Below are 219,071 nucleotides of genomic sequence, written 5' to 3'. Positions count from 1 at the left end.
CGGAGCAGCGCCGCCCGGACGCGTCGATGGCGCGGATCAAGCGGACGCTTGCCGGGCTGACGCCCGGGGCGCCGCAGCGCTGCCTGCGCCGCGACAAGGTGTCCGAGCTGCGAACCGCGCGCAACGTCATCGTCTATGTCGCCGGACGCGACCGCGCCTGGCGCAACGATGTGGTCGGCGAAGGCTGCACCGGGCTGGGGCGCGATGACATCGTCGTTTCCGAGAGCCTGGTCCGAGGCGACTATTGCGCCGGCGACCTGATCCGGACGCGGGCACGCACCGGCGGCATGCTGACCGGCAGCTGTTCGCTGGGGCCGTTCGTGCCCTATACTCGCCAGAAATAAGCAGGAGAGGTTGGCATGCGGACCGCGTGGATGATGGGTGCTCTGGCGCTGGCCGGCTGCACATCGAGTTCGGAGATGCGCGAGTCGCAGCGCACGGAAGCGGCCGCCGATCTTGCGCGCGAACTGGATGGGCGAATCGCCGGCACGCCGGCCAATTGCATCGCCAACAGCACGAGCACGCGACCGATGGTCATCGACGAGCATATTGTGCTGTACCGCGAGGGCGGGCGGATCTGGCGCAACGACCTGGCCGCGGCGTGCCCGCGGCTGACGCCGTACAACACGATGATCGTCGAAGTGCAGGGCGGCCAGCTGTGCCGCAACGATCGGTTCCGAGTGCTCGAGCCCGGGACGACGATCCCGGGGCCATATTGCCGGTTCGGGCAGTTCGTACCGTACGAGCGTAAATAGGCATCCAATCCTCCCCGGCACGGGGAGGGGAACCAGCGAAGCTGGCGGAGAGGGAGCGCCACGGGCGAATAGCGCGCGGATAGCCCCCTCCACCACCAGCGTACGCTGGTGGTCCCCCTCCCCGTGCCGGGGAGGATTTTGCGGTCACTTTACCCCTAGCTGGTCCATCACGAAGGCGGTCCATTCGGCCTGCTGGCGGTAGCGTTCGAAGCGGCCGGACTTGCCGCCGTGTCCGGCTTCCATGTTGATGCGGTAGACCAAAGGGTTGGCGTCGGTCTTCCTGGCGCGCAGGCGGGCGACCCATTTGGTGGGTTCGTAATATTGCACCTGGCTGTCCCATAGGCCGGTCGAGACGTACATCGCCGGATAGGCCTGCGCCGCGACGTTATCGTAGGGCGAATAGCTCAGCATATAGTCGTAGAACTGCTTGTTCGCCGGATTGCCCCATTCGTCGAACTCGCCGGTGGTGAGCGGGATCGAGGTGTCTAGCATAGTGGTGACCACGTCGACGAAGGGCACTTGCGCGACGATCACCTTGTAATCCCGGGGCGCCATGTTGGCGATGCCGCCCATCAGCAGCCCGCCGGCGCTGCCGCCCATCGCACCGACGCGGTTGCGCGCGGCATAGCCGTTGGCGACGAGGTAGCGGGTCACGTCGATGAAGTCGGTGAAGCTGTTCTTCTTGTTGAGCACCTTGCCGGAATCGAACCAGGCGCGCCCCATTTCCTGGCCGCCCCGGATATGGGCGATGGCATAGACCATGCCGCGATCGAGCATGCTCGGCAGCGCGGGCTGGAAGTACGGATCGGACGAATAGCCGTAGCTGCCATAGGCATATTGGAACAGCGCGGCGGTGCCGTCCTTCTTGAAGTCGCGGGCGTGGATCAGGCTGACCGGGATCTTCGTACCGTCACGCGCCGTCGCCCACACGCGTTCGGTGACGTATTTCGACGCGTCATAGCCCGGCACCGGCTGGACCTTGAGCACGCGGCGCTCGCCGGTCTTGTAGTTGACCTCATAGGTCGTGGTGGGAGTGGCCAGCGAATCGTAGGTGTAGCGCAGCCAGTCGCTGTCGGGCTCTTCGTTGGTGCCCAGCGTCATCGAATAAGCGGGCTCGTCGGTGGCGACGGCGCGGCTCTTGCCGTCGGAGGTCAGCACCCGCACGCGCTTGTTGCCGCCGGCCCGCTCTTCGATGGCGAGGAAGCCGTTGAAGGGCTGGAATGCCTCGATGAAGACCTTGTCGCTGGTGGCGACCACGTCGCGCCACATCGCGCGTCCGTGCCCGCTATGGGCGTCGCCCACGGTCATCAGCCGGTAGTTGGGCGCCTGCCAATTGGTGCGGATGATCCAGCGATCGCCGAGATGATCGGCCTGGTAGAGGAATTCGCGCTCGCGCGGGGCGATCACCTGAAACGCGGTGGGGTCGCTGGCCGGCGCGCAGCGCTGCTCGTCGCTGGCGGTGCTGTGCAGGTAGATGCAGAGATAGCGTTCGGACGAAGTCGTGCCGATGCTCATGTAGAAGGTCTCGTCCTTCTCCTCATAGACGAGGGTGTCGGACGCGACCGGGGTGCCGAGGACATGCGCCTTCACGCGCTTGCCGAGCAGGGTGACCGGATCCTTCTCGACATACAGGATGGTCTTGTTGTCGGCGGCCCAGGCAAAGCCCGATTCCACATTGGGGATCGTGTCGGCCAGGGTCTGGCCGGTCGCCAGGTCCTTGATCTTGAGCACGTACTGGCGGCGGCCGACGACATCCTCGCCATAAGCCAGCAGGCGGTTGTCCGGGCTGACCCGCATGCCCGAGGCCGAGAAGAAGCTGTGGCCCCTGGCCATGGCCGGCTGGTCGAGCAGCACTTCCTCGGGGCTGGTCATGCTGCCCTTGCGGCGGGCGAACAGCGGATAGTCGGCGCCGCTGGCGAAGCGGGTATAATAGTAATAGCCGCGGCGCAGGAACGGAACCGAGCTGTCGTCCTGCTTGATGCGGCCGACCGTCTCGCGGAAAAGCGACTCGGCCATCGGCTTTTCGCCCGCGAGCAGTGCGTCGGCATAGGCGTTCTCGGCATGGAGATACGCCAGCATCTCCGGGTTCTTCCGCGTGTCGTCGCGCAGCCAGTAATATTCGTCGTTGCGCGTGGCGCCGAACGGGGCCTTGACCGGATGGGGCTTGGCGGCGGCGACCGGCGGCTTGGGCGCGGTCTGCGCCAGCGCGGGCGGCGCGCTGGTCGAAAGTAGCGCCAGCGCGGCGATCAGTTTGGTCATGGAGTTCCCCCGGTCGCGATTCGCAACAAAAGCTGGTTGTGCCAAAGCTTGGCCGTGAAGGGGAGGGGCCTCAGCCGAGCGGATAGAGTGCGCCGGCTACCCAGCGCAGTTCGGCGCGCAGCACGCCCCAGGCGCGGGCTGCGGCACGGCTGTCCATGATCTCCAGCCCGATACCCCGCGCGGAAAGCGCCTTGGTGAGGGCGAGCGGGGGACGGACGAGCCGCTCGCCGGTGCCGAGCAGGATGAACTCGGGCTGGGGGTCGAGCGCTAGTACCGGGGCGAGGTCCGCCTCGGTCAGGTCGGCGATCGCGGGCGGCGACCAGCCATCGGCGCGCTGCGGGCTGATGAGCAGCCCTTCATAGACATTTTCGTCGACGCGGAACCCGCGCCCCGAAAAGCCGGAGATCACCGGCCCATCGGCGCTGCGGCGTTCCATCTTCATCCTTCGCGCGGTCCGACGCGCTCGGCGTTCGACGCGACGCTGGACTTTTCTTCGCGCGGACCCGGCTTGAGGCCGAGGGTGATCAGCAGCGAGGAGGAAACGTAGATCGACGAGTAGGTGCCGACGATCACGCCGAGCATCATCGCGGCGGTGAAGCTGCGCAGCACATGGCCGCCGAACAGCAGCAGCGAACCGAGCGCGAGCAGGATGGTGAGCGAGGTCATGACGGTGCGCGGCAGCGTTTCGTTGACCGAGAGGTCGATCAGCTCGGCCATGCCCATCTTGCGGTACTTGCGCATATTCTCTCGAATGCGGTCGTCGATCACCATCTTGTCGTTGATCGAGTAGCCGATGATCGTCAGCACCGCCGCGACGATGTTGAGATCGAACACCATCCAGGTGAGCGCGAAGAAGCCCAGCGTCATCAGCACGTCGTGCAGGATAGCCACCGCCGTCGACACGCCGAACTGCCATTCGTAGCGCAGCCACGAGAAGATCGCGATGCCGACGATCGCGAGCACCACTGCCAGCACGCCGTTGCGGATCAGCTCGTCCGACACCTTGCCCGACACGGTGGAGTAGTTGGAGAAGGTCGCGCCGGGGAACTTGCTCGCCAGTTCGGTCTTCACCCGCTCGACCATCTGGTCGACCGCGCCGGGATCGTTCGATTCGGGCAGCGGCATGCGGATCGTCACGGTGTTCTTGCCGCCGAGCTGCTGGAGCGTGGCTTCGCCGAGGCCGAGCCGGTTCACCGTCGAGCGCACCTCATCGAGGTGCGGCGTGGTCGCGAACTTTTCTTCGATCGAGACGCCGCCGACGAAGTCGACGCCCATGTTGAGGCCACGGATGCCCACGATCGCCACTGCGGCGATGGTAAGCAGCAGAGTGACCGCGAACGCGATGTGGCGGATGCGCACGAACCCGATGTTCGTGTTGTCCGGGATGAGCTTGAGGAGCCGCATGACTGTCGCGTTCCTTAAATGTGGATTTCGCTGGGCCGGTTGCGCCGGATCCAGAGCGAAACAAGCATGCGGGTGAAGACCACCGCCGTGAACACCGAGCTGGCGATACCGATCAGCAGCACCACCGCGAAGCCGCGGACCGGGCCCGAACCCAGGATCAGCATGATCACGCCGGCAATGGCGTGAGTCACGTTCGCCTCGAAGATCGTCCGGCTGGCTTCCTTGTAGCCGAGCTCCACCGACTGGGTAACGCTCCGCCCGCGCCGGCGCTCCTCACGGATGCGCTCGTTGATCAGCACGTTGGCGTCGACGGCGGTACCGATGGTCAGCACGAAGCCGGCGATGCCGGGCAGGGTCAGCGTGGCGGTGAGCATGCCCATGACCGCCAGGATCACCAGCACGTTCAGCGTGACCGCGAAGGTCGCGTAGATGCCGAAGCGGCCATAGGTCAGCACCATGAAGGCGATGACCGCGACGATGGCGATCACCGATGCGGTGATGCCGGCCTTGATCGAGTCGGCGCCGAGTTCGGGGCTGACGGTCGATTCCTGCACCACCTTGAGCGCGACGGGCAGCTTGCCCGAGCGCAGCGCGATCGCCAGCTGGTTGGCGCTTTCGACGGTGAAGCCGCCGTTGATGACCGCGCTGCCGCCCAAGATCGGCTCGTTGATACGCGGAGCCGAGATCACGACATTGTCGACGACGATCGCGAACGGCTTGCCCGAGTTTTCCTGCGTCACCTTGGCGAAGCGGCGCGAGCCGGCGCCGTCAAGCTGCAGCGTCACGCCAGGAGCGCCCGACTGCGGATCGTAGGACTGGCTGGCGTTCACCAGCATGTCGCCGGTGATCATCGCGGTGCGCTGCACGGCGATCGGGCTGCCGGTCTCGGAATAAGGAAGCACGATCGAACCAGCGGGCGCGATACCGCGGGCGAGGTCGGCCGGGTTGGCGTTGGTGTCGACCAGGTGGAAAGCGAGCTTCGCGGTCTTGCCGAGCAGGTTCTTGAGCGCGGTCGGGTCCTGGAGGCCGGGGACCTGGACGACGATGCGGTTCGAACCTTCGCGCACCACGGTGGGCTCGAGCGTGCCGAGCGCGTTGATGCGGCGGTCGACCACTTCGCGGGCGTCGTTCATCGCGGTCTCGATCGCCTGGTTCACGCCGGCCCCGGTGGGGGTGAGCACGAAGCGAGTCGAATCGACGACGGCGATTTCCCAGTCGCGCTGGCCGGTGGTGCCGACGCCGGTGGTCAGCGGCAGCAGCTTCTCACGCGCGGCATCGACCTTTGCGGGATCGCGGACCATGAAGGACAGCTTGCCGCCCTGGATCGAGATGTCGCCGACTTCGACGCGGGGATCGCGGCGCATTTCGCTGCGGACCTGCTCACGCATCTGCTCCAGGCGGGACTGGGCGACGTCCTTGGTATCGGCTTCGAGCAGCAGATAGCTGCCGCCGGCAAGATCGAGGCCCAGGTTGATCGCGGGCTTGGGCACCCAGGAGGGCCAGGTGTCGCGCACCGTCTTGGGCACGAAGCTCGGCACGGCGAGAAGGACCATGATCGCCAGGAAGGCGGAAATGGTCAGCACTTTCCAGCGGGGAAAATCCAGCATCAGTCGTTCGCGGGCTTGCCGCCCAGCGGGCGAACTTCGGCGATGCTGCCCTTGAGCGAGCGGACCTTCATGCCGGGGGCCAGCTCGACTTCGACTTCGGTCTCATCGACCTTGGTCACCTTGCCGATCAGGCCGCCGCCAGTGACGACGGTGTCGCCCTTCTTGACGGCGCCGATCGAGTCCTGAAGCGACTTCATCCGCTTCTGCTGCGGGCGGATCATCAGGAAATAGAAGACGACGAAGATGAGGACGAGCGGCAGGAGCGACACGATCGCGCCGGCGGTGCCGCCGCCCTGGGCTGCCGCGCCTGCGGTCTGTGCATATGCTGGGGTGACGAACATGGTTTCCGGATGCCAAAAAGGGGGAGCGAAAATCGCCCCCGTTGAAGCCGCGGGCGCTAACATGCGTCTCGGCCCTGCGCAACTATTGTCACGGGCGCTTGCATCGCGCGGCGAAGGGGCATAGAGGGCGCTCCCTCGGTCGGGGCGTAGCGCAGCCTGGTAGCGCATCACACTGGGGGTGTGGGGGTCGCAGGTTCGAATCCTGTCGCCCCGACCAAGAACTTCAATGCCTTAATCAAAGCGCTCCGCTGCGGCGGAACCTGCCTCGGCGGCGCGGCTTGCCTCTTGTCGCCAGTCGCCGATTCGCTCGGGCCAACGGGTGCGCGCGCGGCAATCGGCGTTACAGCCAGCCATGGTTCCGCGCGATGCGGCCGGCCTCGATGCGGTTGGAAGCGCCGAGCTTGGCGGCGGCTTCGGACAGGTAATTCCGCACCGTGCCGGGGGACAGTTCGAGCGCGCGGCCGATCTCCTTGTTGGAACGTCCGTCCTGCGCGAGCCGCAACACCGCGCGCTCGCGGTCGGTGAGCGGATCGGGCGGCGCGAAGGCGGCGGTGGCCGCGAGGTCCGGATCGATGACCCGTCCGCCGCTCGCGACTCGGCGAATCGCGTCGGCCAGGCGATCCGCCGGGCTGTCCTTCAACAGATAGCCGCAAACCCCGGCCTCGACCGCGCGGCGCAGATAACCCGCGCGTCCGAAGGTCGTGACGATCAGCACGCGCGTGGGCGAACGCTCCTGCGCCAGTCGCGCGGCCACTTCGAGCCCGGTCAGGCCGGGCATTTCGATGTCCGACAGCAGCAGGTCGGGGCGGAGCGTCCGCACCGCCTCCAGTGCCACCAGGCCATCGGGCGCACGCGCCACGACTTCGATGTCGGGTTCCAGGGTGAGCAGCGATGCAAGCGCGCCGAGCACCAGACCCTGATCTTCGGCGATGACGATGCGGATCATGCCGCCACCGCCGGGACCGCCGCCGTCACCTGGGTTCCGCGGTCGCTCACATCGACCCGCAGGCGCCCGCCCGATGCGGACAGGCGTGCGCGCATGCCGCGCAGCCCGGAGCCCTCGCGGAAATCGCCGCCGCGGCCATTGTCGGAGACGGTCAGGCGCGCGGCACCGTCCTCCTGCTCCAGCAGGATCGTGCAGCGCGTAGCCGCCGCGTGGCGGATCACGTTGGTCACGGCCTCGCGCAGCGCCATCGCCAGCACTGCGCCGTCCTCGGCGGATATCGCCAGATCCTCGCCATCGACGTCGCAGGCGATGCCGGCGGTCGCCAGGGCATCGCGGGACGCTTCGATCTCGCGTCCCAGCCCGGCGTGGTTCATGCCGGCGACGGTGGCGCGAACCTCCGCTAGGGCGCCGCGCGCGGCTTCGGCCACGTCGCGGATCTCGTGCTCCGCCGCCGCCGGATCGGACGCGGCGAGCCGCGCCGCGAGATCCGATTTGAGGGCGATGAGCGTCAGCGTCCGCCCCAGCACGTCGTGGAGGTCGCGCGCGATCCGCTCGCGTTCGGCCTCTCGCGCGAGGAGCCGAACTTCCTCCTGCGCGCGCAGCAGTGCGCCGTGCTTCTCGCCCAGCGCCATGCCTGCCATCTTGCCGTACACGACCATCAACTCGAACAAGGCGAGCATCGCGACGGCGTACCAAGGCAGCCGCGCGAGGATCGTGGCGGCGACCGATACGAGGACCAGGATCCCGACGAGCTGGACCGCCGCGCGTGCCGGGCGGCGCTCGGCTGCCGTCGAGCAGGCGTACACCGCGAGCACGGTCCAATTGCCGCCGAACGGGATCATGGCGAAGGCAAGCGCCATGATCAGAATGGATGCCGATAGCGCCCGCCGGGCCGGCGCCCGCGCCGCATAGACATAGAGGGCGAGGAAGATCAGCAGCCCGACCGCCGAGACGATGAGATCGCGCACGCCTGGCGGATGGCCGAACCATGTCGCCCCGAACAAGGGAAGATAGGCCAGCCAGATCCATGGACTGCGGACATCGGCGATCCGCTGGTACCAATGCTGGCCCGTGGCCGTCGGTGCCGTGGGGAACTGCATGCAGGTCATGCTCGCCTGGGGCCGGGCGATGGTCAAGCCGGGCTGCGCCGCCATCCGCGGACCGCGAGCCAGCCCGCTGCCGCGGTGATGAGGATCAGCGTCGCCAGGTGCAGGAGGATCGCCGCCTGCGAAGGAACGCCGGTTGCCGCGAGTGCGAGCTGGCCGAGGTGAAAGGATGGCGTGATCCAGGCGAGATGCTGCATCCAGGCGGGGAGCAGGAAGATTGGCATCCACAATCCGCCGAGGATCGCGAAGCCGAGATACAAGGCGTTCGCCGCCGCGATCGCACCCTTTGAGCCCATGCGCATGCCGATCGCGAACCCGAACAGCGCGAACGGCACCACTGCCAGCAGATGGACGAGAACCAGCAGGGCCCATTGTTCGGGCGGGAGCCGGACGCCGCCGAAGAGCGCAAGTGCGTAGATCAGCACCAGCGCCATGGCCGCCATTGCTCCGGCCGACACCAGTTTGGCGAAGACATAGGCGCCCGCGGGGAGCGGGGAGACGCGCTTGAGCTCGATCAACCCGCTTTCGCGTTCCACCGCGACCCCTGCACCGAAGCCGAACAGCGCCGGGCCAGTGGCGGCGAACACGCCGAAGGTCGCGAGCGAATAGGCCGCGGCGGCGGGTCCGCCCTTGTTGAGCGCGATTGCGAACAGCCCGTAAAACATCGCCGGGGTTATGATCGTCGGCAAGGCGAATTGCGGGAGCCGCAGGCTTTTGCGGAGTTCGGCGACGCTTTCGCGCCCGAACACACCGAGCGGACTGGCGAGTGCGGTTTCCATCAAGCGGCCTTTCGCGTGTCTGTGGGGAGATTTGCCAGTGCGTCCTCGAGCGACGCGGCGGTGATCGTCAGGTCCGACAGCGCGGAATCGGCGCCGAGCAGCGCCCGGGCCGAGGCTGCGCCGTCGGTGGCCAGCAGCGTGGTTGCCGCGCCGTTACGGGCGACCGACCGGATCCCCGGCAGCGACAGCAGCGTGGCGTCGGGCAGCGCGGTGCGGCAGCGGATCGTCGATCCGGCCACCTGTGCCTTGATCCACGACGGCGTATCGTCCGCGATGATCCTTCCGCCGTCGATCACGACGATGCGATCGGCCAGGGCATCGGCTTCTTCGAGATAATGGGTGGTCAGCAGGATCGCGGCGCCCGCGTCGGCATCGGCGCGCACGGTGGTCCACAGCCGCCGCCGCGCCTCGTGATCCAGCCCTGTGGTGGGTTCGTCGAGCACGAGCAGGTCGGGCTGGCCGCAGATCGCGAGCGCGTACAAAAGCCGCCGCTGCTGCCCGCCGGAAAGCTTTCCGGCCGGCCGCGCCTCCAGGCCGTCAAGTCCGGCGAGGGTGATAGTCGCGGCGACCTGTCGCGGATTGCGGTAATAGCCCGATTGCAGCGCCACCAGCTCCCGCACGGTGAGCACGTCGGGAAGGCCGGCGCTCTGGAGCATGACGCCCATGCGCGCCCGCGCCGCGGGACGTGCGGGATCGAGGCCGAACAGCGCTACATGGCCGTGGTCGGGCGCGAGCCTTCCGGTCAGCATGCCCACCAGGGTCGTCTTCCCCGCGCCGTTCGGGCCCAGCAGCGCGGTGACTTCGCCGCGGCGTATCTCCAGCGCGATGTTGTCGAGTACGAGCCGGCTTCCGAACGTTTTCGATATGCCGCCGAGCCTGCCGACCGCTTCTATACTGTTTTCCACCATCCCTCGCTCCTTTGCTGCGTCAGCATCAGCCGGAGACGGTCCTCGAACCAGTGTAGGTCGTCATGCGCAGCGCGTGACAAATGTCACTGTCGCTTGGTGCTCACGTCCGTGGCACCGGCGGTATGAAGCGCGCTGCCGCCGCTCTGCGTCAGGCGGTGCGCGGGAGGGCGGCGCTGGGATGGCGTGCGCAGACAAGCGTACCGACCAACACCATCAGCCCGGCCAATGCCAGCGGTGCGGCCAGGCCACTATGCATCACGAGCACCGCGCCCACTGCCGCCCCGGCGAAGATCGACACGATGGCACCGATCCGGCGGCCCAGATTGGCGCCGGCGCCGCCGGCCAGCTTGGAATCGGCGGCGATGCCGGTCACGGTGAGCGTCAGCACGGTGGTCGTGAGGTCCGGCACCTTGAGCTGGCGGACCGTGGCGTTGCGGAAGCCCATTGCGACCGCCGTCAGTGCGATGATCGCGAACACCGCCCATTGCGGGTCCTGGCTCGGCACGTGCAGCACCAGCGCGATTCCCGCGGCGATCCACAGCAACACGGTCTCGACGATAGCGGCGCGGATCAGCCAGTGGCGCAGCGGCAGGCTGGCATGCGCGGTACCGACGCGGCCGGCGATCAGCGCGCCAAGCATGAAGGCGGCGATCGCCACCACGAACGGCGCCACCTTGAAGCCGGGCGTACCGACGGCGGCAAAGCCCAGGAAGACGATGTTGCCGGTCATGTTGGCGGTGAACACCTTGCCTAGCCCCAGCACGCTGGCGGCATCCACCAGGCCGGTGGTCGCGGACAGGAACAGCAGCAGGCCGGGCAGCGACGAGCGAGGGGCGGGGGACGTGGCCATGACGGGCTCCTTGGAAGGCGGTCTAGAAACGGAAATTGCTTTCGAGGCCGAGCATAGCGATGGTCTTTGCCGGTCCGGTCTCGCGCAGAAAGCTGCCGGCCTGGAAAGCGGACAGCGAGGTGGAAAGCTCGAGCTCGGGCGTCGCCTGCCAGGCCAGCGTCATCTCGGCCTCCTTGCCGATGAAGCGGCTGCGCGCGCCGCCGGGCGCGCGGATCAGGTTGCCCGGAATGTCGTAGACGCCGTCGGCGCGCGAATAGCGCCAATAGGCCATGCCGGCGACGCTGGCCGACACCGTGTCGCTCAGCGCCAAGGCCACGCTGGGATTGAGGCTGACGATATTGGCCGGGCCGACGGGCGACAGCTCGCCGAAATACTTGCCCTTGGGGAACAGCGCGTTGAACGTGCCCAGCCGGGCGTCGCCCAGATGCTTGTCGCCGCTAACCATGTTGAAGCGCAGCGTCGCGTCGGGCCTCAGCGGCGCGTTCGCGAAGCGGTGGCCGACTTCGGTGCCGAGCGTCCAGGCGCCGATCCGCTGGTCGGAGAAGCGCCCGAATTGGGCGACCCCCTCGATGTTCCAGTGCCAGCCTTCCGCGCTGCCATACCAGCGCAGACCCAGGCTGTGGCGAAGTTCATGCCCGCTCCGTCCGCCGAAGCGCGCCGCGCGATTGCGATAGGCCAGGTAATAGAAATCGAGGCCGGGGACGCTGCCATAGGCGCCCCACAATGCCTTAGTCGGCGAGCTGCGATCGTCCAAATCGTCCAGACCGGGCGACACCGGGCGCATTGCCAACAGGCTGAGGCTCGCCTGGCCATGGTGCAGGATGCCGCGGACGCCATCGAACGCCAGCGGGACGTTGGGGCCATAGCGAGTGCCGATCAGCCGCTCGCTGCCCAGCGAGAGCATCTGCCGGCCGCCGCGCAGCGTAACCGGACCCAGCGTCACGTCGGCAAAGCCCTGCAGCAGGTCGATGCGGGTCTGATCGGCCGGACCCGCCGCGGGCCGTACGCCCGCGGCAAAGGCCGCCATCGGCTGGACGAAGGCGCGGACTCTGCCGACATGCAGATCGGCATAAGGCAGTGCGCGCGCCCATAGATAGGCATCGTCGGGCGCCGGGCCATCGGCCCACAGATTGTTGCGATACGCCTCTTCGCGCAGCCGCACTTCCACGCCGGTGGTCAGATAGGCGCCGCCGTCGCCGAGCGGGATGTATTTGAGCGGGCCGGTCCAGTGATGCTCCCGCCTTTCGGCATCGGCGAGGTTGGACCAATCCTCGTCATAGCGGGTGATCGACAGGACCGGCGGCTGCCAGGCTTCGCGAGTCTGCGCGGCCGCGGGGCCGGCGACCAGGAAGCCCAGCAGCAGCGCCTTACGCACGCCGCTGCTCCATCCGAGCGACCAGGGCCGCCAGCACGAAGCCGCCGATCAGGCCGACATGCTCGAAGAAGCTGTTGGTCGCCATGAAGCGCTCGTGCCCGGCGGGCATCGCCCAGAAGGCGTTGGCGACGCAGGCGGCGAGCAGCGTGAACACGCCGAGCATGCCCGCGCCCAGCCAGACGAAGCGGCCCCACAGGATCAGCGCCGGCCCGATCAGCTCGACTGCGATGGTGAGCCCCGACCACAGCGCGGGCGGGTTCATCCCGAAATGCGCCTGTTCGGCGACCGCGGCCGGCCAGTCACTGAGCTTGACCAGCCCGCCGAGAAGATACGCGCCGACCAGCGCGAGCCTGGCGAGAAACCAGATCGGGCGCCAGTCGAGCACGGCGTCGACGAAGCGTGGCGTGCCGGTTCCCCGCATCGCTCAGGCCCCCGTCTTCGCGTGGATCTCGGCGACATAGCCGCCCGGGAAGCGCACGATGGCGGCGGTGCGGCCCTGTTCGGCATGCGCCGGCACCAGCGTCTCGACGCCTGCCGTGGTTGCCTTGGCAAGCGTCGCGGCCAGATCGGGCACTTCGTACCCGGTCATGTCGCGGCCATAGGGCCAGGGCAGCTGCCCATCGGAGACCAGCACGGCCATGTTGCCATAGCCCGAGCTGAGCCGGATGCGGCGATAGGTCTTGCCCTGCTGCCCGATCTCGACGCCCGGCGCGGCCTTTTCGTCCGACACGATCCTGGCATGCGCATAGGCGGCCCAGCGGCGCACGAAATTGTCGGCGGCGTCCGGCGTCAGATAGATGCGGTTCTCCGGCACGCTTGCCAGAGCGGGGTAGTTGGGCTTGGCGGTATGCCAGTAGAGCTGCATGTTCACGCCGCCCGGCCATTGCACCACCGCATCGCGACCGATCGGATCGGGGAAGGTGGTGATCAGGCGCGCGGCGCCATGCTTCACCGCCGCCTCGACCGCCTTGTCCATATCGGCCACCAGATAGCCGGTCCGCTCGCCGCCGAACGGATAGGGGATCGGCGTCACGAAGCCGAACACCGACAGCGAACCGACCGGGGTCAGCACCAGCTGCGACATGGTCTTGCTGCTGGTGGGCGTCACCTGGAACTCGCCCTTTTTGGTGGCGGTGCCGCCGAAGGTGGCGAGCAGGCTGGTGACGAACCGGTCGAAATCGCCCGGCGCGACATAGACATGCGTCGTGTCATATTGCGGACCGACCGAGAAGTCGGCGGTGGCGGGCGCCAATTGGGCAGCGGCGGGCGCCAGCGGCGCGGCACTCACCAGCGCGGTGGCGATCAGCAAGGCAAAGCGTTTCATCTCGAAAACTCCTGAAGAAGGGGAGGGGATCAGACGGCCCAGCAGCCGCAGCCAAGCGAGCCCCAGAAGCTCTGGACATCGGCGGCAGGGACGCTGGCGCCCAGCGCCGCGGCATGGTCGTGGCCATGGACGCCGCAGGCCGAGGCGCAGCCGCACGCGCTGGCGAGCTTGGCGTCGTTGGCGGGATCGCGGTGATAGCCGCCGAACGTCGCGACCGGCGACCAGTCGGGCATCGGCCGCGGCATGGGCGGAGACAGCGGCGCGAACTCGCCCTCGCCGTAAACCACCTTGCCGCCGAGCATCGTCAGCGCCGAGCGCAAATGCGGGATCTCGCTTTCGGAGACGCTGAAATAATCGCCGGTAAGCACCGCCAGATCGGCGAGCTGGCCGGCCTTTATCTGCCCCTTCTTGCCGACTTCGCTCGAGAACCAGGTGTTCTCGTGCGTCCACATGCGCAGCGCCTTTTCGCGGCTCATGCGGTTGGCGCTGGGATAGAGGCCCAGCCCGCCGACGGTTTTGCCGGTGACGAGCCAGTTGAGCGAAACCCACGGGTTGTAGCTGGCGACGCGGGTCGCGTCGGTGCCGGCGCCGACGGGAATGCCGGCGGCGAGCATCTTGGCGATCGGCGGCGTGCGCTCGGCCGCCTTGGCGCCGTAGCGCTCGACGAAATATTCGCCCTGATAGGCCATGCGGTGCTGCACGGCGATGCCGCCGCCCAGCGCAGCGATGCGGTCGATATTGCGGTCGCTGATCGTCTCGGCATGGTCGAAGAACCAGTTGATGCCGGTCAGCGGAATGTCGCGGTTGACCTTTTCATACACGTCGAGCGCGCGGCCGATCGTCTGGTCGTAGGTGGCATGCAGCCGCCAGGGCCAGCGATGCTCGGCGAGCAGGCGGATCACCGGCTCCAGATCGCCTTCCATGCTGGGGGGCATGTCGGGGCGCTCGACGCGGAAATCCTCGAAATCGGCGGCGGAATAGACCAGCATCTCGCCCGCGCCATTGTGGCGATAGGTGTCGTCCCCCTGGCCCGGCGAGACCTGCTTCACCCAGCCGGAGAAATCGGCCAGCTCTTCCTTCGGCTTCTGGGTGAACAGGTTGTAGCTGATGCGCAGCGTCAGCAGCCCCTCGTCGTGGAGCTTGCCGATGATGTCGTAATCCTCGGGATAGTTCTGGAAGCCGCCGCCGGCGTCGATCACGCCGGTCACGCCGAGCGAGTTCATCTCGCGCATGAAGTGGCGCGTGGAATTCAGCTGATAGTCCGGCGACAGCTTCGGGCCCTTGGCCAGCGTCGAATAGAGGATGGTCGCATTGGGCTGGGCGAGCAGCAGCCCGGTCGGGTTGCCGGCGGCGTCGCGCACGATCTCGCCGCCCGGTGGGTTCGGCGTATCCTTGGTATAGCCCACCACCCGCAGCGCGGCGGCATTGAGCAGCGCGCGATCGTAGAGGTGGAGGATGAACACCGGCGTATCGGGCGCGACGGCGTTGAGCTCGGCGATCGTCGGCAGGCGCTTTTCGGCGAACTGGTGCTCGGTGAAGCCGCCGACCACGCGCACCCATTGCGGCGCGGGCGTGTTGTCGACCTGGCGCTTGAGCATCGCCATCGCGTCGGCCAGCGTCGGCACGCCGTCCCAGCGCAGCTCCATATTGTAGTTCAGCCCGCCGCGGATGATGTGCATGTGGCTGTCGATCAGCCCGGGGATCACCCGGCGGCGGCCGGCGTCGATCACGGTAGCGCCGGGACCGGCGGCGGCGCGCACCTCGGCCTCGCTGCCCGCCGCCAGGAACTTGCCGTCGCGGATGGCGATCGCCTCGGCCTGCGGGTTCTCGCGGTCGAGCGTGGTGACCTTGGCGTTGACGAGGATCAGGTCGGTGGCGGCCATGAGCGGGGTCCTTGCGTAGAGCGGGGCGGTGAGGGCGGTGGCGGCGACGCCGGCAAGCGTCTGGCGGCGAGTGAGGCTCATGCCTGGTCGCCGGGCAGCCGGCCGAGCACATGCTCGGTGCATTCGGTGCGAAGATAGGCGACGGTTTCGTGCCGCGAGCCGAGCCGCTTGGCGAGCGGCAGTGCCTGCTCGCCAAGCAGGATGCCGAGCAGGCCGACCAGGGCAATGGTCGGCGGTGCCGGCGAACGGACGCCGAGGAGGCTGTAGACGATGCCGACCAGCAACCCGGCGGCAAGCGAGATGAGGTATGGCTTCATCCTGGGAACTCCTCGGCGTGTGGTTCAGGCGCGGATGAAGGCGAGCAGATCGGCGTTGATCACCGCGGCATCGACGGTCAGCATGCCGTGCGAGAAGCCGGGATAGATCTTCAGCGTCGGGTTCTGCAGCAGCTCGGCCTGGCGGACGGCGGCGTTCTTGAACGGAACCACCTGGTCGTCATCGCCCTGGAGGACGAGGGTCGGCACGGTGATCGCCTTCAAATCCTCGGTCTGGTCGGTTTCGGAGAACGCCTTGATTCCCTCGTAATGGGCGAGCGCGCTGCCCATCATGCCCTGGCGCCACCAATTGTCGATGACCGCCTGGCTCACCTTCGCGCCCGGGCGGTTGAAGCCGTAGAACGGCCCCGAGGCGAAGTCGCGGAACAGCTCGGCGCGGTTGGCGGCAAGCCCGGCGCGGATGCCGTCGAACACCTCGATCGGCAGGCCGTCGGGATTGGCGTCGGTCTTCGCCATCAGCGGCGGCACCGCGCTCACCAACACCGCCTTGGCGACGCGGCCCTGCGGTTGGCCGTATTTGGCTACGTAGCGGGCGACTTCGCCGCCGCCGGTGGAGTGGCCGATATGCACGGCGTTCTTCAGGTCGAGATGCTCGACCACCGCTGCCGCGTCGGCGGCATAATGATCCATGTCGTGGCCGGTGGCGACCTGGGCAGAACGGCCATGGCCGCGGCGGTCATGCGCCACAACGCGGAAGCCGTTGGCGAGGAAGAACAGCATCTGCGTGTCCCAATCGTCCGAGGACAAGGGCCAGCCATGGTGGAACATGATCGGCTGGGCGTCCTTGGGCCCCAGATCCTTGAAGAAGATCTCGGTGCCGTCCTGGGTGGTGATGGTGCTCATGGTAAAACCTTCCGAAAAAACGTGGGTGAGGATGGCTGGGGAGGCCGGGGCGCGGCCTCCGTGGGGCAGATCAGTGGCTGGCTTCGGAGGCGCCGAACATCATCTTTGCGTATGATATGCCCAGGCCGTAGGCGCCGCCCCACTTCTTCGCGATGCCGGTGGTGGAGTCGTAGGTTTCGGTGCGGGCCCAGTCGCGCTGCAGCTCGAGCAGATACTGGAGCGAGGTCATCGGCTTCGCGCCGAGCTGGATCATCCGCTGCACCGCACGTTCATGCGCCTCGGGCGAGATGTCGCCGCAGGCATCGGCGATGAAGTAGGTGTCGAAGCCCTGATCGATCGCCGAAGCGACGGGGCCGACGATGCAGACGCTGGTCCACAGGCCGGCGAACACGATCCGCTCCTTGCCGATCCGGTTCACTTCCTCGATCACCGCGGCGTCTTCCCAGGTGTTCATCGACGTACGGTCGAGCATCGCCTGACCCGGGAATGCGTCGGTGATCTCGTCGAACATCGGGCCGGAAAAGCTCTTCTCGGCAACGGTGGTCAGGATCGTGGAGACATTGAACGACGCCGCAGCGTGCGACACCAACGCCGCGTTGTTGCGCAGTACTTCGGCCGCGATCGACTTGGTGGCGAAGGCCATCTGCGACTGAAAGTCGATGAGGATCAGAGTGTGGTCGCTCGGCGAGAGCAGCGACTTGCCCGGGGTGGCGGTGGCGGTGATGGTCATGGTGGGTTCCCTTCGTTGGTGATGCGATGTTTCAGCGACTGACTGGACGTTAGGCAGCGCCGTTTCTCCCGAATATCCCGATAAGATCGACCTATTCGTTCGATATTGTTGAATGGTCAGGCGCCGTCGTGCGAGGCGCACATCGCCCGCAGCACGAGCGCCAGACCGCTCAGATAGAGGAAGATCAGCAGCGCCAGCGTGCCTTGGTTGCCCAGTGCGATGCAGACCAGCACCACCAGCGCGATGCCGGCAAAGCCGATCAGGAGGCGGGTGGGCAGATCGTTCGACGACGCGGCGGATCGCCCGGGCGTGTTCAGGGGCATCAGCATGACTGGCTCTTTTCCTCGCAGGCGTGAAGACGATGGTGCAGGGCGCCTGCCATCAACCGGGCCGCGTCGAGCGATCCGGGCGCGTCGCGCAGCGGCGGCAGCCAGGTGAAATCGTGAATGGTGCCGATCGTGCGGATCGCCGACACGTCCGCCCCGTCGGCCATCAAGCGCCGGGCGAGCGCCTCGGCGGCATCGCGGAACGGGTCCGCTTCCGCCGTGAGGACCAGGATCGGCGGCAGAATGTTGGCGTCGGCCGCGATGGGCTCGGCATAGGCGGCGAGCATCGCGGCGCGCTCCGCCGTCAGCCAGGCGGTGCCCGATACGTCGGTGCGCGGGCCGAGGATCGGCGTCGCGAGGATGAGCAGGCGGAACGGCCATCGTGGCAGCGCGGGGTTGGCCGCCACGGCCAGCGCCACCGCTGCGCCCAGCCCGTCGCCACCGATCGCGATCCGTGCGGGATCGAGCTGGGCAGCGTCTGCGGCGATCCGCTCCACCGTCTGATGCAGCGCGGCACGGGTGGTGTGCAGGTCTGCGCCGAGCGGCACCATGTGCCGCAGCACGGCCACGCCGGCACGGTCGGCCAATGCCTGGAGCGCGGGGGTGCGGTCCTCGGCGCGGTCGGAGGGGACTTCGAGGTAGAGATAGAGCGGAAGGGTGCGCTCTGCCGCGGCCGGATGGATCAGGGCGATGTCGGGTACCGGCGCGTCGCGTGCCGGCGTCTCCGCGCCTTCTTCCCACCGGTCGAGGAACGACTGCACCGCCGGATCGAGCTGCGGATGCGCGGAGGCAGGCGCGATCCGCAGGGGCTCGGGGTTGATGCGGGAGACGGGTGGGGACACGGGCTTCTTCCTTGACCTTCGCGCCGGTGGGGGACCGACTTGGCAAGGAGGGATATGCCGGTGCCCGGACGGGCCCGCGAGTTAAGCGTCGTGAAGAGTCGTTAAGCCGGTTCGCGCCGCCAGGGCACGGCGGCCTTTGGGTCCAAAGCGACTGCGAACATCTCTGCCTGCATCCCGCTGATCCAGGCAGGCAAGGGGGCGTCCTTGCCCAGTGCGCGCGCATAGCCCGACACGAACGCGCCCCAATGATCCAGGCCGTGGCGCTCGGTACGGTCGGCCAGTGCGTCGATCCAGGCCGCGGCGAGCACGGGCTCGCCCGCAGCGATCGCAACGGGAATGCAGCCGACCGCCAGCCCGTAACAGACCGACAGCGCATGATCGATGCGCGCCGCATCCTGGGCGCACTCGCGCGCGATGGCGAGCGCACCGTCCAGGTCGCCGCGCATCCAGTAGAGCCGCATCAACAGGCTCATCACGGCGATCTTTCCGTCGATCTGGGCATGGTTGGCGTGGTTTGCCCGCTCCGGCACGGCGTCGCCCGCCATGACGCGCTCCAGCATCGCCATGGCTCGAGCGTGGTCGCCCGAGAAATGATGCGACAGCGCCAGCATGTGCGCCGCCGTCTGCCGGTCTCCCAAGGCGCCTTCGGCACCGACTGCCGCGTCGAAACGCTGCGCGAGCGCCAGGCTCTCGGCATAGTGCCCGTCCAGGATCCGCTGCGCCCAGACACCCCAGAGCGCACGCAGCGCCAGCGCCGGCGATCCCATTTCTTCGGCCAAGGCCAGTGCGCGCGCAAAGGCTTCTGCCATGGCAGGAACGGGGCCCTGGGTGTGCCACAGCCCGTGGCCATAGGCCGACAGCAGCTCGACCTGGCGGGACGGATCGACGCCGCCTGCGTCCATCACGGCGATGGCGGCCTCGGCATGTTTCAGGAACTCGCCCGGCAGCGACAGGTGGAACCACAAGGGTGCCGCCGCGATCACCAGTTCTGCCGCGAGCAGGGCGTCGCCGTCCGTGCCGCTGGCCCAGGTGATCGCGCTGCGGACATCGTCGATCTGCGCGCTATATTCGGCCAGCCACTCGCGCGGCGCCTTGCCTTCCCATGCCGCCGCGCTGTCGCCCAGCCCGCGCAGGATGATGTGCGCATGATCGCGCCGGGCCGCCTGGATCGCGCCCGACGCGGTCAAGCGTTCGAGCCCGTAATGCCGCGTCGTGTCCAACAGCCGGTAGCGCGCCCCCGCGGATGTCACCGACGCCACGACCATCGATTTCGCTACCAGCTCGGCCACCATGTCTTCGGCAGCCGGCGGCAGGATGCCGGCGCCGTCGGCCATCCGCTGGGCCCGATCCGCATCGAAGTCTCCGCGGTACAGCGACAGCCGATCGAGCAATGCCCGCATCGGCGGATCGAGCAGGTCATAGCTCCAGTCCAGCGCCCCGCGCAGCGTGCGGTGGCGGGGAAGCGCGGTGCGCCGCCCGCGCGTGAGCAGCGCGAACCGGTCGTCCAGACCGGCGGCGATCGCCTGCGGCGTCATGGTGTCGCTGCGCGCCGCGGCCAGTTCGATCGCAAGCGGAATCCCGTCCAATTGCCGGCAGATATCGATGATGGCCGGCGCATTGTGCGCGTCTACGGCGAAACCCTTGTTCACCGCCGAGGCGCGCTCGGCGAACAAGGCCGTCGCGGAGCACCGCGCCACCGCGTCGACGCTCGCGCGCTCCGCATCGCCGGGGAATTCGAGCGCGGCGATCCTGTGGACCCACTCGCCCTCGGCCCGCAGCGGCTCACGGCTGGTGGTGAGCAGCAGCAGGTTGGGCGCCCCGTGCAGCAGAGCCTCCGCGACGACTGCCGCGGCGTCAACCAGATGCTCACAATTGTCGAGGAGCATAACTGCCGGCCGTTCAGCCAGGCGCGCGGCTATACGGTCAGCGAGGTCGGCTCCCGAAGCCGGGATGCCCAGCTTGGTGGCGATCGTCGCAAGTACCAAGGTGCCGTCGCCGACTGGTGCCAGGTCGACGAACCACGCGTCCAGGTCGCCGCGCTCCGCCACCGCTTGCGCGATCGCCAGGCTTGCGGTCGTTTTGCCGATCCCGCCGGGTCCCACCAGCGAGAGGAACCGGCGCTCGACCAGTTCGCCGGCCAATGCAGCGGTCACTGCGTCCCGCCCGAACAGTTTCCCGATCCGCCCCGGCAGCCGGGCGCGCGCCGGGAGGCCAACCTCCGGCTGCGGGTTATCCTCTTCGCGGGTCACGGCGATTCCCAGCCGATAGCCTCGCCCGGGTTCGGCCACGATGATCGGACTGCCGCCATCCTGCCCCATCGCCTTGCGCGCGCCGGAGAGGTGCACCCGCAGCGCGGTCTCGTCGATCGCCTGGTTGGGCCACACCCGCGCGATCAGCGCGTCGCGCGGGACGAGTGCGCCTTGGGCTTCGGCGAGCGCGGCCAGCAGGTTGAGCGCGCGTCCGCCGAGCTTCACCGGCTCTCCGTCGCGGGTGAGGCGCAGTTGCGGCGTCTCGAGTAGGAAGGCGCCGAAGCGGTAGCGCGTGCTGGGCATGTCGGTCATTCTCGGCGCGGATCGGGAGTTCTCCGTCTCGTACCTGCTTTTGTTTCGCCCGCAACATCGTGCACAGCGACGCTGCAAGTTTCGGTTGAGCCGGCGCGCGATCGCCCGCACTGAACTCTGCGGTGTTCGGAAGAGGAGCCATTGCATGCGGCCGGGACGGTTAGAGGCATTCACCGATGGCGTGATCGCGATCATCATCACGATCATGGTGCTGGAGCTGAAGGTGCCGGCCGGGGGCAATCTTGCCGATCTGAGCGGCAGCATGCCGTTGCTGCTCGCCTATGTGCTCGCCTTCATCAATGTCGGGCTCTATTGGAACAACCACCACCATCTCCTGCACATCACCGAGCGGGTGGACGGCCGCGTGCTGTGGGCGAACCTGTTCCTGCTCTTCTGGCTGAGTCTTGTGCCCTTCGTGATCCGCTGGCTCGACGAGAGCGCGTTCTCGCCCGGCGCCACTGCCTGCTACGGCATCGTGCTCGGCCTGGCGGCGATCGGCTACACGCTCACTGAACGCGCGATCATCGCCTGCAACGGCAAGAACTCGCGCATCGCACGCGCGATCGGCAGGGACTGGAAGGGGTGGGGCAGCATTGCGCTGTACGTCGCGGCGGTCCCGCTCGCTTATGTCAGCCGGTGGGTCGCCATCGGCCTGTACGTCGCGGTCATCGCCCTGTGGCTGGTACCCGACCGCCGCTTTGCCCACGCGGCAGAAAGCTAAGCGCACCATCAAGAAGCCGATGTCACGCGGTGGCGCCGTGAAGCGAAGGCCGGGACCGATCAGCGTCCAAGTCTGTCGACCACGGCGTCGCGGTAACCTCATCGGCATTGCCCTTTCCCCTCCGCTTGAAGCATTGCACCCGCGTCAGTCCGCTCCCGTTCGGCAATCTTGCCTCCGCCCAAGCAATCTCCGGTGATAGTTCATGCAGCAGTCGGCCATGCCGCAACTCGACGGGCCCAAGCGCCTTCCTGCTTCGGGTGGTAAGCCCGACTCCGTGGTCGTGCTGCTGCACGGCTATGGTTCGAACGGAGCCGATCTCCTTTCCTTCGCGCCTATGTGGCAGCGGATGCTGCCGCACACGCTGTTCGTCGCCCCGAACGCGCCCGAGCGTTGTTACGGGGCGCCGGGCGGGTACCAATGGTGGGGGCTGCAGGATCTCTCGCGTGCGGCGCTGGCGGCGGGCGCCGCGCGGGCTGCACCGGTGCTCGATGCCTATCTGGATGGGCTGCTGGCAAAGCATGGGCTGAGCGACGACCGGCTGGTGCTGACCGGCTTCAGCCAGGGGACGATGATGGCGCTGCATGTCGGGGTCCGGCGTGCGCGCGCGGTCGCGGGGATCCTGGGCTATTCCGGGATGATCGCCGGACCGTCGCTGGAGGCGGATGCCGTGCGCAGCAAGCCGCCGGTGCTGCTGGTGCATGGCGATGCCGATCCGGTGGTGCCGGTGTCGGCGTACCATCATGCGGTGAGTGAGCTGGAGCGCCTGGGCTTCCCGATCGAGGGGCATGTGTCGCGCGGGCTGGGGCACAGCGTCGATCCGGCCGGGCTGCAGCTTGGGTCCGATTTCGTGACACGGGTGCTGGGGTAGCTTCTATCCTCCCTTTGTGGGGAGGATCAGTTGTCTGGCCGGTGCCGCTTGCGTTCGGGGCGGCAGGGGAAGTGGCCCTTGATATATTGGTTGAAGTACGTGCCGGCCGAGGCTGTTCTGGCGAGCGCGTCGTAGATCGCGCGGGGCACGCCCGAGTAGATGTAGCGCCCCGAGTTCTTGAACGCGATGACCAGCGTCTCGGCGTCGTCGTCGAAGACGATGCGGTCGATCATCGAGGAGTTGAGCCGCTTGGCACGCATGGGCGTGGAGCGTGCGGAGGAATCGCCGGTTCCAGGTGGTTGCGCTGGTGCGAGTCGGTTGTGGGGCGAGGCGAGTCCTGATCCTCCCCTGCAAGGGGAGGTGGCGGCCCGAAGGGCTGACGGAGGGGTATCCCGCTCGAAGCGGGGTACTCCGCTTTTGACGGTGACATCCCTCCGTCGCGCTCGCGCGCGCCACCTCCCCTTGCAGGGGAGAAACTTAAAGCGCTGCCCAGTCGATGGGCTGGTGGCGGTCGAGATAGTGCGAATTGTCCGCCAGCGGGTATTTCAGCCCGGTCGCGCAATTGAACAGCACCACGCGCTCCTCGGCATCGACCAGGCCGCTGGCCAGCGCGTCGCGATAGGCGGCCAGCGTCGCGCCGCCTTCGGGGCAGAGCAGCAGCCCGTCCTTACGCGCGGCATCGTCGACGGCCTGGACCAGAGCCGCGTCGCTGACTGCCATCGCACTGCCGCCGCTCGCGCGGACGGCGTCGAGGATCAGGAAGTCGCCGACTGCCTGGGGAACGCGGATGCCCGCGGCGACGGTGTGTGCGTCTTCCCAGCGGGTGGCGTGGCGCTCGCCGGCTTCGAAGGCGCGGACGATTGGGGCGCAGCCCTCCGCCTGGACTGCGACCATGCGCGGACGCTTGGCGCCGATCCAGCCGAGCGCTTCCATCTCGTCGAACGCTTTCCACATGCCGATCAGCCCGGTGCCGCCGCCGGTGGGGTAGAAGATCGCATCGGGCAGCTCCCAGCCGAACTGCTCGGCGAGCTCGAGCCCCATCGTCTTCTTGCCTTCGATCCTATATGGTTCCTTTAGGGTGGACAGATCGAACCAGCCGCGTGTCTCCTTGCCCTGGCCGACGATCTTGCCGCAATCGTCGATCAGGCCGTTGACGCGGTAGACGCGGGCGCCCTGCGCGGCGATCTCGCGCACGTTGATCTCGGGGGTGTCGGCGGGGCAGAAGATGATCGCCTCGATATTCGCGCGGGCGGCATAGGCTGCGGCGGCGGCGCCGGCATTGCCGTTGGTCGGCATCGCGATCGTCGTGACGCCGAGCTCCTTGGCCATGGCGATCGCCATCACCAGCCCGCGCGCCTTGAACGATCCGGTCGGCAGCCGCCCCTCGTCCTTGACCCAGACATTGCCGGGTTCCTTTTCGAGCGGGATGATCGGAGTCGCGGTCTCGCCGAGCGAGACGATGTTCTGCGTCCGGCGCACCGGCAGCAACTCGCGGTAGCGCCACAGATCCGCCGGGCGCTGCGACAGCGTGTCGGGAGTGAGCGCGGCCTTCACGCCCTTGAGGTCGTAGCGCACCAGCAAGGGGCGGCCGACGCCCGACAGGCCGTGAAGCTGATCGGCCTCATAGCGCTCGCCGGTCATCGAGCATTCGAGATGGCTGACGAAGGTCTGGCGGTCGGTGGTGAGATTGTCGTCGTGGCGCATGGTGCTTCTTCCATCGTCACCCCGGCCTTGTGCCGGGGGCCACCGCGCGGCCCGCGAGGGCGTTGAGGTTCCTTGGCTTTCCCGTGCCGTAGGGTGCGCCCCGGCACAAGGCCGGGGTGACGAAGAAGGGCTGTTTGCGCTTGGCAAACGCGCTCCCCATATGCGCCGGCTATGAGCGACAACAGCAATGCGTGGCACGGCACGACCATTCTCTCCGTGCGCAAATCGGGCAAAGTGGTGATCGCCGGCGACGGCCAGGTCTCGGCCGGAAACACCGTGATGAAGCCCAACGCGCGCAAGGTGCGGCCGCTGGGCGACGGATCGGTGATCGCCGGCTTTGCCGGGGCGACCGCGGATGCGTTCACCCTGTTCGAGCGGCTGGAAAGCAAGCTGGAGCGGCATCACGGCCAACTGCTGCGTGCGGCGGTCGAACTCGCCAAGGATTGGCGGACCGACAAATATCTCCGCAATTTGGAGGCGATGCTGATCGTCGCCGACAAGGAAGTGACGTTGATCGTCACCGGCAATGGCGACGTGCTCGAGCCCGAGGGCGGCGTCGCGGCGATCGGATCGGGCGGCAATTTCGCCTTGGCTGCGGCGCGCGCGCTGGTCGACTATGAGAGCGACGCCGAGAAGATCGCGCGCCAGGCGATGAAGATCGCCGGCGAGCTGTGCGTCTATACCAATGACCGGCTGACGATCGAGACGCTGGATAGCGTGAACTGATTGTCAGTCTCCCCTCCCTGCAAGGGAGGGGTAGGGGTGGGTGCGAGCCGAAGGCGAGCCCTGTCCTCACCAACAGCGCGCCGGTCGAGGCATCGAGCCTCGCCCGCCGCAAACCCACCCCTAGCCCCTCCCTTGCAGGGAGGGGAACGAGTAGAAGATGAACCAGAACCTTACCCCCAAGACGATCGTCGCCGCGCTCGACAGCCACATCATCGGGCAGCGCGATGCCAAGAAGGCCGTTGCCGTCGCGCTGCGCAACCGCTGGCGCCGGCAGCAGCTCAGTGCCGATCTCCGCGACGAGGTAACGCCGAAGAACATCCTGATGATCGGGCCCACGGGCTGCGGCAAGACCGAGATCAGCCGCCGGCTGGCGAAGCTGGCCGACGCGCCGTTCGTGAAGGTCGAGGCGACCAAGTTCACCGAGGTCGGCTATGTCGGCCGCGACGTCGAGCAGATCGCCCGCGACCTGGTCGAGGAAGCGATCCGGCTGGAAAAGGAGCGCCGGCGTTCCGCGGTGAAGGACAAGGCCGAAGAGGCGGCGATGAACCGCCTGCTCGACGCGCTGACCGGCAAGGATGCGAGCACCGCGACGCGCGAGGCGTTCAAGCAGCGCTTCCACGACGGCGTGCTAGACAATACCGAGATCGAGATCGAAATCGAGCAGGCCCCGGCCATGCCGTTCGACGTGCCCGGCGGCGCGCCGCAGATGATCAATTTGTCCGAGATGATGAAGGGGCTGGCCGGCAGCCCGCTCAAGCGGCGCAAGCTCAACGTGCGCGCGGCGTGGGACAAATTGGTCGAGGAAGAAGCCGACAAGCGCCTCGACCAGGACGAAGTCAGCCGTGTGGCGCTGGCCGATGCCGAAGCGAACGGGATCGTCTTCCTCGACGAGATCGACAAGATCGCCGTGAGCGATGTGCGTGGCGGTTCGGTGAGCCGCGAGGGCGTCCAGCGCGACTTGCTGCCGCTGATCGAGGGCACGACCGTAGCGACCAAGTACGGGCCGATGAAGACCGACCATATCCTGTTCATCGCATCGGGCGCGTTCCACGTCGCCAAGCCGTCGGACCTGCTGCCCGAGCTTCAGGGGCGCCTGCCGATCCGCGTCGAGCTCAAGGCGCTGACCGAGGAGGACTTCGTCTCGATCCTGTCGGACACCAAGGCGAGCCTGGTGCAGCAATATGCCGCGCTGCTCGGCACCGAGGGCGTCAGCATCGACTTCACCGACGACGGCATCCGCGCGGTGGCGAAGATCGCGGCCGAAGTGAATGCCGAGATCGAGAATATCGGCGCGCGTCGGCTCTCGACGGTGATGGAGAAGCTGCTCGAGGAAGTTAGCTTCGAGGCCGAGGATCGTTCGGGTTCGACGCTGGTGATCGACGGCGCTTATGTCGACAAGCAATTGTCGAGCGTGGCGCGCAACACCGACCTCAGCCGCTACGTGCTGTAGGAACCAGAAGGGCTTCCCGAGACGATCGGGAGGCCCTTCTTCGATTCAGTCGGTCGGATTGCCGCTGGGCTTGGCCTTGCCGACATCGCCGGCAGGGTCGAAGTCCTTGGCCCAATGCGTCTCGTCGTTCGGGCTGTCCATCGTGTCCTTCGGACGCGTCGCGTCGCCGGACTTCTGGTGTTCGGTAGACAGGTTGTGCGGATCGGTGCCGCCGGGCGTGTCAGGCATCGTCACTCTCCAAGGCGTTCGGCGCCGAGGTTGTAGGTTTAGGCGCCGCGCGGCGAGAGGCGCGGGGCTTGACCGGTGCGGTGCCGGTGGTCGCGGCCCTGGGCCGGCGTGTCGGCGGGGTGGCGGCGATTGGCTTGGGGTTGGGAGCAGGGGGCGTCGCAGCGCCTGCGTCCTGCTCATCCGCCGACGGGGCTGCCGCAGCGGCGGCGGCAGCGGTACGGATCCGCTTCACCACCGGTTTCACGACTGCAGCGGCGATGTTCGCGGCGACGTGCGCCATGTCCTGGCCGGTGCCTTCGGCGGCATCGAGTGCCTTGCTGACTGCCTTGGATGCGCCGTTTTTGATCTTCGGCTCGTTCTTGAGCCGCGCGGCGACTGCGACCAGGCCAGCGGCGAGCAGTTCGGCGACGATTGGATGTTTGGCCAAATCGGTGAGCTTTTCGCGTACGTCCTTAGGCAGCTTCACCCCGTTGATCGTCTTGGGAAGCACGCCCTTGCTCTTCTCGAGCTTCGGCTTGGCGGCCTTGTCCGGCTTGGCCGTGCGTTCCTCGCCCTTTTTCTTCTTACTCGCCATGCAATCCTCCAGGCATCGGGCGCCGCGGTCGACACCCTGCGTTCAAGCCGTCAACGCGGAGCGGGGGGCAGAGGGTTCCGTTCACGGCTCAATGGCCGTCATGCTCGTCCTCTTCCGCGTCAAACACAACGTCCAATTCGCCGCCTGGTACCGGCGACGCGGCCTTGTCGCCCGTACCGGATACGGTGCCGCCCGCATCTACCGAAGTCGTCTGGTTCAACTGTTCGGCAAGCGCGTCGCCATCCTTGCGGGTGGTTGCGCCGTGTTGAGGCAGAGTGTCGTCTTCCATGGGAATCTCCGTCGTGCTCCCGGTGACGAACGGAGCAGCGGCGGCCCCGTTCCGTCAGCGCTTGCTGGAGCGCTGGTTGACGAGGTGCTGGAGGAAATCGCTCAAGGTGCTGCTGTTCGCCTCCCAGGTGAAGGGTTCAACAGTTGCACGGGTCGCGGCTGCGGATGGCGGAGTGGCGATCAGATCCTGGATAGCCACGGCAAAGTGGGCGGCATCGCGGGGTACGATCCGCCCGGCCTGGTGCGTGCGCACGACCTGGCGGGCGCCACCGACATCAGGAATAATGACGGGCGTACCGCTGGCGAGCGCCTCGACCCAGGCGTTGGCCAAGCCCTCACGCTCGGAAGCCAGGGCCATGACGTCGGCCGCCGCGAGCAGGTCCGCAACGACATTGTGGGGCACCGCGCCGAGCAGGCGAACGCGATTCCCAAGGCCGAGCCTGGCAATCTTTCGAGCGAGATACGGCCGATGCGGTCCTTCGCCAGCAATCCACAGCGACACTCCGGGCAAGGACACGAGCGCGTCGATGACGATCTCATGGCCCTTGAGCGGAATCAAAGCGCCGATGGACAGCACCAATGGCCCGCTTATCCCAAGCTTTGCCTTGGCCGCGGGCCGGTCGACCGGCGAGAAGCGGGAAAGATCGACGCCAGTAACGAGGCAGGTGATCCGCTCGCGAGGCATACCCAGCGCCGCCATGTCGTCGCGAAGTCCTTCTGATACCGCCAGCAAGCCATCGGCGGCTTGTCCTGCCCTCACGATCTGGCCGCGGGTTGCGCGCATCTTGCTCCAGCGATGAATGTCGGAGCCGCGCGCCTTTATCGAAACCGGTACTCCGTAGCGCTTGCCGAGCGCGACCGCCGCGACGCCGTCAGGAAAGAAGAACTCGGCGGCGATGACGTCGAACGGGAACTCGTCCCGCAGGCGGTCGAGCACAGGCGTGACTGCACGAGCAAGCGCGGCGGCATGGAAGCGCCCACTCGTACCCGGGAGATTGAGGAAGGTTGGGCGGTGGACCTGCAGCCCGTTCCACTGCTCGCGTGTAGGGAGCACGGAAAGGGGCGCATAACGGCCCAGGCGCGACAAGGGCCAGGGCGGGATGCCGCGGGGTGACACTACCCGCACCTCAACATCGTCGCGCGCTGCCAGCGCGTGGGTCTGACGCTCAACGAAGATGCCGAAGTTCGGCCGAGATGCGTCAGGGAAGAGCGTGGAAAGAACCAGCACGCGGAGCATGGCCGCGCTTGTAGCGCGTAAGGGTTAACACCATGCCCCGCGTGACCGGTCAGGCCTTAGCGGCAGCGACGGCGGTTGTTGCTGTTGCTGCGGTCGATTTCACGGCCGGCCAGTGCGCCGGCCACGGCGCCAAGCACGGTACCGCCGGTGCGGTCACCGCGGGTATCGATCGTGCGGCCGACCAGCGCGCCGCCCACGCCGCCAACGATCAGCCCGGTGGTGCCGTTGGACTTCTTGCAATAGGTCCGGCCGTCGCGCCCGCGCCACTCACGATAGCGCGAACGGCGCTGATCGTCCTTGTAGGTGTACGACTTGGCTTCCGCCTTGGCGGTGGGCAAAGCCATCGAGACGGGCGCGAGCAGCGACATCGCACCAACAGCAAGCATCAGATTACGCATTTGAACTACTCCCTTGAACATTGAATTTCAGAACCGGTAACGAAACGTCCCGCCTGTACCGTGGGTTTCATGAACCCAGAACTACAGCGCGGTCATCGGAGGTTAGGTTGAACGAAGCCCAGTCGATCATCGCAGCCCTGCACCTGCGGCCGCACCCCGAAGGCGGATGGTATCGCGAGACGTGGCGGGCCGATGCGGCGCCGGGCGAGCGCGCGGCGGGGACGGCGATACACTTCCTGCTCGAGGCGGGGCAGCGCTCGCACTGGCACCGAGTGGATGCCGACGAGCTCTGGCTGTGGCATGCCGGCGCGCCGCTGGAACTGCGGATCGGAGCCGCCGAGAACGGGGAAGTGCGGGTTACAACCCTTGGCGGTGACGTGCTGCATGGCGAGGCGCCGCAGGCGCGAGTGCCGGCCGGGGCGTGGCAGGCAGCCCATGGCAGCAGTGGCTGGACACTGGTGAGCTGCGTAGTCGTGCCGGGGTTCGAGTTCGGCGGCTTCGAGCTTGCCGCGCCGGGGTGGGCCCCAGGCGCGGGCGATGGTCAGCTCAGGGTATAGTCGAGGTTGATTTCCGCCTTGAGCAGCTTGGAGACCGGGCAATTCTGCTCGGCGCCTCGTGCCAGGGCTTCGAACTGTTCTTCGGAGATGCCGGGTATGCTGGCGGTGAGCGTGAGGTCTGAGCGCGTGATCTTGAAGCCGCCTTCGCCGTCCTGATCGAGCTTCACTGCCGCCTTGGTTTCCAGCGTGCCGCCGTTGAACCCGGCCTGGGCCAGTGCGAAGCTGAGCGCCATGGTGAAGCAGCCGGCATGGGCCGCGGCGATCAGTTCCTCGGGATTGGTGCCCTTCTCATCGCCAAAGCGGGTGTTGAAGCTGTAGGGGGTCGCCTCGAGCACACCCGATTGTGTGGTGAGCTGACCCTTGCCTTCCTTGCCGAAGCCTTCGTAGCGGGCAGTCGCTGTACGCGTCGTCATGCGAGTCTCCTTGGGTGGCTACGTAAACTGAAGGTTCGGATAGGCGTCAGCCGACGACCGGCGCAATTCCTTTCGCAGTGTGTGCAGGTTCCGCGGAGGTGGCGCGGCCCGAGCCGGCGCGCGGCAGGAAGCCGGTGAGGTCGGAGTTTCCGGCATCCGGCGTCTGCTTCAGGCCGCGGGTGACGAGCACGTCGGCGACCGTTGCGCCGACCACGAATCCGATCGCGCCCCACACCCACGGGTTGCGCGGTGAATTGCGAGCCGCCAGCGCCAGCGCGCCGAGATCGAGCGCATCGCCGGCGACGCGGGACCCGACGCGCTCGGCATGCGCCGGCGCACCGAGGATGGCGAGCCCGGCGGCGATCTCCCGCGCGCCGAACGCCCTTACCAGCCGCTCATTACCTCCAGCGTCGAGCGCCTGCGTGATCTTGCGCGGCGCCAGCAACTCGGCCGCACCCAGAGCGAGCGAAAACCAGCCAAGGCCTTTCGACAACTGCTTGTAGTCGACGGCCATGGCTCAGTCTTTCAGCGAAGCCGGCACCTTGCCGCCGCTCTTCTCGAGCTGCTGCATCACGGCCTTGTGAAGCCAGATGTTCATCTCGGCCGAGCCGTTCTTCTCGCCGGTATAGCCGAGTTCGGTCGCCAGTTCCTTGCGGTTGTCGAGGCTCGAGTCGAGGTCGAGCAGCTTCATCAGGTCGACGATCGAGGTTCGCCAGTTCAGGTCCGGATTGCCCTTGCCGGCAGAAATGGTGGTCAGGACCTGCTCGACATCCACCGGTTGCGACTGGGCAGGCGCTGCAGGCGCAGGTTGCTGTGCCTGGGGCGATACCGGAGCCTGCGCCTGGGGCGCTGCCGGCGCGGGGTGCGAAGCCGGCGCGGCAGCGGGAGTGTCGCGGCGATTGTTGCTGTGGCCGAGATAATTGTCGCTGAACGGGCCGCCGCTCTTGCCGAAGATGGCGTCCTTGATCTTGCCGAAGATGCTCATGTCAGTTTTCTCCCGATTCAGGACGGCATGGCGTTGATGCGTTCGTTCTCCTGCGCCTGGCCGGAGACGAGCGTCGGCGCCTGAGCACCAGCGAGCGCGGGGCGGAAGGCATCGCGTTCGCCCTCCGGGATCGGCGCAGTGGGATCGGGGCGGAAGGCGTCGACCGCGCGATCCTCGAACCCGGGATGCTTGTCGCCCATCAGATCGGTGGGGACGTGCTCGGCCGAGCCGGCGGTCTGGGTGTTCTGTGCCGCGGCCGGGCCCGTGGCGGGCGTCGCGACGGGATCAGGCTGTGCGCCGGGAGCGAGCGGTTGGCCATCGGTGTAGCTGCGCTTGCCGAGCTTCTTCGCGCCAAACAGCGCGGCGGCTACCGCGCCGATCACGGCGCCGGCCGACAAGGTGCCGAGCGCAAGCGAACGGCCGCTGGTCTTGGCTGTGGAAGCCTGAGATTTGGTGGGGGTGTTGGTGTCGCCGTTTTCCGCACGCGGGGCGCGCTTGCGGGGTGTCTTCGCTGCCATGGTTACAATCCCGTGATGATTGGGGTTGCTGGCTTCAACGGGCGGGGTGGGGTGGTGTTCCCGCAAAACGAATGGCTCCCAAGGAGCCTTGGCGCGGGCGGCCGAGTCGCTGTCACGCGACTTCGGGACGCCCGCTTTGGGCTTAGCCGAGCACTTCGCGGACCGCGGCGCGCGCGACTTCGCGCGGGCAGGGTTCGATCGGGAAGAGGCGGCGATGCATCGGCACGAAGGCCGAGAACGGATGGTTGCTACGACGGGTAATCTGCATTTCCTGGATATTCGTGAAGAAGTTCATTGTGGTCCTGTGTTGTGTTTGCAAGCGCCGCGCAGAGACGGCGGCGGCGACATTCCGATCAGCGGATGCAGCGATAACGGCCGGACCGACCGTCCGATCCCATGCAGGCGTCGGAAGTATTTAGGGGCGCGAAGGTTCCGGCGGAACCGTGCCGCATAGAGCCCGCGCCCTGTCAGTTATGTGGGGTCCCGTGCAGCGGCGTGCAAGGCGGTGCAGCTCAGCGGGTGGAGCGCGATCCGGTCTTGCTTCAGCGCGGCTGGGTCAGGCGGCGCAGCTGGCCCTGTCAGGGCTGCCGGGCAAAGAGTGAGGCGGCGCGTGGCACGGCGCCAGCCGTGCCTTTAGGCTGCTCAGCCCAGAATTTCGAGGACCGCGGCGCGGGCGGTTTCGCGCGGGCAGGGCGCAATGGCGAGCACCGGGCGACCGAAGGAGAGGGAAAGCGGCCGGCGTGCGCGGCGGGTAATCTGAGTCTCGTGGATCTTGTCGAAGAAGTTCATGCAGTTTCCTGAAGGGGTATTTCCTGAAGCGCCGGCTCGCGGTCCCTGCGCGAGGCAGTGACGCGGTCCTGACGCACGGCCATTTCGAGCCAGGCGGCTTCCGCGCGCAGGTTGCGGTCGCGGACATTGTCGAGCGTGGAGGTATCAGCGTCGGCGCGGCACTTGGCGGCCTGCGCGCGATAATCGGGTTGATTACCCATGATGAACACTCCCGTCTGAGAATAGAAACGGCGCGCCCCGCGAACGGAGCGCGCCGGTTTAGAGGGGGAGATCAGCCGTCGAGGGCGTTCAGGTTGCAAGCCGACGCGCGGCCGCGCTTGTCCTGCTCCATGTCATAGCTGACGCGCTGGTTCTGGTTCAGCGTGCCGAGACCCGAACGCTCCACAGCGCTGATATGAACGAACGCATCCGCGCCGCCATTGTCCGGAGCGATGAAACCAAAACCCTTGGTGGCGTCGAAAAACTTGACGGTGCCGTTATTGCTCATGGGATATTCCTTCTATGATCGGCGCGCCCAATCCGGACGAACCTCGTGCTGCAAGGCAGAGAGAAGGAAGAAGGGCCGCAAAGCGCCGAAGACCGTCAATTGCGACTGAAGCATCTCCTATATGACAACTTATTCGAGAATTACAAGGGTTTGCCCGCGGCACGCCGCAGATCGCGGACGATCCGCCGCGTGATTTCGGCAAAACTTGGCGGCGAACCGCGTTTTTCGGTCGCACGTATAAAGGACGCAGCCAGCGGATATCGCTGTCCCCGGGCGTAGCCCCGCCGGTTCAACCCGCTCCGCGATAAAGGTCGGTCTGCGCCAGCCACTCGGCGTCAGGCCCCTGGATATCGGGCGGTAGGTCCGGTGCGGCAGCGACGCCGGCGTCGGGGACGCGGTCCGGGGCGGCGGCGGGCGGTTCGGGTGCATCCTCCTCGGCGGCGGGAGCAGTGGCGAAGCCGAAATAGCGGTCGCGCCTCCGCTCGGCGATCGCGCGGTCCTCGTCGTTGATGGCGGTGTGGATCGCTTCGTGCGCGGCCTCTTCCTCCTCGGTGAGCGAGCGCGAATATTCCGGGTTGCCGAAGCTGCCGCTCTCGTCGCCCCAGAAATCCTCGGGCGGCGGATAGCTGGTGCGCCATTCCCCGTCGGCCCACCACACCGGGGGCAGTCCGTCGGCATCCTCGTCCTCGTCGCCTTCCTCGCCATCGTGAAGTTGAGGAAGTTGCGGTCCTGACGCACCATCGCGCGGAGGCGGGCCGAGCACGAGCAGTCCGGCGGCCTCGGCGCGCTGCCATTGCTCGGCGCTCCATTCGGTGCGGCGCGTGACGTCGAGATCGGCGGTGGTGACATCCTCGGCACGCGGGACGCCGGTGCGCAGATAGCGGTCGGCGCGCGCGAGGCTGACGATCGGCGCCAGGTCGACCGAACCGGCGGCGCGGGTGCCGAGGAACAGCCCGGTGCGCGCCGGCCCCTCGTCGCGCTCGACCATGTCGAGGAACGCGTCGAACTCCTGCGCGATCAGCCGGGCGGCTTCGAGCGCGGGGCCGCATACCGGATCGTCGGCCTGGCGGTCGAGCCGGGCGAGCATCGTCGCGGCAAGGCGGTTGTCGAATTTGTGGCGGGCGATGGTCGAGCCATCGGGGCGGGTGAGCGTTTCCACCTGGCCCTCCATCGCGCGCGAGAACAGCATCGCCGCCAGTCGCTCGCGCGCCAGCAGGTTGGCGCCGGACCAGCCCATCGCGAAGGTGGTGGCGGGCGCGCGGCGGCGGAACGCATAGGCCGAGGCGGCGGACATGCCGACCAGCCGCGCGGCGCTTTCCACCGTCTGCCCCTCGGCGATCGCCTCAAGGAAATAGCGCTGGCGGTCGGGCGTCCAGCCATCGTGCCGCTGCGCCCGCTCGCGCGCGGCGGCGGTGGGGTGGGGCAGGTTGGCGGGGGCGTTCATCGCGGCGCTCCCGATTGCGCGGGGCGCGTGGGTGGGGCGAGGTGCTTGGACATGGTCGGCTGCTCCTGTTCTGGTGCAATGCGACTCGTCAGATATGCCGGAACGGGGGCTGTAGGAAAGTTCTTTTTTTGTTCTTCTATGAGCGGGGAGGAAGAAGGGGTTCGCGCAGAGGCGCGGAGGCGCGGAGGAGGGAGGGGTGCTCACGCGGAGGCGCGGAGGCGCGGAGGAGGGGGAAAGCCGCGCAGCGGCAGGATAGCGGCACGCGGTCTTTCCTGCCGCCCGGGCGGCGGCGGCGTTGATTTGAACGGGTCGAACATTTGCGATTTCCGCATAATCTGCCCATGTTGTTGCAATGACGCTGGCTGGCTTTCCCCGCATCGCAGTCGATCCGCTGGTGTGCGGAGGCAGGCCAATCGTGGCCGGTACCCGTGTTCGGGTGACCGATGTGCTCGAGATGCTGGCGGGCGGCGCCAGCCCGGGCGAGATCGTCGGGGACTTTCCCTACCTCAGCGAGGAAGATGTGCGGGCGGTGCTTGCCTATGCCGCGCGGCAGGCTGACCATCCGGTAGTGCTCGCCGCCGAATGAAGTTCCTGGTCGACGCGCAACTGCCGCCCGCTTTGTGCGGGTGGTTGCGCGAGCGTGGCCATGAGGCGGAGCATGTGTTCGAGATCGGCATGGTGGCAGCGAGCGACGCCGATATTGCGGCTCGGGCTGAAGCGGACGGCGCGGTGCTGGTCAGCAAGGATGAGGATTTCGTCACGCTGCGACTGCCCGATCGGTTTGCGTTCGTGTGGCTGCGCTGTGGGAATGCGACGAACCGAGCGCTACTTGCTTGGTTGGAGGCCCGCTGGGATCAGGTGCAACGATTGCTGGCTGCTTCTGAGAGGTATATCGAAGTCATATGATTGAACCTCGAGCAAAGCTACATGGCGGGATGCTATGAGATTGGATCGAGAACCCGGTGATGCCTACCAGGGGCCGCAACGACTCGGCCACAGCGTCAGGGGGCTAGCCAATTGGATATTAGACTATGCTGAGCAACTCGGCGTGCGACATACCAACATGGGTATCAACAAGCTGGCGTTCTTCGCAGTTGAGGCATTTCTACTCAAACGTGATCAACTACTAACGAACGCCAAGATTGAAGCCTGGGAGCATGGCCCGGTATTTAGGGAGCTATATCAAAGCTTTAAAAGCTACGGCAATGGCTCAGTCCTCGGCCGCGCGAAGGTCTTCTCGACCGCGTCGGAGGAGTTTCAAGAGGCGCTGATTTGCTTATCAGACCAAGAAGAGAGCTTCTTGAGAGAAGTAATCACTCCGTTGATGTTTCACAGCGCAGCTGAGCTTCGCGCTTTGTCGCATGAACGTAATGGTGCATGGTATCGAGTTTGGTGGTACGAAGGACATGCGAATCCGGGGATGGAGATTAGTCCGTCTCTTCTAATGGAAGCTGGTGGCGGGAGGCACGATTGAAGAAGTCGAAGACTGCCCAAGAACGTGTTGAAGAAATGCGGCGGCCACCCTCGCTGGCCAATTGGGTTCGCTTGAATGATCGTCGCCGTGACGAGACGACGTTGCGCATCACAAGGTTTGCGCTGGCTAAGCCCCGACATGCGCTTGCGCAGATTTACAGGCTCGTAGCGGACTACGTGACCCTTGGTGTTTCAGCTGCAACTACCCGGAGCGGAATCAATCTGATTCTTGATCCTTTAGTTCGTAAACTGGGCCACGAAATCGCTACCGCCCTGCTGCCATGGCTAGACAAGAATGGCATCAAAGGCCTCAGAGCGTTTGATGGCATGATCGAGCGCTATCCGATTGGTCGAAATATCACGATACCGGTTCGCCCCACCTTTGTTTACAATCGGGAGGGGAAGCTAACTCCTGTCTTTATCATTGGCTGGTCGTCGGTCTCTCTGAGCGATTTTCAAAAACGTCTTCTCGCTACTATGATTCAGCGCGTGATTTTGACGCAAGAAGATTTTGAGGGTTCGGACGCGCTCATCCTGTTTGTGCCGCGATTACGGTTCTCCAAGAGTGTGCGCGAAGTGAGAGAAGTATGGGTTAATAAAACTTGGCTTCTTACCGACGATGAGTTGCGGCGACAATTTGATTGCTATGGCAATGCGCTAGACGACGCTGTTCCAATCATCCTCCGTGAACTCGCAGCAAGGAAGGGCGTGGCAGAGTAAGTCTTACTCCGCCGCCACGGCCTCCGTCCCTACCTTCCGAGGCTTCAGCAACGGCGCCAGATACTTCCCCGTAAAGCTGCGCGGTTCCTTCGCCACCGTCTCCGGGGTGCCTTGCGCGACGATCTCGCCGCCCTTGACGCCGCCTTCGGGGCCGAGGTCGAGGACCCAGTCGGCGGTCTTGATGACGTCGAGGTTATGCTCGATCACCACCACGGTGTTGCCCTGTTCGACCAGCGCGTGGAGGACTTCGAGGAGTTTGCGGACGTCCTCGAAATGGAGGCCGGTGGTGGGCTCGTCGAGGATGTAGAGCGTCTGGCCGGTGGCGCGGCGGGCGAGTTCCTTGGCGAGCTTTACGCGCTGGGCTTCGCCGCCGCTGAGGGTGGTGGCCTGCTGGCCGACCTTGACATAGCCCAGCCCGACTTCGGCGAGCATCGCCATGCGGTCGCGGATCGGGGGGACCGCCTTGAAGAATTCGTGCGCGTCCTCGACGGTCATGTCGAGCACGTCGGCGATGCTGTGGCCCTTGAACTTCACTTCCAGCGTCTCGCGATTGTAGCGCGCGCCGTGGCAGACGTCGCACTCGACATAGACGTCGGGGAGGAAGTGCATCTCGATCTTGAGCACGCCGTCGCCCTGGCACGCCTCGCAGCGGCCGCCCTTGACGTTGAAGCTGAAGCGGCCGGGCTTGTAGCCGCGCGCCAGGCTTTCGGGGAGGCCGGCGAACCAGTCGCGGATCTGGGTGAAGGCGCCGGTATAGGTGGCCGGGTTCGAGCGCGGGGTGCGGCCGATCGGCGACTGGTCGATGTCGATCACCTTGTCGCAATGCTCGAGCCCGGTGATCTTGTCGTGCTTGCCGGCGAGGACGCGGGCGCCGTTGAGCGTGCGCGCGGCGGAGGCATAGAGCGTGTCGATCGTGAAGCTCGACTTGCCCGAGCCCGAGACGCCGGTGATGCAGGTGAAGGTGCCGAGCGGGATGCTGGCGGTGACGCCGCGCAGATTGTTGGCGGTGGCGTTGTGGACGGTGAGCTTCTTGCCATTGCCCTTGCGGCGCTTGGCCGGGAGCGGGACTTCGCGGGTGCCGTTGAGATAGTCGGCAGTGACCGAGCCTTCGGTGGCGAGGACCTGGGCGAGGGTGCCCTGCGCGACGACTTCGCCGCCATGAACGCCGGCGCCGGGGCCCATGTCGATCACGTAATCGGCGGTGCGGATCGCATCCTCGTCATGCTCGACGACGATCACGGTGTTGCCGAGATCGCGCAGGCGGCGCAGCGTCTTGAGCAGCATGTCGTTGTCGCGCTGGTGGAGGCCGATGCTGGGCTCGTCCAGGACGTAAAGCACGCCCGAGAGGCCGCTGCCGATCTGGGAGGCGAGGCGGATGCGCTGGCTCTCGCCGCCGCTCAGCGTGCCCGAGGTGCGATCGAGGTTGAGGTAATCGAGGCCGACATTGTTGAGGAAGCCGAGGCGCTCGTCGATCTCCTTGAGGATCGCGCGGGCGATTTCCTTTTGCTGCGGGGTCAGCGTCTCGGGCAGCTTGGCGAACCAGGCGAGCGCGTCGACCACCGAGAGGTGGGTGGCGTGGCTGATGTCCTCGCCGGCGACCTTGACCGCCCGGGCCTCGGGCTTGAGGCGGGCGCCGCCGCAGGTCTCGCACGGATGCGCGGCCTGGTACTTGCTCAGCTCCTCGCGCATGAACGCGCTCTCGGTCTGGAGCATGCGGCGGTTGAGATTGCCGATCACGCCCTCGAACGGCTTCTTGACGTCGTAGGACTTCTTGCCATCGACGAAGGTGAGGGTGACCGGCTTGCCGCGGGTACCGTGGAGGATGGCGTAGCGATGCTCTTCGGGCAGCTCGCTCCATTTGGTGTCGAGGCTGAAGCCGAACTCGCGGGCGAGGGAGCCCAGCACCTGCATGTAATAGGGGCTGGGCGGGTTGGACTTGGCCCAAGGCACGATCGCGCCCTTCTTGATCGTCAGCTCGTGGTTGGGGACGACGAGATCCTCGTCGAATTCGAGCTTTTCGCCCAGGCCGTCGCAGGCCGGGCAGGCGCCCTGGGGGGCGTTGAACGAGAACAAGCGCGGCTCGATCTCGGGGATGGTGAAGCCGGAGACCGGGCAGGCGAACTTTTCGGAGAAGACGATGCGGTTGTCGGGGATGCCGGTGTTCTTCATGCCTCCGCTATTCCCCTCCCGCTTGCGGGAGGGGCTAGGGGAGGGTGAGTCTGCGCTTTCTGCGGCAAAGGTCTGGGGTGCTTCGCGGACTGACCCTCCCCCGGCCCCTCCCGCAGGCGGGAGGGGGGAAGAAGAAGCGAGGGCTTCCACCGTGGTGTCGACCAGGTCGACATAGGCCAGGCCCTCGGCGAGCTTGAGCGCGGTTTCGAAGCTTTCGGCCAGGCGGGTGGCGATGTCGTCACGCACGACCAGGCGGTCGACCACCACTTCGATGTCGTGCTTGTACTTCTTGTCGAGCGCGGGCGCTTCCTCGATCAGGTACATCTCGCCGTCGATGCGGACGCGCTGGAAGCCGGCGCGCTGCCATTCGGCGAGTTCCTTGCGATACTCGCCCTTGCGGCCGCGCACGACGGGGGCGAGGAGGAGCAGGCGCGTGCCCTCGGGTAGGGCCAGCACGCGGTCGACCATCTGGCTGACGGTCTGGGCGCTGATCGGCAGGCCGGTGGCGGGGCTGTACGGCACGCCGACGCGCGCCCAGAGGAGCCGCATGTAATCGTAGATTTCGGTGACCGTCGCCACGGTCGAGCGCGGATTGCGGCTGGTGGTCTTCTGCTCGATCGAGATGGCGGGGGAGAGGCCCTCGATATGATCGACATCGGGCTTCTGCATCATTTCGAGGAACTGGCGCGCATAGGCGCTCAGCGACTCGACATAGCGGCGCTGCCCCTCGGCATAGATGGTGTCGAAGGCGAGGCTCGACTTGCCCGAGCCCGACAGGCCGGTGATCACCGTCAGCGTATCGCGCGGGATGTCGATGTCCACGCCCTTGAGATTGTGCTCACGCGCGCCGCGGACGGAGATGGTGGTAAGTGCCATGCGGTGGGTTCTAGCTTTGTTCCGAAGGGAGTTCCAGAGGGGTGAGATAGGGAGGGGGATCCACTTTCGCCAGCGCGGTGACTTGGCGAACCGAAAGACCCGAAACGAACCTACCTGTTCTGGCCTGCGGGCCCTCGCTGCCCATGCTGTTGTGGGGTCTTGGGGAGGGGAGCGCCGCTCCGTAACGGACAATGTTCGTCAACCGTTCACGTTTTGATCGAGTACCGCCTCGCACCGTGTCCCGTCATTGGAGAGACGACGCGGTGAGCCAGCTCTATTATGGAGACAATCTCGACGTGCTGCGCGAGCATGTTCCGGACGAGAGCGTCGACCTGATCTACCTGGACCCGCCGTTCAATTCGAACGCCAGCTACAATATCCTGTTCAAGTCGCCGACGGGTTCAGGCGCCGACGCCAGCATCGAGGCGTTCGACGACACGTGGGTGTGGGGACCTGCCGCCGAGGAGGCGCTGCTCGACATCACCCATAGCGGCAACCATGCGCTGCATACGTTGATGCAGGCGATGCGCGCGTCGATCGGCACCAACGCGATGCTGGCTTATCTGGCGATGATGGCGGTGCGTCTGGTGGAACTGCACCGGGTGCTGAAGCCGACCGGGAGCCTGTACCTGCACTGCGATCCGACGGCGAGCCACTATTTAAAGTGGGTTCTGGACGCGGTGTTCGGGGCCGACAATTTCAGGAACGAGATCATTTGGCAGCGGACGACTGCTAAGGGCGATGCGAAGAACAAGTTTGGTGCCGTTCACGACACGGTCTTGTTCTATGCTAAATCAGCACTGGCGCAGATGAGGCCCGTCTTCGCGATCAAAGACGAGGCGTATACTGCCCGGTTTCGACTGGATGACCAAGATGGTCGAGGCCCTTATCGTCTCGCGCCCTTGGACAGCCCAAATCCGCGACCGAATTTGACGTACGAATACAACGGCTACCTACCGCCCGCAAAGGGCTGGCGAGTTAGCCGGAATGTGATGGAAAGGCTCGAGGCGGAGGGGCGGCTAGCGTTTCCTCGATCGCACGACGGGCGGATAGCTCGAAAGCATTACCTTCGTGAGCAAGGCGGCCGAAAGCTGGCAGACGTTTGGACTGACTTGCCACCGCTACAGGCGGCGAGCGCCGAGCGGCTCGGCTATCCCACCCAGAAGCCGCGCGCCCTGCTCGAGCGGATCATCGCCGCCTCCTCCAATCCCGGCGATGTCGTGCTCGACCCGTTCTGCGGGTGCGGCACGGCCGTCGATGCGGCGCAGAAGCTGGGGCGGCGGTGGATCGGGATTGACGTCACGCATCTGGCGATCGGGCTGATCGAGAAGCGGCTGCGGGAGGGCTATGGCGACGGCGTCGACTTCGAGACGGTGGGCGTGCCGCGCGACCTCGCCTCGGCCCAGCGGCTCGCGCGCGACGATCCGCACCAGTTCCAGGCGTGGATCACGCTGAAGCTGGGTGGGTGGCCGTGGATGGGCGGCAAGAAGGGCGGGGACAAGGGCGTCGACGGGTATTTCTATTATCTCGGACGCGGCGCCAAGGCCGAGACGGGGGTGATCTCCGTCAAGGCCGGCAACCACATCAACCCGGCAATGGTGCGCGAGCTTTGGGCGTGATGCAGCGGGACAAGCATAGCCTGGGGCTGTTCGTTTGTGCCGGATTGCCGACGCGCGGCATGGAGGAAGAAGCCGCGGCGCACGGGCTGGCCGAGATGGAGTTTGGCCGCTTTCCGCGGCTGCAGATTTTCACGCTGGCGGAGCTGTTCCGGGGAGTGAAGCCCAAGCTGCCGCCGCTGGTGAGCCCCAATCGCCGGGCGGCGCGCGTCGAGACCCGGGCCTCGCACCAGCCGGGCGCGCAGGCCAGCTTGCTGTAGGCAGACGGCCTTGCGAGATGGCCCGGTTGCGCCGAAGTGCTCGGGGTTGGATGCGCGCAGGAGCAGGTGTTTGGGTACGGATACTCCGCAGGTGATCGACGCGGCGGTGCTGGCGTTCTGCGCCACGGTGGCGCCGGGCGTGCCCGATTATGTCGACGTGGTGCCGGGCGAGGGTGCGCGCGTTGCCTATTGCTTCGACAATGCCGCGGCGGCGGTGGCGCGGAGCGGAGGCGAAGTGGCCTATGGCTGGGCGATCTGGCGCTGGCCGGGGCGCTATTTCGAGGCCGAGCATCACGGCATCTGGCGGCGGCCCGACGGCACGCTGATCGACGTGACGCCGATGCTGTACGGGCAGACCCGCACGCTGTTCCTGAGCGATCCCGGCGCGGTGTTCGATCCCGCGCGGTATCGGCCCAATGTGCTGGGGGCGGAGGCGGGCAATGAAGTGGCCGAGGCGTATGTCGCGGTGGCGCGGGAGCGGGCGGCGATCCTGAACGCCTATGGCGAGCCGGGGGTGGAGCATGCGATCACGCCGCAGGACCAGGCGCGGCTGGACGCGATCACGCCGCGCTGGATGGCGCTGTATGCGGCGCTGGAGCGGGGCGAGGGGATGTCTGGCATGGTCGGCGATAGCGGTCTAGGAGCGCGGCGATGAACAGTTCGGCAGTCATCATCGGCGCTTCCGGCGGGATCGGCGGCGCACTCGAAGCGGCATTGGTTGAGGAAGGCGCGTTCGGCGTGGTGCACGGCTTTGCCCGGTCGCGCGGCGGGGCGCAGCATCTGGACCTCCTCGACGAAGCCAGCATCGCCGCCGCGGCGGCGCTGGTCGCGAAGGGGCCGGCGCCCGGGCTGGTGATCGTCGCGACGGGAGTGCTGCACGCGGAGGGCCATGGCCCGGAGAAAGCGGCGCGCGATCTGGACGCGGCGTGGCTGGCGCAGGTCTATGCCGTCAACACGATCGGCCCGGCGCTGGTGGCGAAGCATTTCCTGCCGCTGATGCCCAAGGACGGACGCGCGGTGTTTGCGGCGCTGTCGGCGCGGGTGGGGTCGATCAGCGACAACCAGGTCGGCGGCTGGTACGGCTATCGCGCGTCGAAGGCGGCGCTCAACATGATGGTCCGCACGCTGGCGATCGAGGAGCGCCGCCGCAGCAGCCGCGCGATCGTGGTGGCGCTGCATCCGGGCACGGTCGACACGGAGTTGTCGAAGCCGTTCCAGGGCAATGTGCAGGCGGGGCGGCTGTTCACTCCCGACCGTGCCGCGATGCAGTTGCTTGACGTGATCGAGGAACTGAAGGTGCCGGATAGCGGGAAGCTGTTTGATTATGAGGGGAAGGAAGTGGCGTTCTAAGCCGTGTCGGGTGTATTGAAGTCCCTGGCCACCATCAGCGCAGGGGGGTAGTTATCACGTCCGCCCCCTTTATAAGCGGCGGACCTCTACGTCAGCCCAAAGACGACTTCTTGATCAAGGGCTTCAGCACATCCGCTGCGACCAAGGCTTGGAATACGCCGGTGATCATCGTGCTGTCGATAGCTACGCCCGTCAGCAGCGACAGCATATGTACAAGGCCAAGCGTCATTACCGGCGCGACTGTTGCGATCTTTGCTCCCTCCCGGATTTTCTGCACTAGCGCGATCCTATTCGCTTCGATCGCCGCGACCGCCTCTTTGGTTAGCGATCCACGATCGACAGCCGCGAGCAGTTTGCCAAGCTGGGCATGAAGTTCTCGCAGGCACGCCACTGCATCCGCCGTGACGGGATCGTTGAACCGCCGCTCCTCGACCAGGCGAGCGAGCGCGTCGATCTCGGCTGATGCAAGAGGTACCAGTCCGCGGACGACCACGATCTGCTCGCGGAAGGTGCGCACGCCAGTCCATGAACTTGCTGGGATCGGTTCCGTTTTCTCCGATGCGACTAGCCCCTCAAGGCCAGCGATCACCTCTTCGTAAGCGTCTCGCCATTCCTGATCGAGCAAGTCCACTCGGCTATCCCGTCCGGGTCCATCTCGATATTTAAGGAAGGCTCGAAGCAGCTTCGCCTGCATCTCGGCTGACAGTGAGGGTAGGATCCGCCGCAAGCGCTTCGCCTTGGATTCACCGTCCTCGGCATACCGTGGTGCGGTCGCGTCTACTCCAACTTCGCGCGCAATGAAGGCGTCGAAGTCATTGTTGTTCATGTCGAGCACGTAGCCGGTCCGCATGTTTAGAACCCGCTCGACCACCTTCATGTCGGCAGCGCTAATTAGCGGCTCAGGCTCGTAAGATGTCGGCATCTCTTAGTGGCCTACATCAATATGCCGGAGGAGACATTTCGGCGAGCATGTCGCCGATCGAGCCGCAGTAGGTCGTCACGCGATGATGAGCCTTAAAAAGACCGTCGAGGTCGGTGAGCGTGCTTGCGAAAGCGAATCCGGTGGTGCTCTCCGGGTAACGAAAGCGGTCGCCTCGAAGGTCGTGCCCGTGAAGAAGGGTGACTGCTTCGGTGCAGAGGGCCGTATAATCATCGTCTGCCTCAAGCCCGGCTTCCCGGAGGGCCGCGCGAAGCTGAGCCCACAGCGTTTCTAGGTTGTGAGTGATTTTCCTTTCGGACCCGCCGTTGAACGTAGCCAACTGTCGCAGGCCTTCCTTCAAGGATAGCTCGATGGAATGGCGGCACAATAGCAGCAGCGGATGCATCAGCATCGGATGGTGCGGACGCTTCATGGCCGCCTCAAACAGCACTTCAAAAGCCCGAGCGTAAGAATAGGCGAAGAAGCCGAAGCTATCATCGCCCGCGAGCCCCGAGGAGTCTTCGCGGAGGAAGCGTCCGAGCCCCGCCGGCTCGAAGGAAAGCTCTTCCTCGATTAGTCGATCCCCATAGGTGTTAATCAAGGTCCCATCATCCCGCTCGCCCACGTAGCAAACATGCGCCAGCTCCTGTCCCCGTGGCAAGCAGTCGAGACACGATGCGGATCGGAGAGCCTTTACGAACAGGTAAATTGGCCAGCAGTCGGCTAGCAGATCGGAGACAACTTTATTGGCTACCTGAGCGCGTCAGGGATGGGCACGAGGGCCTGATTACGCCCGAGCGACAGCCATCCCACGCCAGCGCTCCGCCTTGTCCAGCGCCGGCTGGTCGTCGACGTCGATCCAGTCGAGATCGCTGCAGTCGGTGACCATGGCCGCGCCGACGGCGGCGAGGACGCGCATGCCTTCGGTGAGCGAGGGGGCAGCGAGTTGGCCTAAAGCGGCGAACAGCGCCGGGCCCATCGCGAAGACACCGGCGTCGAAGCAGTCATAGGGCTCCAGGCCCTTGCCGATGGCGACGATGTGCTCGCCCTGGGTCTGGACGCGGGTGACGTCGTCCAGGTCCACCCAGTCGCTGCCAAGACGGCGGTCGATGGCGAGGCGGGTGCCGCCGCCTGCGCCGACCTGGGCCATGCGGGCGTAGAGGGCGGGGTCGACGAGGTGGTCGCACATCGCCAGCAGCGCCTCGCCGCCGGCGACATGGGGTTCGGCGGCGAGCACCGAGGTGCCGTTGGGCTTGAGATGATCCTTGGTTCGGACCGTCTCGATCGTGATCGGCCAGCGCCGGGCGCGCAGATGCGCCTCGATACTGTCGGCGCCGTAACCGAGCACGATCACCGCCCGCGACAGCCCCGCCTGCGCCAGCCCGTGCAGGGCATGGGCGAGCAGGGTATGCCCGCCCACCCGGCACAACGGTTTGAACGGAGCGGCCGAGCGAAGGCGGCTGCCTTCGCCCGCCGCGAGCAGGATCGCAGTGTCGATCACCTTAGGCGGCGGCGATGAAGTCTTCGACCGCGAGCTGGGCGAGATCGTCGGTCATCTGCGTGCGCGGATGCTTGCAGAAATAGGCCGAGGCGGCGTCGATCGGGCCGGCGATGCCGCGATCCTTGGCGAGCTTGGCACAGCGGATCATGTCGATCGCGACGCCGGCGCTGTTCGGGCTGTCCTCGACCGAGAGGCGCAGTTCGAGGTTCATCGGCACGCCGCCGAACATCGAGCCTTCCATGCGCAGGAAGCAGATCTTGTTGTCGTTCTGCCACGGTACATAGTCGGACGGGCCGATATGGACGTTCTCGTCGTCGAGGCGCTCGGCCGCGACCGACTGGACGGCCTCGGTCTTCGAGATCTTCTTGGACGCCAGGCGGCGGTGGTTCGACATGTTGAGGAAGTCGGTGTTGCCGCCGGTGTTGAGCTGGTAGGTGCGCTCCAGCTTGACGCCGCGCTTGGCGAACAGATCGGTCAGCACGCGGTGGACGATGGTGGCGCCGAGCTGGGCCTTGATGTCGTCGCCGATGATCGGGACGCCCGCATCGGTGAAGCGCTGCGCCCATTCGGGGTTGCTGGCGATGAACACCGGGATGTTGTTGACGAAGGCGACGCCGGCTTCGAGCGCGCATTCGGCGTAGAACTCGGACGCGGCCTGGGAGCCGACCGGCAGATAGTTCATCAGCACGTCGGTCTTGGTCTCGCGCAGCAAGGCGACGACCTCTTCCTTGGTCGGCTCGCGCTCTTCGGCGACGATGAAGGTGCGGTCGTCGTTATACTCGGCCATGTGATCGGCGACGCCGTCGAGCACCTTGCCCATGCGGACGGTGGCGCCGGTGGGCTCGACCGAGGCGCAGAAGATGGCGGTGTTGTTGGGCTTGGCGAAGATCGCCTCGGCGACGTCCTTGCCGACCTTGCGCTTGTCCACGTCCCAGGCGGCGACGACCTGGATGTCGCTGGGGCGGTAGCCGCCCAGATCCCAGTGCATCAGCCCGACGGTGTCGTTCGCGCCTTCCCGGTAATAGGAAAGGCCCTGAACCAGGGAGCTGGCACAATTGCCGACGCCGACGACGGCGATGTTGATGCTCGACATTACTACTTCACGTCCTTTGCGTGGGTGATTGTTCAGAAGGTGCGGATTGCCCGGGCGGGATGCCCAGGCCTTGTACGAGCCGCGTCTCGACGACGCGGTGCCAGATCAGGCCGATGACGAGGATGATGGTAAGCGGTACGAGCTCGAACCACCAGAACAGGCTGGGGCTGCCGGCCAGGCAGGCGAGGAAGATCGCCGATACCCGGACATTGGCGGTGAGCAGGCTCAGGAGCCGCATCGGCGCAGTGGCCTGCCGGCCATAGGCGTCGGCGAGGCGAGTCGCGTCCCCCTGGCGGCGCAGCGCGTCGTCGAAGGGATAAGCGAAACGATCGAGCGTGCCCGCGGCATGGTCGTACAGCCGCACCAGCGGGTTGCGGCTGGGAGCGGGCGGCGGCGCGACCGCGACAACCTTGCACCGCCGATGAAAGCGCGCGCGCTCGCTTTCGTAGAGGTTCGACTGGACGGCGTGCGCCGCACCGGCGGCCCAGGCCACGATCCAACCCTCGGTAGTGCCGACCGATATGGCGAGGACGACATAGATCAGCGCGAATACGCCGTGATCGCACAGTCCGTCGAGGGCGCGGCCGAGCGGACTGGCGGTGCCGGTGGCGCGGGCGATCATCCCGTCCAGGCCATCGGCGATCAGCCAGCCTACCGAAAACAGCAGGCCGAGCAGCGCGAACGGCCAGGCGTGCCACTGGCTGTACGAGAGCGCGGCAGCGGTGCCCAATGCCAGCCCGCCCAGCGACACTGCGTTCGCCGAAATCCCACGCGCCAGAAACCCCGGCAGGAGCGCACGGCCTGCGGGGTGAATGATCCAGAGATTCGTCGGATCCTCGATCCGGCGATCCCGTGACCGGTCCGGCGGAGGAGCTGTCATCGGTCTGTCACCTACAGCGCCGCACACCTTCTCAGCAAGCGATTTGCGGTGGTCATCAGCAGCGGCACTGTGGGGCGATTTCGTTACGGGATGGCAACTTTGCCGTGTGGCGGCGTTTAGCGACTGGGCGACGGGTCCTCAGCAACGGGATGAAGGTTCACATGCGGGTTCGAGCAGCGCGGCGCGGGGCAGCGATGTGGGGCGCGGCGGCACTGGCGATGGGCGGCGCGGCGCAAGCGCAAGACGTCGACATCGGGGCGCCGCCGCCGCCCGCCGAGGAGGCACTGAAGCCCGCGGCCGGGGCGCCGCAGATCGACACCCAGCGTCCCGCTGCGAATGCCACTGGCGGCACCCAGAGGACACGCAGCTATGTCCACGTCCGGGATCTCTTGCCATCGGCGCTGGCGGGCGACACCCAGAGCGCCCCGCCGCCCGGGCTGATCGGCGACTGGCAGAAGATCCGCACCCGGCTGGGCGAGCGAGGTATCGGCGTGAGCGCGCGCTACGCGTCGGAGAGCGGCTATAATTTCGCGGGCGGCGAACGGAAGCTGCTGACCGAGACCGGGCAGTTCGACGTCGGCGTGCTGCTCGACCTGGAAAAGGTAATGGGGCTGAGCGGCGGGGCGTTCCAGGCGACGCTGACCTGGCGGCGCGGGCGCGACCTGACGAGCTCGGCCGGGCTCGGCGCGTTGCAACAGGTGCAGGAAATCTATGGCCGCGGGCAGACGGTGCGGCTGACGCAGTTCTGGTACGAGCAGCGGATCGGCGAGCGGGTGGAAGTGAAGATCGGCCGAACTAACCCGGGTGAGGATTTCGCCGGCTTTTCGTGCCACTTCATGAATCTGAGCTTCTGCGGGGCGCAGCCGGGCAATCTGGTCGGCGATTACTGGTACAATTGGCCGGTGAGCCAATGGGGCGGGCGGGTGCATGCCGATGTGCGCGACGACCTGTATGTCCAGGCCGGCGTGTACGAGATCAATCCGCGCAACCTGGAGAACGATTTCTTCATCGGCCACTTCAAGGGCGCGACGGGAGTGCTGGTGCCGGTAGAGGCGGGCTGGTCGCGCGGCGGCGACGACGGGCATGTCGGATCGGTGAAGGTCGGCGGCTGGATCGGCACGGCGGACGGCGACGACGTGTATTTCGATCGCGACCGTCAGCCCGCGCCGGTCACCGGGCTGGACCCGCTGCGCCGGTCGAGCCGCTATGGCGTGTACCTGACCGTGCAGCAGCAGCTGACCGGCACGTCGAAGGAGGGCAAGGCGCTGACCGGCCTGGGGTTCTTCGCCAATGTGACGCAAGCGGACCGGAAGACATCGGTGACCGACAACCAGGTGTCGCTGGGGCTGTTCTACAAGGGACTCGTGCCGCAGGTGCCCGGCGACGTGATCGGCGTGGGCGTGGCGCGCACCAACGTCAACGGTCGCGCGGCGGCGGGCGACCGGCTGCTGCCGGGCACGCCGGTGCGCGACGCCGAATACGCCGCAGAGCTCTACTACAGCGTCCACCCGGCGGAATGGCTGGAGGTCCGCCCGAACCTCCAGTGGATCCACCATCCCGGCGGCATCCGTTCGGCGGACGATGTCGGCGTGGTGGGGCTGAAGGCGGCACTGACGCTGTAAGTGGGAAGCGCTCTCAGGATCGAGAGCGCCACATGCCCTTTGAACGGCCCCGTCATCCCGGCTCAAGGCCGGGGTGACGGAGGAGCATCTGGTTCTCGGAGCTTAGCCAGCTCAGAAGCGCCAGTTCGTCCAGAGCGCGAGGAAGTCATAGTCGGTGTAGCCGGCGCGTTCGAAGACTTCGCCGGTGAACAGATGCTCGTAGCGGCCGGTGAAGGACAGGCGTCGGGTCGGGTTCCACACGACCTGCAGGCGGGCGAGCTGCGCGACGTCGCGGCCTTCGACCGTGGCGGTGCGGGCGTACGCCGACGCGTTGCCGCGATAGACCGGCTCGTTCACGTTGTCGCGCATCGCCCAGCTATATTCGGTCGAGACCTTGACCGTCTTGGCGGGCGCGAAGGCGAAGGTGGGGGCGATCATCCGGAGATTGGTAGGGCCGATCGCAGTGGTGTAGGCGAAGTAGATCGTATTGCCGAACGGGGCAGCGGCGGTGCCCAGCGTGCCGGTGCCGCGGCTGTTGTCGCCGGTGCCATAGTCGAAGTGGAAGCCGAGCCGCGGCTTGAGCGGCGACGGGCTGAGCAGGACGTTCTGCGCCAGAAAAACCTGAGTCGCGTCGATGTCGCGGACCCCGAACTTGCCGGTCTGGTGCGTCACGGTCCAGTCGATCGTATAGTCGCCCGCGCTGCCCCAAAGCCGTGCGCCGAGATAGTTGCGCACTTCGGTAGCGGTGACGCCGCCCCAGCTCTGTCCAGTGCTGCGGAAGCGCCAGACGAAGGGGTCGAAATACAGCTTGGACTTGCCGAACAGCGTCTTGGGCAGGGCATAGCCGAAGGTGACGCCCGAGAAGCGGTGGCCGTCATCGGTCTTGTCGTCGCTGAGTCCCTTGCTGCCGAGGGTCGTGAACTTCAGGTCGAAGACGTCGGCGCGCAGGCTGGAGGTGCGTGCCCAGCCACGGATGCCGTTGAGCACCAGCGCCAGGCTGTTGTTGTCGCGCTGCGATACCAGCTGCGCGGCGCCATCGGAGAATTCCTGGCGGCCATAGCGGACGCCGATCGCGGCAGGGCCGATATCGGCGGTAGCCTCAGCAAAATATTGCTGCGCGAACAGATCGTTGCGCAGGTTGGTCGCGGGAACGCCGATATTCTCGCCGGTGATCTGGCCGCTGGCGAGTTCGCCGAACAGCCGGAAATGCTTGCCGAGATGCAGATCGGCGCCGCCGACGAGGCGCAGCAGCTCCTGATCCTGAGCCGGATTGGTGGTGAGGCCAGGGTTGGTCAGGTGATTGAAGCGCGCACGAACCTCTCCGCTGAGCGTCAGATAGACCGCGCCGTCGCCGGCGAGCGGCAGGTACTTCAACCGATCGAAGACGTCGTCGCGCTTGGCCGGATCCTTGTAGCTGCGCCAGTCCTCGGCCCAGCGATGGGCATTGAAGCCTTCGGTGGTGGTGCCTTCGCCGGCTGCTTCGGTGGGGTAGGCGAAGGGGGTGCGCACGGCGGGCTTGGCCGTGGCGGTTTCCGGGAAGTTCTGCGCGGGCTTGTCGCCATCCTTGGCGGCTTCGCCTTCCTTGGCCACGGCACCGTCCTTGCGGACCTCCGCTGCCGAAGCGGTCATGGCACAGAAAAGCAGCGGGGCAGTCAACGCAGTGGAAAGAAGCAAGCGCATGCAGAAATCCAAATTCAGGGGAGCGCCCCTGGCGACCTGGGTTGGTCTTTTCGAGAATTGCCCCCGACGCCCCGCGTTCGTCCGTCTGTTGCGGATCTGCGCACATTATAGAGGGGGCGCGGGCTACTTTGTCGCAAGAGGGGCCCGCCTGCGTACTTCTACGGAAGCGCCGCGCGGGCGCTGGGCGATGGAACCGCGAAGGACGGCGCCGGTTCTGGAAGCGCCTAGGATGGGAGCAAGCGCGACATGGCCGTATTCAACAAGGACCTGCTGGAAGCCGCGGGCAAGAACAGTTTCTTCCAGAAGGAAGTCTATCTCGACGACAACATCCAGATCGTCCTGATGCACCTCCCGCCGGGCGAAGAGATCGGCGAGGAGACGCATCCCGCCGACCAGACGACCTTCTTCGTGTCGGGCGAAGGCCAGGCGGTGGTCGACGGCAGCCGCACCAAGGTGGTGGCGAACCGGCTGATCGTGATTCCCAAGGGCGCCAAGCACAACATCATCAACAAGGGCAGCGAGCCGTTGAAGCTGTTCTCGATCTACGCGCCGCCCGCCGAGCCCGCGGGCGTGGCGTTCAAGACCAAGGAAGAAGCCGAAGCCGCGGAAGAGGGCGTCGTCCACAAGATGGTCGATAAGGCCAAGAAGCTGGTCGGCGGCGAGTAAGCTGCTTCCCGCGCTTCCTGCCCCGCCGGTCATGTGCCATTCACCCCCGGAGCCGAATGCTGCGTGCATCAGGCTTCGGGGAGAGGATGCATGGCGGATCGCAGGAACTGGCTCGGCGGCGTTTCCGTAGCGCTCGCGCTGTGTGCGGCGTTACCGGCCGCCGCCCAGGATCGGCGCGTGTTCTCGGCCGCGAGCGACGATCCCGCGCCCGAACGGGCCGGGGCGCCTGAGGATTATGCCTGGATTGATCGCGCCGACGCGTTGTGGGATGCGATCGGCGACTCCCCGCCCGACTTCGCCTTCACCTTCGAGGATGTCGAGCCTTGGGCATGGCAGCTGCGCGACGGGCATGTGATCCTGGTCGAGGAAGCCGCCGAGGGCATCCGCAGCTATTATTTCGAGCCGCGGAGCAACGTGCCGTTCCTGGCGGTGGAGCCGGGCGCGAGCTTCGCGTTCGAGGATGGCGAGCTGGTGATCGCCTATGGCCCCGACGGGACCGCGCTGGGCGAGGTCGACGGCATGGCGCGATACGAGCAGGGCATGGCGCTGTTCGACCGCGCACGGCAGCTGAAGCAGGCGATGCGGCCGCAATCGGCGCAACCGGTGGATACCGGCGCCTGGCTGGAGTCGAGCCTGTATCTCGGCGGGTTCCTAGACCAGTGGCATCAGGGATTTGCGGCGCGTCCGGAATGGCGGGCGCAGCGCGACACCGCGGCGGCGCGCGACTGGCGGTACCGGTTGCAGGCCGAACGGTCGCGGCGGCAGGCGCTGGGGCAGGGGTTCCGACGCTGGCGCGAGGGCGGCTTCCAGGGGCCGCCGCCGGCGCGCTGGCGGCGCCCGGGCGACGTGCGGCCCGGCCAGCCGCCGCGCCAGGGTGTCCGTCCCCGCCCGGACCGGCCCGAGGCGGGGGGCCCCGATCGTCCACGTCCTCCGGGACGGCCCGGCTCGCGGCCCGAGCCGCAGGTGCCGGCGCTGCCGCCGGTGCTTTCGGCGCCTCGGCCGAACCGGCCTGACAGGCCTGACAGGCCCGTGGTCCAACCCGGCCCCACGCCGGGCACGCCGAACGTCGCGCGGCCACCGCGTCCCTGGGGTACTCCGCGTCCCGGCTGGAATCGGCCGCGGCCGGTGCCGCAGCCCGGCGCCGCGCCCGAGCCTGGTTCGAGTGGAGTCGTGCCTGGCAGGCCGCCCCGTCCGCAGGGGCGTCCGGGCTGGATGCAGCGCCCGCCGATCGCTTCGCCCGCGCCTGCGGGTTCCGGCGAAGCCGGGCGACCGGTTCGGCCCGAGCGCCGGCCTGGTTGGAGCCGGCGTCCGCCGATCTCCACACCCGCGCCGTCAAAGCCCAGCGGCGTGACGCAGCCGGCACCAGTGCGGCCCGACCGCCCGGCTCCACAATCCCGCCCGCCGGAAGCCGCCCCGGTCTCGCCGCCGCCTCCGCGGGTCGTGCCAGAAGCGCGACCCTCTCGTCCGCTGCGCCCCGGTGTGCGGGTGCCCAACGACGATTAAGCGGGCGTGAAGGGCAGCAGCGTCTCATACTGGCTGAGCGGCGGCGCGGCGGGGATGATCGCGCGGTGGCGCAGCAGGAAGGCGTGGCGGACGATCTCCGCTTGCTGCTCGAGGCCATAGCGGGCGAATGCCTGGCCGGGCTTGAGTGCATAATCATAGCGGCAGAAGGGGTGGCGCTTGAGCGGCAGGAAGATGCCGCGCTGGTGCTGCCAGATATGCACCATCTCGTGCACGAACAGCCCCTGGACGCCCAACGGCGCCTGGCTGAAATCCTCGTGGTAGATGCCGCTTTGCGGGTGGAAGTGGATCGTGCCGCGCGGCGCCATGGTGGTGTTGCGCGGCTGGAAGAAGATCCATTTCGCGTTGGCCACGCGCGCCTGGGCATAGTCGATCGCAGTGCCGAACACCGAGGCGGCGAGGCGGGTTTCCCCAGGGGTCAGCGGGCGCGATGCGGGCATGGCCCAAGCATGCGGCGAAGCGGAGGCTTTGTCACCTCCGCTTCGCTGCCGCGGGCTCGTCCTTCACATCAATACGCACGTCATACCTCTCGAGGGATCTTCAGAACCGGAAACTCAGCCAGCCTGCGACGAAGTCGGAGCTGCGATAGCCGGCCTGCTTGAGGGAGGGGCCTGCCATGAGATGCTCGTAGCGGCCGGTGAAGCTCACGCGCGGCGAGAGCGTCCAGACGATCTGGGCGCGCGCGGTCTCGGCGATCTTGCGGTCGGCGACGTTCTGGGTGCCGGCAAAGGCGGTGCCGTTGGCTCGGTAGACCGCGTCGCTGGCGGTATCGCGCCACGAGAACTGGTATTCGAGGGTGGCGCGGACCTTGGGTACTGGCTGGAAGCTGACATTGGGCGCGAAGGCGACCAGGTTGGTCGGGGTCGCGAACAGCTGGTAGCTGTAATAGACGTTGTTGCCGAAGGGGGCGAGCGCAGTGCGCAGCTTGCCGGTGCCATAGGCGCCGCCGCCGCTGGCATAATCGACATGGAAGCCGACGCGCGGCGCGCTGCGGTCCTTGCCGAGGCGATAGGTCTGGGCGAGCAGGATCAGCCAGGCGTCGATGTCGCGGCCGTCGAACTGACCGCCCTGCTTGTTGATCGTCCAGTCGAGATTGACCGGCCCAACATCGCCCCAGAAGTGCAGTCCATAGAATTTGCGGACTTCGCGCGCGCTGGTGCCGCCCCAGCTGGCATCGTTGTCGCGCAGCCGCCACACGAAGGGATCCAGGTACAGCTTCGATCCGCCGAGCAGGGTTTCGGGCAGCACGAAACCCGCTGAGATGCCCGAGAAGCGGCGCTCATCCTCGATACGGTCGTCGCCCAGGCCCGCATTGCCATATTCGGTGGGCTTGAAGTCGAACAGGTCGACGCGTGCGGTGGGGCTCTGCGCCCAGGCGCGCACGCCGTTGAAGGTGAAGAAGATCGTGTTGTTGTCGCGTGGGACCACCAGCAAATTGGGGCCGTCGGCGAAGGCCTGGCGGCCATAGCGTAGGCCGAGATCGACACTGCCCAGCGTTCCGGTGAGGTCGACGAACGATTGCTGGATAGCGAGATCGTTCGACAGGTTGGCTGCCTTGGTGCCGAGGTTCAGCCCAGACAGGCCGCCATGCGCAAGTTCGCCGTAGAAGCGGACATGCTCGCCCAGATGGAGGTCGGCGCCTGCGACGATGCGGTTGATGTCCTGGTGCTGGGCTTCGCTCTCGCGCAGATTGGGGTTGGTGGTGTGGTTGGCGCGCAGGCGAAGCTCGCCGGACAGCGTCAGGTACACATCGCCATCAGCGGCGAGAGGGATGTACTTGAGCCGGTCTATGGGATCGTCGATCTTGGCGGGATCGCGGAAGCGCGTCCAATCCTCCGCCCAGCGCGACTGGTTGTAGCCGCCGGAAGTCACGCCGTCGCCCGACGCCGCCGCCGGATAGGATTCGGCAGCGGGCGACGCGGCGGTCGGGTTGGCGTTCTCCTGCGTACCCGCCGCGGTTTGGGCCGAGGCGGCGCTGGCGGCGATCAGGGCCGCTAGGACAGGCGAAGTCTTGAGGATGGTCATGGTCGTCATTCGGCGGGCACGGCGTCGGCCGCCATCTGGTCGACGCGCGGGCTCTTGCCGGCGAGCGCGAGACGGAATTGTTCCTTGTCCAGGCGGCCTTCCCAGCGCGACACCACCACGGTGGCAACGGCGTTGCCGATGAAGTTGGTCAGGCTTCGGCATTCGGACATGAAGCGGTCGACGCCGAGGATCAGCGCCATGCCCGCGACCGGCACGCTCGGGACGATCGAGAGGGTGGCGGCAAGCGTGATGAAGCCCGCCCCGGTGACGCCCGCCGCGCCCTTGGACGACAACATCGCCACGCCGAGCAGCAGCAGTTGCTGGCCAAGCGTCAAGTCGACATTGCACGACTGGGCGATGAACAGCGCGGCCAGCGTCATGTAGATGTTGGTGCCGTCGAGGTTGAACGAATAGCCGGTCGGCACGACCAGGCCGACAATGGACTTGGGGCAGCCCGCGCGCTCCATCTTTTCCATCAGGCTGGGCAGCGCGCTTTCCGAACTCGACGTGCCGAGCACGAGCAGCAGCTCGGCCTTGAGATAGCCGATCAGGCGGAAGATCGAGAAGCCGGCCCAGCGCGCGACAAGGCCGAGCACCACCACCACGAACAGGATCGAAGTGAGGTAGAAGGTGGCAACCAGCGCGACGAGGTTGGCCAGCGTGCCGACGCCGTATGCGCCGATGGTGAAGGCCATTGCGCCGAATGCGCCGATCGGCGCGACCTTCATCAGGATCGCCACCACCTTGAACACGGCGAGCGAGAGATCCTCGAGCGCGTCGGCGATGCGGTTGCCGCGATCGCCGATCAGCGCAAGGCCGATGCCGAACAGGATCGCGATGAACAAAGTCTGGAGGATATTGCCCTCGGTCAGGCCCGAGAGGAAGCTGTCGGGGATGATCCCCATCAGGAAGCCGGTGAGCGTGGTTTCGTGCGCTTTTTCGGCAAAGGCCGCTACCTTCGACGTGTCGAGCGTCGCAGGGTCGATGTTGAGTCCGGCGCCCGGGCGGACGACATTGGCGACGATCAGTCCGACGATCAGCGCCAGCGTCGAGAAGAACAGAAAATAAGCGAAAGCCTTGCCCGCGACACGGCCGACCGAGGCGAGGTCGCGCATGCTGGCGATGCCGGTGACGATGGTGAGGAAGATCACCGGAGCGATGATCATCTTCACCAGCTTGATGAAGGCGTCACCCAGCGGCTTGAGCGCTTCGCCGGTGGAAGGCGCGAAATGGCCGAGCAGCACGCCGGCGGCGATCGCGATCAGCACCTGGAGGTAGAGGTGGCGGTACCAGGGCCGCTGCGCCGGCATCTCCGCCCCCGGCTCGGCTTGATAGGGAATGGTTGTCATTGCCTTCATCCTCTCGTGACCCCGACCGCCTTCTGAGTGAGCGGGAAAGGCAGGAGCAGGATATTGGAACGGCTCGCGGTGCGGGCGTATCCAGATTTTTTCGCTATTATAAAGCTGTTATAAATCAATTATTTATTGGGTACTCGGCAGTTTGCCGGGAAGATGCTGTGTGCCAGGTTCGGGACAGCGGCGGCCAGCAAAGTGTCAAATCTTGCACATGGCAGCCGCGCTGCTACGCTGAGTCGATGCGGTTCGACGGACAATCGCGCGGGTGGCGCTGGGTGCTGGGCACGGTGGTTCTCGGCATTCTCGCAGTGCTTGCCGCCAGTCACCTCGCCGGCAACCGCGTTCTCGACGATCTGCGCGTGCAGGCGGCCACCGATGCGCGGCTGAGAGCGGCGCTGCTCGACAGCGAAGTCGCGCGGTTCCGGCTGCTGCCGCTGACGCTTGCCGACGACCGCGACGTGATCGCGGCGGTGCGGGGCACACCGGAAGCGCAGGCGGCGCTCGACCGCAAGCTCGAGCTGCTGGCCGGCGTGACTCGCGCGGCGGCCATCTATGTGATCTCGCCCCGGGGGTTCGCTTTGTCCGCCAGCAACTGGCGCTCGGCGGAGAGCTTCAAGGGCATGGACTACCGTTTCCGCCCCTATTTCCGCGAGGCGCGGGTGCGCGGCGAGGCCAGCCAATATGCGCTGGGCACGGTTAGCCGGCGGCCGGGCCTGTACCTTGCGCGGCGCACCGCGGCGGGCGGGGTGATCGTCGTCAAACTCGAATTCGACCGGATCGAACAGGAATGGGCGCGCGCCGGGGGAATCACCTTCGTCCGCAATCCGCTGGGAGTCGTGCTGGTCACCAGCCGGCCGAAATGGCGGTTCGCGGCAAGCCTGCCGCTGTCGCTTTCCGACGCGACACGCTTCCGCGCGGATACGCGGGTGCCGCGTGGGGCGTTGTCGCCGCTGCCGCTGACAGGCGAGGACGGCGTGCTCGCCGACAGCGGGGAGCGCTTCGTCGCGCAGGAAGTGGCGACGTCGCAGCCGGGATGGCGGCTCAGCCTGCTCCAGCCAGCGGGCGCCGCGGTCAAGAGCGCACGGCGCGCCGCCGGCTTGAGCGCGGGCCTGGCGGTGCTTGCGCTATCGGCGTTGGCCTGGACGCTGCGCCAGCGCGTCACGCTGGCACGCCGGCGCACCGCCGAGCTGGAAGACGCGGTCGCCCAGCGTACCGCCGATCTGCGCCGTGAAATGGACGAACGCGCCGATAGCGAGGCGCGCGCCGCCGATCTGCGCGAAGCGTTGCGCCAAGCCAATCGGCTCGCTTCGCTGGGCCAGATCACCGCCAGCGTCGCGCACGAGACCGCGCAGCCCGTGGCAGCGGTGCGGACCTACGCCCAGACCAGCGAGACTCTGCTCGACCGCGGCGCTACCGAAGAAGTGCGCGCGAACCTGAAGGCGATCGGCCGCCTGGCGGATCGCATCGGTTCGGTAACGGCTGAGCTGCGCGGCTTTTCGCGGCGGCAAGCCGGCGAGATGCGGCCCGTGCCGGTCGCCGACGTGATCGGCGGCGCGCTGCTGATCCTGAAGGAGCAATTGCGCAGCGTGACGCTGGAACTGCCCGCGATCCCGCCTGGGCTCGCGGTGATCGGTGGCAAGGTGCGGTTGGAGCAGGTGCTGGTGAACCTGCTCCAGAACGCGCTGGAGGCGCTGGTCGACTGCGCGGAGCGGCGAATCACGCTGACCCTTGCCGAGGATGCCGAGCATGTCCGCCTGGCCGTCTCCGATACCGGCTCAGGCGTCGCCGAGAGTGTCGCCGCGCGGCTGTTTACGCCGTTTGTCACCAGCCGCGACAAGGGGCTGGGACTGGGGCTGGTGATCTCGCAGGACATCATGATCGAACTTGGCGGCTGGCTTAAACTCCTGCCATCAGGCCAAGGCGCCCGGTTCGAGATCGGGATGCGGCGGGCATGAACGCCACCGATCGAATGCCGCTAGTCGCGCTGGTGGACGATGACGAGGATTTGCGTGCCGCCACCGCGCAGCTGCTCTCGCTGAACGGGTTCGAGGTCTGCCAGTTCATCGACGCCGCGAGTGCCCTGGCGGGCATCCCCGCGGACTTTGCGGGAGTCGTCGTCACCGATGTGCGCATGCCCGGCATGTCCGGGATCGAGCTGTTCGGTACCTTGCATGCGCGGGATCCGGAGCTGCCGGTCGTGTTGATCACCGGGCACGGCGATGTCGAGATGGCGGTCGGCGCGATCAAGGCAGGCGCGTGGGACTTCCTGACCAAACCGTTCGACCCGGGGGCACTGCTCGCCGCGGTCACCCGTGCCGCAAGAGCGCGGGCGCTTACTCTGGAAAATCGCGAGCTGCGGGCAATGGCCGACGCTCAGGCGGGCGAGGCACTGGTCGGGGAGACTCCGGTGATCCGGCGGCTGCGCGGCATGATCCCGATGCTCGCCGACGCCGCGCTCGACCTGGTGATCGAAGGCGAATTGGGGACGGGCAAGGAGCATTTTGCCCGCCTGGTTCACCGGGCAGGGCGACGGTCGCGGCACCGCTTCCTCAAGATCGACTGCGCGACGGTGCCCGCTGAACTGGTCGAACGCGAGCTGTTCGCGCGGGGCGGCGTGGTCCAGCGCGCGCATCGCGGTACGCTGTTTCTCGACAATCTCGGCCTGGCCGGCACCGACCTCCAGAACCGGCTCGCCCGAATGGCGGAGGCGCGGGTCGTGGGACTGGAGACGCGGGACCCGGATCCGGTGGATGTGCGGATCATCGCCTCGATCGAGGAAGGCACTCGGAGCCGCGTGTCACCGGCGCTGTTCCACTTGCTCGCCGGGGTGCCCGTGCGGATGCCGCCGCTGGCTGAGCGGGCCGCCGACATTCCGCTGCTGTTCGCCCATTTCGCCGCGCGCGCTGCCGAGCAGCATGGCTGCACGCTCACCAGTCTGGCCGATCATGCGCACCGGCTTGCCGCGCGAGACTGGCCGGGCAACGTGCTGGAGCTGGAAAAGACCACCGAGCGGATCTGCCTGGGGCTGGAAGAAGGCGAGAATGGACAGGCGGGGCTCGGCTCGCTGCCCGATCGGCTGGACGCGTTCGAGCGCGCGGCGATCCTCGAGGCGGTCTCTGCTGCGCAAGGCGAGATCGGGGCTGCGATCGAGGCGCTGGGGCTCCCGCGCAAGACCTTCTACTACCGGGTCAAGCGGCTCGGGATCGACTTGCGCGCGCTGCGCTCAGCGCGGGGCTAGGTCCTCGTCGGCCAAGTCGATCTCGCGGACGCCGCGGCTTTGGCGGGCGGCATTTACCAGGGTGCGCAGCTTCTCGCGGCGGGCGCGGGCGCGCGGGATGTCCCGCATCACCAGCGGCTGGTCGCGCGTGGTCTCGTCCGACGAGCAGAGCGTGATCGTGCCGATGTCGGCCGCCTGGTTGATGATCGAAAAGTCGATCCGCACGTCCTTGACCCGGTAAAGCTCGATCTCGTCGATCGACTTCATCACGATGCCGCTGTGGAGGATCAGCCGGTCGTCGGTGACCTCATAGGCGATAGCAAGATTGGTCAGCCACTTCGCGGCGATAATGCCGAGCGCGGCGGCAAGCAGGGCGGGCGCGAGAAGCGCGGTGCCTTGCAAGGTGCCCTGCGCCAGGAAATAGAAGCTCGCGACGAAGCTGGCGAGCAGTAGCAGCAGGGTGCCCCAGCCGGCAAGCGACCCGCGCAGCCACCCGGCGGTCGAGGAACGGAAACGGTCGATCGTCTGCGGCATGGTGCACTCCCCCGGACGCGGAGGATAGCGGCGCGGCGGCGGCGGACAAGCGGGACGAACAAATTGCGAGATGGCGATGCAGCCGGGAAGGGCCCGGCACGTTTCAGGTCACGAGAACCTATTCTGGAGAGCATGATGCAGGGGAACAAACGCAAGATCGGAATAAGCGGCGGGGCAGTGTTCGGCGTTGCCGCCGCGGTCGCCGGCGCGTTCCTGCTGGGCCGCTATCTGCGCCGCGTGGAGGAAGGCGAGGAGATCACGCCCGCCGCCTTCGCCCAATCGGGTGCGGTGAAGGGCAGCTTCGACCAGACCCGCGACGCAGGGCCAGGCGCGATGCGGGACGAAGGCGAGGACGATGTCTGGGACTGCGTCGACGAGGGCTCGGACGAGTCCTTCCCGGCAAGCGACCCGCCCGCGTACAACCGCTTCGACTGAGCGGGCGCCGCTCAGGGCTGCGGGTCGCCCGCACCGACGACCTGGGCCGGCGCCTCCACCCGCTTGCCGCTGGCGAACGTTACGACCAGGGGGATCCGGTCGCCCGGCTTCACCGTCGGCGCGAGGTCGAACAGCATCACATGCTTGCCGCCCGGCGCGAATACGACGCTCTCGTTGACGCCCAAGGCGAGTTCCCCAAGCGGCCGCATCGCGTTGACGCCGTCCTGCTTCACCGTCTCGTGCAGTTCGGCACGGCCGGCGGCGCTGGACGATATTTGTACGACCTTGTCGGCCTGGCGGCCGCCGGTCAGCGTGAAATATGCCGCGCCGGGACGGCCGGCGACGGCGGGCAGCCTGGCCCAGGCCTTTTCCAACACCGGCTCGGCAGGCTTCTGCTGACAGGCACAGAGCAGCGACGCTCCCGCAACGATCCCGACAAGTGCGCGCATCCGGCTGACTCCCAATTCGGGAGGGTCGTAGAATCTTGTCCGTCTTGCGGCAAGCGCGCGGCCACCTATATCCCTCGCCGGAAACGGTTCCCTGCGGCGCCTAAAAAAGGGCCGCCGAGAACCACGCGTTTATCATTTTTCAAACTGGGGGCCACTGAGGGACCATGGCTAAAGTAATCGGTATCGATCTGGGGACGACCAACAGCTGCGTTGCGGTGATGGAGGGCGGCAAGCCCAAGGTCATCGAGAATGCGGAAGGTGCACGTACCACCCCGTCGATCGTCGCCTTCGCCAAGGATGGCGAGCGTCTGATCGGCCAGCCGGCCAAGCGCCAGGCAGTGACCAACGGCGACAACACGATCTTCGCAGTGAAGCGCCTGATCGGCCGCCGCTTCGACGATCCCGTGACCAAGAAGGACACCGAACTGGTGCCCTATGCGATCGCGCGCGGCCCGAACGGCGACGCCTGGGTGAAGGCGGGCGGCGAAGAGTATAGCCCGTCGCAGATCTCGGCGTTCATCCTGCAGAAGATGAAGGAAACCGCCGAGAGCTATCTGGGCGAGACCGTCAGCCAGGCTGTCATCACGGTTCCGGCGTACTTCAACGACGCCCAGCGCCAGGCGACCAAGGACGCCGGCAAGATCGCTGGCCTGGAAGTGCTGCGCATCATCAACGAGCCGACCGCGGCTGCGCTTGCCTATGGCCTCGACAAGGACAGCAACAAGACCATCGCGGTCTATGACCTTGGCGGCGGTACCTTCGACATCTCCGTGCTGGAAATCGGCGACGGCGTGTTCGAAGTGAAGGCGACCAACGGCGACACCTTCCTGGGTGGCGAGGACTTCGACTCCAAGATCGTTCAGTATCTGGCCGACGAGTTCCGCAAGGCCGAGGGCATCGACCTCACCAAGGACAAGCTGGCGCTGCAGCGGCTGAAGGAAGCCGCCGAAAAGGCGAAGATCGAGCTTTCCTCGGCGCAGACCACCGAAGTGAACCTGCCCTTCATCACCGCCGACGCCAATGGGCCGAAGCACCTGGTGAAGTCGATCAACCGCGCCGAACTCGAGCGCCTGGTCGACGACCTGATCCAGCGCACGCTGGAGCCGTGCCGCAAGGCGCTGGCCGATGCGGGCCTGAAGGCGGACGCGATCGACGAAGTGGTGCTGGTGGGTGGCATGACCCGCATGCCCAAGGTCCGCGACATCGTGAAGAGCTTCTTCGGCAAGGAGCCGCACACCGGCGTGAACCCCGACGAAGTCGTGGCGATCGGTGCTGCGATCCAGGCGGGCGTGCTTCAGGGCGACGTCAAGGACGTGCTGCTGCTCGACGTGACTCCGCTGTCGCTCGGCATCGAGACGCTGGGTGGCGTGTTCACTCGCATGATCGACCGCAACACCACGATCCCGACCAAGAAGTCGCAGGTCTATTCGACTGCCGATGACAATCAGCAGGCAGTGACGATCCGCGTCTTCCAGGGCGAGCGTGAAATGGCGGCCGACAACAAGATGCTCGGCCAGTTCGACCTGATCGGCATTCCGCCCGCACCGCGCGGCGTGCCGCAGATCGAAGTGACCTTCGACATCGACGCCAACGGCCTGGTCAACGTGTCGGCCAAGGACAAGGGCACCGGCAAGGAGCAGCAGATCCGCATCCAGGCCTCGGGTGGCCTCAGCGACAACGACATCGAGCAGATGGTCCGCGACGCCGAGAGCTTCGCCGAAGAGGACAAGAAGCGGCGTGCTGCGGCCGAGGCCAAGAACAATGCCGAGAGCCTGGTGCACACCACCGAGCGCCAGCTTCAGGAAAATGGCGACAAGGTCGATGCTTCGCTGAAGGGCGAGATCGAGGCCGCGGTTGCCGAGACGAAGACTGCGATCGAAGGCGGCGACGCCGACGAGATGCAGGCCAAGGCACAGAACCTCGCCCAGGTGGCGATGAAGCTGGGTCAGGCGATTTACGAGAAGCAGTCGGCCGAGAATGCCTCGCCGAATGCGGGCGCGGCTGCGGGGAACGAGGCTGGCGGCGAAGAAGTCGTCGACGCCGAATTCTCCGAGGTGGACGACAACAAGGCGTAACGAAACGCCCCTCCCTCTCCCCTCCGGGGAGAGGGTCGGGGAGAGGGGGAGTGGGGTAAACGGAGTGGTTCGATCGTGATCGGACTGCCCCTCTCCCAACCCTCTCCCCGGAGGGGAGAGGGCTTTTAAGATGACCACCGAAGTCGATTATTACGAGCTGCTCGAATGCGAGCGCACCGCGGACGCGGCGACGATCAAGTCGTCCTATCGCAAGCTCGCGATGAAGTACCATCCCGACAAGAATCAGGGGTGCACCGACTCCGAGGCCAAGTTCAAGGCGATCAGCGAAGCCTATGACTGCCTGAAGGACCCGCAGAAGCGCGCGGCGTATGACCGCTTCGGCCATGCCGCGTTCAAGCAGGGCGGCGGTCCCGGCGGCGGCGCGCAGGACTTTAGCGGGTTCAGCGACATCTTCGAAAGCGTGTTCGGCGAGTTCATGGGCGGACGCGGGGGCGGCCGCACCAACCTGCGTGGTGCCGATCTGCGCTACGACATGGACATCACGCTGGAAGACGCCTTCCACGGCAAGAATACCGAGATCACCGTCGATGTCTCCGCCGTGTGCGAAACCTGCACCGGATCGGGCGCGAACCCGGGCACCCAGGCCAAGACCTGTCAGCAGTGCAACGGCCATGGCAAGGTGCGCGCGCAGCAGGGCTTCTTCATGGTCGAGCGGACCTGCCCGGTCTGCCACGGCGCCGGCCAGGTCATCGCCGATCCGTGCCGCGACTGCCGCGGCGAAGGGCGTACCGACAAGACCAAGACGCTGAGCATCAACGTGCCGCCCGGTGTCGACGAAGGCACGCGCATCCGCCTGACCGGCGAGGGCGAGGCGGGCGCACGCGGGGCGCCGGCGGGCGACCTGTACATCTTCCTGCACGTCAAGAAGCACGCGATCTTCGAGCGCGAGGGCACCACGCTGTACGCGCGCGCGCCGATCAGCTTCACCACCGCGGCGCTGGGTGGCGAGATCACCCTGCCGGGCCTCGACGGCGAACAGCATGTCGTGAAGATCCTGCCGGGCACGCAGTCGGGCCGCGAAGTGCGTCAGCGCGGAGTCGGCATGCCGGTCCTGCAGGGGCGCGGCCGTGGCGACTTGGTGGTGCAGCTGACCGTCGAGATGCCGACCAAGCTGACCGCGCGCCAGCGCGAGCTGCTGGAGGAATTCCGTGCAACCGAAACCGGCGAGGAGTGCCCGGATTCGACCGGGTTCTTCGCCAAGCTGAAGGCGGCGCTGGGCTGAGGCCCGGCGCCGCCCGCTGACTGGCGGCCGAGGAACTCAAGCGGGCGCTCGATCGCCGCCACGGCGGACGTCGGCGACCACCAGCCAGATTGCCGATACCAGGAAGTAGAAGGCACCGAACGCCGCATAGGGCGCGACGTTGACGATGCCGACCGGGGCGTTGCCGCCGGACATCTTGATGAAGAAGATGCCGGCGAGCGCCGACTGGGCGCCGCTGAGGATCATGACCCACTGCGCACCGAAGCGCCGCCAGCGCCCTATTGCGGTCGCGAGTTGGAACAGGCCTGCCAGTGCCGCCCACACGCCATATATGGCGAGAACCGCATTGAGGCTGTGGCCGAGCGCCACGCCGACCGCAGCTGCGGTCACCAGGCTGACGAGGACGTTCAGCGACTGGCTCTTGTTACGGGATAATCCGCCGCTGCGGCGTGCATCGAGGATGTTCGCGACTGCGTCCCATGCGGGATAGGCGGCGAGCAGGACGGCGGCGAGGAGCTGCGATTCTTTTGCGACCGTGAAGGCCATGGCGACCCAGATCGCTGCCACTGCGAACCGGAGGAAGTAATAGCGCTTGAGCCAGTTGGACGCTTCGGAAGCTGCGTAGCCTGTGGCCGTGGATCGTTGCATCATGTATCTCCTAAGATGCCAACCTACTAGTTGGTAGGTAGATCATTCGTCAAGGCGCTTTGGAGGGCGAGTCCGGGATTCCGCTCACGGTGCGTTGCAATGGGCGCTGCCGAGAACATATGGACCTACCGGAAGGTAGGTTCAGATGGCGGTTGTGTTGAGTGAGACTGCGGGAAAGCTCGTGGGAGAGGCTGCCCGGCTCATCATGCGCGGCGGATATAACGGGTTCAGCTATGCTGATCTCGCGGAGCGCTTCGGTATCCGCAAGGCCAGCATCCACCACCACTTTCCGTCGAAGGTAGATCTGGTGGTGAGGGTGGTCGAGCAGGGCCGCCTGGCGATCCGGGCGCAGATCGCGGCGCTCGAGCAAGGCTCACCGATCGCGATGGAGCAGCTTCTGACTTATACGGGATATTGGGAACGCTGCATAAAAGACCAGACCGCGCCGTTCTGCCTCGCCGCTGTGCTTGCCGCGGAGCTGCCCAGCCTGCCGCCGGAAATCGCGACGTCGGTACGCGGGCACTTCATCGATCTCGCGAGGTGGCTCGAGCATGTGCTCTCGCTAGGCGTAGAGCAGGGCACGATGAAGCTGGACGCGTCGCCCGCAGTGGAGGCGGAAACGTTCATGGCGGCCGTCTATGGGGCGATGCTCGTCGCGCGCGCGTTTGACGATCCCGAGCGTTTCGAGGTGATCGTGCAAGCGTTCATCCACCGCGTCCAAGCCTGACCGCCGGCACCAGCGGCGATTTACCGTCCGGTTTCGCTCCAGTGCGGCGGGTCGGATAGCAGCTTCAGCACGCCGTAACTTGCGCCGACTGCGTGGAGATCGCGGTTGGTGTTGCCCGAACGCGGCGTCGTGAGGCTGCGAAGTCTGCCGGCGTGGTCGCGGATGCGGAGCGTGCCGGCCCAGCTGATCGTCATGTCGATCGCGCGGCCCTCGATGTGCAGCGAGGTGAGCGAGGGTTCGAAGGCGATCTCGAACCGGTCGGCCATCTCCTGCGCCGCCGCGCGCGACCGGGCCGGCGTTGCGTGCTGCCAGGCGATCGGCACGCCCAGGATCGACGGTGCGTCGTCGGGCTGGAGCGTGCCCCTGGCGATCCGCCAGCTATGCGACATGAGTTGTGCCCGGCGAAGATCGCGGCGGGTGGACGCAATGTCGACGCTGGCGCCGGCACCCTCCAATGCATCGAGGAACGCCGTGACCTTTTTGCGGAACGCGGGGGCGAGGTCGTCCAAGCGCGCGCTGTTCGGGTATCGGCCCTGGTTCGCCTGCCACCATGCGGCGCCGCTCAGCAGTGCCGAGGGCGGCGTCCAGCTCGACAGGGCGTTCCAGGTGAGGCCGCCTGGATCGATGCGTCCGTCCGGCCTGGAGCTTTGCTGGACGCGCGTCTGAAAGGCAGTGATCGCCGCGAGCGTGCGCGCGCCGGCATCGCCATCGGCCTGCAGGGTCGGCTCGCCCTGCACCTTGAGCCAGCGGTTCAACAGATGCTGGACGACCAGCACGTCGGCCAGTTCGTTGATGCCGCTCCTGCCTACCGTTGCGCCGATCGCCATGCCCGCCTCCGTGGATGATCCGCACCTTTGCTTAGGCCGGCAAATCCACAGTGCAAGCGGCTGCTCAGCCCTCCGGACGCAGCGCCCGCGCGATGCCGCCGCCGAGGCTGACGATCGTATAGGGCTTCTGGATGACGGTCGCGCCCTCATGCTCCTCGGGCAGGCGGAGCTGCTCGCCATAGCCGGTCGCGAAGATGTAGGGCGTGCCGCGGTCCCGCAGCGACTGGGCGACGGGCAGGCTGGTCTCGGAGCCGAGATTGACGTCGAGTACCGCCAGCTCGAATTGCTCGGCGGCAAGCTCGCGCTGCGCCTGGGCGATGGTGGCGGCGGTGACCACGCGTGTCGCCCCGAGGCGAGTCAGGATGTCCTCGGCATCCATGGCGATGATCAGGCTGTCCTCGACCAGCAGGACCACGCCCGAGAGCGGCTTCACCACCGGCGCGGCCTCGCCCGGCGCCAGCGTCACTGCCGCCGGCGCGGCCGGCGCGGCCCGCCCGGGCTCTTCGCGGCTGATGTGGCGGGCGGGTACGCAGAAATCCGCCTCCAGCCCGGTCAGCGCGTAGCGAACCGTAGCAGTGCCGCCCAGATCATAGGGGATCGAGCGCTGGATGATGGTGGTGCCGAAGCCTTGGCGCTTGGGCGCCTGCACCGGCGGACCTCCACGCTCGCGCCAGCGGATGTGCAGGTCGCCCTCTTCGTTGATCTGCCAAGTCACGTCGACCGTGCCGCTATCCGACAGCGCGCCATATTTGGCGGAGTTGGTCATCAGCTCGTGGAAGACCAGCGCCATGGTGGAGAAGGCGTTGGGGGCGAGCAGCACCGCCGGACCGTTGCACGACAGACGTTGGCTCTTGCTGGCGAGATAGGCCGCGGCCTCGGTCTCGATCAGCCGGCCGAGCGGGGCGGCGCTCCAATTGTCCTGGGTGATCTGGTCGTGCGCGCGCGCCAGGCTCTCGATGCGGCCCTCCAGCAACGCGATCGTGTTGCGGGTGTCGGCCTCCGGATCGAGCGACTGGCGGACGAGCCCGCGGATCAGGCTCAGGATGTTGCGGACGCGGTGGTTGAGTTCCGCGATCAGCAGTTCCTGGCGTTCGGAGAAGCGGCGGCGCTCTTCCTGCGCGTCGTCGGACAGGCGCAGCACCACTTCGATCAGCGAGGCGCGCAGCATCTCGGCGATGCGGATTTCCACCGGCGTGAACGGATCGGAGCGACCGCGCACCTCCTGGCTCCACAGCTCGAAGCTTTTGCGCGGCGTGAGGCGGGCACCGTTGGGGCCGAGTTGAGCCGGCTTGTGCGGATCACCCGCCCATTTAACCGTGCGCAGCTTTTCCTGGCGGAACAGCATCACGTAATCGCGCGGCGAACGCGAGATCGGGATGCTGAGCATGCCCGCGGCGACATCCTGATAGTCGGCCGCGGCGGGCAGGGTCCCGACGAGATGGTCGGTCGCGAAGATCCGGCCCGCGGCCATCGCGTTCAGGCGCCGCACCAGCGCGGGAAATGCCTCGGGGGGCGGAGTCAGGCCGGTGTGCGAGCACTTGCCGTTGATCCAGATGGCGATGCCGTCGCACGGCACCGTTTCGCGCAGCATCGCCGCGAGCCAGTCCGGATTGTCGAGCAGCGTCGCGTCGCCGGCCACCGCGGCGAGCAGGCGATCGCTGCTGGCGCGGGCCGCGGTCTCGAACTTGGACAGGTCGCGGCGCTCGCGGCTTTCCAGCTTCAGTGCGAACATCTGGCCGAACAGCTCGGCGATCGAGCGCCGTTCGAAGCTGGGGCGGCGGTGGTTGTAATGATGGCAGGCGAACAGGCCCCAGAGCTTGCCCTCGACGATGATCGAGATCGACAGCGAGGCGCCGACGCCCATGTTCTTGAGATATTCGATGTGGATCGGCGATACCGAGCGCAGGACCGAGAGCGAGAGGTCGATCGGCGCGCCGGTCTCATCAAGGCGCGGGAGGATCGGCACCGGCTCCGCGTTGACGTTGGCGATGATCCGGAAGGGCGTGCGGATGTAGAGCTGGCGCGCCTGTTTGGGGATGTCGGTCGCGGGATAGCGCAGGTCGAGGAAGTTGCCGATCCCGGCGCGGGCGGCTTCCGCGACTACGACGCCCGAACCGTCGGTGTCGAAGCGGTAGACCATGACGCGGTCGAAGCCGGTCAGCGCGCGGACCTGGCGTGCACCTTCGCGGTAGAAGGCGGTCTCGTCGGGAGTCTCGTCGAGGCGGCCCATCATCGCGCGAATTGCCGAGCCGGCATCGGTGCTCGTTTCCTCCAGCGTCGCCTCGCCCTCGATGACGACCGTGTCGGAGGTCATGTGCAGCGCGAAGTCGAAGCGGCGCCCATCGGCCAGCCTGATCCCGAACAGCCGCTCCACCGCATCGGGCCCGCGCAGCATCGCGAGGCGGTTGCGGATGGTGTGGACGGCATGCTCGCCGAACAGGGCGATCGCCGACGTGCCGAGCATATCCTCGGCGCTTATCCCGAAGAACTGGTCGATGTTCGCGGACGCGCGGCGCACCATCCAGTCGGTGGACAGCGCCAGCAGGAAGCCGAACGGCTGGATCGCACCGAGTTCGTGGATCGGTTCACGGTCGCAATTGGTAAGATCGACCTCGAATCCGGGTTTCTGGTCCGCCACTCTCAGTCCTTGATCTTCGTCCGACGCAAAGCGGAACGCTCAAAGGCTGCAAAAGCTTGGTGCGCGGCAGCGAGGGCGGACTGCAATCCTGCAGGCTCGTATAGTATCGCGTCGAGACGATCCAGCAAATTGCGCCAGTTCTCAGCCGGTTGATCTGGAGCAAGATAGGCGCGGGGGAAGTCGGCGGGCAATTGGCGCGCCAGGAACTTGCCGCCGAGCCGCGACCCTTCGAGCACATAGAGCGCGCCCGCAACCTCTTCGAGCGTGTTCAGCCGCCATGCCGGCGTGTCGGATGGCCCGGCATCGGGGCTTGCATCGCGCAGGAACGCCAGGTCCTCGGCGATCAGCGTGGCCCGCTTGCGCAACGGCCAGTCGGGCGTGACCCGTTCTGCGCCGGCGGCGTCCAGTGCCGCCTCGAGCGGCAGCAGCACTTCGGCATGCGCGTGCAGGAAGGCGGCGTACTGGGCACGATCGGTTAGGTCGAACCCGGCGAACGCCGCATCCACGCGCTCATGCGCCTCACGGGTGCCGTCACGCAGGGCCTTGTGGGTTGGGTTCACCCGAACACACGCGCGAAGATCGTATCGATCTGCGCGAAGTGGTAGCCCAGGTCGAACTTGTCCTCGAGTTCCTCCACCGACAGCGCGGCGGTCACTTCGGGATCGGCCTTGAGCAGTTCGAGCAGCGAGAGTTCGCCGTCGGACTCCCAGACCTTCATCGCATTGCGCTGGACGAGGCGGTAGCTGTCCTCGCGGCTGACGCCGGCCTGGGTGAGCGCGAGCAAGACGCGCTGCGAGTGGACGAGGCCGCCCATGCGATCGAGATTCTTCTGCATGCGCACCGGATAGACGAGCAACTTGTCCATCACGCCGTTGAGGCGGGTGAGGGCGAAGTCGAGCGTGATCGTCGCGTCGGGGCCGATATAGCGCTCGACGGAGGAGTGGCTGATGTCGCGCTCATGCCACAGAGCGACATTCTCCATCGCCGGGATAGTCGCGCTGCGGACCATGCGGGCAAGGCCGGTGAGGTTCTCGGTCAGCACCGGATTGCGCTTGTGCGGCATCGCGCTGCTGCCCTTCTGGCCGGGCGAGAAATATTCCTCGGCCTCGAGCACTTCGGTGCGCTGCAAGTGGCGTACTTCGACCGCGAGGCGCTCGACCGAGCTGGCGATCACGCCGAGCGTGGCGAAGAACATCGCGTGGCGATCGCGCGGGATCACCTGGGTGGAAACCGGCTCGATCGAAAGGCCGAGCTTTTCGGCGACATGCGCTTCGACGCGCGGATCGATATTGGCGAAGGTGCCGACCGCGCCCGAGATGGCGCAGGTGGCGATGTCCGCGCGGGCGGCGACCAGGCGTTCGCGGTTGCGCTTGAACTCGGCATAGGCCTCGGCAAGCTTGAGGCCGAAGGTCACCGGCTCGGCATGGATGCCGTGGCTGCGGCCGATCGTCGGGGTGAGCTTGTGCTCGAAGGCGCGGCGCTTGAGGGTTTCGAGCAGCTGGTCGAGATCGGCGAGAAGGATGTCGCTGGCGCGGGCGAGCTGGACCGAGAGGCAAGTGTCGAGCACGTCCGAGCTGGTCATGCCCTGATGCATGAAGCGGGCTTCGTCGCCGACCTGTTCGGCGACCCAGGTGAGGAAGGCGATCACGTCGTGCTTGGTGACGGCCTCGATCGCGTCGATCGCGGCGACGTCGATGGTCGGCTTGGTCGCCCACCAGTCCCACAGCGCCTTGGCTGCGGACTTGGGCACCACGCCCAGCTCGCCCAGCGCTTCGGTCGCGTGCGCCTCGATCTCGAACCAGATGGCAAAGCGTGCTTCGGGGGACCAGATCGCCGTCATCTCGGCGCGGGCATAACGGGGGACCATGGTGTTCCTCTTGGACTCGAAGCCGCGCGGTGCCGCGCAGGCAGATAGGATGCGCCGCCATCTAGCAGCGGGGGCGGGGCGCCGCAAATGGACCCGCGCCGGAACCTGCGCGGACGTAGAGCATTCGGTTTCCAGAAGGTTTCTGCTGCGGCCGCGGTTCTTGCCGGCGGGGCGCGAGACGAAGCCGACGAGGAGATCGGATCATGCTCAAGGCATTGATGATAACCGGCTGCCTGATGTTCGCTGCGCCGGGTGTGGCGCAGGACGCGCCGCGACCCGGTACGACGAACCCCGAAACGCAGCCGCAGGCCGGCCCGCAGGCACCCCAACCCCCGGCCGACCCGGCGGCGGCGACCGACGATGCGCCGCCCGGCGATCCCGCCGAAGCGGCACGAGTGCCGGGGCCCGCTCCCACGCCGACCCCTGCCACCCAGGCGGCGCAGCCTACCCCCGGACCTTCGCCGACCGCGACGCCGGATCCGCATCACGGGCACAAGCAGCCGGATCGAGAGAAGGCGCGGAATCGCCCTAACGGGTGAGGGTGTTCAGGCTCGCCGATCAGCGGCCTGCAGCTGTTCCCCGGCGAAGGCCGGGGCCCAGCCGCAATATGGTATCGAGGGCGGGCTGCCGCTTCAGAGTTCGTCGAATCTGAGCCCCGGCCTTCGCCGTGGAATGGTGGGAGCGGCCTTTCCCTCCTGCGGTGAGGTCTTGCGCTGTGGGCCCATAACGACCGCGTTTGGTGTAAGGGCTGGACGGCCACCTATGGGTGGTTTGCCGACCGTCAGCTTTTAGGCGTGAGCAGGCAAAAGCTGCCCTCCGGCAAGCGATCGGCGATGAGATTGGTGTCGGCAGCTTGCGGAGCCGCTAGTAGCCGCGGATCTGTCGGTGAGGTTGCAGCGTGACGATCGACCATTCCGCTGGCTGGGATGCAGTAGCTCACCAGTTCATGGCTCTCCGATCAGAGTTCGGCTCAGCGTTGGTCGGATCGTGGGCGACTAACTATCTGCGTTCATCGGCCGCGATTTTAGACATAGGCTGCGGGTCCGGCGTGCCAATCGCCCAGACACTCGTGCGCAAGGGCTTTACCGTGTGGGGAATGGATGCGTCGCCCTCTCTACTGTCGGCTTTTCGTCGGCATTTTCCAGACATGCCTGCCGCCTGTGAAGCAGCCCAAACCAGTAACTTCTTTGGCCGGACCTTCGCCGGCGCCGTGTCCATCGGATTTGTTTTCCTGCTGAACGCCGAGGACCAGCGGAAGCTCTTTCACAGGGTGGCAAGTGCGCTAGAACCGGGCGGACGTTTCCTGTTCAGCGCCCCTCGCGAGGTGTGCACGTGGAGCGATACGCTGACCGGCCGCACATCGATCTCCTTAGGAGCAGCCGTCTATGCCGCGCATCTCGCACGAGCCGGTATGCGCTTGGTGAACTGCCAGTCTGATGAGGGTGGGAACAACTACTACGACGTGGTCAAAGCCCTGTGTTCGCCTCCTGAAGAACGCTCAATCGAATTGCCGGAAGCAGCCATTGAGCCCTGAAGAACGCGACTGGCTCGCAATGTGGAATGGCCGGTTTCGTGATCCCCGTAGCACGCCTAAACGACCGAAATTGGGGCGCTTTCCGACAAGCCGCTCTTTTATAACTCTACGGCCTAGATCAGCCCCTTCGCCCTGAGACTCGTATGCCCTTCGGTGCCGATGATGACGTGGTCGTGGACGGTGATGTTGAGCCGCTTGCCGGCTTCGGCCACTGCTCGGGTGATCTCGATGTCCGCGCGCGAGGGTGAGGGGTCGCCTGAGGGGTGGTTGTGGACCAGGATGATCGCCGCGGAGCCCAGGTCGATTGCGCGGCGGATCACTTCGCGGACATAGACCGGGGCCTCGTCCACCGAGCCTTCGTTCATCAGCTCGTCGCGGATCAGCATGTTCTTGGAATTGAGGTGCAGGACCCGCACCCGCTCGATGACATGGTGCGCCATGTCGGCGCGGAGATAGTCGAGCAGCGCCTGCCAGTTGGCGAGCACCGGCCGCGCGGCGACCTGGCTGCGCAGCAGGCGGAGCGCGGCGGCATGGGCGGCCTTCAGCGCGGCGGCGCTGGTCTCGCCCATGCCGGGCACCCGCGCCAGCGCCTCGGCATCGGCGGTGAGCAAGCCGGCGATGCCGCCGAATTCGTGCAGCAGCGCCTTGGCCAGCGGCTTGGTGTCGCGGCGGGGGATCGCCAGGGCGAGCAGATATTCGATCAGTTCATGGTCGAGCAGGGCGTCGGGCCCGCCTTCGAACAAACGCTGTCGCAGCCGCGCGCGATGACCGCTATTGTCGGAGGGCTCTCCAGGCATGCCCGCGACTATACCCGGGAAAATCCTTTCGTCATGCCGTGACTTGCACGCCGCCCACGCCGATGAACGGAGCCTTACCGAATTGTTGCAAAGGTTGACTCGCCCGGCGGCCCTTCCTAAAGCGCCGGTGCCTGGCGGGTTCGCCCTCGGCACATCGCGGCTGGCCACCTTCTAAACGGGTAAGGAGAGGCGGGATGGCAGAGGAAGAGCCCGGGCTGAAACCCCTTCAGGAGGATGCACGCATCACGTCGCTCGACGAGCGGCTGAGGCGGGCAAAATTGGAAGAGGCGGTCAGGAACGGCGCACCGACGGGCGAGGCTGATGCCAATTATCGCCTGGGCAATCGGGTGCTGGCCGAACTGATCGGCGGCATGATCGGCGGGGCAGTGATCGGCTATACGCTCGATTGGCTGCTCGGCACGTCACCCTGGCTCCTGTTGACGCTCCTTTTCCTCGGAATTGCGAGTGCTTTCAGGAACATCATACGGATTTCGAACCAGCGCTCGAAGTGAAAACCTTCGGGCGCTTTGGCTAATTGGACCTGAGGGTAAACGAACGTGGCGGCAGGCGGCGGCAAGATCGATCCAATGCACCAGTTCGAGGTGCAGACCATCTGGGACGGCTTCAACCTGGCCGGCCACCAGATCGCGTTCACCAACTCGGCCTTGTGGATGTGCGTCGCGGCCGTGGCGCTGTGGGTGTTCATGCTGGGCGGCCTGAAGCGCGCGATCGTGCCGGGACGCTGGCAGATGATGGTCGAGACCTTCACCAACTTCATCGACAACCTTCTGAAGGCGAACATCGGCAAGGAAGGGCGCAAGTTCACGCCCTACGTGTTCTCGCTGTTCATGTTCATCCTGTTCGCCAACGTGCTCGGCCTGCTGCCGTTCGGCATCGTCGGCGTGCACCCCTTTACGGTCACCAGCCACTTCACCGTCACCGGCGTGCTGGCGATCCTGAGCTTCGCGATCGTGCTGGTCGTCGGCTTCGCCAAGCATGGCTTCCGCTTCTTCTCGCTGTTCGCGCCGAAGGGCACGCCGATCCCGGTGCTGCTGCTCGTGGCCCCGATCGAGTTCGTCTCGTTCATGGTGCGCCCGTTCAGCCTGGCGCTGCGGCTTTTCGTGGCGATGACCGCGGGGCACATCCTGCTCAAGGTGCTGGCCGGCTTCATCATCAACGCGGGTAACACCAGCGCGGGCCTGGGCATCCTGGTCGGCGTGCCGAGCTTCGCGCTGATGGCCGGTGTGTCGGCACTCGAAATGCTGGTGGCGGGCGTGCAGGCCTATGTCTTCGCGCTGCTGACTTCGCTCTACATCAACGATGCCGTGCACCTGCACGACCATCATTGATCCGCTTTTCCTGACCAACTTCGAACTTTTCTAGGGAGTATCTCAAATGGACGCAGACTCGATCAAGCTCCTCGGCGCCGGCCTTGCAGCAATCGGCGCCGGCCTGGCCGCGCTGGGCGTGGGCAACGTCTTCTCGGCTTACCTGCAGGGCGCGCTGCGCAACCCGGGTGCCGCTGCCAGCCAGCAGGGCAACATGTTCATCGGCTTCGCGGCCGCCGAGCTTCTCGGCCTGCTCGCATTCGTCGTTGCAGTGCTGCTGATCTTCGTCGCCTAACGGTTCCGGGCCGGCCCATGTGCCGGCCCGTTTTCGGCATGGGATTGCAATGCCTCAGATAGAACAGATCGCCGATACCTACGCGTCCCAGATCTTCTGGACGCTGCTGGCGTTCGGCTTCGTCTTCTTCGTGGTCGGCCTGGGCATGCTGCCCCGGGTGCTGTCCACCGTCGATCTGCGCGACCAGACCGTGACGAGCGACCTGGCGGCGGCGGATGCTGCCCGCACGGCTGCCGACACGGCGGAGGAGCAGTGGCGGACGCGTGAGAATGCAGCGCGCGAAGCGGCGACCTCGCGGGTTGCCGAAGCGCGGGCGCAGGGTGCTGCGGCTGCGGAAGCGCGGCTCAAGGCTGCCGGTGCCACCCAGGAAGCGGCGATCGCCGCGGCCGAGGCTCGCATCGCCAGCGCGACCGTCGCAGCGACCGCGGAGATCGAGGCAGTGGCGGCCGACGCCGCGCGCGACATCGTCGCACGCCTGTCGGGCGCCGAGGTTTCGGCTGTGGAAGCCGAGAATGCAGTGAAGGCGGTGCTCCATGGCTGAGGCACAGGCACAGGCACAGGCACAGGCACAGGACGCCGGCGTGGCGGTCGACAACAATCTGACCGCCGCGCGTCACGGCGAGGGCATGGCCCTGCGTGACACCGGCGAGCACGCGCTGTCGACCGAAGAGGGCGGCATCGGCCCGACGGGCACGCATCATCCCGATCCTTCGGTGTTCGGGCTGGACGCCACCGTCTGGGTTTCGATCGCGATGGCGGTTTTCCTGGCCGTGCTGGTGTTCAAGCGCGTGCCGGCGGCGATCACCCGCGGACTGGACAACCAGATCGCGGCGATCCGCTCGCGGCTGGACGAAGCCAAGCAGCTTCGCGCCGAGGCCGAGGCGCTGCGCGACGAATATGCGCGCAAGATCGCGTCGATCGAAACCGAGGCGCAGGCGATGATCGCCCATGCCGAGGAAGAAGCAAAGGGCGTGCTTGCCAAGGCCGAGGCCGACGCGACCGAGCTGACGGTCCGTCGCGCCAAGATGGCCGAGGACAAGATCGCCGCGGCCGAACGCGCCGCCGTGGACGCGATCCGCGCCAAGGCAGCCGACGCGGCGACTCAGGCGGCTGCCGCGATCATCGCGCAGAAGCACGATGCCGCTGCCGACCGCTCGCTGGTCGACCACACGATCTCGGGGCTTGGCCGGCTCAACTGAGTTCGACCGCCTCGCAAGGTTCAGATGCCGCTCTCGGGGATGCCTGGGAGCGGCATTTTTCATGACGGCGAGGCGAAGCGCGGCTAAGGCTGTCGCATGGCACCGAACCCCCGCTATCGTTGGCTCCAGATCGCCGGCATCGTCACGCTCGTGCTGGCAGCGGCGGTGCTCGTCCTGGCACTGCGCCACCACGCGCAGGAGAAGCGCGAACGCGAGGATGTCGGCCTGCGCGCGCAGGAGATGATGAACCAGATCGAGGCCGAGGCGGCGCGGATGGAAAACGCCGCGGCGCAGAAGTAGCGCGACGGCGCACGACTCCCTAGATCGGCTGGTAATGTCCGACCCCAATTCCCCCAATCGATTCAACGAGGAGACCGCGACCTACACGGTCCGCGGCGCGGAAACGCCGGACCTGGAGGCGGGCGTCGCGGCGATCCGCAACGTGCTGGCGACGCTGCCGGTGCGCCCGGGCGTGTATCGCATGCAGGATGCGCGCGGCGACGTGCTGTATGTCGGCAAGGCGCGCGCGCTGAAGAACCGCGTCACCAACTATACCCAGGTCACTCGCCTGTCGAAGCGGTTGCAGCGCATGGTCGCGCAGACGCGGTCGATGACGATCGTCACCACCAACAACGAAGCCGAGGCGCTGCTGCTCGAGGCGCAGCTGATCAAGCGCTATCGGCCACCCTACAACGTGCTGCTGCGCGACGATAAGTCGTTCCCGTTCATCCTGCTGCGGCAGGATCACGATTTCGCCCGGGTCCAGCTCCATCGCGGCGCGCGGCGCTACAAGGGCGACTATTTCGGCCCGTTCGCCGGGGCGGGGCAGGTGCGCCAGACGCTCAACGCGTTGCAGAAGCTGTTCCTGTTGCGGTCGTGCACCGACGGCTTCTTCTCGACGCGCGACCGGCCGTGTCTGCTGTACCAGATCCGCCGCTGCTCGGCACCGTGCGTGGGGCGGATCGACACCGAAGGCTATGCCGACCTGGTGTCGGATGCGCGCAACTTCCTCCAGGGCAAAAAGACCCAGGTCCAGGCCAAGCTGGGCGAGCAGATGGAAGCGGCTGCGGCGAACCTGGACTTCGAGCTGGCGGCGATCCTGCGCGACCGGCTGAAGGCGCTGACCTTCATCCAGGGTAGCCAGGCGATCAACGCCGAAGGTGTCGGCGACGTCGACATCTTCGCGCTTGCCTGCAAGTCCGGCGTGATGGGAGTCCAAGCCTTCTTCATCCGCGGCGGGCAGAATTGGGGGCATCGCAGCTTCTTCCCGGCGCACACCAACGAAGTGCCCGAAGACGAAGTGCTGACGCAGTTCCTGATGCAATTCTACGAGGAAGTGCCGCCGCCCAAGACGATCTTCGTCGACCGCAATCTGGAGGAGGCGAGGCTGCTCTCCGAGGCGCTGGCCGAGCGTTCGGGGCACAAGGTGGCGATCGGGGTGCCGCAGCGCGGACCGCGCCGGCGGCTGCTGGAACAGGCGCAGCGCAACGCCGTGGAGGCGCTCGACCGGCGGCTGGCGGAGAGCACCACCCAGGCCAAGCTGCTGGCCGAGGTCGCCGACCTGTTCGAGCTGCCCGAGCCGCCGAACCGCATCGAGGTTTACGACAACAGCCACATCCAGGGCACCAACGCGCTGGGGGCGATGGTGGTCGCGGGACCCGAAGGCTTCCGCAAAAACCAGTACCGCAAGTTCAACATCAAGCGCCCCGAGACGATCGCAGGCGACGATTACGGCATGATGCGCGAGGTGTTCGGCCGCCGCTTCGCCCGCGCGCAGGCCGAGGATCCGGACCGGACGCAGGGCGACTGGCCGGACCTGGTGCTGATCGACGGCGGGCGCGGGCAGCTGAACGCAGTCAAGGGCGTGCTGGAGGATCTGGGCATCGAGGATGTCTGCCTGGTCGGCGTCGCCAAGGGGCCGCATCACGGCCGCGACGGGCGCGAGGTGTTCCACCTGATGGACGGGCGCGAGCTGACGCTGCCCGTCAATTCGCCAGTGCTGTTCTATCTCCAGCGGCTGCGCGACGAAGTCCACCGCTTCGCGATCGGCGCCCATCGCGACAAGCGCGCCAAGGCGATCGGCGCGTCGCCGCTGGACGAGGTTCCGGGCATCGGCCCGGCGCGCAAAAAGGCGCTGCTGATGCACTTCGGCACCGGGCGGGCAGTGCGCAACGCCAGCTTGGAGGATTTGAAGAAAGCCCCCGGGGTTTCCGCCGCTGTCGCGCAACAGGTCTACGACTTCTACCACGCCCGGTAGAATAGAGCGGACGGCGCGAGACGAGCCGAAGCTCGCGTGGCGGCATCTGCATGGTTCCTGCACGATAACTTCGCTTGTGCGCCGGTTGCGAGCCGCTACTTTCCTTACCCAATACCGGGGGGAAAGACTGATGTGGCGTGGTGGCGTTTCGCTGATTCCATTTCTATGCGCGGCGGGGGCGGCGCATGCCGGTGACAAGCCGCTCTACCAGGCGGCTCCCGCCTGGGTATCGGCTGCGCCCGAGCCCGATGTAGCGAAGCTGACCGACGCGGATCCGGCGATCATCATCCTGGACCAGCAGCAGCGTGTTTCGGATGGCCAGCTCTGGTCCTATACCGACCAGGCAGTCCGCGCCGTGTCGGCGCAGATGCTGAGCGACGTGGGCCAGATCAAGTTGCCCTGGCAGCCCGACGCCGGCGACCTGATCATCCACCGCGCCCAGATTCTTCGCGGCCGGGAGGTCATCGACCTGGTGGCAGGCAAGCAGCCTTTCCAGGTGTTGCGCCGTGAGGAGCAGATGGAGCAGCGCCAGCTCAACGGGTTGCTGACGGCGACGCTCCAGGCGGAGGGGCTTCGCGTGGGCGACGTCCTGCGCATATCCTTTTCCACCACCAGCCGCGACAAGGCGCTGCAGGGCAATGTCCAGGCGGCACAGGGACTCCTCACCGATCCTGCCCGTGCCAAGTTCGCGCGGGCGCGTCTTAGCTGGCCGGTGGGCACGGCGCTTGGCTGGCGCACCTATGTCGACGGGCTGAAGCCCCAGGTGGTCGCCAAGGGTGGATTCAACGAAATCGAGATCCCGCTGCCGCTCGCGAAGCTGCCCGAGCTGCCGGCGGACGCGCCGGTCCGCTATCGCAAGCTGCCGATCCTCGAGGCATCGAGCTTCGCCGATTGGGCATCGATCTCGCGGGTAATGGCACCGCTCTACAAGACCGACGGGCTGATCGCACCGGGAAGCCCGCTTGCCGCCGAAGTGGCCAAGATCGCTGCGAAATCCACGGACCCGCGCGTCCGCGCGGCGGCGGCGTTGCGCCTGGTGCAGGACGAGGTCCGCTATCTGTTCAATGGCATGGACGGCGGCAACTATGTCCCGCAGACGCCGGCGCAGACCTGGTCGCTCCGCTATGGCGACTGCAAGGCCAAGACCCTGCTCCTGCTCGCCATGCTGCGTGCGCTGAACATCGATGCCGAGGCCGTCGCCGCCAGCATGGAACTGGGGGACCAGGTGCCGGTCAGGTTGCCGAGCCCGGGCGCGTTCGATCATGTGCTCGTGAGCGCGACCGTGGGCGGCAAGCTACTCTGGCTGGACGGCACCGGATCGGGCACCCGGCTGGCCGATCTCGACGATGCTCCGGCATTTCGCCACGTGCTGCCGCTTCGGGCGGAGGGGGCGGAGCTGACGCCACTCGAAACGCGGGCGCCGGCCCGGCCATTGGTGGAAGTCGACCTGAACTATGATCAGCGTGCGGGCTTGCGGCTGCCGGCGCCGTTCACCGTAAAGCTGCGCATGCGCGGCGCGGCGGCTGGCATGACTCAGGCGGCTTCGAGCCAGATGACCAAGGAGCAGCGCAACGAGGGCGCGCAACGCACCGCGACACGCCTGGTCGGGGATGGTGCGATCATCTTCGACAGCAGCATCGACTATGACCCGGAAACCGCCACGGGGACGATCCGTGCGACCGGGATCGCGACCAGCCCATGGAATGTCGAGAACGGCCGCTACCGGTTGCTGCTGGACAAGACGATCTCCGAGATCACCTTCGCGCCCGATCGCGTGCGGCCCGCGTGGAAGGACATCCCGGTCGCCGCAGGTGCCCCCGCGACGATCGTCTATCGAACCAGCGTGCAATTGCCCGCGGGAGGCGAGGGCTTCGTCCTGGAGGGCGACCAGAGCCTCCCGCCGACACTTGCCGGGGCGCGCATCTCCCGCACCACCGCGCTTGCCGGTGGCAACTTGCGGGTCGAGGACCGCGTCGAGAATCTTGGGCTGGAAATCGCGCCGAAGGACATCCCTGCGACCCGCAGCCAGGTGTCGCTTGCCAAGAATCGGTTGCTGAAGGCGATCGCGCCGGCCAGCTACCCTTCCGGCTGGCGGCAGGTGGAGGACGCGCGGCGCAGCGGCGCCCTGCAGCCGATCCTCGCTGCCTATGGCAGGGCCATCGCCCAGCAGCCGGACGAGGCACTGGGCTATGAGAATCGGGCGAACTTCAACCTGAGCGTCTGGGATTGGAAGGCCGCCAAGGCGGATCTCGACAAGGCGATCGCCTTGGCACCGACCGCCGACCTGTATCTCAGCCGGGCGAGCGTGTTCCAGCAGATCCGGAACGACGCCGCCGCGCTGAAGGATGCGGAACAGGCGCTTGCGCTCGACCCTGGTTCGATCGGCGCGGTGAACACCGTGGCGACGCTGCGCTTTCGTAAAGGGGAGCAGGATGACGCGCTGTCGATGATCGCGGAACGGATCGACGCGGGAGGCGACGAAAAGGCGTCCTATGTCACGCTGCAGGCCGACCTTCTGGCGGAGGCAAAACGGTCCGACGAGGCAGTCGCGGCGCTGGACGGGGTGGTGAAGGCCAATCCGGGTAAGGCGGACCTGCTGAACAGCCGCTGTTGGGTCAAGGGTACGCTGAACGTCGCGCTGGACACCGCGCTCAAGGACTGCACCCGCGCGATTGAAATGGCCGAGCAGCCGGCTGCGATCTACGACAGCCGGGCGCTGGTCTATTACCGTCTCGGGCGGATGGACGATGCACTTACCGACCTCAACGCCGCGCTCGATGTCGCGCCGGATATGAGTGCCAGCCTCTTCCTGCGCGGTATCATCCTGAAGAAGAAGGGCGACAAGGCCGCCGAACAGGATCTTGCCGCGGCGCGGCTGATGTGGCCGCGTATCGACGAGCAATATGCCCGCTACGGCGTCGTGCCCTGAGCGGCGATTGGTAGTTTGTTCACGCCGTCCGGCTAACACTGGGCGGCATGACCACCCGCGTCTTCATCACGATCGACACTGAATTGATGTGGCGGCATCATGTCGCCGGGCTCGATCGCGCCACCGTCGCGGAACGCTCGCTGGAGCCCGCCGGGGTCGGCGTGGCCTGGCAGCTGGAGCAGTTGGCCCGTCATGGCCTGAAGGCCTGCTTCTTCGTCGATCCCATGCCCGCGCTGGTTTATGGCCTCGATCCGATCCGCCGCGTCGTCGAGCGTATCCAGGTGGCCGGGCAGGAGGTGCAACTGCACCTCCATCCCAATTGGACCGGCGCGCGCGCGGACGACAAGGGCGCGAGCTATGGGCTGTTCGAGCTTATCGACTATGACCTGGAAGGGCAGCGTGGGCTGATCGCCCAGGCGGCCGAGCTGCTGACGCAAGCGGGGGCGGGGCCGCTTACGGCGTTCCGATCGGGCTCCTATTCGGCGAACGACGATACGCTGCGCGCGCTGGCCGGGCTCGGCTTCCGCTACGATTCGAGCCATAACGGCTCGGAGCATCCCTGGCCCAGCGCGATCGACCTGCCCGCGCGGCAGATCGCGCCGGTTGCGCACAACGGCATCGTCGAAGTGCCGGTGACCTGCATCGAGGACCGCCCCGGACATCTTCGCCATTTCCAGATCTGCGCGCTGTCCACTGCCGAGATGCGCGCGGCGCTGACCCACGCGGTTCGGGAACGGCACGCCGCAGTGACGATCGTCGGCCACGGCTTCGAGCTTGCCAATCGGGCGGGCACGCGCCCAAACGCAGTGCATGTCCGCCGGTTCGAATCATTGTGCCGCATGCTGGCGGAGCGGCAGGGGACCTTGGTGACCGAACATTTTCGCGACTGTCCGGCGATGCCGCTGGGCCAAGTCGACCGTCCGCTGGGACCAAGCACATTGCGCACCCGATTGCGCCAGGCCGAGCAACTTTGGTCGAACTGGGTCGAGGAGCGCGCGGCGTGAACGCGATGGCCGAAGTTCGCGCGGAGCCGGGGCGTGCGCGGAAAACCCAGCTGAAATTCGAGATCGGCGCGCGCACGCTGATGACCGTCGACCGCACGCTGGTGCGCGTGCCGCTAAGCCTTGCCGAAGCGCGTGCCGCCCGCCTGCCGGTGCTGCCGCCGCTGGACCGCACGGCACATGGCTATGTCACGACGTCGTTGCCCGAAGGGCTGGTGGGGCCGTTGGTCAAGGCGTCGAACGGCATGCTGCCCTTCGTCCGGCAGCGCTATACGCGTTATTATCTGGACTTGACCTTGGGCTTCGAGACCTGGTTCGGCGGACTTTCGTCGAACGCCCGCCAGAGCCTGCGCCGCAAGGCCAAGAAGGTGGCGGAAGCGTCGGGCGGCGCGCTCGACATCCGCAGCTTCTCGGCGCCGTCGCAGATGGAGGCGTTCCACGACGCCGCACGACGCATTTCGCTGCGAACCTATCAGGAGCGGCTGCTCGGATCTGGCCTGCCCGACAATCCCGACTTCGTCCGCAGCATGCATGCCTCGGCCGCAGCCGGACGGGTGCGTGCCTGGCTGCTCTATATCGGCGGCGAGCCCGCTGCCTATCTCTATTGCCCCGTAGTCGGCGATACGGTGATCTATGCCTATGTCGGGCATGATCCGGCGTTCAACGAGCTGTCGCCGGGCGCCGTGCTTCAGCTGCACGCGGTGCGCGACTTGTTCGACGAGGGACCGTTCGCGACGTTCGACTTCACCGAGGGAGAGGGGCAGCACAAGCGCCAGTTCGCCACCGGCGGGGTGTCGTGCGTCGACTTGCTGCTGCTCCGCCCATCGTTCGCCAATCGGCTGACCATGGCGGCGCTCGGCGGCTTCGATGCCAGCGTCGCGCAGGTCAAAAGGCTGGTCCATTCGGCCGGGCTCGGCAACCTCGCCAAGCGGCTGCGCCGCGGCTAGGCTCGCGGCATGCATTTGCGTGCCGAAGCCATCCTCCTGAGCGTCCGGGCGCATGGCGAGTATGGCGCCGTCGCGCGTGCGCTGACCGAGAGCGACGGGCTGCAGCCGGGGTATGTCCGCGGCGGCCGATCGCGCGCACTGCGCCCGGTGCTCCAGCCCGCCAATCTTATCCTGGGCGACTGGCGCTCGCGCACCGACGAGCAACTGGCTGGGCTGACCGTCGAACTGATCCACAGCCGCGCGCCGTTGTTTGGCGAGCCGCTGCCCGCAGTGGCGCTGCAATGGGCGACCGCGCTAACCGCGACCACGTTGCCCGAGGCGCAGCCTTATCCGCGGCTTTACGGCGCATTGGACGGGGTGCTTGCCGCGATCGAGGCGGCGCCGGCCGCGCGCGGCTGGGCCACCGCGATCGTCCGCTACGAGCTGCTGTTGCTTGCCGAACTCGGCTTCGGGCTCGATCTCGAACGCTGCGCCGCGACCGGAGCCTCTCAGGACCTCGCCTTCGTCAGCCCCAAATCGGGGATCGCCGTCAGCCGGATCGGGGGACAGGGCTATGAGGACCGGCTGCTGCGGCTGCCGACGTTCCTGACCGAGGGCGGCCCGGCGGAATGGGGCGACATCCTGGACGGGCTGCGACTGACCAGCCACTTCCTGGAGCGCGACTTGCTGATCGGGCGAAGCGCCGATGTGCTGGCGACCCGCGTGCGGCTGGTCGATCGGCTCAAGCGGGCGGTTGCGTAAGCGCGGCGCTGGCGGCAAAGCGGGCGCGATTTCTTGAGGGAGCGCGGATGCCGCTGATTGCAGTTCTGCCCGGTGACGGTATCGGGCCCGAAGTCACGACCCAGGCGCGCCGCGTGTTGGAAGCGCTCGATCTGGGGCTGTCGTTCGAGGAAGCGCCGATCGGCGGGGCGGCTTATCTGGTCTCCGGCCGTCCGCTGCCCCCGGAGACGCTGGCGCTGGCCAAGCGTGCCGATGCCGTGCTTTTCGGCGCGATCGGCGATCCGCGCTTCGACGCGCTCGAACGCCGCCTTCGCCCCGAAGCCGCGCTGCTCGGCATCCGCCGCGAGCTGGGGCTGTTCGCCAATATTCGCCCCGCCAAGCTGTTCCCCGGGCTCGACTCCGCTTCGCCGCTCAAGGCCGACGTGGTCGCAGGGCTCGACCTCGTCATCGTCCGCGAACTGACCGGCGACGTCTATTTCGGCGAAAAGGGCCGGCGCACCAACCATGAGGGGCTGCGCCAGGGCTATGACTGGATGAGCTATGACGAAGCCGAGGTGGAGCGCATCGCCCGGGTCGGCTTCGAGATGGCACGCCGCCGGCGCAAGAAGCTGTGCTCGGTCGACAAGGCAAACGTGCTCGAAACCTCGCAGCTGTGGCGCGACGTGGTGAACGAACTGAGCACCGAATATCACGACGTCCAGCTCACGCATATGTATGTCGACAATGCCGCGATGCAGCTCGTCCGCCGCCCGGCCGAGTTCGACGTGATCGTCACCGGCAACCTGTTCGGCGACATCCTGTCGGACCAGGCGAGCATGTGCGCCGGATCGATCGGCATGCTGCCTTCGGCTTCGCTCAGCGCATGGAGCGGCGCCAACGGGATGTACGAGCCGATCCATGGCTCGGCGCCCGACATTGCCGGGCAGGGCAAGGCGAACCCATGCGCGGCGATCCTCTCCGCCGCGATGCTGCTGCGGCATTCGCTGGAGGATGAGACCTCCGCACAACGGATCGAGAAGGCGGTGGCGGACGCGCTTGTCGGCGGCGCTCGTACGCCGGATCTTGGCGGCACCCACACCACTGAGGCGATGGGTAACGCCGTGTTGCAGGCGCTGCGGTGACCTCCGACCTGCTCGAGCTCGCAGTCGTCATTCCGACCTTCAACGAACGCGCGAATGTGCCGACGTTGATCGCGAAGCTCGACCAGGCACTGGAAGGTCGCAACTGGGAAGCGATCTTCGTCGACGACAACAGCCCGGACGGCACGGCCGATGCGGCGCGCGAGCTGGCTCGGCTCGACAGGCGAGTGCGGGTGATCCAGCGGATCGGCCGCCGCGGGCTCTCCTCGGCATGTATCGAGGGGATGTGCGCGACCGCGGCGCCCGTGGTCGCGGTGATCGACGGCGACTTGCAGCATGACGAGCGGCTGCTGCCGGCCATGCTCGATGCGCTGGCTGGCGACCCTGCGCTGGACTTGGTGGTCGGCTCGCGCTTCGTCGAGGGCGGCGGCACTGGCGAATGGGACCGCGACCGCGTGGCGAAATCGGCCTTCGCCACCAAGCTTTCACGCCGGGTGCTCAAGGCCGAACTCAGCGATCCGATGAGCGGCTTCTTCATGATCCGTGCCGACATCGTGCGCGGGCTGGTACCGACGCTATCGGCCATCGGCTTCAAGATCCTGCTGGACATCATGACCGCCTCGCCCAAGCCGTTGACCTTTATCGAGCTGCCTTACGTGTTCCGCACGCGCAGCGAGGGCGAGAGCAAGCTCGATCACGTCGTCGCGATGGAATATCTGATCGCGATCTACGACCGGATGTTCGGCAAGGTCGTGCCGGTGCGCTTCGCGATGTTCTCGGCGATCGGCGCGATCGGCGCGGGCATCCACTTCCTGGTGCTCGGATTGCTGTTTCGCGAGGCGGACGTGCCGTTCGTCACTGCGACGGTCATCGCGATCCTGGCGGCGATGACCTTCAACTTCTTCCTCAACAATACGCTGACGTATCGCGAGCAGCGGCTGAAGGGCGCGAAGGCGCTGTTCGCCGGCTGGGTGAGCTTCTGCATCGTCTGCGCGGTGGGCGCGGCGGCGAATGTCGGGGTGGCGGCGTTCCTCCACAACGTCCAGCATGGCGATTGGCGTGTCTCGGCGCTGGCCGGAATCGTGGTCGCCGCGGTGTGGAATTTCGCACTCTCGTCGCGCTTCACCTGGGGGCGCTACTGACCCCTGGATCTCACCGCCAGCTGGGGAACCACATCCAATGCGTGAAGCCCTGCGCGTCCTTGAGCGCGGACGCCGCCAGGATCGGGTAGAAATAGACGAACGCCACGACCGACGCGGCGACGAACCATTCCTCCCAGCCGCGACCGCGCCCGCGATCGAAGTGCAGGAACGCCACCGGGATCGCCAGGCACAGGAACAGCCCGGAGAGGTGGTAGTAATAATAGAAGCCGAGCGATTTCGGGATCACTGCGTAGATTGCAACGGACGCCGTCCAGAGCAGCGCCACGCCGAGCGCGCGGCCCGACCTCTCGCGCAATCCCGCCCAGAAGCACGCCAGCACTGCGGCAAGCCCGCCCCACATCACGACGGGATTGCCGATCAACAGCACGCCGCGCTGCGCGCCACGATCCCATTCGTAGAAATACCAGATCGGGCGGAGCATCAGCGGCCAGCTCCACCAGTCCGACTGATAATTGTGCGACGGGAGGATCTGGGTCTGGAGTTCCCACATCTGCTGCTGAAGCGGGATCAGCCCGCCAAGCGTCAGCGGCTCCAGCGTGTAGAAAAAGGCGGGCAGGAAGGTCAGGAAATAGACTGCGATGCTGACGATGCCCATCACCAGCAGGCCAGGGACGGTGCCGATCCCCCGCCAATGCGGCTGGTCTGTTCCCGCCAGTGCCCAGGCCAGCGAGCGCCCCGCGCGTCGCGCGTCGCGCACGCGGATCGCCACGAAGGCCAGTACCGCCAACACGACATAGGGCACGGCGGCCCATTTCACGCCCACCGCCAGCCCCAGCAGCACACTCGCGCCGATCCACCGCCCCCACGCGTGGCGTGGCGACCCGCGCATGCCCCAGAGCAGCAGCGCGATCGCCCAGATCAGGAAGGCGCCGAGGAATACGTCGAGCATCCCAGTCCGCGCCTGGACGAACAACGTCTGGTTCAGCGCGGCCAGCACTGCGCCGACCAGCGCCGCGCGCATCGAAGCCGTCAGCAGCCAGAGGATGGCAAAGACTCCGAGCACGGTGGTCGTCCCTGCGACCGTGGCCGCGCCGCGCCAGCCGAACGGGTTGTCGCCCAGCAGGGCGATGCTCGCGGCGATCAGTTCCTTGCCGACCAGCGGATGTTCGATGTTGCGGGGGGCCGCCAAGTCGAGCAGCGCCTGCGCAGCAGGCACATAATGCACTTCGTCGAACATGATCCGGCTCGGCTGGTCGAGATGGAACGTGAAAAGCAACTGGGCAGCGATGCCGACCAGGAGCGCAACGAGAAAGGGGCGGTTCCTGAGAGCGGTAAGGCGGTCGAGCATGGGGCGGCGATAAACGATCAATTCAGCCGCGTCATGCCGGACTTGGTTGACGTACCCGCGCGCCACCCGGCAAAGCAGGCGATATGAAGCGCCGCACCGGACAAGACCCGAGCATCACCCGCAACTGGAAGCCAGCCACTCAGGCGGTACGCGGCGGAACGGCGCGCAGCGAATTCGGCGAAACCAGCGAGGCGCTCTTCCTCACCTCGGGCTATGCCTATGACTGCGCTGCCGATGCCGCGGCTCGCTTCGCCGGCGAGCAGGAGGGGATGACCTATTCGCGCCTCCAGAACCCAACGGTGGAGATGCTGGAACAGCGCATCGCCCTTTTGGAAGGCGCCGAGGCATGCCGTTCGATGGCGACCGGCATGGCGGCGATGACCGCCGCCTTGCTGTGCCAATTGGAGCAGGGCGACCACATCGTCGCCGGACGTGCAGCATTCGGTTCGTGCCGCTGGCTCACCGACACATTGCTGCCCAAGTTCGGCATCCAGGCCTCGATCGTCGATGCGCGCGATCCGCAGCAATTCCAGGACGCGGTACAAGACAACACCAAGCTGTTCTTCTTCGAGACTCCGGCCAACCCGACGATGGACGTCGTGGATCTGGAGGCGGTGTGCGGCATCGCCCGTGCGCGCGGTATCAAGACGGTGGTCGACAACGCCTTCGCCACGCCCGCCCTGCAGCGCCCGATGGAATGGGGTGCGGATATCGTCGCTTATTCCGCGACCAAGATGATGGACGGACAGGGACGCGTGCTTGCCGGGGCAGTTGCGGGGACCGAGGACTTCATCACGAACACGCTGCTCCCCTTCCACCGTAACACCGGCCCGACGCTGAGTGCATTCAACGCCTGGGTGGTTCTCAAGGGGCTGGAGACGCTCGATCTGCGCATCCGGCGGCAAAGCGAGAATGCGCTCAAGGTCGGCAGTTTCCTGGAAGGCCGCGTGCCCAAGGTGAACTTCCCAGCACTCCCGAGCCATCCGCAGCACGCGCTGTTCATGCGCCAGATGGCAGCGGCAGGCCCGATCTTTTCGTTCGAGGTCGCGGTCGGACGCAGCCAGGCGCATGGGCTGCTCGACGGGCTGGAACTGATCGACATCTCGAACAACATCGGTGACTCGCGTTCGCTGATGACGCACCCGTCCTCGACCACCCATTCGGGCGTCAGCGAAGAGAAGCGGCTCGAAATGGGCGTTACCGAGAATTTGCTGCGCCTGAACGTCGGGCTGGAGGATCCGGAGGACCTGATCGCCGACCTCGACCAGGCATTGCGACAAGTCGGCCTATGATGAAGGCGTTGTTCACGGAAGAGGCGGAGACCAGCGGCATCGTCGTGCGGGTTTCGGTGTCCTATCTCCCGGAACAGTCCGAACCGGCACGCGGGCGCTGGTTCTGGGCCTATCATATCCGCATCGAGAACGAAGGCGCGGCGCCGGTCCAACTGCTCACGCGGCATTGGATCATCACCGATGGACGCGGTGGCCGTCACACGGTGGAGGGCGAAGGCGTCGTCGGCGAGCAGCCGGTGATCGATCCGGGCTCGAGCTTCGACTATGTTTCGGGCTGCCCGTTGTCGACGCCCACCGGCACCATGCAGGGCAGCTACCATATGATCGGTGCGGACGGCGCGGCGTTCGATGTCGCCATTCCCAAGTTCGCGCTGACGGCGCCGGCGGTGACGGGATGAAGCGTACCCACCTTCCCCTGAACGGCCTGCGTGTGCTCGATGCCGCCGCTCGGCACCTGTCGTTCACGCGCGCTGCCGACGAATTGGCGGTTACGCCGGCGGCAGTCGGCCAGCAGATCCGCGCGCTGGAGGATACGCTGGGCGTGGTGCTGTTCCGCCGCACCACCAAGGGACTGGAGCTGACCCCCGAGGCCGAGGCGGGGCTTATCGCGTTGCGCGCGGGTTTCCTGCAATTCGAGGAGTCGGTGCGCGCGATGCAGGCGGGGCAGTCGTCCAAGTCTCTGACCATTGCGGCACCTCGCGACCTGACCGCGAAGTGGCTGATGCCCAAGCTTTCGGAGGTCGCGCGGCGCGATCCCGAGCTGCGCTTCATGATCGTTCCGGCGGATGAGGCGCTGGACTTCACCGAGGCGAATCTCGACCTGGCGATCCGCTGGGGCGAGGGGCCGGGCGAGCATGAGGGGGAAGCGATCGAGAGCGACGGGTTGGTGACCGTGCAGCGGCCCGGGGGCGGGATCGATACTGCGATCGCCTGGACGGGGTGCCTGGCCGAGGACGAGGCGTCGCTGGTGCGGGTGGCCGATGCGGGGCTGGCGATCGAGGCGGCGGTGCAGGGGCTGGGCCGGGCGACGGTGCCGGAATTGCTGGCGCGGACGGACATTGCCGCGGGGCGGCTGGAGACGATCGGCGAGCCGAAGCCGGCGCGGCTGGGGTTCTGGTTCGTGGCACCCTTGCCGCAGTGGCGGCAGAAGAAGGTGCGGAGCATCGTCGAGGCGCTGGCGTCGTAGCGAGCATCTTGTTGACGCCGAAGCACCGGGTTGAGGCGGGCCTCGGCTGCCTGAATAACGTCTATAAATCAGCGACTTGGGCGTCTAGTTGCCGCTCAACTCGACCGCGCGGGCGATCAGCGATCCGAACCGCATCTGATCCACGTCCTTGGCGGGATCGTTCCAGCTGGCACTGAGCGCATACCAGCCGCCGTCCCTGGCCTGGAGCAGATAGTGCATGCTCATCACGCCGGGTTCGGACCCGCCCTTGTAGCCGATCCAGGACCAGCGGGCCGCGGCGACATCGGGCACGCCGGGATTTTTCCCAAGGATCGCACGTAGTTCCGGGGTCAGGTTGCGGCGGAACCAGTCGAGCACGCGGACGAGGTCGGCAGGCGATTCGAACCATTCGAGCGTGTCGATCCCGACCGGCTTGCCGTCCCGGAACAGCGTCGGATCGATGCCCGCGAGCGGCGCCGCCGCGACCTCGCCGGCCAGCATCGCCCGGCGGCCAGGTTCGTCCAGCGCACTGAAACGACGCCCCAAAGCGCCTTTTTCGACGCCTTTCAGCTTGAAAAGCTCAAGCGTGGAGAGAAACGGGCGGTTTCGCGCTGCATTTTCGATGCCGATCACCGGCATCATCGCCTCGATCTTTTCGCGGCCGAGCGCCCCCAGCAGGATGTCGGTGGCGCTGTTGTCACTGACCGAGATCATCTGGGTGGCGAGCACGCGGTAGCTGAGCTGCGTCCCCTTGGGCGCCGTCGCATAGGCGCCGCCCGGGAGGGGCGATCCGTCGAGCGTCACGGCATCCTCCCATTTCCGCTCGCCGGCGCGGATCGAGCGGGCGAGTTCGGCAAGGATCACCAGCTTGAACGCCGAGCCGATCGCGAGCGGACGGTCGGGTTGGTACGAGGCCAGCAGCTTGGGACCCTTGGCCTCAAGCCGGGCAAGCGCGAAGCCGCTCTGGCCCGGCAGCGCGCGGACCGCCTGGACGACGGCGTCGATCGACGCCTCCTGCGCCTCGAAGCCCTGGAAGAGCAACCCGGTCACCTGATGCGGCGGCTGGGGATCGACCACCAGGCGGAGCAGCGCGACGACATCGCCGAACCGGACGCGGACGATCGCGTCCCATGGGGAACTCGGCCGAGCCCCCAGCACCGCGCGCGGCGCGCCATGCGCGGCCGCCAATTGGGCGTTGATCGCAGCGAACTGCGGCTGCGGGACCTGCGCGACGAAGGCGGGGGCGAAAAAGGCGGCATAGTCGCCGCTGCCCTGCAGGATGGCGAGCAATTGCTGGACGCGCGCATCGAACGCGGGATCGGGCCGAACCTCGGCGGTTGGCGCGGCGCTCTGGCCCAATGCGGGGACGGGCAGGGCGAGGAGGGCGCAAGCGGTCAGCACGTGGCGCATCGATAAATCCCGAAGAGGAGGTACGGGCCAGCAGCGCGGCGGCGCGAGCTTAGGCGTGCGGTTTGGCGGCGTCATCCCCCGGCGATGCGCCCGTGCTGGGTGAGGGGGGCTCCGGCGTCGTTTGTTGCCCCGCTTGGGTCATTTGCGCTGAGCCGCGATCTTCCTTTGTCACCCCGACCTTGAGCCGGGGTCCCGCTGCTCTCGCCGCAAGAAGAAGCGGGATCCCGGCTCAAGGCCGGGATGACGGAGTGGGGGGTGGGCGAGGGTTCTGCAGGCTTGCCCCGACAGGGGGCGGTGTCGCCATGGGGGCTGTGGACCGATCGCCTGCGATGGGCTTCCCGGTCTGGTGTCGCTTGTGGCTCGCCCCAAGGCTTTCCGCTGAGTTGCGGACGTACCCTATCCTTTGTCACCCCGGCCTTGAGCCGGGGTCCCGCTGCCTTGCCCCACAGAAGAAGAAGCGGGATCCCGGCTCAAGGCCGGGATGACGGAGTGGGTGGGATGGGCGGGGGCTCTGCAAGCCTGCCCAGCCAGGGGCCGGTGTCGCCATGGGGGGCGGTGGACGGATCGCCTGCGATGGCAGGGCTTCCTCCCCCTCCGTCATGCTGCGCATGCCACCTCCCCCTGGCGGGGGAGGATTGCAATTCAGGCGTCGATGACTTCCTCGTCGAGCCTTGCCGCGTTTTCCTGGATGAAGGCGAAGCGGTGGGCGGGGTTGTTGCCCATCAGGCGGTCGACCAGGTCCTTCACGCCTGCGCGCTCTTCATATTCCTGGGGCAGGGTGACGCGCAGCAGGCCGCGCGTCTTGGGATCCATGGTGGTTTCCTTGAGCTGGCTGGGGTTCATTTCGCCCAGGCCCTTGAACCGGCTGACTTCGACCTTCTTGCCCTTGAACGCGGTCTTCTCGATCTCGATGCGGTGCGCATCGTCGCGGGCGTAGAGGCTCTTGGAGCCGACGGTGAGGCGGTAGAGCGGCGGCTGGGCGAGATAGAGGTGCCCGCGGCGGACGAGGTCGGGCATTTCCTGGAAGAAGAAGGTCATCAGCAGCGTTGCGATATGCGCGCCGTCGACATCGGCGTCGGTCATGATGATGACGCGCTCATAGCGCAGTTGGCTGGGGTCGCAGTCCTTGCGGGTGCCGCAGCCGAGGGCGAGGGTGAGGTCCGCGATTTCCTGATTGGCACCGATCTTGGCGCTGGTCGCGCTGGCGACGTTGAGGATCTTGCCGCGGATCGGCAGGATCGCCTGGGTCTTGCGGTCGCGCGCCTGCTTGGCCGAGCCGCCGGCCGAATCGCCCTCGACGATGAACATCTCGGTACCTTCGGGGCTGTCGGCGGCGCAATCGGTGAGCTTGCCGGGGAGGCGGAGCTTGCGGCCCGAGGTCGCGGTCTTGCGCTTGACCTCGCGTTCCTGCTTGCGGCGCAGGCGATCGTCCATCCGCTCGAGCACATAGGAAAGCAGCGCCTTGCCGCGCTCCATCTTGTCGGTGAGGAAATGGTCGAAATGGTCGCGCACGGCCTTTTCGACGAGCGCGGTGGCGTCGGGCGAGGTGAGGCGGTCCTTGGTCTGCGACTGGAATTGCGGTTCGCGGATGAACAGCGAGAGCATCAGTTCGGAGCCGACCATGACGTCGTCGGCGGTGATGTCCTTGGCCTTTTTCTGGCCGACCAAGTCGCCGAAGCTGCGCATGCTGCGGACCAGCGCCTGACGCAGGCCCTGTTCGTGAGTGCCGCCATCGGGGGTGGGGATGGTGTTGCAATACCAGCTATACGAACCGTCGGACCAGAGCGGCCAGGCGACCGCCCATTCCACCCGGCCCTGGCCGTCGGGGAAATCCTGCTGCCCGGAGAAGAATTCGGACGACGCGCATTCGCGGTTGCCGATCTGCTCCTTGAGATGGTCGGCGAGGCCGCCGGGGAACTGGAACACGGCCTCGGCCGGCGTATCGTCGGTGAGCAGCGAGGGATCGCAGCGCCAGCGGATCTCGACCCCGGCGAACAGATAGGCCTTGGAGCGGGCGAGCTTGTAGAGCCGCGCCGGCTTGAAGATCATCTCGGGGCCGAAAATCTCGGCGTCGGGGCTGAAGGCGACGCTGGTGCCGCGGCGATTGGGCGTCGCGCCGAGATGTTCGAGCGGGCCCAGCGTCTGGCCGCGGCTGAAGCGCTGGCGGTAGAGCTGGCGGTCGCGCGCGACTTCGATGACGGTGTCGGTGGACAGCGCGTTGACGACGCTGATGCCGACGCCGTGGAGGCCGCCGGAGGTGGCGTAGGCCTTGCCGCTGAACTTGCCGCCCGAGTGGAGCATCGAGAGAATCACTTCGAGCGCCGACTTGTCTGGGAATTTGGGGTGCGGATCGATCGGCATGCCGCGGCCATTGTCGACGATCGTCAGCCGGTTGCCGGCGGCGAGATGGATCTCGATGCGGTTGGCGTGGCCGGCGACCGCCTCGTCCATGGCGTTGTCGAGCACTTCGGCGGCGAGATGGTGGAGCGCGCGCTCGTCGGTGCCGCCGATATACATGCCCGGACGCCGCCGGACGGGCTCCAGGCCTTCAAGGACTTCGATCGAGGAGGCGTCATAGGTGCCCGAGGGCACGCCGGGTGCGGCAAACAGGTCTTCGGACATGGAACAACCATAGTACGCGGCGGGCGTGGGTGCAAAGGTGTGGGCGTGATCCTTGCGGGGATGTTTTATTCGTCACTCCGCCTTGAGCCGGGGTTCCGCTGCGCTCGGTGCTGGAAGAAGAAGCGGGATCCCGGCTCAAGGCCGGGATGACGGGGAGTGGGGGTGGTTTGGTGCATCCGCATTGCGTTCTTCGTCACCCCGGCCCTGTGCCGGGGTCCACGGCGCCGCGCGGGCTGGGCTGGCGCCGCCTGTCTGTCGCCTGCCGCGCAGTGGGCCCCGGCACGAGGCCGGGGTGACGGTTGGGTTTGGACAGGTGCAGGCGTTTTCTCGGATGTCGCCCGGCGTTGCGCGGGGTCCCGCTGGCTTACTCCGCGGAAGAAGAAGCGGGATCCCGGCTCGAGGCCGGGATGACGAAGGGCTCGGATGCGCTGGAGCGCGATCGAGAGGAGCCTCAGCGGCGGGGGGCGCCGCCGAAGGGGAGGGGAGGGGCCGGACGGCGGTCGCGGCGGGGGAGTTGGGCCTGGTAGGCGTGGCCGCAATGCGCGACGCAATAGGGGAAGCCCGGATTCACCTTGTCGCCGCAGAAGTGGAAGTCGGGCTCGCCGGGATGGCCGAGCGGCCATTTGCAGACACGGTCGTTCAGGTCGAGCAGGCTGGTCTTGCCGGCGATCGCTTCGCTGGGCTTGGCCGGAACCAGGCGGCGGGGCGGGGCGGGGGTGCTCGGCGGGGCCTGCTCGCCCGGGTTCTGGCGGACGAAACCGCCGGGGCCGACCGAACGCATCACCGGACCATCGGGACGCGGTGCCGGCGCAGCCGCCGGAGCGTCCGCTTCGTCTTCGTCGGTGTCGGCTGCGGCCTCAGGCGCCGGAGCGGGCGCCGCAGCGCGCGCGGGGCGGGGTGCCGGGGCGGCTTCGGCGACCGGGGCGGGCTTGGGCGCGGGTGGCGGGGGCGGCGGCGGGGCCGGCACGGCGGCCGGCTCGGGCGCCGCCGCGGCGGCGGCGGTCAGGGCGATGAGCGCGGCCGCGGCCTTCGCCTCGTTCTGCTTCACCGGGCTGGGGCGCGACTGCAGGCCCAGGCGATGGGCCTTGCCGATCACGGCGTTGCGGCTGACGCCGCCCAGCTCTTCGGCGATCTGGGTGGCGGTCGACCCGTTGTCCCACATCTTCTTCAGCGCATCGATACGCTCTTCGGTCCAGCTCATCGTATTCCTTACTCGTGAGTCGGCAGCTTGCAGGCGGCGGCGGCAGCGGTTACGCGAACGCGCCATGACCAGCCAGCCCCCAAGCGGCCAAACGCTTCCCGAGCCGGGTGTCCCGGTAATCCGAAACATCAACTGGGGAGGCTTGCGTACTCTCTATGTGAAGGAGGTGCGCCGTTTCTTCAAGGTGCAGCTCCAGACGATCTGGGCGCCGGCGGTCACCACGCTGATGTTTCTGGTGATCTTCACCGTCGCGCTGGGCGGCGGCGGGCGGATGATCTCGCTCCAGGGGCATCAGATTCACTTCGCCGATTTCATCGCGCCGGGGCTGATCGTGATGGGGATGCTCAACAATGCGTTCGCCAATGCCAGCTTCTCGCTGCTGGTGGGCAAGATCCAGGGCAACATCGTCGATTATCTGATGCCGCCGCTTTCGACCTCGGAGCTGCTGGCGGCCTTGGTGGGCGGCGCGGTTACGCGGGCGTTCTGCGTCGGCGGGGCGGTGTGGCTCGCCATGGCGCTGTGGCCGGGCGTGCATGTGACGCCCGCGCATCTGTGGGCGATCCTGTGGTTCGGGCTGCTGGGATCGGTGTTCCTGGCGCTGATGGGAGTGCTGACCTCGATCTGGGCGGACAAGTTCGATCATGCTGCGGCAGTGACCAACTTCGTCGTGTCGCCGCTGACTTTGCTGTCGGGCACTTTCTATTCGGTCGACCGGCTGTCGCCGACGTTCCAGGCGATCAGCCATGCGAACCCGTTCTTCTACATCATCTCGGGCTTTCGCTACGGGTTCCTGGGGGTGGCGGATTCGCCGGTGCTGCTGGGGACGGCGGTGATCCTGGGGCTGGACGTGGTGCTGGCGGCGATCTGCTACACGCTGATCCGCAAGGGCTGGAAGCTGAAGAGCTGAGGGGCGCTGATCCTCCCCCTGGCGGGGGAGGATTTATGATTGTTGACGCACGTACCTTCCCCCTCGTAAACACTCGATCCGGGCGGTCCGGTTGGCCGCCCTTTTGCGTTTCTGGAGCTTTTTCCCAGCGTTCCCATAAGGAGGTACCGTTCCCATGCCGATCACTCCCCTCATGCCCGTCTATCCGCGGTGCGGGGTGCGTCCGGTGCGCGGCGAGGGCGTGTATCTGTATGGCGAGCGAGGGGAGCGCTATCTCGACTTCGCGGCCGGGATTGCGGTCAACGCGCTGGGCCATGGCCACCCGCATCTGGTGAAGGCGATCGCCGAGCAGGCCGCGACGCTGATGCACGTTTCCAACCTGTACGGCTCGCCGCAGGGCGAAAAGCTGGCGCAGCGGATCATCGACGTCAGCTTCGCCGACACGGTGTTCTTCACCAATTCGGGGGTCGAGGCGATCGAATGCGCGATCAAGACCGCGCGGCGCTATCATTATGCCAATGGCAACCCGCAGCGGACCAAGCTGATCACGTTCAAGAACGCGTTCCACGGGCGCTCGCTCGGCGCGATCTCGGCGACCGATCAGGCCAAGATGCGCGACGGCTTCGAGCCGCTGCTGCCGGGCTTCGATTATGTGGCGTTCAACGACCTGGAAGGTGCGCTGGCGGCGATCGATGACGAGACTGCGGGGTTCCTGGTCGAGACGGTGCAGGGCGAGGGCGGGATGACCGCGGGCACGCCCGCGTTCATCACCGGGCTGCGCAAGGCCGCCGACGCGCATGGCCTGTTGCTGATCCTCGACGAGATCCAGTGCGGCTATGGCCGGACCGGCAAGATGTGGGCCTATGAGCATTACGGCATCGAGCCCGACATCATGACGGTGGCCAAGGGCATCGGCGCGGGCTTCCCGCTGGGCGCGTGCCTGGCGACCGAGGAAGCCGCCAAGGGCATGGTGATCGGCACCCATGGGTCGACCTATGGCGGCAACCCGCTGGCGATGGCCGCGGGGCAGGCGGTGCTCGACGTGATGCTCGAGCCCGATTTCCTGCCGAACGTCGAGCGGATGGGCGAGCGGCTGCGCCAGGCCTTCGAGCAATTGATCCCGAACCACGATCATCTGTTCGAGGAGATCCGGGGCAAGGGGCTGATGCTGGGGATCAAGATGAAGGATACGGCGGTGAGCCGCGACTTCGTGGCGCATCTGCGCGACAATCACGGACTGCTGACCGTGGCGGCGGGCGAGAATGTGTTCCGCGTGCTGCCGCCGCTGGTGATCGACGAGAGCCATATCGCCGAATGCGTCGAAAAGCTGAGCGAGGGCGCGCGGACGTTTGCGGGGCCGAGCGATGACTGAGCCGCGCCACTTTCTCGATCTGAGCGATGCCGGGGGTGACGGCGTCGCGGCGATGCTGGCGGATGCGTTGCAGCGCAAGGATGCGCGCAGGGGCTGGACGAAGGGCCGGGTGGACGCCGACGCGCCGCTGGCCGGGCATGTGCTGGCCATGATCTTCGAGAAGAACTCGACGCGGACCCGGGTGTCGTTCGACATGGCGATCCGGCAGCTGGGCGGGACTTCGATCGTGATGGACGCGGGGTCGATGCAGATCGGGCGGGGCGAGAGCATCGCCGACACTGCGCGCGTCCTGTCGGGCTATGTCGACGCGATCATGATCCGCACCGACGACCACCAGAAGCTGGTCGACATGGCGCGCTATGCCTCGGTGCCGGTCATCAACGGGCTGACCGACGCGTCGCATCCCTGCCAGATCATGGCCGACCTGCTGACGATCATCGAGAGCGGCAAGGCGCTGCCGGGCCTCAAGGTGGCGTGGCTGGGCGACGGCAACAACGTGCTCGCATCGATCATGGAAGCCGGCGGGCTGATGCAGTTCGACGTGGTCGCCGCGTGCCCGCAGGGGTTCCAGCCGAGCGAGGCCGATGTCGCGCGCGGCAAGGGCCGGGCGCGGGTGGTCGGCAGCGCGCGCGAGGCGGTCGAGGGGGCGGACATCATCGTCACCGACACCTGGATCTCGATGGGGCAGGACCATGCCGAAACCAAGCTGGCGGCGATGATGCCGTTCCAGGTGGACGAGGCGCTGATGGCGCAGGCCAAGCCGGATGCGAAGTTCCTCCACTGCCTGCCCGCGCACCGCGGCGAGGAAGTGGTCGACGCGGTGATCGACGGGCCGCAGTCGCTGATCTGGAGCGAAGCCGAGAACCGGCTGCACGCCCAGAAGTCAGTGCTGCGCTGGGTGTTCGGCCAGATCGGCTGAAGCGCGGCCGAGTTGAAGTCGGGCGTTCGCGACCTATTTAAGTCCGAACCCCAAACATATCCGTTCGACTGGACCGCGCGAGGCATGCCCGCGCGCGCCGCGGACGGCGGAGACGTTCGATGACCAGCACTGCTCCCGTCCACGATACCGACCGCGTGATCGGCTTCACCTTGCCCGACTCCCATGCGCGCGGGCGGATGGTCCGGCTGGGATCGGCGCTGGAGCAGATCCTGTCGGCGCATAACTATCCCGCGCCGATCGAGGCGATCCTGACCGAGGCGGTGACGCTGGCGGCGCTGCTGGGATCGACTCTGAAGAACGGCGAGGGCCAGCTGACCATCCAGGCGCAGACCCAGCGCGGCGTCGTCAAGCTGCTGGTGTGCGACTATAAGAGCGGCGAGCTGCGCGGATACGTCCAGTATGATGCCGAGCGGCTGAGCCGGCTGGGCAAGAAGCCGTCGATGAAGTCGCTGTTCAACGAAGGCTATCTGGCCGTGACGTTCGACCAGACGACCAGCGGCGAGCGCTACCAGGGCATCGTGCCGCTGGACGGCGACAGCCTGGCGGAAGCGGCGCAAAGCTACTTCTTCCAGTCCGAGCAGATCCCGAGCCTCATCCGGCTCCAGCACCGCCGGATCGCCGACGGCACGGTGGTCGCAGGTGGCCTGTTCCTTCAGCACCTGCCCGAGGGCGAAGTCGGCCGCGAGCGGCTGCACGTGCGGCTGGATCATCCCGAATGGGCCGGCGTGGAAGCGCTGGCCAGCACCATGGGTATCGACGAGCTCGGCGACGCGTCGATCCCGCTCGAGAATCTGGTGTGGCGCCTGTTCAACGAAGAACGCGAAGTGCGCTTGCTGGGCGGGACCGACCTGGTGCGCGGATGCCGGTGCAGCGCCGAATATTATCGCGGCGTGCTCACCAAGTTCCCGGCCGACGAGCGCGCGGAGATGGCGGACGAGCAGGGTATGATCAGCGTGGATTGCGCCTTTTGTTCCAAGGTCTTCCCGCTGGCGCTCGACGAATTCGTGTCGCCGACATTGTAAAGTGTACCGAGCGGTATTATTTGCTCGACCGGCGCCGTTCCTGGCGCCGGTCGGGATTTTTCGATGATGGTACGGCGTAGATGGCTTGCGGCGGCTGCCGGCGTGGCGGCCCTTGCTGGCGCCGGTGGCGCGGTGGCGCAGCGCCAATCCGCACTCAATTCGCTGAACGCCGTCGAGCGCGGCCAGTGGCAGCTTCGCGATGGCGAAGGGTCGGTTCGCGGGATCTGCCTGCGCACGCCCTCGGCTCTGCTCCAGCTTCGCCACTGGGGCGCGCAGTGCGAGCATTTCGTGCTGGAGAATGGCGGCACCTCGGCGACGATCCGCTATACCTGCCCGGGGCGTGGCCATGGCCGCACCAGCATCACCGTGGAAACCGCGCACAGCGTGGTGATCGACACGTCGGGCATCGTCGACGGCGCCCCCTTCTCCGAGCAATATGAGGCACGCCGCGTCGGCCAGTGCCAATAAGGGCGGCGCCGACACGCCCCCCCTTGTTTTCCTGACGCCCAAAAGCGGCTAGCGGATCCCCATGACTGACAGCGTTGCAATTGTACTGGTTTCCGGCGGCCTCGATTCGATGGTGGCCGCCGCCCGCGCGCGCGAGGACGGCCACCGCGTGTTCGCGCTGTCGTTCGATTACGGGCAGCGCCACCAGGTCGAACTGGAGGCCGCCCGGCGGGTCGCCAAGATGGTGGGTGCCGAGCGCCACGTCGTGATCCCGCTCGACCTGCGGGCGTTCGGCGGATCGGCGCTGACCGACGACATCGACGTGCCCAAGGATGGCGTGGGCGACACGATCCCGGTGACCTATGTCCCCGCGCGCAACACGATCTTCCTCAGCCTGGCGCTGGGCTGGGCCGAGGCGGCCGGTGCGCGCGACATCTATATCGGCGTGAACGCGCTCGACTATTCGGGCTATCCCGATTGCCGGCCCGAGTTCATCGCCGCGTTCGAGCATCTTGCCGAACTCGCCACCAAGGCGGGGGTCGAGGGCGCACCGTTCCGGATCCAGGCGCCGCTGCAGAGCATGAGCAAGGCCGATATCGCCCGCGAGGCGCAGCGGCTGGGGCTGGATGCCGGGCAGAGCTGGTCGTGCTACGATCCCACCCCCGAGGGGCTGCATTGCGGGCTGTGCGACAGCTGCCGGTTGCGCTCGAAAGGCTATCAGGAAGCCGGGCTGCCCGATCCCACGGTCTACGCGACGGCACCATAAGGTTTTTGGCATGAGCTACGCCGTCAAGGAGATGTTCCTCACGCTGCAGGGCGAGGGGGTGAATGCCGGCGCGCGGGCGGTGTTCGTGCGCTTTGCCGGGTGCAACTTGTGGTCGGGGCGCGAGCAGGACCGTGCCGCGGCGGTCTGCCGCTTCTGCGATACCGATTTCGTCGGGATCGATGGGATCGGCGGCGGGCGGTTCGCCGATGCCGACGCGCTGGTGGATGCGGTGCTGGGACATTGGGGTCCGGGACGGGCGGCGCGCTTCGTCGTGCTGACCGGGGGCGAGCCGATGCTCCAGGTCGACGCCGCGCTGGTCGAGGCGTTGCACGCGCGCGGCTTCCGCATCGCGATCGAGAGCAATGGCACGCTGCCGGTGCACCCGGACATCGACTGGGTGTGCATCAGCCCGAAGGCGGGCAGCGACGTGGTGCAGCGATCGGGCGACGAATTGAAGCTGGTCTGGCCCCAGGCCGGGATCGATCCGGAAGCGATGGAAGGGTGGGGCTTCGCCCACTTCCTGGTGCAGCCGATGGACAGCATTGAGGCGGCGCGCAATCAGGAGGCGGCGATCGCCCTGGCGATGACGCGGCCGCGGTGGCGCTTGTCGCTGCAGACTCACAAGTTGTTGGGTTTGCGCTGAGGTGGGTGCGGGCGCTTGACCAGGAGCATACGCTTGGCGCCGCACATGCTATCGTCTCCCCGGCCTTGAGCCGGGGCCCCCCTGTTACAGGCGGCAGAAAAAGAAGCGGGATCCCGGCTCAAGGCCGGGATGACGAGGGTCGGTTTGGCGGCCCCCTGAGGCGGGCGGGCGCGAGCGCTTGACCAGGAGCGTGCGCTTGGCGCCGCACGATGCTATCGTCACCCGGCCTTGAGCCGGGGTCCCGCTGCCTAGATCCGGCCGAAGAAGCGGGATCCTGGCTCAAGGCCTGGATGACGAGGATTTCAGTTCTGGGTCGTTTTAGCGGCTGGCGATGTTGATCGGGCCGCAGCGCTTGGTCTGGTAGCTTCCCTTCTTCCAGCATTTGGCATTGCCGAACACCGGGAGCGGGCCATAGGTCGGGTATTGGAACGAGGCTCTGCCGCCGACCAGCGGGTCGCCCCATGTGGTCAGGCTGGCGCGAAGCTCGCGCATGCGATCGTGCGCCAGGTCGCCGAAGTCGCCGCGCTTGGTAAACAGCGCGTCGTGACCGATTGAGGCCGCAGTCTGGCAGAATGAAAGCTGCCCCGAGACCGACGAGAAGCTGGAATAGACGCGCGTACCGAAGCGATCAAACTCCGTTTGCCCGACCTTCGAGTTCTTGGCCGATTTAACGAAATATTTCTCGAGCGTATCGAGCGAATTATTCAACTCTTGCGAGTGATCCTTCAGGATCGCGTTGTAATTCGCCAGCGTCAGCAGCGTGGGTTCGAACTGGCATTGCAGCGCGGCCACGTTGAGCGCGGCGCGCAGGTTCCACACCAGCGCCGCCCGCAGCTCCGCAGGGGACGCGTCGGGAAGCGCGGCGCCGGTAATCCCGGGCTCGGCACCGGTCACCCTGCCGCTCGGCAGCACCGGAGCCTTCAGATAGAATTGGGCCGACGCGGGCGCCGACGCGAAGATGCCGGCGGCGCCGGCGAGCAATACTATGATACGCGGAACGAGCATTGCGCCCTCTTTAACCTTGAAGTTCCCGTGGTTACGTTCTTTCGAGTCCGGGCCCAAGCCTTTTTTGCGGCATCCGGATGATTACGGATTCCCAGCCCGGCGGGCATGCGAAAAGGGCCGCCCGGTCGCCCGGACGGCCCTTGTCATAAGAACACGCTTGCGCGCGATGATTACATCGCGTTGCCGGTGGTGCCCATGGTGTCGGTCGTGCCGGTGGTGTTGCCGGTCATGTCGCCCGACATGTTGGTGTCGGTCATCGTGCCGTTGTCCATCGGAGCGGCCGTGTCGATGTTGGTGACCATCGTGTCGGTGGCGCCGACGTTCTCGGTCGGAACGATTTCGGTGGTGTTGGTCACGTTGGTGGTCGAGTCGTTGCTGGTGCAAGCCGAAGCCAGCAGCGCCGCACCGGCGATCATCGAACCCGCAACGATCTTGGAAATGACTGCACGCATGTAAAAGCTCCCTAGATAATGGATTTGGACGACAGACGCGCCGCTAATACCCAAACCGAACTGCACGTTAGACGGTTCGGGGGCGCCCCTCAAGCGCCGTTTTCGTTTCTCAAGAACTAAGAGCCTTCAAAAAGGGCGCAAATGTGGCCGCCAGTGCTTGATCGAAGGCGTCCGGCGAGATGTTCTTGCCCAATGCCGCGGCGCTGGTGACGGGGAATTCGGCGATCCCGCAGGGCACGATGCCGGTGAAGTCGCTGAGGGTCGGCGACAGGTTCACGGCGAACCCGTGCAGGGTGACCCATTGACGGATGCGGACCCCGATCGCGCCGATCTTGGCCTCGGTCCCGCCGTCCCGCGTCCAGATGCCGATCCTTCCGGGCGCGCGGAACGCCTCGATGTCGAGCACGCCCAGGGCGTCGATCACCCAGCCTTCGAGCGCGTGGACATAGTTGCGCACGTCGCGCCGCCGCTCGCGCAAGTCGAGCACGACATAGCCGATGCGCTGCCCGGGGCCGTGATAGGTATAGCGGCCGCCGCGTCCGGTGCGGTGCACGGGAAAGCGTGCGTCGAGCAGCTCGGCCGGATCGGCGCTGGTGCCCGCGGTGTAGACCGGGGGATGTTCGAGCAGCCAGACCAGCTCGGCGGCGTCGCGGCGGGTGACCGCGGCGGCGCGCGCTTCCATCTGCGCCAACGCCTCGCCATAGTCGATGCGGCCCGGTTCGACGCGCCATTCAATCGGGGATGCCATAACCCGCCGATTGCGCGCCCTCGCGCGGTTTCGCAAGCATTGGCAAGGCCCCGGGGGGCGGCTAACACGCCGCACGCGCGACAAAGGATTGGAACGCATGGTCAAGATGGGGACCGTCTGGGATCGGACGGCCGAGTTTCTTGGCGACAATGTCTCGGCCATCCTGCCGGTGGCGCTGTTCGCCTTCTTCGTGCCGGCCTCGATCGGCGGGAACTTCGCCGCGCTGCGCGCGGGCGGCGGGCCGACGCTGCCGATGGTGCTGGCGCTCGTCGAGCTGGCGTTCGCGGTGCTGTCGCTCTGGGGCACGCTGGCGATTACCGCGATGGGGCTGGACCTGGTGTCCGACCGCAGCGCGGGCCGCGTGGCGCTGAGCCGGCTGCCCGCCGCGGTGCTGGTGATAGTGGTGCTGCTGGCGGGGGTCCTGCTGCTGGCCGCGCCGATCCCGGCGGTGCTCGCCGCGACCGGGCACGATCTGTGGGCGATGCCGCGTGGCGAGGATTTCGCGCTGAACCGGCCCGAGGCGATCTTCTCGGCGATCTACCTCGTGGTGCTGATCGGCGTGACGTTGTGGTTCGGGGCGCGGCTGGCGGTGGTGACGCCGGCGATCGTGCGCGAGCGCGGCGCGCTTGGATCGATCGCGCGCGCCTGGCGGCTGTCGCGCGGCCATGGCTGGCGCATCCTCGGCGTGCTGGTGTTGTATGTGGTGGTCAGCTGGGTGGCGCAGCTCGCCGCGCAGACGGTGTTCGGCAGCGTGTTCGAGCTGGTCGCGGGCGGCGCCGGCGATGGCGTGACGCTGGCCGGCGTGCTGACCGCGACCGTGGTGGCGGCGGTGCAGGCGGCGTTCCAGGTGGTGCTCGCGGCGTTCACCGCCAAGCTGTACCTTGCGCTCGCCGCCCATGACGCGCGGCGCGGCGATCCGGCGGTGTCGGCATGAGCTGGGGGTTTGGCGGGGTGATCGGCGATGCGCGCGCCCTGTGGCGGCACGAGCGCGACTTGCTGATCCGCGTCGCCTCGGTCTTCTTCTTCCTGCCCACGCTGGCCGTGCGGCTGTTCCTTCCGGTGCCGGACCTGGAGGGGGTGACCCGCGAGGATCTGCCCCGCATCGTCAGCGGCTGGCTGGCCCAGTCGGGCGGGTGGATCGCGCTGCAGCTGGTGGTGCTGACCTTTGGCAGCGGGCTGATCCTGGTGCTGCTGCTCGACCGAAGCCGGCCGACGATCGGCGCGGCGATGGTGCGCAGCGTGAAGCTGCTGCCGCTGATGCTGATCGCCTGGGCCAGCGTGCTGTTCGCGATGGCGCTGGGGTCGATGCTGTTGTTCGTGGTGGCGCTGTACATCGGCGGGCGCGGCTTCCTGGCCGGCGCGGCGGTGGTGATGCGGCCCGAGCGCGGGCCCTTCGCCGCGGTGGTGGAAAGCGTGCGGCTGACCGCGCGGCGCGGCTGGATGGTGGCGGCGCTGGCGGTGCTGGTGTTCGCCGGCAGCTATTTCGCGGCGCTGGTGTTCAGCATCCTCGCCGAGGCAGTCGTGCGGGCCAGCGGCTCGCTGGCGCTGCAGGCGCCGCTGGAGATCCTCACCGCCGCCGCCTCGGCTGCGGGCTCGCTGGCGATGGTGCTGCTCCAGGCCGCGATCTACCGCGCGGCGACCGCGCCCAGGATCGGGACATGAGGCGCCGCGTCGGCGGATAGCACGCCCGCCAGGCGCGGATCGGCAAAGGTCTCCACCGTGCGGCGCACGGCCACGAAGCCGTGATGGCGGTAGAAGCCGAGCGCGCGGGGATGGTCGAGCGTGCAGGTATGGACGCGCACCCGCTCGACGCCCTTGCGCCACGCGAACTGCAGCGCCTGCGCCATCAGCCAGCCGCCATGGCCCTTGCCGGTCAGTTCGGGCACCAGCGCGAGGTAGGACAGCTCGCACAGCGCGTCGCCGCGGAAGTCGAGCTCGAGCATGCCGACTTCGATGCCGGCGCGGTCGACCGCGGCATAGACCTCGACTCGCGGGTCGTCGAGGATGCGGCGCAGCGCTTCGTCGGGGAGGACGAGCCGCGAGAACCACAGCCAGGGCGCGCCGACGCGGCGGAACAACGCGCGGTATTTGTCGGTGGCCGGGGCCTGCCACCGCACCAGCCGGAGTGGCGAGGGCGGGAGCGGGCGGGGCCGCGGCTTGTCGCGCATCTCCAACGACGTGACCACCGTGGCGATCTGGTCGTCGGCGACCGGGATCAGCCCCATGTCGCGACGGGCGGCAGGCTCATCAGTATCGCGTCGATATTGCCGCCGGTCTTGAGCCCGAACAGCGTGCCGCGGTCGTAGATGAGGTTGAACTCGGCGTAGCGCCCGCGCCATTCCAGCTGGCGGGCCTTGTCGGCGTCGGTGAAGGGAGTGTTCATCCGCCGGCGCACCAGCGCGGGGAAGATGTCGAGGAAGGCGCGGCCGACATCCTGGGTAAAGGCGAAATCGGCTTCCCAGTCGTTTTCGAGGTGATCGTAGAAGATGCCGCCGACGCCGCGATGGGTCTTGCGGTGGGGGATGTAGAAATAGTCGTCCGCCCATTGCCTGAAGCGTGGATAATAAGCCGGGTCATGCGCGTCGCACGCCGCCTGCAGCCGGGCGTGGAAGGCTTCGGTATCCTCGGCATAGGGTATCGGCGGGTTGAGATCGGCGCCGCCGCCGAACCAGCGCTTGGTGGTTGTCAGGAAGCGGGTGTTCATGTGCACGGCGGGCACATGCGGGTTGGCCATGTGCGCGACCAGGCTGATGCCGGTGGCGAAGAAGCTGGGATCCTCGCCCGCGCCGTGAATGCTCTTGGCGAACTCGCCCTCGAACGCGCCGCCGACGGTGGAGACGTTGACGCCCACTTTCTCGAAGACGCGGCCCTTCATCACCCCGCGGACCCCGCCGCCGCCGGGCGTCCCCTGGGCGTCAAGCCGGTCCCAGGGGGTGTAGTCGAAGCGCGCGTCGGAGCCCGCTTCGGCCTCGATCGCCTCGAACGCGGCGCAGATCGATGTGCGCAGGCTCTCGAACCAGGTGCGCGCGCGCTGTTGCTGGGAGTCGAGATCGATCATGAGGCAAATCCTTGTGTCTGGCGCAGCGCCTCGGCAAGCCCGATTCCCGCGGCCACCGCCACGTTCAACGAACGCGCCTCGGCGACCAGCGGAATTCGGACCGCCAGCTGCGCATGGCGGTGGACGAAGTCGGGCGCGCCCGCGCTTTCCGATCCGAAGAGCAGGGTGTCTTCGCTTTCGAAGCGGGCGTCGGGCAGCGCGGTGCCGCCGCGGGTGGTGAACAGCACCAGCCGCCCGGTGAGCGCGTCGGCGAACGCGTCCCAATCGGCGTGGCGGCGGACCTCGGCCCTATCGTCATAATCCATCGCCGCGCGCTTGCGGCTGCGGTCGCTCCAAGGGAATCCCATCGGCTCGATCAAGTCAATCGGCACGCCAAAACAGGCGCCGATACGCAAGATGGTCCCGACATTGCCGGCGATCTCAGGCTGGAACAGGGCAAGGCGCATGCGCGGTCGACTAGCGCCCCGACTTTGTCTCGTCACCCCTCCGAAAGCGGGTGCTTCGATTGTTGGGCCGAAGCCTCGCCGCAGTGCAGCATGACTGCATCCGCTTTAGTCGGCGGCAAAAACCCTGTTGGCAAAGTTACACGCGCCCGTCTATCACCCCCGCCTGCCACCGGGGGCACCGGGGGTTTTGGACGTTTCGCGTCCGTGTCCGGTATGCCGCGCACCCGTCGCGGATCGTTTCGAAGTGCAAGGGCTGATGCATGGCAACGCTTGAAGACGGTGTTTCACCCACCCAGACGATAGTACCTCCAGGCGACCCGATCGAGAATCCGCGCCGCCGCGACTATCTGAAGATCGCCGCGGTGTCGGTGGCCGGCGTGGGCGCGGGCGTGGTGGTGCTGCCGCTGATCAATTCGATGAACCCGTCCGCCGACGTGCTGGCGCTGTCGACCACCGAGCTCGACGTGTCCGCGATCGAGCCGGGCCAGGCGATCAAGGCGAGCTTCCGCAAGCAGCCGCTGTTCGTGCGCAACCTGACGCCGGCCGAAATCGCCGAGGCCGACAAGGTGCCGGTTTCGTCGCTGCGCGACCCGCAGACGCTGGAAGAGCGCACCAAGGAAGGCAAGACGAACTGGCTGATCACGCTGGGCGTGTGCACCCATCTCGGCTGCGTGCCGCTGGGTGCGGGCGAGGGCGAGAATCGTGGACCGTTCGGCGGCTATTTCTGCCCGTGCCACGGATCGGCCTATGACACCGCAGGCCGCATCCGCCAGGGTCCGGCGCCGAAGAACCTCGAGGTTCCGAACTATGCATTCACGTCCGACACTGTCGTCGTGGTCGGTTGAGGATAGACGCTGATGAGCTTTCCCTGGGCACGCCATTACGAACCGAAGACGCCGCTGACGCAGTGGATCGACAGCCGGCTTCCGCTGCCGCGCTTCGTCTATAACGCGGTCGGCGCCGGCTATCCGGTTCCGCGCAACCTCAATTACTTCTGGAACTTCGGCGTTCTCGCCGGGCTGTGTCTGGTCATCCAGATCGTCACCGGCATCGTGCTGGCGATGCACTTCCACACCTCTGCGGTGGGTGCGTTCGAAAGCGTCAACGGCGGCATCATGCGCGACGTGAACGCCGGCTGGTTCCTCCGCTTCGCCCACGCCAATGGCGCCAGCATGTTCCTGCTGGTCGTGTACATCCACATCTTCCGCGGCCTTTATTACGGTTCGTACAAGGCGCCGCGCGAGATGATCTGGCTGATCGGCGTGGTCATCTTCCTGCTGATCATGGCGACCGCGTTCATGGGCTATGTGCTCCCCTGGGGGCAGATGAGCTTCTGGGGCGCGCAGGTGATCACCGGCTTCTTCTCGGCGATCCCGGTGGTCGGCGAGTGGGTCCGCGTCTGGCTGCTCGGCGGCTATGCGCCGGACGATGCCGCGCTGAACCGCTTCTTCTCGCTCCACTATCTGCTGCCCTTCGTAATCGCCGGCGCGGTGATCCTGCACATCTGGGCGCTGCACATTCCGGGCTCGGGCAACCCGACCGGCGTGGAAGTGAAGGGGGAGCAGGACACCGTTCCGTTCCATCCGTATTACACCGCCAAGGACGGCTTCGGGGTCGGCGTGTTCCTGATCCTGTTCTCGACGCTGATCTTCTTCTTCCCCGATTATCTGGGGCATCCGGACAACTACATCCCGGCGAACCCGCTCTCGACGCCTGCGCATATCGTGCCCGAATGGTATTTCTGGCCGTTCTACGCGATCCTGCGCGCCTTCACCGCGGACTTCATCTTGCCCGCCAAGCTGTGGGGCGTGGTGGCGATGTTCGGATCGATCATCCTGTTGTTCTTCCTGCCTTGGCTCGACAAGTCGCCGGTGCGTTCGGCGAATTTCCGTCCGGGCTACCGCATCGCCTTCTGGATCCTGGTGCTGGACGTACTGGTGCTCGGCTATTGCGGAGGCTCGGCGGCGACGCCCGGCGTCGTCATCGCCAGCCAGCTCTGCGCCGCTTATTACTTCGCGCACTTCCTGATCGTCGTTCCGATCATCTCGCGCCTCGAGCGTCCCAAGCCGCTGCCCAACTCGATCACCGAGGCAGTGCTGGGCGATCACGGCGGCTCGCGGATGACCGAAACCGCGCTGCGCGCGTAAGGGGGAAACCACCACATGCTTCCGCTGTTCACGCGCTCCATCAAGTTCCTCGTCGGAGCTGCCTTCATCTTCGTGCTGCTGCTGGCGCTGGTCGGCACGGTCACGACGCTGATCAAGGAACCCACGCCGCCAAGCGCGGAGGAGGAGTTCCACAAGCACGCCAAGGAACTCGACCTCCCTTCGAACGGGCCGCTCGGCAAGTTCGACCTGGCCCAGCTCCAGCGCGGCTTCCTGGTGTATGAAAAGGTCTGCGCGAGCTGCCACTCGCTGAACCTGGTGTCGTTCCGCAACCTGCAGGACCTGGGCTATAGCGAGCCCGAGGTGAAGAAGATCGCCAAGGACTGGCCGATGAAGCAGCCGGTCCAGGACCCGAAGGCGGGCACCTGGGGCGAGCGCGACAATCTGGCGTCGGACCGTTTCCCCAAGGTCTATTATCCCGGCACCGGCAGCCCGCCCGACCTGAGCCTGATCACCAAGGCGCGGCATGACGGCGCAGCCTATGTCTATTCGCTGCTGACCGGATATGCCGATCAGACCGGGTACAAGAACGCCAAGGGTGAGGAGCTTCTCAAGAAGTTCCCGACCGCCAAGACGCCCGAGGGTTCGCACTTCAACCCGTATTTCGCGAACCTCAACATCGCGATGCCGCCGCCGCTGACCAGCGAGAACCAGGTCACCTATTCGGACGGCACGCGGGCGACTGTGGACCAGATGGCCAAGGACGTTTCGGCGTTCCTGGTGTGGACGGCCGAGCCGACCATGCAGACCCGTCACCGCGCGGGCGTGGCAGTGGTCCTGTTCCTGCTGTTCGCCACCGGCCTGGCGTACGGGGCGTACTTGACCGTGTGGCGGGGCGTGAAGCACTGATCCGCAGCCCTTTGCCGATGTGATAGAGTCCCGCCGCGAGCCCAGCTCCGGCGGGACTTTTCTTTTGGGAACCGACGATGACGACCGAGAACGACGATATCCGCGCGCGCATCCGCACCATTCCCGACTTCCCCAAGCCGGGCATCCAGTTCCGCGACATCACCACGCTGCTGCTCGATGCCGAGGGGCTGAAGCTGACCATCGACCGCATGGCCGCGCAGGTGCAGGGCCCGATCGATCTCGTCGCCGGGATCGAAGCGCGCGGTTTCCTGTTCGGGGCGGCGCTGGCGGTGAAACTGGGCACCGGCGTGCTGCTGATCCGCAAGGACGGCAAGCTGCCCGGCGCGACGATCGCCGAGGATTACGCGCTGGAATATGGCACGGACCGCATCGCCATCCATGCCGATGCCTGCACGCCGGGCGCCCGCGTGCTGCTGGTCGACGACCTGATCGCCACCGGCGGCACCGCGCGGGCGGCGGTGCGGCTGCTGCGCAAGGCGGGGGCCGAGGTGGCGCAGGCGGCGTTCGTGATCGACTTGCCCGAACTGGGAGGCGCCGAGGCGCTGCGCGGCGACGGGCTGGCGGTCACTTCGCTGGTGGCATTCGAGGGGCATTGATCCGTTGAACCCCCCTCGCGACGTGGGGGAGGTAGAAACGGGGTGGCACAAAACGGGACGCGGCCGCGTGCGCAGGCGGCGTGCCGTCACGTTGCGGAACATCGTTTTCGTCCCCACGTTCACATCCTCGATGACATTCACCGCTGCCGCGCCGGTCTTCGCGCGGCCTGAGAGGTTCGCCATGGCGCTTCGTTCTGTTCTGGCCGCAGGGTTGCTCGCGGCACTCGGCCTTTCCACCGCCGGCTGCGCCGAGGACGGCTATGGCTATTCCGGCGTGTCGGTGGGCTATGCCGATGGCGGCTATTATGGCGGCCCGGGATACGGCGCCTATGGCTATGACGGCTTCGGCTATGACGGGCTGGGCTATGGGGCCGGCTATGGCAGCTCCTATTTCGGCTGGTATGGCGACTATTATTATCCGGGCTCGGGCGTGTACGTGTACGACCGCTATCGCCGCCCCTATCGCTGGAACCAGGGGCAGCGCCGCTATTGGGAAAATCGCGGGCGCAACTGGCGCGGTGACCGTAACCCGAACTGGGGCCAGTGGGGCAATCGCCCCGAGTGGAACGGCAATGGCAACGGCAATGGCCGTCCCGGCTGGAACGGCAATGGGCCTGGCCGGCCTGATCGTCCGGGTTGGAACGGCAATGGGCCTAGCCGTCCCGATCGCCCGGGCTGGAACGGCAATGGACCCGGCCGCCCGGATCGCCCGGGCTGGAATGGAACCCGCCCCGGCCGCCCGGATGGCAATGGACAGGGTGCCGGCCGCCCGCCGCGGCCCGATGGTGCCACGCGCCCCAGCACCGGCACCTGGCAGGATCGTCGTCACGTGCCCCCGGGCGCCTCGACCTATCAGGGCCAGCCGCGCAGTCAGAACTGGCAGGGCGCTCGCCCGGACGCCGCGCCGCGGACCAGCGGCGGCGGCTGGCGCGGACGGGCGTCGCGTCCGCAGTAATCGGACGCGTCGGCTGCGGTGAAGATCACCGCGGCCGTTCCGTCATCCCCGGCGGCGTAACAGCGCGAGCGCGACGAAGCGCAGCACCGGCTCATCCTTCTGGTTGAAGGTCGTCATCTGGCTGCGGATGCTGCCCATCTCTGGCCGGCTTTGCGAAGGGCGGACCTCCAGCACTTCGGTCTCGCAGCGTAGCACGTCGCCGGGATGGACCGGCTTGAGCCAGCGCAGTTCGTCGATACCAGCGGCGCCCAGACTGGCCTGAGGGTTCGCCTGCATGTGCGCGACCAGCATCGCCATGGTCATCGAACAGGTATGCCATCCGCTCGCCGCCAGCCGGCCGAAATGCGTCTCCGCGGCGCCCTCGTCGGACAAGTGAAAGGGCTGGGGGTCGTATTTGCGCGCGAAGTCGAGCACTTCCTCGCGCGTGACTTCATAGCGGCCAAAGCTTGCGCGGTCGCCGACGGCGATGTCATCCAGATACTGCATGCCCGAAGTTTCGGACGGAAACCGCGCGCTGGCAAGCCGGTCAGCGCTTGACCCAGCCCCGGAACGGAACGTCATCGCCATCGGTGCCGGCTTTGGCGGGGAGCCCCAGCAAGTCGCGCAGCAGCGGGTAGACGTCGACATTGTCGAACGCCGGCAGCGTCGCAGGGCGGAAGGCGGGGCCGTGCGCGATGAACAGCGCCGCCATGGCGGGCGAGGCATGGTCATAGCCATGCGCGCCGCCGGTAAAGGGCGCCTTGGGCGCCTTGTCGGTGATCGTCCAGCCGGACTCGGCCAGGCAGAGGATCGCGGGGACGCGCGGGTTGCGGCCATAATGGAAGCGCGCCGGGATCTCGCTTTTGCGCCAGCATTCCATGTGCGGATGGCGGCCTAGCAGTGCTTTCTCGACCAGCGCTTCCTTGCCCGGAAGCGGCGTCAGCGCGGCATAGGGGCCGGCTTCGACGAGATGGTAGCTGTCGGCGGGGAGGCCGAGCATGACCGTGCGGGTGTCGCTGGTCTGGGCCATGCCATGGTCGGCGACGATCACCAGGTTCGCCGGCTGCCCGAGGGTGGCGAGCCCGTCGGCCAGCATGCCGACCGCCTTGTCGACCTCGGCCACCGCGTCGGTGGTGCGTTGGTCGTCGGGGCCATAAGCGTGGCCGGCGCTGTCGACCGTGTCGAAATAGAGCGTCACGAACCGGGGCCGGATCGCCGCCGGGCGCCGCAGCCAATCGAGCACGCCGTTGACGCGCTGCGTGCCGGTTACCGCCTGGTTGAACTGCTGCCAGTCGCTGGGGCGCGTGCCGCCGACGACCCGGCCATGGCCGCCCTTTTCGAGCGTGCCGCCGAACGGCACGTTGGAGCCGGGCCAGAACATCGTCGCGGTGCGGATGCCGGCCTGTTCGGCGTCGACCCACAGCGGCTCGGCCTCGTCCCACCAGAACGGATCGTCGGTCGCCATGGTGAAGACCTCGTCCGGGCGGGCGGCGTCCTCCATCTTGTTGGCGACGATGCCGTTGCGGTCGGGGCGCAGGCCGGTGACGAGCGTCCAGTGGTTGGGGAAGGTCTTCGAGGGGAAGCTTGGCCGCATCGGCGCCTGTAGCCCTTCGGCGGCGAGGCGCGAGAGCACCGGAGTCACGCCGCGCTGCAGATAATCGGGGCGGAACCCGTCGATCGACACCAGGATCGTCACCGGCGCGCGCGCCTCGGCGGGTGCTCCGGCTAGGTCCGGAGTGGGGGCGGGAACGGTGGCACAGGCCTGGAGAAGCACGGCGAGCGCCGCGGCGGCAAGCATATGGGGAAAGCGCATGCCCGCGCCGATGCCATTCAATTGTTGCGGGAAAAAGTCCTACTGGCCGACCGCGAACCGGGCGAACAGGGTGTAGCTGAGCGGCGCGTCGCCATAGGCCGCGTCCAGCGCCGCCGGCTTGGCGTAAGCGGCGAGCGATCCGCCCAGCGCCAGCTCGGCCCGGCCGATCGGGATGCGATAGGCATAGCCGCCCTCGAACCGCGTCACGCGGAATTCGGTGTCGTGCAGCGGATCGTCATGGTCGGGGAAGAACTCGTCATTGCCGATATTCTCGACGCGCCCGAACACGCTGTGGTGGCGTCCCAGATTCCAGTTCGCCTCGCCCAGCCAGGCGGTCAGCACCGGGCCGCCGATACGGTCCTTGGCCGCGAACGCCGCCATCGCCGAGAAGCCGCCCTTGGCATAATGCGCGCTGGCGGTGGTGCGGCGCTCATCCTGGCCGGCATGGGACGCTTCGGGCTGCTCGAGCCGGCCATGGCTCAGCTGAAGCGCCCAATTGGGGGAAGGGGTGAAGCTTGCCCGCACGCTCCAGCTGTCGAGCCTGGGGGTGTCGAAGCCCCAGCGCTCCTCGTCGGGCTCGCGCCCCTTGAAGGCGGAGGCTTCCAGCTGGACCCCGCGCATCGCCAGCCCGGCGGTGACCACGCCGAAGGTGACATGGGTGCTGTCGAACCAGTGGTGGCTGATCGGCGAGAGCGGCAGGTAGCGCGCCGAGCGGCGATGCACGAAGGCCGACGGGCCCATTGCCGGCTCCGCCACCGGCCCGCCATAGACGAAGCCGGTGACTCCGCCGCCCAGCGGCACGTCCACGCGCGCGGACAGCTCCATCCAGAAATCGTGGGGGTGCTGGCGGTCGACCAGCGGCCGGTCATTGGCGGTCTCGCCGGTGGCGAGCAGATTGGGATAGCCGCGCGCGCCGTTGACCGGGTCGAGGCTCCACATCCCGTTGAAACGCAGCCGCGTGCCATTGCCCCATTCGCGCTGCGCCATCAGCATCGCCATCGATCCGGAATAGACGGCGTCGTCGCCGCGCGGGCCGCCCTGATCGGTATAAGCGAGCATCACGTCGCCATGCGCCATCACCATCCAGTCGCCGCCATGGGTGAGATGGACGCCGCGCATGCCGCCCTCGGCGCCCGGCAGCAGCGACGTGCCGGTGCCCGGGGTGACCCACGGAGCGACTTCGTCGGCCACCATGATGTCGCCGTCGTCCGTGGCGGCATGGTTCATCGCGGCATGGTTCATCGATCCATGATCCATTTCCGGCATCGCGCCGTGATCCTGGTGCTCGGCGTGCTCCGCCTCGGCGGGCGGTTGCGCATGCCCGGCATGATCCTGCGCCCAGGCTGGCAGTGGAGCGACTGCCAGCGGCGTCAGCAGCGCCAGCACTCTCCATCCGCGCCGCATCAAATTTCCCTCATCGGACGTGCGATCACCCGCAATCCCCAAGCATCATGAACAGGTTCCCCGTCAGCGAGACGACGCTGCCGGTCCAGCAGCCATGTCGACTGCCGCCCCCAGAAGGGACAGGCGTGGGGAGGCATGACCATGCGGTAGAAGAGCCGCGCCTTTTGCATTGCCCGCCATGCGCGCGCATATACCGCCCGTACCATGGTACGGAGTCAAGCACGCGATGATGACGATCGGAAAGCTCGCCCAGGCCGGCGGCGTAGGGGTGGAAACCGTTCGCTATTATCAGCGCCGCGGCCTGCTCGCCGAACCGGAGCGGGCGGGGGGATATGGCGGCGTCCGCCGTTATGGCGACCCTGACATCCGGCGGCTGCGCTTCATCCGCTCGGCCCAGGCTGCCGGGTTCACCCTCAACCAGATCGCCGAGCTGCTCGATCTCGACGCCCGCAACGACCGTCCCCGCGCCCGCGAACTGGCGCGCGCGCGGATCGAAGCGCTTGAGGCCAGGATCGCCGAACTGACCGAGGCCCGCAACGCATTGCGCAAGCTCGCGCACGAATGCGGAAAGGGTGAAGAGGGCCCATGCCCGATCCTGACGGCGTTCGACAGCTGATGGGCTTTGCTTGCCAACCCGCACCACCTGCCCGATGAGGGAGTATGACAGACAGGGTGCATGACGAAGCGATGCTGCTCGCCGACGACGAGACGGTGAAGCGCATCCTCGACGAGGTATGCCTTCTGACGGGCATGGGCTTCGCGGCGGTGGCGCGGGTGACGGAAGACCGCTGGATCGCCTGCCAGGTTCTCGACCAGATCGAATTCGGGATGAGCGCCGGCGACGAACTCGACGTTGCCACCACCATCTGCGACGACATCCGCAAGAGCTCGACCCTGGTGGTCATCAACGATGCCGATGAAGAGACCGAGTGGCGCACCCATCCCACGCCGGCGCTCTACGGTTTCAAGAGCTATATCTCGGTTCCGATCATCCTTTCCGACCGCAGCTTCTTTGGAACCTTGTGCGCGCTCGACCCGAAGCGCCGCGACCTGCGCGGCAACGGGATCGTGCCGGCGATGGAAGGTTTCTCGACGCGTATCGCCGGAATCGTCGAGCAATGGACGCGGGTATCGGCGCAGACCGACTAGGATCTGTCGGTTCGATCCAAGCTAGCGGACGCTCCGCCGGGTATAGGCTCGCGCACTTGCCCTTCGCGGAGCCGAATCATGGCTGAGCCTCAACTGCTGACCGGTGGAAACCCGCAGATCGCCAAGGGCGAGGGCGATGCGCCCGTGCAGGCCTATATCGCCACCATGCCGGGCTGGAAGCAGCGCGTCGGCCGCAGCATCGACGCCGCCGTGGCGCGAGAAATCCCCGGGGCACGCAAGGCGGTGAAATGGAACACTCCGCTTTATGGCGCTGCCGGAGCCGAGGGCTGGTTCCTCGCCTATCACTGCGTCGACCGGTACGTGAAGGTCACCTTCTTCCAGGGGGCTTCGCTGAAGCCCGTGCCGCCGGGCGCGTCGAAGCAGAAGCATGTCCGCTACCTGGACATCCGCGAGGAAGACGCGATCGACGACAGCCTCCTCGCCGAGTGGATCCGGCAGGCGAGCCGGTTGCGCGGCGAGCGGCTCTAGGGCGTGGACCATAAAGGGGTCGGTCGGCGTACGCCCACAGGGCATCTGCTCGCAACGGGATGCGGGCTGCTTAGTTTTACCGCAAGGTCGGGGAAGCCCGGAATGGCCAGCCGAGATAAGCCGGCTCCGCAAAAAAGGAGACGCACATGGCATTTCGTGTTGAAGGCATCGATCCGGCCCCGTTCCGCCACCTGATCGGCCAACCAGATGAGGATTTGCTGGCAATCGGCGTCAAACGGTTCGTTGTGGACGCGAAGCCGGGATTTCCCGACAGGGTAGAGGTTCGCGATCTGGATATTGGCGAAACCGCCCTGCTGCTAAGCTATGAGCATCAGCCGGCGGAAACGGCGTACCGCGCGTGCCACGCGATCTTCATCGGCGAGAATTCCGGTTGCCGCCTCAACTTGGTTGATGAACTGCCGGAGGCGATCCTCGGCAGGCCCATTTCGCTTCGAGCATTCGATGCGCAGGGTGAGATGCTGGACGCCGATCTCGCCGATGGCCTTGCGCTTACACCAATCATCGAGCGGCTCTTCAGCAATCCTCGCATCGCTTATCTCCATGCGCACTACGCTAAACGAGGTTGTTACGCAGCCCGCATCACTCGCGCTTGAACACCCGCGGCTGAAACCAAGGCCGGAGACCCGATCAGTCGCTGAGGAATGGCCTTCTGACCTGAGCAACCTGTTGGTCGGCTAACGCCCACTTTCGGCCGTTCACGCGTGTCTTTTCGCTGCCCGATATCTGGCGCCCGTCCATGTGAGTGGACCGCCCGCTTCCATGAGGCTGGTCACGCGTCCGGAATGGCGTAGATTGGAGACTTTCCTCCCGGCAGCTATTGGGAGCCCCGAAGTGAATGGCTGTAGCTCGCTTTGCTGCCAGCGGTCCGATGCACGCATGCGGCCCACTCTGGCCGGCGATGCCCGGGACTGGTGTACGGTAGCGGACTACAGCGTCATCAGCTGATTGTCGCCCAACGTCGGGCGTGGAGGTTTCATGGCATCAAGTTCAGATTACTACGCGGTGCTTGGTGTGAGTCCCATGTCCGACGAAGTCGTGATCCGAGCGGCGTTCAAGGCGTTAATGCTCAAGTATCATCCCGACACTAACAAGAACGCCGATGCGACCCAGCGTGCAGCCGCGATCAACGAGGCGTTTGGGGTGCTGGGTGATTCCCAACGCCGTGCGGCCTATGACGCTTCACGCGCCCAGGGTGCGCGTTCTTCCGCCCCTCCGCCACCCCCGCCTCCTCCACCATCAAGTCCGCCGCCCTCTCCTTCCGAAGAGCCCGCGCGGCCGCAGACGGTCGTCGCCGCTCCGCACCAAATTAGTTGGCTGGCCCGTTTGGGTGGGATCGCAGCCGTCGCGCTAGTAATTGGCGTTGTTAAGGTCGGCCTGAGGGAAGCCACTCGTCCCTCCTCTTCTACGCCCGCCTACGCATCCGCGTCGGATTCCATGGCGGTCACTGGCATGGACACGATGACCGACAACATGGTGGCCGTAGATCAAGCCACGAGTGCGAGCGAACCCGGCCTGGATATTATGATGGCCAATATGGCCAGCGATACTACTTCACAATCATCCCTTATCAACGCCACCACGGCGTTTACGTATCAGGCACCCACGAACATCGACTTCAAGGTCATCGAGGGCGCAGCCGGCGCGTTCGCGAAAGTGCTAAATCGCGGTGGCATCATTGGTGCGAGAGCCTGGAGCCAGAATTGCCACGACGATGCGGAGAAAACACCCAGCTGGACGGCAGCAGATCGGTGCGCGGCGTTTGATTACGCGGCCCGTTACATCGACGCCGGTATGGTCAAGGCCGCTGACATCAGGCCCAACGCTTACTTCGCGTTTCAAGCTGAAAATCAAGCCGACAGCTACAAGATCGTTGGTGGGCAGCCCTACACCGTTGGCGAGCGGCTTCGCCGGATACAGAACGCCGTTGAACCCGTGACCTATGAGGCGGTCATAGCGGGTATCCAGCAGCGCGAGGCGAGACGCGCCCGTGAGAAGCCAGCCGACGAACAAGCCAGCGAAGCCGCTACCGATAACACCACCAACGATTAAGACCAGCCGGTCTAGCGATTGCCAATCTGATCGAAAGTCTAATCAAACGATTTTAACACGCCAACTAGTCCTGCTATAACGGGCACAAAATGGCCCTCAAACGGCTTGTCGTTCCGTTGATAGCCATCGCCTAATGTCATTTCGATGCGCGGCTCCAGCTTGCTGCACATCTCGTTTTTGGGATTGTCCTTCCGGTCGCGAACCGCAATGACCTTCTTCAGTTTAAGGTCGATCCTCACGGCATACTTGGCGCAGTCCGGATTGTCGTTCTCATAGCTAACGGCATCCGCCGCGAACGTGGCGTCAAAGCGATCCACGACCGGCTCACTTAAGTACCCATCGTTGACGTGCGCGGTTACCTCGAGGCACTCCCTCTGCTCCTCCCAGCACTCAATGACGACTGCCGAGGGCATCATGGACCCACCGCCATCCAGTCTTAACCAGCGACCCTTAGCCGTCGTAAACCCGCCATAGCTGCCCACGTAGGCGCTCGTCGCGATCTTAGGCTCGGGGTAGCTGGCGATTACCGCCCACTCCCTCGCGAACTCGAACAGCCCGAGCATCACGAAGAAGCCGATCTTCCACCAGTTGCGCCGTTGCCACCAATTCGGCTTCTCTACAGCTCCTTCCATTCCGCCCCCGCGTCACTCATTGGCCTCGCTGCACCTATGCTAATACGACGCGGCCGCACCTCTGTGTTATTTGATCCAATCCCATGGGTAAACGCCGTCCGCAAATCCACCGTTCAGTACGCAGATGGGCGATCTTCTGTCATCGCGTTTCCGATAGACAGACGGCCGGTACTGCCGAATAGCTGCCTGTAGCGGACAGGCCGCTTTCCACCCAACTGCGGACGTTCGACCCTCATGCCGGAAGCGGCCGTTTACGGGCTCACGGCCTAGTCCAAGAGGGCCGTGACCCCAAAGCCGGGCGCGTTCGGCGTTGTTCTAAAGGATTTCGTGCGCTCGGTTGAATGCCGCCGCACCCGCCGGTTGAACGGCGCGTGCGGCCGGCTTTCTCAGCTGTGCAGGAAGTGCATCACGTCGCCGTCCTGGACGACATAGGCCTTGCCCTCGGCGCGCAGCTTGCCGGCTTCGCGTGCCTTGGACTCGCCGCCGAGCGCGACGAAGTCGGCATAGGCGATCGTCTCGGCGCGGATGAAGCCCTTCTCGAAATCGGTGTGGATCTCGCCGGCGGCCTGTGGCGCGGTGGCGCCGGTGTGGACGGTCCAGGCGCGCGCTTCCTTGGGGCCGACGGTGAAGAAGGTCAGCAGGTGGAGCAGCTTGTAGCCCGCGGTGATGACGCGGGCGAGGCCGGTCTCCTCCAGGCCCAGCTCGGCGAGGAAGTCGGCGCGCTCCTCGACCGGCATCGTCGCGATGTCGGCCTCGATCGCGGCGGAGACGACGACGGCCTCGGCGCCCTCGGCCTTGGCCTTGGCGAACACCTTGGCCGACAACTCGTTGCCGTTGGCGGCGTCTTCCTCGTTGACGTTGCACACGTAGAGGACAGGCTTGCCGGTCAGCAGCTGCGCCTGCGCGAACACGCGGGCTTCGTCTTCGTCCCTGGGCACTGTCAGCCGCGCGGGCTTGCCTTCGCGCAGCAGTTCCAGCGCCTGGCCGAGCACGCTGGCGCCGACCTTGGCTTCCTTGTCGCCCTGCGTCGCCTTCTTGGCGAGGTTGGGGACGCGCTTCTCCAGGCTTTCCAGATCGGACAGCATCAGCTCGGTCTCGACCGTTTCGGCGTCGGCGATCGGATCGACCTTGTTGTCGACATGCTGGATGTCGTCATTCTCGAAACAGCGCAGGACGTGGACGATCGCGTCGACTTCGCGGATATTGCCGAGGAACTGGTTGCCCAAGCCTTCGCCCTTGCTCGCGCCGCGGACCAGCCCGGCGATGTCGACGAAGCCCAGCTGGGTGGCGATGATCTTCTGCGATCCGGCGATCTCGGCCAGCTTGTCGAGCCGGGGATCGGGCACCGCGACGTTGCCGACATTGGGCTCGATCGTGCAGAACGGATAATTCGCCGCCTGCGCCGCGGCGGTTTCGGTGAGCGCGTTGAAAAGCGTGGACTTGCCGACGTTGGGCAGGCCGACAATGCCGCAGCGGAAACCCATGGGAACCGTGATCCTGTTTTGATGCGCCGGAAAATGCCGGCTGGTTGGGGCGCTCGATAGGCTCAAAGCGCGCAGGTTTCCAGCCGCGCCGGCGGATGGGGGAGCCAAGCGCCGGGCGGGGACGTTCATCTGCGATGATCCGCAGCCTTCTCGACCGCCTCGCCGCGAAGGTTCTCGCGCCCGAAGGCGTGGATTTCACGCGCCCCGCGGGCGAGCAGGCGATCGTGCCGGCGGGTTCGGTATCGTGGGATGTCTACGCCAATCCGGTGACGCTCTATATCGGTGGCATCGCCGCGGTGCTGCTGGAGCTGGGCGAGCCGCGGGTGCGGCACGGTGTCTGGGATCATAGCAGCTTCAAGCGCGATCCGGCCGGGCGGCTGCGCCGTACCGGCATGGCGGCGATGGTCACCGTCTATGGCGCGCGCAGCGTGTTCGAGGCGAAGGCGGCGCGGGTGAACCGCATGCATGGCCGTATTCGCGGCACCACGCCGGAGGGGATAGCCTATGCCGCCGACGATCCCGAGCTGTTGCTGTGGGTTCAGGTGACCGCGACGTGGGCGTTCCTGGAAGCCTATGGCCGCTATGCCCGTCCGCTGTCGCCGGACGACCGGGACCGCTACTTCGCCGAATCCCGAGCGGGCGCGGCGCTGTACGGGGTCGGGACGCCGCCTGAGTCAAACGCGCAGGCCGACGCGCTGTTCGCGGCGATGACGCCGAAGCTCGGCCCGTCGCCGGTCCTGGGCGAGTTCCTGTCGGTGCTGCGCGATGCGCCGCTGATGCCGCGGCCGCTGCGCCCGCTCCAGCGGCTCGGCATCCGCGCCGCGGTGGATCTGGTGCCGCCGCCGCTGCGCGAGCGGCTGGGCCTCATGTCCGTGCGTCCTCTTTCGCGGGCCGAGAGCGGCCTGCTTCGGGGGCTTGCCCGTACTGCCGAGCGGATCCAGCTGCCTTCCAGCCCGCGCTGCCAAGCCGAGCGCCGCGTGAGCGCGCAGGGCAGCCTGGTGCGGTTTCAGCCGTAACTCTAAGGTTCCCGTTCGTCGCTTGACGGGCCCCCGTTCAGTTGGGGTACAGGGGCGCCGAGCCCTTGTCGGCACAGTTGAGTTCAGAGGAGCACGGAATGATTCGCCGTCACATGATCATGAGCGCCGCGATGGCGACGCTGGCGCTGGCCGGCTGCAGCGGTGGCAACGACGATGACGACGCATCGCCGACGCCGACCCCGACCACCAGCCCGACCCCGACGCCGACCGCGTCGCCGACCTACACTGCGTTCCCGCTTGCCGCCGCGACCGAGTTCTCGACGATCAACGCGACCACGAGCTACACCGGCGATCCGGCGACCAGCGCCGTGACGCTGGGCGTCGCGGGCACCGAGATGCTGTCGAGCCGCCTGCGCCTCGCGACCAGCAACGCGATCGACACCGCCGAATATGTCATCCGCGAGAACACCGAAGAGTCGCGCTTCAAGAAGGCGAACCTCACCACCGCCCCGGCGCCGACCGCGCCGGAATTCGTGTTCCGGATCAACGACGCGACCACGCTGGGCAAGTTCTCGCAGCTCGAGTTCCTGAACAACACCATTCCGCCCGCCACGACCGGCGGCGCGCCGGTGATCACCAACGACACCGGGCTGCAGTTCACGCAGCTCAGCTACGCCAATTGGTGGCGCGGTGATTCGACGGCGGGCGCCAAGCGCATTGCCTATACCGTGTTCGGCTATCCCACCGTGCTCACCGACATGCCGACCACCGGCACCCAGGCGTACACGTCGCGGGTCAATGGCCGTCTCATCAGCGTCACCGGGGCGACCACCGCGATCACGCGGGTCGGCGGCACCGCGACGGTCAGCGTCAACTTCGCGACCGGGCTTGTCAGCGTCACGATGACCCTGACCACCACCGACGGCACGACGACCACGCCTTACGGCACCTTCACCGCGCAAGGTGCGATCGGCGTCGGCAACAACCAGTTCACCGGCAGCTTCCGCTCGGGCAGCCCGCTGGACGGCACGATCGCCGGCGGCTTCTTCGGTTCGCAGGGCAAGGAAATCGGCATCACCTTCGCCGGCTCGGGCACCGTCGGTGCCGCCCAGCAGCGGCTGGTGGGCGAGATCGTCGGCAAGAAGTAAGCCGAACGTTCAGGCTTCAAGAGAAAGGGGCTCCGGGAGACCGGGGCCCTTTTTCGTTACGCTCAGTCCTGCAGCCGCAGCGAAACTTCGCTCATGAAGCGGGCATCGTCGCCCTTGGCCAGCCACTCGGCTTCGCCGGCGATCGCGCCGAGCATGTCGGTGAGCGGCTCGATCTCGGCCTTGGCGTAATTGCCGAGCACATAGCCGGTGACGCGGTCCTTGTGCCCGGGATGGCCGATGCCGATCCGGACGCGGCGGAAGTCCGGGCCGATATGCGCGTCGGTCGAGCGCAGGCCGTTATGCCCCGCGGTGCCGCCGCCGGTCTTCACCTTCACCTTGAACGGCACCAAGTCGAGCTCGTCGTGGAACAGCGTCACCTCGGCGGGGGTGAGCTTGTAGAAGTCCATCGCCGCGCGCACTGCCCGGCCGCTTTCGTTCATGAAGGTCGCGGGCTTGAGCAGGATGATCTTTTCCGGGCCGATCCGCCCTTCCTGGCTCCATCCCTGGAACTGCTTCTTGGGCGCGGAGAAACCGTGCACCTCGGCAATCGCGTCGAGCGCCATGAACCCGACATTGTGCCGGTGCATCGCATATTGCGGCCCCGGATTGCCCAGGCCGACCCAGAGCTGCATGCGCATAGTCCTCAAACGAAAATCGCCCCCGCACCTAAGGCGCGGAGGCGATCTTTTGAACCGTGAAGTTCGCTCGGCTTATGCGCCGGCGGCTTCGGTCTCGGCTTCGCCGCCTTCGCTCGACTTGAGCGCCGACGGGGCAACCACGGTCGCGATGGTGTAGTCGCGGTCGGTGATCGCCGAAGTCGCACCCTGGGGCAGGGTGACGGCGGAGATGTGCAGCGAGTCGCCGACTTCCAGGCCCTTGACCGAAATCTCGATCTGGTCGGGGATGCTCGCCGCGTCGACCACCAGCTCCAGCTCGTGACGGACGATGTTGAGCACGCCGCCGCGCTTCAGGCCGGGGGCCTCTTCTTCGTCAACGAATACGATCGGCACCTGAACGGTGACGGTGGCATGCTCGGAGATGCGCAGGAAGTCGACATGGAGCGGACGGTCGCTCACGACGTCGAATGCCACGTCCTTGGGCAGCGTGCGCTCGCCATTGACCATCACGACCGAGTTGAAGAAGTGCCCGGTGTTGAGCAGCTTCTGGAGCTCGCGCTCGTTCAGGTGGATGCTGACGGGATCCGCCTTATTGCCGTAGATCACGGCGGGGACGCGGCCTTCACGACGAAGCGCCCGGGAGGCTCCCTTGCCTGCCCGGTCGCGCGTCTCGGCCGACAGCGTAAGCGTGTCGCTCATTGTGTCGTTCCTATGCGCTAAGTTGTTTCGTGCATCCGGCCAGGCCTCCAGGGATGACCCTGGCGCGGAAGCGGCGGCCTGTAGCGGAAATGGGGAGCTTCCGCAATCCTCCCCGGCACGGGGAGGGGGACCGCGCACGAAGTGCGTGGTGGAGGGGGCTCTCCGCGAGCGAGGACATTGCGGCAGCCCCCCTCCACCATGCTGCGCATGGTCCCCCTCCCCGTGCCGGGGAGGATTTTAGTGAACCCGCTCTGCCTTAAGCCCCTTGGCCGCCAGCGTCGCCTGGACGCTCTGGGCCCCCGCCAGGTGGCCCGCGCCGACAGCCAGGAACACGGTGCCCGGCTGCTGCATCCGCCGCGTGATCCACCCCGCCCAGTTGCGGTTGCGGTTCTCCAGCAGCGCCTTGGCCAGCTCGGGCGACTTCGCCAAGTCTTCGTTCATGATCTTCCCCAGGCCATCGGCATCGCCCTTGCTCCAGGCCGCGACCATCTTGTCGACGGTGGCGCCGGTGTTCGGCAGCTCCTGGAGCGTGTCCAACAGCAGCGCGCGCTGCGCCGGCAGCGGCAGCGCGTCGAAATAGCCCAGCTGCTCGCGCGCGGTCTCCAGCCCCACCACGCGCTTGCCCGCAGCCTTGGCCGCGGCGCTCAGCACCTGCTCGGCGCCGTCCTTCTCGTCATAGCCCAGGTCGCGCAGCGGCATCGACGACAGCATCGTCGCTGCCAGCCACGGCTCGGCGCGGTCGAGCGCCTCGGCGGGGTAGCCCAGTTTCGCCAGCGTGGCGTGCAGCTTGTCGACTGCCTCTGGCGGCAGCTGCCGGAGCAGGGTGGGGTCGGGCGTCATCCCCAGCTCGCTTACCAGCGCCTGCATCTCGGCCTCGGGCGGCATCACCAGCTCCATCACCAGTTCACCGCTTTCGTCGAACGCCTTCCGGACACCCTCGTCGAACCAGCTGACCCCGGGCTTGAGCATGTGCACCGTGCCGAACAGGTAGATGGTGGTGTCGGCGTCCTTCACCACCCACAAAGCGGGATCGGCATCGTCGGCAGCGTGCTTGGACCCGTAGCCGCCGACCAGCAGCAGCGCGAACGCGAGGAGGAGGGCGCGGAACATGGGGCTGACCTAGAGAGCAGCCACTGCCGCCTTGTCAACGCGGACCCGCCACGCCAAAGCAGCCCCATGTCGGAACCCCTCAGCTTCCAGGCCATGATCCTCAAGCTCCATGACTATTGGAGCACGCGCGGCTGCCTGATCCTCCAGCCCTATGACATGCGCATGGGCGCAGGCACCTTCCACACCGCGACAACGCTGCGCGCGCTCGGTCCGGAACCGTGGAACGCCGCCTTCGTCCAGCCCTGCCGCCGCCCGACCGACGGCCGCTATGGCGAGAACCCCAACCGGCTGCAGCATTATTACCAGTATCAGGTGATCCTGAAGCCGAGCCCGCCAGACCTGCAGGAGCTGTACCTGGGCTCGCTGGCGGCGATCGGGATCGACTTCACCAAGCACGACATCCGCTTCGTCGAGGACGACTGGGAGTCGCCGACGCTCGGCGCCTGGGGCCTGGGCTGGGAAGTGTGGTGCGACGGGATGGAAGTCACCCAGTTCACCTATTTCCAGCAGATGGGCGGGTTCGACTGCAAGCCGGTCGCGGGCGAGCTGACCTACGGGCTCGAGCGGCTGGCGATGTACATCCAGAATGTCGACAGCGTGTACGACCTGGCGTTCAACGATGCCGGGGTGACCTATGGCGACGTGTTTCTCGAAAATGAGAAGCAGATGTCGAAGTGGAACTTCGAAGTGGCGGACACCGACACGCTGTTCGACGCGTTTCGCAAGGCCGCGGCGGAGTGCGAGAACTGCCTGGAGGCCAAGCTGCCGATCCCGGCCTATGAACAGGCGATCGAGGCGAGCCACATCTTTAACCTGCTCCAGGCGCGCGGGGTGATCTCGGTCGCGGAGCGGCAGGCCTATATGGGCCGGGTGCGCGACCTGGCGAAAGGCGCTTGCGCGGTTTGGATCGAGAAGAACACGCCCGATTGGCAGGCGAAATATCCGGAGTGGGTGGCGTGATTTGGTGCACGCGAAGCCGCGAGGGCGCTAAGATGGTTTGCGCAGAGGCGCAGAGGACGCAGAGGGGTTCATCCTCTGTCGTTGCGGAGCGGCTTCAAACTTCGTTCGGACGAGCTTTAGGGTCTCGCTGGCGCGAGACAGGGCAGCTGGGCCTTTCTCTGCGTCCTCTGCGCCTCTGCGCGAACAACCTATTCCTTTCCCTTGGCGCCTCCGCGCCTTCGCGTGAACAAACAGCATGACCGACTTCCTCCTCGAGCTTCGCTCCGAAGAAATCCCCGCGCGCATGCAGGAGCGTGCCCGCGAAGACCTCGCGAAGCTGTTCGCCGCAGAGCTGGACAAGGCTGGATTGAAGGCGGCGAGCATCGTCACCTACGCCACGCCGCGCCGTCTCGCGCTGATCGCGCATGGCTTGCCCGAACAGACCGCCGCCGTGTCCGAGGAGATCAAGGGCCCGCGCAGCTCGGCGCCGCCCCAGGCGCTGGAAGGCTTTCTGCGTAAGACCGGCCTTGGCCAGGACCAGCTCGTCGAGCGCGACGGCGTCTATTACGCCGTCATCAACAAGCCCGGCCGGGCCACTGCGGAGGTGATCGCCGAGGCGGTGCCTGCCGTGATCCGTGCGTTCGCCTGGCCCAAGTCGATGCGCTGGGGCGCCGCGTCGCAGTCGACCGAGAGCCCGCGCTGGGTCCGCCCGCTCCAAGGCATCGTCGCCATCCTGGGCGAAGACGTGGTCGCGTTCGAAGTCGCCGGCGTGCGCTCCGGCGCCGCCACCGTCGGTCACCGCTTCCACCATCCGGGCACGATCACGATCGGCGGCGCCGACGATTATGTCGAGAAACTGCGTATGTGCCACGTCGTGGTCGACGGCGCAGAACGCCGCAACATCATCGCGCTCGGCGCCAAGATGGCGGCGCGCAAGGCGGGGCTCACCCTGATCGAGGACGAGGGGCTGCTGTTCGAGAATGCCGGCCTGACCGAATGGCCGGTGCCGCTGCTCGGGCGCTTCGACGAAAGCTTCCTCCAGGTGCCGCCCGAGGTGATCCAGCTCACCGCGCGCGTGAACCAGAAATACTTCGTCTGTGCCGACGCGGCGGGCAAGCTGGCCAACGCGTTCGTGTGCACTGCCAATATCGACGCGAGCGACGAAGGCGCGCGGATCGTCGAGGGCAATCAGAAGGTGCTCGCTGCGCGGCTGAGCGACGCGAAGTTCTTCTACGATACCGACCTGAAGACGCGGCTGGAGGATCTGACTCCCAAGCTCGCAAAGATCGTCTTCCACGACAAGCTGGGGACGGTGGCCGACAAGGTCGAGCGCGTCGCGAAGCTGGCGCGGTGGCTGGTGGAAGAGGGCGTGATTCCCCTCCCTGCAAGGGAGGGGCCAGGGGTGGGTGCCGCGCGCAGCGAGGCTCCTGCCGCCGCCGCCGGGCGCGACCCTGCGGGCCGCGCACCCACCCCCAACCCCTCCCTTGCAGGGAGGGGAGCGGAGAAGGAAAGGCTCGCCGATCTCGCGGAACGCGCTGCGCGTCTCGCCAAGGCGGATCTCGTCACCGGCATGGTGGGCGAGTTCCCCGAGCTCCAGGGCCTGATGGGCGGATACTATGCCGCCGCGCAGGGCGAGGACCCGCAGGTCGCCGAGGCGGTGCGCGACCATTACAAGCCGGTCGGGCAGGGCGATGATGTCCCTACCGCGCCGGTTACGGTGGCGGTCAGCTTGGCGGACAAGCTGGATACGCTGCGCGGCTTCTTCCTTATCGACGAGCCTCCGACCGGCTCGAAGGATCCCTTCGCGCTGCGGCGCGCGGCACTTGGCGTCATTCGCCTGATCACCGCCAATGGGCTGCGTGGCGAATTGGGCAAGTGCCTGACCAAGGCCGTCGACCTGCACCTGGAGACCTGTCTGCGCACGCTGGGACGCCCGGTTCCGGCGGAGCCGATGTACCTCGAAGTCCGCGGCGACACCAAGCGGCTCATGGCGGGTGGCGTTGAAGTGCTGGCGTTGCCGGTTCCTGCGGACGCGCCCTTCTACGCCGGCGTCGGCACGTCGGGACTGCATCCCGCGCCGTCGATCGACTTCTTCGCCGACCGCCTCAAGGTCCAGCAAAAGGAAGCCGGGGTTCGCCACGACCTGATCGACGCGGTGTTCACGCTCGGCGGTGAGGACGACCTCGTCCGCCTGCTCGCCCGCGTCCACGCGCTTCAGGCGTTCGTGACTACCGAGGACGGGGTCAACCTGCTCGCCGGCTACAAGCGTGCGGCGAATATCCTGAAGAAGGAGGGGTATTCTCCCTCTCTCCGCTCGCGGGGAGAGGGTCGGGGAGAGGGGGACTCTCCTCCTGCCGGTTCGATCGAGAATATGCCCCTCTCCCCGACCCTCTCCCCTGAAGGGGAGAGGGAGAGTTGGGCGCATCCTTATCAGCCCGAGCCCGAGGAAGCCGACCTCATCGCCGCGCTGGACGCCGCCGAGCCGATCGCTACCGTCGCGATCCAGCGCGAGTACTTTGCCGAGGCGATGGCCGCGCTCGCGAGCCTGCGTGCGCCGATCGACGCCTTCTTCGACAAGGTGACGGTGAACGACGCCGATCCGGTCAAGCGCGCGGCCCGGCTGGCGCTGCTCGCGCGGATGCGTGACGCGGTGCACAAGGTGGCCGACTTCGCCCGCATCGACGGCTAGCAATTATCAGACAATTAGGCCTTTCTGTTCAAGGACTTCTCTGACACCGCAGTCATCTTCCTCTACTTGGAACCTGACAACGCGGTCAGCGCTTCCTTCCTGTTCGCAGCTGCGATAGCGAAACGATCGCCCGCGCGGCGCGCCTCGGCATGAAGGGATGTTGATGACTCAATATGTGTACCGCTTCGGCGGTGGGGTTTCCGACGGCGGCGCGGGCGACAAGAACCTTCTGGGCGGCAAGGGTGCGAACCTGGCCGAGATGGCCTCGATCGGCCTGCCGGTGCCCCCGGGCTTCACCATCTCGACCGAAATGTGCACCCTTTATTACGAGGAAGGCGAGACCTTTCCCGAGAGCGTGAAGGCCGAAGTCGCCGATGGCATCGCGCATATCGAGGGGATCACCGGCAAGCGCTTCGGCGACGCCGCCGATCCGCTGCTGGTCTCGGTCCGCTCGGGCGCGCGGGTGTCGATGCCCGGGATGATGGACACGGTGCTCAACCTGGGGCTCAACGACGCGACGGTGCAGGGGCTTGCCGCCACCTCGGGCGACGATCGCTTCGCCTGGGACAGCTATCGCCGTTTCATCCAGATGTATTCCGACGTGGTGCTCGGGCTGGATCACGGCCGCTTCGAGGAAGCGCTGGAGATCGCCAAGGAGGATCGCGGTTTCGACCTGGATACCCAGCTGTCCGCCACCGACTGGCAGGGGCTGATCGCGGAGTATAAGGGGATCGTCGAGGAGCTGTGGGGCAAGCCGTTCCCGCAGGATGTGCACGACCAGCTCTGGGGCGCGGTCGGCGCGGTGTTCGGATCGTGGCAGTCGGAGCGCGCCAAGGTCTATCGCCGGCTGAACGACATTCCCGCCAATTGGGGCACGGCGGTGAACGTCCAGGCGATGGTGTTCGGCAACATGGGCGAAACCTCTGCCACCGGAGTCGCCTTCACGCGCGATCCAGCCACCGGCGAGCATGCCTATTATGGCGAGTTCCTGATCAACGCGCAGGGCGAGGACGTCGTCGCAGGCATCCGCACCCCGCAATATCTGACTCGGGCTGCGCGCGAGCGGGCAGGGGCCAAGCCGGCCTCGATGGAAGAGGCGATGCCCGAAGTCTATGCCCAGCTCGCCGGCGTGTTCGACACGCTCGAGACTCATTACCGCGACATGCAGGACATCGAGTTCACGGTCGAGCGGACCAAGCTGTGGATGCTCCAGACCCGTTCGGGCAAGCGCACCGCCAAGGCGGCGCTCAAGATCGCAGTCGACATGGCGAGCGAAGGCCTGATCTCTCAGGAGGAGGCGATCCTGCGCGTCGATCCGGCGGCGCTGGACCAGCTGCTCCACCCGACGCTGGATCCCGACGCGCCGCGCGACGTGCTGACCAAGGGGCTGCCCGCCAGCCCGGGTGCGGCGTCGGGCCGCGCGGTGTTCGACAGCGACACCGCCGAGAAGCGCGCGGCCGCCGGTGAGTCGGTTATCCTGATCCGGGTCGAGACCAGCCCGGAAGACATTCACGGCATGCACGCCGCCAAGGGCATCCTCACCGCGCGCGGCGGGATGACCAGCCACGCCGCGGTAGTCGCGCGCGGCATGGGGCGTCCCTGCGTCTCGGGTGCGGGCACGCTGGCGATCAACGCGCGCGAGAAGATGCTGCGGGTCGGTGGCCGCGAGGTTCGCGAGGGCGACACGGTCACCATCGACGGCTCCACCGGCGAAGTGATGTTCGGCGAAGTGCCGACGGTCCAGCCCGAGCTGTCGGGCGACTTCGGCACACTGATGGAATGGGCCGACGCCAAGCGCCGGCTCAAGGTGCGTACCAACGCCGAGACGCCGCTCGATTGCCGAGTGGCGCGCGATTTCGGTGCGGAGGGCATCGGGCTGTGCCGTACCGAGCACATGTTCTTCGAAGGCAGCCGCATCACCGCGGTGCGCCAGATGATCCTGGCCGAGGACGAGGCGGGCCGCCGCGCCGCGCTGGACAAGCTGCTGCCCGAACAGCGCAGCGACTTTGCCGAGATATTCGAAGTGATGGCGGGGCTGCCGGTCACGATCCGGCTGCTCGATCCACCGCTGCACGAATTCCTGCCCCACGAGGAGGCCGAGTTCGCCGAGGTCGCGCAGGCCGCCTCCGTGGATGTCGAGGTGCTCAAGCGCCGCGCGGCGGAGCTGCACGAGTTCAACCCGATGCTTGGGCATCGCGGCTGCCGGCTGGGGGTGACCTACCCCGAAATCTACGAGATGCAGGCACGCGCGATCTTCGAGGCGGCGATCGATGTCGCGGAGAAGTCCGGCAAGGCGCCGATTCCCGAAGTGATGATCCCGCTGGTCGCGACGCGGCGCGAGCTGGAGCTGATGAAGATCGTGGTCGACCAGGCGGCGCAGGCGGTGTTCGCCGAGCGGGACCGGACGATCGACTATCTGGTCGGTACGATGATCGAGCTGCCGCGCGCTGCGCTGCGTGCAGGCGAGATCGCCGAAGTCGGCGCGTTCTTCTCGTTCGGTACCAACGATTTGACCCAGACCACGCTGGGCGTCAGCCGCGACGATGCGGCGCGCTTCCTCACCAGCTATGTCGAAAAAGGCATCTACGCCAAGGATCCGTTCGTCAGCCTGGACGTCGAAGGCGTGGGCGAGCTGATCGAGATCGCGGCCGAGCGGGGCCGGGCGACGCGGCCCGACATCAAGCTGGGCATCTGCGGCGAGCATGGCGGCGACCCGGCGAGCATTGCGTTCTGCGAGAAGACCGGGCTCGATTATGTCAGCGCGTCGCCGTATCGCGTGCCGATCGCCCGGCTCGCCGCGGCGCAGGCGGCGCTCAGGATGTAATCAGGTCCTCCCCCGGAGGGGGAGATGGCACGCGCAAGAGTGACGGAGGGGTAGTCTCCGCAAGCCATATCGCCTGCGGAGACTACCCCTCCACCAGCTTGCTGGTCCCCTTCCCCCTCCGGGGGAGGATTGAAGATCACCCGTAATGGCGGGCATGCTCCTCATGCCGGCCGGCGCGCAGCAGGCTGGCTTGCTCGCGCCAACGCTCGGCGGCGATCGCGCCGGGTGCCATGCCCAGCTTCTGTTCGGCGGTGAGCGCCTGGTCGATGCGCATGTTCTCGATGTCGGCGAAGCTCTTGAAGCCGAGCTTGTGGAGCTGCTTGGCGCGTACCTCGTCGATGCCGCGGATCCGCGACAGATCGTCGCCGCCGCGTCCGAACCAGCCGCTCGATCCGGTCGCCGCCACTGCCGCGGCGCCGGCGGGCAGCGCCACACCGCCCTTGTCCAGCGTCTCGCGCAGCCGCAGATTTTCGTCCTCGAGCGCGCGAACGCGGGTGTTGCGTTCCTTCAGCTCGGTTTCCGCGCGGGTGCGGAAGCTGCTGTGTGCCAGTTCCTCGTCATGATAGCGCTCGCGCCACTTGCGGTGGCGCGGGGCGAAGGCAAGCCCGAGCAGCATACCGGCGATGAGCGCGATGGCGAGCGCCGCCCACTGGGTGGGGGTTTGAAACGGCAAGTCCTGCATGGACGACCTCCCTTGTCGGTTGGGGGCCGGCCCTCCGCCTGCCCCGAACGCCAACGCGTGCGCAGCGCTCGGGTTCAGATCCGTGGATGGCGGGTTACTTGATCAGCGCGTCGTTGATCGAACAGGCTGCTGGACCCAGGATCACGATGAACAGCACCGGCAGGATGAACAGGATCAGCGGCACGGTCATGATCGCCGGCAGACGGGCGGCCTTTTCCTCGGCGCGCATCATGCGTTCGTTGCGGAACTCGGCCGAGAGCACGCGCAGCGCGGAGGCAAGCGGCGTGCCGTATTTCTCGGTCTGGATCATGGTGGTGACCACGCCGCGAATAGCCTCCAGATCGATCCGGTTGGCCAGGTTCTCGAATGCCTGGCGGCGCTCGGTCAGGAAGCCGAGCTCGATCGCAGTTAGCGAGAACTCCTCGCCGAGTTCGGGATAGGCCTTGCCGAGTTCGCGCGACACGCGGGCGAAGGCGGCGTCGACGGTTAGGCCCGCCTCGGCGCAGATCACCAGCAAGTCGAGTGCGTCGGGCAAGCCCTTGCGGATCGCATGGCTGCGCTTCTGGATCGCGTTCTTCAGATACAGGTCCGGACCCTTATAGCCCAGGATCAGCGCGCCCGCGACCAGCATGTACTTCTTGAAGCCCGACCAGTCTGCAAAGGTGTTGGTGCCATAGACCAGGAAGCCGATGAAGCCGCCGATCACGATCGGCAGCACCAGCCGACCGAAGATCACCGCGACCGCCCATTCCTTGCGGCGGATGCCGGCCTGGAGCAGCTTGTTCTGCGCAACCTTGACCTGTTCGTCCTGCAGCACCTTCATGAAGGACAGGAGCGATCGGATGCGGTCGGTGGTCTCGTTCTTCTGGACCAGCTTCGCGCGGCGCTTGCTGGTGGAGGCGGTGATGCCCGCCTTCAACTGTTCGCGCCGGTCGTTCAGCGCCTTGACGCGCTTGGCCATCGGATCGCGCACGCTGAGCGCGGTGTAGATCGCGAACATCATCGCGCCGGCGGCCACGGCGGCGAGAAGGGTCGCCACCCATAGCACGTCGACGCCCAGCAATGTCGGTCCGTTGGGAGTGGTCATCGCATCAGATCTCGAAATTGACCATCTTGGCCATGATGAAGGCGCCCAGGCTCATCCACAGCAGCCCGCCGCCGCCGGCGACCATCAGCCGCTGATCCTGGAAGAAGTTCATCATGTAATTGTTGTTGATGAACCACACGAGGCCGAAGACGATGAAGGGCAGGGCGCCGACGATCAGCGCCGACGCCTTGGATTCCGACGACATCGCCTTGATCTTCAGCTTCATCTGCGAGCGCTTGCGCAGCACCTCGGCCAGATTGGCGAGCGTCTCGGCCAGATTGCCGCCGGTCTCGCGCTGGATGGCGATGGTGATGGTGAAGAACTGGAACTCGGGCGTGCCGAGCCGGTCCGCGGTATCCTGAAGCGCGGCGTCGAGCGTCCGGCCGATCTTCATCTTGTCGGAAACCGCGCGGAACTCCTCGCCAACGGGCCCCGCCACTTCGGCACCGACCACGCCCATCGTCTCGGTGATCGGCAGGCCGGAGCGCAGGCCGCGCACCAGCAGCTCGATCGCATCGGGAAACTTGGCGGTGAACTTGCCCACGCGGCGCTTGATGAAGAAGCCGACCACGAAATGCGGCAAGCCCAGCCCCAGGAAAAGCCCCAGGAACAGGGCCAGCCAGATCGGCGCGCCTTGCAGCATCAGCAGCGCGGCGGGCACGACGATCAGGCCCAGCGTCACCAAGCCGTAGCGGCCGACGGTCCAGGGCTTTCCCGTCATCGCCAGCCGCTTCTTGAGCTGGGCAGGGTTGGGCAGCAGCCGCGCCGCCGCCAGATCCATGCCAGTGGAACGCGACGCGGAAACGCGGCGGATCTGCGCCTCGACCGCGGTTGCGCCGACGACGCCCGCATGCCGGTCCCTGACGCCGGTCAGGCGCCGCGATCCGGCACGTGCCGCCGAGGGTCCGGAAAACGCCAGGATCAGCATCGCCAGCACCAGGAACACGGCGCCGCCCAGCATCAAGATCGGCAACATGTCCACGCTTCGCTCGCCTCCGTTATCGACATTGGGTCAGCGCCCGATGCGGCGCTGACGGGTTACTTCTTCGGCTTGCTCGCCATGCTCGTCTTGAGCTTGTCGAGCAGCGACGACCCACGGGCACCCTTGCCGGCCGCGGGCTTGTCGTCATGCTGCTCGGTGTCGCTGATCGCAGTGATCCGCGCGGCCAGCTCGGTGAGCGGTTGCATCGCCTTGATGTTCTTGCCGGCTTCCGCGAGCGGCTTGCCCAGCTTCGCGGCCTGACTGGCAAGCTTGGCGTCGAACGGCACGAGCACGTCGATCTTGCGCTCGATCGAGCTTTCGAAATCCTTGCGGCTGATCTCCAGGACTGCCGCCGGCTGAACCTTGTTGGCGACCAGGATGACCTGGGTCTGCGGCGCGTTGGACCTGAACCAGCTGAGGATGCGGATCGCATCGCGCGCCGCCGCCAGCGTCAGGTCGGTGACCAGCACCGCGACCTGCACATCGGTGATCAGGTGCGGGTGGTTGACCAGCATGCCGCGCGGCAAGTCGATGACCGTGCATTCGAAGGCACTGCGCATCTCTTCCTGCAACTGGTAGAAAGCGGCACCGTCGCTCATCACCGGCGAGTTGATCGGCGCCTCGGCGGAGAGCACCGCCAGCCGTTCGGACGCGCGTACCATCGCGCGTTCGATGAACAGCCCGTCGATGCGGCTGGGATTCTCGATCGCGTCGGTGAGGCCGCGGCCCGGCTCCAGATCGAGCGCCAACGCGCCGGTTCCGAAATGCACATCGAGGTCGAGCAGGGCAGTGGAGCGCGCATGCTTGTCGCTCAACAGCCAAGCGAGTGACGTCGCGATTGACGAAGCGCCGGTGCCCCCGCGCGTGCCGATGACGGTGACCGCGCAATGCGGGCGCTCGGTCACCGGATCGTTATGCTTGGGCGCGTTCAGTGCCGACTGCGCCTGCGCGAACACGTCGCGCAACGCGTCGGGGTTGAGCGGCTTGAGCAGATAATCGTGGATGCCGCTCGCCAGCAGGTCGCGGTATAGCCGCACATCGTTGACCTGACCGGACGCGATCACCACCGTGCCCGGCTCGCATACTTCGGCGAGCGCGTTGATGTCGTTGAGCGGATCGCCCGATTCCGACAAGTCGACGAACAGGATGTTCGGGCTTGCCGAGACCGACAGCGTCTGGACCGCGTTGCGCAATCCGCCCTTGTTGACCTTCTCCGGAGACCAGCCGAGTTCGACGGCGATCGGCCGCAGTGCTTCCGCTGTGGATTCGTCGCAGACAAAGGCGACGAAGGGGTCGCGGTGCGCGGTGCGCGAGGGGTTGAAGGGCGCGTTCACTTGTTGCCTCCTGCCGACTCGGCCTTGACCGCGGTGCCGCCGGCACCCGAAGGGGCCGCTGCGCGCAGCGCGTTAATTGCCTTGCCCGAGGTTCGTGGATCGGTCGTCGGCGATCCCGGGGCGCCGCGCACCAGATCACCCGGGTCGGCGACCATCGCCGCCAGGTTGCTGTTGGTGGCGCAGCCATAGTTCGACGTCGTGCTCGCCGAGAAATCGGGCTGGTACTGGCGCGAGAAGTCCGGACAGCCCGGTACGCTCGCCAGCATCCGCGTCACCACCACCCGCACGGTGCCCGGCGCGACCTGGCCGACCGTCACCGGTGCGTTCTCGTTGAGCAGCAGCCCATAGCGTCCCGCTTCCGCGGCGATCTCCTCGCGGCCGCCTTCGCCCGCGCCGCCATCGTCCACCGCGACCTGGTCGCCATAGCGCAGGCCCATCGAGCCCAACCAGCCGGCCAGCCGCTGGCCTTCGCCCGGGGCCAGGCCATAGCCCGCGGTCTGCAGGTCGAGCACATAGAAGTTCCGCTGGACCACCGGTTGGTACACCGAGTCCACGCCGCCATTATAGGTTCCGCACGCACCGAGCATCAGCACGGGCGCGAGGAGGAGGGGAGTGAAGCGCGACATGATTTCGTGTCCTCTCGGGCGATCAGAAGCCGAAGCCGGGGGCCGGGGAGCCGCCCTTCTTCTTGTTGGACGGAGCCGGAGCCGCGGCGGGCTTCACGAACTGCGGGGCGGGGCGCGCGGGTGCCTGGAACGTCGGCGAGACCGGCGCAGGCGCCATCGCGCCGATCGTCGGCATCGCGCTGTCGGGCGCCATGCTCGGCTTGGGCCGGTCGCCGCCGCCAATGCCGCTCAACTGACCCCCGATCAGCCGCTGCAAGTCGTTCGGCGCCTGATAACCGTCGGTCGGCAGCACGATCTGGTTCGCGTTGACCGGCTTCACCAGATACGGGGTGATGACGATCACCAGCTCGGTCTCGTTGCGCTGAAAGGCGTTGGAGCGGAACAGCGCGCCCAGGATCGGGATGTCTGCGGCGCCCGGTGTCTTGGTGAAGCTGTTGTTGTGGATGTTCTGCAACAAGCCGCCGATCACCATGCTCTCGCCCGAACCGATCTCCACCGTCGTCTCGCTGCGCCGTGTGGTGAGCGCGGGGACAGAGATGCCGTTGAACGCGACCGCGCCGGATGCCGACAATTGCGACACTTCGGGACGAACCCGCAGCGAGATGCGTCCATCGGCGAGCACCGTCGGCGTGAACGCCAGGCTGACGCCATATTGCTTATATTCGATCGACACCGTGCCGAGCGACTGAACGATCGGGATCGGGATCTCGCCACCGGCCAGGAAATTGGCGGTCTCGCCTGACAGTGCCGTAAGATTCGGCGTGGCAAGCGTCGTCACCTGTCCGATTGTCTCGCCGAGATCCAGCGCCGCAAGCACGTCCAATCCCAACAGCTTTCCGGCGAGCCCGAGGGTGCCGAACTCCGATCCCTGGGCGGTGTTGGTAACGGTGGTGCTGTTCGGATTGATGAACTGGCCGGTGGAGGGATCGTAAGCGCCCTCGATATAGCCTCCGCCGGGCAGGGGAATCGTGGCCTTCGGGAACTTGGCGAGGTCGGTGGCCGTGAAGGCACCCGGGCTGCGGCCTTGGGCAAGACCGAACTTGAAGCCGCTGGTGGAGTCCCTGGTGGCGATGTTCACGCCGACGTTCTTGACGAAGCTGCGGCTCACCTCGGCGAAGCGCACCTGCAGGTTCACCTGCAGCGGCGTCGCGGTCTTCAGCCGGTTGATCACCGCCATCTTCAGCGACGCGCTGGCGTCGCTGGTGTTCACGCCCGGATTGAGCGCCGCAGTCACCAGCCGTTCGGCCTGCTGCGAGTCATCGGGCGATGCGACGGTGCCGGTCAGCACCGCGAGCTGGCCCGCAGTGGTTACGCGGATCGATGCGTCGGGCATCGCGATCTTGAGCATGCGGTCGAGCGAGGTGATGTTCTGGTTCACTCGCACATTGGTGGAATAGACCACCGCACCGCTCGCGCTGGTGGCGAAGATCGTCGCCTCGCCGGCCACCTTGCCGAACAGGTTGATCTGGCGCGGATTGGTCACATAGACGTCGGCGACAACGGGGTTGGACACCCAGACATTGGCGACGTTCTGGGGCAGAGAGACCATCTCGCCCTCGCCGATCGACAGCAGCACCTCGGAAGTGGGCCGTTGCGATCCCGACGGCATCTGGCCGACCCGCGCGCGCTGGCGGCTCTGCGCCATCACTTCTGCCGGCGCGCTCGCCAGCAGGGCGGTCATGGCCGTGGCGGCAAGCGCCCGCGCCAGCGGATTCGTGGCTCGCATCACTTGGTACCCCCGACTTGAACTTCGCTCTCGGTATTGCCGCGCACCACGACGACCACCGGTCCCCGGCGAACGGGTGCCGCCGCACCCGGGAACGGGCCTGCGGGCGCCGCCTGCGGAGCTGGCGCGCTGTTGCCGCCATTGCCATTGTCGCTCGACGACTTGCCGGGCACCGTGCTGCGCTGGAAGCGCGACACGTCGGCGCCAGTCGCGAAGGTCGCGCCGCCTTCGATCGGCCGGGCGGCGAGCCGCGCGAGCATTTCCTTTTCCTTCTTCGGATCGCCATCGGCGGGCACTTCGACTTCGCCGCTGGCGATCGCCTGCTCCAGTTCGGTCTGATTGTCGGCGATCGAGCGCAGCGACAGCGACAGGTCGCCGACCGTCTGCGCGACTGCGATCTTCTCGGCGATCTTGGGCGTGGTCTCCAGCGTCACCGTGGAGAAGGTGTTGACCACCGTATTGCCTTTTTCATCAGTCTGCTTGTCGGTGCGCTGATCGGTGGCGAGCACGCGCAGGTTGCGCAGGATCGTCTCGGACGCCTTGAGCGGCGGGCCATCGCCACCACCCGACACCGATTGAGTCAGCACCAGGTCGACTCGGTCACCGGGAAACACGAAGCCCGCGACCGAGGTCTGCGCCGACACCGGCACCGTGACGGCACGCATGCCCGCACCAAGCGCCGCTGCCAGGAACCCGCGGTCGCCCGGCTTCACCAGCGCGCCCTGCGTGATCGGCTGTCCTGCCGGGATCGCATAGCGAACGACGGTGCCCTGCAGCTTGCCGGGCTCGCTTTCGCCCTTCACGAAATAGGCGCCTTCGACCAGCTCCTTGGGCCAGGCGACGAACTTCACCGCCTCCGCGTCCAGGATCGTCCCGACCGGCAAGGCGCGAGTCGCGACCATCACTTCGGTGGTGTTGGCGGGCGCCGCATTCGATGCCGCCGCTGCCTGGGGGGCAGGGGTGCCTACCATCAAGCTACGCGCCATCAATGCAGTGACGACCGCCACCACCAATGCGCCTGCCAGCAGTAAGAGCTTGCGTGCATCCATTCGCTTCGAGCCTTTTCAAGAACGCGACCCACTGGTTGCGCCGGCGTTAAACATCACAGAAATTGGTTAAAGATCGGTTCGTTAAAGGTGAGCAGCCCGGCGATCGCGATCGCCACCCCGTACGGGATCTCCACCGGCGCCTCGCGCGTGCGCCGGATCCAGCGTTCCACGACAAAGATCAGCGTCAGCGCGCCGCCCAGCAGCGACATCACTACCAGCATCCACACCAGCGGCTGCAGCGGCAGCCACAGCGCCAGCGCGGCGATCAGCTTCACGTCGCCGCCACCCATCTGGCCGATGCAGAAGGCGCCGAAGAAGAAGGCAAAGACCAAGAGCGCGACGCCGAGCTGGAGCGCCATGTCCGGCCAGACGCCCATGCCGTTCACCCACCACCAGGCGGGCGCCAGGCACGCGATCGCCGCGTTCTTCCAATTGGCGATCTCACGGGTCCGCGCATCCTGGATCCCCGCGGAAACCAGGAGCAGCGCCAGTGCGCCGATCAGAATCAGAGCGAACACGTCCCCCATAACGGTTAATCCCTAGACGGGACGGCTTATCAAAACGTAACCACCCCCCATGGCAACTTCCCTGATAGACCGCCGCGCCTTGCCGTCCGGGGCGCAGGTCCGCCGCTGGGCCGCGCCCGACGGGTGGGAAATGCGGGTGATGGACTGGCCCGCCACCGGGCCCGCCCCGCGCGGTTCGATCCTGTTCCAGGGCGGTCGCGGCGACATGGTCGAGAAATATCTCGAGTCGCTGGCGCATTGGCAGGCGCGGGGCTGGCACGTCACGTCGTTCGACTGGCGCGGGCAGGGCGGTTCGGGCCGCTGCACCGATGCCGGCGGCTGCGGTCACATCGACGACTATGGCCGCTATGTCGCCGACCTCCGCACGTTCCATGCCGATTGGGTCGCGTCCACGCCCGGCCCGCACGTGGTGATGGGGCATTCGATGGGCGGGCACCTGGTACTGCGCGCACTCGCTGAAGGCGGGATCGCGCCCGATGCCGCCGTGCTCGTCGCGCCGATGCTAGGCTTCCGTCCCGGCATCTTCGGGCCCTTTGCCGAGCGCGCGGCGCGAATGATGGGCGCGCTTGGCGACACCGCGCGTCCGGCGTGGAAGGGCAATGAAAAGCCCTACACGACCACGCCCCGCAACACGCTGCTCACGCACGACTCCGAACGCTATGCGGACGAGATCTGGTGGCAGACTCATCAGCCGGATCTGCGCACCGGCCCGCCGAGCTGGCGTTGGGTCATCGAGGGATTCAAGTCGATGCGCGAGCTGGCGACCGACCCACGGCTGGGCAACATCGCCACCCCGGTGCTGATGCTGGTGGCGACGTACGACCCGCTGATCGATCCGCGCGCTGCGCTTCGTCTCGCGTCGCATCTGCGCGATTGCCGGCTCGTCACCTTCGGCCCGGAAAGCGCGCACGAGATCCTGCGCGAAGTCGACGCGGTGCGCGACCGGGCGCTGGGGGAAATCGACGCCTTCCTCGACGAGCGGGCGCCGCGCGCGTGAGTCCGCATGCGACTCGCTACGACGTGGCGATCGTCGGGGCGGGCATCGCGGGCGCCAGCCTCGCCGCCGAACTGGCGCCGCATGCGCGCGTGCTGCTGCTGGAGGGCGAGGAGCGGCCGGGCTATCATGCCACGGGCCGCTCGGCCGCCTTCTGGTCGGAAACCTATGGTGGGCCGGGCGTCCAGCCGCTCACTACGGCCTCGGGCGCGTTCCTGCGGGACGGCGGCTTTCTCGATCCGCTGGGGGCGCTGCATATCGGCCGACGCGAGGAAGCGGCTGCGGTGGAGGGGTTGCTCGCCGAGTTCGCCCGCACTGGCGTCGAACTCCGCGCGGTGGATCCCCGCGACCATCTGCCAGGGCTGCGGGGCGAGTGGACGCTAGGCGTGCTGGAGCCGAGCTGCGCCTATATCGATGTGGGCGCGCTCCATGCCCACTACCTCGCCGCCGCGCGGCAGGGTGGGGTAGCGTTGCTCGTCTCGGCAGGGCTGGAATCGGCGCGCCGCGACGACGCTTGGCAGCTGCGCACTCGGGCGGGGACGTTCACGGCCGACGTGCTGGTGGACGCGGCGGGCGCCTGGGCCGATTCGGTGGCAGAGGCGGCGGGTGCGCGTCCCTTGGGCATCCAACCTTTTCGTCGCACCGTACTCCAGCTCGCCACCGATCCCGCCCCACCGGCGGGGTGCCCGCATGTCACGCACATCGGCGGGGACTTCTATTTCAAGCCCGAGGCCGGCAGCCGGATCTGGCTGAGCCCCCACGACGAAACTCCCAGCGATCCCTGCGACGCGGCGCCCGAGGAACTCGACGTGGCACTGGCGATCGATCGCTTTGAGCATGTCGTTGATTGGCGCGTCGACAAGCTGGAGCACAAATGGGCCGGCCTGCGCAGCTTCGCGCCTGATCGCCTGCCGGTCTATGGCTTCGATCCGGTGACGCCGGGCTTTTTCTGGTGCGCGGGGCAGGGGGGCTTCGGCATCCAGACCGCGCCCGCCGCCGCCAAGCTCGCCACCGCGCTGTTGCTGGGTACAGCAGCGGGAGACATCGATCCCGCGCGGTATTCACCTGCCCGATTCTAGAAAGACGGCCCGGCGCGAAGCGTTTCGAACATCAAGAAAAGCAAAGGTTTTCTTAGGAACGACTCGCCTGCGCGGCGACAATCGGCTAGGATGGAATCATGGCTGCCACTGCACTTCCTCATCTATTCCCCGTCGACGTGGCGCAGGACGACATCGACTTCATGGGGCATGTGAACAATGCCAGCTACCTGAAATGGGTGCAGGCCGCGGTGATCGATCATTGGCAGCGCCTTGCGCCGTCCGAGGTCGTCGGCCAGCACCTGTGGGTCGCGCTGAAGCATGAGATCACCTATCGTCGCCCCGCCTTTCTCGAGGACGAAGTCGTCGCGACGGTGTTGCTCGAAAAGGTCCATGGCGCGCGCGCATTCTACGAAACCGTCATCAAGCGGGGTTCCGAAGTGCTCGCGGAAGTGAAGTCGAGCTGGTGCTGCCTCGATGCCCAGACGCTGAAGCCCGCCCGCCTGGCGCAGAACGTCATCGATCGCTTCTTCGTCAAGGAAGCCTGAGGCTCTTTTCTGCATATCTGCATGAATGTGCGCCATCTGGGCAAGTAATCGCCTGACATAGCGCAGTAGTGTAGGGCCCCTGGCCGCATCCACTCCAGTAACTGCCTAGGTAGTTCTACCTACCGCACGTTTCCGTTTCTTGCGCCGCCTATAATGCTGAGGCCGGCTTCAGGTTCGTGCGTCCGTTTGACCGGCCGCCCGCGCTCTTTCCGGCGAGGTATAGAACCGGAAGGCCCGCATGACCGCTCACACTCGCCAGACCCTCGACAAGCCCTCGGGCACCGATGCCGACGCCATGCTTCGTCAGCTCGGGGTGATGCTCGACCAGTCCCAGGCGGTGATCGAGTTCGCTCCCGACGGCACGGTGTTGCGCGCCAACGAGCTGTTCCTCACGTTGATGGGCTATGCGCCCGAGGAAGTGATCGGCGAGCATCACCGCATCTTCTGCGAAGCGAGCTTCGCCAACAGTTCCGACTATGAGCTGTTCTGGCTAGGGCTGCGCGGCGGCAATGCCAAGGACGGCGAGTTCAAGCGCGTCGCGCGCGACGGCCGCGAAGTGTGGATCCGTGCGAAATATTACCCCGTGCTCGACGGCGAGACGGTCGTGCGCATCGTCAAGATCGCGATGGACGTCACCCAGACCCGTCAGGAAAGCATCCTGCACGAAGGACTCCTGTCCGCCATCAGCCGCGCCCAGGCGGTGATCGAGTTCGATCTCGGCGGCAACGTGCTCACCGCCAACGAGAATTTCCTTTCCACCACCGGGTACGCGCTGAACGAGATTGAGGGGCAACATCACCGGATGTTCTGCACCCCCGATTATGCGCGCTCGGCGGAATATGCGCAGTTCTGGGAAAAGCTGGGCCGCGGCGAATATCATTCGGGCGCATTCAAGCGGCTGGCCAAGGGCGGCAAGGAGATCTGGATCCAGGCCACCTACAACCCGATCTTCGACTTGCGCGGCCGTCCCGTGCGGATCGTCAAATACGCCATGGACGTGACGGCACAGCGCCTCGCTTCGGCGGAAGCGGAGGGCAAGGTGGAAGCGGTGGGCCGCCAGCACGGCGTCGCCGAATACGACCTTTCGGGCCAGGTGCTCGCCGCCAACGACATGTTCTGCGCGATGCTCGGCTATCGCCGCGACGAAATCGTCGGCAGCCATCACGAGCAGACCACCCATGCCGGCTGCCACATCCACCAGGACTACCGCCAGTTCTGGTACAAGATGGCCCGCGGCGAGCATGAGGCGAGCGAGTTCCGCCGGCAGACCAAGGACGGTCGCGAGGTCTGGTGCTATTCCAGCTTCAACCCGATCCTCGATCTCGACGGCAAGCCGTGGAAGGTCGTCGAATATGCCACCGACATGACCGAGGCGAAGCGCCGCCACCTGGAATTCCAGGGCAAGGTCGACGCGATCAGCCGCGCCTCGGGCGTGATCGAGACCGCGCTCGATGGCACGGTGCTCTACGCCAACGAGAACTATCTCGATATGATCGGATATTCGATCGAGGAGATCCGCGGCAAGGACCAGCGCATGATGGTCGAGCCCGAGGTCGCGCAGAGCGAGGCCTATCGCCAGCGGGCCGAAGGCCTGTCGCAGGGCGAGTTCCTGTCAGGCGAATTCAAGCGCATCGCCAAGGGTGGCCGTGAGGTGTGGATCCGCGCCACCGTCAACCCGATCCTCGACACCTGCGGCAAGCCGTACAAGCTCGTGACCTATGCGCTCGACGTGACCGAGGCCAAGCTGCAGTCGATCGAAGTCGAGAACCGCCTCGCCGCGATCGAACGCAGCCAGGCATCGATCGAGTTCGACCTGGATGGCAATGTCCTGACTGCCAATGGCAACTTCCTGGCGGTGATGGGCTATTCGCTGCGCGAGATCGTCGGCCAGCATCACAGCATGTTCTGCATGCCCGAATATCTGAAATCGAAGGAATATGGCGATTTCTGGCGGTGCCTGAACAATGGCGAGACGCATTCCGGTCGCTTCCACCGCCTGGGCAAATATGGCCGCGACGTGCACATCCAGGCGAGCTACAGCCCGGTCTACGACCTGTCGGGCCGGCCGGTGCGGGTGATCAAGCACGCTTATGACATCTCGGCCCAGGTCGAGCTGGAGCATAAGATCGCCGTGAAGAGCCAGGAGATGCAGGGCATGGTTGCCCAGCTGACCAAGGCGATCACCACCATTTCCGAAGGCGCGCACGGCGCCTCGGCATTGGCGCAGGAAACCGACAGCGCCGCCACCCAGGGCAGCGCCGCGATCAACAACGCGATCGAGTCGATCGAACTGATCAGCCGGTCGTCCAACCAGATCGCCAAGATCGTCGGCGTCATCGGCGAACTCGCCAGCCAGACCAACCTGCTCGCCTTCAACGCCGCGATCGAAGCGGCGCGCGCCGGCGAACACGGCGTCGGCTTCTCGGTCGTCGCCGAGGAAGTCCGCAAGCTGGCCGAGCGCAGCGCCGAGGCCGCGACCGAGATCTCGCGGCTGATCGAGGAATCGAGCGAGCGCGTGACTCACGGCACCGAACGGTCGCAGAGCGCCCGCGCCGCATTCGAAGGCATCGTCAAGAGCGTCGAGAAGACCGCCCGCTCGATCACCCAGATCGCCGACTCCGCCAACACCCAGGAGGACCTCACCTTCAAGGTCGTCAACATGATCGGCGAACTCGCCTCCTCGACTCAGGCGCACGGATGAACGCGCTCGCCGCGCTGTCTCGAGAAGACGGGATCCTGGCGCAAGACGCCGAGCCCAGCTTGCTCGATGTCGGGCTGATGCGGCTGTGCGGCCGCGATCTGGCGGTGCCGGCGGTCAATGTCCGCGAAGTCGTGCCGCTGCCCGCCAGGCTCCAGCCCAGCTTCTCGGGTGCGGGCGCCTCGGCCGGGTCGATCGTCATCCGTGGGCGAGTAATCCCGGTGCTCGACATCGCCGAGCGGCTCGGCTTCGGCCCGCGCGAAGACGAAGGCGGCGTGGTCCTGATCCTGCGGCATGACGGCGCTCTGATCGGCATCATCCTCGATTCGGTATCTGGCCTTGCCCGCGTCGCACGCGACATGATCCAGCCTTTCGCGATCTCCGGTAACGAGGATCATCGCATCGTCTCCAGCAGCTTCCCGCACGGCGACGGCCTGGTCGGCCTGCTCGACCCGGTGGCCGTGCTTGCGCTGCCTGGGGTGCCGCATGCCCGCGAAGCGCGGGTTGGCGCCGATGCTGGTGCCGCAGGCGGGCGCAGCGCAGTGGTGCTGGTGACCGTCGCCGGCGCCAACCTTGCGCTCGATGCCCGGCTGGTGGTGGCGACCGTTCCCAACGCGTTGCTGCGGCCCAGTCCCGCGCCTTCCAGCAAGTGGGTCGGAGTGGTGCCCTATCTCGGACAGGAAGTGCCGGTGGTCGACGACCTGGCGCTTTTCGGCCTGTCGGGCCGCGCCGAGGCAAAGACCGGGGGCGCGGTCATCATCCTGCGCCTCGACGACAAGCAGTTGCTCGGCGTGAAGATCGATCGGGTACAGCGCATCCTGCCGATCAGCGAGCGTCTGGTGCGGCCGCTTCCCCAGGCATTGGCCGAACGGCTCACGCTGTTCCGTGGCGCCATCGTCGATCATGAAGGGCGCCAGAACCTGCTGCTCGACGGGGAGGCGCTGGTCCGCAGCGAGGAATTGCGGATGATCGGCGCGCTCAGCCGCGAAAAGGCGGCGCCGGTGCAAACCGCGCTTGCCGGCAAGGCTGCCTCCGAGGAACGCCAGCCGTTCCTGGTGTTCGTCGCGGGGGATCGCCGCCGCGCGGCGGCGCTGTCCTCGGTCAAGCAGATCATCCCGTTCCCGCAGGCGCGCACCGGGCTCAACCGGTCGGGGTCGGCGCTTCAGGGCATCGCCAGCTACAATGGCGCTCCCTTGCCGCTGCTCGACTTGAGCGGGGCGCATTCGACGCTCGCCGCGTGTCCGGACGCGGTGGTGCTGGTGGTCGAGACCGACGGGCGCTTCAACGGGCTGGTGGTCGACAAGCTCGAAACCGTCGCGCGTTCCGCGCTGCATCGCCGGCCGGGCAGGACCGCCAGCGGCGCCGACAGCTTCTTCATCGATGTCAGGCTCGGCGACCGTTCGGACGCCGTGACGGTGTGCGATCTTGCGCAGGAGGCAGTGCGACTCGCCTGATCGAGGCGCGCCGCGTTCTGCCGCCAAACCTTACGCGAATACTATGCGGATCGTCCGCCTTGCCGCTCCCTTCCTTATGCCGCACGCAATATCTGGGCAGCCGCAATCCCGGAGAGCGGCATGCAGGACCAGCCAAGACTAAGATCCGACCTTGCCATCCGCGCCACCGGTCTGGGGCTGGCCGCGTCCGGCGGTCTGGCGTTGGCTGAGCTATGCCGGCTGGCCAACCAGCCGCCGCATCACCCGGCATCGGTGCTGGAATTCGCGCTCGCCTGTGCCGCGTTCCTCGGCCTCGCGCTTGGCGGCGCGTTGCTCACGCTCGGCGCGGGCATGTTCGCGCAAATAGAGGTCTCGCCGCGCTGGCGGACCAACCCCGCGCCCCGTTTCGTCCCTAACGCGACACGTCCACCTGCGTCCCCCGGCCCGGATATCCACGCGGCGCTCTTCCGCCATGCTGCCTGAGGTGCCGGTGTCCGTGGCATTCCTGTTGTTCGTGCTGCTGCTCATCGCCGCCGCGCGCCTGTTCCTGCGCGGCGAGTGCCGTCCCCCGGTCCGCGGCGATCGGGGTACGACACCCTGATCGCCTTCAGGCGGCCTGCGCCGGCGGCATCGCCGCGGACAATTCCATCATCCGATTGGCGGTTTCGCGCTCGCCCATCACGACATGGTCGACGCCGACCCGCTCGAGATGCGCGACTTCGTCGGCCGAATGCGCCCGCGCGATCACCGGCACCTGCGGGTTGAGGATGCGCGCGTGCTGCAGGATCGCCCCGGCCTCGAACCCGGCGGGAATCGCGATCAGCAGCTTGCCCGCTGATCCGATCCCCGCCGCCACCAGCGTGCGCGCGTTGAGCGCATTGCCCTCGATCACGTGCATGCCGGCGTCCTGCGCCTCCTTCACCATGTCGCCCTGATCCTCGATGATGACGAAGGGCTTGCCCCGGGTCTGGAAGTCGGCGGCGATCATCTTGCCGACGCGGCCATAGCCCACCAGGATGAGGTGTCCCGACTGGAGCTGCACCGGCGTGATCGTTCCGCCTTCCGACGCGTCCTCGTCGTAACGTCCCGCGACCCAGGCGAACAGGAACGGATTGACGAAGATCGAGATCATCGCGGCGGCCAGGATCACGTCGCGCGCGGCGGGCGGAAGCATGCCCAGCTCGGAACCGAGGCTCGCCAGGATGAAGGAGAATTCACCGATCTGGGCAAGGCTCGCCGCGACAGTGAGGCCGGTCTGCCCATTATAGCCGAACGCGCGGACCAGCAGATAGGCCGCCAGCGACTTGCCGAACAGGATGATCGACACCGCCGCGACCAGCAGCACAGGCTGGTCGACGATCACCGACGGATTGAACAGCATGCCGACCGAGACGAAGAACAGCACCGCGAAGGCGTCGCGCAGCGGCAACGTCTCTTCGGTGGCGCGCCGGCTGAGCGAGGTTTCGCCCAGGATCATGCCCGCAAAGAAGGCGCCGAGCGCGAACGACACGTCGAACGCCACCGCTGCACCGAACGCGACGCCCAGTGCGATCGCCAGCACTGCCAGCCGGAACAGCTCCTGCGATCCGGTGCCCACCACCCATTGCAGCGTCCACGGGATCACGCGCCGGCCGACCACCAGCATCAGCGCGGCGAACCCGGCGACCTTGAGGAAGGTCGACAACAGCGGCTGGAGGATGGCGGCGGCGCCTTCGTTGGCCCCGCTGGTGATGCCGGCGATCACCGGCAGCAGCACCAGCGCCAGCACCATCGCCAGATCCTCGACGATCAGCCAGCCCACGGCGATCCGCCCGCGCTCGGTCTGGACGATGTCGTGCCCCTGCAGCGCGCGCAGCAGCACCACCGTGCTCGCTACCGACAGCGCCAGTCCGAATACCAGCCCGGCCTGCATGCCCCAGCCGGCCATCCAGGCCAGCGCCATGCCCATGCCCGTCGCCGCGGCGATCTGGCCGATCGCGCCAGGCACCGCGATCCGGCGTACCGACATCAGGTCCTTCAGCGAGAAATGCAGCCCGACGCCGAACATCAGCAGGATCACGCCGATCTCGGCAAGCTCGTTGGCGAGGCCTGAATTGGCGACGAAGCCGGGCGTGAACGGGCCGACTGCGACGCCGGCGAGCAGATAGCCGGCGATCGGAGAGACTTTGAACCGGTGGGCGATCGCGCCGAAAACGAAGGCGACGAACAACCCCGCGACGATGGTGGCGATTAAGGGCGTGTGATGGGGCATCGAGTATCCTGTGCAGGGGAATGGCGCAGGCCGTCCGCATCGCGTCGGGCCTGCGCCAGGGTCATTCTACGGCCAATCCCGCGGCCACGGCCAGCAGGGCGGAAGCGCTGGCCAAGCCGGTCCAAAGCGCTGCCACGAACCACCAGGGTGGCCGTTTCTGTTTGTTCTTCATGCTACCTCCTTGGGAGCGTGCGCGTTACGCCGCTTACGTCCAAAAGGCCGAAGTTCAGGCGAAGCAGCCGCAAGAGCGGCTGCGCGTCATGCCGCCGGAGGGTCACGCGCCCAGCCCAGCCGTGCCAATGCCTGGGTGTGCAGCGTCGCGGGTGCGACGCGCAGCAGCGTGATGTCGGCGTCCGGGCGGGGGCTCGGGAGTACGGTTGGCGGAACCGCCGCCACCGCTGACAGGGCAGGGGCCGGCGGTCGGTCGGGTCGTAGCCGCTGCACGGACGCCGTGCGCCGCTCGGGCGCCCGGGCGGCAAGCGCCACGCTGGTGGTGGCCGGATTGAACGCCGAGCCATAGGTTGCAGACTGCGGCAATCCGGCCGGCAGCACCGCACAGAAAAGCACGGTCAGCACCGTTACCCACGCAGCCGCGCCCGTGCGGCAAAGCCGCGGCAGGCACGCAAGCTGCGATCGGAGGGCGCTGAAGCACATGGTGGTAAGGGAACGCGCCATGTCGGGAAAGTCTACCATCGCAGGCCGTTCAGGTAAACCGCCGCTCCGGATAATCGCCGGCGCGGCCGAAGCCGCCGGTGTGCTCCGGTGGCAGCGGCACGGGCTGACCAACGTCAGCGGCGCGTCACTGGATAAGCACCATCCACGACGCGGGTGAGCGCCCGGACCTTTGAGCAAGCGTGTCCCTGAGAAGGGCATGCCGCGGATCGAAGCGGCTGGCGAGCGCGAAGGTGTTCAGCGCCTGCACCGGGTTCCAAGCATGCGGTGCATACTCCTTCTGGCCGGCCGCCGCCCGTTCGCGGTCGAAGGCGATCTTGGAGTGGGCGAACTCGATATGCGTGCGTTCACCGCGCGCGAAGGTGGCCAGCCAATCCACCGAACGCGCCAGGCTCGCGCCTGACGGTGCCTTCCAGTCGAACCAGTTCTCGCCATGCGCCCGTGCCGCGAGCGCCGCGGTCATCAGCGGATCAAGATTGTAGGTGACGTAGTGAAGCGCGTCGCGCTCTTCGAAGTCGAAGGTGGAGCCGTCCGGGCGCAGATTGACTGCGACCTGGCGGCGATACGCCGCGCGCGCGCGCTCGATCAGCCGCGTGTCGCCGGTGCGATAAGCGGCAAGCGTCGCCAGCTTGATCCGGTGGCTCTGCCAGTTGGTGTGCGCGTTGTGCGGCTTTCCATCCATGGCATCCAGATAGCCCGACGCCATGCGTCGCCAGAAGCCGTCGAGCTTCGCCGCGAGCGGGCGGGGAAGATCCGAGGCGGTAAGGTCGTTGGCCAGAACGAGCATGTCGAAGCTCGTCTCATCGATCGGGTTGAACGACATCTGATAGGTGTCGGCCCAATTCTCCAGATACCGCGCCGCCTGGTCGAGGTAACGGCGATCCCGAGTAATCGCCCAGGCCAGTGCCAGGTCCAGGACAATCGGGTGATCGGCCTTGGCGGCGATGCTGACGTCGCGGATGCCGTGCCCGGGCAGCGTCCCTTCGGTATGCAGCTTCGGGATCGCGCCGGGCGGTCGGCCGAGCGCTGCCTGCGCCCGCGCGATCACCGCGCGCGCAGCCGGCGTTGCGGCCTGCGCAGACAGATCACTGCCCGCAAAGATCGCATGCTGCGCGAGTGCCGGCTGCGGGCAGGCGATCGCGGCGGCGATGACAAAGGCGGTGCGCATCAGAACCGCGCGTTCAGCGCGACGCGGTAGGTGCGTCCGTCATAGTCGATGCGTCGCGCCTGACCCTCTACGCCCTGATATTCCTTGCGCGTCGAGTTGGTCAGGTTGAACCCGTTGATGGACAGGCTGACTTGCTCGGTCAGGTTGAGCGAGGCCGAGGCATCGAGCTGGCCGCGGGGTTCGACCTGCCGAGCAGCGCCGGCGAAGGTGCCGGTGGAAGACAGGTCGTACTTGCTGCGGAAGTTGTAGCTCAAGCGGACGCCGAACAGCTTGCTTTCATAATAGCCGATGACGTTGAAGTTGTGCTTGGAAATGCCGGGCAGGGTCGCCTCCGTGCCATCGGAATTCGTGCCGCTGATCGTGGTGTAGGCATAGTTGAAACCACCGCCCAGGTTGCGCAGAACGCCGGGCAGGAAGTCGAGCTGCTGCTGGACGTTCAGCTCGAGCCCGTTGACCGTATAGGGCGTCGTCGAGTTGATGAAGCCGGCGATCGACACCGTCTGGGGGTTGCCGTTGATGTCGGGCCCCGCGCCGGTGAGGCACTGGTCGCCCTCGACGCGCAACGGCCCGAGGCCGAGATTGCCGCCATCGGTCGGGCACAGCGCGCGGGCGCCGCGGACCTGCTGCACCACGCCCTTGAACCGCTTGGAGAACAGGCTGAGCGCCACCAGGCCGTTCTTGCGGTTGTACCATTCGATCGTGCCGTCGAACGAGGTGCCGGTATAAGGCTGCAGGTCCGGATTGCCGAGCGTGACCGGAATCACGTTGGTGGTGCTGGGCGCACCGACCAGAGTCACCGGCGTGAACTGGCGCGGGTGGGGGCGGACATAGGTGCGGTAGCCTGCGAGGCGCACCACAAGCTCGTCGGTCACGTCGAACACCGCGATCGCGGAAGGCAGCCACTGGTTGTAGTTGTTCTCGAACCGCTGAAAGCCATAATCGGCCGGGGATCCGAGACCGGCGGAAGCCGGACGGATGCGGTTCAACGCGTCGACCGTGTTCCAGGCCTGCTCATAGCGCAGCCCGACTATGCCGCGCACCGGGATCGAGAAGATCTCCGTCCCGTATTTGGCCTCGGCATAGATCGACAGCACGTCGGTATCGTTGGTGAAGTTGTACAGCGCGTAGCCGTTGTCGGTATAGTTGATGTTGAACCCGATCGGCGCGAGCGCGGCGCCGTTGACGGGTGTCACCGGCTGGAGTGCGGACACGACCTTGTTCATGTCGAGTACCTGCCAGTTGCGGTTGAAGCCGGGCAAATTCCCTTGGAAGAAGTCGTCGTTCTGCGGGTTCGCGGCCAGGAAGTCGCTGCTGATATTCTGGCCCTGGATGCCGGCGGCGTTGGTGCGATAGCCCTGCGAGCGGTATTCGTTGCGCTCGAACCGCGAACCGAACTGGATGCCGGACAGGAAGCTGTCGGAGAAGCTCCGCTCCACGTCCTGCTGGATCGCCGTCACCTTGCTGGTGCCATAGCTCTGCGTGCCGGCCAGATTGAAGCGGTTTCGCCCCGGGGTGCCGGTGGGAGAATCGTACCAGCTCTGCTGGTCGGCGGGACCGGCCCAGGTCCAGGCGACGCGCGGAGTGCCGGTCGACAGCGGATCGGGCCCGATGGTCAGTGCATAGTCGTCGTAATTGCCGCCCCCGCTGGCGAAGCTGCCGGTGGTGCCATTCTGCCGGCCGGCTTGCTGTCCGGTGATGAACTCGGCGAAGATTTCGACCGCGCTGTTACTCGCCTTGGACAGCGTGCCGATAGTGTTCAGCCGCCAGTCGCCGGTCTCGTATTCGAGATTGGCGTTGATGCCCCAGGCCTTCTGCACCTGGGGGAACAGGCGGGAGTCGTTGATCACGGCGATGTTGGCGAAGTTGAAATTCTCCACATAATGCGCGCCGCCCGCACCTTCGCGGACCTCGCTGGTCGGGTTCACTTGCACCCCGGTGCCGGTGAAGTTGAGGATCTGGAGGTTCTGTACGGTCTCGCTTTGCCGGCGGTCGGTATAAAGCCCGGTCACGCCGAACTTCATGGCCTCGCTGATCTGCCACTCGGCGCCGCCCGCGCCCGACCATTGGTCGCCCTCGTTCTGGCGGACATATTGGCGGTTCTGCGAAACATATTGGACGCCGGTGACACCCTTGGCGCCGGTACCCCCGGCCGCCGCGACGCAGCCCACCACGGCGGCATAGGTCGTGGCGCAGGCGCCGGTCGGCGCATAATAATCGGCATAGCGGCTGATGAAGTTGGGCGTGATCGTCGCGGACAGCACGCCATAGGTGTTGAACAGGATCGAATCCCGGCGGAACTTCTCGTGCTTGTAGGAGACGATGCCGAACACGGCGAAGTTCTCGCTCAAGTGCGCATTGTATCCGAGCGTCGCGCTGGGCTCACCCTGCTCCCCCAGCTCGTTATAGTCATAGGCGATCTTCGCGCGGCCACCTTCCTTGCGGGACAAGGCGGGGGCGATCTGCAGGTCGACATTGCCCGACAGGCCACCCGACTGCGCATCGGCCATGGGCGATTTCTGCACGCGCACCGCGCTGAAGATGTCGGAAGCGAATGCGCCGAGGGGCGTCGAGCTTTGCAGGATCGGTTCTGCGAAGGCGACGCCGTTCAGCGTCGTGCGGGCATATTCGCCCGGCAGGCCGCGCAGGTTGATCGTCGCTTCGCGGCCTTCCGCTTCGCGGTTGAGCTGGATGCCGGGCACGCGCTGCAACGCTTCGCCGATGTTGAGGTCGGGAATGCGGCCAAGGTCGTCGGAGGAGATGCCGTCGGTGATCTCGATCGTGTTGCGCTTGGTGCGCACTTCGTCGGCATAGCTTTGACGAAACCCGGTGACGACCACATCGTCTCCCTCCGGTGCCGCAGCCTCGTTGGCGGGCGGCGCGTCCTGCGTCTGGGCCAGCGCGCTGGCGGGCGCCAGGGCCGCCAGAGCAACCGTGAAGATACTGGTCGAAACGCGCAGGCCGACGGCCTGTGAAACGCGGTCACAGCGCATGCAAATCCTCCCCGATGTTGCGACTTTGTTGCCGCTATTCGATGATCCTCATTGCATCAGGGGAAAACGGTGTCAACAAGTTGTAATACATCTAATAGAGGTGGCTAAGGCGCCGGGTGATTGTCACGAGGAACCGGCGCCGCCGCCCGCTGGCTGGGCGGCCAGGCACGATCTCCGACTATCAGGCGCCGAGCGGCTGCCGCTCACCCGCTCGCCGGCGGCGAACGCTCAACAGCAGGGCCGCAAGCCCGATCGCCGAGGTCGCCGCCCCGGCAAGCGCCACCGCCGGATAGCCTAGCCCGCCCGCGATGACGCCGCCGCCCAGCGCCGCGCCGGACGCGTTGCCGAGATTGAAGGCGCCGATATTGACTGCCGATGCGAGATCCGGCGCATCGGCGGCGGCGGTCATCACGCGAACCTGCAGCGGCGGCACCAGCGCGAAGCTGGCCACGCCCCACAGGAAGATGAGCACGGCGCTGGGCGCCGCATGCGGCATCAAGCCGGCAAAGGCGACGAGGATCGCCGACAACGCGGCCAACGTCACGGTGAGGGTGCGGTCCACCGAGCGGTCGGCGAAGCGTCCGCCCAGCCAGTTCCCCACCGTCAGCCCCAAGCCATAGGTCGCAAGCATCGCCGTGACGAAACCGAGCGAAGCATGCGTCGCTTCGCGAAGGATCGGCGCGATGTAGGTGAACACGGTGAACATCGCGCTCGACCCGATCACGGTCAGCGCCAACGCGCCCAATACCGGCCCCCGCTTCAGCACGCGCAGTTCGGCAAGCGCGCTGCCGGCCTGCGGAGCGGGAAGGGGCGGCAAGGTCAGCCGCAGCGACACCATGGTCGCGACGCCCAGCGCGGCGATACCCCAGAACGCGGCGCGCCAGCCCAGGTGCTCGCCCGCCCAGGTCGCCAGCGGCACGCCGACGACATTGGCGATCGTCAGACCCATGAACATCGCCGCCACCGCGCTTGCGCGCCGCTCGGGCGCCACCAGGCCCGCCGCCACCACCGAGCCGACGCCGAAGAACGCGCCGTGGTTGAACGACGTGAGCACGCGCGCGGCGAGCAGCATCCAATAGCTGTCCGAGACGGCCGCCAGCAGGTTGCCGGCCGTGAAGATGCCCGCCAGTCCGATCAGCAAGGTGCGCCGGGGCGCGCGGCCGGTGGTCAGCGTCATCAACGGTGCGCCGAGCACGACCCCCAGCGCATAGGCGCTGATGAGAAGCCCCGCGGCCGGGATCGACACGTCGAGATCGGCGGCGATCACCGGAAGCAGGCCCATCGGCGCGAACTCGGTTACGCCGATGCCGAACGCGCCGACCGCCAGAGCTAGAAGGCCAAGGTTGCGGTTCATGATCGCGCCCTCAAACCAGCGCCGGGGCGAGGCGGGCGAAGCCCTCCTGCTGGTGGTAGGGCGTATGGGGATAGGGCGGCAGGATGGCGCTGGCCTCGTCGAGCGCGGCGACCTGCTCCGGGGTCAGCGCCCAGCCGACCGCACCAAGGTTCTGGCGCAGTTGCGCTTCGTCGCGGGCGCCGATGATCACCGATGAGACGGTTGGACGCCCCAATAGCCAGTTGATCGCGATCTGCGGCACGGTCTTGCCCGTCTCGGCTGCAACCGCCTCAAGCGCATCGACGACCTTGTAGAGATGATCCTGATCGACCGGCGGCGCGAACTGTTCGGTGTCGCGGAGCCGGCTGCCCGCCGGTACCGGCCGGCCGCGCCCGATCTTCCCGGTCAGCCGGCCCCAGCCAAGCGGACTCCACACCAATGCGCCGATCCCCTGATCGGCCGCCAACGGCATCAGGTCCGCTTCATAGGCGCGGCCGATCAGCGAGTAATAGACCTGATGCGCGACGAGGCGCGGCAAGCCGTGACGCTCGGCCAGACCCTGCGCCTTCATCAGCTGCCAGCCGGGATAATTGGAGACACCGGCATAGCGCACCTTTCCCGCATTGATCAGCGCCGCCAGCGTGCCCATCAGCTCCTCGGTCGGGGTCGACGCGTCGAACGCGTGAAGTTGCAGCAGGTCGATATGATCGGTGTCGAGCCGGCGGAGCGAATCCTCGACCGCGCGCACCAGTCGCGCACGCGATGCGCCCCAGTCCTGGGGGCCTTCCCCCATCGGCAGGCCGGTCTTGGTCGAGATCAGCACCGCGTCGCGCCTTCCTCGGATGGCCTGCCCCAATATCTCCTCGGACGCGCCGTTCGAATACACATCGGCGGTGTCGAACAGCGTCACGCCCGCATCCAGGCAAACGTCGATCAGCCGGCGCGCCTCGGCAGCGTCGCTCTGGCCCCACGCGCCGAACAGCGGGCCCGTGCCGCCGAAGGTCCCGGTGCCGAAGCTGAGTGCGGGCACGCGAAGGCCCGAAGCGCCGAGTTGCCGATATTCCATGATCCATCCTTGCGTTGGTACGTCGACGCATAGATGAACCTCGAACACGCAGCGGAGTATAGCGCTCGAAAGCGGAGGATCTGTGCAATGGACGCAAAGCTGGTCGGGGGTAGCGACCGTGCCCGCTCGCTGGCGCTGTTTGCCACGGTGGTGGAGCAAGGCAGCTTCTCGTCGGCGGCACGCGTGCTCGACATGAGCCCGTCGGCCGTTGCGCGTGCCGTCGATCGGATCGAGCGGCGGCTGGGCGTGCGCCTGGTGCTTCGTTCGACGCGTGCCTTGTCGCTGACCGCCGAGGGCCAATCCTATCTGCTTGCCGCTCGCCGCATCCTGGCGGATCTAGACGATGCCGAGCAGCAGATCGCCGATCAGGGAAGTCCGCGCGGGCGTCTGCGCGTCAGTGCCGCGCTTTCGCACGGGCGGCTGTGCGTCGTGCCGCTGCTCGGCAAGTTCGCCGCGCTCTATCCCGACATCCTGATCGACGTCGCGCTGACCGACAGCCTTGTCGATATCGCCGCGGGGCAGGCGGACGTCGCGATCCGCTTCGGACCGCTGCCCGACAGCACGCTCACCGCGCGCAAGCTCGGCGAGACGGGGCGGGTGATCGTCGCCTCGCCCGACTATCTGGCGAAGCATGGCACGCCCCGCACACCCGAGGACCTCCACCGCCACAACTGCCTCAACTTCAACTTCCGCCGTGCCGAGCCGGTCTGGCCCTTTCGCCGCGACGGGCAGGATTTCACCTTGTCGGTGAAGGGAAACATAGAGGCCAATAACGGAGAGACGCTGGGGCAATTGGCGGCGCTGGGCGTCGGCGTCGCCCGTGTGGGGGCGTTCAGCGTCACGGAGGACATCGCCGCCGGCCGTCTTCGTCTTCTGCTGGAGGCGTTCAACCCCGGCGACGTCGAGCAAATTCACGCGGTCTTCGTCGGCGGCTCGAACACGCCGGCGCGGGTCCGGGCGTTCGTGGAGTTCCTCGCCGCCAATCTACGCGGCGGCTAAGCGCCGGTCAGCGCACATCAGCTACCGCTGGGACACTGCCGCGTCGCTGGCCAGCTTGTCCGCTCGCTCGTTGCCCGGATGCCCGGCATGACCCTTGACCCACACCCACTCCACGCGGTGCGGCTTGGCGGCTTCGAGCAGCGCCTGCCACAGCTCGGCATTCTTGACCGGCTTCTTGTCGGCGGTGCGCCAGCCATTCTTCATCCAGCCATGGATCCACTTGGTAAGGCCATCCATGACATAGCGGCTGTCGGTCGACAGCGTGACGCGGCACGGACGCTTGAGCGCGTTCAGCCCCTGGATCGCGGCCATCAGCTCCATGCGGTTGTTGGTCGTGTGCGGCTCGCCGCCCGACAGCTCCTTCTCGGTCTCGCCCATGCGCAGCAACACGCCCCAGCCGCCCTTGCCGGGGTTCCCCTTGCACGCGCCGTCGGTGAACATTTCCACATGCTGCAATTCGGTCACGCGAACAACGATCCTTGGTTCTTGTAGGTCTGGAGCCGCCGCCAATAAGCCAGCGGGTCCTTGCGCGTCACCAGCGCGTCGGCGGGCGTGTTCAGCCAGTCCCAGGCACGTGACAGCAGGAAGCGGATGCACGCGCCCTCGCACAGCGTCTGGAACGCCGCCTTCTCTTCGCCGCTCAGCCTTACCGACTGCTGATACCCCTCGATCAACGCCCGGCCGACTTCCCAGTCCACTTGGCCGCCCGTCGCGTCGAAGCTCCAGGCGCTGTGAGTGATCGCCAGGTCCAGCGCGCGCACGTCGGTGCAGGCGAAATAGAAATCGATCAGCCCGCTGACCTCGTCGCCGCGCATCAGCACATTGTCGGGAAACAGGTCGGCATGGATCGTGCCCCGCGACAGGCCGTGATCCCACGCGCCGAGCACCCGGTCCAGTTCGCCTGCCAACGCGTCGTGCAGGCCCGGCTGGATCGCATCCAGGTCGCGCCCGCACCGCTCGAACAGCGGACGCCATTGATCCACGCCCATCGAATTCGCGCGCTCCTGGCCGAACGTCGTGGCTGCGCAGTGCAACTGCCCCAATGCGACACCCGCGGCATGTGCCTGCGTTCGCGTGGGCTGCGACAGCGACACGCCGGGAAGAAACTCGATGAGGCAGGCCGGCCGGTTCTCCAGTTCGCCGATCGCTGCGCCTTGCCGGTTACGGATCGCCCTGGGCACGGGTAGCTCGCGTTCCGCCAGATGGTCGAGCAGCGCCATGAAATAGGGGAGGTCCCCCGCCGCGACGCGCTTCTCGTACAGCGTCAGGATGAACCGGCCGACCGTGGTATCTACCAGATAGTTGGTGTTCTCGACGCCCTCGGCGATCCCCTTGGCCGAAACCAGTTCCCCCACGGCATAGCCATGAAGGAAGTCCGCCAGCCTTTCCGTCGAAACAAGCGTGTAGACGGCCATCAGGCCGCTTCGAGTCCGCGCGGCAGCTTGAAGACGACGTTCTCTTCCACCGTCTCGACTTCGCGCTCGTGCACGTCGAACCGTTCGGACAGCTTGGCGACCAGTTCGCGCACCAGCACCTCGGGTGCCGAGGCGCCGGCGCTGACGCCCAGCGACCCGACTCCGTTGAACCAGGCCCAGTCCAGGTCCTCGGCGCGCGGGATCAGGTAGGCCCGGATGCCCTGGCGTTCCGCGACTTCGACCAGCCGCAGCGAGTTGGAGGAGTTCTTGCCGCCGATCACCAGCATCAGGTCGACCGACGAGGCGATTGCCTTCACCGCGCCTTGGCGGTTGGTGGTGGCGTAGCAGATGTCGTTGGGCCCAGGCGCCAGGATCGCGGGGAAGCGCCGCTGGAGCACCGCCAGCGTCGCCGCGGTGTCGTCCACTGACAGCGTCGTCTGCGTGAGGAAGGCGAGATTGCCTGGCTCGGCTACCTGCACCTGCTCGGCATCTTCGGGCGTCTCGATCAGCGTCATCGCGCCCTCGGGCACTTGGCCGAAGGTGCCGATCACTTCGGGATGCCCCTTGTGGCCGATGAACAGGATGTGCCGGCTTGCCGCGACCAGCCGCTCGGCCTGGCGGTGCACCTTCGACACGAGCGGGCAGGTGGCGTCGAGATAGGACAGCCCGCGCTCCGCCGCCTTGGCGGGCACTGCCTTGGGCACGCCGTGCGCGGAGAACACCACCGGCACCCCGTCGGGCACCTGGTCGAGTTCCTCGACGAAGATCGCGCCCTGGGCCTTGAGCGTATCCACCACGAACTTGTTGTGGACGATCTCGTGGCGGACATAGACCGGTGCGCCGTATTTTTCGATTGCCAGCTCGACGATCCGGATCGCGCGGTCGACGCCGGCGCAAAAGCCGCGCGGCGCCGCGATCAGCAGTTCGAGGGCGGGTTTCTGAGCCTGGTCCATCACCCCGCGCTCTACGCGATTGCTTGCGCGCGCGAAAGGCGGTTCCTATGGTGCCGGCCGCTTCCGGGCCCCGTTTGCAGCGGCGGCCCGTGTTTATTGTGAAAGGTGTTCCGCCCGTGTCGCTCGCCAAGCTTGCCGTTCCCGCCCTTGTCCTGCTGGCTGCGGGCGGCTGTGCCCGTACCGGCGAGATCACCGAAGGCGGTATCTCCGCCGTCCGCTCCGCCTGCCCGCGCGTCGGCGTGACCGCGGGCACCGGCGACATCACCCTGTTCAACCCGCCAGCCAGCCGAGAGGCTTCGGCGATCGACGTCACCGCCACTCTGACCAACCTCCAGTCGACCTGCGTCGACACCGTCGATCCGATCGCGACCACCGTGACCTTCGACGTGCTCGCCCGCCGCGCCCAGCCGGGGCCCGCCCGCGACGTCACCTTGCCTTATTATCTCGCGGTCGTGCGCGGCGGCTCCTCGGTCGTCGCCAAGACGGTCGGCCAAGTGACCGTCCATTTCGCCGAAGGCCAGATCCGCGCCCAGACGCGCGGCCAGGCGACCGGCTCGGTGTCGCGCGCCGCGGCCACGCTGCCCGAGAGTGTTCGCAAGCGCCTGAACGAGAAGCGCAAGGCCGGCGACGAAGCGGCCGCGATGGATCCGCTGTCGACTCCGGAAGTCCGCGACGCCGTGCTCGCCGCCACGTTCGAGGCGCTGGTCGGCTTCCAGCTCACCCAGGATCAGCTCAAGTATAACGCGACGCGCTAAAGCCCGATTGACTCGAATCCTCGGTGCGGCCAAGGCTGCACCGGTCGATGCCGGGCAACCGGGATAGGCACGCGCGGGAGAGTGGCGATCTTGCCGCTCAAATCGTAGCTGGCTTGCCAGCGGTTCGGTTTGAGCATCGAGTATCGTCCGCCGAAGGAGCAACCGCCCCGGAATCTCTCAGGCACCGAGGACCGCGCGCGCACGACACTCTGGAAAGCGTCGCTTCAGCAGCGGCCACCGAAGGGGTAAGCGAGCCCAAGGCTCGTGAAAGCTCTCAGGTACCGTGACAGAGGGGGCGATGGATCAAGGCGCACGCAGGCGCGCGATCCGTCGTCGATCCACTGCGCCGGAACCGTGTGTGATGAGCCAGGACGTGCAAGAACCCGAAGCCGAAGCGCTCGCGCCCGAGCTGCTGCCGCTCGACGCGTGGCACCGCGCCCGCGGCGGCCGCATGGTGCCGTTCGCCGGCTATGAGATGCCCGTCCAGTATGAAGGCATCATGGCCGAGCATCTCTGGACGCGCGAGCATGCCGGGCTGTTCGACGTCAGCCATATGGGCCAGCTGCTCTTCTCGGGTGCCGACACCGACGCCCAGCTCGAAACCCTGCTTCCCGGCGACATCAAGGGGCTGATCCCCGGGCGCATGCGCTATTCGCTGCTGCTTGCCGACAATGGCGGCATCCATGACGATCTGATGGTCACGCGCCTCGGTGATGAAAACGCCTTCGAGATCGACGCCGGGGCCTTCTACATGGTCGTAAACGGCGCAACCAAGTGGGATGATCTCGGCGTGTTCCGCGAAGCGCTGCCCGATGAGGTCGCGATCAACCATCTCGACGAACAGGCGCTGCTCGCCCTCCAGGGCCCCGAAGCGGTTACCGCGCTCGAGCGCGTCGTCCCCGGCGTCGCGTCGCTGGTGTTCATGACCGCCGCCGCGTTCGAATGGCAGGGCAATCCGCTCTGGGTCAGCCGCTCGGGCTATACCGGCGAGGACGGCTTCGAGATCTCGCTCCCCGGCGACGCCGCCGAAGCGTTCGCCGAAGCGCTCTGCGCCCAGCCCGAAGTCAAGCCGATCGGCCTGGGTGCGCGCGATTCGCTCCGCCTCGAAGCTGGCCTGCCGCTCTACGGCCACGATCTCGATCTCGACACCAATCCCGTAGCCGCCGATCTCGGCTTCGCGCTGTCCAAGCGCCGCCGCGAGGAAGGCGGCTTCCCGGGCGCCGAGGCGATCCTCGCCGATCGTGCGAACGGTTCGGCCACCAAGCGCGTCGGCCTGATCGTCGAAGGGCGCCAGCCTGTTCGCGAAGGCGCTATCGTCGTGGACGACAGCGGCACGCAGATCGGCACCGTCACCAGCGGCGGCTTCGCCCCTTCGGTGCAGAAGCCGATCGCCATGGCATACGTTCCCGCCGCGCTCGCAACGCCCGGCACCCGCGTGACGCTGAGTCAGCGCGGCAAGACCCATAACGCGGAGGTCACCTCGATGCCCTTCGTCCCCCACCGCTATGTCCGCAAGGGAGCCTGAGACATGAGCCGCTATTTCACCCAAGACCATGAATGGATCCAGGTCGACGGCGACACCGCCACGGTCGGCATCACCACCTACGCCCAGAGCCAGCTCGGCGACATCGTCTTCGTCGAGACCCCCGAGGCCGGCAAGACCGTCGCCAAGGGTGACGACGCCGCGGTCGTAGAGTCGGTCAAGGCCGCCTCGGATGTCTATGCGCCCGCCAGCGGCACCGTGGTCGAGGGTAACCCCGCGCTCGCCGACAACCCCGCGCTGGTGAACGAAGACCCCGAAGGCGAAGGCTGGTTCTTCAAGCTGACCCTCTCGAACGCCGCCGAAGTCGAAGCCCTGATGGACGAAGCGGCCTACAAGGACTTCGTCGACAGCCTCTAATCTCAACCGTCATGCCGGACTTGTTCCGGCATCCACCGTGCGGCGACGGAAGCGCCAAGAGGTTCGGGTCCAGCCCTTGCCGCACAGTGGACCCCGGCACTTCGGCCGGGGTGACGATACTCGTCATGGCCGTTGGCCGGAGATGTACATGCGCTACCTGCCCCTGACCGACACCGACCGCCAGGCGATGCTCGCCACCATCGGCGCGGCGTCCGTGGACGACCTGTTCGTCGACGTTCCCGAATCCGCGCGCCTCAACGGCCCGATCCACGGCCTGCCGCCGCACGCCAGCGAGCTCGCCGTCGAGCGTCACATGACCGCGCTCGCCCGCAAGAACGTCGTGGCTGGGGAAGTGCCCTTCTTCCTCGGCGCCGGCGCCTATCGCCACCATGTGCCCGCCAGCGTTGACCACATCATCCAGCGCGGCGAGTTCCTCACCGCCTACACGCCCTACCAGCCCGAAATCGCCCAGGGCACGCTCCAGGTGATGTTCGAATTCCAGTCGCAGGTCGCACGCCTGCTCGGCTGCGACGTCGCGAATGCGTCGATGTACGACGGCTCGACCGCGTGCTGGGAAGCGATCTCGATGGCCCGCCGCCTCACCAAGCGCGGCAAGGCGATCCTGTCGGGCGGCATCCATCCGCATTATGTCTCGGTCGCCAAGACCATGGCCAAGTTCACCGGCGACCAGCTGGTAACCTCGCTGCCCACGCTCTCCGCGGCACCCGACACCAGCGACCTGATCGCCCAGATCGACGACGATACCAGCTGCGTCGTGGTCCAGTACCCCGACATCCTCGGCCGCATCGAGGACCTGTCCGCGCTCGCCGAAGCCGCCCACGCCAAGAAGGCACTGCTGATCGCCGTCGTCACCGAGCCGGTGGCGCTCGGCGCGATCCGGGCACCCGGCGAAATGGGCGCCGACATCGTCGTCGGCGAAGGCCAGTCATTGGGCGTCGGCCTCCAGTTCGGCGGACCCTATGTCGGGCTCTTCGCATGCTCGGAAAAGCTCGTTCGCCAGATGCCGGGACGTCTGTGCGGCGAGACCGTCGACGCGGAGGGAAAGCGCGGCTTCGTGCTCACCCTCTCGACCCGCGAGCAGCATATCCGCCGCGAAAAGGCGACGTCGAACATCTGCACGTCGTCGGTGCTGTGCGCGCTCGCCATGTCGGCGCACATGACCCTGCTCGGTGAAGCCGGCCTGCGCCAGCTCGCGGCGATCAACCACGCAGCGGCAAGCGCCGCCGCCGACCGCCTCGCGCAGATCCCTGGTGTCGAGCTGGTTACTCCGACCTTCTTCAACGAATTCACGCTGAAGCTGCCGGTGGAGGCGCGCCCGGTCGTCCGAGCGCTTGCCGACAAGAACATCCTGGCCGGCGTCTCGCTCGGCCGGCTCTATCCCGACGCCACCGACCTCGCCAACGGCCTGGTCGTCGCGGTCACTGAAACCACCACGGCGGAGGACGTCGAAACGCTTGCCTCCGCGCTCCAGGAGGTGCTGGCATGAGCACGATCAACCAGTCCGGCTGGCGCCCCACCACGCCCGAAAAGGGCGAGAGCGCGAGCGAAACCTTCACCGGCAACCGCGCGCTGATGCTCGAAGAGCCGCTGATCTTCGAGATCGGCTCGAACGAAACCACCGGCGTCGACTTCGACCACTCTCCCTCTCCCCTCCGGGGAGAGGGCCGGGGAGAGGGGCAGGGCAACGCACCCGCCGCCACGTCGCGCCTGGGCAATCTCGCCCGCACCGCCCCCATCAACCTGCCCGGCCTGTCCGAGCCGGAGGCGGTGCGCCACTATACCCGCCTCAGCCGCCAGAACTACGCCATCGATCTTGGCCTGTTCCCGCTCGGCTCGTGCACCATGAAGCACAATCCGCGCCTCAATGAGCGCATGGCCCGGCTACCCGGCTTCGCCGACGTCCACCCGCTCGCACCCGTCGACACGGTGCAGGGCGCGTTCGAGGTGATCCACCAGCTCGCCCACTGGCTGGTGACGCTCACCGGCATGCACTCGGTGGCGATGAGCCCCAAGGCCGGCGCGCATGGCGAGCTGTGCGGCATCCTCGCGATCCGCGCCGCGCTTGACGCCAAGGGTCAGCAGGCCCGCAAGGTTATTCTGGTCCCCGAAAGCGCGCACGGCACCAACCCCGCCACCGCCGCCTTCGCCGGCTTCACGGTCGAGGACATTCCCGCCACGCCAGCGGGCCGCGTCGATCTCGAAGCATTGAAGGCCCGCCTCGGCCCCGACGTCGCCGGCGTGATGATCACCAACCCCAATACCTGCGGCCTGTTCGAGCCCGACTTGAAGGCGATCTCCGACGCGGTCCACGCTGCGGGCGGATACGTCTATTGCGACGGCGCGAACTTCAACGCGATCGTCGGCCGGGTCCGCCCGGGCGACCTTGGCGTCGACGCGATGCACATCAACCTGCACAAGACCTTTTCCACCCCGCATGGCGGCGGCGGACCGGGCTCGGGTCCGGTGGTGTTCTCCGAAGCGCTCACCCCTTATGCGCCGCTGCCCTTCGTCGAGCAGCAGGGCGACCAGTTCGTGCTGGTCGAGGAAGAGACCGCGGGCGAGCATCACGCCGGCAGCTTCGGCCGCATGGTCGCCTTCCACGGCCAGATGGGCATGTTCACGCGCGCTCTGACCTACATCCTCAGCCACGGTGCCGACGGCCTGCGCCAGGTCGCCGAGGATTCGGTGCTTAACGCCAATTACGTGCTGCGCGCGATGGAGGACGTGCTCGACGCGCCCTTCGCCAAGTCGGGGCCGTGCATGCACGAGGCGATCTTCAGCGATAAGGGCCTGGCCGAGGGCTTCTCGACGCTCGACATCGCCAAGGGGCTGATCGACGAGGGCTATCACCCGATGACGGTGTATTTCCCGCTGGTCGTCCACGGCGCCATGCTGGTCGAACCGACCGAGACCGAGAGCAAGGCGACGCTCGACCAGTTCATCGGCGCCTTCCGCTCGGTCGCGGCGCGCGCCAAGAACGGCGAACCCGCGCTCAAGTCCGCGCCCCATTTCGCGCCCCGCCGCCGCCTCGACGAGACGCTGGCCGCGCGCAAGCCGGTGCTGGCGTACAAGGATGCGCCTCAGGTGCAGGCCGCCGAATAAGCTTGGTGCATCGCTGAGCCGTATTGCATGTCGTTCCCTCCGCACGGGGGGAACGACATGCAATACGGCAATAACTGGATCAGCTACGCCATCAGCGGCACGATCGTCGTGGTCGTGTTGGCGCTCCGCATCTGGCGGATGAACAAGGTCCGCCCGCTCAGGATCGAGCGGCTGTGGGTCGTTCCGGCGATCCTCGCCCTCCTTACCGCCTCGATGTTCATCGCCGCGCCGCCGTCTCCGCTGGGCTGGGCACTCAGCGTCGTCGCGCTCGCGATCGGCGCGGCGCTTGGCTGGCAGCGCGGCCGCTTCATGCACATCGAAGTCGATCCCGAGACCCACGTGCTCAACCAGCGCGCTTCGCCCGCCGCGCTGCTGTTCATCGTCGCACTGATCGCCGTCCGCTTCGCCGCGCGCTCGATGCTGGCGAGCGGGGCGGGCGACACTCTGCTTCACTTGAACGCCATGGCGCTGACCGACATCCTGATCGCCCTGGCATTGGGGCTGGTCGCCACCACGCGGCTCGAAATGTACCTTCGCGCCAAGCGGCTGGTCGAGGCGGCACGAACCGCCCGCGGCTAGGAAGGAACCGCCGCGGTCGCCGGCGCTTTGAGCCGGCATGCACGCCTCGCCACCGCGAACGCCTCGCCTCGATACACCGGCCCGCATACCGCCGCTCAGCCTGGTGCTCGGCTATGGCCCGATGCTCGTCATCCTGCTGCTCGGCATCGGCGCCTGGACGCTGCGTGCGCCGGTGCTGGCCGACGCCGCGCTGGTATGGAGCGCCGCCATTTTGCTGTTCCTTTCCGGAGTGGCACGCGGCCTCAGCTTCTTTACCGAGGGCGGCCCGCGCTTGACGCAGCTGGCGACCATGGGCCTTCGTTTCGGGCTAGGCGTCGCTGCCCTCGCGCTGCCGCTCACGCTCGCCTGGATCGCGCTGATCTTCGGCTATGCCAGCCTGGCAATCACCGAGCCGCCGGCCGCCCGCCATGGCGAGGCGCCAAGCTACTTCGCGCAGCTCCGCCCGATCCAGGCGCTGATCGCCGTCGCGGGGCTGGTCCTCTGCCTGTTAGCCGGCTGACGCTTCGATCCGGCAGCGGTCCGCATCCGGACCCCGCGCGCCACGCAGCGTCGCCAGCTCCGCCCGCGCGGCATCCATATCGGCGCGGAAGGCCGGTTCGGCGTGCCACCGCGCCACCAGGCTCGCGCCAGCCAGGAACCCGGCCTGCACCGCGCTACGGCTGTGCGATCCACAGATGAACCGGCTCTCGCCGTAGACCCGTCCACGCCGCAGGATTTCGGTCGCGCGCTCGGGCACCAGCTCGGCCAGCACCAACGCCGTCGACCAGCCGGTTGCGGTGTGCCCGGACGGATAGTCGCCATTCCCGGCGAGATGCTCGGTCTTCGGCTCGCATATTTCGCCGCTTTGGCTCAGATACGGCCGCCTGGTCGCGAACCCGGTCTTCGCGTGTCCTGTCATCCCCCCGTCGCTCATCCGCGAGAACAGTGCCGCCAGCCTGGGCGCCGATTTGGCATCGAGCTTCCTGCCCAGCGCGCACGAAAAGGCAGTGAACCGATCATCGGTGACGTCTCGCGTCGCCAGCGTCCACCGGTCGCTGCCTTGCGCCTTCCTCGTCGCTTCGAACGTCGCCCTGTCATCCGCCGCCGGCGCCGAACCCGGCTCCGGCGGAGCCGGCAGTACCCGCATCAGGTCAGGCACCGGCTTGCCGTCGAGGTAGCCGGGGACACTCTGATCCGCCGCGACCAGCAACAGCGCGCTCACCGCCAGTAGCGTGACTTTCATTTGCCCGCCTCCAGATCGCCGCACCCGGCCGGGCGCCGGACCGGGTTGCACCGCGCCACCATGCCACCCGGCATCGTCACGCGGTAGCCGCCGGCGAAGCGCGGATCCGCCCATAGATAATCGGTGGACACGAACTGCGCGCCGCCAGCCAGCGCCGCATCGCGCGGCCGCACATCGTTGGCCCGCGCCTCGCGGGTGTTCGCGTCCGCCCGGGTTCGCACCAGGAACCCCGCCGCCACGTCGCGGCGGATCCGCTCGGCGTCCTTGATCGGTTCGTTCAGCGTCAGATACGCCGCCGCTGGAGACGCCTCGTCGGTGTTGATGAAGAACACGCGGCCCTCCAGCGACTTACGCTTGCCGCGATACACCGCGACCTTGGCAGGCGGCTCGTCCAGCGCGAACAGGAACTTGCCCCGCGACGCCTCCAGCAGCGGCCAGTTGTTCGCCAGCACCGCGTCGCGCAGCGTCGGATATCTGCCCTGCACGTCGTCCGGCGTGATCAGCTTGTCGGGGCCGAGCACCGACCGGATTTCCGCGTCCAGCGCGTCATAGGCGGCATCGTCATAGGGCAGCGCGTCGATTCCGCCTCGTGCCGCATTCTGCTCGTCCTTGGCGTTGAACATCAGCAGGATCGGCACGTGCCGGGGATGGGCATCGGACCACGCCCGGATCGCGCGCAGGCAGTCCACCAGCAACACGCAGCTCGACCCGTTGTCGATGCCGGGAATGTGCAGCACCTTGAACCCCGGCCGGCGCAGCTTGGGATCGCTCGACCCTCGCGCGTAATGCCCGCCCCTGGGGTCGTGATTGACGTCGATCTCCAGCTGCCGCGCGCCGGCGTCCAGCTGCTCGGCGAGCGGCCGGTGCGCATAGTCGAGCGCGTCGGCCATTTCGGGCCGCGCCGCCCTCAGCTTCGCCATCGTCTCCTCGGGCATCGCCAGCTTGTAGCTGTTGTGGGTGCCGATCACCGCGACATCGTTGATGCGCAGCGGCGGTTGCTCCTGCGCGGCGGCGGGCGCGGCGAACAGAAGCGCGGCAGTGCCGAGGGCGAAACGCATCGGGTATCTCCAGATCAATGTCCCCTCCCTGCGGCCAGGGAGGGGATTTGCGCACATCAGAAGCGGAACAGCACCGAACCTTGCACCGCCCGACCGAAGATCGGACGCGCCAGGATCACCGGGCCCTCGGCCTGGTTCGGCACCTGCTGCGTGCCGCCGCCCTGGCCCAGGCCCAAGGTGTTCGACAGGTTGCTGCCCTTCACCTGCACGGTGACGTTGGACGTGATGTCCAGCTCGGCGCTGGCGTTGAACACCGAAAAGGCCGGCAGCTTGGTGACGTTGGTGTCGTCGTTGAACTTCTCGCCCTCATACCGCCATTCACCCAGGATCCGCAGCCGTCCGTCGAGCAGGTTCAGCCGCGGCCGCACGCTCGTCATCACCTTGGGCATCGACGAAGGCCGGTTGCCGTCCAGCGAGGTCTCCACTTCGATCTGGCGCGGCTGGCCCGGCTGACCGAACAGCGGATTGTTCACCACCGTCGAGTAGATGTAGTTCTTGAACTTGGGGTCCTGATAGGTCGCCGTGGCCGACACCTCGAACCACTTCACCGGCCGGATGTTGGCTTCCAGCTCGACGCCGGTCGTGCTCACATCGCCATAATCGATGTCCTGCACGATCAGGAACGTGGTCTGGTCGATATAGGTGTTGGTGAACTGCACGTCCTTGAAGCTGTTGTAGAACACCGTCGCGAACAAATTGCCCCAGGGCTGCTGGAACTTGATCCCGCCCTCGGCCTGCTCGATCGACTGGCTGCGCACGCCGGTGGGCAGCACGTTGTCGCGATACTGGCCGATATGCGGCAGCCGATAGGTGTTGGTGTAGCGCGCGAACACGCCCGCTTCCGGCATGAACTGCCAGTTTGCGCCGACGGTATAGGCATGGTCGTCGAACGACGGCTTGAACTGGTTGAACACGCCCGAACCGCCCAGGACATTGTCGTCGGCCAGCGTCGTCGGATCGCCCAGATTGTAGCTGCGCACCGCCTCGCTGACGCCGTACAGCCAGATCTTCTCCCAGCGGAAGCCGGCATCGACGCGCAGTTGCTCGTTGATCTGCCACTCGTCGGAGACATAGGCCGCGACATCCTCATAGCCGCCGGTGGAATGGGCGAACCGCGATTCATAGCGGGTGATGCCCAGATCGGTGACTCGGCCGACCACGGCACCCGCCGCGTTCACTGCGACGATGTCCAGCAGCCGGGCGTTGGGCGCCACCTCGGTGAGTCCGACGCCGTCGTTGCGATCGTGCGACCAATCGGCAACCGTGCCATAGACGCCCAGCTTCACGTCATGCCGGCCGATACCGGTGTCGAACACATGACCCAGTTCGACCATACCGATCATTTCCTCGATCGGGTTCTGGATCGACTGGAAGGTATTCACGCCGACCAGCCCATTGCCGTTGGCGTTGGTGGGGTAGGGGGAGCCGTCGGTGGCATAGACCAGCCGCACGTCGGTCGCGCCGGGGAAGGCACGCAGCGCGTTGGCGCGGACGCCCGACAGCTGCGATGCCTGGGTGACCAGGTTGTTCAGCCCGCGCGCGTTGCGGTTGGTGTCGCTGTCGCGATAGCGCAGGCCGCCGCGCAGGGTGGTGCCGTCGCCGAACTCGACATCGCCCTTCAGCGTGATCTGCAGGTCGCTCGACTGGTTGAACAGGTTGAAGTCGGCGGCGCGCACGCCCCGCGGGGTCTTGATCTTGACCAGCCCGTCCTCGAACCCGGTCAGCGTGTCGTCATGCCCGTTGAAGCCGGCCAGGGGACGCAACTTGTCGCCGTCGCGCACCAGAGGAATGGCATCGAAGAAGAAGTTGTTGTCCTCCATGTACTTCACGCCGAACGACACGCTGCCGTTGGTGAAGTCCTTGGAGATCAACACGCGGCCCTGGCCGCCATGGTTGGCAGTCGGCCCCGGATCGCGGACGCCCTGGTCCTTGTTGTAGAAGCCGCCGACCGAGAACACCCAGCCATCGCCGATCGGGCCGCCCAGCCACACGTCGCCGCGGATCTGGCCGTAATCGGAGGTGGTGAGCTTCACCAGGCCGCTCAGCTCGGGCGTGCCCTTGCGCGGGATGAAGTTGACCAGCCCGCCCGGCGCGTTCGATGCGAAGATCGACGAAGGGCCGCCGCGCACCGCTTCGATATTGGCATAGGTCTCGTCGATGCGCAGGAACTGGTCGACATTGATCCAGTTGATGCCCGGATCGTGCTGGATCGGCAGGCCGTCCTCATACACGGCGAGCGATTCGTATCCGCCGCGCGGGATGCCGCGCACGCGGATGTTGTTGGCGGTCACGCCCGCCGAGCTGTCGGCCCACACGCCGGGGATCTGCTGCATCGCCTCGGCCAGATTGCCGATCGCGCGCTCGCGAATGTCCTCGTCGCTGATCGTGGTGATCGAATAGCTGGCGTCGACCTTGCGCTGGATGCCGTTGCCCAGGCGGCCGGTGACCAGCACCTCCTCGCCTTGCGCGGCATCGCTGTCGCTGGCCACCGGATCGGACTTGGTCTGGTCGGACGCCGTCTCGGCATCGGCAACCTGCTGCGCCTGCGCGGTGTGGATCGAGCAGGCAAGTGCGAAAACGGCCGCGGTCGCCCGCAGTGAGGTGGTGAATTTCATGATGGACCCCCGACATGCCGGCCCTCCCGGCCGGTCTGCGAGTGCCTATGTGCGCGTCAGATGACTCCAAGCGGACGGCACGGAAACAGTTCCGCGACGCTTAGGTGTCAGTTCTATGGCAATCTCCCCCACGTCCCCTGTAAGGGGAGCTGGGTGAGGGGTGCGGCTGCTCCGCAGCCGCTCTACCCCTCTCCAAGCTACGCCAGGCAGCAAGCGGCCTTTCTCCCCGTCAGCCCGCCGGCGCGTCGCTTGCGGTCACCGTCTGCTCCACCTTCCGCACCCGCTCGCGCCAGACGATGTACAGGCCGCTGGCGATGATCACTGGCGCGCCCAGCCAGGTATAGGGCGTCGGCCACGCCCCGAAGATCAGCCACCCGTACAGCGTCCCCCACACCAGGCTCGAATAGTCCATCGGCACCACGACCGACACCGGCGCAAAGCGCAGCGATGCGGTCAACGCCAGCTGCCCCATCCCACCGATCACGCCGATTCCCACCAGGATCGCCCAGGTGCCCCAATCATGCCCCTGCAGCTGAAAGGCATAAGCGATGCCGAGCGGCGGCAGCGACAGAATCGAGAACCAGAACACGGTCGTCCCCGCACTCTCGGTCTTGCCGATCTGCCGCAGCAGGATCGCGACGATCGCCACGAACAATGCCGCCAGCAGGCCGACCGTGGCTCCGAACAGCGGAATATGCGTGCTCCCCGGCTGGGCCACGATCAGCACGCCCAGGAACCCGACGATCACCGCGCCCCAGCGATGCCAGCCGGTCGGTTCCTTGAGCACCAGCGCCCCCATCAGCGTGGCGAAGATCGGCACGGTGAACTGGAACGTCGTCGCCTCCGCCAGCGGCAGCAGCAACACCGCGCCAAAGGTGAAGACCATGCCCGTAAGCCCCACCGCCGTTCGCGACAGATGCGCGCCGAAGCGCTGCGTCCGCACCGATCCCAGCCCGGGCCCCATCGCGATCCACGCGGTCACCACCGGCACCGCCCAAAGCTGGCGGTGGAACATCGTCTCCGCCAGTGTCGCGCCACGCGTCTCCGCCAGCTTGATCAGTGCCGACATCGTCGACAGGCATAGGATCGCGAACAGCCGAAGCCCCAGGCCGGAAAAGGTGCGATCCTGCTGCATGGGCTCCGGCTAGGCGTTCGCATGCCGGGGCTCAACCCGTTTCCACGCCAACTTCCAATGCCCGGTGCCGCGCGCTAGAGGCACCCCATGATCAAGCGCGCCCTCACCGTCACCCGCGAAGCCGATTTCGCAGCCTGGTACCAGACCGTCATCACGGAGGCCGATCTGGCCGAGGATAGCGGCGTCCGCGGGTGCATGGTGATCCGGCCATGGGGCTATGGCATCTGGGAGCGTATCCAGCGCCTGCTTGACGACCGCATCAAGGCGACGGGCCACGAGAATTGCTATTTCCCACTCTTCATCCCGCTCAGCTACTTTGAAAAGGAAGCCGAGCATGTCGAGGGTTTCGCCAAGGAAATGGCGGTGGTCACCCACCACCGGCTCAAATCCGACGGCAATGGCAAGCTGGTAGTCGATCCCGACGCCAAGCTCGAGGAGCCGCTGGTCGTCCGCCCCACGTCGGAGACTGTGATCGGCGCCGCCTTTTCGCGCTGGGTGCAGAGCTGGCGCGACTTGCCCGTCCTCATCAATCAGTGGGCAAATGTCGTCCGCTGGGAAATGCGCACCCGCATGTTCCTGCGCACCGCCGAATTCCTGTGGCAGGAGGGCCATACCGCCCACGCCACCGTCGAGGAAGCGCGCGAAGAGACGATGAAGATGCTCGAAGTCTATCGCAGCTTCGCCGAGGATTGCCTGGGCATGCCGGTGATCGCGGGCGAGAAGCCGGAGCATGAGCGCTTTCCTGGCGCTGTAGCGACCTATTCGATCGAGGCGATGATGCAGGACGGCAAGGCGCTCCAGGCCGGCACGTCGCACTTCCTTGGCACCACCTTCTCGTCGGCGCAGAACATCAAGTTCCAGAATGCCGAGGGGCAGCAGGAACTCGCCCAGACTACGAGCTGGGGCGTGTCTACCCGGATGATCGGCGGCGTCATCATGGTACATGGCGACGATGATGGCCTGCGCGTGCCGCCGCGCATTGCGCCGTGGCAGGTGGTGATCGTGCCGATGTTGCGCGACGTGCCCGAGGATCAGGCGATCATCGACTATTGCAAGGCGCTCCAGGCCGATCTCGCCAAGCTCTCCGCACTGGGCGAGCCTATCCGCGCGCTGCTTGACCTCAAGCCCGCCAAGGCCGCGACCAAGCGCTGGGGCTGGGTCAAGAAGGGCGCGCCGATCATCGTCGAAGTCGGTGGCCGCGACGTGGCGGGCGGGAACGTGTCGGTGGTCCGCCGCGACCGGCTGTACCGCGAGGATGGCAAGCTCGACAGCGCGGTGGTCGCCCGTGCGGACTTCCTAGCCGATGCGGCGCAGACGCTGGAAAGCATCCAGACCATTCTGCACGAACAGGCACGCGAACGGCTCCACACGAACATCCGCCGCGACGTCACCGACTATGACGGCCTCGCCGCCGCGTTCGACGACAAGATCCGCTATCCCGGCTGGGTCGAGGTCAACTGGGCCAAGCCGACCGGTGCCGAGCTCGACCAGGTGGTCGAGCGGCTGAAGAAGCTCAAGCTCACCGTCCGCAACGTGCCCGCAGACGCAGCTCCGGCGGAAGGCGCCTGCATCTTCACCGGCCGTCCCGCGGTCGAGCGCATCCTGGTCGCGCGGGCCTATTGAGCGGCATGCGAACGCTGTTCGCCTCCTTGCTCTACCAGGAGCCGCTCGGCGACGCCGAACTCCTGGAGGAGCTGGAGGCGTCGTGCCTGCACCTGGCCGAGGATGACGTGGCCGGGCGGCGCTGGTGCAAGGCGAACGGCTATCGTGGCTATACCTCGTACGCCTCGCTCAACGATCTGCCGGTCCGCGATCCGGCGTTCGCCGACTTGAAGCGCCTGCTCGACCGCCATGTCGCGCGCTTTGCCGACGCCTGCCATTTCGATCTGGGCGGCAAGAAGCTCAAGCTCGACAGCCTGTGGGTCAATGTCCTGGACGGGAAGGGTGGGCACGGCGCGCACCTCCATCCGCACAGCGTCGTCTCGGGCACGCTCTATCTCGCGCTGCCGCCGGGATCGCGCGGGCTCAAGCTCGAAGACCCGCGGCTCGCGATGATGATGGCCGCACCCACCCGCCGCGTTGATGCGCCGGAACAGCTCCAGACCTTTGTCGAGATCGCGCCCGAACCCGGCACGGTGCTGCTTTGGGAAAGCTGGATGCGCCACGAAGTGCCGCCCGGCGGCGGCACCGCCAAGCGGATCAGCGTCAGCTTCAACTATCGCTGGTAAGGTTTAGCAGAGCACCAGGGTCAGCGACCGCATCAGGCTGCGTTCGATCGGTGCGTCGAAGCGGCAGCCGATCTGCCCGCCATCGTTCCACACCACCGTGGCGGCGACCGGCATGCTGCCGTTGAAGCGCAGCCACAGCCGTTCGCCGACGCCATATTCGGCCGAGCATGCGATACGGCAGCCATAGACCGAAAGGTCGCGCAGCGTCGCCTCGTCGGGCTCGTCGCCCAGCTTGCGGATGGTTGCGGGGGTGACCAGGATGCGGTGCCGTGGCTCGCTGCGCTGTTCCACCAGCGCCGGCGTCACGGATCGAAATTGCGAAAATCGCGTCGCCATGGCTATCCCTTCGATGCCCAGCATAACCTATGTTTCCCAACGATTGGTTAATGGCGCAGTCGCCCACCATGCCGCGAACGCTGCCTGTTCCGCGTCGCTCAGGTGCAGCCCCAGCTTGCTGCGCCGCCACAGCACGTCCTCGGGCGTGCGGGCCCATTCGCGCTCCCACAGCCAGCGCGCCTCCACTTCGCTCAGCCCGGCGCCGAACTCTCGTCCCAGCTCTGCCGGCGACGCCACGTCGCGCAGCATTTCGGCGACCGCGGTGCCATAAGCGTGCGTCATCCGCCGCGCGCGCTCGGTCCCCAGGAACGGCCAGCGGCGTGCCACCTGGGCGCAAAGCGCGTCGATATCGGCGATGCCGCCACCCGGGAAGATGCGGGCGCGGGTGCGCGGAACCGTGTCGATCCCCAGCGCCGCGCCGACCTTGGCCACCGCCTCCTCCGCCAGCGCCCGCCCGGTCGTGATCTTGCCGCCGAAGATCGAGAGCAGCGGAGGGCCCTCGCGGTCGAGTTCGAGCACATAGTCGCGCGTGACCGTCTGCGCCGCCGCCGCCCCGTCGTCGAACAACGGGCGCACCCCGGACCAGCACCAGCGGATATCGCCGGGCGCCACCTGCCGCGCGAAATAACGGTTCACCGCCTCGCAAAGATACGCCTTCTCCGCGTTCGAGCAGATCGCATCGGTGGGCTGGTCGACGGCCACGTCGGTGGTGCCGATCTCGGTATAGCCGCCCTCATAGGGGATGGCGAAGACGATGCGGCGGTCGGGCTGCTGCAGGATATAAGCGTGGTCGCCTTCGAACAGCCGCGGCACGACGATATGGCTCCCCTTGACCAGCCGCACGCCCGAGCCGCTCGCCACCCCCGTCCGGTCGAGCACCTTGCGCACCCACGGCCCCCCGGCATTGACGATCGCCCGCGCCGCCACGGTTCGTCCGTCCGACAGCGTCGCTTCCCAACCGCCGTCCACTCGCGCCGCGGCAAGCAGTTCGGTGCGCGTCGCGATCTCCGCGCCATTGGCGGCGGCGTCCAGTGCATTCGCCACCGTCAGCCGGGCATCGTCGACCCAGGCGTCCGAATAGACGAACCCACGATGCTCCCCCTTCAACGGCGCGGTATACGCCACATCGTCCGTCCGCAGCCCCCGCGAGCGCGGCAACGAAGACCGCCCCGCCAGCAGATCGTACAGCCACAACCCCACGCGAACCATCCACCACGGCCGCACGCTATGGGCATGCGGCAGCACGAAGCGCATCGGCCGGATCAGGTGCGGCGCCGCCGCCAGCAAGCGCTCGCGCTCCTCCAGCGCCTCGTGCACCAGCCGGAACTGGTACGTCTCCAGGTAGCGCAGCCCACCATGGATCAGCTTGGTCGATGCCGAGGAGGTATGGCTCGCCAGGTCGTCTTTCTCGACCAGCAGCACCCGCATGCCGTTCAGCGCCGCCTCACGCGCGATGGCGCAGCCATTGATGCCGCCGCCGATGATCAACAGGTCATAGGACATCTATGCACGCTAGGAAGTTGGTACATCCGACGCGAGTCCCTATGTGAGGGTGGAATGGCAAGAACCAAGACAAGAGCAGGCCTGCCGACCCGGCAGCAGATCCTCGACTTCATCACATCTTCCGACACGCCCGCCGGCAAGCGCGAGATCGCCAAGGCGTTCGGCCTGTCCGCGCAGGACAAGATCGCATTAAAGGCGCTCCTCAAGGACATGGCCGATGAAGGCCTGATCGACGGCGGCCCGGGCCGCGCCTTCCACAAGATGGGCGGCATCCCCAAGGTCACCGTGCTGCGTGTCACCGACAATGACGGCGACACCGTCTGGGCGGTGCCCGAGCGGTGGGAGGCCGAGGGCATTCCCGTGCCGCGCCTGCGCGTGCGCGAACCGCGCGGCAAGCGCGCCGCGCTCGCGATCGGCGACCGCATCCTCGCGCGCACCGAGGAAGCCGGCAACGGCTGGATCGCGCACCCGATGAAGAAGCTCGCCAGCGGCGAGGAGCAGGTTCTCGGCGTCGTCCGCGAAGAGGATGGCCGGCTCTACCTCCACCCCGTCGACAAGCGCGAGCGCACTGTCTACCCGATCTCCGAGCGAAAGGACGCCGAGCCCGGCGACCTCGTCCTAGCCAACAAGGCCGGCAAGCCGCCGCGCATCTTCGCGCACGTTACCGAGATCCTCGGCGACCCCTTCGCCCCGCGCAGCTTCTCGCTGATCGCGATCCACAAGCACGGCATCCCCAACGTCTTCTCCGACGAACTGCTGGCAGAAGCCGAGCGCGTGTCGAAACAGCCCTTGGGCGAGCGCGAAGACCTCACCCATCTCCCCATCGTTGCGATCGATCCCGCCGACGCGCGCGACCATGACGACGCGGTCTGGGCTACCCCGGACGACGATCCCAAGAACGAAGGCGGCTGGAAGGCCGTCGTCGCGATCGCCGACGTCTCCTTCTACGTCCGCCCCGGCTCGGCGATCGACCGCGAGGCGCGCAAGCGAGGCAACTCGGTCTATTTCCCCGACCGCGTCGTGCCGATGCTGCCCGAGATCCTCTCGGCCGAAGTCTGCTCGCTCAAGCAAGGCGCCGACCGCGCCGCCATGGCCTGCCACCTCCAGGTGTCGAAGGACGGCACGCTCAAGAGCTGGCGCTTCACGAGGGCCGTTGTCCGCATCGCCGCCAACATCCCCTATGAGAACGCCCAGGCGCTGATCGAAAAGCGCCCCCTCCCTTATGGCGCGGCAGGCGCTGCCGAAGCTACGGACGCCGACGCCCCCTACACCCCGTCGCCCGAGGAAACGCAGCTCTGCGACATCCTCGCGCCGCTCTGGGACTGCTGGCACGCGCTCTACAAGGCGCGCCAGAAGCGCGAACCGCTCGACCTCGATCTTCCCGAGCGCCGCATCGTCCTCGACGAGAAGGGGCGCATCATGTCGGTCGCCCCGCGCGAGCGCCTCGACGCGCACAAGCTGATCGAGGACTACATGATCGCCGCCAACGTCGCGGCGGCCAAGGCGCTCGAGGCGAAAAAGGCCCCGGTCATGTACCGCGACCACGAACCGCCCACGCGCGAGAAGCTGACCGCGCTCAAGGACTATCTCGCGACTTTCGACCTCGAATTCGCGCTCGGCCAGGTGATCCGCCCGGCCACCTTCAATCGCATCCTCGAGCGGGTAGGGGAGTCCGACGCCCGCGACGAGATCATGCAGCAGGTGCTGCGCACCCAGACCCAGGCCTATTATGGCCCCGACAACACGGGTCACTTCGGTCTCGGCCTGGGCTCTTACGCCCACTTCACCTCGCCGATCCGCCGCTATGCCGATCTCGTCGTCCACCGCGCGCTGGTCGATGCCTATCGCCTCGGACCAGGCGGGCTGACCGCCGAGGAAGCCGGCAGCATGGACCGCATCGGCGAAAGCATCAGCCAGCTCGAACGCCGGGCGATGGAGGCCGAGCGCGAGACCGTCGACCGCTATGTCGCCGCGTACCTTTCGGAGCATGTCGGCTCGGTCATGGACGCGCGCATCACGGGCGTGCAGAATTTCGGCTTCTTCGCGACGATCGAGGGCATCGGCGGCGACGGCCTGGTGCCGGTGCGCGATCTGGGTTCGGAATATTTCAGATATGACGAAGCCAGCCAGCAGCTGATCGGCGAGCATTCGGGCGAAGCGTTCAAGTTGGGCCAGCGCCTGCAACTGCGCCTGGCCGAAGCCAATCCGGTCTCCGGCGCGCTCCGCTTCGAGCTTCCCGACGGCAAGGGTTCCGCCGGCAGTTCCCCCGGCGAACAGCGCCGCCCCCGCTCGGGCCCGCCCCGCGTCCTCAAACGCCGCGGCCGCCCCGGCAACATCCGCCACCAGGGCAAGCGGCGCTAGCCAAGCGGGGGCAGAATAGCGGCGCGACAAACAATCCTCCCCTGGAAGGGGAGGTGGCAGCCCGCAGGGCCGACGGAGGGGTATCCCCGCCAATGGATCAGTGCTCCGCTCCGACACGGAGACCCCCCTCCGTCGCGCTACGCGCGCCACCTCCCCTTACAGGGGAGGATCTAACGCACCCGTTTGCCCTGTAGTCCACATCATGCCACCCTCCGCCAAGGGAGGCCGCACATGAACCTGCAAACCGCAATCGCCACCGGATTGGCCGAGCGCACGCGCCGCGCCATCGCCGCGGTCTTTCTCGCCCAGCACGCCATCGGCCGCGAAGACGCCGTCGCCTTCATCCCCCGGACCCCCGCCGAGACCCGCGAGTTCGACCGTCTGAGAAGCGCCGGTGCCATCCACGACGCGGGCGCCGGCACCTATTGGCTGGACCGCCCCGCACTCCACGCCGACAACGAGGCGCGCCAGCGCGTGCTGATCCCGCTCGCAGTGATCCTGCTGCTTCTCGCCGCGATCATCCCGCTGTTCTTCTACAAGGACGTGCCCATGATCTCGGTCTCCGGCGTGGCGCGGTAGCGCCCGGCGACCCGCCGTCACTCCACCGTGAAGGTCAATCCGGCATGCGCCTCCAGCCTTTGCTTCAGCGCCTCGGGCATCAGCGCGCCCGGCGTCCAGATGCCGCCCTTGCCCGCGGCCGGGACGTCGCGCAGCAGGCATAAAGCGGCCTCCGCGATCATCTTGCTGGTCGATCCATAGCCCGGATCGCGGTCGCCCTTCACCGACACGGTGACACGCTCTTCCGACGCCATCTCCGCGACGAAGGCAATCTCGTAATGGCCGCTTTCGCGCGCTTCCTTGCTCGGCCCTTCGCCGGGTGCAGGCCCCTTGTCGCCGGCCAGCGGGTTGAGCTTGGCCAGCGCTTCGGCGGCGGCCCTGCCGACTTCGCCAAGCCCGGGCACCACCATCATCTCGTCATAGCGGAAGTCCGCGCCATAGGCTTGGCCGTTCAGGAAATTGGTGCGGTGCACGTTCTTGGTGTTGATCACGGCCATCATGAACGGCGCGACCCACGCCGCGACGGCGTCGTCATAATGCGGCACCATGCCGTTGGGCTGGTGCGGCCCCGTGAACCCGGGCGCGAGCGCGAAGGGGTCGATCATCAGCTTGAGGATCGAGGGATCGTTGGCGGCGGCGGCCATCGAAGCCTTGGCACTGGCGATCGTGCCGCCCGAGAAGGTGCCCTTCATCGCCCGGATCCGCCCCTTCACCCGCGGCGCCGGCCGCCCGAAGCGTCGCACGGCCTCGGCCTGCGCGAACCACACCCCCAGATCGAAGGGGATCGAATCGAACCCGCACGAAAACACGATGCGCGCACCGCTCGCTTTCGCGGCGGCCTCGTACTTGTCGATCATCCGCCGCATCCAGGCGGGTTCGCCGCACAGGTCGACATAGCCCGTGCCGGTCTCGGCGCAGGCGGCAAGCAGCGGCTCGCCGTGCAGCTGATACGGCCCCACCGTCGTGACGATCACCGCAGTCCGCCCGGCAAGCGTCTTGAGCGCCGCGGGATCGTCGGCGCCGGCGGTCAGCAGCGGCGTGTCGTCGGGCGCCCCGATCTCGCCCCGCACCTGCTCCAGCTTGGCAAGCGATCGCCCGGCCATCGCCCAGCGCAACGCGCCATCGCCATAGTTCCGCGCCAGATACTCGGCCACCAGCCGCCCGGTGAACCCGGTCGCTCCGTATACGACGACATCGAACTCGGCCATCAAACCTCTCCTTTTTCGTTGGGCAGGTTGAAGCAGACCCAATCCGGCAGCGAAAGGGCGATGATCATGGTACTGGCAATCCTCCCCCGGAGGGGGAGGGGGACCGCCAAAGGCGGTGGAGGGGTAGTCGCCACATGCTACACGGCCCGAAACGGACTCAAGTGTTGGCCAAGCGCTTACGCCGCAACCTCAGCTTGCCTGAAGCCCTTCTCTGGCGTGAACTCCGCAAGCGTCCGTCCGGACTGAAGTTTCGCAAGCAGCACCCGGCAGGACCCTATGTCTTGGATTTCTTCTGCGCTGGATCGCACCTTGCGGTCGAAGTGGATGGAGAGGCGCACGAACGCGGCGACAGCCCAGTGCATGACGCGGCTCGGGACGCATGGCTGAATTCGCAGGGTGTTCGCGTGTGCCGTATTCTGGCGGCGGACGTCCTGGCCGACATGGACGCAGTTGTACGCCACATCGTGTTCACAGCCCGTGGGGATTACCCCTCCACCAGCTTCGCTAGTCCCCTTCCCCCTCCGGGGGAGGAATGAAGGCTCACCCCACCTCGCTAAACTGCAACGCCGCCAGCCGCGCATACAGCCCGCCCTGCGCCACCAATTCCCCATGCGTGCCCGTCTCGACGATCCGGCCTTCGTCCATCACGATGATCCGCCCCGCCGCGCGCACCGTCGCCAGGCGGTGGGCGATCACCAGCGTGGTGCGGTTCGCCATCAGCCGCTCCAGCGCGTCCTGCACCAGCCGCTCGCTCTCGGCGTCCAGTGCGCTCGTCGCCTCGTCCAGCAACAGGATCGGCGCGTCGCGAAGCAGCGCACGGGCGATCGCGATCCGCTGGCGCTGCCCGCCCGAAAGCCGCGCGCCGCCTTCGCCCAGGAAGGTGTCGAGCCCCTGCGGCAGCCCCCGCATGAAGTCGGCGGCGTTGGCCGCTTCGGCTGCGGCCCAGATCGCCTCGTCCCCGGCCTCCCAGGCGCCGTAACGCAGATTGTCGCGTGCCGAGGCCGCGAAGATCACCGTTTCCTGCGGCACGATCGCCATGCGCGCGCGCACCTCGGCCGGGTCGGCTTCGCGTACGTCGACGCCGTCGATGCGCACCGCGCCGGCTTCGGGGTCGTAGAAGCGCTGCACCAGCTGGAACAGCGTCGACTTGCCCGCGCCGGACGGCCCGACCACCGCCACCGTCTCGCCCGGAGCAACGTCCAGCGAGAAGCCGTTCAGCGCCGACACTTCCAGCCGGCTCGGATAGCGGAAGGTCACGTCCTCGAACGCCACCCCGCCGCGTGGCGGCTGCGGCAGCGCGACCGGATTGGCCGGCGGCGCGATGTCGGGCTGCTCGGTCAGCAGCTCGGCCAGCCGGCTCGCCGCGCCCGATCCGCGCAGCAGCTCGCCATAGACCTCGGTCAGCGCGCCGAACGATCCGGTCACCAGCCCGGCGGTGATCACGAACGCGGTGATCGCGCCGCCGGAAATGCGCCCTTCGGCCACGCCCGACACCGCGTCCCACATGATCAGCGTGATCGCGGTGAACAGCAGCCCGATCACCAGCGCGGTCATGATCGCGCGCAGCCCGAAGCGGCGCTTGGCGGCGGCGAAGCTGCGCGCGACCGCGCCTTCGAACCGTTCGCTCTCGCGGCGCTCCTGGCCGAACGCTTGGACGATCCGCATCGCCCCCAGCGTCTCGGACGACGTCGCGCCGATCTCGGCGATGCTGTCTTGGCTGGTGCGCGACAGGGTGCGCACGCGCCCGCCCAGCCACACGATCGGCAGCACGATCAGTGGGATGCCGACCAGCAGATAGGCCGCGATCCGCGGCGACAGCGCGAACAGGTAGATCAGCCCGCCGGTGCCGGTCAGCAGGTTGCGCAGCGCGGTCGACACGGTGGTGCCGACCACCATCTCGATGATCGCGGTGTCGGAGGTGAGCCGCGAGGCGATCTCGGAAGGGCGGTTCTCCTCGAACCATTTGGGCGGCAGGCGCAGCAGGTTGCGGTGCACCGCCACGCGCATGTCCGCGACGGTGCGCTCGCCGACCCAGCTGACGAAATAAAACCGCACGGCGGTGGCGACCGACAGCGCCAGCACCACCAGCAACAGGCCCTCGAAATAGACGCCGATCTTGCTGGTGTCTGCGCCCGCCGCGAAGCCATTGTCGACGATCTTCTGGAAGGTGCGCGGGATCCACAGGGTGGCGACCGACGAGCCGATCAGCGCCAAAGTAGCGACCGCCAGCTGGAGCGGATAGCGGCGTGTGAAGCTCCATACGATCAGCAGATTGCTGAGCTTGCGCTTCGGCTGGGGAGCAGGGGCGGGATCGGCCATGCGACGCGGCGTAGCGCGAATGGCGGGGCAGGGAAACCGCGGACGGGCGCCGATCTGCCGCTCCTTGCGCCAAGCTGTTGAAGTTGCGGTACAATGACGCGAAGCAGCAGAGGCCGCGACGATGGTCGCGGCGTCAACAAGATGCTCGTCACCGCACTTTCCCCTAGGGGTTCTCTCGTTGCGGTGCAGCAGGGCTGCGCTATATCGGTATGGGAAAGCCGCCGCCGTGTCGCGCGTGGCGGCGGAAGGATACAGATGCTGTACGACGCTTATGAGATCCAGCGCTCGCTCCTCGCCGGCGCCAGTGCCATGGCCAATTTCTCCGCGGGACTGCTGAACAACCCGGCCAATCCTTTCGCCTATTTCGGCGGCGGCCCGGTGCTGGGCTCCGCGCTCGAAGTGTTCGCGCACGCCTCGGCGCCGCGCGGCAAGCCCGACTTCGCCCTGGACCGCACCATCGTCGATGGGCGCGAAGTCGAGGTTCATGAAGAGATCGTGCTCCGCAAACCCTTCGGCCAGCTCAAGCGCTTCGTGCGCCAGGGCGTTGAGGGCGGCCCCAAGCTGCTGATCGTCGCGCCGATGTCGGGGCACTATGCCACTCTGCTACGCGGCACCGTCGAGCGCATGTTGCCGGTGGCAGACGTCTACATCACCGACTGGCGCGACGCGAAGCAGGTGCCGCTGTCCGACGGGCGCTTCGACCTGGACGACTATGTCGACTATGTGATCGCCTTCCTCGAACATATCGGCGCGCAGGGCGATCCCCGCGCGCATGTGCTGGCGGTGTGCCAGCCTTCGGTACCGAGCTATGCCGCGGTCGCGGTGATGAGCGCCGACGCGCATCCCAACCGCCCCAAGACGCTGACCATGATGGGCGGCCCGGTCGACACCCGCGAGGCGCCGACCGCGGTCAACACGCTGGCGACCGAGCGGCCGTTCAGCTGGTTCGAGCAGAATGTCATCGCGACGGTGCCGGCCACCTATGCCGGCGCGGGACGGCGGGTCTATCCCGGCTTCCTGCAGCTTGCCGGATTCATGACGATGAACCTGGGCAGCCACATGATCAGCCATTGGGAGATGTTCAAGCATCTGGTCCAGGGCGACGACGAGAGCGCCGACGCGACGATGGCGTTCTATGAGGAATATCGCTCGGTCTGCGACATGACCGCGGAATTCTACCTGCAGACGATCGACCTGGTGTTCCAGCGCCACGCGCTGCCCAAGGGCGAGATGACGCACCGCAGCCGTCCGGTCGATCCTGCGGCAATCACCGATGTCGGCCTGCTGGCGATCGAAGGCGAGCGCGACGATATTTCCGGGCTGGGTCAGACCAAGGCGGCGCTGACGCTGGCAACCGCGCTGCCCGACACCAAGAAGCTGTACCACATGGCTGAGGGCGTCGGCCATTACGGCATCTTCAATGGCTCCAAGTGGCGGACGCGGATCGCGCCGGTGCTCGAGCAGTGGATGGCCGCGAACGATTGAGGATAGCGCCTCCCCAGCAAGGGGAGGTTCTACATCGGGAAGCTTGTAACCCCCCGTCGTCACCCCGGCTCAAGGCCGGGATGACGGGGAAATTAGATAATTGCGCTTGGTCTAGACCAGAGAGTTAGGCCTGTGACGATTCAGCCGTGGTCTGAACCTTGGCGTGGCTGCTGCTCTCGCTCGGCTTGATCGTGCCGCCGAACAGCATCTTCACGCGGCCGCTGACCGAGATGTCGGTCTCCCACAGCTCGGCGCTATCGATATCGAAGCGCAGCAGCGCGAGGTTCGGGTCTTCCTTGCCCTGCGGGAACCAGGCCTCGACCTGCTTGTCCCACAGCTTGTCGATCAGCGCCGGATCGTTGTCGATGCGCGCATTGCCCGACAGGCAGGCAAAATAGTCGTGCCCCTTGGACACGAACTGGGCCATGCCGTGGCCGCCCTTGGCAAGCCGGTTGTCCTTGCCGATGAAGAAGAACAGCGTGTCGACCTGGTCCTTGTCGAGCTGGGCGGTCAGCGGAATGGAATGTCCGCCATCCATCAGCCCGACCATGACATAGGGGCTGTCCGCCATCTTGTGCCACAGGTCCTGCTTCAGCTCGGTGGGGCTCTTGTCCGGCATTCGAAATCTCCCGAAAGGTGTTCGGGCGAGTAACGACCAGTCTTGCTCAGGCGTTCCCGAGCGCGGCCGCGGCGCCGATCAGCTCTAGGTCGCCCTGATTGACGAGTGCGACGGGTACCTCCGACAGTTGGCGCCGGAACGCCGTCCGCGCTTCCATGCAGCGGCGAAAGCCCGCGTCCATGAGCTGGGGCTGGAGCGCACGCGCGATCGGACCGGTAAGAAAGACGCCGTCCCACGCACCGAAGGCGAGCGCGAGGTCGCCGGCGAACGCGCCGAGCTGCTCGACGAAGAGCCGCACCACCGCGCCGCAGATGGGATCGCGGGCGGCGTCGCGCGTCACGTCTTCGGGCTTGGTCAGGCGCTTGCCGCCCGACAGCGCCTCATAAGCGAGCAGGAGCCCGGGCGCGCTCAGCAGCGTCTCCACGTCGGGGATCAGCCCCTTTGCCTGGCAATGATCGGCGAAGCGGCGCGCGTCGGGCGTGGCAGGGGCGAAGGCGATGTGCCCCGCCTCGCTCTGCACGGGGATGAGCCGGTCGCCCGCGGTGACCAGCGCCGCCACTCCCAGGCCGGTGCCGGTGCCGATCACGGCATAGGTGCCCCCGCTGGCCACCGGGCGCGGCTCCGGCCCGCGCAGCCGCGTGAAGGCGGCGGCGGGAAGGCGCGTGAGGGCGAGCGCGTTGGCGGCGCATTCGTTGAGCGCAAGCGGCGGCACGCGCAGCACGGCCTCGACCCCCGAGAGCGAGATGTACCAGCGGCTGCCGGTCAGGTTGATGAGGTCGCCGCGCGCCGCCCCCGCGACCGCCAGGACACTCGGTAGCCGCGCATCGCGCAGGTCGACCGCCGACAGATAGGCGACCAGCGCGCTGGTGAAGGTGGGGTGTTCGGCGGTAAGGAATTTGCGGATCTCGCGCGGCGCCGGGCCCGCTTCCCCGCCGGCCAGGCCGAACCGCACCGATTGACGGCCGATATCGGCCACCAGTGCCACATTGTCGGCCATCGCGACCCTCTCCTGATTGCCTCCATTCGCGGAGGCTCCTCATACTGCCCGGTGGCAGCGTTGTCGGGAGGCTAACATGTGTGAGGGGTTGCGCAAGTGGGCAGCGGCCACGCCGCCCACTTGCCGGTTTCCGGTGCTTACAGAACCTCGAACAGCCCCGCCGCGCCCATGCCGCCGCCGACGCACATCGTCACGACGACGTACTTCGCGCCGCGGCGCTTGCCTTCGATCAGGGCGTGGCCGGTCATCCGCGCGCCCGACATGCCGTAGGGATGGCCGATCGAGATCGCGCCGCCATTGACGTTCAGCAGCTCGTTGGGGATGCCGAGCTTGTCGGCGCAATACAGCACCTGCACCGCGAAGGCTTCGTTCAGCTCCCACAAGCCGATATCGTCCATCTTCAGGTTGAAGCGCTCGAGCAGCTTGGGGATCGCGAACACCGGCCCGATGCCCATCTCGTCGGGCTTGGTGCCGGCGACGGCCATGCCGACATAGCGGCCAAGCGGCTGGAGCCCACGCTGTTCCGCGAGCTTTTCCTCCATCAGCACCGTGGCGGAGCTGCCGTCGGACAGCTGCGACGCGTTGCCCGCGGTGATGGTGCCGTTGGGCAGCACCGGCTGGAGACCCTGAAGCCCTTCCAGCGTCGTCTCGGGACGGTTGCCCTCGTCCTTCGCCAGGGTCACTTCCTTCTGGGAAACCTCCTTGGTCTCCTTGTTGACGACGTTCATCGTCGCAGTGACCGAGACGATCTCGTCGTCGAACTTGCCCGCGGCCTGTGCGGCGGCGGTGCGCTGCTGCGACTGGAGCGAGTACGCATCGGTACGATCGCGCCCGATGCCATAGCGGCTGGCCACCACTTCGGCGGTCTGGAGCATCGGCATGTAGATGTCGCCGTGCATCGCCAGCAGCTCGCGATCGGGCTCGATGCGCAGCTGCGGGGTCTGGACCAGGCTGATCGATTCCACGCCGCCGCCCACGGTGATGTCCATGTTGTCGACCGTGATCTGCTTGGCGGCCGTAGCGATCGCCATCAGGCCCGAGGCGCACTGGCGGTCGACCGACATGCCGGGCACGGTGGTCGGCAGCCCGGCGCGGAGCAGCGCGTTGCGGGCGATGTTGCCGGCCTGGCTGCCCTGCTGGAGCGCCGCTCCGAACACCAGATCGTCGACCTGTGCACCCTCGATCCCGGCGCGTTCCACGGCGGCCTTGATCGAGTGACTGGCCAGGGTCGGCGCGGCGGTGGCGTTGAATGCACCGCGATAGGCGCGGCCGATCGGAGTACGGGCAGTGGAGACGATAACTGCGGAGCGCATGTTTTTTCCTCTTTGGCTCCCCTCCCTGCAAGGGAGGGGCTGGGGGTGGGTGCCGGCGCGAAGCGTCGGCGGCAACGCTTGGGGGTGGTCGAGGACGCTCGCTTCGCTCGCGACCCACCCCTGACCCCTCCCTTGGAGGGAGGGAGGGGAAAGCTTCAGCTCATACGTACAACAGCGCGATCCATTCGGCGATCAGCGCGGGTTTATCCTGTCCCTCGACCTCGAGGGTATATTCCTGGACGTGCTCCCACACGCCGGGCTTGCGTTCGACCAGCTTCAGCAGCGTGAACCGCCCGCGTACCCGTGCGCCAGAGCGGACCGGCTGCACGAACCGGACTTTGTTGCCGCCGTAATTCACGCCCATCCGCACTCCGGCGATCGGCGGGGTGCCGGTGCGCTGGCTGAGCATCGGCATCAGCGAGAGCAACAGGAAGCCATGCGCGATCGTCCCGCCGAACGGAGTGGCAGCCGCCCGCACCGGATCGACATGGATGAACTGGTCGTCGCCGGTCGCTTGCGCGAACCGGTCGATCATCGCCTGGGTGACTTCGACCCAGTCGGAGACGCGCTCGGTGCCGACCTGTTCGGCCAGTTCCTGCACCGTCACTGCGTTCACCGGGGCTGTCCTCCTGCGCAATTTTCTATCATAGCGCTCGCCATATCTAGTGACCCCGCCGGGCTTCTCGCAAGCCTTGCCCGACCGAGATTTAGAAAATGCAGATTGACGTAGCGTCCGCCCCCCGCGTTTCCATGGCAAAACTGCACCGCGCCGCCGAACCCGATGTTCTAAAACCGCTGATCGAGCGCGCGCGGCTTACCCCTGAGTCGCGCGGCCAGGTGATGGGACACGCCCTCGGATTGCTCGCCGATCTGCGCGCCGCGCAGAACCGCGGATGGGTGAACCAGTTCCTCCAGGAATACCGGCTGAACTCGTCGGAAGGCGTGGCGCTGCTGAGCCTGGCCGAGGCGTTCCTGCGCGTGCCGGACCCGGAAACCGCGGACCTGCTGATCGCCGACAAGCTGGGCGACGCGAACTGGAAGGCGCATTCGGGCAAGTCGAGCTCGGTGCTGGTCAACTCCGCGACCTGGGGGCTGATGCTCGGTCGCGCCCTGGTCGGCGACGAACAGACCGGCACGCTGCGACGGCTGATCTCCCGCGCCGGCGAGCCGTTCGTTCGCCAGGCGGTGGGCGCGGCGATGAAGCGCATGGGCGAAGTCTTCGTGATGGGCCGCACCATCGACGAAGCGATGAAGCGGATGAAGAAGCCCGAAAACCAGGGCTTCACTGCCAGCTTCGACATGCTGGGCGAGGCGGCGCGCACCAAGGCCGATGCCGAACGCTATTTCCAGGCCTATTTCGAGGCGATCCGCGCCGTCGGGCGCGACCCCAAGGCCGGGCACTCGATCTCGGTCAAGCTGTCGGCGCTGCACCCGCGCTACGAAGTCGGCCAGTATGACAAGTGCGTGCCCGAACTCACCGACATGCTCGCCCAGCTTGCGTCCGAAGCATGCAGCCAGCGCATCCCCCTCACCGTCGACGCGGAGGAGAGCGAGCGGCTCGACATGAGCCTCGACATCATCGGCGCGGTGGCCAGGCGGCCGGAGCTTCGCGGCTGGGACGGGTTCGGCATGGCGGTGCAGGCCTATAGCAAGCGCGCCCGGGCAGTGATCGCCTGGGCCGACCAATTGGGTCGGCCGATGCACGTCCGGCTCGTCAAGGGCGCCTATTGGGACAGCGAGATCAAGCGCACTCAGGTCGAGGGGCTCAGCGACTATCCGCTGTTCACCCGCAAGGCCGCGACGGACGTGTCGTACCTCGCCTGCGCACGCGACATGCTCGACGCGCGAAACATCGTCCCCGCCTTCGCCAGCCACAACGCGCTGACCGTCGCCACCATCCTGGAATGGGCCGGCGACAGCCGCGACTTCGAGTTCCAGCGGCTGCACGGCATGGGCGAGGGGCTGTACGAGCGGCTGGTGCGCGAGCAGGGCTATCATTGCCGCATCTATGCGCCGGTCGGCGGTCATCGGGATTTGCTGGCCTATCTGGTGCGCCGACTGTTGGAGAACGGTGCCAATTCCAGCTTCGTGCACCAACTCGCGAATGAGCAGCTGAGCGAGGCCGAACTGCTCGCCGATCCGGTCGAGAAGATCATCGCAGTCGGCGGCGCGCGCCATCCGAGCATCCCAATGCCTGTCGACTTGTTCGGCGAATGGAAGAATTCAGGCGGGATCGACCTGCAGGAGCGCACGATCCTCGCCGAAACCGCGGCAGCCGTCGCGGCCTTCCCGTTCGATCCTGCCCCCAGGGGAACGGACTCGGGCGCCGCGGCCGAGACCCGTGCGGCCGGCGACGTGCGCCAGGCGATCGATCGCGCGGCCGGGGCGTTCCCGGCCTGGTCGTCGCGCAGCCGCGAGGAGCGCGCCGTCATTCTCGATCGGCTGGCGGACTTGCTGGAGGAGAACCGCGTGCCGCTGATGGCGCTGGCGGTGAAGGAAGCGTTCAAGACGCTGCCCGACGCCATCGGTGAAGTGCGCGAGGCTGCCGACTTCTGCCGCTACTACGCCGCGCGGGCGCGCGCGGACCTGGCGCCGGTGGTGCTGCCGGGGCCGACCGGCGAGCGCAACGAGCTGCGCATGGAGGGTCGCGGCGTCTGGGCGACGATCGCGCCGTGGAACTTCCCGCTGGCGATCTTCCTCGGCCAGACCGCCGCCGCGCTCGTCGCCGGCAACACCGTCATCGCCAAGCCTGCGCCGCAAACGCCCGAGATCGCCCGCGCGGCGGTGCGGCTCGCCCACCAGGCCGGCGTGCCCGAAGACGCGCTGATCCTGATCCCCGGCGGTCCCGAGATCGGCGCCGCGATAACCGCCAATGCCCGCATCGCCGGGGTGGCCTTCACCGGATCGACGCCGACTGCCAAGAAGATCGCGCGGTCGCTTCTCGAAGGGGACGACCGTCCCATCGTCCCGCTGATCGCCGAAACCGGCGGCGTCAACGCGATGATCGTCGATTCCACCGCGCTGCCCGAGCAGGTGGTGGCCGACGTGCTGACCTCGTCCTTCCGCTCGGCGGGGCAACGCTGTTCCGCGCTGCGCCTGTTGCTGCTGCAGGAGGAAATCGCCGACGGCGTCATAGAGATGCTGCGCGGCGCGATGGAGCAGCTGGTGATCGGCGATCCCGGCGATCCGGCGACCGATGTCGGTCCGGTGATCGACCAGGCGGCGTACGACCATCTTATGGCCTATCGCGAAAGCGCAAAAGGCCGGTGGCTCAAGACGCTGCCGGTGCCGGCCAAGGGCCTGTTCGTGCCGCCGACGCTGGTGCGGCTCGACTCCGTCGACGACCTCGCCCGCGAATGGTTCGGGCCGATCCTGCACGTCGCCACCTGGAAGGCCGGCGAGCTGGAACAGACGATCGCCCGCGTGAATGCCAAGGGCTTCGGGCTCACCATGGGCCTGCACAGCCGCATCGCCCGCTCGGCCGAATTGACCGAAGCGCGGGCGCGCGTGGGCAACCTCTACATCAATCGCTCGATGATCGGCGCGGTGGTCGGCTCGCAGCCGTTCGGCGGTGAGGGGCTGTCCGGCACCGGGCCCAAGGCGGGCGGCCCGCATTATCTCCAGCGCTTCTGCGCAGAGCGCTCGGTGTCGGTCGACACCACCAGCGCGGGCGGCAACGCGACGCTGCTCAGCCTCGACGAAGGCGGAATCTAACGGAGCCTAATCCTCCCCCGCCAGGGGGAGGTGTCAGCCGCTGCGCCAGCGGCGGATGACAGAGGGGGAGGAAGCACTGAACCCAGTGAGTCCTCCCCCTCCGTCGCCTTCGGCGCCACCTCCCCCTGGCGGGGGAGGATCAGCTTGGTTCAGTCAGTCCCCGTCCACCCGCACGGTCTGCGGGTCGGGATAGGGCATCACCAGCGTGCCATCCGGCGCGGCGGTGTAGGTGGTCTGGGTCGGATAGGGCAGGTTGATCTTCTCCGCGGCGAAGCGCCGCAGGATCGCAGTGGCGATGCGGTCGCGGGTCGGGTGCGCAACGCTCCAATCGCTCGACGGCACTTCGACGATCAGCTCGTAATCGAGCGTGCTCGCGCTGAAGTTCGCGAAGCCCGCACGCGGCGCCTTCGCACCCTCCGCTTCCACGACCTCCTTCAAGATGCCCGGTATCCGGTCGAGCGTCTCGGGCGGCGTTTCGTAGGCCACCCCCAGCATCCAGGCGAAGCGGATATGGTTGCGGTCGCTGAGGTTCTGGATCTCCTTGTCCAGCAGCTGCCGGTTCGAAATGATCCGCAGCTCGCCGTCGAAAGACCGGATCCGCGTCGACTTGAGCCCGATCTGCTCGATCGTGCCCGATGTCGTGTCGTACTTGATGTTCTGGCCGACGCGGAACGGCCGGTCGAAGATGATCGACAGCGCTGCGATCAGATCGCCGAAGATGCCCTGCGCCGCCAGGCCGATGGCGATGCCGCCAATGCCCAAACCCGCGACCAGCCCGGTGACGTTCACCCCGACATTGCTCAGCACCATCACCGTGGCGACTGCGAACAGCGCGATCGACACCAACAGGCGGATGATGCCCAGCGCGCTGGCCAGACCTTCGTTGTGGTAGGTTTCGGACGTGGTGCGGTGCTCGATCGCGCCGAAGATCAGCTCGCGCACCCAGATTGCGCACTGGAAAAACGCGGCGACCGTGAACAGCACGCGGATGGTCGTGGAGACCGTCTGCGGCGGATCGGCATAGCCCGACACTAGCTGCAGCGCCGCCATGATGATGAAGAAATTGCCGGTCTTTGCCAGCGCCCGTCCGATGATCGCCGTCCAGCTGGCGGTGCCGTCGCCGCGGCTGCACAGCCGGATCGCCCAGGCGCGAATGCCGTGGAGCAGCAGCACGATCGCCGCGGCGATCCCGCCGGAGATCAGGATCTCCAACCAGTGATGCTGGAACCACATGAACGATTCGTGGAACAGGTTGCGCACTTGGCTTTGCAGCGATTGGCCTGGCGGCAGGATGGGTGCGGCAGCGCTTTTATTGGTCATGCGGGCGGTCAGGCAGCCTCTTGCTGTTGCAAATCGTCGATGATTTCCTCTTCGAGGAACTGGATCAGGCCACGCTCGTAGCGAGTGAGGTAGCGCGTCGACCGCGGCAGGCGCAGCCCGGCGCGAAACTCGGCCTGCGCGGCCTTATCCTTTGCCAGCGATACCAGCCGCGGATGAACGTAGGATTTCCGGGCAATGGAGGGCGTGTTGCCCAGCGCTTCGGTCACGGGCTCGAGCATCGACTTCAACCCGACATAGTCTTTGGCGCTGGCAAGCGTTCGGAACGCGATCACGCTGGCGCCCCAGGTGCGGAAATGCTTGGCGGAAAAATGCCCGCCCATCGCTTCCTGGATGTAGCAATTGACGTCGGTCGACGTGACCGGATGGCTCTCGCCGGCATCGTCGACCCAGCGGAACAAATTTTGCCCCGGCAGATCCTGGCAGCGCTTCACGAACGCGCTCAGCGTCCGGTCGGTTACCGTCATGATCCGCATCTTGCCTGATTTGGCGCGAAACTGGAGCTTGAGCGTCTGGCCCTTCACCTTGGCGTGGCGCTTGCGCAGCGTGGTCGCGCCGAAACTCTTATTCTCCTGGGCATAGGTCTCGTTGCCCACTCGGATGGTGCCCAGGTCGAGCAGCCGCACCACCGCCGCCACGGCCTTTTGCTTGCACAGTCCGCGCAGCTTCAGGTCCGCTTCGACTCGCTCGCGTAGCCCGGGCAGGCTGTGGCCGAAGCCCGCGCAGCGGTCATATTTCGCCGCCTCCTGCGCCTCGCGAAAGCCGAGATGGTAGCGATATTGCTTCCGGCCCTTCTCGTCATAGCCGATCGCCTGGATGTGGCCGTTGGGATCGGGGCAGAACCAGGCGTCGCAATAAGCGGGGGGCAGGCCGATCTTGTTCAGCCGGTCGATCTCGTCGCGGTCGGTGATGCGCGCGCCATCGGGATCCCAATAGCCCCATCCGTTGCGGACCTTGCGCCGAGTGATTCCGGTTTGCTGATCATCGACATAGACGATGTCGCTGGCTGCCATGATGTCCCTCGCGCGTGGTCCCAGTGAATGCCTGGAGGGCCGCGTTCGTTCCGGGGGCGGCCGGTCAGCCGGCGGCGAACCGCGCGCGCGGCACCGCCAGCCGGTTCACCCAGCGCTGTGCGGGACGCTCAACCAGATGATAAAGCGCGGCCGAGCTGGCGAAGACCAGCAGGAGGTAGAGGGCCAGCAGCGCCGGGCCCATCGTGCCGCCCGCGTCGACGAGTGCCAGCTTGAAGGCGAACCACAGCAGGAAATGGCCGAGATAGGTCGCGTAGCTGATCTCGCCCAGATAATGGAGCGGCGCGGCGTCAAGCGGGTTGCCCGGGCGCCCCGCGGTGAGGGCAAGCGCCAACAGCAGCGCGGCGAATCCCGCGGGAACCGCGAAGGTCTCCGGCAAGCGGCCAAGCGCGACGGCAGCGAGCAGCGCCACACCCAGCAGCAGGCCCCGCGTCGCGACGCCGCGGCGATCGCGCCAGCGCAGCCACAGCGCGCCGACGCCGGTGCCGGCCGCGAACTCCAGCAGGCAGCGCAGCAGGCCCAGGCGGGGAATGGCAGCGCCCAGCGATGCCTCGCCGCTCAGCGCGTAGAGCGCGTGGAGCAGGACGAGCAGCCCCGCGACCGCTGCGACGATCACGCTCGACGGAGTGCGGCGCCAGTCCACCGCCCGGACAAACAGCGGGAACAGCAGATAAGCGGCCACCTCGCACGAGATCGACCAGGCCGGATCGTTCCAGGCCAGCGCGCCGGTGAACCCCCAATTCTGGACGAGAAGCAGGTGCAGCGGCAGCGCGCCCCACGGGAACTGCTCCGGCTGGCGCCCGGTGGCGAGCAGCGCGAGGGCAAGCAGCACCGCGCACCCCATCATGAACAGGTGCAGCGGCCAGACGCGCGCGACTCGGCGGCGAAGGAACCGCGCCACCGCCACGCCCCCGCCGGTACGCAGCGTCTCCCCCGCGCTCAGCCAGATCACGAAGCCGGACAGCAGGAAGAAGAAGTCCACCGCCAGATAGCCCTTGGCCAGCAGCGCCTCGGCAGTGGGCGGCAAGCCGGCGATCGACTGGCGGATGTGGAACAGCACCACTGCCCAGGCGGCCAGCCCGCGCATGCTGGTGAGCGCCCTCAGCTCTTGCTTCATGCCGGGGCAAGCTTCTGCCGGCGAAGCGGGCGCCATGCCGTTTCTGCGCGCTTGCGGCCTAGATAGGTGTCGAGCCCGATCTGCGCGCCGATCAGCATGTAGACGAAGGGTTGGAAAGCGATCGCGATGAAGGTCGCGCCCAGCATGTAGATGATGTGCCCGTTCTGAAGCGCGGAGGCGAGGGGGCTGATCCATTCCTCGCCGGGCTCGGGCTTGCGGTAGCGTCGCCGCAGCACTTCCATGCGGAAGATGCCGATGACGTTGATCGCCAGCCACAGGGCCAGCCCTGGATAGCCCTGTTCGCCCAGCATCTCGAAATAGGCGCTGTGATAGGCGCGGGCCTGATCGACTTCCAGGTTGCGGCCGACGGTGGCCTGGCCACCCGCTTCGACCACGCTGACCGTTTCGAAGCGGATGCGGTTCTGCCGATACGCCTCGAACCCGCCGCCCAGCGGGTGATCCTTGGCATAGGCGATCGTCCACTGCCACACCGCCAGCCGAGTGGAGGCGGAGGCATCGCCCTGATAGGTCTTGATCGTCCCCATCCGCTCGGTGAACGAAGCGGGCAGGAACGGGATGGCCACCAGCCCCAGACAGCCGAGCGCGCTCAGATAGACCATTTTGCGCTTGGCATCCCGGATCATCAGCAGCGCGAGCAGGCCGATGCACAGCAGTCCGGTGCGGGTGGAGGTCCCGACCGGGATCAGCAGGCAGGCGAAGATCAGCGCATAGCAAAAGCCCTTCACCTTCCAGTCCGGCGGAAAGATCGTGCCGAACCGCGAGAACCACAGGATCAGCGGGATGATCGCGATCGCGACGGTCGATATCGTCGAGCCCTCGTACAGCCCCGAATTGTTCGACACCATCAGGTTGAGCTCGCCATACCCCCCGCCCGAGGCGAGCGTCTTGATCCCGCCGACGATGATGATCGACGCGGCCGACAGCACCATGAACAGCAGCAGGCTTTCGATCCGCAGCTTGGTGCGCAACGTCAGCGGCAGGAAGGCGGCGAACGCCAGCGCCTTCCAGACCCATTCCCACTTGTCCAGCGACTCCAATTTGAAGTCGGCGTTGCGCGTGGTGTAATAGCAATAGCCGAGCAGGGCGAGGATCAGGAACTGGCGCGGCGCCATGCGCACGTCGCGCTTGTCGTCCATCGCCAGCCAGCCGAGCACCGCCAGTCCCACTGCGATCATCGAAATGGGGATCGAGTTCAGCAACAGATAGGTCAGCCGCTGCGGCGAGACGATGTCGATATAGGCATAAGCCAGCACGAACAGGAACGGCCGCCGAAAGCCGGTGCCGAGCAATGCGAACAGGAAGGCGACGAAGGCGAGGTCACGCATCGGGCTTGCCCCAGCGGCGCTTCTTCGAACCCGGCTGGTCGTCCCGCGGGCTCTTCTCCTCGTCGAGATCCGGGCGGCGCAGCAGCAGAAACGCCGCGAGCAGCATCAGCCCATGCGAAAGCCCCAGCGATAGATTGTCGATCATGGGCCTTGCGCCGCTCCCGTTGCGAACCCGGCCTATCAGGACGCGGTTGACGCGCCGTTAAGGGCTGGCGTGCCAAGCGTGCCGCATGCGGATCCTCCACATCCTGGACCACGGCCTGCCGCTGCACAGCGGCTATACCTTCCGCACCCGCGCGATTCTCAAGGCGCAGATCGCGCGCGGCTGGGATGTCGCGGCGGTCACCGGGCCGCGCCACGGCGCGAGCGCCTCCGCCGACGAAGTCGTGGACGGGCTCCGCTTCTTCCGCACGCCGCCACTCAAGCCGGCGCCATCGCCGCTCGGGGAGTGGCGCGAAGTCGGCGCTTTCGCCCGCCGCATCCAGGCTGTGGCCAAGGCATTCGGTCCGGACATTCTCCACGCCCATTCGCCCGTGCTCGACGCGATTGCCGGTCAGCGCGCCGCCAAGCGGCTAGGCCTTCCTTTCGTCTACGAGATCCGCGCCTTCTGGGAAGATGCCGCGGTCGGCAACGGAACCGGGCGCGAAGGAAGCGGGCGCTATCGACTCACCCGCGCGCTCGAGACCCGGGCGGTCAGGCGCGCGGACCGAGTCGCGGTGATCTGCGACGGGCTGCGCGACGATCTGGTCGGGCGCGGCATCGACGGCGCCAAGATCTTCGTCTCTCCCAACGGCGTCGACCTCGGCATGTTCGGTGAGCCGCTAGGCTATGACGAACCCCTGGCGTCGCAGCTGGGCGTCACCGGCTGCGAGACCATCGGCTTCATCGGCAGCTTCTACGATTATGAAGGACTGGACGTGCTGATCGCCGCCATGCCCGCTTTGGTGGCGGCACGCCCGTCGATGCATCTCGTCCTGGTGGGCGGCGGCCCCGCGGAGTCGGCGCTTCGGGCGCAGGCCGCGTCGTCGCCGGTCGCCGATCGCATCCACTTCGTCGGCCGCGTGCCGCATGGTGAGGTCGGGCGTTACTACAGCGTGGTCGATGTCCTGGTGTACCCCCGCAAGCAGATGCGGCTGACCGAGCTGGTCACCCCCCTGAAGCCGCTGGAGGCGATGGCGCAAAGGCGCCTGGTCGCCGCATCGAACGTCGGCGGCCATCGCGAGCTGATTCGCGACGGTGACACCGGCACCTTGTTCGCGCCCGATGATCCGCAAGCCTTGTCCAGCGCGGTCGCGCGGTTGTTCGCCGATCGCGGCCAGTGGCAGGCCCGGCGCGACCGGGGGCGGGCTTTCGTCGAGGCCGAGCGTGATTGGGCCAACAATGTTGCTCGGTATGATTCTGTTTACCATAGTCTGGCACAACGTCGTCCTATGAGAGACTCGTGGTCGCACACGCCTCCGGTGAACGCATGAAGATGCCCGTGGCCCTGCTCGGTGCCGGCTTCGTCGGCGGCCTCGCCGCGCTCGCCGCTTTGGTGTTGCCCACGGCCATGCTGGAAAGCGTGGTGATGGATAGCGGGCTCCCTTCGATCATCGCCGCGGCCGAGCCGCCGCTGGGCTTCACCGCGCGTTTCTGCCTCGCGCTCGGCGCCGGCGGCTTTTTCGGCATCGTCGCCGGGCTGACTCTGTTCGTTCTGTTCGGGACCAAGGATGTCGATGTCGGCAGCCCCAGCCGGGCGGCACAGCCAGGCGCCACGCGCGCCCCCGTCCTGCGCCGGGCCGATGCGCATCCCGACGCGCCGCCCCGCCCGCCGTTGATGGCCGCGCGGGATCTGGGTACGCCTTTCCTGGAAGTCGGAGCGGGCGACATCCCCAAGCCGCTGCCATTGACGCCGCCCAAGCCCGCAGCCGCACAAGCCGAGCGGCCAATGCCCGGGCCTGAGCTTCCCGCGGAGGATGCGCCGCTGCCGCTTGTCCCGGTTGCGCCTGTGCTAAGCGCGGCGAGCCTCCCCCCGGTCGAACAGCCGCTGCCCCGCGACCTCGATCAGCCGCTTGCCGCATTCGATCCTCAGGCCGTCCCCGACGTGCCGCTGCCGCCGCCGGTGCTCCCGCCGCTCAAGCCCAAGCCGGTCGTGGAAATCGAGGAACCCGCCACACCCCAGCCCGAACGCTTCGAAGTATTCGAGCTGACTCCGCAGCGCCGTCGCGCGCTGCTTGACGGAGATCGCTATCCCTTCGCGGCCGGTGCGGAGGCTCCTGTCGAGGAGCGGCTCTCGCGGCCTGAGACCGAAGCGTCGGTGCACGCGCTGCTCGATCGGCTCGAGCGCGGCGTCATTCGTCGCGGCATGCAGAACCCAACGGATCCCGCAGCCTCCGAACCGCGCATCGCGCGTGGGGAGGACAGGGGGCTGGCAGACACTCTGGCGAGCCTGCGCAGCATGGCGCTGCGCGCCTGATCCGATGTCGACGCGCCCCTAAGAGAAACTAGGGGCGCAGAAGCCTTAACTACCGCGCCCCCTTTTCGGTTACCAGTTGCGCCAGCGGCGATCCCAATTGTGATACCGGCCGGACTGGCGGGCTCGGCTGAGCTCGCGGCGGCATTCGCGCAACTCGCGGTTAAACTCACGGCGATTGTCGGCCCGGCGCAGTTCGCGGCGGCATTCGCGCTGTTCCTGGCGGACTTCGCGGTTGCGGTATCGCTGGGCGTCCCCACCGGCGGTGGCGCTCGCGGCCGGAACGACGGCAGCCAACAGGCCGATGGTCATCAAAAGCTTACGCATTCATACTCTCCACCTCGCCGGCGCATCCGATCGCGTCGGCCCGACTGCGTAACGGTCCAAGGTCTGGCGGGTTGCTCGCGTGCCGCACGGTTCGGCGCACCCGCGCGACCGGTCGACGCGCGGACGGCCTATCGCTCCTCGATCGTCAGCGCCTCCAGACACAGCAGGACGCGGCCGTTGTCGCGCTCCATCCCGGCGACCGCGATGTCCGCGACCAGATGACCGCGCAGGCGAAACTCCGCTTCGGGCAACGCCGCGAGCCACGCGTCCAATTGGATCGAGGGCGGGGCCTCCAACGTCAGTGTGTGCCGCGCGCCGGTAAAGGTCGCGCTTGCCCAACGGCTCCAGTCGGAACCAGTCAGTCTGGCGGGGCACCCCGCCGCCGCTGCCGCAGCCAGCAGCGCTCGCCCAAGCAAGGTACCCGAATCGGGGCCGCGGCTCATCGTGCATCCCCTTGATCGGCGAGGAACGCCTGGATCCGTGCGACCATCTTCGCCCTGGGCTCGCGGCCATTGCGCAGGTCCTTGACCAGCCGCGGATCGCCCACCGCAAGCCGGCCGAACCGCGTCGCCGTCATCTCGGTTCGACGCAGATATTTCTCGATTTCGCGCTGTACCGACACTTCTTGCCTCCTGCCGAGTCGCTGCATATGATCTTGTTTTGTTCTTCAAATCCTACTTGTCTAGGAAATTTCCTATGGCTAGAGAGCGGCTATGGATGAGGCAGGCAGACGCGCGGCGCTCGAAGGGCTGATGGCCGAGCACGGCATCGGCTTTGCGGAGCTGTCGCGCGTGATCGGGCGCAACCCTGCCTATCTTCAGCAATATGTCCGGCGCGGCAGTCCGCGGACGCTGGCGGAGAATGACCGCCAGCGGCTCGCCGCTTTCTTCGGCGTTCCGGAGGCGCGATTGGGTGGACCGGAGGTGCCGGCGCTGGTGGAAATCGCCCGGCTGGACATCGGCGCGTCCGCGGGACCGGGCAGGCTGACCGATGCGGAGGCGGCGCGGCGCCCGGGCGAACTGTCGCCGGCGCTGCTGCGCCAACTCGGTGTCAGGCCCCAGGCCGCGTCGATGATCCGTGTCGAAGGCGACTCGATGGAGCCGCTCCTGGCCGATGGCGACGAGATCCTCGTCGACCGCGACCATTGCGAGGTGCGCCCGCGCGGCGGCATCTTCGTCATCCGCGTCGACGGTGCGCTGATGGTCAAGCGGCTGCGTCCCGCTTTGGGCGGCTTGGACGTGATCAGCGAGAACCCGGCCTACCCCCTACGGTTCTGCCGGCACCGCGAAGCGGAGGTGATCGGCCGCGTCGCATGGATGAGCCGCTCGCTGGTCTAGGCAAATCGAACCGGCGAAGGATGAAAGTCAGCGAAGTCGGCGGGTTCCTCGTCCCCGGCTACGAACGAGCGGCAATTGCCTCCTCGCAGGGCACGGTCGCGAGGAGGATACCGTAGCGGTCGACGATCTCGATCCTGCAATCCGAACGCAGCGGACTCGATTCCACCTGCTTGGCCATCAGAGACCGTGCGGCGCGAAACGCCTCTTCGAGCGCAGCTTCGAAAGAGGGAAGCTCAATCCCTTCCGCATCGGGATACGAGGCGCCACACTGGTGCAAGTGGAAGTAAAAGCGATGCATCCAAGCAGATCGAACGTCCGAGCATTCAGTTGCCAAATGTATGACATGTTAGGACGATCGCACGAAGCGGAAGGTGGCGCGGTGCTGCCATCGCGCAAGTCCTGACGCGACAGAGCGCCAGGCTGAGCCGAAGCGATCGCCTTCGGCATCGGTCGATAATGAACCTGCAATTATGCGATAATGTGCTAGTTTCCCCGCAGCGGTGACCTTTGTCATCCTCATGCGTTCGAACAATACCGCTGACCGCTTACTCGGATGCCAGCTGCTAAGAGACACTGGGGCTCTTCCGAGATTGGAGGCCGAGATGCGTTACTTCTTCAATTATTCCGACGGCGTCAGCATGCGCGATCAGGTTGGCCAGGAGCTACCCGATCACAACACGGCGCGTATCAAGGCGAGTGAGTATGCGGCTCAGTTTATGCGCGATCACCCCACGATTATCTGGGAAGGCTCGAACTTCCGGGTGGAGGTGTCCGACCGTGCCGGGTTGATCCTCCTGACGATCATCATCGTTGGCGTGGAGGCCTCTGCGGTACGCGATCAACACTGAGCCTGACGCGTCAACGCGCGCGGTCGCGCAGCCAGATCGCGATCGCCAGCACCAGCCCTACTCCCAGCCCGATCACGAAGCCGAGCGACGCCTGCCCCTGGGTGAAGCCGACCACCACGCCGATCATGATCGCAAGGGACAGGAAACAGCCGCCAGCGAGCGGCGTCTTGGGTTCGGGAATAGCCATGGCATGGCTGTATCGAACCCGCGCGTGCCGCGCCACCATGCTCGCCATGGTTACCGCCGGTTCACCGTGAACGGCTGCGGAAGCTTCAGATCTTTGTGGCAGACCTGCCTGTGCCGGTCCCGGGTGGCCGGGCGTGCCGGAGTGATCATGAACTACCTGCCTTATCTTGGCGACGTGCGCGAAGTGGCCGATGCCAGCGAGTTGATCCGCGCTTTCGGCGAGAGTGCCGGCTCCGAGGCGGCGGCGCGTGCCGACCGCAGCCGCGATCTCGGCAACCACATCCATTTCTGCCGCTGGCGTCAGATCGAGCGGCTGGTGCTGCTGATGTCGATCCCCCGCGCGATCGGCACGGTGCACTGATCGTGCTGGTAGTGCGGTCGCTCGATATCCTATGGAACGCGGCGATTTAGGCGGGACGGAGAAGCGGCATGGTACGGGCGGCAAGGATCGAGCGGACCGGCGGGCCGGAAGTGATCGATTGGATCGATGTCGACCTGCCCGATCCCGCACCGGGCGAAGTGCGGATGCGCAACACCGCGGTGGGGCTCAACTTCATCGACACCTACCACCGCTCCGGCCTGTACACCGTGCCCTTGCCTAGCGGATTGGGCGTCGAAGCCGCCGGGGTAGTCGAAGCGGTAGGCGAGGGCGTCGCCGGCCTGGAAGTCGGCGACCGCGCGGCCACCTTCGGCGCGATCGGCGCCTATGCCACGGCCCGCAATGTCGCCGCCGCCAGCCTTTTCAAACTGCCCTCCGGCGTCAACGAGAGCGTCGCGGCAGCGGCGATGCTCAAGGGCTGCACCGTCGAGTTCATGGTGGAACGTGCCGCCAAGGTGCAGCCGGGCTGGACCGTGCTGGTGCACGCCGCCGCGGGCGGGGTCGGGCAGATACTGGTCCAATGGCTAAAGGCGGTGGGAGCGACCGTGATCGGCACGGTCGGCCGCCCGGATAAAGTGGCGGTCGCGCAGGCGGCGGGCGCGGATCACGTCCTGCTCTCGCGGACCGACGACGTCGCGGCCCGGGTGCGTGAGATCACCGGCGGGGACGGCGTGCCGGTGGTATTCGACGGCGTCGGCGCGGCAACCTGGCAGACCTCGCTCCAGGCGTGTGCCCGCCGCGGGCTGGTGGTCAGCTACGGCAACGCCAGCGGCCCGGTCGAGGGCGTCCGGCTAGGCGCGCTCAACGACCATGGCTCGCTCTTCGTCACCCGCCCCAAGCTGTACGACTATTACGTCACGCCCGAAGAGCGCGCCGCGGGCGTGGGGCGCCTCTTCGCTCTGCTCGAAGCGGGAAAGGTTCGCGCCGAGATCGGCCAGCGTTTCGCCTTGGAGGATGCCGCCGAAGCCCATCGTGCGCTCGAAGCGGGCGACACGACGGGCTCGACGCTGTTGATGCCGTGAAGGTTAGACGAGTTCGCGAAGCGCGGCGGCGTCGAAGCCCTTGAGGCTGTCGCGGTCGTTCGCCTTGACCTTGGCGGCCCAGTTCGGGTCGCTGATCAGCGCCCGGCCGACGGCGATCAGATCGAACTCGTCGCGTTCCATCCGCTCGACCAGCCGTTCCAGCCCGACCGTTGTCGAACCCTCACCGCCGAACGCCGCCAGGAACTCGCCGGACAGGCCGACCGATCCCACGCTGATCGTCGCCGCTCCGGTCAGCTTCTTGGCCCAGCCGGCGAAGTTCAGCCCCTTCTCGCCGTCGAGCTCCGGAAATTCGGGCTCCCAGAAGCGGCGCTGCGAGCAGTGCAGCACATCGACGCCGGCATCTACCAACGGTTGCAGCCAGTCGGCCAGCAACTCGGGCGTTTCGGCCAGCTTGGCCGTATAATCCTGCTGCTTCCACTGGCTCACCCGCAAGATGATCGGATAGTCAGGTCCGACCGCTTCCCGAATGGCCGAGACGACTTCGCCGGCAAAGCGCGCGCGCTCGCGGATCGTGGCGCCACCATAGCGATCGGCACGCTCGTTGGTGCCCGACCAGAAGAACTGGTCGATCAGATAGCCGTGCGCGCCGTGGATCTCGACTGTGTCGAAGCCGAGCCGCTTGGCGTCGGCGGCCGCCCGGGCGAAGGCGGCAACGGTATCCGCGATCGCTTCCTCGCTCATCGCGTCGCCGCGCGGGGTGCCCGGGGCGAGCAGCCCGGACGGGCTTTCGACGGGCGTTTCAGGTTCCCAGCCGTCCGATCCCTTGGTCGATCCGGTATGCCAGATCTGCGGACCCATCTTGCCGCCGGCCGCATGCACCTCGGTCAACACCTGCTGCCACCCTGCCAGCGCGGTGTCGCCGTGAAAGAACGGGATACCAGCCATGTTGCGCGACGCAGGACGGTCGATCACGGTGCCTTCGGACAGGATCAGGCCGACCTCGGCCTCGGCGCGGCGGCGGTAATAGCCGGCTTGTGCTTCGCCGGGGACCCGTTCGCCGCGAAGGCGCGGGTCATCGGAGCCATGACGATGCGGTTCTTCAGTTCGAGCGACTTGATGCGAAAGGGGCGAAACAGCACGCCGGCATCGGTTGAGGACATTCGGAAAGCTCCGTTGCAATTGAGCAGGCGTAGGTATGCGCTCTCGACCCGGCTTCAATGAGGTCGACGTGCATGGCCGCTTGAGCGCACTGCGTGGCTGTTCTAAGCGGTTCGGGATTAGAACCCCCACCCACGGGTTCCCGGGGTCCTCACGCAGCACGACATGCCGAATGAACATGAACGCCTGAGCGCCCTGCGGCGGTTCAACATCCTGGACACCCCGCCGGAGCCGCATTTCGATCAGATCGTCGCGCTGGTGCAGACGATCTGTCAGGTGCCGATCGCCTTGATCAGCCTGGTCGACGAAGATCGCCAATGGTTCAAGGCGAAGGTGGGCACGAGCGCTGGCGAGACCGGCATCGACACGTCGGTCTGCGCGCTGGCCATTCGTCAGCGCGACATCTTCCAGATCGAAGACCTGTCACGTGATCCACGCACAGCGGCGATGTCGCTGGTCACTCAGGCGCCCCACATTCGTTTCTATGCCGGGGTGCCGCTGGTCACGGCCGCGGGCGTCGCGCTGGGAAGCCTGTGCGCGATCGACACGGCGCCCCGCCCCGGGGGACTGGATGCCGCGCAGCAGGACATCCTGCGGCAGCTGGGTCAGCAAGTGGTTTCCCTGCTCGAGCTGCGGCTTGCGTTGGAGCGCCGTGAGGACGCGCTGGCCCGGTCGGAGGCTGCACGCGAAGCCGAAGCAGCACGCGACCGGTACCGTTCGATCGTCGACTCCGCGATCGACAGCGCCATCTTCGCCTTCGACGAGGACGGGAACGTCACCAGCTGGAACAAGGGTGCCGAGACGATCTTCGGCTGGACCGAAAACGAGATGCTCGGCCGCTCCGCCGAGCGGCTGTTCACGCCGGAGGATCGTGCCGCGGGCGTCCCGGAGCACGAGATGGCCACGGCCCGCAGTCAGGGCCGCGCCTCCGACGAGCGGTGGCACCTGCGGAAGGACGGCAGCTGTTTCTATGCGCATGGCGCGCTCACGCCCCTGTCCGGCACCGCCGGCCCAGGCTTCGTCAAGGCGCTGCGCGACATCACGGACGAGCATGCCACCCGGCGCGCGCTGGAACTCAGCCGGGAACGTGTCGCAGTTGCCACACGCGCTGCGCGGCTAGGCACCTTCGACTACCGGATTCCCGAGAATCTGCTCGAATGGGACGATCGCTGCCGCGAGCTGTTCGGGCTCCGTCCGGGCACACCGGTGAGCTATGAAGAGGCCTTTCTTCGCGGGGTACATCCTGACGATCGTGCGCGTGCCGACGCCGACGTCGTGGCCGCGCTCGACGCGAGCGGTCCGGGAACCTTTGAAACCGAGTACCGCACCATCGGCATCGAGGATGGCCGGCTGCGTTATGTGTCTGCGCGCGGGCAGGCCTACTTCGAGGACGGGCAGCCGCTGCGCCTGGTCGGCACCGTTCAGGATGTCACCAAGGAGCGGCTGGCGCAGCTTCGGGTCCAGGAGACCGAAGAGCGCCTGCGCCTTGCCGGCCGGGCGACCAACGACGCCATCTGGGACTGGGACCTGACCGCGGACCGCGTCGCGTGGAACGAGGCGCTGCACACCGCCTATGGCCATCAGCCCGAAGACGTCGTGCCGAGCGGCAGCTGGTGGATCGAGCAGATCCATCCCGAAGATCGTGCGCGTGTCGATCACGCCATCCATGAAGTGATCGATGGCGAGGGGAGCGACTGGATCGGCGAATATCGCTTTCGCCGGTCGGATGGCAGCTATGCCGACGTGCGCGACCGCGGCTATGTGATCCGCAATGAAGACGGGCGCGCGATCCGCATGGTTGGCGCGATGCTTGATCAGACCGAGCGTGTCGCCGCCGAACGGCGCATGCAGGCCAGCCTGGAGGAGAGTGCGGCCGAACTCGATCGGCTCTGGCGTTTCTCGCCCGATCTCCAGGCGGCGATTTCGTCCGACTGGGTCGTCCGCGAAGCGAACGCCGCCTGGAGCCAGACGCTGGGCTTTGCGCCGGTCGAGGTGGAGGGGGCGACCTTCGTCGATTTGGTGCATCCAGAAGATCGCGTGAAGATCGAAAGTGCTCTGGCGGCAATGGATGCCGATGCTGCCCCGGGCTTCGCCTTCGAAGTGCGGCATCTGCACAGGACCGGAGCCGTCCATCATGTCGCGTGGGTCGCGGCGGTGAGTGGCAATCTAGTCTTCCTGACTGGCCGCGACATGACTGCCGAACGCGCGCAGCAGGAGACGTTGCGCCAGACCGAAGAAGCGCTGCGTCAGGCACACAAGGTCGAAGCCGTGGGCCAGCTGACCGGCAGCGTCGCCCATGATTTCAACAATCTGCTGACCGTGATCCGCGGATCGGTGGACTTGCTGCGCCGCCCCAGCCTGACCGAGGCTAAGCGTGTCCGCTATGTCGATGCGATCGCCGACACCGCCGATCGTGCTACCCGGCTCACCAGCCAGTTGCTCGCCTTCGCCCGGCGCCAGACGCTTGAGCCGGAGATATTCGACGCTGTCGCCAGCATCGGCGAGCTGAAGGACATGCTGGGCACTCTTGCCGGATCTCGGATGGAGGTGCGCTACGCGATGCCCGAGGCACCATGCTGGGTGAACGCCGATCCCAGCCAGTTCGACACTGCGATCGTGAACATCGCAGTCAACGCGCGCGATGCGATGGACGGTGCCGGGACGCTGACCATAACCGTCGAACAGGTCGAAGCCTTGCCGGCGATGCGCCGTCACCCCACGCGGACGATGTCGGCCATCGCCATTTCGCTCCAGGACACCGGCAGCGGGATCGCCGCCGACAAGATCGAGCACATCTTCGAGCCGTTTTTCACGACGAAGAGCGTCGGTCACGGTACTGGCTTGGGCCTCAGCCAGGTGTTCGGCTTCGCCAAGCAGTCGGGGGGCGAAGTGGTGGTGGACAGCGCGCCGGGTCAAGGCGCTACCTTCACGCTCTACTTGCCCCAGACAGTTCCACCCGGTGGAGAGGACGAGGTGTCCGCGCCGGTCGGCAGGCCATTGGAAGCCGGCGCGTGCATCCTGGTCGTCGAGGATAACAAGGAAGTCGGCGAGTTCGCCACCAGTGCGCTCGCGGAGCTCGGCTATGGCTCGCACTGGGTGCCGACGGCGGAAGCCGCCTTGGCGGAACTGGGCCGGGCGGCGCACCTCTACGACGCGGTCTTCACTGATGTGGTGATGCCCGGCCGGTCGGGTCTGGAACTGGCCGACGATATCCGGGGGCTCTATCCCGCGCTGCCGATCGTGCTGACCAGTGGATATAGCCACATCCTGGCGGAGAGTGGAACGCGCGGGTTCGACTTGCTGCGCAAGCCTTATTCAGTCGACGAGCTTGCCAGGACGTTGCGTTCGGTAAGTGAGAGGACACCGCTAACCGCGGAGCCGGTGTAACCTTTCCCTGGCGATTTCTGGTAATCGCTTCATCGGCGGCCCCGACGCCCAGCCGACGCACTTGCAGGGCTACTGCGCCTGTGTCGAAGCCGAAGACCGCGACGCGTCAGGTCCAGGATGTGCGAAGGAAGGGGTGGCGGCTCGTTCGCGCAGAAAGAAGGCTGCAACTTCGGATACATAGCTTGGCGCTAGCAGCGGGGGGTTAAGGATTTTCTGCCAGCCCCCTCCGGCAAGTTGGCACATCGAAGAAAGAGGCGCCCCGGCATGAGCCGAAGCGCCTCTCGATCGTAAATCCGGCCTGCTTACGCGCTGTAGTACATGTCGTACTCGACCGGGCTCGGCGTCATCTCCCAACGTGCCACGTCGGCACGCTTGATTTCGACATAGGCCTCGATCTGGTCGCGGGTGAACACGTCGCCCTTCAGCAGGAAGTCCATATCGGCTTCGAGGCTGTCCAGCGCTTCACGCAGCGATGCGCACACCGTCGGCACCTGCTCCAGCTCGGCCGGCGGCAGATCGTACAGGTTCTTGTCCATCGGATCGCCCGGATGGATCTTGTTCTGGATGCCGTCCAGTCCCGCCATCAGCAGCGCCGCATAGCAGAGATACGGGTTGGCGAGCGCGTCCGGGAAGCGGAACTCGACGCGCTTTGCCTTGCTGCCTGCACCGTACGGGATGCGGCACGATGCCGAGCGGTTGCGGCTCGAATAGGCCAGCAGCACCGGCGCTTCATAGCCCGGGACCAGTCGCTTGTAGCTGTTGGTCGACGGGTTGGTGAAGGCGTTCAGCGCCTTGGCGTGCTTGATCACGCCGCCGATGAAATACAGGCACATGTCGGACAGGCCCGCATAGCCGTTGCCGGCGAACAGCGGGTTGCCCTTGTCCCAGATCGAGAAGTGGGTGTGCATGCCCGAGCCGTTATCCTCCTTGATCGGCTTGGGCATGAAGGTCGCGGTCTTGCCATAGGCATGCGCGACCTGGTGCACGACATACTTGTAGATCTGCATGCGGTCGGCGGTCTGCACCAGCGTGCCATAGGTCAGGCCCAGCTCGTGCTGCGCGGCGGCGACTTCGTGGTGATGCTTGTCGCAGGGCAGGCCCATTTCGAGCATCGTCGAGACCATCTCGCCGCGAATGTCGACGGCGCTGTCGACCGGCGCGACCGGGAAATAGCCGCCCTTGGCGCGGGGACGATGCCCCATGTTGCCGGCTTCATACTCGCGGCCCGAATTGCCCGGCAATTCGATATCGTCGATCGCGTAATAGCTGGTGGAATAGCTGTTCTCGAAGCGCACGTCGTCGAACATGAAGAACTCGGCTTCGGGTCCGACATAAACGGTGTCGCCGATGCCCAGCGACTGGAGATAGGCTTCCGAACGCTTGGCGGTCGAGCGCGGATCGCGGGTGTAGAGCTCGCCGGTCGACGGCTCGACGATGTCGCACACCAGGATCAGCATCGGCGTGGCCGAGAACGGATCGGACCACACCGCGTCCAGATCGGGCTTGAGCACCATGTCGGACTCGTTGATCGCCTTCCAGCCCTCGATCGAGGAGCCGTCGAACATCAGGCCATCGGTCAGCTCGTCCTCACCGATCACCGACGCGACCATGGTCAGATGTTGCCACTTGCCCTTGGGGTCGGTGAAGCGGAGATCGATCCATTCGATCTCCTGGTCCTTGATCATCTTGAGGATATCGCTGGCCGAGTTCGCCATGGTAAGCCCTTTCGCTCTCTTTCGTGTGCCCGTCGAATCGGGCAATTTTGTTGCTTGTGCAGGTGCAGCATTCGCCTCTGCGAGGGTACCCGTCAAATAGCGTTTTCGTTACGCTCGCCGGTACGGATGCGGAGCGCCGTCTCCACGGGGATGACGAAGATCTTGCCGTCGCCGATGCGGCCGGTCTGCGCGGCGTTCGCCACCGCCTCGACCACCCGCTCTGCGAGCGCATCCTCGACCACGACCTCGAGCTTCACCTTGGGAAGGAAATCGACGACATATTCGGCACCCCGATACAGTTCGGTATGCCCTTTCTGCCGGCCAAAGCCCTTGGCTTCGGTCACGGTGATCCCGCTGACGCCCACCTCGTGCAGAGCTTCCTTCACTTCATCGAGCTTGAACGGCTTGATGATGGCTTCGATCTTTTTCACGGTCTACCCCCAGGATCCGAGGCGCTACCCCCAACGCGCGTATCGCAACAACCGTGCCAGGCCCGCAGCGGCTGCAACCCTTGGGTTACACGCCCCGTTGGCTACAGCAAGTGCCTAGCGATCGGGCAGCGCCACTGCCGCTGCCCGATCAGATGGCAGCCTGCTCGACCCACCCGCGCACCGGAACCAAAATCAATCCTTCACGTTTCTGAAGGTTATGGGGGGTCTGTTCGCCGATAAGTTCTTCTCGATGAGCACGCCGGCGGCGTTATACCGCTGCGCCTGCACCGCGACGGAGACCTGCGCGGACGACGCGCACGAACCGGTTGCTACCGGGCCGCTGATCATCATGGTACATGGGCTGCTGGCATTGCCGCCCGAACGGCGGCGCGAATTCAAGATCACCAGCCGGGTCGGCGATCTAGACGCCAACGCCGCAGCCGAAGCCATCCGCTTCTGGTCTCAACCATCCAAGCGCGACCACTGACGGTCAGGCCGCGCCTGAGGCCCTGAAAGCCCGCCGCGCGACCGCGCCGCCGTCGGTGGTGAACCGGATCAAGCCCGTGTAGGGGACGAGGATCGGCGACTGCCAAGGGGGGCGGAAATGAAGATTTGGATGTTGGGAACCGTGCTGGGCGCGGTGTCCCTGGCCTTGTGTCCGGCGCCGGCACAGGCGCAATTCGGCGGGCTCGGCAAGCTTGCGCAAAAGGCCGGCATCCGCATGCCGGAACTGCGGCGAGCGCCGATCACGACCAGCCTGGAAGACGCGCAATGGGAAGCGCCCGACAGGGACGGTTTCGTGCCTGCCGAGCCGAAGCGGGCACTGACGGAGCTCCGCCGCACGCCCGCTGGCGGCTTCGTGCTTCAGCCCGGCTTCTATGAGTTCCACGACCAGAGCTACTGCCTTCAGGCGGGCACGCACGGACCCGGTGGCGGCGATGGCTATCTGTTCGCACCGCCCGAGGGCTCTGCACGCGATGCAGTGATCACCATCGTGCGCAACTCGGTCGCGCATCCGCAGATCGACCAGCACGAGATCCAGACGCTGCTCTGGGCGATCCTCGCACGTGCCCGCTTCGAGGATCTGGCGACCGAGCACCAGGCGGTGGCCGCCCAGCTGTTGAGCCCCCGCCAGATCGCATCGCTGAACCGCAATGCGCTCGATCTCCTCACCCGTGGCCCGATCGCCGACAATCTGCCGCGCGAACTGCGCCAGGTGATGCAGGCCGAGGCGAATCTGCGCAGCATGCTTGCGTCGCCCGGGACCAGCTTCGCCGAGCTTGAGCGCGTCGCCGTGCTGGCGGGCATGGCGCCGGTCGGCGAGGGAAGCCTGGACGTGCCGACCGGACGCTGGAGCCTTCATCCGGACGGCTATTATGTCCGCTATCTGCCGCAGGGATACACCAATACGGTGGTCCAGATCTGGGTACCCGCGGACGGCGAAGCGGTGGGCAAGGAATATGATCCCGCACTGCATATCGCCGTGCCCGGCAACACCGCACGCCAGCGGCTGATCCAGTCGGGCCGCGCCTATCGCGCGCGCTGAGCTTGGGCGGAGCGGCGGTACCGTCGCTCCGCCTCGACCGCATCAATAGGGTGGGCGATCCAGTCCTGCCGGGCTCTGCGTGAAGATCTCGCACCCGTCGTCGGTGATGCCGATCGAATGCTCGAACTGGGCGGACAGCGAGCGGTCGCGGGTAACCGCCGTCCAGCCGTCGTCGAGCACCTTCACGTCGGCGCGGCCGATGTTGATCATCGGCTCGACGGTGAAGATCATGCCGGGGCGAAGCTCGGGTCCGGTGCCGGGGCGGCCGACATGAACCACCTCGGGCGCATCGTGGAAGACCTGCCCGATGCCGTGGCCGCAGAAATCGCGAACCACGCCATAGCGGTGCTTCTCGGCATGACGCTGAATCGCATGGCTGATGTCGCCCAGATGGTTACCCGGCTTTGCCTGCTCCAAACCGAGCATCAGGCATTCATAGGTGACGTCGACCAGCCGCCGCGCCTTGATCGGTACGTCTCCGGCCAGGTACATGCGGCTGCTGTCGCCGTGCCAGCCGTCGAGCAGCGGCGTCACGTCCACGTTCAGGATGTCGCCATCCTTGAGCGTGCGCGCGTCGGACGGAATGCCGTGGCACACGACATGGTTGATCGAGATGCAGCTCGAATGCGTGTAGCCGCGATAGCCCAGGGTGGCCGGCACTGCGCCGGCATCGAGCGTCATCGACCGGACGATCTCGTCCAGCGCCTGGGTGGAGACACCCGGCACGACGTGCGGCACCAGCGCGTCCAGGATCTCGGCTGCCAGCCGCCCCGCCTTGCGCATGCCGGCGAAACCCTCTGGGCCATGCAGCTTGATGGCATTCGTGCGGGCGTGCGGCGTGTCGGGGGTGACGGTCACATATTCGGTCATGCGCGGCCATATAGGCGTTTGCACCGCGGTTTGCGAGATCGTACGGCTACCCAATGGGCGAGCGCATCTGGACGGCGGCACTGGCGGTGATCGGGGACGAAATCCTGTCCGGCCGCACGCAGGACAAGAACGTGGCACAGCTGGCCAGCTGGCTGAACGTGCAGGGCATCAGGCTCGCCGAAGTGCGCATCGTGCCCGACGTCGAAGGCGCGATCGTCGAGGCGGTGAACGCGCTGCGCGCACGCAACGACTACCTCTTCACCACCGGCGGCATCGGCCCGACGCATGACGACATCACCGTCGATGCCATCGCCGCGGCGCTTGGCGTACCCGTTGTCGTCCATCCGCAAGCGCGCGCGGCGCTGGAGGACTATTACGCGACACGCGGCGGGCTCACCGACGCGCGGCTGCGTATGGCGCGGGTGCCGGAGGGCGCCGACCTGATCCCCAACCGCATGTCGGGCGCGCCGGGTATCCGCCACGGCAACATCTTCATCCTGGCCGGCGTGCCGCACATCGCCGCCGGCATGCTCGACGCGCTGACCGGTTCGCTCGAGGGCGGGCTACCGGTGCTCGCCCGCACGCTCGGCGCCTGGGTCGCCGAGAGCGAGATCGCCGACCTGCTGCGCCACACCGAGCGCGCCCATGCCGGGGTTTCGATCGGCAGCTACCCGTTCTTCCGCGAAGGCCGGGTCGGCGCGAACTTCGTGGTGCGCGCGACGGATCAAGGCATGCTCGACGCCTGTGCCGACGCCCTGCTCGCCGCGTTGGAAGCGCAGGGCAGGGCACCGGTCGAGGGCGGGATCTGATTGCGGATCGCTACTTGGCCAGCCCGGTCAGCAGCGTCTTGTAATAGGTAATCGACGGCGTGATCTCGCTCAGCGGCGTGCGCTCGTTCAGTCCGTGCGAGAAGCTGTCGGATGACTTCATGAAGATCGGGCTGACGCCATAGCTCGGCACGCCCCTGGCGCGGAACCACATGCTGTCGCTCGCCCCCGCCGCCATGACCGGTACGATCGGCACGTCCTTGAAGCGCGCATGCACCGCGCGGGTAACCAGCTGCATCAGGTCGGCCCGCATCGGCGAAGCGTCGCTGGCGACCGTGCCGCTGTCGATATAGCGCACCTTCACTTCCGGATCGGCTACCACTTCGCTGAGCCGGGCCTGAATCTGCTCGACCGAGGTGCCGGGAAAGATGCGGCAATTGACTGTCGCCGTCGCGCGCTGGGGCAGGGCGTTGGGGGCATGTCCCGCCGCGACCATCGTCGCGACGCAGGTCGTGCCGGTCTGCCCGATCAACCCTGGATCGGCGCGCAGCGCTGCCCGCGCCTCCAGGTCGTTCGGATTGGCGGCGAACCGGCGCATCGCCTCGGCGATCTTGGGATCCTTGGCCTGCGCCGCAGAGGCGCGCCAGCTCGCCTTTGTCACTTCATTCACTTGGCCGGGAAACTCATGGTCCCCCAAGCGCTCCAATGCGCGGGCGAGCTGATAGATCGCGTTCGGCTTGCGCGGCGCGCTTGAATGGCCACCCGGGTTGGTGACGCTCAGCTCGTAATCGCCATAGGTCTTTTCGGCACCCTGCAGTCCGAAGATCACGGGTTTGCCGCTCTCGTCCAGCTCGCCGCCGCCGCCATCGATGTTGAGCAGCAGCTCTGCGTCGTGATATTGATCTGCGAGGGCGGCTGTCGTCTTCATCGCGGTCTCTTCGTCGCCCGACAGCAGCAGGACGATGTCGCGGCCCGGCTTGAATCCTTCGCGCTTCAACTGCACGAGCGTCGCGGTGAGCGTCGAGAGGTCGTACTTCATGTCGCTGGCACCGCGGCCAAAGATATAGCCATTCTCGATGATCGGCGTGAACGGGTCGCGCTCCCAGTCGGCGGGCTTGGCCTCGACCACGTCCATATGGCCGGAGATCAGGATCGGCTTCGCGCCGTTCGCCGCTTTGCCGGTCCCGCGATAGCGCGCAACCAGATAGGCCGTATCCCCCAGTCTCTCGACGCGCACATCGTCGTTCGCGAAGCCGCCGGCGACGAGCACGCCCTTGAGGTAGGTGGCGTAGTCGAAGGTCTGGTTGCCCGCGCCCGCCACCGTGCGGAACGCGATGCCGCGCTTGAGCAGATCCAGCGCCTGCGCCTCGGCCTGCGGGTTCGACTGCGCCTGGGCCGTACCGGCGATCAGCGCCAAACCAAGAAGTGCCGAAACGCCCGAAACCCGCATGCCCGATCTCCCGATGTGAAGGCTGGCGACGCTACTGGCCATTCGGGTCAGGTCAACACGTGAACGGGCCCGCCAAGGGCATCAGGGGTGCCGCGCCTGTTCCGCGCCCACATACATGCGGCAGACCAGCCCCTCCGGGCGGAACTCCACCTTGGTGCTCTTTTGGCCGTGCTGGCCCAGGCCGCGGGCGATCACCGTCTGGCCGAACCCCATCTTCTCGGGAACGCTGACCGCCGGCCCGCCATCTTCCTGCCAGATGATCTCGGTGATGTCGCCGACGGCGGATGCGCTGATCGCGATGCGCCCGGTTTCGTTCGACAGCGCGCCATATTTCACGGCGTTGGTCACCAGCTCGTGGAAGATCAGCCCCAGCGCCACTGCCGCGTCGGGCACCACTCGAACGGCGACACCCTCCAGCCGCACGCGTTCGCTGCCGACGGTGACATAGGGCGCCAGCTCGGCATTGATCAGTTCCTCCAGCGTCAGCCCATCCCAAACGCCGTCGGCAAGCAGGGTGTGCGTCGCGGCGAGCGCCTGGAGCCGCTGCCCGAACGAGACGCGGAAATCGGCCATGTCCTTCGCGCCGGAAATGGTGCGGTTGGCGATCGACATCACCAGCGTCAGCGTATTCTTCACGCGGTGGGTGAGTTCGCCCATCAGCAGCGCTTGACGCTTTTCGGTCGCGCGGCGCTCGGTCACGTCGGCCATCGTGACGATGCAGCCATAGATCGTCTCGCCCGACTGCCGCAGCGGCCCTGCGCTCAGCAGGACATCCTGGGTACGTCCGTCCAGCGTCAGCGTGGCTTCCACCCCGCGCACGGCCGTGCCCGCCAGCGCCACCCCGATCAGGTCGCTCCCGACCATCAGGCCCGAACTCAATGCGAATGCGAGCGGAAACGCTTCGTCGAACGGCTTGCCGATCGTGCTACCGTCGTGGAAATGGCGCACCCCGGCATTGGCATGCGTGACGCGGCCGTCGCGGTTGCACACGACGACGGCTTCGTTCGAAGACGCCATGATCGCGCGGCCGATGCGGTCGCTCTCATGCGCGGCAGCCGCTTCGATCCGTTCGGTGACGTCGGTGAAGGTGAGCGCATGGCCATGCCCGAAGCCCAAAGCGACCGGCGCGGCGGTCACCTCGACATGGCAGTATCCGCCGGCGCAGGGCAGGGCGACCTGCCGGCTGCGGCGATTGCCGTCGACTTCGGCGATCAGCGCGCGGACCGCGCGTGCGCCTTCCTCGCCCAGAGCGGCGAAGATGCCGTCCTGCTGCAGGTTCTTGGCGGTGCGGCCGAACATCCCGCACAGGGCCGAATTTGCGTAGATCAGCGCGCCGTCGCCATCCAGCGCGGCCGCGCCGATGTCCATCGCCTCCATGAAGGCGCGGTAGCTGTCCTGCCCGCCCAGCGCGAAGACTTCGTCCGATTGGGCGCCGCGTACCACCAGCGCATCGACTTCACCGTCGCGGATCGCGCGCAGCGTATCCTCGGCCTCGGCCAGGCGGCGGCGGAGATCGGCTTCGCGATCCTCGATACGCGTCGGCTCGGCAGTCGCCATCTCAGCCTTCGACCTTGAGATGGACCAGGACCTTTTCCTCGTCCGACAGATCGCCGATGATCTTCGCGACGGGGACGGGCAGCGAGCGGACCAGGGTGGGGATGGCGACGATATTGTGCTCGCGCGCAAGCTGCGGATGCTGGCGCAGATCGATCACTTCGACTTCGACTTCGCCCGCCATGTGCTCGGACGCGATCCGCTCGAGATTGCGGATCGCCGCGACCGACTTGGGTGTCTGTCCCGCGACATAGAGCGTGAGCTTCAACGGCGTTCGTGTTTCTTCCATGTCTCGTCCCTTGGTCACGCCTTGCCCGCTCCGCGGCTTGCGGCCATCTCCGCTGCGTCGACCTTTACCTGGGTAAGATAGCTATTTTCCTGATCGACGATGCTTTTCAGTTCGATTTCATCGGCTTCCAGTTCGGCGGTGAGCACTTCAATCTGTGCTTCGGTGCGCCGGCGGCGCTGGGCGATCTTCTCCTGCAGCCGCGCAATTTCGGCAGTGCGAACGGCTTCCTCGCGGCGGGTGCGCGCTTCCTCATAGCGCCGGGACGATCCGGTGAGGGCACCGGCAGCGCCGAGATAGGGTTCGATCAGGCGGATGCCGCTGGCGCTCATCACGAACTCGCGGACCTGGTTCGAATGCGAGATGCCGCGCGCCTTGAGCAGATAGAGCTCGCGGTTGAACTCACCATGGACTTCGCGATTGAGCAGCAGGATCCATGCATCCATCAGCGAGGACAGGCCGGCATCCGTCTTGGCTTCGCCCTGGGCATGGGTGAGGTGCGTGAAGACGCCGGTGATCCCCTTGCTCTTGAGATAGTCGATCATCCGCAGCAGCATCGACTGCACTTCGAGCGGATCGCCCATATCGATGAAGGCGGAAATCGGATCGAGCACGACGAGCGACGGCTGGAAGCGCTCGATCTCGCGCAGCATCACCGCGAGATGGGTCTCGAGGCTGTAGAAGGTCGGGCGCGCCGCGATGCAGGCGAGCAGCCCGGCATCGATGCAGGGCTGAAGATCCATGCCGATCGAGCGCATGTTGCGCACGGTCTGCTGCTCAGATTCCTCGAAGGAGAAATAGAGCGCGCGCTCGCCGCGCTGGCAGGCGGCGTGCGCGAAGGACGCGCTGATCGTGCTCTTGCCCGAGCCGGCGACGCCGCTCAGCAGCACCGAGCTGCCGCGGTGGAAGCCGCCGCCCGAGAGCATCGCGTCGAGATCGTCGATCCCGCTGGCGATCCGCTCGTCGAACACGCGGTGCCCCAGCCCGAGCGAGCTGACCGGCAGCACGCTGAAGCCGTCCTCGCCGATCAGGAAGGGATATTCGTTGGTGCCATGCGCAGTGCCGCGATATTTGACGATGCGCAGGCGGCGGGTCGAGACCTGGTTGTGGACGCGGTGATCGAGCAGGATCACGCAGTCCGAGACATATTCCTCCAGCCCCTGGCGCGTGAGCGAACCGTCGCCCCGTTCGCCGGTGATCACTGCGGTGAGGCCTTTTTCCTTCAGCCAGTCGAACAGGCGGCGGATTTCGGCGCGCAGGATCGCGGGGTTCTGGAAGGCGGAGAACAGGCTCTCTATCGTATCGAGCACGATGCGCTTGGCGCCGATCTCGTCGACGGCCAGCTCCAGCCGGAGGAACAATGCTTCGAGGTCATAGTCGCCGACTTCGGCGAGCTCGGCCGGATTGATCGAGACATGCTCGATATGGATCTTCTTCTGCGCGACCAGATCGCCGAGCCCGAAGCCGAGCGAGGCGACATTGTCGACGATATCGACCGGGCGCTCCTCGAAGGTCACGAAGACGCCGGGCTCGCCTTCTTCGCGTGCGCCGTTGATCAGGAAGGTCGACGCGAACAGCGTCTTGCCGCACCCGGCCGATCCGCACACCAGGGTCGGCCGTCCGCTCGGCAAACCGCCCAGCGTCAGATCGTCGAACCCGGTGATGCCCGTCCGTGCCTTGTTGATCCCGTCCGTCACGATGCCGCAAACTCCATGCTTCGGCCCGGGCTTAGGTCAGGAGCGGCATTGCAGCAACTCACCTGGATCAAACGCGGCGGCGAGGCCCCGCGCGATCGGCATATCAACTGCGGAGGGGCGCCGAATCTGCGTTGACGATACCGTCCGCGCCGTGGCACTTGGCCTGTCTCGCGCCGGCCTGTCGGGCGGAACGCGAGCAGAGCAGCCGAGTGCTGCCGTGCGGGTGTAGCTCAATGGTAGAGCAGAAGCTTCCCAAGCTTACGACGAGGGTTCGATTCCCTTCACCCGCTCCATCTCTATCATCGCCCGGCGGACGGCGCGTGAAGCGGGCCTCGGCTCAGCCGCACTGCGCCTCATAGGCGGCCTGAACCGGGTCATATTGCACGGTCTGCATCGCGCGGAAGGTCTCCTGCTTTCGCAGCAGCGCGCGGGCGGGTTTGCGGCGAAGCTTCCGAAGCCAATTCAGCGACACAGGGGCTCTCCCGATCAAGATTGCCGATCTTCACCCAGCGTATATTACGCCGCGGTTAAGGGCCTTCTACGCACTTCCCCGCCGCAGCGGAGCGGGCCGGGTGACTCGGAAGCTCACCCGTCCATCCCCGCGGATCAGCGCGCGCAGATTTTCACGCGGGTGTTGATCCAGCAGCCCTTGCTCCAGCGGACGCTGCCCAGCGGGTCGCCGGCCCGGTTGTCGTTCGGGTCGGCGTTCCAGCTCGCCTCGCCGCGGCCCGGCTTGCCTTCGCTCACCTGTGCGAAGTGCGAGCGGCGCGGCTTGCCGCCGTCCCAGGTGTTGAGCGTATAGCTCTTCCCACCCAGCGGGAAGACACGGCACCGGGCGTTCACATGCACCTTGCCGTCGACCCGCAAATAGCATTGCCGCATCGCGGACCGGGCCGGCAGGGGGGCAGGGGCGGCGGCGATCAGCAGGGCAGCAGTCAGCAGCATGGACGTTCCTTGTTCCGCCTCAGCCGGCAAATGCCGACTTCGGGATGTGCGTGATGCGGCAGGCCAGGTCGGCCTCGCCGCTGGCGACGACATAGTGATCGCCCGCATCGGCTATACCGGTGGTGAACACCACGTCACGGACATACATCTTGTCCTCCAGCGGCCGGGTAAGCTCCGGATTCGCCTCCAACAGCGGCGGGTGCTGGGTGCGGACCACCTTGGTGGGATCGTCGCGGTCGAGGATAGACCAATAAGTGCGGTAGATGCCGACGATTTCCTTGGGCTCCACCCCGTGCCAGAGCGTCAGCCAGCCATCCTCGGTCAGGATCGGCGGCGTGCCCCCGCCCATCCGCGCCGTCGCGACGGTGGCCGAATGCGGGCGGATGCCGGGCTCGCGGTGCGGCTTCCAGTGCAGCGCATCGGGCGAGGTGGCTAGGTTGATCGACGGCCCCGCCCGCCATTCGCTTCCCGGCGGATAGGCGAAGTACAGATCACCGAGCGGCCGCGTCTGCGCCCAGAACTTGCCCCGGACCTTCCCTTCGAAGATCAGCATGTCCTTGTTCTGATGATCGAGCACGATGTCCTCGAGCACATAATCGAGGCCGTTGTCCGAACTGTACAGCGTCGTGCAATGCCGCTCGGGGCTGACCGAGCAGGTCGTCATCAGCCAGCGGCCATCGACTTTCGACACGCGCGCATCCTCGACGCCATAGCATTGGAACCCCGCCTGGGGCGTGATCGCCTTGTCATAATGGACCGCGACAACCTCCAGCCCGTCGGGAGTAAGCTCGACTGGTAGGATCCAGGAGAGCGAGGTCAGCGCCATCACGCGCCAACGCCCGCCATGGATCAGGAATTTGCGCGGATCGGCGGTGTCGACCAGCTCCAGCGGCCAGGCGTCGAGCACATAGGCGCCATCCTCCCAGCGGATCGCATGAACATGCCCGTCGAAAATCGGCTTGCGCAGCGCTTCGGCGATGCGGACGAACATCGCGAGATTGCCGTTGGGCAGCCGCGTCAGCCCGGGGTTGAACGCGCCCAGCACATAGGTCTCGGCATCGAGATGCCCGGCGAGCGGCGACCGGGAGAGGTCGACATCGTCCGGTCCGAAGACGAGCCGATCGGTGTCGAAGGTCATCGGGTCTGGAGGCGCGGTTCTACCCGCATCAGCGAGACGACGGTGCGGCGCGGCTGCGTGAGCATGAAATGCGCCGCGGCGGCGATATCCTCGGCGCGCAGCATGTCCCCCGCCTCGATCATCTCGCGCTGCTTCTCGGGCGGGATGTCGGGCAGCTGCATGTCGGAGCCGGTGAGGCCCGGCTCGATATTGCCGACCTTGATGTCCTTTTCGGCCAGTTCCTTGCGTAGCGCTTCGGCGAATGCCTCGACCCCGGTCTTGGTCGCGACATAGACAGTGGAGCCGCCGCCGCGCGACACCGACGACATCGACCCGATGAAGACGATGTCGCTGCCGGCCTGCATACGGTCGACAGCCGCCTTGGCCACGGTCATGTGCGAGGTGAGGTTGGTGTCAACGGTGTAGCGGATGGTTGCCGCATCGGTGTCGTCCAGCCCGTCGGCGGCGATGCCGGCATTGATCACCGCAATGTCCACGCCCCCCAGATAGCGTTCGCCTTCGGCCACGAAGCGATCGACCCCTTCCTGGGTCGCAAGGTCCACTGCCACCCCGCTGCCATCGCCAACTTCGCGGATCCGGGCAAGCGCATCTTCCAGATGCTCGGGCGTGCGTCCGCAGACGAACACCTTGGCGCCTTCGGACGCGAGCAGCACGGCGAT

General features: G+C 66.8%; 220 protein-coding genes, 2 tRNA genes, 1 pseudogene and 1 riboswitch (2 of these 224 cut by a window edge). Of the genes and pseudogenes, 100 read left to right on the top strand and 123 right to left on the bottom strand.

Features of this window, described 5'->3' with window-relative positions; translation table 11 throughout:
• Positions 1-344, top strand: the 3' portion of a protein-coding gene (locus LZ586_RS07830) for a hypothetical protein (RefSeq protein ID WP_235079304.1). It extends 61 nt beyond the left edge of the window; only the last 344 of its 405 coding nucleotides appear in the window; its start codon lies beyond the left edge, outside the window; the stop codon is at positions 342-344.
• A gap of 15 nt (positions 345-359) precedes the next feature.
• Entirely contained in the window at positions 360-755 is a 396-nt protein-coding gene (locus LZ586_RS07825) for a hypothetical protein (protein ID WP_235079303.1), read from the top strand.
• 144 nt (positions 756-899) lie between these two features.
• Here the strand turns inward: LZ586_RS07825 and LZ586_RS07820 are convergent, their stop codons facing one another.
• From LZ586_RS07820 to yajC, 5 genes are all read right to left on the bottom strand, one after another.
• Positions 900-3,014: a S9 family peptidase gene (locus LZ586_RS07820; RefSeq protein WP_235079302.1), complete on the bottom strand. Its 2,115-nt coding sequence runs from the start codon at positions 3,012-3,014 to the stop codon at positions 900-902.
• 70 nt (positions 3,015-3,084) lie between these two features.
• Positions 3,085-3,456 (bottom strand): Mth938-like domain-containing protein, encoded by a 372-nt coding sequence (locus tag LZ586_RS07815; RefSeq protein ID WP_235079301.1) that lies wholly within the window; start codon positions 3,454-3,456, stop codon positions 3,085-3,087.
• A complete protein-coding gene (gene secF / locus LZ586_RS07810; RefSeq protein WP_235079300.1) occupies positions 3,453-4,418 on the bottom strand; it encodes a protein translocase subunit SecF in 966 nt (321 codons plus the stop codon). The genes LZ586_RS07815 and secF overlap by 4 nt, the downstream gene beginning before the upstream one ends.
• Before the next feature lie 14 nt (positions 4,419-4,432).
• Positions 4,433-6,025, bottom strand: a complete 1,593-nt coding sequence (secD, locus tag LZ586_RS07805; RefSeq protein ID WP_235079299.1) for a protein translocase subunit SecD — start codon at positions 6,023-6,025, stop codon at positions 4,433-4,435.
• Positions 6,025-6,366 (bottom strand): preprotein translocase subunit YajC, encoded by a 342-nt coding sequence (yajC, locus tag LZ586_RS07800; RefSeq protein WP_235079297.1) that lies wholly within the window; start codon positions 6,364-6,366, stop codon positions 6,025-6,027. The genes secD and yajC overlap by 1 nt, the downstream gene beginning before the upstream one ends.
• Before the next feature lie 140 nt (positions 6,367-6,506).
• On the opposite strand from yajC, the gene LZ586_RS07795 reads away from it, so the two are divergent.
• Positions 6,507-6,583: transfer RNA gene (locus LZ586_RS07795), tRNA-Pro, on the top strand.
• 123 nt (positions 6,584-6,706) lie between these two features.
• Here the strand turns inward: LZ586_RS07795 and LZ586_RS07790 are convergent.
• The 15 genes from LZ586_RS07790 to LZ586_RS07720 form a co-directional block, all read right to left on the bottom strand.
• Positions 6,707-7,312, bottom strand: a complete 606-nt coding sequence (locus LZ586_RS07790; protein WP_235079295.1) for a response regulator transcription factor — start codon at positions 7,310-7,312, stop codon at positions 6,707-6,709.
• On the bottom strand, positions 7,309-8,412 hold the full coding sequence (locus tag LZ586_RS07785) for a sensor histidine kinase (protein WP_235079294.1): 1,104 nt from the start codon (positions 8,410-8,412) through the stop codon (positions 7,309-7,311). Before LZ586_RS07785 ends, LZ586_RS07790 begins: the two co-directional genes overlap by 4 nt.
• A 32-nt stretch (positions 8,413-8,444) precedes the next feature.
• Positions 8,445-9,197, bottom strand: a complete 753-nt coding sequence (locus LZ586_RS07780; RefSeq protein WP_235079292.1) for an ABC transporter permease — start codon at positions 9,195-9,197, stop codon at positions 8,445-8,447.
• Positions 9,197-10,105, bottom strand: coding sequence for an ABC transporter ATP-binding protein (locus LZ586_RS07775; protein ID WP_235079290.1), 909 nt, complete (start codon positions 10,103-10,105; stop codon positions 9,197-9,199). Before LZ586_RS07775 ends, LZ586_RS07780 begins: the two co-directional genes overlap by 1 nt.
• Positions 10,106-10,253: 148 nt before the next feature.
• A complete protein-coding gene (locus LZ586_RS07770) occupies positions 10,254-10,955 on the bottom strand; it encodes a YoaK family protein (protein ID WP_235079288.1) in 702 nt (233 codons plus the stop codon).
• Positions 10,956-10,977: 22 nt separating this feature from the next.
• The gene (locus LZ586_RS07765) at positions 10,978-12,330 is read right to left on the bottom strand and encodes an alginate export family protein (RefSeq protein WP_235079287.1); all 1,353 of its coding nucleotides are present in this window, start codon (positions 12,328-12,330) and stop codon (positions 10,978-10,980) included.
• Positions 12,323-12,751 (bottom strand): DoxX family protein, encoded by a 429-nt coding sequence (locus tag LZ586_RS07760; protein WP_235079285.1) that lies wholly within the window; start codon positions 12,749-12,751, stop codon positions 12,323-12,325. The genes LZ586_RS07765 and LZ586_RS07760 overlap by 8 nt, the downstream gene beginning before the upstream one ends.
• A gap of 3 nt (positions 12,752-12,754) precedes the next feature.
• The gene (locus tag LZ586_RS07755) at positions 12,755-13,654 is read right to left on the bottom strand and encodes a glyoxalase (RefSeq protein ID WP_235079283.1); all 900 of its coding nucleotides are present in this window, start codon (positions 13,652-13,654) and stop codon (positions 12,755-12,757) included.
• A 29-nt stretch (positions 13,655-13,683) separates the two neighbouring features.
• Positions 13,684-15,537: an amidohydrolase gene (locus tag LZ586_RS07750; protein WP_235079281.1), complete on the bottom strand. Its 1,854-nt coding sequence runs from the start codon at positions 15,535-15,537 to the stop codon at positions 13,684-13,686.
• A 77-nt stretch (positions 15,538-15,614) separates the two neighbouring features.
• Positions 15,615-15,854: a DUF1427 family protein gene (locus LZ586_RS07745; RefSeq protein ID WP_235079279.1), complete on the bottom strand. Its 240-nt coding sequence runs from the start codon at positions 15,852-15,854 to the stop codon at positions 15,615-15,617.
• Positions 15,855-15,878: 24 nt separating this feature from the next.
• Positions 15,879-16,715 carry an alpha/beta fold hydrolase gene (locus LZ586_RS07740; protein ID WP_235079277.1) on the bottom strand — a complete coding sequence of 279 codons (837 nt, stop codon included), beginning with the start codon at positions 16,713-16,715 and terminating at the stop codon, positions 15,879-15,881.
• A gap of 70 nt (positions 16,716-16,785) precedes the next feature.
• Positions 16,786-17,445, bottom strand: a complete 660-nt coding sequence (locus tag LZ586_RS07735) for a hydrolase (protein ID WP_235079276.1) — start codon at positions 17,443-17,445, stop codon at positions 16,786-16,788.
• A gap of 116 nt (positions 17,446-17,561) precedes the next feature.
• A complete protein-coding gene (locus tag LZ586_RS07730; RefSeq protein ID WP_235079274.1) occupies positions 17,562-17,774 on the bottom strand; it encodes a hypothetical protein in 213 nt (70 codons plus the stop codon).
• Positions 17,768-18,613 carry an alpha/beta hydrolase gene (locus tag LZ586_RS07725; RefSeq protein WP_235079273.1) on the bottom strand — a complete coding sequence of 282 codons (846 nt, stop codon included), beginning with the start codon at positions 18,611-18,613 and terminating at the stop codon, positions 17,768-17,770. The genes LZ586_RS07730 and LZ586_RS07725 overlap by 7 nt, the downstream gene beginning before the upstream one ends.
• A gap of 101 nt (positions 18,614-18,714) precedes the next feature.
• Positions 18,715-21,174, bottom strand: coding sequence for an ATP-binding protein (locus tag LZ586_RS07720; protein ID WP_235079271.1), 2,460 nt, complete (start codon positions 21,172-21,174; stop codon positions 18,715-18,717).
• A gap of 145 nt (positions 21,175-21,319) precedes the next feature.
• On the opposite strand from LZ586_RS07720, the gene LZ586_RS07715 reads away from it, so the two are divergent.
• Positions 21,320-21,895 (top strand): TMEM175 family protein, encoded by a 576-nt coding sequence (locus LZ586_RS07715; protein ID WP_235079266.1) that lies wholly within the window; start codon positions 21,320-21,322, stop codon positions 21,893-21,895.
• Between the two features lie 202 nt (positions 21,896-22,097).
• Positions 22,098-22,763: an alpha/beta hydrolase gene (locus LZ586_RS07710; protein ID WP_235079259.1), complete on the top strand. Its 666-nt coding sequence runs from the start codon at positions 22,098-22,100 to the stop codon at positions 22,761-22,763.
• 26 nt (positions 22,764-22,789) lie between these two features.
• Here LZ586_RS07710 and LZ586_RS07705 read toward each other — a convergent pair whose 3' ends face one another.
• Together LZ586_RS07705 and LZ586_RS07700 are read right to left on the bottom strand one after the other, a co-directional pair.
• Complete coding sequence (locus tag LZ586_RS07705; protein ID WP_235079257.1) at positions 22,790-23,023, bottom strand: KTSC domain-containing protein; 234 nt, start codon at positions 23,021-23,023, stop codon at positions 22,790-22,792.
• A 217-nt stretch (positions 23,024-23,240) separates the two neighbouring features.
• Positions 23,241-24,467 carry a threonine synthase gene (locus LZ586_RS07700; protein ID WP_235079256.1) on the bottom strand — a complete coding sequence of 409 codons (1,227 nt, stop codon included), beginning with the start codon at positions 24,465-24,467 and terminating at the stop codon, positions 23,241-23,243.
• A gap of 171 nt (positions 24,468-24,638) precedes the next feature.
• On the opposite strand from LZ586_RS07700, the gene hslV reads away from it, so the two are divergent.
• Both hslV and hslU read left to right on the top strand, forming a co-directional pair.
• Entirely contained in the window at positions 24,639-25,193 is a 555-nt protein-coding gene (gene hslV / locus LZ586_RS07695) for an ATP-dependent protease subunit HslV (protein ID WP_235079255.1), read from the top strand.
• 157 nt (positions 25,194-25,350) lie between these two features.
• The gene (gene hslU / locus LZ586_RS07690; protein ID WP_235079254.1) at positions 25,351-26,643 is read left to right on the top strand and encodes an ATP-dependent protease ATPase subunit HslU; all 1,293 of its coding nucleotides are present in this window, start codon (positions 25,351-25,353) and stop codon (positions 26,641-26,643) included.
• A 45-nt stretch (positions 26,644-26,688) separates the two neighbouring features.
• Here the strand turns inward: hslU and LZ586_RS07685 are convergent, their stop codons facing one another.
• The 5 genes from LZ586_RS07685 to LZ586_RS07665 all read right to left on the bottom strand — a co-directional run bounded on the left by LZ586_RS07685 (position 26,689) and on the right by LZ586_RS07665 (position 29,368).
• The gene (locus LZ586_RS07685) at positions 26,689-26,871 is read right to left on the bottom strand and encodes a hypothetical protein (protein ID WP_235079253.1); all 183 of its coding nucleotides are present in this window, start codon (positions 26,869-26,871) and stop codon (positions 26,689-26,691) included.
• Positions 26,864-27,445 carry a hypothetical protein gene (locus tag LZ586_RS07680; protein WP_235079251.1) on the bottom strand — a complete coding sequence of 194 codons (582 nt, stop codon included), beginning with the start codon at positions 27,443-27,445 and terminating at the stop codon, positions 26,864-26,866. Before LZ586_RS07680 ends, LZ586_RS07685 begins: the two co-directional genes overlap by 8 nt.
• 88 nt (positions 27,446-27,533) lie before the next feature.
• The gene (locus LZ586_RS07675; protein WP_235079249.1) at positions 27,534-27,734 is read right to left on the bottom strand and encodes a hypothetical protein; all 201 of its coding nucleotides are present in this window, start codon (positions 27,732-27,734) and stop codon (positions 27,534-27,536) included.
• Between the two features lie 54 nt (positions 27,735-27,788).
• Positions 27,789-28,970: a glycosyltransferase gene (locus tag LZ586_RS07670; protein ID WP_235079248.1), complete on the bottom strand. Its 1,182-nt coding sequence runs from the start codon at positions 28,968-28,970 to the stop codon at positions 27,789-27,791.
• Positions 28,971-29,026: 56 nt separating this feature from the next.
• Entirely contained in the window at positions 29,027-29,368 is a 342-nt protein-coding gene (locus tag LZ586_RS07665) for a glycine zipper 2TM domain-containing protein (protein ID WP_235079246.1), read from the bottom strand.
• Positions 29,369-29,475: 107 nt separating this feature from the next.
• Here LZ586_RS07665 and LZ586_RS07660 point away from each other — a divergent pair, with 107 nt between their 5' ends.
• Positions 29,476-29,925, top strand: coding sequence for a cupin domain-containing protein (locus tag LZ586_RS07660; protein WP_235079244.1), 450 nt, complete (start codon positions 29,476-29,478; stop codon positions 29,923-29,925).
• Here LZ586_RS07660 and LZ586_RS07655 read toward each other — a convergent pair.
• The 9 genes from LZ586_RS07655 to LZ586_RS07615 form a co-directional block, all read right to left on the bottom strand.
• Positions 29,910-30,338 (bottom strand): OsmC family protein, encoded by a 429-nt coding sequence (locus LZ586_RS07655; protein ID WP_235079242.1) that lies wholly within the window; start codon positions 30,336-30,338, stop codon positions 29,910-29,912. The two genes, LZ586_RS07660 and LZ586_RS07655, sit on opposite strands and share 16 nt — an antisense overlap.
• Before the next feature lie 46 nt (positions 30,339-30,384).
• Complete coding sequence (locus LZ586_RS07650; protein WP_235079241.1) at positions 30,385-30,852, bottom strand: hypothetical protein; 468 nt, start codon at positions 30,850-30,852, stop codon at positions 30,385-30,387.
• A gap of 3 nt (positions 30,853-30,855) precedes the next feature.
• Positions 30,856-31,323, bottom strand: a complete 468-nt coding sequence (locus LZ586_RS07645; RefSeq protein WP_235079239.1) for a DUF3597 domain-containing protein — start codon at positions 31,321-31,323, stop codon at positions 30,856-30,858.
• Positions 31,324-31,340: 17 nt separating this feature from the next.
• Positions 31,341-31,841: a hypothetical protein gene (locus tag LZ586_RS07640; RefSeq protein ID WP_235079237.1), complete on the bottom strand. Its 501-nt coding sequence runs from the start codon at positions 31,839-31,841 to the stop codon at positions 31,341-31,343.
• Between the two features lie 142 nt (positions 31,842-31,983).
• Positions 31,984-32,136 (bottom strand): hypothetical protein, encoded by a 153-nt coding sequence (locus LZ586_RS07635; protein WP_235079236.1) that lies wholly within the window; start codon positions 32,134-32,136, stop codon positions 31,984-31,986.
• A gap of 347 nt (positions 32,137-32,483) precedes the next feature.
• On the bottom strand, positions 32,484-32,630 hold the full coding sequence (locus LZ586_RS07630) for a hypothetical protein (RefSeq protein WP_235079235.1): 147 nt from the start codon (positions 32,628-32,630) through the stop codon (positions 32,484-32,486).
• Positions 32,627-32,830 (bottom strand): hypothetical protein, encoded by a 204-nt coding sequence (locus LZ586_RS07625; protein WP_235079233.1) that lies wholly within the window; start codon positions 32,828-32,830, stop codon positions 32,627-32,629. Before LZ586_RS07625 ends, LZ586_RS07630 begins: the two co-directional genes overlap by 4 nt.
• A gap of 71 nt (positions 32,831-32,901) precedes the next feature.
• Positions 32,902-33,117 (bottom strand): cold-shock protein, encoded by a 216-nt coding sequence (locus tag LZ586_RS07620; protein ID WP_235079232.1) that lies wholly within the window; start codon positions 33,115-33,117, stop codon positions 32,902-32,904.
• A gap of 289 nt (positions 33,118-33,406) precedes the next feature.
• The gene (locus LZ586_RS07615; protein ID WP_235079230.1) at positions 33,407-34,561 is read right to left on the bottom strand and encodes a hypothetical protein; all 1,155 of its coding nucleotides are present in this window, start codon (positions 34,559-34,561) and stop codon (positions 33,407-33,409) included.
• Between the two features lie 352 nt (positions 34,562-34,913).
• Between LZ586_RS07615 and LZ586_RS07610 the strand changes: the two genes are divergently transcribed.
• The 4 genes from LZ586_RS07610 (at position 34,914) to LZ586_RS07595 (ending at position 36,754) form a co-directional block, all read left to right on the top strand.
• Positions 34,914-35,147, top strand: a complete 234-nt coding sequence (locus LZ586_RS07610) for a DUF433 domain-containing protein (protein WP_235079229.1) — start codon at positions 34,914-34,916, stop codon at positions 35,145-35,147.
• Entirely contained in the window at positions 35,144-35,467 is a 324-nt protein-coding gene (locus LZ586_RS07605; RefSeq protein ID WP_235079227.1) for a DUF5615 family PIN-like protein, read from the top strand. Before LZ586_RS07610 ends, LZ586_RS07605 begins: the two co-directional genes overlap by 4 nt.
• Before the next feature lie 157 nt (positions 35,468-35,624).
• Entirely contained in the window at positions 35,625-36,035 is a 411-nt protein-coding gene (locus LZ586_RS07600; protein ID WP_235079226.1) for a Panacea domain-containing protein, read from the top strand.
• Complete coding sequence (locus LZ586_RS07595; RefSeq protein ID WP_235079224.1) at positions 36,032-36,754, top strand: hypothetical protein; 723 nt, start codon at positions 36,032-36,034, stop codon at positions 36,752-36,754. Before LZ586_RS07600 ends, LZ586_RS07595 begins: the two co-directional genes overlap by 4 nt.
• Positions 36,755-36,757: 3 nt before the next feature.
• Here the strand turns inward: LZ586_RS07595 and uvrA are convergent, their stop codons facing one another.
• Positions 36,758-39,799: an excinuclease ABC subunit UvrA gene (uvrA, locus tag LZ586_RS07590; RefSeq protein WP_235079222.1), complete on the bottom strand. Its 3,042-nt coding sequence runs from the start codon at positions 39,797-39,799 to the stop codon at positions 36,758-36,760.
• A 191-nt stretch (positions 39,800-39,990) separates the two neighbouring features.
• Here uvrA and LZ586_RS07585 point away from each other — a divergent pair, with 191 nt between their 5' ends.
• From LZ586_RS07585 to LZ586_RS07570, 4 genes are all read left to right on the top strand, one after another.
• Positions 39,991-41,418 carry a site-specific DNA-methyltransferase gene (locus tag LZ586_RS07585; RefSeq protein ID WP_235079217.1) on the top strand — a complete coding sequence of 476 codons (1,428 nt, stop codon included), beginning with the start codon at positions 39,991-39,993 and terminating at the stop codon, positions 41,416-41,418.
• On the top strand, positions 41,418-41,675 hold the full coding sequence (locus tag LZ586_RS07580) for a hypothetical protein (RefSeq protein ID WP_235079216.1): 258 nt from the start codon (positions 41,418-41,420) through the stop codon (positions 41,673-41,675). Before LZ586_RS07585 ends, LZ586_RS07580 begins: the two co-directional genes overlap by 1 nt.
• A gap of 70 nt (positions 41,676-41,745) precedes the next feature.
• Positions 41,746-42,330: a hypothetical protein gene (locus LZ586_RS07575; RefSeq protein WP_235079215.1), complete on the top strand. Its 585-nt coding sequence runs from the start codon at positions 41,746-41,748 to the stop codon at positions 42,328-42,330.
• Positions 42,327-43,025 (top strand): SDR family NAD(P)-dependent oxidoreductase, encoded by a 699-nt coding sequence (locus tag LZ586_RS07570; protein ID WP_235079214.1) that lies wholly within the window; start codon positions 42,327-42,329, stop codon positions 43,023-43,025. Before LZ586_RS07575 ends, LZ586_RS07570 begins: the two co-directional genes overlap by 4 nt.
• Positions 43,026-43,116: 91 nt before the next feature.
• On the opposite strand, the gene LZ586_RS07565 is transcribed toward LZ586_RS07570, so the two are convergent.
• The 5 genes from LZ586_RS07565 to LZ586_RS07545 form a co-directional block, all read right to left on the bottom strand.
• Positions 43,117-43,902 carry a hypothetical protein gene (locus tag LZ586_RS07565; RefSeq protein ID WP_235079211.1) on the bottom strand — a complete coding sequence of 262 codons (786 nt, stop codon included), beginning with the start codon at positions 43,900-43,902 and terminating at the stop codon, positions 43,117-43,119.
• A gap of 61 nt (positions 43,903-43,963) precedes the next feature.
• The gene (locus LZ586_RS07560) at positions 43,964-44,569 is read right to left on the bottom strand and encodes a hypothetical protein (RefSeq protein ID WP_235079210.1); all 606 of its coding nucleotides are present in this window, start codon (positions 44,567-44,569) and stop codon (positions 43,964-43,966) included.
• A 162-nt stretch (positions 44,570-44,731) separates the two neighbouring features.
• On the bottom strand, positions 44,732-45,445 hold the full coding sequence (locus LZ586_RS07555) for an NTP transferase domain-containing protein (protein ID WP_235079206.1): 714 nt from the start codon (positions 45,443-45,445) through the stop codon (positions 44,732-44,734).
• Position 45,446: 1 nt separating this feature from the next.
• Positions 45,447-46,538 carry an inositol-3-phosphate synthase gene (locus LZ586_RS07550; RefSeq protein ID WP_235079204.1) on the bottom strand — a complete coding sequence of 364 codons (1,092 nt, stop codon included), beginning with the start codon at positions 46,536-46,538 and terminating at the stop codon, positions 45,447-45,449.
• A gap of 7 nt (positions 46,539-46,545) precedes the next feature.
• Entirely contained in the window at positions 46,546-47,418 is an 873-nt protein-coding gene (locus LZ586_RS07545; protein ID WP_235079203.1) for a CDP-alcohol phosphatidyltransferase family protein, read from the bottom strand.
• Positions 47,419-47,579: 161 nt separating this feature from the next.
• Here LZ586_RS07545 and LZ586_RS07540 point away from each other — a divergent pair, with 161 nt between their 5' ends.
• The gene (locus LZ586_RS07540; protein WP_235079202.1) at positions 47,580-49,040 is read left to right on the top strand and encodes a carbohydrate porin; all 1,461 of its coding nucleotides are present in this window, start codon (positions 47,580-47,582) and stop codon (positions 49,038-49,040) included.
• 111 nt (positions 49,041-49,151) lie between these two features.
• Here the strand turns inward: LZ586_RS07540 and LZ586_RS07535 are convergent, their stop codons facing one another.
• Positions 49,152-50,648: an alginate export family protein gene (locus LZ586_RS07535; RefSeq protein WP_235079200.1), complete on the bottom strand. Its 1,497-nt coding sequence runs from the start codon at positions 50,646-50,648 to the stop codon at positions 49,152-49,154.
• A gap of 297 nt (positions 50,649-50,945) precedes the next feature.
• Here LZ586_RS07535 and LZ586_RS07530 point away from each other — a divergent pair, with 297 nt between their 5' ends.
• Together LZ586_RS07530 and LZ586_RS07525 are read left to right on the top strand one after the other, a co-directional pair.
• Positions 50,946-51,365, top strand: a complete 420-nt coding sequence (locus LZ586_RS07530; protein ID WP_235079199.1) for a cupin domain-containing protein — start codon at positions 50,946-50,948, stop codon at positions 51,363-51,365.
• Between the two features lie 90 nt (positions 51,366-51,455).
• Complete coding sequence (locus LZ586_RS07525) at positions 51,456-52,868, top strand: hypothetical protein (RefSeq protein ID WP_235079198.1); 1,413 nt, start codon at positions 51,456-51,458, stop codon at positions 52,866-52,868.
• Here LZ586_RS07525 and LZ586_RS07520 read toward each other — a convergent pair.
• The 3 genes from LZ586_RS07520 to LZ586_RS07510 form a co-directional block, all read right to left on the bottom strand.
• Entirely contained in the window at positions 52,865-53,326 is a 462-nt protein-coding gene (locus LZ586_RS07520; RefSeq protein ID WP_235079196.1) for a vgr related protein, read from the bottom strand. The two genes, LZ586_RS07525 and LZ586_RS07520, sit on opposite strands and share 4 nt — an antisense overlap.
• 100 nt (positions 53,327-53,426) lie before the next feature.
• Positions 53,427-54,920: an alginate export family protein gene (locus tag LZ586_RS07515; RefSeq protein WP_235079195.1), complete on the bottom strand. Its 1,494-nt coding sequence runs from the start codon at positions 54,918-54,920 to the stop codon at positions 53,427-53,429.
• Positions 54,917-56,260, bottom strand: coding sequence for a dicarboxylate/amino acid:cation symporter (locus LZ586_RS07510; RefSeq protein WP_319938050.1), 1,344 nt, complete (start codon positions 56,258-56,260; stop codon positions 54,917-54,919). Before LZ586_RS07510 ends, LZ586_RS07515 begins: the two co-directional genes overlap by 4 nt.
• 245 nt (positions 56,261-56,505) lie before the next feature.
• On the opposite strand from LZ586_RS07510, the gene LZ586_RS07505 reads away from it, so the two are divergent.
• Together LZ586_RS07505 and LZ586_RS07500 are read left to right on the top strand one after the other, a co-directional pair.
• On the top strand, positions 56,506-58,221 hold the full coding sequence (locus tag LZ586_RS07505) for a sensor histidine kinase (protein ID WP_235079193.1): 1,716 nt from the start codon (positions 56,506-56,508) through the stop codon (positions 58,219-58,221).
• Positions 58,218-59,504 carry a sigma-54-dependent transcriptional regulator gene (locus LZ586_RS07500; protein ID WP_235079191.1) on the top strand — a complete coding sequence of 429 codons (1,287 nt, stop codon included), beginning with the start codon at positions 58,218-58,220 and terminating at the stop codon, positions 59,502-59,504. Before LZ586_RS07505 ends, LZ586_RS07500 begins: the two co-directional genes overlap by 4 nt.
• Here the strand turns inward: LZ586_RS07500 and LZ586_RS07495 are convergent.
• Positions 59,490-60,017, bottom strand: coding sequence for a PH domain-containing protein (locus tag LZ586_RS07495; protein ID WP_235079189.1), 528 nt, complete (start codon positions 60,015-60,017; stop codon positions 59,490-59,492). The genes LZ586_RS07500 and LZ586_RS07495 overlap by 15 nt on opposite strands.
• A 132-nt stretch (positions 60,018-60,149) precedes the next feature.
• Between LZ586_RS07495 and LZ586_RS07490 the strand changes: the two genes are divergently transcribed.
• On the top strand, positions 60,150-60,452 hold the full coding sequence (locus LZ586_RS07490; RefSeq protein WP_235079188.1) for a hypothetical protein: 303 nt from the start codon (positions 60,150-60,152) through the stop codon (positions 60,450-60,452).
• 11 nt (positions 60,453-60,463) lie between these two features.
• Here the strand turns inward: LZ586_RS07490 and LZ586_RS07485 are convergent, their stop codons facing one another.
• Positions 60,464-60,901, bottom strand: coding sequence for a copper chaperone PCu(A)C (locus LZ586_RS07485; RefSeq protein ID WP_235079186.1), 438 nt, complete (start codon positions 60,899-60,901; stop codon positions 60,464-60,466).
• Between the two features lie 164 nt (positions 60,902-61,065).
• On the opposite strand from LZ586_RS07485, the gene dnaK reads away from it, so the two are divergent.
• Both dnaK and dnaJ read left to right on the top strand, forming a co-directional pair.
• The gene (gene dnaK / locus LZ586_RS07480) at positions 61,066-62,976 is read left to right on the top strand and encodes a molecular chaperone DnaK (protein ID WP_235079185.1); all 1,911 of its coding nucleotides are present in this window, start codon (positions 61,066-61,068) and stop codon (positions 62,974-62,976) included.
• A gap of 130 nt (positions 62,977-63,106) precedes the next feature.
• Entirely contained in the window at positions 63,107-64,219 is a 1,113-nt protein-coding gene (gene dnaJ / locus LZ586_RS07475; protein ID WP_235079183.1) for a molecular chaperone DnaJ, read from the top strand.
• A gap of 36 nt (positions 64,220-64,255) precedes the next feature.
• Here the strand turns inward: dnaJ and LZ586_RS07470 are convergent, their stop codons facing one another.
• Positions 64,256-64,849, bottom strand: coding sequence for a DUF308 domain-containing protein (locus LZ586_RS07470; protein WP_235079181.1), 594 nt, complete (start codon positions 64,847-64,849; stop codon positions 64,256-64,258).
• 142 nt (positions 64,850-64,991) lie between these two features.
• Here LZ586_RS07470 and LZ586_RS07465 point away from each other — a divergent pair, with 142 nt between their 5' ends.
• Complete coding sequence (locus LZ586_RS07465; RefSeq protein ID WP_235079180.1) at positions 64,992-65,573, top strand: TetR/AcrR family transcriptional regulator; 582 nt, start codon at positions 64,992-64,994, stop codon at positions 65,571-65,573.
• A gap of 20 nt (positions 65,574-65,593) precedes the next feature.
• On the opposite strand, the gene LZ586_RS07460 is transcribed toward LZ586_RS07465, so the two are convergent.
• From LZ586_RS07460 to purB, 4 genes are all read right to left on the bottom strand, one after another.
• Positions 65,594-66,400: a peptidoglycan-binding domain-containing protein gene (locus LZ586_RS07460; RefSeq protein WP_235079178.1), complete on the bottom strand. Its 807-nt coding sequence runs from the start codon at positions 66,398-66,400 to the stop codon at positions 65,594-65,596.
• 64 nt (positions 66,401-66,464) lie between these two features.
• Positions 66,465-69,038, bottom strand: coding sequence for an HWE histidine kinase domain-containing protein (locus tag LZ586_RS07455; RefSeq protein ID WP_235079176.1), 2,574 nt, complete (start codon positions 69,036-69,038; stop codon positions 66,465-66,467).
• 2 nt (positions 69,039-69,040) lie between these two features.
• Positions 69,041-69,598 carry a biliverdin-producing heme oxygenase gene (locus LZ586_RS07450; RefSeq protein WP_235079175.1) on the bottom strand — a complete coding sequence of 186 codons (558 nt, stop codon included), beginning with the start codon at positions 69,596-69,598 and terminating at the stop codon, positions 69,041-69,043.
• Positions 69,595-70,905: an adenylosuccinate lyase gene (gene purB, locus LZ586_RS07445; RefSeq protein ID WP_235079173.1), complete on the bottom strand. Its 1,311-nt coding sequence runs from the start codon at positions 70,903-70,905 to the stop codon at positions 69,595-69,597. The genes LZ586_RS07450 and purB overlap by 4 nt, the downstream gene beginning before the upstream one ends.
• A gap of 203 nt (positions 70,906-71,108) precedes the next feature.
• Here purB and LZ586_RS07440 point away from each other — a divergent pair, with 203 nt between their 5' ends.
• Both LZ586_RS07440 and LZ586_RS07435 read left to right on the top strand, forming a co-directional pair.
• Complete coding sequence (locus LZ586_RS07440; protein ID WP_235079171.1) at positions 71,109-71,444, top strand: hypothetical protein; 336 nt, start codon at positions 71,109-71,111, stop codon at positions 71,442-71,444.
• A gap of 359 nt (positions 71,445-71,803) precedes the next feature.
• A complete protein-coding gene (locus LZ586_RS07435) occupies positions 71,804-72,439 on the top strand; it encodes a class I SAM-dependent methyltransferase (protein WP_235079170.1) in 636 nt (211 codons plus the stop codon).
• Between the two features lie 113 nt (positions 72,440-72,552).
• Here the strand turns inward: LZ586_RS07435 and radC are convergent, their stop codons facing one another.
• A complete protein-coding gene (gene radC / locus LZ586_RS07430) occupies positions 72,553-73,236 on the bottom strand; it encodes a RadC family protein (RefSeq protein WP_235079169.1) in 684 nt (227 codons plus the stop codon).
• Between the two features lie 194 nt (positions 73,237-73,430).
• On the opposite strand from radC, the gene LZ586_RS07425 reads away from it, so the two are divergent.
• The 13 genes from LZ586_RS07425 (at position 73,431) to LZ586_RS07365 (ending at position 86,133) form a co-directional block, all read left to right on the top strand.
• Entirely contained in the window at positions 73,431-73,748 is a 318-nt protein-coding gene (locus LZ586_RS07425) for an AtpZ/AtpI family protein (protein ID WP_235079168.1), read from the top strand.
• 75 nt (positions 73,749-73,823) lie between these two features.
• Positions 73,824-74,585 (top strand): F0F1 ATP synthase subunit A, encoded by a 762-nt coding sequence (locus tag LZ586_RS07420; protein ID WP_235079754.1) that lies wholly within the window; start codon positions 73,824-73,826, stop codon positions 74,583-74,585.
• Between the two features lie 46 nt (positions 74,586-74,631).
• Entirely contained in the window at positions 74,632-74,859 is a 228-nt protein-coding gene (locus LZ586_RS07415; protein ID WP_033922931.1) for a F0F1 ATP synthase subunit C, read from the top strand.
• Positions 74,860-74,908: 49 nt separating this feature from the next.
• On the top strand, positions 74,909-75,400 hold the full coding sequence (locus tag LZ586_RS07410) for an ATPase (protein ID WP_235079167.1): 492 nt from the start codon (positions 74,909-74,911) through the stop codon (positions 75,398-75,400).
• Complete coding sequence (locus LZ586_RS07405; RefSeq protein ID WP_235079166.1) at positions 75,393-76,058, top strand: F0F1 ATP synthase subunit B; 666 nt, start codon at positions 75,393-75,395, stop codon at positions 76,056-76,058. Before LZ586_RS07410 ends, LZ586_RS07405 begins: the two co-directional genes overlap by 8 nt.
• 96 nt (positions 76,059-76,154) lie before the next feature.
• Complete coding sequence (locus LZ586_RS07400) at positions 76,155-76,358, top strand: hypothetical protein (RefSeq protein WP_235079165.1); 204 nt, start codon at positions 76,155-76,157, stop codon at positions 76,356-76,358.
• Between the two features lie 34 nt (positions 76,359-76,392).
• Positions 76,393-78,315 (top strand): excinuclease ABC subunit UvrC, encoded by a 1,923-nt coding sequence (gene uvrC / locus LZ586_RS07395; protein WP_235079164.1) that lies wholly within the window; start codon positions 76,393-76,395, stop codon positions 78,313-78,315.
• Positions 78,316-78,445: 130 nt separating this feature from the next.
• Entirely contained in the window at positions 78,446-81,244 is a 2,799-nt protein-coding gene (locus tag LZ586_RS07390; RefSeq protein ID WP_235079163.1) for a DUF3857 domain-containing protein, read from the top strand.
• A gap of 47 nt (positions 81,245-81,291) precedes the next feature.
• Positions 81,292-82,248, top strand: a complete 957-nt coding sequence (locus LZ586_RS07385) for a polysaccharide deacetylase (RefSeq protein ID WP_235079161.1) — start codon at positions 81,292-81,294, stop codon at positions 82,246-82,248.
• A 5-nt stretch (positions 82,249-82,253) separates the two neighbouring features.
• The gene (locus LZ586_RS07380) at positions 82,254-83,192 is read left to right on the top strand and encodes a GNAT family N-acetyltransferase (protein ID WP_235079753.1); all 939 of its coding nucleotides are present in this window, start codon (positions 82,254-82,256) and stop codon (positions 83,190-83,192) included.
• Between the two features lie 9 nt (positions 83,193-83,201).
• Positions 83,202-83,933, top strand: a complete 732-nt coding sequence (gene recO / locus LZ586_RS07375) for a DNA repair protein RecO (protein ID WP_235079160.1) — start codon at positions 83,202-83,204, stop codon at positions 83,931-83,933.
• Between the two features lie 47 nt (positions 83,934-83,980).
• The gene (gene leuB / locus LZ586_RS07370) at positions 83,981-85,033 is read left to right on the top strand and encodes a 3-isopropylmalate dehydrogenase (protein ID WP_235079158.1); all 1,053 of its coding nucleotides are present in this window, start codon (positions 83,981-83,983) and stop codon (positions 85,031-85,033) included.
• Positions 85,030-86,133 carry a glycosyltransferase gene (locus tag LZ586_RS07365; protein ID WP_235079156.1) on the top strand — a complete coding sequence of 368 codons (1,104 nt, stop codon included), beginning with the start codon at positions 85,030-85,032 and terminating at the stop codon, positions 86,131-86,133. Before leuB ends, LZ586_RS07365 begins: the two co-directional genes overlap by 4 nt.
• 10 nt (positions 86,134-86,143) lie before the next feature.
• On the opposite strand, the gene LZ586_RS07360 is transcribed toward LZ586_RS07365, so the two are convergent.
• Positions 86,144-87,331, bottom strand: a complete 1,188-nt coding sequence (locus LZ586_RS07360) for a glycosyltransferase family 39 protein (RefSeq protein WP_235079155.1) — start codon at positions 87,329-87,331, stop codon at positions 86,144-86,146.
• On the opposite strand from LZ586_RS07360, the gene LZ586_RS07355 reads away from it, so the two are divergent.
• Genes LZ586_RS07355 through LZ586_RS07340 form a run of 4 tightly spaced genes read left to right on the top strand, consistent with a single transcriptional unit; the run spans position 87,314 to position 89,920 of the window.
• The gene (locus tag LZ586_RS07355) at positions 87,314-87,529 is read left to right on the top strand and encodes a hypothetical protein (protein WP_235079153.1); all 216 of its coding nucleotides are present in this window, start codon (positions 87,314-87,316) and stop codon (positions 87,527-87,529) included. The genes LZ586_RS07360 and LZ586_RS07355 overlap by 18 nt on opposite strands.
• The gene (locus tag LZ586_RS07350; RefSeq protein WP_235079152.1) at positions 87,526-88,734 is read left to right on the top strand and encodes a trans-sulfuration enzyme family protein; all 1,209 of its coding nucleotides are present in this window, start codon (positions 87,526-87,528) and stop codon (positions 88,732-88,734) included. Before LZ586_RS07355 ends, LZ586_RS07350 begins: the two co-directional genes overlap by 4 nt.
• Positions 88,734-89,132 (top strand): Co2+/Mg2+ efflux protein ApaG, encoded by a 399-nt coding sequence (gene apaG / locus LZ586_RS07345; protein ID WP_235079752.1) that lies wholly within the window; start codon positions 88,734-88,736, stop codon positions 89,130-89,132. The genes LZ586_RS07350 and apaG overlap by 1 nt, the downstream gene beginning before the upstream one ends.
• On the top strand, positions 89,129-89,920 hold the full coding sequence (locus LZ586_RS07340) for a LysR family transcriptional regulator (protein ID WP_235079150.1): 792 nt from the start codon (positions 89,129-89,131) through the stop codon (positions 89,918-89,920). The genes apaG and LZ586_RS07340 overlap by 4 nt, the downstream gene beginning before the upstream one ends.
• Before the next feature lie 84 nt (positions 89,921-90,004).
• On the opposite strand, the gene LZ586_RS07335 is transcribed toward LZ586_RS07340, so the two are convergent.
• The 3 genes from LZ586_RS07335 to LZ586_RS07325 all read right to left on the bottom strand — a co-directional run bounded on the left by LZ586_RS07335 (position 90,005) and on the right by LZ586_RS07325 (position 95,132).
• A complete protein-coding gene (locus LZ586_RS07335) occupies positions 90,005-91,309 on the bottom strand; it encodes a serine hydrolase (RefSeq protein ID WP_235079148.1) in 1,305 nt (434 codons plus the stop codon).
• 642 nt (positions 91,310-91,951) lie between these two features.
• Entirely contained in the window at positions 91,952-93,931 is a 1,980-nt protein-coding gene (parE, locus tag LZ586_RS07330) for a DNA topoisomerase IV subunit B (RefSeq protein WP_235079146.1), read from the bottom strand.
• Between the two features lie 451 nt (positions 93,932-94,382).
• Positions 94,383-95,132: a GcrA family cell cycle regulator gene (locus LZ586_RS07325; protein ID WP_235079145.1), complete on the bottom strand. Its 750-nt coding sequence runs from the start codon at positions 95,130-95,132 to the stop codon at positions 94,383-94,385.
• Positions 95,133-95,196: 64 nt separating this feature from the next.
• On the opposite strand from LZ586_RS07325, the gene LZ586_RS07320 reads away from it, so the two are divergent.
• The 7 genes from LZ586_RS07320 (at position 95,197) to queE (ending at position 101,208) form a co-directional block, all read left to right on the top strand.
• Entirely contained in the window at positions 95,197-96,039 is an 843-nt protein-coding gene (locus LZ586_RS07320) for an ABC transporter permease (protein ID WP_235079143.1), read from the top strand.
• Positions 96,040-96,193: 154 nt separating this feature from the next.
• Positions 96,194-97,390: an aspartate aminotransferase family protein gene (locus tag LZ586_RS07315; protein ID WP_235079141.1), complete on the top strand. Its 1,197-nt coding sequence runs from the start codon at positions 96,194-96,196 to the stop codon at positions 97,388-97,390.
• Positions 97,383-98,309, top strand: a complete 927-nt coding sequence (argF, locus tag LZ586_RS07310) for an ornithine carbamoyltransferase (protein ID WP_235079140.1) — start codon at positions 97,383-97,385, stop codon at positions 98,307-98,309. The genes LZ586_RS07315 and argF overlap by 8 nt, the downstream gene beginning before the upstream one ends.
• Before the next feature lie 119 nt (positions 98,310-98,428).
• On the top strand, positions 98,429-99,352 hold the full coding sequence (locus tag LZ586_RS07305) for an Hsp33 family molecular chaperone HslO (protein WP_235079138.1): 924 nt from the start codon (positions 98,429-98,431) through the stop codon (positions 99,350-99,352).
• A 63-nt stretch (positions 99,353-99,415) separates the two neighbouring features.
• The gene (locus tag LZ586_RS07300; RefSeq protein WP_235079137.1) at positions 99,416-99,820 is read left to right on the top strand and encodes a DUF3617 domain-containing protein; all 405 of its coding nucleotides are present in this window, start codon (positions 99,416-99,418) and stop codon (positions 99,818-99,820) included.
• Positions 99,821-99,881: 61 nt separating this feature from the next.
• The gene (queC, locus tag LZ586_RS07295) at positions 99,882-100,565 is read left to right on the top strand and encodes a 7-cyano-7-deazaguanine synthase QueC (protein ID WP_235079136.1); all 684 of its coding nucleotides are present in this window, start codon (positions 99,882-99,884) and stop codon (positions 100,563-100,565) included.
• 10 nt (positions 100,566-100,575) lie between these two features.
• Positions 100,576-101,208 carry a 7-carboxy-7-deazaguanine synthase gene (gene queE, locus LZ586_RS07290; protein ID WP_235079132.1) on the top strand — a complete coding sequence of 211 codons (633 nt, stop codon included), beginning with the start codon at positions 100,576-100,578 and terminating at the stop codon, positions 101,206-101,208.
• Positions 101,209-101,526: 318 nt separating this feature from the next.
• Here queE and LZ586_RS07285 read toward each other — a convergent pair whose 3' ends face one another.
• The 3 genes from LZ586_RS07285 to lipB form a co-directional block, all read right to left on the bottom strand.
• Positions 101,527-102,213 carry a hypothetical protein gene (locus LZ586_RS07285; protein ID WP_235079131.1) on the bottom strand — a complete coding sequence of 229 codons (687 nt, stop codon included), beginning with the start codon at positions 102,211-102,213 and terminating at the stop codon, positions 101,527-101,529.
• 170 nt (positions 102,214-102,383) lie between these two features.
• Entirely contained in the window at positions 102,384-102,665 is a 282-nt protein-coding gene (locus tag LZ586_RS07280; protein ID WP_235079129.1) for a hypothetical protein, read from the bottom strand.
• Positions 102,666-102,774: 109 nt separating this feature from the next.
• Complete coding sequence (gene lipB, locus LZ586_RS07275; RefSeq protein ID WP_261346050.1) at positions 102,775-103,512, bottom strand: lipoyl(octanoyl) transferase LipB; 738 nt, start codon at positions 103,510-103,512, stop codon at positions 102,775-102,777.
• On the opposite strand from lipB, the gene LZ586_RS07270 reads away from it, so the two are divergent.
• Complete coding sequence (locus LZ586_RS07270; RefSeq protein ID WP_235079126.1) at positions 103,511-104,347, top strand: hypothetical protein; 837 nt, start codon at positions 103,511-103,513, stop codon at positions 104,345-104,347. The genes lipB and LZ586_RS07270 overlap by 2 nt on opposite strands.
• Entirely contained in the window at positions 104,344-105,075 is a 732-nt protein-coding gene (locus LZ586_RS07265) for a hypothetical protein (RefSeq protein WP_235079124.1), read from the top strand. The genes LZ586_RS07270 and LZ586_RS07265 overlap by 4 nt, the downstream gene beginning before the upstream one ends.
• On the opposite strand, the gene LZ586_RS07260 is transcribed toward LZ586_RS07265, so the two are convergent.
• The 3 genes from LZ586_RS07260 to LZ586_RS07250 are packed head-to-tail and all read right to left on the bottom strand — an operon-like array spanning position 105,039 to position 106,917.
• Positions 105,039-105,638, bottom strand: coding sequence for a GNAT family N-acetyltransferase (locus LZ586_RS07260; RefSeq protein ID WP_235079123.1), 600 nt, complete (start codon positions 105,636-105,638; stop codon positions 105,039-105,041). The genes LZ586_RS07265 and LZ586_RS07260 overlap by 37 nt on opposite strands.
• A complete protein-coding gene (hemF, locus tag LZ586_RS07255; protein ID WP_235079121.1) occupies positions 105,629-106,471 on the bottom strand; it encodes an oxygen-dependent coproporphyrinogen oxidase in 843 nt (280 codons plus the stop codon). Before hemF ends, LZ586_RS07260 begins: the two co-directional genes overlap by 10 nt.
• Complete coding sequence (locus tag LZ586_RS07250; RefSeq protein WP_235079119.1) at positions 106,468-106,917, bottom strand: tRNA (cytidine(34)-2'-O)-methyltransferase; 450 nt, start codon at positions 106,915-106,917, stop codon at positions 106,468-106,470. Before LZ586_RS07250 ends, hemF begins: the two co-directional genes overlap by 4 nt.
• Positions 106,918-107,177: 260 nt before the next feature.
• Here LZ586_RS07250 and petA point away from each other — a divergent pair, with 260 nt between their 5' ends.
• From petA to LZ586_RS07225, 5 genes are all read left to right on the top strand, one after another.
• Positions 107,178-107,762: a ubiquinol-cytochrome c reductase iron-sulfur subunit gene (gene petA, locus LZ586_RS07245; RefSeq protein ID WP_235079117.1), complete on the top strand. Its 585-nt coding sequence runs from the start codon at positions 107,178-107,180 to the stop codon at positions 107,760-107,762.
• A gap of 12 nt (positions 107,763-107,774) precedes the next feature.
• The gene (locus LZ586_RS07240) at positions 107,775-109,064 is read left to right on the top strand and encodes a cytochrome b (protein ID WP_235079115.1); all 1,290 of its coding nucleotides are present in this window, start codon (positions 107,775-107,777) and stop codon (positions 109,062-109,064) included.
• Between the two features lie 15 nt (positions 109,065-109,079).
• Entirely contained in the window at positions 109,080-109,931 is an 852-nt protein-coding gene (locus LZ586_RS07235; RefSeq protein WP_235079113.1) for a cytochrome c1, read from the top strand.
• Between the two features lie 77 nt (positions 109,932-110,008).
• A complete protein-coding gene (locus tag LZ586_RS07230; protein WP_235079112.1) occupies positions 110,009-110,548 on the top strand; it encodes an adenine phosphoribosyltransferase in 540 nt (179 codons plus the stop codon).
• Positions 110,549-110,729: 181 nt separating this feature from the next.
• Positions 110,730-111,503: a hypothetical protein gene (locus tag LZ586_RS07225; protein WP_235079111.1), complete on the top strand. Its 774-nt coding sequence runs from the start codon at positions 110,730-110,732 to the stop codon at positions 111,501-111,503.
• Positions 111,504-111,545: 42 nt separating this feature from the next.
• Here LZ586_RS07225 and LZ586_RS07220 read toward each other — a convergent pair whose 3' ends face one another.
• The 3 genes from LZ586_RS07220 to LZ586_RS07210 are packed head-to-tail and all read right to left on the bottom strand — an operon-like array spanning position 111,546 to position 114,699.
• Positions 111,546-111,989, bottom strand: coding sequence for a MaoC family dehydratase (locus LZ586_RS07220; protein ID WP_235079110.1), 444 nt, complete (start codon positions 111,987-111,989; stop codon positions 111,546-111,548).
• A gap of 40 nt (positions 111,990-112,029) precedes the next feature.
• A complete protein-coding gene (locus LZ586_RS07215) occupies positions 112,030-113,295 on the bottom strand; it encodes an ectonucleotide pyrophosphatase/phosphodiesterase (RefSeq protein ID WP_235079109.1) in 1,266 nt (421 codons plus the stop codon).
• A gap of 39 nt (positions 113,296-113,334) precedes the next feature.
• Positions 113,335-114,699 carry a hypothetical protein gene (locus tag LZ586_RS07210; RefSeq protein WP_235079108.1) on the bottom strand — a complete coding sequence of 455 codons (1,365 nt, stop codon included), beginning with the start codon at positions 114,697-114,699 and terminating at the stop codon, positions 113,335-113,337.
• 229 nt (positions 114,700-114,928) lie between these two features.
• Here LZ586_RS07210 and LZ586_RS07205 point away from each other — a divergent pair, with 229 nt between their 5' ends.
• The 5 genes from LZ586_RS07205 (at position 114,929) to LZ586_RS07185 (ending at position 118,407) form a co-directional block, all read left to right on the top strand.
• On the top strand, positions 114,929-115,315 hold the full coding sequence (locus LZ586_RS07205) for a MerR family transcriptional regulator (protein ID WP_235079751.1): 387 nt from the start codon (positions 114,929-114,931) through the stop codon (positions 115,313-115,315).
• Positions 115,316-115,359: 44 nt separating this feature from the next.
• On the top strand, positions 115,360-115,848 hold the full coding sequence (locus tag LZ586_RS07200; RefSeq protein WP_235079106.1) for a GAF domain-containing protein: 489 nt from the start codon (positions 115,360-115,362) through the stop codon (positions 115,846-115,848).
• A gap of 78 nt (positions 115,849-115,926) precedes the next feature.
• Complete coding sequence (locus tag LZ586_RS07195; protein ID WP_235079105.1) at positions 115,927-116,337, top strand: DUF1801 domain-containing protein; 411 nt, start codon at positions 115,927-115,929, stop codon at positions 116,335-116,337.
• Between the two features lie 146 nt (positions 116,338-116,483).
• Positions 116,484-116,951 carry a DUF1203 domain-containing protein gene (locus LZ586_RS07190; protein WP_235079103.1) on the top strand — a complete coding sequence of 156 codons (468 nt, stop codon included), beginning with the start codon at positions 116,484-116,486 and terminating at the stop codon, positions 116,949-116,951.
• A 382-nt stretch (positions 116,952-117,333) separates the two neighbouring features.
• Positions 117,334-118,407: a J domain-containing protein gene (locus tag LZ586_RS07185; protein ID WP_261346042.1), complete on the top strand. Its 1,074-nt coding sequence runs from the start codon at positions 117,334-117,336 to the stop codon at positions 118,405-118,407.
• Positions 118,408-118,445: 38 nt separating this feature from the next.
• On the opposite strand, the gene LZ586_RS07180 is transcribed toward LZ586_RS07185, so the two are convergent.
• Positions 118,446-119,039 carry a hypothetical protein gene (locus LZ586_RS07180; RefSeq protein WP_235079099.1) on the bottom strand — a complete coding sequence of 198 codons (594 nt, stop codon included), beginning with the start codon at positions 119,037-119,039 and terminating at the stop codon, positions 118,446-118,448.
• Between the two features lie 386 nt (positions 119,040-119,425).
• Entirely contained in the window at positions 119,426-120,523 is a 1,098-nt protein-coding gene (gene ychF, locus LZ586_RS07175) for a redox-regulated ATPase YchF (RefSeq protein WP_235079098.1), read from the bottom strand.
• A gap of 134 nt (positions 120,524-120,657) precedes the next feature.
• Here ychF and LZ586_RS07170 point away from each other — a divergent pair, with 134 nt between their 5' ends.
• Both LZ586_RS07170 and LZ586_RS07165 read left to right on the top strand, forming a co-directional pair.
• Positions 120,658-121,539: an oxygenase MpaB family protein gene (locus LZ586_RS07170; protein WP_235079096.1), complete on the top strand. Its 882-nt coding sequence runs from the start codon at positions 120,658-120,660 to the stop codon at positions 121,537-121,539.
• A gap of 98 nt (positions 121,540-121,637) precedes the next feature.
• Positions 121,638-122,648 carry a transferrin-binding protein-like solute binding protein gene (locus LZ586_RS07165; RefSeq protein ID WP_235079094.1) on the top strand — a complete coding sequence of 337 codons (1,011 nt, stop codon included), beginning with the start codon at positions 121,638-121,640 and terminating at the stop codon, positions 122,646-122,648.
• A gap of 62 nt (positions 122,649-122,710) precedes the next feature.
• Here the strand turns inward: LZ586_RS07165 and pth are convergent, their stop codons facing one another.
• The 3 genes from pth to LZ586_RS07150 all read right to left on the bottom strand — a co-directional run bounded on the left by pth (position 122,711) and on the right by LZ586_RS07150 (position 125,074).
• Positions 122,711-123,280, bottom strand: coding sequence for an aminoacyl-tRNA hydrolase (pth, locus tag LZ586_RS07160; RefSeq protein ID WP_235079087.1), 570 nt, complete (start codon positions 123,278-123,280; stop codon positions 122,711-122,713).
• 78 nt (positions 123,281-123,358) lie between these two features.
• Positions 123,359-123,964: a 50S ribosomal protein L25/general stress protein Ctc gene (locus tag LZ586_RS07155; RefSeq protein ID WP_235079084.1), complete on the bottom strand. Its 606-nt coding sequence runs from the start codon at positions 123,962-123,964 to the stop codon at positions 123,359-123,361.
• A 237-nt stretch (positions 123,965-124,201) separates the two neighbouring features.
• Positions 124,202-125,074 (bottom strand): TraB/GumN family protein, encoded by an 873-nt coding sequence (locus tag LZ586_RS07150; RefSeq protein ID WP_235079082.1) that lies wholly within the window; start codon positions 125,072-125,074, stop codon positions 124,202-124,204.
• Positions 125,075-125,140: 66 nt separating this feature from the next.
• On the opposite strand from LZ586_RS07150, the gene LZ586_RS07145 reads away from it, so the two are divergent.
• The 3 genes from LZ586_RS07145 to ppdK all read left to right on the top strand — a co-directional run bounded on the left by LZ586_RS07145 (position 125,141) and on the right by ppdK (position 131,526).
• Positions 125,141-126,034 (top strand): glycine--tRNA ligase subunit alpha, encoded by an 894-nt coding sequence (locus LZ586_RS07145; protein ID WP_235079081.1) that lies wholly within the window; start codon positions 125,141-125,143, stop codon positions 126,032-126,034.
• 235 nt (positions 126,035-126,269) lie between these two features.
• Positions 126,270-128,702: a glycine--tRNA ligase subunit beta gene (glyS, locus tag LZ586_RS07140; protein WP_235079079.1), complete on the top strand. Its 2,433-nt coding sequence runs from the start codon at positions 126,270-126,272 to the stop codon at positions 128,700-128,702.
• Positions 128,703-128,865: 163 nt separating this feature from the next.
• Complete coding sequence (gene ppdK / locus LZ586_RS07135; protein WP_235079077.1) at positions 128,866-131,526, top strand: pyruvate, phosphate dikinase; 2,661 nt, start codon at positions 128,866-128,868, stop codon at positions 131,524-131,526.
• 136 nt (positions 131,527-131,662) lie between these two features.
• Here ppdK and LZ586_RS07130 read toward each other — a convergent pair whose 3' ends face one another.
• The 8 genes from LZ586_RS07130 to LZ586_RS07095 form a co-directional block, all read right to left on the bottom strand.
• The gene (locus tag LZ586_RS07130) at positions 131,663-132,208 is read right to left on the bottom strand and encodes a hypothetical protein (protein WP_235079076.1); all 546 of its coding nucleotides are present in this window, start codon (positions 132,206-132,208) and stop codon (positions 131,663-131,665) included.
• A 94-nt stretch (positions 132,209-132,302) separates the two neighbouring features.
• Positions 132,303-133,295 carry a type II secretion system F family protein gene (locus LZ586_RS07125; RefSeq protein WP_235079074.1) on the bottom strand — a complete coding sequence of 331 codons (993 nt, stop codon included), beginning with the start codon at positions 133,293-133,295 and terminating at the stop codon, positions 132,303-132,305.
• 4 nt (positions 133,296-133,299) lie between these two features.
• The gene (locus tag LZ586_RS07120; protein ID WP_235079073.1) at positions 133,300-134,277 is read right to left on the bottom strand and encodes a type II secretion system F family protein; all 978 of its coding nucleotides are present in this window, start codon (positions 134,275-134,277) and stop codon (positions 133,300-133,302) included.
• A 56-nt stretch (positions 134,278-134,333) separates the two neighbouring features.
• Entirely contained in the window at positions 134,334-135,611 is a 1,278-nt protein-coding gene (locus LZ586_RS07115) for an AAA family ATPase (protein WP_235079071.1), read from the bottom strand.
• Complete coding sequence (locus tag LZ586_RS07110; RefSeq protein ID WP_235079069.1) at positions 135,608-136,237, bottom strand: CpaD family pilus assembly lipoprotein; 630 nt, start codon at positions 136,235-136,237, stop codon at positions 135,608-135,610. Before LZ586_RS07110 ends, LZ586_RS07115 begins: the two co-directional genes overlap by 4 nt.
• 22 nt (positions 136,238-136,259) lie before the next feature.
• Entirely contained in the window at positions 136,260-137,963 is a 1,704-nt protein-coding gene (locus LZ586_RS07105) for a type II and III secretion system protein family protein (RefSeq protein WP_235079750.1), read from the bottom strand.
• Positions 137,963-139,012 carry a Flp pilus assembly protein CpaB gene (gene cpaB / locus LZ586_RS07100; protein WP_235079065.1) on the bottom strand — a complete coding sequence of 350 codons (1,050 nt, stop codon included), beginning with the start codon at positions 139,010-139,012 and terminating at the stop codon, positions 137,963-137,965. Before cpaB ends, LZ586_RS07105 begins: the two co-directional genes overlap by 1 nt.
• 53 nt (positions 139,013-139,065) lie before the next feature.
• Entirely contained in the window at positions 139,066-139,539 is a 474-nt protein-coding gene (locus tag LZ586_RS07095) for a prepilin peptidase (protein WP_235079064.1), read from the bottom strand.
• Positions 139,540-139,588: 49 nt separating this feature from the next.
• Between LZ586_RS07095 and LZ586_RS07090 the strand changes: the two genes are divergently transcribed.
• The 6 genes from LZ586_RS07090 to LZ586_RS07065 all read left to right on the top strand — a co-directional run bounded on the left by LZ586_RS07090 (position 139,589) and on the right by LZ586_RS07065 (position 146,732).
• Complete coding sequence (locus tag LZ586_RS07090; protein WP_235079061.1) at positions 139,589-140,536, top strand: alpha/beta fold hydrolase; 948 nt, start codon at positions 139,589-139,591, stop codon at positions 140,534-140,536.
• Positions 140,533-141,612 carry an NAD(P)/FAD-dependent oxidoreductase gene (locus LZ586_RS07085; RefSeq protein ID WP_235079060.1) on the top strand — a complete coding sequence of 360 codons (1,080 nt, stop codon included), beginning with the start codon at positions 140,533-140,535 and terminating at the stop codon, positions 141,610-141,612. The genes LZ586_RS07090 and LZ586_RS07085 overlap by 4 nt, the downstream gene beginning before the upstream one ends.
• 98 nt (positions 141,613-141,710) lie before the next feature.
• Positions 141,711-142,118 (top strand): acyl-CoA thioesterase, encoded by a 408-nt coding sequence (locus tag LZ586_RS07080; protein WP_235079059.1) that lies wholly within the window; start codon positions 141,711-141,713, stop codon positions 142,116-142,118.
• A gap of 238 nt (positions 142,119-142,356) precedes the next feature.
• Positions 142,357-144,819 carry a PAS domain-containing methyl-accepting chemotaxis protein gene (locus LZ586_RS07075; protein WP_235079058.1) on the top strand — a complete coding sequence of 821 codons (2,463 nt, stop codon included), beginning with the start codon at positions 142,357-142,359 and terminating at the stop codon, positions 144,817-144,819.
• The gene (locus LZ586_RS07070; RefSeq protein ID WP_235079056.1) at positions 144,816-146,270 is read left to right on the top strand and encodes a chemotaxis protein CheW; all 1,455 of its coding nucleotides are present in this window, start codon (positions 144,816-144,818) and stop codon (positions 146,268-146,270) included. The genes LZ586_RS07075 and LZ586_RS07070 overlap by 4 nt, the downstream gene beginning before the upstream one ends.
• Positions 146,271-146,390: 120 nt before the next feature.
• Positions 146,391-146,732: a hypothetical protein gene (locus tag LZ586_RS07065; protein ID WP_235079054.1), complete on the top strand. Its 342-nt coding sequence runs from the start codon at positions 146,391-146,393 to the stop codon at positions 146,730-146,732.
• Between the two features lie 124 nt (positions 146,733-146,856).
• On the opposite strand, the gene ybaL is transcribed toward LZ586_RS07065, so the two are convergent.
• From ybaL to LZ586_RS07035, 6 genes are all read right to left on the bottom strand, one after another.
• The gene (ybaL, locus tag LZ586_RS07060; RefSeq protein WP_235079053.1) at positions 146,857-148,500 is read right to left on the bottom strand and encodes a YbaL family putative K(+) efflux transporter; all 1,644 of its coding nucleotides are present in this window, start codon (positions 148,498-148,500) and stop codon (positions 146,857-146,859) included.
• Positions 148,501-148,758: 258 nt separating this feature from the next.
• Positions 148,759-149,175 carry a hypothetical protein gene (locus tag LZ586_RS07055; protein WP_235079052.1) on the bottom strand — a complete coding sequence of 139 codons (417 nt, stop codon included), beginning with the start codon at positions 149,173-149,175 and terminating at the stop codon, positions 148,759-148,761.
• Positions 149,176-149,299: 124 nt separating this feature from the next.
• On the bottom strand, positions 149,300-150,340 hold the full coding sequence (locus LZ586_RS07050; protein WP_235079050.1) for an alginate lyase family protein: 1,041 nt from the start codon (positions 150,338-150,340) through the stop codon (positions 149,300-149,302).
• On the bottom strand, positions 150,340-153,330 hold the full coding sequence (locus LZ586_RS07045) for a TonB-dependent receptor (RefSeq protein ID WP_235079049.1): 2,991 nt from the start codon (positions 153,328-153,330) through the stop codon (positions 150,340-150,342). Before LZ586_RS07045 ends, LZ586_RS07050 begins: the two co-directional genes overlap by 1 nt.
• A gap of 181 nt (positions 153,331-153,511) precedes the next feature.
• Complete coding sequence (locus LZ586_RS07040; RefSeq protein ID WP_235079048.1) at positions 153,512-154,684, bottom strand: MFS transporter; 1,173 nt, start codon at positions 154,682-154,684, stop codon at positions 153,512-153,514.
• Between the two features lie 10 nt (positions 154,685-154,694).
• Positions 154,695-155,729, bottom strand: coding sequence for an aldo/keto reductase (locus LZ586_RS07035; RefSeq protein ID WP_235079047.1), 1,035 nt, complete (start codon positions 155,727-155,729; stop codon positions 154,695-154,697).
• 87 nt (positions 155,730-155,816) lie between these two features.
• Between LZ586_RS07035 and LZ586_RS07030 the strand changes: the two genes are divergently transcribed.
• Positions 155,817-156,728: a LysR substrate-binding domain-containing protein gene (locus LZ586_RS07030; RefSeq protein ID WP_235079046.1), complete on the top strand. Its 912-nt coding sequence runs from the start codon at positions 155,817-155,819 to the stop codon at positions 156,726-156,728.
• Between the two features lie 21 nt (positions 156,729-156,749).
• On the opposite strand, the gene rnhA is transcribed toward LZ586_RS07030, so the two are convergent.
• Genes rnhA through ispH form a run of 3 tightly spaced genes read right to left on the bottom strand, consistent with a single transcriptional unit; the run spans position 156,750 to position 159,096 of the window.
• Entirely contained in the window at positions 156,750-157,193 is a 444-nt protein-coding gene (gene rnhA / locus LZ586_RS07025) for a ribonuclease HI (RefSeq protein ID WP_235079045.1), read from the bottom strand.
• Complete coding sequence (thrB, locus tag LZ586_RS07020; protein WP_235079044.1) at positions 157,190-158,143, bottom strand: homoserine kinase; 954 nt, start codon at positions 158,141-158,143, stop codon at positions 157,190-157,192. Before thrB ends, rnhA begins: the two co-directional genes overlap by 4 nt.
• Complete coding sequence (gene ispH / locus LZ586_RS07015; RefSeq protein ID WP_235079043.1) at positions 158,143-159,096, bottom strand: 4-hydroxy-3-methylbut-2-enyl diphosphate reductase; 954 nt, start codon at positions 159,094-159,096, stop codon at positions 158,143-158,145. Before ispH ends, thrB begins: the two co-directional genes overlap by 1 nt.
• Before the next feature lie 116 nt (positions 159,097-159,212).
• Here ispH and LZ586_RS07010 point away from each other — a divergent pair, with 116 nt between their 5' ends.
• The 7 genes from LZ586_RS07010 (at position 159,213) to LZ586_RS06980 (ending at position 165,952) form a co-directional block, all read left to right on the top strand.
• Positions 159,213-159,851, top strand: coding sequence for a hypothetical protein (locus tag LZ586_RS07010; RefSeq protein ID WP_235079041.1), 639 nt, complete (start codon positions 159,213-159,215; stop codon positions 159,849-159,851).
• A 199-nt stretch (positions 159,852-160,050) separates the two neighbouring features.
• Positions 160,051-160,151, top strand: a riboswitch (glycine riboswitch).
• A 61-nt stretch (positions 160,152-160,212) separates the two neighbouring features.
• Positions 160,213-161,376: a glycine cleavage system aminomethyltransferase GcvT gene (gene gcvT, locus LZ586_RS07005; RefSeq protein ID WP_235079040.1), complete on the top strand. Its 1,164-nt coding sequence runs from the start codon at positions 160,213-160,215 to the stop codon at positions 161,374-161,376.
• Between the two features lie 3 nt (positions 161,377-161,379).
• Positions 161,380-161,751, top strand: a complete 372-nt coding sequence (gene gcvH / locus LZ586_RS07000) for a glycine cleavage system protein GcvH (protein ID WP_235079038.1) — start codon at positions 161,380-161,382, stop codon at positions 161,749-161,751.
• 148 nt (positions 161,752-161,899) lie between these two features.
• Complete coding sequence (gcvPA, locus tag LZ586_RS06995; RefSeq protein ID WP_235079037.1) at positions 161,900-163,258, top strand: aminomethyl-transferring glycine dehydrogenase subunit GcvPA; 1,359 nt, start codon at positions 161,900-161,902, stop codon at positions 163,256-163,258.
• Positions 163,255-164,874: an aminomethyl-transferring glycine dehydrogenase subunit GcvPB gene (gene gcvPB / locus LZ586_RS06990; protein WP_235079036.1), complete on the top strand. Its 1,620-nt coding sequence runs from the start codon at positions 163,255-163,257 to the stop codon at positions 164,872-164,874. The genes gcvPA and gcvPB overlap by 4 nt, the downstream gene beginning before the upstream one ends.
• 57 nt (positions 164,875-164,931) lie before the next feature.
• A complete protein-coding gene (locus tag LZ586_RS06985) occupies positions 164,932-165,453 on the top strand; it encodes a CcdC protein domain-containing protein (RefSeq protein ID WP_235079035.1) in 522 nt (173 codons plus the stop codon).
• Positions 165,454-165,490: 37 nt separating this feature from the next.
• Positions 165,491-165,952 (top strand): DUF3429 domain-containing protein, encoded by a 462-nt coding sequence (locus LZ586_RS06980; protein ID WP_235079034.1) that lies wholly within the window; start codon positions 165,491-165,493, stop codon positions 165,950-165,952.
• Here the strand turns inward: LZ586_RS06980 and LZ586_RS06975 are convergent.
• The 4 genes from LZ586_RS06975 to LZ586_RS06960 all read right to left on the bottom strand — a co-directional run bounded on the left by LZ586_RS06975 (position 165,941) and on the right by LZ586_RS06960 (position 171,483).
• Positions 165,941-166,675, bottom strand: coding sequence for an acid phosphatase (locus tag LZ586_RS06975; protein ID WP_235079033.1), 735 nt, complete (start codon positions 166,673-166,675; stop codon positions 165,941-165,943). The genes LZ586_RS06980 and LZ586_RS06975 overlap by 12 nt on opposite strands.
• Positions 166,672-167,733 carry a phosphatidylinositol-specific phospholipase C1-like protein gene (locus LZ586_RS06970; protein ID WP_235079031.1) on the bottom strand — a complete coding sequence of 354 codons (1,062 nt, stop codon included), beginning with the start codon at positions 167,731-167,733 and terminating at the stop codon, positions 166,672-166,674. Before LZ586_RS06970 ends, LZ586_RS06975 begins: the two co-directional genes overlap by 4 nt.
• Positions 167,734-167,789: 56 nt before the next feature.
• Positions 167,790-170,348, bottom strand: coding sequence for a TonB-dependent receptor (locus LZ586_RS06965; RefSeq protein WP_235079030.1), 2,559 nt, complete (start codon positions 170,346-170,348; stop codon positions 167,790-167,792).
• 229 nt (positions 170,349-170,577) lie between these two features.
• Positions 170,578-171,483: a DMT family transporter gene (locus tag LZ586_RS06960; protein WP_235079028.1), complete on the bottom strand. Its 906-nt coding sequence runs from the start codon at positions 171,481-171,483 to the stop codon at positions 170,578-170,580.
• An 87-nt stretch (positions 171,484-171,570) separates the two neighbouring features.
• Here LZ586_RS06960 and proS point away from each other — a divergent pair, with 87 nt between their 5' ends.
• Positions 171,571-173,106 carry a proline--tRNA ligase gene (proS, locus tag LZ586_RS06955; protein WP_235079027.1) on the top strand — a complete coding sequence of 512 codons (1,536 nt, stop codon included), beginning with the start codon at positions 171,571-171,573 and terminating at the stop codon, positions 173,104-173,106.
• A 5-nt stretch (positions 173,107-173,111) separates the two neighbouring features.
• Positions 173,112-173,711, top strand: coding sequence for a TIGR02466 family protein (locus LZ586_RS06950; RefSeq protein WP_235079025.1), 600 nt, complete (start codon positions 173,112-173,114; stop codon positions 173,709-173,711).
• Between the two features lie 3 nt (positions 173,712-173,714).
• On the opposite strand, the gene LZ586_RS06945 is transcribed toward LZ586_RS06950, so the two are convergent.
• Complete coding sequence (locus tag LZ586_RS06945) at positions 173,715-174,047, bottom strand: PilZ domain-containing protein (RefSeq protein ID WP_235079023.1); 333 nt, start codon at positions 174,045-174,047, stop codon at positions 173,715-173,717.
• Between the two features lie 27 nt (positions 174,048-174,074).
• Positions 174,075-175,550, bottom strand: a complete 1,476-nt coding sequence (gene glpD / locus LZ586_RS06940) for a glycerol-3-phosphate dehydrogenase (protein WP_235079022.1) — start codon at positions 175,548-175,550, stop codon at positions 174,075-174,077.
• Positions 175,551-175,604: 54 nt separating this feature from the next.
• On the opposite strand from glpD, the gene rnr reads away from it, so the two are divergent.
• Together rnr and LZ586_RS06930 are read left to right on the top strand one after the other, a co-directional pair.
• Positions 175,605-177,911 carry a ribonuclease R gene (gene rnr / locus LZ586_RS06935; RefSeq protein ID WP_235079021.1) on the top strand — a complete coding sequence of 769 codons (2,307 nt, stop codon included), beginning with the start codon at positions 175,605-175,607 and terminating at the stop codon, positions 177,909-177,911.
• 231 nt (positions 177,912-178,142) lie between these two features.
• Positions 178,143-178,490 (top strand): hypothetical protein, encoded by a 348-nt coding sequence (locus tag LZ586_RS06930; RefSeq protein ID WP_235079019.1) that lies wholly within the window; start codon positions 178,143-178,145, stop codon positions 178,488-178,490.
• 17 nt (positions 178,491-178,507) lie between these two features.
• On the opposite strand, the gene LZ586_RS06925 is transcribed toward LZ586_RS06930, so the two are convergent.
• Positions 178,508-179,677 (bottom strand): saccharopine dehydrogenase family protein, encoded by a 1,170-nt coding sequence (locus tag LZ586_RS06925; RefSeq protein WP_235079017.1) that lies wholly within the window; start codon positions 179,675-179,677, stop codon positions 178,508-178,510.
• Positions 179,678-179,811: 134 nt separating this feature from the next.
• Here LZ586_RS06925 and LZ586_RS06920 point away from each other — a divergent pair, with 134 nt between their 5' ends.
• Positions 179,812-180,213, top strand: a complete 402-nt coding sequence (locus tag LZ586_RS06920; RefSeq protein ID WP_235079016.1) for an endonuclease domain-containing protein — start codon at positions 179,812-179,814, stop codon at positions 180,211-180,213.
• A 4-nt stretch (positions 180,214-180,217) separates the two neighbouring features.
• On the opposite strand, the gene LZ586_RS06915 is transcribed toward LZ586_RS06920, so the two are convergent.
• A complete protein-coding gene (locus LZ586_RS06915) occupies positions 180,218-181,996 on the bottom strand; it encodes an ABC transporter transmembrane domain-containing protein (protein ID WP_235079014.1) in 1,779 nt (592 codons plus the stop codon).
• 255 nt (positions 181,997-182,251) lie between these two features.
• On the opposite strand from LZ586_RS06915, the gene LZ586_RS06910 reads away from it, so the two are divergent.
• Positions 182,252-183,481 (top strand): polyhydroxyalkanoate depolymerase, encoded by a 1,230-nt coding sequence (locus LZ586_RS06910; protein ID WP_235079008.1) that lies wholly within the window; start codon positions 182,252-182,254, stop codon positions 183,479-183,481.
• A gap of 124 nt (positions 183,482-183,605) precedes the next feature.
• On the opposite strand, the gene LZ586_RS06905 is transcribed toward LZ586_RS06910, so the two are convergent.
• From LZ586_RS06905 to LZ586_RS06890, 4 genes are all read right to left on the bottom strand, one after another.
• A complete protein-coding gene (locus tag LZ586_RS06905; RefSeq protein WP_235079006.1) occupies positions 183,606-184,100 on the bottom strand; it encodes a pyridoxamine 5'-phosphate oxidase family protein in 495 nt (164 codons plus the stop codon).
• Between the two features lie 46 nt (positions 184,101-184,146).
• Positions 184,147-185,097 carry a glucokinase gene (locus LZ586_RS06900; RefSeq protein WP_235079005.1) on the bottom strand — a complete coding sequence of 317 codons (951 nt, stop codon included), beginning with the start codon at positions 185,095-185,097 and terminating at the stop codon, positions 184,147-184,149.
• A 137-nt stretch (positions 185,098-185,234) separates the two neighbouring features.
• Positions 185,235-186,410 (bottom strand): acetyl-CoA C-acyltransferase, encoded by a 1,176-nt coding sequence (locus LZ586_RS06895; RefSeq protein WP_235079003.1) that lies wholly within the window; start codon positions 186,408-186,410, stop codon positions 185,235-185,237.
• Positions 186,411-186,570: 160 nt separating this feature from the next.
• On the bottom strand, positions 186,571-187,026 hold the full coding sequence (locus LZ586_RS06890; protein ID WP_261346041.1) for a MaoC family dehydratase: 456 nt from the start codon (positions 187,024-187,026) through the stop codon (positions 186,571-186,573).
• A 134-nt stretch (positions 187,027-187,160) separates the two neighbouring features.
• Here LZ586_RS06890 and putA point away from each other — a divergent pair, with 134 nt between their 5' ends.
• Positions 187,161-190,124, top strand: coding sequence for a bifunctional proline dehydrogenase/L-glutamate gamma-semialdehyde dehydrogenase PutA (putA, locus tag LZ586_RS06885; RefSeq protein WP_235079002.1), 2,964 nt, complete (start codon positions 187,161-187,163; stop codon positions 190,122-190,124).
• Positions 190,125-190,277: 153 nt separating this feature from the next.
• On the opposite strand, the gene LZ586_RS06880 is transcribed toward putA, so the two are convergent.
• The 5 genes from LZ586_RS06880 to LZ586_RS06860 all read right to left on the bottom strand — a co-directional run bounded on the left by LZ586_RS06880 (position 190,278) and on the right by LZ586_RS06860 (position 195,101).
• Positions 190,278-191,444, bottom strand: coding sequence for a mechanosensitive ion channel family protein (locus LZ586_RS06880; protein ID WP_235079000.1), 1,167 nt, complete (start codon positions 191,442-191,444; stop codon positions 190,278-190,280).
• Positions 191,445-191,452: 8 nt separating this feature from the next.
• Positions 191,453-192,475 carry a DNA topoisomerase IB gene (locus LZ586_RS06875; RefSeq protein WP_235078999.1) on the bottom strand — a complete coding sequence of 341 codons (1,023 nt, stop codon included), beginning with the start codon at positions 192,473-192,475 and terminating at the stop codon, positions 191,453-191,455.
• 64 nt (positions 192,476-192,539) lie between these two features.
• Positions 192,540-193,610 carry an acyltransferase family protein gene (locus tag LZ586_RS06870; RefSeq protein WP_235078998.1) on the bottom strand — a complete coding sequence of 357 codons (1,071 nt, stop codon included), beginning with the start codon at positions 193,608-193,610 and terminating at the stop codon, positions 192,540-192,542.
• Positions 193,607-194,956, bottom strand: a complete 1,350-nt coding sequence (locus LZ586_RS06865) for a putative O-glycosylation ligase, exosortase A system-associated (RefSeq protein ID WP_235078996.1) — start codon at positions 194,954-194,956, stop codon at positions 193,607-193,609. Before LZ586_RS06865 ends, LZ586_RS06870 begins: the two co-directional genes overlap by 4 nt.
• Complete coding sequence (locus tag LZ586_RS06860; RefSeq protein WP_235078994.1) at positions 194,949-195,101, bottom strand: hypothetical protein; 153 nt, start codon at positions 195,099-195,101, stop codon at positions 194,949-194,951. The genes LZ586_RS06865 and LZ586_RS06860 overlap by 8 nt, the downstream gene beginning before the upstream one ends.
• 85 nt (positions 195,102-195,186) lie before the next feature.
• Here LZ586_RS06860 and LZ586_RS06855 point away from each other — a divergent pair, with 85 nt between their 5' ends.
• Entirely contained in the window at positions 195,187-196,428 is a 1,242-nt protein-coding gene (locus LZ586_RS06855) for a TIGR04063 family PEP-CTERM/XrtA system glycosyltransferase (protein WP_235078993.1), read from the top strand.
• The gene (locus LZ586_RS06850) at positions 196,425-197,411 is read left to right on the top strand and encodes a hypothetical protein (RefSeq protein WP_235078992.1); all 987 of its coding nucleotides are present in this window, start codon (positions 196,425-196,427) and stop codon (positions 197,409-197,411) included. Before LZ586_RS06855 ends, LZ586_RS06850 begins: the two co-directional genes overlap by 4 nt.
• 69 nt (positions 197,412-197,480) lie before the next feature.
• Here LZ586_RS06850 and LZ586_RS06845 read toward each other — a convergent pair whose 3' ends face one another.
• From LZ586_RS06845 to LZ586_RS06835, 3 genes are all read right to left on the bottom strand, one after another.
• Complete coding sequence (locus LZ586_RS06845; protein WP_235078990.1) at positions 197,481-197,735, bottom strand: hypothetical protein; 255 nt, start codon at positions 197,733-197,735, stop codon at positions 197,481-197,483.
• A gap of 128 nt (positions 197,736-197,863) precedes the next feature.
• A complete protein-coding gene (locus LZ586_RS06840) occupies positions 197,864-198,178 on the bottom strand; it encodes a hypothetical protein (protein WP_235078989.1) in 315 nt (104 codons plus the stop codon).
• Positions 198,175-198,357, bottom strand: coding sequence for a hypothetical protein (locus tag LZ586_RS06835; RefSeq protein WP_235078988.1), 183 nt, complete (start codon positions 198,355-198,357; stop codon positions 198,175-198,177). The genes LZ586_RS06840 and LZ586_RS06835 overlap by 4 nt, the downstream gene beginning before the upstream one ends.
• Before the next feature lie 91 nt (positions 198,358-198,448).
• On the opposite strand from LZ586_RS06835, the gene LZ586_RS06830 reads away from it, so the two are divergent.
• Positions 198,449-199,072, top strand: coding sequence for a helix-turn-helix transcriptional regulator (locus LZ586_RS06830; RefSeq protein ID WP_235078987.1), 624 nt, complete (start codon positions 198,449-198,451; stop codon positions 199,070-199,072).
• A 58-nt stretch (positions 199,073-199,130) separates the two neighbouring features.
• On the opposite strand, the gene LZ586_RS06825 is transcribed toward LZ586_RS06830, so the two are convergent.
• The gene (locus LZ586_RS06825) at positions 199,131-199,370 is read right to left on the bottom strand and encodes a DUF6894 family protein (RefSeq protein ID WP_235078986.1); all 240 of its coding nucleotides are present in this window, start codon (positions 199,368-199,370) and stop codon (positions 199,131-199,133) included.
• Between the two features lie 304 nt (positions 199,371-199,674).
• Between LZ586_RS06825 and LZ586_RS06820 the strand changes: the two genes are divergently transcribed.
• Positions 199,675-199,920 carry a DUF6894 family protein gene (locus LZ586_RS06820; RefSeq protein ID WP_235078984.1) on the top strand — a complete coding sequence of 82 codons (246 nt, stop codon included), beginning with the start codon at positions 199,675-199,677 and terminating at the stop codon, positions 199,918-199,920.
• 10 nt (positions 199,921-199,930) lie between these two features.
• Here the strand turns inward: LZ586_RS06820 and LZ586_RS06815 are convergent, their stop codons facing one another.
• Positions 199,931-200,107, bottom strand: a complete 177-nt coding sequence (locus LZ586_RS06815) for a hypothetical protein (protein ID WP_235078983.1) — start codon at positions 200,105-200,107, stop codon at positions 199,931-199,933.
• A gap of 147 nt (positions 200,108-200,254) precedes the next feature.
• Between LZ586_RS06815 and LZ586_RS06810 the strand changes: the two genes are divergently transcribed.
• Both LZ586_RS06810 and LZ586_RS06805 read left to right on the top strand, forming a co-directional pair.
• The gene (locus LZ586_RS06810) at positions 200,255-200,467 is read left to right on the top strand and encodes a hypothetical protein (RefSeq protein ID WP_235078981.1); all 213 of its coding nucleotides are present in this window, start codon (positions 200,255-200,257) and stop codon (positions 200,465-200,467) included.
• A gap of 68 nt (positions 200,468-200,535) precedes the next feature.
• Entirely contained in the window at positions 200,536-201,507 is a 972-nt protein-coding gene (locus LZ586_RS06805) for a quinone oxidoreductase family protein (RefSeq protein ID WP_235078979.1), read from the top strand.
• 3 nt (positions 201,508-201,510) lie between these two features.
• Here LZ586_RS06805 and LZ586_RS06800 read toward each other — a convergent pair.
• Positions 201,511-202,628 (bottom strand): annotated as a pseudogene (locus LZ586_RS06800) (NADH:flavin oxidoreductase).
• A gap of 163 nt (positions 202,629-202,791) precedes the next feature.
• On the opposite strand from LZ586_RS06800, the gene LZ586_RS06795 reads away from it, so the two are divergent.
• A complete protein-coding gene (locus LZ586_RS06795; protein WP_235078977.1) occupies positions 202,792-206,013 on the top strand; it encodes a PAS domain-containing protein in 3,222 nt (1,073 codons plus the stop codon).
• 302 nt (positions 206,014-206,315) lie between these two features.
• Here the strand turns inward: LZ586_RS06795 and glnA are convergent, their stop codons facing one another.
• Together glnA and LZ586_RS06785 are read right to left on the bottom strand one after the other, a co-directional pair.
• Positions 206,316-207,728 (bottom strand): type I glutamate--ammonia ligase, encoded by a 1,413-nt coding sequence (glnA, locus tag LZ586_RS06790; protein ID WP_235078976.1) that lies wholly within the window; start codon positions 207,726-207,728, stop codon positions 206,316-206,318.
• Positions 207,729-207,820: 92 nt separating this feature from the next.
• A complete protein-coding gene (locus LZ586_RS06785; protein ID WP_235078973.1) occupies positions 207,821-208,159 on the bottom strand; it encodes a P-II family nitrogen regulator in 339 nt (112 codons plus the stop codon).
• A 217-nt stretch (positions 208,160-208,376) separates the two neighbouring features.
• Here LZ586_RS06785 and LZ586_RS06780 point away from each other — a divergent pair, with 217 nt between their 5' ends.
• Both LZ586_RS06780 and LZ586_RS06775 read left to right on the top strand, forming a co-directional pair.
• Positions 208,377-208,646: a hypothetical protein gene (locus LZ586_RS06780; protein WP_235078972.1), complete on the top strand. Its 270-nt coding sequence runs from the start codon at positions 208,377-208,379 to the stop codon at positions 208,644-208,646.
• 117 nt (positions 208,647-208,763) lie between these two features.
• Entirely contained in the window at positions 208,764-209,705 is a 942-nt protein-coding gene (locus tag LZ586_RS06775) for a hypothetical protein (RefSeq protein WP_235078971.1), read from the top strand.
• Between the two features lie 42 nt (positions 209,706-209,747).
• Here the strand turns inward: LZ586_RS06775 and map are convergent, their stop codons facing one another.
• Entirely contained in the window at positions 209,748-210,575 is an 828-nt protein-coding gene (map, locus tag LZ586_RS06770) for a type I methionyl aminopeptidase (RefSeq protein ID WP_235078970.1), read from the bottom strand.
• Between the two features lie 53 nt (positions 210,576-210,628).
• Between map and LZ586_RS06765 the strand changes: the two genes are divergently transcribed.
• Positions 210,629-211,384, top strand: a complete 756-nt coding sequence (locus LZ586_RS06765; protein ID WP_235078969.1) for a competence/damage-inducible protein A — start codon at positions 210,629-210,631, stop codon at positions 211,382-211,384.
• A 10-nt stretch (positions 211,385-211,394) separates the two neighbouring features.
• On the opposite strand, the gene LZ586_RS06760 is transcribed toward LZ586_RS06765, so the two are convergent.
• The 4 genes from LZ586_RS06760 to kaiC form a co-directional block, all read right to left on the bottom strand.
• Positions 211,395-212,792 carry a M20/M25/M40 family metallo-hydrolase gene (locus LZ586_RS06760; protein WP_235078968.1) on the bottom strand — a complete coding sequence of 466 codons (1,398 nt, stop codon included), beginning with the start codon at positions 212,790-212,792 and terminating at the stop codon, positions 211,395-211,397.
• Positions 212,793-212,873: 81 nt separating this feature from the next.
• Positions 212,874-214,349 carry a sensor histidine kinase gene (locus LZ586_RS06755; protein WP_235078967.1) on the bottom strand — a complete coding sequence of 492 codons (1,476 nt, stop codon included), beginning with the start codon at positions 214,347-214,349 and terminating at the stop codon, positions 212,874-212,876.
• Between the two features lies 1 nt (position 214,350).
• Positions 214,351-214,635, bottom strand: coding sequence for a circadian clock KaiB family protein (locus LZ586_RS06750; protein ID WP_235078962.1), 285 nt, complete (start codon positions 214,633-214,635; stop codon positions 214,351-214,353).
• 14 nt (positions 214,636-214,649) lie between these two features.
• A complete protein-coding gene (gene kaiC, locus LZ586_RS06745; RefSeq protein ID WP_235078960.1) occupies positions 214,650-216,329 on the bottom strand; it encodes a circadian clock protein KaiC in 1,680 nt (559 codons plus the stop codon).
• Positions 216,330-216,548: 219 nt separating this feature from the next.
• Between kaiC and LZ586_RS06740 the strand changes: the two genes are divergently transcribed.
• Positions 216,549-216,622 (top strand) — tRNA-Gly (locus LZ586_RS06740).
• A gap of 44 nt (positions 216,623-216,666) precedes the next feature.
• Here the strand turns inward: LZ586_RS06740 and LZ586_RS18125 are convergent.
• From LZ586_RS18125 to LZ586_RS06725, 4 genes are all read right to left on the bottom strand, one after another.
• Positions 216,667-216,801, bottom strand: a complete 135-nt coding sequence (locus LZ586_RS18125) for a hypothetical protein (RefSeq protein ID WP_261346040.1) — start codon at positions 216,799-216,801, stop codon at positions 216,667-216,669.
• A 134-nt stretch (positions 216,802-216,935) separates the two neighbouring features.
• Complete coding sequence (locus LZ586_RS06735) at positions 216,936-217,274, bottom strand: hypothetical protein (RefSeq protein WP_235078955.1); 339 nt, start codon at positions 217,272-217,274, stop codon at positions 216,936-216,938.
• A 19-nt stretch (positions 217,275-217,293) separates the two neighbouring features.
• Positions 217,294-218,412, bottom strand: a complete 1,119-nt coding sequence (locus LZ586_RS06730; RefSeq protein WP_235078954.1) for a glycosidase — start codon at positions 218,410-218,412, stop codon at positions 217,294-217,296.
• On the bottom strand, positions 218,409-219,071 hold the 3' portion of the coding sequence (locus LZ586_RS06725; protein WP_235078952.1) for an SDR family oxidoreductase. It continues 117 nt past the right edge of the window; the window shows 663 of its 780 coding nt (coding positions 118-780); its start codon lies beyond the right edge, outside the window — the gene reads right to left on this strand; its stop codon occupies positions 218,409-218,411. The genes LZ586_RS06730 and LZ586_RS06725 overlap by 4 nt, the downstream gene beginning before the upstream one ends.

The sequence above is a fragment of the Sphingomonas sp. S2-65 genome (assembly GCF_021513175.1).
Classification (GTDB): Bacteria; Pseudomonadota; Alphaproteobacteria; order Sphingomonadales; family Sphingomonadaceae; genus Sphingomonas.
The sequence above is the reverse complement of the archived record's forward strand: the minus strand, read 5'-3'. Positions and strand labels throughout refer to the sequence as shown.

Excerpts from the sequence above, each read along its gene's own strand:
- LZ586_RS07350 (WP_235079152.1), top strand. The coding sequence starts at position 87,526 with ATGAAGCGCCGCACCGGACAAGACCCGAGCATCACCCGCAACTGGAAG.
- LZ586_RS07530 (WP_235079199.1), top strand. The coding sequence starts at position 50,946 with ATGGCCGTATTCAACAAGGACCTGCTGGAAGCCGCGGGCAAGAACAGT.
- LZ586_RS06945 (WP_235079023.1), bottom strand. The coding sequence starts at position 174,047 with ATGGCGACGCGATTTTCGCAATTTCGATCCGTGACGCCGGCGCTGGTG.
- LZ586_RS07215 (WP_235079109.1), bottom strand. The coding sequence starts at position 113,295 with ATGCGCTTTCCCCATATGCTTGCCGCCGCGGCGCTCGCCGTGCTTCTC.
- LZ586_RS07420 (WP_235079754.1), top strand. The coding sequence starts at position 73,824 with ATGCACCAGTTCGAGGTGCAGACCATCTGGGACGGCTTCAACCTGGCC.
- LZ586_RS07650 (WP_235079241.1), bottom strand. The coding sequence starts at position 30,852 with ATGGCCGTCGACTACAAGCAGTTGTCGAAAGGCCTTGGCTGGTTTTCG.
- LZ586_RS07635 (WP_235079236.1), bottom strand. The coding sequence starts at position 32,136 with ATGAACTTCTTCACGAATATCCAGGAAATGCAGATTACCCGTCGTAGC.
- LZ586_RS06880 (WP_235079000.1), bottom strand. The coding sequence starts at position 191,444 with ATGACCAATAAAAGCGCTGCCGCACCCATCCTGCCGCCAGGCCAATCG.
- LZ586_RS07065 (WP_235079054.1), top strand. The coding sequence starts at position 146,391 with ATGCAGGACCAGCCAAGACTAAGATCCGACCTTGCCATCCGCGCCACC.
- dnaK (WP_235079185.1), top strand. The coding sequence starts at position 61,066 with ATGGCTAAAGTAATCGGTATCGATCTGGGGACGACCAACAGCTGCGTT.
- petA (WP_235079117.1), top strand. The coding sequence starts at position 107,178 with ATGGCAACGCTTGAAGACGGTGTTTCACCCACCCAGACGATAGTACCT.
- LZ586_RS07675 (WP_235079249.1), bottom strand. The coding sequence starts at position 27,734 with ATGGAAGACGACACTCTGCCTCAACACGGCGCAACCACCCGCAAGGAT.
- LZ586_RS06965 (WP_235079030.1), bottom strand. The coding sequence starts at position 170,348 with ATGAAATTCACCACCTCACTGCGGGCGACCGCGGCCGTTTTCGCACTT.
- LZ586_RS07205 (WP_235079751.1), top strand. The coding sequence starts at position 114,929 with ATGACGATCGGAAAGCTCGCCCAGGCCGGCGGCGTAGGGGTGGAAACC.
- LZ586_RS06760 (WP_235078968.1), bottom strand. The coding sequence starts at position 212,792 with ATGCGGGTTTCGGGCGTTTCGGCACTTCTTGGTTTGGCGCTGATCGCC.
- LZ586_RS06865 (WP_235078996.1), bottom strand. The coding sequence starts at position 194,956 with ATGCGTGACCTCGCCTTCGTCGCCTTCCTGTTCGCATTGCTCGGCACC.
- LZ586_RS07470 (WP_235079181.1), bottom strand. The coding sequence starts at position 64,849 with ATGATGCAACGATCCACGGCCACAGGCTACGCAGCTTCCGAAGCGTCC.
- gcvPA (WP_235079037.1), top strand. The coding sequence starts at position 161,900 with ATGCGCTACCTGCCCCTGACCGACACCGACCGCCAGGCGATGCTCGCC.
- LZ586_RS06755 (WP_235078967.1), bottom strand. The coding sequence starts at position 214,349 with ATGGCGACTGCCGAGCCGACGCGTATCGAGGATCGCGAAGCCGATCTC.
- radC (WP_235079169.1), bottom strand. The coding sequence starts at position 73,236 with ATGCCTGGAGAGCCCTCCGACAATAGCGGTCATCGCGCGCGGCTGCGA.
- LZ586_RS07655 (WP_235079242.1), bottom strand. The coding sequence starts at position 30,338 with ATGACGACGCGTACAGCGACTGCCCGCTACGAAGGCTTCGGCAAGGAA.
- LZ586_RS06910 (WP_235079008.1), top strand. The coding sequence starts at position 182,252 with ATGCTGTACGACGCTTATGAGATCCAGCGCTCGCTCCTCGCCGGCGCC.
- apaG (WP_235079752.1), top strand. The coding sequence starts at position 88,734 with ATGAAGGCGTTGTTCACGGAAGAGGCGGAGACCAGCGGCATCGTCGTG.
- LZ586_RS07180 (WP_235079099.1), bottom strand. The coding sequence starts at position 119,039 with ATGGAAGGAGCTGTAGAGAAGCCGAATTGGTGGCAACGGCGCAACTGG.
- LZ586_RS06825 (WP_235078986.1), bottom strand. The coding sequence starts at position 199,370 with ATGCATCGCTTTTACTTCCACTTGCACCAGTGTGGCGCCTCGTATCCC.
- gcvH (WP_235079038.1), top strand. The coding sequence starts at position 161,380 with ATGAGCCGCTATTTCACCCAAGACCATGAATGGATCCAGGTCGACGGC.
- LZ586_RS07505 (WP_235079193.1), top strand. The coding sequence starts at position 56,506 with ATGCGGTTCGACGGACAATCGCGCGGGTGGCGCTGGGTGCTGGGCACG.
- LZ586_RS06750 (WP_235078962.1), bottom strand. The coding sequence starts at position 214,635 with ATGGAAGAAACACGAACGCCGTTGAAGCTCACGCTCTATGTCGCGGGA.
- LZ586_RS07145 (WP_235079081.1), top strand. The coding sequence starts at position 125,141 with ATGTCGGAACCCCTCAGCTTCCAGGCCATGATCCTCAAGCTCCATGAC.
- LZ586_RS07755 (WP_235079283.1), bottom strand. The coding sequence starts at position 13,654 with ATGAAACGCTTTGCCTTGCTGATCGCCACCGCGCTGGTGAGTGCCGCG.
- LZ586_RS07625 (WP_235079233.1), bottom strand. The coding sequence starts at position 32,830 with ATGGGTAATCAACCCGATTATCGCGCGCAGGCCGCCAAGTGCCGCGCC.
- LZ586_RS07400 (WP_235079165.1), top strand. The coding sequence starts at position 76,155 with ATGGCACCGAACCCCCGCTATCGTTGGCTCCAGATCGCCGGCATCGTC.
- LZ586_RS06985 (WP_235079035.1), top strand. The coding sequence starts at position 164,932 with ATGCAATACGGCAATAACTGGATCAGCTACGCCATCAGCGGCACGATC.
- LZ586_RS07745 (WP_235079279.1), bottom strand. The coding sequence starts at position 15,854 with ATGAAGCCATACCTCATCTCGCTTGCCGCCGGGTTGCTGGTCGGCATC.
- LZ586_RS07605 (WP_235079227.1), top strand. The coding sequence starts at position 35,144 with ATGAAGTTCCTGGTCGACGCGCAACTGCCGCCCGCTTTGTGCGGGTGG.
- LZ586_RS07155 (WP_235079084.1), bottom strand. The coding sequence starts at position 123,964 with ATGAGCGACACGCTTACGCTGTCGGCCGAGACGCGCGACCGGGCAGGC.
- LZ586_RS06960 (WP_235079028.1), bottom strand. The coding sequence starts at position 171,483 with ATGCAGCAGGATCGCACCTTTTCCGGCCTGGGGCTTCGGCTGTTCGCG.
- LZ586_RS07250 (WP_235079119.1), bottom strand. The coding sequence starts at position 106,917 with ATGCGCCTTGCCCTGTTCCAGCCTGAGATCGCCGGCAATGTCGGGACC.
- LZ586_RS07485 (WP_235079186.1), bottom strand. The coding sequence starts at position 60,901 with ATGCGCGCACTTGTCGGGATCGTTGCGGGAGCGTCGCTGCTCTGTGCC.
- LZ586_RS07510 (WP_319938050.1), bottom strand. The coding sequence starts at position 56,260 with ATGACAACCATTCCCTATCAAGCCGAGCCGGGGGCGGAGATGCCGGCG.
- LZ586_RS07200 (WP_235079106.1), top strand. The coding sequence starts at position 115,360 with ATGACAGACAGGGTGCATGACGAAGCGATGCTGCTCGCCGACGACGAG.
- LZ586_RS07820 (WP_235079302.1), bottom strand. The coding sequence starts at position 3,014 with ATGACCAAACTGATCGCCGCGCTGGCGCTACTTTCGACCAGCGCGCCG.
- LZ586_RS06875 (WP_235078999.1), bottom strand. The coding sequence starts at position 192,475 with ATGGCAGCCAGCGACATCGTCTATGTCGATGATCAGCAAACCGGAATC.
- LZ586_RS07280 (WP_235079129.1), bottom strand. The coding sequence starts at position 102,665 with ATGCGTGCAGTCATTTCCAAGATCGTTGCGGGTTCGATGATCGCCGGT.
- LZ586_RS07645 (WP_235079239.1), bottom strand. The coding sequence starts at position 31,323 with ATGAGCATCTTCGGCAAGATCAAGGACGCCATCTTCGGCAAGAGCGGC.
- parE (WP_235079146.1), bottom strand. The coding sequence starts at position 93,931 with ATGTCCGAAGACCTGTTTGCCGCACCCGGCGTGCCCTCGGGCACCTAT.
- LZ586_RS07285 (WP_235079131.1), bottom strand. The coding sequence starts at position 102,213 with ATGCTCGTTCCGCGTATCATAGTATTGCTCGCCGGCGCCGCCGGCATC.
- LZ586_RS06775 (WP_235078971.1), top strand. The coding sequence starts at position 208,764 with ATGAAGATTTGGATGTTGGGAACCGTGCTGGGCGCGGTGTCCCTGGCC.
- LZ586_RS07340 (WP_235079150.1), top strand. The coding sequence starts at position 89,129 with ATGAAGCGTACCCACCTTCCCCTGAACGGCCTGCGTGTGCTCGATGCC.
- LZ586_RS07355 (WP_235079153.1), top strand. The coding sequence starts at position 87,314 with ATGCACTTCGTCGAACATGATCCGGCTCGGCTGGTCGAGATGGAACGT.
- LZ586_RS07705 (WP_235079257.1), bottom strand. The coding sequence starts at position 23,023 with ATGCGTGCCAAGCGGCTCAACTCCTCGATGATCGACCGCATCGTCTTC.
- gcvPB (WP_235079036.1), top strand. The coding sequence starts at position 163,255 with ATGAGCACGATCAACCAGTCCGGCTGGCGCCCCACCACGCCCGAAAAG.
- LZ586_RS07770 (WP_235079288.1), bottom strand. The coding sequence starts at position 10,955 with ATGGCCACGTCCCCCGCCCCTCGCTCGTCGCTGCCCGGCCTGCTGCTG.
- LZ586_RS07585 (WP_235079217.1), top strand. The coding sequence starts at position 39,991 with ATGTTCGTCAACCGTTCACGTTTTGATCGAGTACCGCCTCGCACCGTG.
- LZ586_RS07170 (WP_235079096.1), top strand. The coding sequence starts at position 120,658 with ATGATCCGCAGCCTTCTCGACCGCCTCGCCGCGAAGGTTCTCGCGCCC.
- LZ586_RS07565 (WP_235079211.1), bottom strand. The coding sequence starts at position 43,902 with ATGAAGGTGGTCGAGCGGGTTCTAAACATGCGGACCGGCTACGTGCTC.
- LZ586_RS07055 (WP_235079052.1), bottom strand. The coding sequence starts at position 149,175 with ATGGCGCGTTCCCTTACCACCATGTGCTTCAGCGCCCTCCGATCGCAG.
- LZ586_RS07440 (WP_235079171.1), top strand. The coding sequence starts at position 71,109 with ATGCTCAAGGCATTGATGATAACCGGCTGCCTGATGTTCGCTGCGCCG.
- map (WP_235078970.1), bottom strand. The coding sequence starts at position 210,575 with ATGACCGAATATGTGACCGTCACCCCCGACACGCCGCACGCCCGCACG.
- glnA (WP_235078976.1), bottom strand. The coding sequence starts at position 207,728 with ATGGCGAACTCGGCCAGCGATATCCTCAAGATGATCAAGGACCAGGAG.
- LZ586_RS06845 (WP_235078990.1), bottom strand. The coding sequence starts at position 197,735 with ATGCGTAAGCTTTTGATGACCATCGGCCTGTTGGCTGCCGTCGTTCCG.
- LZ586_RS07075 (WP_235079058.1), top strand. The coding sequence starts at position 142,357 with ATGACCGCTCACACTCGCCAGACCCTCGACAAGCCCTCGGGCACCGAT.
- cpaB (WP_235079065.1), bottom strand. The coding sequence starts at position 139,012 with ATGGATGCACGCAAGCTCTTACTGCTGGCAGGCGCATTGGTGGTGGCG.
- pth (WP_235079087.1), bottom strand. The coding sequence starts at position 123,280 with ATGCAGCTCTGGGTCGGCCTGGGCAATCCGGGGCCGCAATATGCGATG.
- LZ586_RS06735 (WP_235078955.1), bottom strand. The coding sequence starts at position 217,274 with ATGCTGCTGACTGCTGCCCTGCTGATCGCCGCCGCCCCTGCCCCCCTG.
- LZ586_RS07610 (WP_235079229.1), top strand. The coding sequence starts at position 34,914 with ATGACGCTGGCTGGCTTTCCCCGCATCGCAGTCGATCCGCTGGTGTGC.
- LZ586_RS06870 (WP_235078998.1), bottom strand. The coding sequence starts at position 193,610 with ATGAAGCAAGAGCTGAGGGCGCTCACCAGCATGCGCGGGCTGGCCGCC.
- LZ586_RS07235 (WP_235079113.1), top strand. The coding sequence starts at position 109,080 with ATGCTTCCGCTGTTCACGCGCTCCATCAAGTTCCTCGTCGGAGCTGCC.
- LZ586_RS06810 (WP_235078981.1), top strand. The coding sequence starts at position 200,255 with ATGAACTACCTGCCTTATCTTGGCGACGTGCGCGAAGTGGCCGATGCC.
- LZ586_RS07825 (WP_235079303.1), top strand. The coding sequence starts at position 360 with ATGCGGACCGCGTGGATGATGGGTGCTCTGGCGCTGGCCGGCTGCACA.
- LZ586_RS07270 (WP_235079126.1), top strand. The coding sequence starts at position 103,511 with ATGGTCAAGATGGGGACCGTCTGGGATCGGACGGCCGAGTTTCTTGGC.
- LZ586_RS07415 (WP_033922931.1), top strand. The coding sequence starts at position 74,632 with ATGGACGCAGACTCGATCAAGCTCCTCGGCGCCGGCCTTGCAGCAATC.
- LZ586_RS07035 (WP_235079047.1), bottom strand. The coding sequence starts at position 155,729 with ATGGAATATCGGCAACTCGGCGCTTCGGGCCTTCGCGTGCCCGCACTC.
- ispH (WP_235079043.1), bottom strand. The coding sequence starts at position 159,096 with ATGGACCAGGCTCAGAAACCCGCCCTCGAACTGCTGATCGCGGCGCCG.
- secF (WP_235079300.1), bottom strand. The coding sequence starts at position 4,418 with ATGCGGCTCCTCAAGCTCATCCCGGACAACACGAACATCGGGTTCGTG.
- LZ586_RS06920 (WP_235079016.1), top strand. The coding sequence starts at position 179,812 with ATGCTACACGGCCCGAAACGGACTCAAGTGTTGGCCAAGCGCTTACGC.
- LZ586_RS07070 (WP_235079056.1), top strand. The coding sequence starts at position 144,816 with ATGAACGCGCTCGCCGCGCTGTCTCGAGAAGACGGGATCCTGGCGCAA.
- LZ586_RS06930 (WP_235079019.1), top strand. The coding sequence starts at position 178,143 with ATGAACCTGCAAACCGCAATCGCCACCGGATTGGCCGAGCGCACGCGC.
- glpD (WP_235079022.1), bottom strand. The coding sequence starts at position 175,550 with ATGTCCTATGACCTGTTGATCATCGGCGGCGGCATCAATGGCTGCGCC.
- LZ586_RS07325 (WP_235079145.1), bottom strand. The coding sequence starts at position 95,132 with ATGAGCTGGACCGAAGAGCGTATCGATGCGCTGAAGAAGATGTGGGAC.
- LZ586_RS07525 (WP_235079198.1), top strand. The coding sequence starts at position 51,456 with ATGGCGGATCGCAGGAACTGGCTCGGCGGCGTTTCCGTAGCGCTCGCG.
- LZ586_RS07600 (WP_235079226.1), top strand. The coding sequence starts at position 35,625 with ATGGGTATCAACAAGCTGGCGTTCTTCGCAGTTGAGGCATTTCTACTC.
- LZ586_RS07540 (WP_235079202.1), top strand. The coding sequence starts at position 47,580 with ATGCGGGTTCGAGCAGCGCGGCGCGGGGCAGCGATGTGGGGCGCGGCG.
- lipB (WP_261346050.1), bottom strand. The coding sequence starts at position 103,512 with ATGCGTTCCAATCCTTTGTCGCGCGTGCGGCGTGTTAGCCGCCCCCCG.
- gcvT (WP_235079040.1), top strand. The coding sequence starts at position 160,213 with ATGAGCCAGGACGTGCAAGAACCCGAAGCCGAAGCGCTCGCGCCCGAG.
- LZ586_RS07535 (WP_235079200.1), bottom strand. The coding sequence starts at position 50,648 with ATGACCGCTTCGGCAGCGGAGGTCCGCAAGGACGGTGCCGTGGCCAAG.
- secD (WP_235079299.1), bottom strand. The coding sequence starts at position 6,025 with ATGCTGGATTTTCCCCGCTGGAAAGTGCTGACCATTTCCGCCTTCCTG.
- LZ586_RS07730 (WP_235079274.1), bottom strand. The coding sequence starts at position 17,774 with ATGCTGATGCCCCTGAACACGCCCGGGCGATCCGCCGCGTCGTCGAAC.
- LZ586_RS06970 (WP_235079031.1), bottom strand. The coding sequence starts at position 167,733 with ATGCGTTTCGCCCTCGGCACTGCCGCGCTTCTGTTCGCCGCGCCCGCC.
- LZ586_RS06950 (WP_235079025.1), top strand. The coding sequence starts at position 173,112 with ATGCGAACGCTGTTCGCCTCCTTGCTCTACCAGGAGCCGCTCGGCGAC.
- LZ586_RS07240 (WP_235079115.1), top strand. The coding sequence starts at position 107,775 with ATGAGCTTTCCCTGGGCACGCCATTACGAACCGAAGACGCCGCTGACG.
- thrB (WP_235079044.1), bottom strand. The coding sequence starts at position 158,143 with ATGGCCGTCTACACGCTTGTTTCGACGGAAAGGCTGGCGGACTTCCTT.
- LZ586_RS07040 (WP_235079048.1), bottom strand. The coding sequence starts at position 154,684 with ATGAACCGCAACCTTGGCCTTCTAGCTCTGGCGGTCGGCGCGTTCGGC.
- LZ586_RS07735 (WP_235079276.1), bottom strand. The coding sequence starts at position 17,445 with ATGACCATCACCGCCACCGCCACCCCGGGCAAGTCGCTGCTCTCGCCG.
- LZ586_RS07500 (WP_235079191.1), top strand. The coding sequence starts at position 58,218 with ATGAACGCCACCGATCGAATGCCGCTAGTCGCGCTGGTGGACGATGAC.
- LZ586_RS06925 (WP_235079017.1), bottom strand. The coding sequence starts at position 179,677 with ATGGCCGAGTTCGATGTCGTCGTATACGGAGCGACCGGGTTCACCGGG.
- LZ586_RS07410 (WP_235079167.1), top strand. The coding sequence starts at position 74,909 with ATGCCTCAGATAGAACAGATCGCCGATACCTACGCGTCCCAGATCTTC.
- LZ586_RS06900 (WP_235079005.1), bottom strand. The coding sequence starts at position 185,097 with ATGGCCGACAATGTGGCACTGGTGGCCGATATCGGCCGTCAATCGGTG.
- rnr (WP_235079021.1), top strand. The coding sequence starts at position 175,605 with ATGGCAAGAACCAAGACAAGAGCAGGCCTGCCGACCCGGCAGCAGATC.
- LZ586_RS07300 (WP_235079137.1), top strand. The coding sequence starts at position 99,416 with ATGATGGTACGGCGTAGATGGCTTGCGGCGGCTGCCGGCGTGGCGGCC.
- LZ586_RS07615 (WP_235079230.1), bottom strand. The coding sequence starts at position 34,561 with ATGAACGCCCCCGCCAACCTGCCCCACCCCACCGCCGCCGCGCGCGAG.
- LZ586_RS06795 (WP_235078977.1), top strand. The coding sequence starts at position 202,792 with ATGCCGAATGAACATGAACGCCTGAGCGCCCTGCGGCGGTTCAACATC.
- LZ586_RS07700 (WP_235079256.1), bottom strand. The coding sequence starts at position 24,467 with ATGCGCCACGACGACAATCTCACCACCGACCGCCAGACCTTCGTCAGC.
- LZ586_RS06860 (WP_235078994.1), bottom strand. The coding sequence starts at position 195,101 with ATGATCGACAATCTATCGCTGGGGCTTTCGCATGGGCTGATGCTGCTC.
- LZ586_RS06815 (WP_235078983.1), bottom strand. The coding sequence starts at position 200,107 with ATGGCTATTCCCGAACCCAAGACGCCGCTCGCTGGCGGCTGTTTCCTG.
- LZ586_RS07760 (WP_235079285.1), bottom strand. The coding sequence starts at position 12,751 with ATGCGGGGAACCGGCACGCCACGCTTCGTCGACGCCGTGCTCGACTGG.
- recO (WP_235079160.1), top strand. The coding sequence starts at position 83,202 with ATGCATTTGCGTGCCGAAGCCATCCTCCTGAGCGTCCGGGCGCATGGC.
- LZ586_RS06895 (WP_235079003.1), bottom strand. The coding sequence starts at position 186,410 with ATGCGCTCCGCAGTTATCGTCTCCACTGCCCGTACTCCGATCGGCCGC.
- LZ586_RS07780 (WP_235079292.1), bottom strand. The coding sequence starts at position 9,197 with ATGGAAACCGCACTCGCCAGTCCGCTCGGTGTGTTCGGGCGCGAAAGC.
- LZ586_RS07715 (WP_235079266.1), top strand. The coding sequence starts at position 21,320 with ATGCGGCCGGGACGGTTAGAGGCATTCACCGATGGCGTGATCGCGATC.
- LZ586_RS07150 (WP_235079082.1), bottom strand. The coding sequence starts at position 125,074 with ATGTTCCGCGCCCTCCTCCTCGCGTTCGCGCTGCTGCTGGTCGGCGGC.
- LZ586_RS06915 (WP_235079014.1), bottom strand. The coding sequence starts at position 181,996 with ATGGCCGATCCCGCCCCTGCTCCCCAGCCGAAGCGCAAGCTCAGCAAT.
- LZ586_RS06830 (WP_235078987.1), top strand. The coding sequence starts at position 198,449 with ATGGATGAGGCAGGCAGACGCGCGGCGCTCGAAGGGCTGATGGCCGAG.
- LZ586_RS06730 (WP_235078954.1), bottom strand. The coding sequence starts at position 218,412 with ATGACCTTCGACACCGATCGGCTCGTCTTCGGACCGGACGATGTCGAC.
- LZ586_RS06805 (WP_235078979.1), top strand. The coding sequence starts at position 200,536 with ATGGTACGGGCGGCAAGGATCGAGCGGACCGGCGGGCCGGAAGTGATC.
- LZ586_RS07335 (WP_235079148.1), bottom strand. The coding sequence starts at position 91,309 with ATGCGCCACGTGCTGACCGCTTGCGCCCTCCTCGCCCTGCCCGTCCCC.
- ybaL (WP_235079053.1), bottom strand. The coding sequence starts at position 148,500 with ATGCCCCATCACACGCCCTTAATCGCCACCATCGTCGCGGGGTTGTTC.
- argF (WP_235079140.1), top strand. The coding sequence starts at position 97,383 with ATGACTGAGCCGCGCCACTTTCTCGATCTGAGCGATGCCGGGGGTGAC.
- hslV (WP_235079255.1), top strand. The coding sequence starts at position 24,639 with ATGAGCGACAACAGCAATGCGTGGCACGGCACGACCATTCTCTCCGTG.
- LZ586_RS07260 (WP_235079123.1), bottom strand. The coding sequence starts at position 105,638 with ATGGGGCTGATCCCGGTCGCCGACGACCAGATCGCCACGGTGGTCACG.
- LZ586_RS07775 (WP_235079290.1), bottom strand. The coding sequence starts at position 10,105 with ATGGTGGAAAACAGTATAGAAGCGGTCGGCAGGCTCGGCGGCATATCG.
- LZ586_RS07570 (WP_235079214.1), top strand. The coding sequence starts at position 42,327 with ATGAACAGTTCGGCAGTCATCATCGGCGCTTCCGGCGGGATCGGCGGC.
- LZ586_RS07110 (WP_235079069.1), bottom strand. The coding sequence starts at position 136,237 with ATGTCGCGCTTCACTCCCCTCCTCCTCGCGCCCGTGCTGATGCTCGGT.
- LZ586_RS07665 (WP_235079246.1), bottom strand. The coding sequence starts at position 29,368 with ATGCGTAATCTGATGCTTGCTGTTGGTGCGATGTCGCTGCTCGCGCCC.
- ppdK (WP_235079077.1), top strand. The coding sequence starts at position 128,866 with ATGACTCAATATGTGTACCGCTTCGGCGGTGGGGTTTCCGACGGCGGC.
- LZ586_RS07515 (WP_235079195.1), bottom strand. The coding sequence starts at position 54,920 with ATGACGACCATGACCATCCTCAAGACTTCGCCTGTCCTAGCGGCCCTG.
- queE (WP_235079132.1), top strand. The coding sequence starts at position 100,576 with ATGAGCTACGCCGTCAAGGAGATGTTCCTCACGCTGCAGGGCGAGGGG.
- LZ586_RS07425 (WP_235079168.1), top strand. The coding sequence starts at position 73,431 with ATGGCAGAGGAAGAGCCCGGGCTGAAACCCCTTCAGGAGGATGCACGC.
- LZ586_RS07305 (WP_235079138.1), top strand. The coding sequence starts at position 98,429 with ATGACCAGCACTGCTCCCGTCCACGATACCGACCGCGTGATCGGCTTC.
- hemF (WP_235079121.1), bottom strand. The coding sequence starts at position 106,471 with ATGATCGATCTCGACTCCCAGCAACAGCGCGCGCGCACCTGGTTCGAG.
- LZ586_RS07130 (WP_235079076.1), bottom strand. The coding sequence starts at position 132,208 with ATGCAGGACTTGCCGTTTCAAACCCCCACCCAGTGGGCGGCGCTCGCC.
- LZ586_RS07095 (WP_235079064.1), bottom strand. The coding sequence starts at position 139,539 with ATGGGGGACGTGTTCGCTCTGATTCTGATCGGCGCACTGGCGCTGCTC.
- LZ586_RS07785 (WP_235079294.1), bottom strand. The coding sequence starts at position 8,412 with ATGCAGTTCCCCACGGCACCGACGGCCACGGGCCAGCATTGGTACCAG.
- LZ586_RS07320 (WP_235079143.1), top strand. The coding sequence starts at position 95,197 with ATGACCAGCCAGCCCCCAAGCGGCCAAACGCTTCCCGAGCCGGGTGTC.
- LZ586_RS07315 (WP_235079141.1), top strand. The coding sequence starts at position 96,194 with ATGCCGATCACTCCCCTCATGCCCGTCTATCCGCGGTGCGGGGTGCGT.
- LZ586_RS07030 (WP_235079046.1), top strand. The coding sequence starts at position 155,817 with ATGGACGCAAAGCTGGTCGGGGGTAGCGACCGTGCCCGCTCGCTGGCG.
- LZ586_RS07640 (WP_235079237.1), bottom strand. The coding sequence starts at position 31,841 with ATGGCAGCGAAGACACCCCGCAAGCGCGCCCCGCGTGCGGAAAACGGC.
- LZ586_RS06905 (WP_235079006.1), bottom strand. The coding sequence starts at position 184,100 with ATGCCGGACAAGAGCCCCACCGAGCTGAAGCAGGACCTGTGGCACAAG.
- LZ586_RS07210 (WP_235079108.1), bottom strand. The coding sequence starts at position 114,699 with ATGCGGCGCGGATGGAGAGTGCTGGCGCTGCTGACGCCGCTGGCAGTC.
- LZ586_RS07105 (WP_235079750.1), bottom strand. The coding sequence starts at position 137,963 with ATGCGAGCCACGAATCCGCTGGCGCGGGCGCTTGCCGCCACGGCCATG.
- LZ586_RS07185 (WP_261346042.1), top strand. The coding sequence starts at position 117,334 with ATGGCATCAAGTTCAGATTACTACGCGGTGCTTGGTGTGAGTCCCATG.
- LZ586_RS06855 (WP_235078993.1), top strand. The coding sequence starts at position 195,187 with ATGCGGATCCTCCACATCCTGGACCACGGCCTGCCGCTGCACAGCGGC.
- dnaJ (WP_235079183.1), top strand. The coding sequence starts at position 63,107 with ATGACCACCGAAGTCGATTATTACGAGCTGCTCGAATGCGAGCGCACC.
- LZ586_RS07740 (WP_235079277.1), bottom strand. The coding sequence starts at position 16,715 with ATGAGCACCATCACCACCCAGGACGGCACCGAGATCTTCTTCAAGGAT.
- LZ586_RS07580 (WP_235079216.1), top strand. The coding sequence starts at position 41,418 with ATGCAGCGGGACAAGCATAGCCTGGGGCTGTTCGTTTGTGCCGGATTG.
- glyS (WP_235079079.1), top strand. The coding sequence starts at position 126,270 with ATGACCGACTTCCTCCTCGAGCTTCGCTCCGAAGAAATCCCCGCGCGC.
- LZ586_RS07385 (WP_235079161.1), top strand. The coding sequence starts at position 81,292 with ATGACCACCCGCGTCTTCATCACGATCGACACTGAATTGATGTGGCGG.
- purB (WP_235079173.1), bottom strand. The coding sequence starts at position 70,905 with ATGGTCCCCCGTTATGCCCGCGCCGAGATGACGGCGATCTGGTCCCCC.
- LZ586_RS07125 (WP_235079074.1), bottom strand. The coding sequence starts at position 133,295 with ATGACCACTCCCAACGGACCGACATTGCTGGGCGTCGACGTGCTATGG.
- LZ586_RS07460 (WP_235079178.1), bottom strand. The coding sequence starts at position 66,400 with ATGGCGATCGGCGCAACGGTAGGCAGGAGCGGCATCAACGAACTGGCC.
- LZ586_RS06975 (WP_235079033.1), bottom strand. The coding sequence starts at position 166,675 with ATGAAAGTCACGCTACTGGCGGTGAGCGCGCTGTTGCTGGTCGCGGCG.
- LZ586_RS07710 (WP_235079259.1), top strand. The coding sequence starts at position 22,098 with ATGCAGCAGTCGGCCATGCCGCAACTCGACGGGCCCAAGCGCCTTCCT.
- LZ586_RS07685 (WP_235079253.1), bottom strand. The coding sequence starts at position 26,871 with ATGCCTGACACGCCCGGCGGCACCGATCCGCACAACCTGTCTACCGAA.
- LZ586_RS07045 (WP_235079049.1), bottom strand. The coding sequence starts at position 153,330 with ATGCGCTGTGACCGCGTTTCACAGGCCGTCGGCCTGCGCGTTTCGACC.
- uvrC (WP_235079164.1), top strand. The coding sequence starts at position 76,393 with ATGTCCGACCCCAATTCCCCCAATCGATTCAACGAGGAGACCGCGACC.
- yajC (WP_235079297.1), bottom strand. The coding sequence starts at position 6,366 with ATGTTCGTCACCCCAGCATATGCACAGACCGCAGGCGCGGCAGCCCAG.
- queC (WP_235079136.1), top strand. The coding sequence starts at position 99,882 with ATGACTGACAGCGTTGCAATTGTACTGGTTTCCGGCGGCCTCGATTCG.
- LZ586_RS07050 (WP_235079050.1), bottom strand. The coding sequence starts at position 150,340 with ATGCGCACCGCCTTTGTCATCGCCGCCGCGATCGCCTGCCCGCAGCCG.
- LZ586_RS07670 (WP_235079248.1), bottom strand. The coding sequence starts at position 28,970 with ATGCTCCGCGTGCTGGTTCTTTCCACGCTCTTCCCTGACGCATCTCGG.
- LZ586_RS07520 (WP_235079196.1), bottom strand. The coding sequence starts at position 53,326 with ATGCCCGCATCGCGCCCGCTGACCCCTGGGGAAACCCGCCTCGCCGCC.
- LZ586_RS07190 (WP_235079103.1), top strand. The coding sequence starts at position 116,484 with ATGGCATTTCGTGTTGAAGGCATCGATCCGGCCCCGTTCCGCCACCTG.
- LZ586_RS07390 (WP_235079163.1), top strand. The coding sequence starts at position 78,446 with ATGTGGCGTGGTGGCGTTTCGCTGATTCCATTTCTATGCGCGGCGGGG.
- LZ586_RS07680 (WP_235079251.1), bottom strand. The coding sequence starts at position 27,445 with ATGGCGAGTAAGAAGAAAAAGGGCGAGGAACGCACGGCCAAGCCGGAC.
- LZ586_RS07630 (WP_235079235.1), bottom strand. The coding sequence starts at position 32,630 with ATGAACTTCTTCGACAAGATCCACGAGACTCAGATTACCCGCCGCGCA.
- LZ586_RS07265 (WP_235079124.1), top strand. The coding sequence starts at position 104,344 with ATGAGCTGGGGGTTTGGCGGGGTGATCGGCGATGCGCGCGCCCTGTGG.
- LZ586_RS07790 (WP_235079295.1), bottom strand. The coding sequence starts at position 7,312 with ATGATCCGCATCGTCATCGCCGAAGATCAGGGTCTGGTGCTCGGCGCG.
- LZ586_RS07080 (WP_235079059.1), top strand. The coding sequence starts at position 141,711 with ATGGCTGCCACTGCACTTCCTCATCTATTCCCCGTCGACGTGGCGCAG.
- LZ586_RS07090 (WP_235079061.1), top strand. The coding sequence starts at position 139,589 with ATGGCAACTTCCCTGATAGACCGCCGCGCCTTGCCGTCCGGGGCGCAG.
- LZ586_RS07195 (WP_235079105.1), top strand. The coding sequence starts at position 115,927 with ATGGCTGAGCCTCAACTGCTGACCGGTGGAAACCCGCAGATCGCCAAG.
- LZ586_RS07165 (WP_235079094.1), top strand. The coding sequence starts at position 121,638 with ATGATTCGCCGTCACATGATCATGAGCGCCGCGATGGCGACGCTGGCG.
- LZ586_RS06980 (WP_235079034.1), top strand. The coding sequence starts at position 165,491 with ATGCACGCCTCGCCACCGCGAACGCCTCGCCTCGATACACCGGCCCGC.
- LZ586_RS07750 (WP_235079281.1), bottom strand. The coding sequence starts at position 15,537 with ATGGCCGCCACCGACCTGATCCTCGTCAACGCCAAGGTCACCACGCTC.
- LZ586_RS07495 (WP_235079189.1), bottom strand. The coding sequence starts at position 60,017 with ATGCCGCAGACGATCGACCGTTTCCGTTCCTCGACCGCCGGGTGGCTG.
- LZ586_RS07405 (WP_235079166.1), top strand. The coding sequence starts at position 75,393 with ATGGCTGAGGCACAGGCACAGGCACAGGCACAGGCACAGGACGCCGGC.
- proS (WP_235079027.1), top strand. The coding sequence starts at position 171,571 with ATGATCAAGCGCGCCCTCACCGTCACCCGCGAAGCCGATTTCGCAGCC.
- LZ586_RS07225 (WP_235079111.1), top strand. The coding sequence starts at position 110,730 with ATGGCGCTTCGTTCTGTTCTGGCCGCAGGGTTGCTCGCGGCACTCGGC.
- hslU (WP_235079254.1), top strand. The coding sequence starts at position 25,351 with ATGAACCAGAACCTTACCCCCAAGACGATCGTCGCCGCGCTCGACAGC.
- LZ586_RS06820 (WP_235078984.1), top strand. The coding sequence starts at position 199,675 with ATGCGTTACTTCTTCAATTATTCCGACGGCGTCAGCATGCGCGATCAG.
- LZ586_RS07720 (WP_235079271.1), bottom strand. The coding sequence starts at position 21,174 with ATGACCGACATGCCCAGCACGCGCTACCGCTTCGGCGCCTTCCTACTC.
- LZ586_RS06765 (WP_235078969.1), top strand. The coding sequence starts at position 210,629 with ATGGGCGAGCGCATCTGGACGGCGGCACTGGCGGTGATCGGGGACGAA.
- ychF (WP_235079098.1), bottom strand. The coding sequence starts at position 120,523 with ATGGGTTTCCGCTGCGGCATTGTCGGCCTGCCCAACGTCGGCAAGTCC.
- uvrA (WP_235079222.1), bottom strand. The coding sequence starts at position 39,799 with ATGGCACTTACCACCATCTCCGTCCGCGGCGCGCGTGAGCACAATCTC.
- LZ586_RS06780 (WP_235078972.1), top strand. The coding sequence starts at position 208,377 with ATGGGGGGTCTGTTCGCCGATAAGTTCTTCTCGATGAGCACGCCGGCG.
- LZ586_RS06850 (WP_235078992.1), top strand. The coding sequence starts at position 196,425 with ATGAAGATGCCCGTGGCCCTGCTCGGTGCCGGCTTCGTCGGCGGCCTC.
- leuB (WP_235079158.1), top strand. The coding sequence starts at position 83,981 with ATGCCGCTGATTGCAGTTCTGCCCGGTGACGGTATCGGGCCCGAAGTC.
- LZ586_RS07815 (WP_235079301.1), bottom strand. The coding sequence starts at position 3,456 with ATGAAGATGGAACGCCGCAGCGCCGATGGGCCGGTGATCTCCGGCTTT.
- LZ586_RS07360 (WP_235079155.1), bottom strand. The coding sequence starts at position 87,331 with ATGTTCGACGAAGTGCATTATGTGCCTGCTGCGCAGGCGCTGCTCGAC.
- LZ586_RS07550 (WP_235079204.1), bottom strand. The coding sequence starts at position 46,538 with ATGTCGAGCATCAACATCGCCGTCGTCGGCGTCGGCAATTGTGCCAGC.
- LZ586_RS07230 (WP_235079112.1), top strand. The coding sequence starts at position 110,009 with ATGACGACCGAGAACGACGATATCCGCGCGCGCATCCGCACCATTCCC.
- LZ586_RS07545 (WP_235079203.1), bottom strand. The coding sequence starts at position 47,418 with ATGACAGCTCCTCCGCCGGACCGGTCACGGGATCGCCGGATCGAGGAT.
- LZ586_RS07220 (WP_235079110.1), bottom strand. The coding sequence starts at position 111,989 with ATGCAGTATCTGGATGACATCGCCGTCGGCGACCGCGCAAGCTTTGGC.
- LZ586_RS07465 (WP_235079180.1), top strand. The coding sequence starts at position 64,992 with ATGGCGGTTGTGTTGAGTGAGACTGCGGGAAAGCTCGTGGGAGAGGCT.
- LZ586_RS07620 (WP_235079232.1), bottom strand. The coding sequence starts at position 33,117 with ATGAGCAATAACGGCACCGTCAAGTTTTTCGACGCCACCAAGGGTTTT.
- putA (WP_235079002.1), top strand. The coding sequence starts at position 187,161 with ATGGCAAAACTGCACCGCGCCGCCGAACCCGATGTTCTAAAACCGCTG.
- LZ586_RS07490 (WP_235079188.1), top strand. The coding sequence starts at position 60,150 with ATGATGCAGGGGAACAAACGCAAGATCGGAATAAGCGGCGGGGCAGTG.
- LZ586_RS07380 (WP_235079753.1), top strand. The coding sequence starts at position 82,254 with ATGGCCGAAGTTCGCGCGGAGCCGGGGCGTGCGCGGAAAACCCAGCTG.
- LZ586_RS06840 (WP_235078989.1), bottom strand. The coding sequence starts at position 198,178 with ATGAGCCGCGGCCCCGATTCGGGTACCTTGCTTGGGCGAGCGCTGCTG.